At 53.1% G+C, this 230,686-nt stretch carries 212 protein-coding genes and 1 pseudogene (2 of these 213 cut by a window edge); 122 read left to right on the top strand and 91 right to left on the bottom strand.

What is annotated here, in order from left to right:
- The 4 genes from D9A02_RS05765 to D9A02_RS05780 all read right to left on the bottom strand — a co-directional run.
- Positions 1-764: the 5' portion of an endonuclease/exonuclease/phosphatase family protein gene (locus tag D9A02_RS05765; RefSeq protein ID WP_120500039.1), read on the bottom strand. Its footprint begins 334 nt before the window's first position; only the first 764 of its 1,098 coding nucleotides appear in the window; the start codon lies at positions 762-764; its stop codon lies off the left edge, out of view.
- Between the two features lie 184 nt (positions 765-948).
- On the bottom strand, positions 949-1,818 hold the full coding sequence (gene ttcA, locus D9A02_RS05770) for a tRNA 2-thiocytidine(32) synthetase TtcA (RefSeq protein ID WP_120500040.1): 870 nt from the start codon (positions 1,816-1,818) through the stop codon (positions 949-951).
- Positions 1,819-1,871: 53 nt separating this feature from the next.
- Positions 1,872-3,728, bottom strand: coding sequence for an SLC13 family permease (locus D9A02_RS05775; RefSeq protein WP_120500408.1), 1,857 nt, complete (start codon positions 3,726-3,728; stop codon positions 1,872-1,874).
- Between the two features lie 88 nt (positions 3,729-3,816).
- Positions 3,817-4,389 (bottom strand): TlpA disulfide reductase family protein, encoded by a 573-nt coding sequence (locus D9A02_RS05780; RefSeq protein WP_120500041.1) that lies wholly within the window; start codon positions 4,387-4,389, stop codon positions 3,817-3,819.
- 21 nt (positions 4,390-4,410) lie between these two features.
- On the opposite strand from D9A02_RS05780, the gene argH reads away from it, so the two are divergent.
- From argH to D9A02_RS05795, 4 genes are all read left to right on the top strand, one after another.
- Positions 4,411-5,802, top strand: a complete 1,392-nt coding sequence (gene argH / locus D9A02_RS05785) for an argininosuccinate lyase (protein ID WP_120500042.1) — start codon at positions 4,411-4,413, stop codon at positions 5,800-5,802.
- Positions 5,799-5,975, top strand: a complete 177-nt coding sequence (locus tag D9A02_RS19155) for a hypothetical protein (protein ID WP_162932972.1) — start codon at positions 5,799-5,801, stop codon at positions 5,973-5,975. The genes argH and D9A02_RS19155 overlap by 4 nt, the downstream gene beginning before the upstream one ends.
- A gap of 68 nt (positions 5,976-6,043) precedes the next feature.
- On the top strand, positions 6,044-7,309 hold the full coding sequence (gene lysA / locus D9A02_RS05790; protein WP_120500043.1) for a diaminopimelate decarboxylase: 1,266 nt from the start codon (positions 6,044-6,046) through the stop codon (positions 7,307-7,309).
- Between the two features lie 37 nt (positions 7,310-7,346).
- Entirely contained in the window at positions 7,347-9,932 is a 2,586-nt protein-coding gene (locus D9A02_RS05795; protein WP_120500044.1) for a DUF4175 domain-containing protein, read from the top strand.
- A gap of 13 nt (positions 9,933-9,945) precedes the next feature.
- On the opposite strand, the gene D9A02_RS05800 is transcribed toward D9A02_RS05795, so the two are convergent.
- The 4 genes from D9A02_RS05800 to D9A02_RS05815 all read right to left on the bottom strand — a co-directional run bounded on the left by D9A02_RS05800 (position 9,946) and on the right by D9A02_RS05815 (position 14,246).
- Positions 9,946-10,992: a calcium-binding protein gene (locus D9A02_RS05800; protein ID WP_120500045.1), complete on the bottom strand. Its 1,047-nt coding sequence runs from the start codon at positions 10,990-10,992 to the stop codon at positions 9,946-9,948.
- Between the two features lie 100 nt (positions 10,993-11,092).
- Entirely contained in the window at positions 11,093-12,124 is a 1,032-nt protein-coding gene (locus D9A02_RS05805) for a sterol desaturase family protein (protein ID WP_120500046.1), read from the bottom strand.
- Between the two features lie 148 nt (positions 12,125-12,272).
- The gene (locus D9A02_RS05810) at positions 12,273-13,238 is read right to left on the bottom strand and encodes an NAD(P)-dependent oxidoreductase (protein ID WP_120500047.1); all 966 of its coding nucleotides are present in this window, start codon (positions 13,236-13,238) and stop codon (positions 12,273-12,275) included.
- A 42-nt stretch (positions 13,239-13,280) separates the two neighbouring features.
- Positions 13,281-14,246, bottom strand: coding sequence for an NAD(P)-dependent oxidoreductase (locus tag D9A02_RS05815; protein WP_120500048.1), 966 nt, complete (start codon positions 14,244-14,246; stop codon positions 13,281-13,283).
- 137 nt (positions 14,247-14,383) lie between these two features.
- Between D9A02_RS05815 and D9A02_RS05820 the strand changes: the two genes are divergently transcribed.
- Positions 14,384-15,271, top strand: a complete 888-nt coding sequence (locus D9A02_RS05820) for a LysR family transcriptional regulator (protein WP_162932973.1) — start codon at positions 14,384-14,386, stop codon at positions 15,269-15,271.
- Here the strand turns inward: D9A02_RS05820 and D9A02_RS05825 are convergent.
- Complete coding sequence (locus D9A02_RS05825) at positions 15,268-16,293, bottom strand: LacI family DNA-binding transcriptional regulator (RefSeq protein WP_120500050.1); 1,026 nt, start codon at positions 16,291-16,293, stop codon at positions 15,268-15,270. The two genes, D9A02_RS05820 and D9A02_RS05825, sit on opposite strands and share 4 nt — an antisense overlap.
- Positions 16,294-16,688: 395 nt before the next feature.
- Here D9A02_RS05825 and rfbF point away from each other — a divergent pair, with 395 nt between their 5' ends.
- The 5 genes from rfbF (at position 16,689) to D9A02_RS05850 (ending at position 21,229) form a co-directional block, all read left to right on the top strand.
- On the top strand, positions 16,689-17,471 hold the full coding sequence (rfbF, locus tag D9A02_RS05830; RefSeq protein WP_120500409.1) for a glucose-1-phosphate cytidylyltransferase: 783 nt from the start codon (positions 16,689-16,691) through the stop codon (positions 17,469-17,471).
- Between the two features lie 5 nt (positions 17,472-17,476).
- Positions 17,477-18,553 (top strand): CDP-glucose 4,6-dehydratase, encoded by a 1,077-nt coding sequence (rfbG, locus tag D9A02_RS05835; protein ID WP_216824950.1) that lies wholly within the window; start codon positions 17,477-17,479, stop codon positions 18,551-18,553.
- Positions 18,537-18,995, top strand: coding sequence for a dTDP-4-dehydrorhamnose 3,5-epimerase family protein (locus tag D9A02_RS05840; RefSeq protein WP_120500052.1), 459 nt, complete (start codon positions 18,537-18,539; stop codon positions 18,993-18,995). Before rfbG ends, D9A02_RS05840 begins: the two co-directional genes overlap by 17 nt.
- Positions 18,992-19,972 carry an NAD(P)-dependent oxidoreductase gene (locus D9A02_RS05845; protein ID WP_120500053.1) on the top strand — a complete coding sequence of 327 codons (981 nt, stop codon included), beginning with the start codon at positions 18,992-18,994 and terminating at the stop codon, positions 19,970-19,972. The genes D9A02_RS05840 and D9A02_RS05845 overlap by 4 nt, the downstream gene beginning before the upstream one ends.
- 270 nt (positions 19,973-20,242) lie before the next feature.
- A complete protein-coding gene (locus tag D9A02_RS05850; protein ID WP_254054580.1) occupies positions 20,243-21,229 on the top strand; it encodes a glycosyltransferase family 2 protein in 987 nt (328 codons plus the stop codon).
- An 885-nt stretch (positions 21,230-22,114) separates the two neighbouring features.
- Here D9A02_RS05850 and D9A02_RS05860 read toward each other — a convergent pair.
- From D9A02_RS05860 to D9A02_RS05870, 3 genes are read right to left on the bottom strand one after another with little or no spacing between them, the layout of a single operon-like run.
- Positions 22,115-23,710 carry an ABC transporter substrate-binding protein gene (locus D9A02_RS05860; RefSeq protein WP_120500056.1) on the bottom strand — a complete coding sequence of 532 codons (1,596 nt, stop codon included), beginning with the start codon at positions 23,708-23,710 and terminating at the stop codon, positions 22,115-22,117.
- Positions 23,711-23,755: 45 nt separating this feature from the next.
- Positions 23,756-25,027, bottom strand: a complete 1,272-nt coding sequence (locus D9A02_RS05865) for a Zn-dependent hydrolase (RefSeq protein ID WP_120500057.1) — start codon at positions 25,025-25,027, stop codon at positions 23,756-23,758.
- Positions 25,024-25,917 carry a dimethylarginine dimethylaminohydrolase family protein gene (locus D9A02_RS05870; protein ID WP_120500058.1) on the bottom strand — a complete coding sequence of 298 codons (894 nt, stop codon included), beginning with the start codon at positions 25,915-25,917 and terminating at the stop codon, positions 25,024-25,026. Before D9A02_RS05870 ends, D9A02_RS05865 begins: the two co-directional genes overlap by 4 nt.
- Before the next feature lie 103 nt (positions 25,918-26,020).
- On the opposite strand from D9A02_RS05870, the gene D9A02_RS05875 reads away from it, so the two are divergent.
- Positions 26,021-26,920, top strand: a complete 900-nt coding sequence (locus D9A02_RS05875; RefSeq protein WP_120500059.1) for a LysR family transcriptional regulator — start codon at positions 26,021-26,023, stop codon at positions 26,918-26,920.
- A gap of 25 nt (positions 26,921-26,945) precedes the next feature.
- On the opposite strand, the gene D9A02_RS05880 is transcribed toward D9A02_RS05875, so the two are convergent.
- The 3 genes from D9A02_RS05880 to D9A02_RS05890 form a co-directional block, all read right to left on the bottom strand.
- Positions 26,946-28,262: an HlyD family type I secretion periplasmic adaptor subunit gene (locus D9A02_RS05880; RefSeq protein WP_120500060.1), complete on the bottom strand. Its 1,317-nt coding sequence runs from the start codon at positions 28,260-28,262 to the stop codon at positions 26,946-26,948.
- Entirely contained in the window at positions 28,259-30,001 is a 1,743-nt protein-coding gene (locus D9A02_RS05885) for a type I secretion system permease/ATPase (protein ID WP_120500061.1), read from the bottom strand. The genes D9A02_RS05880 and D9A02_RS05885 overlap by 4 nt, the downstream gene beginning before the upstream one ends.
- A gap of 113 nt (positions 30,002-30,114) precedes the next feature.
- On the bottom strand, positions 30,115-31,263 hold the full coding sequence (locus D9A02_RS05890) for an amidohydrolase (RefSeq protein ID WP_120500062.1): 1,149 nt from the start codon (positions 31,261-31,263) through the stop codon (positions 30,115-30,117).
- Positions 31,264-31,413: 150 nt separating this feature from the next.
- Here D9A02_RS05890 and D9A02_RS05895 point away from each other — a divergent pair, with 150 nt between their 5' ends.
- The 5 genes from D9A02_RS05895 to D9A02_RS05915 all read left to right on the top strand — a co-directional run bounded on the left by D9A02_RS05895 (position 31,414) and on the right by D9A02_RS05915 (position 36,659).
- Positions 31,414-31,755, top strand: coding sequence for a DUF2853 family protein (locus tag D9A02_RS05895; protein WP_120500063.1), 342 nt, complete (start codon positions 31,414-31,416; stop codon positions 31,753-31,755).
- A gap of 334 nt (positions 31,756-32,089) precedes the next feature.
- Positions 32,090-33,217 carry an extracellular solute-binding protein gene (locus tag D9A02_RS05900; protein ID WP_120500064.1) on the top strand — a complete coding sequence of 376 codons (1,128 nt, stop codon included), beginning with the start codon at positions 32,090-32,092 and terminating at the stop codon, positions 33,215-33,217.
- A 116-nt stretch (positions 33,218-33,333) separates the two neighbouring features.
- On the top strand, positions 33,334-34,446 hold the full coding sequence (locus D9A02_RS05905; RefSeq protein WP_120500065.1) for an ABC transporter ATP-binding protein: 1,113 nt from the start codon (positions 33,334-33,336) through the stop codon (positions 34,444-34,446).
- Between the two features lie 12 nt (positions 34,447-34,458).
- Positions 34,459-35,379, top strand: coding sequence for an ABC transporter permease (locus D9A02_RS05910; protein WP_120500066.1), 921 nt, complete (start codon positions 34,459-34,461; stop codon positions 35,377-35,379).
- The gene (locus tag D9A02_RS05915; protein WP_120500067.1) at positions 35,379-36,659 is read left to right on the top strand and encodes an ABC transporter permease; all 1,281 of its coding nucleotides are present in this window, start codon (positions 35,379-35,381) and stop codon (positions 36,657-36,659) included. Before D9A02_RS05910 ends, D9A02_RS05915 begins: the two co-directional genes overlap by 1 nt.
- A gap of 46 nt (positions 36,660-36,705) precedes the next feature.
- Here the strand turns inward: D9A02_RS05915 and D9A02_RS05920 are convergent, their stop codons facing one another.
- Entirely contained in the window at positions 36,706-38,241 is a 1,536-nt protein-coding gene (locus D9A02_RS05920; RefSeq protein ID WP_120500068.1) for a sulfatase-like hydrolase/transferase, read from the bottom strand.
- 137 nt (positions 38,242-38,378) lie between these two features.
- Here D9A02_RS05920 and D9A02_RS05925 point away from each other — a divergent pair, with 137 nt between their 5' ends.
- The 7 genes from D9A02_RS05925 to D9A02_RS05955 are packed head-to-tail and all read left to right on the top strand — an operon-like array spanning position 38,379 to position 46,338.
- Complete coding sequence (locus D9A02_RS05925) at positions 38,379-39,212, top strand: DeoR/GlpR family DNA-binding transcription regulator (protein WP_367946744.1); 834 nt, start codon at positions 38,379-38,381, stop codon at positions 39,210-39,212.
- Positions 39,212-39,994, top strand: a complete 783-nt coding sequence (locus D9A02_RS05930; RefSeq protein WP_120500069.1) for an inositol monophosphatase family protein — start codon at positions 39,212-39,214, stop codon at positions 39,992-39,994. Before D9A02_RS05925 ends, D9A02_RS05930 begins: the two co-directional genes overlap by 1 nt.
- Position 39,995: 1 nt before the next feature.
- Positions 39,996-41,681 carry a Na/Pi cotransporter family protein gene (locus tag D9A02_RS05935; RefSeq protein WP_120500070.1) on the top strand — a complete coding sequence of 562 codons (1,686 nt, stop codon included), beginning with the start codon at positions 39,996-39,998 and terminating at the stop codon, positions 41,679-41,681.
- A complete protein-coding gene (locus D9A02_RS05940) occupies positions 41,678-42,427 on the top strand; it encodes an N-formylglutamate amidohydrolase (protein WP_120500071.1) in 750 nt (249 codons plus the stop codon). The genes D9A02_RS05935 and D9A02_RS05940 overlap by 4 nt, the downstream gene beginning before the upstream one ends.
- Positions 42,424-43,785, top strand: a complete 1,362-nt coding sequence (locus D9A02_RS05945) for a glutamine synthetase family protein (protein ID WP_120500072.1) — start codon at positions 42,424-42,426, stop codon at positions 43,783-43,785. Before D9A02_RS05940 ends, D9A02_RS05945 begins: the two co-directional genes overlap by 4 nt.
- Before the next feature lie 28 nt (positions 43,786-43,813).
- Entirely contained in the window at positions 43,814-45,196 is a 1,383-nt protein-coding gene (locus D9A02_RS05950) for an aldehyde dehydrogenase family protein (protein WP_120500073.1), read from the top strand.
- Complete coding sequence (locus D9A02_RS05955; RefSeq protein WP_120500074.1) at positions 45,193-46,338, top strand: iron-containing alcohol dehydrogenase; 1,146 nt, start codon at positions 45,193-45,195, stop codon at positions 46,336-46,338. The genes D9A02_RS05950 and D9A02_RS05955 overlap by 4 nt, the downstream gene beginning before the upstream one ends.
- A 50-nt stretch (positions 46,339-46,388) precedes the next feature.
- Here the strand turns inward: D9A02_RS05955 and D9A02_RS05960 are convergent, their stop codons facing one another.
- Positions 46,389-48,146, bottom strand: a complete 1,758-nt coding sequence (locus D9A02_RS05960) for an LTA synthase family protein (RefSeq protein ID WP_120500075.1) — start codon at positions 48,144-48,146, stop codon at positions 46,389-46,391.
- Between the two features lie 282 nt (positions 48,147-48,428).
- Here D9A02_RS05960 and murJ point away from each other — a divergent pair, with 282 nt between their 5' ends.
- Positions 48,429-49,967: a murein biosynthesis integral membrane protein MurJ gene (gene murJ / locus D9A02_RS05965; RefSeq protein WP_120500076.1), complete on the top strand. Its 1,539-nt coding sequence runs from the start codon at positions 48,429-48,431 to the stop codon at positions 49,965-49,967.
- A 51-nt stretch (positions 49,968-50,018) separates the two neighbouring features.
- Here murJ and D9A02_RS05970 read toward each other — a convergent pair whose 3' ends face one another.
- Positions 50,019-50,705: a rhomboid family intramembrane serine protease gene (locus D9A02_RS05970; RefSeq protein ID WP_120500077.1), complete on the bottom strand. Its 687-nt coding sequence runs from the start codon at positions 50,703-50,705 to the stop codon at positions 50,019-50,021.
- 72 nt (positions 50,706-50,777) lie between these two features.
- Here D9A02_RS05970 and trpS point away from each other — a divergent pair, with 72 nt between their 5' ends.
- The gene (trpS, locus tag D9A02_RS05975) at positions 50,778-51,803 is read left to right on the top strand and encodes a tryptophan--tRNA ligase (RefSeq protein WP_120500078.1); all 1,026 of its coding nucleotides are present in this window, start codon (positions 50,778-50,780) and stop codon (positions 51,801-51,803) included.
- A 22-nt stretch (positions 51,804-51,825) separates the two neighbouring features.
- Here trpS and D9A02_RS05980 read toward each other — a convergent pair whose 3' ends face one another.
- The gene (locus tag D9A02_RS05980; RefSeq protein ID WP_120500079.1) at positions 51,826-52,899 is read right to left on the bottom strand and encodes a PLP-dependent cysteine synthase family protein; all 1,074 of its coding nucleotides are present in this window, start codon (positions 52,897-52,899) and stop codon (positions 51,826-51,828) included.
- A gap of 198 nt (positions 52,900-53,097) precedes the next feature.
- Here D9A02_RS05980 and D9A02_RS05985 point away from each other — a divergent pair, with 198 nt between their 5' ends.
- On the top strand, positions 53,098-53,589 hold the full coding sequence (locus D9A02_RS05985) for a VOC family protein (protein WP_120500080.1): 492 nt from the start codon (positions 53,098-53,100) through the stop codon (positions 53,587-53,589).
- On the opposite strand, the gene D9A02_RS05990 is transcribed toward D9A02_RS05985, so the two are convergent.
- The 3 genes from D9A02_RS05990 to D9A02_RS06000 form a co-directional block, all read right to left on the bottom strand.
- The gene (locus D9A02_RS05990; protein ID WP_120500081.1) at positions 53,583-54,236 is read right to left on the bottom strand and encodes a DUF1826 domain-containing protein; all 654 of its coding nucleotides are present in this window, start codon (positions 54,234-54,236) and stop codon (positions 53,583-53,585) included. The two genes, D9A02_RS05985 and D9A02_RS05990, sit on opposite strands and share 7 nt — an antisense overlap.
- The gene (locus D9A02_RS05995) at positions 54,233-55,444 is read right to left on the bottom strand and encodes a GTP-binding protein (RefSeq protein ID WP_120500411.1); all 1,212 of its coding nucleotides are present in this window, start codon (positions 55,442-55,444) and stop codon (positions 54,233-54,235) included. The genes D9A02_RS05990 and D9A02_RS05995 overlap by 4 nt, the downstream gene beginning before the upstream one ends.
- Positions 55,445-55,605: 161 nt before the next feature.
- Complete coding sequence (locus D9A02_RS06000) at positions 55,606-56,217, bottom strand: hypothetical protein (protein WP_120500082.1); 612 nt, start codon at positions 56,215-56,217, stop codon at positions 55,606-55,608.
- 135 nt (positions 56,218-56,352) lie between these two features.
- Between D9A02_RS06000 and D9A02_RS06005 the strand changes: the two genes are divergently transcribed.
- Positions 56,353-57,216 carry a branched-chain amino acid aminotransferase gene (locus D9A02_RS06005; protein ID WP_120500083.1) on the top strand — a complete coding sequence of 288 codons (864 nt, stop codon included), beginning with the start codon at positions 56,353-56,355 and terminating at the stop codon, positions 57,214-57,216.
- Positions 57,217-57,259: 43 nt separating this feature from the next.
- Here the strand turns inward: D9A02_RS06005 and D9A02_RS06010 are convergent, their stop codons facing one another.
- Positions 57,260-58,435, bottom strand: coding sequence for an acyl-CoA dehydrogenase family protein (locus D9A02_RS06010; protein WP_120500084.1), 1,176 nt, complete (start codon positions 58,433-58,435; stop codon positions 57,260-57,262).
- Positions 58,436-58,538: 103 nt separating this feature from the next.
- Between D9A02_RS06010 and D9A02_RS06015 the strand changes: the two genes are divergently transcribed.
- Positions 58,539-59,444, top strand: coding sequence for a LysR family transcriptional regulator (locus D9A02_RS06015; protein WP_120500085.1), 906 nt, complete (start codon positions 58,539-58,541; stop codon positions 59,442-59,444).
- Between the two features lie 122 nt (positions 59,445-59,566).
- Here the strand turns inward: D9A02_RS06015 and D9A02_RS06020 are convergent, their stop codons facing one another.
- The gene (locus D9A02_RS06020) at positions 59,567-60,856 is read right to left on the bottom strand and encodes a hypothetical protein (RefSeq protein ID WP_120500086.1); all 1,290 of its coding nucleotides are present in this window, start codon (positions 60,854-60,856) and stop codon (positions 59,567-59,569) included.
- Between the two features lie 17 nt (positions 60,857-60,873).
- Positions 60,874-62,526, bottom strand: coding sequence for a S8 family peptidase (locus D9A02_RS06025; protein ID WP_120500087.1), 1,653 nt, complete (start codon positions 62,524-62,526; stop codon positions 60,874-60,876).
- A gap of 422 nt (positions 62,527-62,948) precedes the next feature.
- On the opposite strand from D9A02_RS06025, the gene D9A02_RS06035 reads away from it, so the two are divergent.
- The 5 genes from D9A02_RS06035 (at position 62,949) to D9A02_RS06055 (ending at position 67,922) form a co-directional block, all read left to right on the top strand.
- A complete protein-coding gene (locus D9A02_RS06035; RefSeq protein ID WP_120500412.1) occupies positions 62,949-64,220 on the top strand; it encodes an NAD(P)/FAD-dependent oxidoreductase in 1,272 nt (423 codons plus the stop codon).
- Between the two features lie 29 nt (positions 64,221-64,249).
- Positions 64,250-64,666 (top strand): RidA family protein, encoded by a 417-nt coding sequence (locus D9A02_RS06040; RefSeq protein ID WP_120500089.1) that lies wholly within the window; start codon positions 64,250-64,252, stop codon positions 64,664-64,666.
- A 114-nt stretch (positions 64,667-64,780) separates the two neighbouring features.
- A complete protein-coding gene (locus tag D9A02_RS06045; protein ID WP_120500090.1) occupies positions 64,781-65,455 on the top strand; it encodes a DUF1028 domain-containing protein in 675 nt (224 codons plus the stop codon).
- 14 nt (positions 65,456-65,469) lie between these two features.
- On the top strand, positions 65,470-66,966 hold the full coding sequence (locus tag D9A02_RS06050; RefSeq protein ID WP_120500091.1) for an aldehyde dehydrogenase: 1,497 nt from the start codon (positions 65,470-65,472) through the stop codon (positions 66,964-66,966).
- Positions 66,967-66,998: 32 nt separating this feature from the next.
- The gene (locus D9A02_RS06055; RefSeq protein WP_120500092.1) at positions 66,999-67,922 is read left to right on the top strand and encodes a LysR family transcriptional regulator; all 924 of its coding nucleotides are present in this window, start codon (positions 66,999-67,001) and stop codon (positions 67,920-67,922) included.
- Between the two features lie 130 nt (positions 67,923-68,052).
- On the opposite strand, the gene D9A02_RS06060 is transcribed toward D9A02_RS06055, so the two are convergent.
- A complete protein-coding gene (locus D9A02_RS06060) occupies positions 68,053-68,841 on the bottom strand; it encodes a helix-turn-helix transcriptional regulator (RefSeq protein ID WP_162932974.1) in 789 nt (262 codons plus the stop codon).
- A gap of 126 nt (positions 68,842-68,967) precedes the next feature.
- Between D9A02_RS06060 and D9A02_RS06065 the strand changes: the two genes are divergently transcribed.
- The 8 genes from D9A02_RS06065 (at position 68,968) to D9A02_RS19160 (ending at position 76,902) form a co-directional block, all read left to right on the top strand.
- Positions 68,968-71,037 (top strand): FAD-dependent oxidoreductase, encoded by a 2,070-nt coding sequence (locus D9A02_RS06065; RefSeq protein WP_120500094.1) that lies wholly within the window; start codon positions 68,968-68,970, stop codon positions 71,035-71,037.
- 30 nt (positions 71,038-71,067) lie between these two features.
- The gene (argE, locus tag D9A02_RS06070) at positions 71,068-72,222 is read left to right on the top strand and encodes an acetylornithine deacetylase (RefSeq protein ID WP_120500413.1); all 1,155 of its coding nucleotides are present in this window, start codon (positions 71,068-71,070) and stop codon (positions 72,220-72,222) included.
- 55 nt (positions 72,223-72,277) lie between these two features.
- Complete coding sequence (locus tag D9A02_RS06075) at positions 72,278-72,706, top strand: hypothetical protein (RefSeq protein ID WP_162932975.1); 429 nt, start codon at positions 72,278-72,280, stop codon at positions 72,704-72,706.
- Positions 72,707-72,801: 95 nt separating this feature from the next.
- The gene (locus D9A02_RS06080) at positions 72,802-73,893 is read left to right on the top strand and encodes an ABC transporter ATP-binding protein (RefSeq protein WP_120500096.1); all 1,092 of its coding nucleotides are present in this window, start codon (positions 72,802-72,804) and stop codon (positions 73,891-73,893) included.
- Complete coding sequence (locus tag D9A02_RS06085) at positions 73,893-74,822, top strand: ABC transporter permease (protein ID WP_120500097.1); 930 nt, start codon at positions 73,893-73,895, stop codon at positions 74,820-74,822. Before D9A02_RS06080 ends, D9A02_RS06085 begins: the two co-directional genes overlap by 1 nt.
- Complete coding sequence (locus D9A02_RS06090; RefSeq protein ID WP_120500098.1) at positions 74,822-75,631, top strand: ABC transporter permease; 810 nt, start codon at positions 74,822-74,824, stop codon at positions 75,629-75,631. Before D9A02_RS06085 ends, D9A02_RS06090 begins: the two co-directional genes overlap by 1 nt.
- Before the next feature lie 19 nt (positions 75,632-75,650).
- Positions 75,651-76,688, top strand: coding sequence for an extracellular solute-binding protein (locus D9A02_RS06095; protein ID WP_120500099.1), 1,038 nt, complete (start codon positions 75,651-75,653; stop codon positions 76,686-76,688).
- Between the two features lie 58 nt (positions 76,689-76,746).
- Positions 76,747-76,902 carry a hypothetical protein gene (locus tag D9A02_RS19160; RefSeq protein ID WP_162932976.1) on the top strand — a complete coding sequence of 52 codons (156 nt, stop codon included), beginning with the start codon at positions 76,747-76,749 and terminating at the stop codon, positions 76,900-76,902.
- Between the two features lie 89 nt (positions 76,903-76,991).
- Here D9A02_RS19160 and tmpT read toward each other — a convergent pair whose 3' ends face one another.
- Positions 76,992-77,630: a thiopurine S-methyltransferase gene (gene tmpT / locus D9A02_RS06100; RefSeq protein ID WP_120500100.1), complete on the bottom strand. Its 639-nt coding sequence runs from the start codon at positions 77,628-77,630 to the stop codon at positions 76,992-76,994.
- 78 nt (positions 77,631-77,708) lie between these two features.
- Here tmpT and D9A02_RS06105 point away from each other — a divergent pair, with 78 nt between their 5' ends.
- Together D9A02_RS06105 and katG are read left to right on the top strand one after the other, a co-directional pair.
- The gene (locus tag D9A02_RS06105; RefSeq protein WP_216824951.1) at positions 77,709-78,113 is read left to right on the top strand and encodes a helix-turn-helix domain-containing protein; all 405 of its coding nucleotides are present in this window, start codon (positions 77,709-77,711) and stop codon (positions 78,111-78,113) included.
- Between the two features lie 198 nt (positions 78,114-78,311).
- A complete protein-coding gene (katG, locus tag D9A02_RS06110; RefSeq protein ID WP_120500101.1) occupies positions 78,312-80,480 on the top strand; it encodes a catalase/peroxidase HPI in 2,169 nt (722 codons plus the stop codon).
- Positions 80,481-80,590: 110 nt separating this feature from the next.
- Here katG and D9A02_RS06115 read toward each other — a convergent pair whose 3' ends face one another.
- The gene (locus D9A02_RS06115) at positions 80,591-81,817 is read right to left on the bottom strand and encodes an argininosuccinate synthase (RefSeq protein WP_120500102.1); all 1,227 of its coding nucleotides are present in this window, start codon (positions 81,815-81,817) and stop codon (positions 80,591-80,593) included.
- A gap of 130 nt (positions 81,818-81,947) precedes the next feature.
- On the opposite strand from D9A02_RS06115, the gene D9A02_RS06120 reads away from it, so the two are divergent.
- Positions 81,948-82,673: a hypothetical protein gene (locus tag D9A02_RS06120; protein WP_120500103.1), complete on the top strand. Its 726-nt coding sequence runs from the start codon at positions 81,948-81,950 to the stop codon at positions 82,671-82,673.
- Positions 82,674-82,726: 53 nt separating this feature from the next.
- Entirely contained in the window at positions 82,727-83,965 is a 1,239-nt protein-coding gene (gene ilvA / locus D9A02_RS06125) for a threonine ammonia-lyase IlvA (protein ID WP_120500104.1), read from the top strand.
- A 21-nt stretch (positions 83,966-83,986) separates the two neighbouring features.
- Here ilvA and D9A02_RS06130 read toward each other — a convergent pair whose 3' ends face one another.
- On the bottom strand, positions 83,987-84,319 hold the full coding sequence (locus tag D9A02_RS06130) for an Hpt domain-containing protein (protein WP_120500105.1): 333 nt from the start codon (positions 84,317-84,319) through the stop codon (positions 83,987-83,989).
- Between the two features lie 141 nt (positions 84,320-84,460).
- On the opposite strand from D9A02_RS06130, the gene D9A02_RS06135 reads away from it, so the two are divergent.
- The gene (locus D9A02_RS06135) at positions 84,461-85,720 is read left to right on the top strand and encodes a PP2C family protein-serine/threonine phosphatase (RefSeq protein ID WP_254054563.1); all 1,260 of its coding nucleotides are present in this window, start codon (positions 84,461-84,463) and stop codon (positions 85,718-85,720) included.
- Here D9A02_RS06135 and D9A02_RS06140 read toward each other — a convergent pair.
- Complete coding sequence (locus tag D9A02_RS06140) at positions 85,707-86,150, bottom strand: NUDIX hydrolase (RefSeq protein WP_120500107.1); 444 nt, start codon at positions 86,148-86,150, stop codon at positions 85,707-85,709. The genes D9A02_RS06135 and D9A02_RS06140 overlap by 14 nt on opposite strands.
- A 79-nt stretch (positions 86,151-86,229) precedes the next feature.
- On the opposite strand from D9A02_RS06140, the gene D9A02_RS06145 reads away from it, so the two are divergent.
- Genes D9A02_RS06145 through D9A02_RS06155 form a run of 3 tightly spaced genes read left to right on the top strand, consistent with a single transcriptional unit; the run spans position 86,230 to position 88,964 of the window.
- On the top strand, positions 86,230-87,222 hold the full coding sequence (locus tag D9A02_RS06145) for an Hsp33 family molecular chaperone HslO (protein ID WP_120500108.1): 993 nt from the start codon (positions 86,230-86,232) through the stop codon (positions 87,220-87,222).
- Positions 87,212-87,820, top strand: a complete 609-nt coding sequence (locus D9A02_RS06150) for a CoA pyrophosphatase (protein ID WP_120500109.1) — start codon at positions 87,212-87,214, stop codon at positions 87,818-87,820. The genes D9A02_RS06145 and D9A02_RS06150 overlap by 11 nt, the downstream gene beginning before the upstream one ends.
- The gene (locus D9A02_RS06155; RefSeq protein ID WP_120500110.1) at positions 87,810-88,964 is read left to right on the top strand and encodes a CCA tRNA nucleotidyltransferase; all 1,155 of its coding nucleotides are present in this window, start codon (positions 87,810-87,812) and stop codon (positions 88,962-88,964) included. The genes D9A02_RS06150 and D9A02_RS06155 overlap by 11 nt, the downstream gene beginning before the upstream one ends.
- Here the strand turns inward: D9A02_RS06155 and D9A02_RS06160 are convergent.
- Positions 88,959-89,846 carry a LysR family transcriptional regulator gene (locus D9A02_RS06160; RefSeq protein WP_120500111.1) on the bottom strand — a complete coding sequence of 296 codons (888 nt, stop codon included), beginning with the start codon at positions 89,844-89,846 and terminating at the stop codon, positions 88,959-88,961. The two genes, D9A02_RS06155 and D9A02_RS06160, sit on opposite strands and share 6 nt — an antisense overlap.
- A 99-nt stretch (positions 89,847-89,945) precedes the next feature.
- Here D9A02_RS06160 and D9A02_RS06165 point away from each other — a divergent pair, with 99 nt between their 5' ends.
- The 6 genes from D9A02_RS06165 (at position 89,946) to D9A02_RS06190 (ending at position 96,278) form a co-directional block, all read left to right on the top strand.
- Positions 89,946-91,397, top strand: coding sequence for an aldehyde dehydrogenase family protein (locus D9A02_RS06165; protein WP_120500415.1), 1,452 nt, complete (start codon positions 89,946-89,948; stop codon positions 91,395-91,397).
- Complete coding sequence (locus tag D9A02_RS06170) at positions 91,397-92,371, top strand: membrane dipeptidase (protein ID WP_120500112.1); 975 nt, start codon at positions 91,397-91,399, stop codon at positions 92,369-92,371. Before D9A02_RS06165 ends, D9A02_RS06170 begins: the two co-directional genes overlap by 1 nt.
- 7 nt (positions 92,372-92,378) lie before the next feature.
- Positions 92,379-94,067 (top strand): hypothetical protein, encoded by a 1,689-nt coding sequence (locus tag D9A02_RS06175; RefSeq protein WP_120500113.1) that lies wholly within the window; start codon positions 92,379-92,381, stop codon positions 94,065-94,067.
- Positions 94,064-94,693, top strand: coding sequence for a DUF3726 domain-containing protein (locus tag D9A02_RS06180; protein ID WP_120500114.1), 630 nt, complete (start codon positions 94,064-94,066; stop codon positions 94,691-94,693). The genes D9A02_RS06175 and D9A02_RS06180 overlap by 4 nt, the downstream gene beginning before the upstream one ends.
- 12 nt (positions 94,694-94,705) lie before the next feature.
- Positions 94,706-95,722, top strand: coding sequence for an Ldh family oxidoreductase (locus tag D9A02_RS06185; RefSeq protein ID WP_120500115.1), 1,017 nt, complete (start codon positions 94,706-94,708; stop codon positions 95,720-95,722).
- Positions 95,723-95,897: 175 nt separating this feature from the next.
- Positions 95,898-96,278 carry a hypothetical protein gene (locus D9A02_RS06190; protein ID WP_120500116.1) on the top strand — a complete coding sequence of 127 codons (381 nt, stop codon included), beginning with the start codon at positions 95,898-95,900 and terminating at the stop codon, positions 96,276-96,278.
- 215 nt (positions 96,279-96,493) lie between these two features.
- Here the strand turns inward: D9A02_RS06190 and D9A02_RS06195 are convergent, their stop codons facing one another.
- Genes D9A02_RS06195 through parE form a run of 3 tightly spaced genes read right to left on the bottom strand, consistent with a single transcriptional unit; the run spans position 96,494 to position 99,376 of the window.
- On the bottom strand, positions 96,494-96,892 hold the full coding sequence (locus D9A02_RS06195) for a hypothetical protein (protein ID WP_162932977.1): 399 nt from the start codon (positions 96,890-96,892) through the stop codon (positions 96,494-96,496).
- Positions 96,885-97,424 carry a hypothetical protein gene (locus tag D9A02_RS06200; protein WP_120500118.1) on the bottom strand — a complete coding sequence of 180 codons (540 nt, stop codon included), beginning with the start codon at positions 97,422-97,424 and terminating at the stop codon, positions 96,885-96,887. The genes D9A02_RS06195 and D9A02_RS06200 overlap by 8 nt, the downstream gene beginning before the upstream one ends.
- Positions 97,421-99,376, bottom strand: a complete 1,956-nt coding sequence (parE, locus tag D9A02_RS06205; protein ID WP_120500119.1) for a DNA topoisomerase IV subunit B — start codon at positions 99,374-99,376, stop codon at positions 97,421-97,423. Before parE ends, D9A02_RS06200 begins: the two co-directional genes overlap by 4 nt.
- 173 nt (positions 99,377-99,549) lie before the next feature.
- Between parE and D9A02_RS06210 the strand changes: the two genes are divergently transcribed.
- The 4 genes from D9A02_RS06210 (at position 99,550) to D9A02_RS06225 (ending at position 103,535) form a co-directional block, all read left to right on the top strand.
- Positions 99,550-99,786 carry a YdcH family protein gene (locus tag D9A02_RS06210; protein WP_120500120.1) on the top strand — a complete coding sequence of 79 codons (237 nt, stop codon included), beginning with the start codon at positions 99,550-99,552 and terminating at the stop codon, positions 99,784-99,786.
- 99 nt (positions 99,787-99,885) lie between these two features.
- Positions 99,886-100,827 carry a polyphosphate kinase 2 gene (ppk2, locus tag D9A02_RS06215; RefSeq protein WP_120500121.1) on the top strand — a complete coding sequence of 314 codons (942 nt, stop codon included), beginning with the start codon at positions 99,886-99,888 and terminating at the stop codon, positions 100,825-100,827.
- Between the two features lie 118 nt (positions 100,828-100,945).
- Positions 100,946-102,610 carry an ABC transporter substrate-binding protein gene (locus D9A02_RS06220; protein WP_120500122.1) on the top strand — a complete coding sequence of 555 codons (1,665 nt, stop codon included), beginning with the start codon at positions 100,946-100,948 and terminating at the stop codon, positions 102,608-102,610.
- 100 nt (positions 102,611-102,710) lie between these two features.
- Positions 102,711-103,535, top strand: a complete 825-nt coding sequence (locus tag D9A02_RS06225) for a DUF547 domain-containing protein (RefSeq protein ID WP_120500123.1) — start codon at positions 102,711-102,713, stop codon at positions 103,533-103,535.
- Here D9A02_RS06225 and D9A02_RS06230 read toward each other — a convergent pair whose 3' ends face one another.
- A complete protein-coding gene (locus tag D9A02_RS06230; RefSeq protein ID WP_120500124.1) occupies positions 103,536-104,876 on the bottom strand; it encodes a radical SAM protein in 1,341 nt (446 codons plus the stop codon).
- 189 nt (positions 104,877-105,065) lie between these two features.
- Between D9A02_RS06230 and D9A02_RS06235 the strand changes: the two genes are divergently transcribed.
- Positions 105,066-106,571, top strand: a complete 1,506-nt coding sequence (locus D9A02_RS06235) for an FMN-binding glutamate synthase family protein (RefSeq protein ID WP_120500125.1) — start codon at positions 105,066-105,068, stop codon at positions 106,569-106,571.
- Between the two features lie 19 nt (positions 106,572-106,590).
- Here D9A02_RS06235 and D9A02_RS06240 read toward each other — a convergent pair whose 3' ends face one another.
- Together D9A02_RS06240 and D9A02_RS06245 are read right to left on the bottom strand one after the other, a co-directional pair.
- On the bottom strand, positions 106,591-106,878 hold the full coding sequence (locus D9A02_RS06240; protein ID WP_120500126.1) for a DUF1330 domain-containing protein: 288 nt from the start codon (positions 106,876-106,878) through the stop codon (positions 106,591-106,593).
- 9 nt (positions 106,879-106,887) lie between these two features.
- Positions 106,888-107,805: a DMT family transporter gene (locus tag D9A02_RS06245; RefSeq protein WP_120500127.1), complete on the bottom strand. Its 918-nt coding sequence runs from the start codon at positions 107,803-107,805 to the stop codon at positions 106,888-106,890.
- Between the two features lie 102 nt (positions 107,806-107,907).
- On the opposite strand from D9A02_RS06245, the gene D9A02_RS06250 reads away from it, so the two are divergent.
- From D9A02_RS06250 to D9A02_RS06260, 3 genes are all read left to right on the top strand, one after another.
- Positions 107,908-108,216 (top strand): helix-turn-helix transcriptional regulator, encoded by a 309-nt coding sequence (locus D9A02_RS06250; RefSeq protein WP_120500128.1) that lies wholly within the window; start codon positions 107,908-107,910, stop codon positions 108,214-108,216.
- Between the two features lie 185 nt (positions 108,217-108,401).
- Positions 108,402-109,379 (top strand): carbon-nitrogen hydrolase family protein, encoded by a 978-nt coding sequence (locus tag D9A02_RS06255; RefSeq protein WP_120500129.1) that lies wholly within the window; start codon positions 108,402-108,404, stop codon positions 109,377-109,379.
- A gap of 57 nt (positions 109,380-109,436) precedes the next feature.
- On the top strand, positions 109,437-112,199 hold the full coding sequence (locus D9A02_RS06260) for an aminotransferase class I/II-fold pyridoxal phosphate-dependent enzyme (RefSeq protein WP_120500130.1): 2,763 nt from the start codon (positions 109,437-109,439) through the stop codon (positions 112,197-112,199).
- Between the two features lie 29 nt (positions 112,200-112,228).
- Here the strand turns inward: D9A02_RS06260 and D9A02_RS06265 are convergent, their stop codons facing one another.
- Entirely contained in the window at positions 112,229-116,299 is a 4,071-nt protein-coding gene (locus D9A02_RS06265) for a PEP/pyruvate-binding domain-containing protein (RefSeq protein WP_254054564.1), read from the bottom strand.
- 237 nt (positions 116,300-116,536) lie between these two features.
- On the opposite strand from D9A02_RS06265, the gene D9A02_RS06270 reads away from it, so the two are divergent.
- Both D9A02_RS06270 and D9A02_RS06275 read left to right on the top strand, forming a co-directional pair.
- Positions 116,537-117,415 carry a PhnD/SsuA/transferrin family substrate-binding protein gene (locus D9A02_RS06270; RefSeq protein WP_162932978.1) on the top strand — a complete coding sequence of 293 codons (879 nt, stop codon included), beginning with the start codon at positions 116,537-116,539 and terminating at the stop codon, positions 117,413-117,415.
- Positions 117,415-119,679 carry a response regulator gene (locus tag D9A02_RS06275; protein ID WP_254054565.1) on the top strand — a complete coding sequence of 755 codons (2,265 nt, stop codon included), beginning with the start codon at positions 117,415-117,417 and terminating at the stop codon, positions 119,677-119,679. The genes D9A02_RS06270 and D9A02_RS06275 overlap by 1 nt, the downstream gene beginning before the upstream one ends.
- Before the next feature lie 62 nt (positions 119,680-119,741).
- Here D9A02_RS06275 and D9A02_RS19415 read toward each other — a convergent pair.
- The 6 genes and pseudogenes from D9A02_RS19415 to D9A02_RS06305 form a co-directional block, all read right to left on the bottom strand.
- Positions 119,742-120,091, bottom strand: a pseudogene (locus D9A02_RS19415) (GMC oxidoreductase).
- Between the two features lie 384 nt (positions 120,092-120,475).
- Entirely contained in the window at positions 120,476-120,811 is a 336-nt protein-coding gene (locus tag D9A02_RS19420) for a GMC family oxidoreductase N-terminal domain-containing protein (protein WP_254054567.1), read from the bottom strand.
- A gap of 228 nt (positions 120,812-121,039) precedes the next feature.
- Positions 121,040-122,491 carry a coniferyl aldehyde dehydrogenase gene (locus D9A02_RS06285; RefSeq protein ID WP_120500131.1) on the bottom strand — a complete coding sequence of 484 codons (1,452 nt, stop codon included), beginning with the start codon at positions 122,489-122,491 and terminating at the stop codon, positions 121,040-121,042.
- A 167-nt stretch (positions 122,492-122,658) separates the two neighbouring features.
- Positions 122,659-123,786, bottom strand: coding sequence for a Hint domain-containing protein (locus tag D9A02_RS06290; protein ID WP_162932979.1), 1,128 nt, complete (start codon positions 123,784-123,786; stop codon positions 122,659-122,661).
- 312 nt (positions 123,787-124,098) lie between these two features.
- A complete protein-coding gene (locus D9A02_RS06295) occupies positions 124,099-124,479 on the bottom strand; it encodes a histidine triad nucleotide-binding protein (protein WP_120500133.1) in 381 nt (126 codons plus the stop codon).
- Positions 124,480-124,490: 11 nt separating this feature from the next.
- Entirely contained in the window at positions 124,491-126,068 is a 1,578-nt protein-coding gene (locus D9A02_RS06305; RefSeq protein WP_120500134.1) for a DUF5928 domain-containing protein, read from the bottom strand.
- Between the two features lie 144 nt (positions 126,069-126,212).
- On the opposite strand from D9A02_RS06305, the gene D9A02_RS06310 reads away from it, so the two are divergent.
- From D9A02_RS06310 to D9A02_RS06345, 8 genes are all read left to right on the top strand, one after another.
- Positions 126,213-127,031 carry a sulfotransferase family protein gene (locus D9A02_RS06310; protein WP_120500135.1) on the top strand — a complete coding sequence of 273 codons (819 nt, stop codon included), beginning with the start codon at positions 126,213-126,215 and terminating at the stop codon, positions 127,029-127,031.
- A gap of 76 nt (positions 127,032-127,107) precedes the next feature.
- Entirely contained in the window at positions 127,108-127,344 is a 237-nt protein-coding gene (locus D9A02_RS06315; RefSeq protein ID WP_120500136.1) for an Lrp/AsnC ligand binding domain-containing protein, read from the top strand.
- A gap of 18 nt (positions 127,345-127,362) precedes the next feature.
- Positions 127,363-128,505 (top strand): ABC transporter substrate-binding protein, encoded by a 1,143-nt coding sequence (locus tag D9A02_RS06320; protein ID WP_174232027.1) that lies wholly within the window; start codon positions 127,363-127,365, stop codon positions 128,503-128,505.
- Between the two features lie 58 nt (positions 128,506-128,563).
- The gene (locus tag D9A02_RS06325) at positions 128,564-129,199 is read left to right on the top strand and encodes a LysE family translocator (RefSeq protein WP_120500137.1); all 636 of its coding nucleotides are present in this window, start codon (positions 128,564-128,566) and stop codon (positions 129,197-129,199) included.
- Positions 129,196-130,116 carry a branched-chain amino acid ABC transporter permease gene (locus tag D9A02_RS06330; protein WP_120500138.1) on the top strand — a complete coding sequence of 307 codons (921 nt, stop codon included), beginning with the start codon at positions 129,196-129,198 and terminating at the stop codon, positions 130,114-130,116. The genes D9A02_RS06325 and D9A02_RS06330 overlap by 4 nt, the downstream gene beginning before the upstream one ends.
- Before the next feature lie 8 nt (positions 130,117-130,124).
- The gene (locus tag D9A02_RS06335; protein WP_120500421.1) at positions 130,125-131,108 is read left to right on the top strand and encodes a branched-chain amino acid ABC transporter permease; all 984 of its coding nucleotides are present in this window, start codon (positions 130,125-130,127) and stop codon (positions 131,106-131,108) included.
- Positions 131,101-131,850 carry an ABC transporter ATP-binding protein gene (locus D9A02_RS06340; RefSeq protein WP_120500139.1) on the top strand — a complete coding sequence of 250 codons (750 nt, stop codon included), beginning with the start codon at positions 131,101-131,103 and terminating at the stop codon, positions 131,848-131,850. Before D9A02_RS06335 ends, D9A02_RS06340 begins: the two co-directional genes overlap by 8 nt.
- Entirely contained in the window at positions 131,847-132,536 is a 690-nt protein-coding gene (locus D9A02_RS06345) for an ABC transporter ATP-binding protein (protein ID WP_120500140.1), read from the top strand. Before D9A02_RS06340 ends, D9A02_RS06345 begins: the two co-directional genes overlap by 4 nt.
- A 63-nt stretch (positions 132,537-132,599) precedes the next feature.
- Here the strand turns inward: D9A02_RS06345 and D9A02_RS06350 are convergent, their stop codons facing one another.
- Together D9A02_RS06350 and D9A02_RS06355 are read right to left on the bottom strand one after the other, a co-directional pair.
- A complete protein-coding gene (locus tag D9A02_RS06350) occupies positions 132,600-133,976 on the bottom strand; it encodes an FAD-dependent oxidoreductase (RefSeq protein ID WP_120500141.1) in 1,377 nt (458 codons plus the stop codon).
- A gap of 92 nt (positions 133,977-134,068) precedes the next feature.
- Entirely contained in the window at positions 134,069-136,318 is a 2,250-nt protein-coding gene (locus D9A02_RS06355; protein WP_120500142.1) for a heavy metal translocating P-type ATPase, read from the bottom strand.
- 164 nt (positions 136,319-136,482) lie between these two features.
- On the opposite strand from D9A02_RS06355, the gene rpe reads away from it, so the two are divergent.
- The gene (gene rpe / locus D9A02_RS06360) at positions 136,483-137,172 is read left to right on the top strand and encodes a ribulose-phosphate 3-epimerase (RefSeq protein ID WP_120500143.1); all 690 of its coding nucleotides are present in this window, start codon (positions 136,483-136,485) and stop codon (positions 137,170-137,172) included.
- 51 nt (positions 137,173-137,223) lie between these two features.
- Positions 137,224-138,504, top strand: a complete 1,281-nt coding sequence (locus D9A02_RS06365) for an acetylornithine deacetylase/succinyl-diaminopimelate desuccinylase family protein (protein WP_120500144.1) — start codon at positions 137,224-137,226, stop codon at positions 138,502-138,504.
- A gap of 1 nt (position 138,505) precedes the next feature.
- Here the strand turns inward: D9A02_RS06365 and D9A02_RS06370 are convergent, their stop codons facing one another.
- The 3 genes from D9A02_RS06370 to cobU are packed head-to-tail and all read right to left on the bottom strand — an operon-like array spanning position 138,506 to position 140,521.
- Positions 138,506-139,372 (bottom strand): glutathione S-transferase, encoded by an 867-nt coding sequence (locus D9A02_RS06370; protein ID WP_120500145.1) that lies wholly within the window; start codon positions 139,370-139,372, stop codon positions 138,506-138,508.
- Positions 139,373-139,430: 58 nt separating this feature from the next.
- Positions 139,431-140,003, bottom strand: coding sequence for a histidine phosphatase family protein (locus D9A02_RS06375; RefSeq protein ID WP_120500146.1), 573 nt, complete (start codon positions 140,001-140,003; stop codon positions 139,431-139,433).
- Positions 140,000-140,521 (bottom strand): bifunctional adenosylcobinamide kinase/adenosylcobinamide-phosphate guanylyltransferase, encoded by a 522-nt coding sequence (cobU, locus tag D9A02_RS06380; protein WP_120500147.1) that lies wholly within the window; start codon positions 140,519-140,521, stop codon positions 140,000-140,002. Before cobU ends, D9A02_RS06375 begins: the two co-directional genes overlap by 4 nt.
- A 107-nt stretch (positions 140,522-140,628) precedes the next feature.
- Here cobU and D9A02_RS06385 point away from each other — a divergent pair, with 107 nt between their 5' ends.
- The 5 genes from D9A02_RS06385 to D9A02_RS06405 all read left to right on the top strand — a co-directional run bounded on the left by D9A02_RS06385 (position 140,629) and on the right by D9A02_RS06405 (position 145,090).
- Positions 140,629-141,507 (top strand): RNA polymerase factor sigma-32, encoded by an 879-nt coding sequence (locus D9A02_RS06385; RefSeq protein ID WP_120500148.1) that lies wholly within the window; start codon positions 140,629-140,631, stop codon positions 141,505-141,507.
- Positions 141,504-142,268, top strand: coding sequence for a ChaN family lipoprotein (locus D9A02_RS06390; RefSeq protein WP_120500149.1), 765 nt, complete (start codon positions 141,504-141,506; stop codon positions 142,266-142,268). The genes D9A02_RS06385 and D9A02_RS06390 overlap by 4 nt, the downstream gene beginning before the upstream one ends.
- A 68-nt stretch (positions 142,269-142,336) precedes the next feature.
- Positions 142,337-143,539, top strand: coding sequence for a bifunctional phosphopantothenoylcysteine decarboxylase/phosphopantothenate--cysteine ligase CoaBC (coaBC, locus tag D9A02_RS06395; protein ID WP_120500150.1), 1,203 nt, complete (start codon positions 142,337-142,339; stop codon positions 143,537-143,539).
- Positions 143,540-143,582: 43 nt separating this feature from the next.
- Entirely contained in the window at positions 143,583-144,044 is a 462-nt protein-coding gene (gene dut, locus D9A02_RS06400; protein ID WP_120500422.1) for a dUTP diphosphatase, read from the top strand.
- Positions 144,044-145,090, top strand: a complete 1,047-nt coding sequence (locus tag D9A02_RS06405; protein WP_120500151.1) for a HesA/MoeB/ThiF family protein — start codon at positions 144,044-144,046, stop codon at positions 145,088-145,090. The genes dut and D9A02_RS06405 overlap by 1 nt, the downstream gene beginning before the upstream one ends.
- Here D9A02_RS06405 and D9A02_RS06410 read toward each other — a convergent pair.
- From D9A02_RS06410 to D9A02_RS06425, 4 genes are all read right to left on the bottom strand, one after another.
- Positions 145,087-147,459, bottom strand: a complete 2,373-nt coding sequence (locus D9A02_RS06410; RefSeq protein WP_120500152.1) for a DUF1989 domain-containing protein — start codon at positions 147,457-147,459, stop codon at positions 145,087-145,089. The genes D9A02_RS06405 and D9A02_RS06410 overlap by 4 nt on opposite strands.
- The gene (locus D9A02_RS06415) at positions 147,456-149,432 is read right to left on the bottom strand and encodes a proline/glycine betaine ABC transporter permease (protein ID WP_120500153.1); all 1,977 of its coding nucleotides are present in this window, start codon (positions 149,430-149,432) and stop codon (positions 147,456-147,458) included. Before D9A02_RS06415 ends, D9A02_RS06410 begins: the two co-directional genes overlap by 4 nt.
- On the bottom strand, positions 149,432-150,460 hold the full coding sequence (locus tag D9A02_RS06420; protein ID WP_216824952.1) for a glycine betaine/L-proline ABC transporter ATP-binding protein: 1,029 nt from the start codon (positions 150,458-150,460) through the stop codon (positions 149,432-149,434). Before D9A02_RS06420 ends, D9A02_RS06415 begins: the two co-directional genes overlap by 1 nt.
- Before the next feature lie 85 nt (positions 150,461-150,545).
- Positions 150,546-151,505 carry an ABC transporter substrate-binding protein gene (locus D9A02_RS06425; RefSeq protein ID WP_120500155.1) on the bottom strand — a complete coding sequence of 320 codons (960 nt, stop codon included), beginning with the start codon at positions 151,503-151,505 and terminating at the stop codon, positions 150,546-150,548.
- Positions 151,506-151,705: 200 nt separating this feature from the next.
- On the opposite strand from D9A02_RS06425, the gene D9A02_RS06430 reads away from it, so the two are divergent.
- Together D9A02_RS06430 and D9A02_RS06435 are read left to right on the top strand one after the other, a co-directional pair.
- Positions 151,706-152,632: a LysR substrate-binding domain-containing protein gene (locus D9A02_RS06430; protein ID WP_120500156.1), complete on the top strand. Its 927-nt coding sequence runs from the start codon at positions 151,706-151,708 to the stop codon at positions 152,630-152,632.
- A gap of 70 nt (positions 152,633-152,702) precedes the next feature.
- Positions 152,703-153,116, top strand: coding sequence for a group II truncated hemoglobin (locus D9A02_RS06435; protein WP_254054568.1), 414 nt, complete (start codon positions 152,703-152,705; stop codon positions 153,114-153,116).
- Between the two features lie 26 nt (positions 153,117-153,142).
- On the opposite strand, the gene D9A02_RS06440 is transcribed toward D9A02_RS06435, so the two are convergent.
- The 7 genes from D9A02_RS06440 to D9A02_RS06470 all read right to left on the bottom strand — a co-directional run bounded on the left by D9A02_RS06440 (position 153,143) and on the right by D9A02_RS06470 (position 159,733).
- A complete protein-coding gene (locus tag D9A02_RS06440) occupies positions 153,143-153,469 on the bottom strand; it encodes a DUF1330 domain-containing protein (RefSeq protein ID WP_120500157.1) in 327 nt (108 codons plus the stop codon).
- Positions 153,470-153,641: 172 nt separating this feature from the next.
- The gene (glnT, locus tag D9A02_RS06445) at positions 153,642-154,976 is read right to left on the bottom strand and encodes a type III glutamate--ammonia ligase (RefSeq protein ID WP_120500158.1); all 1,335 of its coding nucleotides are present in this window, start codon (positions 154,974-154,976) and stop codon (positions 153,642-153,644) included.
- 74 nt (positions 154,977-155,050) lie between these two features.
- Positions 155,051-156,397: an FMN-binding glutamate synthase family protein gene (locus D9A02_RS06450; RefSeq protein WP_120500159.1), complete on the bottom strand. Its 1,347-nt coding sequence runs from the start codon at positions 156,395-156,397 to the stop codon at positions 155,051-155,053.
- An 11-nt stretch (positions 156,398-156,408) separates the two neighbouring features.
- A complete protein-coding gene (locus tag D9A02_RS06455) occupies positions 156,409-157,092 on the bottom strand; it encodes a GXGXG domain-containing protein (protein WP_120500160.1) in 684 nt (227 codons plus the stop codon).
- Between the two features lies 1 nt (position 157,093).
- Complete coding sequence (locus tag D9A02_RS06460; protein WP_120500161.1) at positions 157,094-157,987, bottom strand: glutamine amidotransferase family protein; 894 nt, start codon at positions 157,985-157,987, stop codon at positions 157,094-157,096.
- A 156-nt stretch (positions 157,988-158,143) separates the two neighbouring features.
- The gene (locus D9A02_RS06465; protein WP_120500162.1) at positions 158,144-158,359 is read right to left on the bottom strand and encodes a hypothetical protein; all 216 of its coding nucleotides are present in this window, start codon (positions 158,357-158,359) and stop codon (positions 158,144-158,146) included.
- Positions 158,360-158,371: 12 nt separating this feature from the next.
- Positions 158,372-159,733 (bottom strand): ammonium transporter, encoded by a 1,362-nt coding sequence (locus D9A02_RS06470; RefSeq protein WP_120500163.1) that lies wholly within the window; start codon positions 159,731-159,733, stop codon positions 158,372-158,374.
- 380 nt (positions 159,734-160,113) lie between these two features.
- Here D9A02_RS06470 and D9A02_RS06475 point away from each other — a divergent pair, with 380 nt between their 5' ends.
- From D9A02_RS06475 to D9A02_RS06490, 4 genes are all read left to right on the top strand, one after another.
- Complete coding sequence (locus D9A02_RS06475; protein WP_120500164.1) at positions 160,114-161,259, top strand: aminomethyltransferase family protein; 1,146 nt, start codon at positions 160,114-160,116, stop codon at positions 161,257-161,259.
- A gap of 65 nt (positions 161,260-161,324) precedes the next feature.
- A complete protein-coding gene (dmmA, locus tag D9A02_RS06480) occupies positions 161,325-161,933 on the top strand; it encodes a dimethylamine monooxygenase subunit DmmA (RefSeq protein WP_120500165.1) in 609 nt (202 codons plus the stop codon).
- Positions 161,930-162,916, top strand: a complete 987-nt coding sequence (locus D9A02_RS06485) for a PDR/VanB family oxidoreductase (RefSeq protein ID WP_120500166.1) — start codon at positions 161,930-161,932, stop codon at positions 162,914-162,916. The genes dmmA and D9A02_RS06485 overlap by 4 nt, the downstream gene beginning before the upstream one ends.
- A 9-nt stretch (positions 162,917-162,925) precedes the next feature.
- Complete coding sequence (locus D9A02_RS06490; RefSeq protein ID WP_120500167.1) at positions 162,926-163,993, top strand: DUF3445 domain-containing protein; 1,068 nt, start codon at positions 162,926-162,928, stop codon at positions 163,991-163,993.
- A gap of 170 nt (positions 163,994-164,163) precedes the next feature.
- Here D9A02_RS06490 and D9A02_RS06495 read toward each other — a convergent pair whose 3' ends face one another.
- The 3 genes from D9A02_RS06495 to D9A02_RS06505 all read right to left on the bottom strand — a co-directional run bounded on the left by D9A02_RS06495 (position 164,164) and on the right by D9A02_RS06505 (position 166,697).
- Positions 164,164-164,805 (bottom strand): helix-turn-helix domain-containing protein, encoded by a 642-nt coding sequence (locus D9A02_RS06495; RefSeq protein WP_120500168.1) that lies wholly within the window; start codon positions 164,803-164,805, stop codon positions 164,164-164,166.
- A 159-nt stretch (positions 164,806-164,964) separates the two neighbouring features.
- Positions 164,965-165,942 carry a CoA ester lyase gene (locus D9A02_RS06500; RefSeq protein ID WP_120500169.1) on the bottom strand — a complete coding sequence of 326 codons (978 nt, stop codon included), beginning with the start codon at positions 165,940-165,942 and terminating at the stop codon, positions 164,965-164,967.
- A gap of 113 nt (positions 165,943-166,055) precedes the next feature.
- A complete protein-coding gene (locus tag D9A02_RS06505; protein WP_254054569.1) occupies positions 166,056-166,697 on the bottom strand; it encodes a response regulator transcription factor in 642 nt (213 codons plus the stop codon).
- A gap of 206 nt (positions 166,698-166,903) precedes the next feature.
- On the opposite strand from D9A02_RS06505, the gene D9A02_RS06510 reads away from it, so the two are divergent.
- Genes D9A02_RS06510 through sucD form a run of 3 tightly spaced genes read left to right on the top strand, consistent with a single transcriptional unit; the run spans position 166,904 to position 170,245 of the window.
- The gene (locus D9A02_RS06510) at positions 166,904-168,145 is read left to right on the top strand and encodes an aminotransferase class V-fold PLP-dependent enzyme (protein ID WP_120500170.1); all 1,242 of its coding nucleotides are present in this window, start codon (positions 166,904-166,906) and stop codon (positions 168,143-168,145) included.
- A 13-nt stretch (positions 168,146-168,158) separates the two neighbouring features.
- Complete coding sequence (locus D9A02_RS06515) at positions 168,159-169,358, top strand: malate--CoA ligase subunit beta (RefSeq protein ID WP_120500171.1); 1,200 nt, start codon at positions 168,159-168,161, stop codon at positions 169,356-169,358.
- Positions 169,355-170,245, top strand: coding sequence for a succinate--CoA ligase subunit alpha (gene sucD / locus D9A02_RS06520; protein ID WP_120500172.1), 891 nt, complete (start codon positions 169,355-169,357; stop codon positions 170,243-170,245). The genes D9A02_RS06515 and sucD overlap by 4 nt, the downstream gene beginning before the upstream one ends.
- A gap of 627 nt (positions 170,246-170,872) precedes the next feature.
- Here the strand turns inward: sucD and D9A02_RS06525 are convergent.
- Positions 170,873-171,487: a helix-turn-helix domain-containing protein gene (locus D9A02_RS06525; protein WP_120500173.1), complete on the bottom strand. Its 615-nt coding sequence runs from the start codon at positions 171,485-171,487 to the stop codon at positions 170,873-170,875.
- Positions 171,488-171,657: 170 nt separating this feature from the next.
- Here D9A02_RS06525 and D9A02_RS19505 point away from each other — a divergent pair, with 170 nt between their 5' ends.
- The 7 genes from D9A02_RS19505 to D9A02_RS06555 all read left to right on the top strand — a co-directional run bounded on the left by D9A02_RS19505 (position 171,658) and on the right by D9A02_RS06555 (position 179,755).
- On the top strand, positions 171,658-171,786 hold the full coding sequence (locus D9A02_RS19505) for a hypothetical protein (protein WP_301951088.1): 129 nt from the start codon (positions 171,658-171,660) through the stop codon (positions 171,784-171,786).
- On the top strand, positions 171,786-172,730 hold the full coding sequence (lipA, locus tag D9A02_RS06530; RefSeq protein ID WP_174232028.1) for a lipoyl synthase: 945 nt from the start codon (positions 171,786-171,788) through the stop codon (positions 172,728-172,730). The genes D9A02_RS19505 and lipA overlap by 1 nt, the downstream gene beginning before the upstream one ends.
- Positions 172,731-172,867: 137 nt before the next feature.
- A complete protein-coding gene (locus D9A02_RS06535) occupies positions 172,868-174,295 on the top strand; it encodes a sodium:alanine symporter family protein (RefSeq protein ID WP_120500175.1) in 1,428 nt (475 codons plus the stop codon).
- A 180-nt stretch (positions 174,296-174,475) separates the two neighbouring features.
- A complete protein-coding gene (gene gcvT, locus D9A02_RS06540; RefSeq protein WP_120500176.1) occupies positions 174,476-175,573 on the top strand; it encodes a glycine cleavage system aminomethyltransferase GcvT in 1,098 nt (365 codons plus the stop codon).
- A gap of 15 nt (positions 175,574-175,588) precedes the next feature.
- Positions 175,589-175,954 carry a glycine cleavage system protein GcvH gene (gene gcvH, locus D9A02_RS06545; RefSeq protein WP_120500177.1) on the top strand — a complete coding sequence of 122 codons (366 nt, stop codon included), beginning with the start codon at positions 175,589-175,591 and terminating at the stop codon, positions 175,952-175,954.
- A 60-nt stretch (positions 175,955-176,014) separates the two neighbouring features.
- Positions 176,015-178,873 carry an aminomethyl-transferring glycine dehydrogenase gene (gcvP, locus tag D9A02_RS06550; protein WP_120500178.1) on the top strand — a complete coding sequence of 953 codons (2,859 nt, stop codon included), beginning with the start codon at positions 176,015-176,017 and terminating at the stop codon, positions 178,871-178,873.
- A 258-nt stretch (positions 178,874-179,131) separates the two neighbouring features.
- A complete protein-coding gene (locus D9A02_RS06555) occupies positions 179,132-179,755 on the top strand; it encodes a queuosine precursor transporter (protein ID WP_120500179.1) in 624 nt (207 codons plus the stop codon).
- Positions 179,756-179,809: 54 nt separating this feature from the next.
- Here the strand turns inward: D9A02_RS06555 and D9A02_RS06560 are convergent, their stop codons facing one another.
- Positions 179,810-180,070, bottom strand: coding sequence for a hypothetical protein (locus tag D9A02_RS06560; protein WP_120500180.1), 261 nt, complete (start codon positions 180,068-180,070; stop codon positions 179,810-179,812).
- 297 nt (positions 180,071-180,367) lie between these two features.
- Here D9A02_RS06560 and D9A02_RS06565 point away from each other — a divergent pair, with 297 nt between their 5' ends.
- Together D9A02_RS06565 and D9A02_RS06570 are read left to right on the top strand one after the other, a co-directional pair.
- Positions 180,368-181,645 (top strand): ATP-binding protein, encoded by a 1,278-nt coding sequence (locus tag D9A02_RS06565; protein WP_120500181.1) that lies wholly within the window; start codon positions 180,368-180,370, stop codon positions 181,643-181,645.
- A gap of 72 nt (positions 181,646-181,717) precedes the next feature.
- Complete coding sequence (locus D9A02_RS06570) at positions 181,718-182,008, top strand: SCP2 sterol-binding domain-containing protein (RefSeq protein WP_120500182.1); 291 nt, start codon at positions 181,718-181,720, stop codon at positions 182,006-182,008.
- A gap of 37 nt (positions 182,009-182,045) precedes the next feature.
- Here the strand turns inward: D9A02_RS06570 and D9A02_RS06575 are convergent, their stop codons facing one another.
- The 4 genes from D9A02_RS06575 to D9A02_RS06590 are packed head-to-tail and all read right to left on the bottom strand — an operon-like array spanning position 182,046 to position 187,104.
- On the bottom strand, positions 182,046-182,615 hold the full coding sequence (locus tag D9A02_RS06575; RefSeq protein WP_120500183.1) for a sarcosine oxidase subunit gamma: 570 nt from the start codon (positions 182,613-182,615) through the stop codon (positions 182,046-182,048).
- Positions 182,608-185,556, bottom strand: coding sequence for a sarcosine oxidase subunit alpha family protein (locus tag D9A02_RS06580; protein ID WP_120500184.1), 2,949 nt, complete (start codon positions 185,554-185,556; stop codon positions 182,608-182,610). Before D9A02_RS06580 ends, D9A02_RS06575 begins: the two co-directional genes overlap by 8 nt.
- The gene (locus D9A02_RS06585; protein ID WP_120500185.1) at positions 185,553-185,840 is read right to left on the bottom strand and encodes a sarcosine oxidase subunit delta; all 288 of its coding nucleotides are present in this window, start codon (positions 185,838-185,840) and stop codon (positions 185,553-185,555) included. The genes D9A02_RS06580 and D9A02_RS06585 overlap by 4 nt, the downstream gene beginning before the upstream one ends.
- Positions 185,841-185,853: 13 nt before the next feature.
- Positions 185,854-187,104, bottom strand: coding sequence for a sarcosine oxidase subunit beta family protein (locus tag D9A02_RS06590; RefSeq protein ID WP_120500186.1), 1,251 nt, complete (start codon positions 187,102-187,104; stop codon positions 185,854-185,856).
- Between the two features lie 87 nt (positions 187,105-187,191).
- Between D9A02_RS06590 and D9A02_RS06595 the strand changes: the two genes are divergently transcribed.
- Positions 187,192-188,151, top strand: a complete 960-nt coding sequence (locus D9A02_RS06595) for a GlxA family transcriptional regulator (protein ID WP_120500425.1) — start codon at positions 187,192-187,194, stop codon at positions 188,149-188,151.
- Here the strand turns inward: D9A02_RS06595 and D9A02_RS06600 are convergent.
- Both D9A02_RS06600 and zapE read right to left on the bottom strand, forming a co-directional pair.
- Positions 188,148-189,785 carry a GMC family oxidoreductase gene (locus D9A02_RS06600; protein ID WP_120500187.1) on the bottom strand — a complete coding sequence of 546 codons (1,638 nt, stop codon included), beginning with the start codon at positions 189,783-189,785 and terminating at the stop codon, positions 188,148-188,150. The genes D9A02_RS06595 and D9A02_RS06600 overlap by 4 nt on opposite strands.
- A gap of 1 nt (position 189,786) precedes the next feature.
- Positions 189,787-190,842: a cell division protein ZapE gene (zapE, locus tag D9A02_RS06605; protein ID WP_120500426.1), complete on the bottom strand. Its 1,056-nt coding sequence runs from the start codon at positions 190,840-190,842 to the stop codon at positions 189,787-189,789.
- 152 nt (positions 190,843-190,994) lie between these two features.
- On the opposite strand from zapE, the gene D9A02_RS06610 reads away from it, so the two are divergent.
- Positions 190,995-192,236, top strand: coding sequence for an MFS transporter (locus tag D9A02_RS06610; RefSeq protein ID WP_120500188.1), 1,242 nt, complete (start codon positions 190,995-190,997; stop codon positions 192,234-192,236).
- Here the strand turns inward: D9A02_RS06610 and D9A02_RS06615 are convergent.
- From D9A02_RS06615 to D9A02_RS06625, 3 genes are all read right to left on the bottom strand, one after another.
- Entirely contained in the window at positions 192,233-193,144 is a 912-nt protein-coding gene (locus tag D9A02_RS06615; RefSeq protein WP_120500189.1) for an alpha/beta fold hydrolase, read from the bottom strand. The two genes, D9A02_RS06610 and D9A02_RS06615, sit on opposite strands and share 4 nt — an antisense overlap.
- Positions 193,141-194,058 carry an ornithine cyclodeaminase family protein gene (locus D9A02_RS06620; RefSeq protein ID WP_120500190.1) on the bottom strand — a complete coding sequence of 306 codons (918 nt, stop codon included), beginning with the start codon at positions 194,056-194,058 and terminating at the stop codon, positions 193,141-193,143. Before D9A02_RS06620 ends, D9A02_RS06615 begins: the two co-directional genes overlap by 4 nt.
- A gap of 64 nt (positions 194,059-194,122) precedes the next feature.
- Positions 194,123-194,995 (bottom strand): DMT family transporter, encoded by an 873-nt coding sequence (locus D9A02_RS06625; protein WP_120500191.1) that lies wholly within the window; start codon positions 194,993-194,995, stop codon positions 194,123-194,125.
- Positions 194,996-195,094: 99 nt separating this feature from the next.
- On the opposite strand from D9A02_RS06625, the gene D9A02_RS06630 reads away from it, so the two are divergent.
- The gene (locus D9A02_RS06630) at positions 195,095-195,886 is read left to right on the top strand and encodes a GNAT family N-acetyltransferase (RefSeq protein ID WP_162932980.1); all 792 of its coding nucleotides are present in this window, start codon (positions 195,095-195,097) and stop codon (positions 195,884-195,886) included.
- A gap of 65 nt (positions 195,887-195,951) precedes the next feature.
- Here the strand turns inward: D9A02_RS06630 and D9A02_RS06635 are convergent, their stop codons facing one another.
- The gene (locus D9A02_RS06635; RefSeq protein WP_120500193.1) at positions 195,952-196,239 is read right to left on the bottom strand and encodes an HU family DNA-binding protein; all 288 of its coding nucleotides are present in this window, start codon (positions 196,237-196,239) and stop codon (positions 195,952-195,954) included.
- 129 nt (positions 196,240-196,368) lie between these two features.
- On the bottom strand, positions 196,369-197,853 hold the full coding sequence (locus tag D9A02_RS06640; protein WP_120500194.1) for an AMP nucleosidase: 1,485 nt from the start codon (positions 197,851-197,853) through the stop codon (positions 196,369-196,371).
- A gap of 87 nt (positions 197,854-197,940) precedes the next feature.
- Between D9A02_RS06640 and D9A02_RS06645 the strand changes: the two genes are divergently transcribed.
- The 4 genes from D9A02_RS06645 (at position 197,941) to D9A02_RS06660 (ending at position 202,242) form a co-directional block, all read left to right on the top strand.
- Positions 197,941-198,360 (top strand): VOC family protein, encoded by a 420-nt coding sequence (locus tag D9A02_RS06645; RefSeq protein ID WP_120500195.1) that lies wholly within the window; start codon positions 197,941-197,943, stop codon positions 198,358-198,360.
- 103 nt (positions 198,361-198,463) lie between these two features.
- Positions 198,464-199,327, top strand: a complete 864-nt coding sequence (locus D9A02_RS06650) for an SDR family oxidoreductase (RefSeq protein WP_120500196.1) — start codon at positions 198,464-198,466, stop codon at positions 199,325-199,327.
- A 76-nt stretch (positions 199,328-199,403) separates the two neighbouring features.
- The gene (gene pheT / locus D9A02_RS06655) at positions 199,404-201,803 is read left to right on the top strand and encodes a phenylalanine--tRNA ligase subunit beta (protein ID WP_120500427.1); all 2,400 of its coding nucleotides are present in this window, start codon (positions 199,404-199,406) and stop codon (positions 201,801-201,803) included.
- A gap of 4 nt (positions 201,804-201,807) precedes the next feature.
- Positions 201,808-202,242 carry a GNAT family N-acetyltransferase gene (locus tag D9A02_RS06660; protein WP_162932981.1) on the top strand — a complete coding sequence of 145 codons (435 nt, stop codon included), beginning with the start codon at positions 201,808-201,810 and terminating at the stop codon, positions 202,240-202,242.
- A 114-nt stretch (positions 202,243-202,356) separates the two neighbouring features.
- On the opposite strand, the gene D9A02_RS06665 is transcribed toward D9A02_RS06660, so the two are convergent.
- Together D9A02_RS06665 and D9A02_RS06670 are read right to left on the bottom strand one after the other, a co-directional pair.
- A complete protein-coding gene (locus D9A02_RS06665; RefSeq protein ID WP_120500198.1) occupies positions 202,357-202,734 on the bottom strand; it encodes a hypothetical protein in 378 nt (125 codons plus the stop codon).
- Positions 202,735-202,748: 14 nt separating this feature from the next.
- The gene (locus D9A02_RS06670; RefSeq protein ID WP_120500199.1) at positions 202,749-203,183 is read right to left on the bottom strand and encodes a hypothetical protein; all 435 of its coding nucleotides are present in this window, start codon (positions 203,181-203,183) and stop codon (positions 202,749-202,751) included.
- A gap of 117 nt (positions 203,184-203,300) precedes the next feature.
- Here D9A02_RS06670 and D9A02_RS06675 point away from each other — a divergent pair, with 117 nt between their 5' ends.
- The 3 genes from D9A02_RS06675 (at position 203,301) to D9A02_RS06685 (ending at position 205,543) form a co-directional block, all read left to right on the top strand.
- Positions 203,301-203,744, top strand: a complete 444-nt coding sequence (locus D9A02_RS06675) for a YtoQ family protein (RefSeq protein WP_120500200.1) — start codon at positions 203,301-203,303, stop codon at positions 203,742-203,744.
- A gap of 191 nt (positions 203,745-203,935) precedes the next feature.
- Positions 203,936-204,724: a VPLPA-CTERM sorting domain-containing protein gene (locus D9A02_RS19425; RefSeq protein ID WP_254054570.1), complete on the top strand. Its 789-nt coding sequence runs from the start codon at positions 203,936-203,938 to the stop codon at positions 204,722-204,724.
- A gap of 414 nt (positions 204,725-205,138) precedes the next feature.
- Positions 205,139-205,543 carry a hypothetical protein gene (locus D9A02_RS06685; protein ID WP_120500201.1) on the top strand — a complete coding sequence of 135 codons (405 nt, stop codon included), beginning with the start codon at positions 205,139-205,141 and terminating at the stop codon, positions 205,541-205,543.
- On the opposite strand, the gene D9A02_RS06690 is transcribed toward D9A02_RS06685, so the two are convergent.
- From D9A02_RS06690 to D9A02_RS06735, 10 genes are all read right to left on the bottom strand, one after another.
- Positions 205,527-206,138, bottom strand: a complete 612-nt coding sequence (locus tag D9A02_RS06690; protein WP_120500202.1) for a methyltransferase domain-containing protein — start codon at positions 206,136-206,138, stop codon at positions 205,527-205,529. The genes D9A02_RS06685 and D9A02_RS06690 overlap by 17 nt on opposite strands.
- A 209-nt stretch (positions 206,139-206,347) precedes the next feature.
- On the bottom strand, positions 206,348-206,791 hold the full coding sequence (locus D9A02_RS06695; protein ID WP_120500203.1) for a molybdenum cofactor biosynthesis protein MoaE: 444 nt from the start codon (positions 206,789-206,791) through the stop codon (positions 206,348-206,350).
- 3 nt (positions 206,792-206,794) lie between these two features.
- Entirely contained in the window at positions 206,795-207,040 is a 246-nt protein-coding gene (moaD, locus tag D9A02_RS06700; protein WP_120500204.1) for a molybdopterin converting factor subunit 1, read from the bottom strand.
- Positions 207,040-207,705, bottom strand: coding sequence for a CDP-diacylglycerol--glycerol-3-phosphate 3-phosphatidyltransferase (gene pgsA / locus D9A02_RS06705; protein ID WP_120500205.1), 666 nt, complete (start codon positions 207,703-207,705; stop codon positions 207,040-207,042). Before pgsA ends, moaD begins: the two co-directional genes overlap by 1 nt.
- 46 nt (positions 207,706-207,751) lie before the next feature.
- Positions 207,752-209,623, bottom strand: coding sequence for an excinuclease ABC subunit UvrC (uvrC, locus tag D9A02_RS06710; protein ID WP_120500206.1), 1,872 nt, complete (start codon positions 209,621-209,623; stop codon positions 207,752-207,754).
- Between the two features lie 446 nt (positions 209,624-210,069).
- A complete protein-coding gene (locus tag D9A02_RS06715; protein ID WP_120500207.1) occupies positions 210,070-211,023 on the bottom strand; it encodes a calcium/sodium antiporter in 954 nt (317 codons plus the stop codon).
- Positions 211,024-211,191: 168 nt separating this feature from the next.
- Positions 211,192-211,986, bottom strand: a complete 795-nt coding sequence (locus D9A02_RS06720; RefSeq protein ID WP_120500208.1) for a S49 family peptidase — start codon at positions 211,984-211,986, stop codon at positions 211,192-211,194.
- 112 nt (positions 211,987-212,098) lie between these two features.
- A complete protein-coding gene (locus D9A02_RS06725) occupies positions 212,099-212,860 on the bottom strand; it encodes an ABC transporter permease (protein WP_120500209.1) in 762 nt (253 codons plus the stop codon).
- On the bottom strand, positions 212,857-213,786 hold the full coding sequence (locus D9A02_RS06730) for an ABC transporter ATP-binding protein (RefSeq protein WP_120500210.1): 930 nt from the start codon (positions 213,784-213,786) through the stop codon (positions 212,857-212,859). Before D9A02_RS06730 ends, D9A02_RS06725 begins: the two co-directional genes overlap by 4 nt.
- A gap of 94 nt (positions 213,787-213,880) precedes the next feature.
- Positions 213,881-214,384, bottom strand: a complete 504-nt coding sequence (locus tag D9A02_RS06735) for a CoxG family protein (RefSeq protein WP_120500211.1) — start codon at positions 214,382-214,384, stop codon at positions 213,881-213,883.
- Between the two features lie 179 nt (positions 214,385-214,563).
- Here D9A02_RS06735 and smpB point away from each other — a divergent pair, with 179 nt between their 5' ends.
- The 11 genes from smpB to D9A02_RS06790 all read left to right on the top strand — a co-directional run bounded on the left by smpB (position 214,564) and on the right by D9A02_RS06790 (position 225,090).
- Positions 214,564-215,040 (top strand): SsrA-binding protein SmpB, encoded by a 477-nt coding sequence (gene smpB / locus D9A02_RS06740; protein ID WP_120500212.1) that lies wholly within the window; start codon positions 214,564-214,566, stop codon positions 215,038-215,040.
- Positions 215,041-215,153: 113 nt separating this feature from the next.
- A complete protein-coding gene (locus D9A02_RS06745; RefSeq protein WP_120500213.1) occupies positions 215,154-215,429 on the top strand; it encodes a hypothetical protein in 276 nt (91 codons plus the stop codon).
- Between the two features lie 114 nt (positions 215,430-215,543).
- Positions 215,544-216,404, top strand: coding sequence for a 3-mercaptopyruvate sulfurtransferase (sseA, locus tag D9A02_RS06750; RefSeq protein ID WP_120500214.1), 861 nt, complete (start codon positions 215,544-215,546; stop codon positions 216,402-216,404).
- Positions 216,404-217,588 (top strand): amino acid aminotransferase, encoded by a 1,185-nt coding sequence (locus tag D9A02_RS06755; protein WP_120500215.1) that lies wholly within the window; start codon positions 216,404-216,406, stop codon positions 217,586-217,588. The genes sseA and D9A02_RS06755 overlap by 1 nt, the downstream gene beginning before the upstream one ends.
- Before the next feature lie 35 nt (positions 217,589-217,623).
- On the top strand, positions 217,624-218,667 hold the full coding sequence (locus tag D9A02_RS06760) for an RluA family pseudouridine synthase (protein ID WP_120500216.1): 1,044 nt from the start codon (positions 217,624-217,626) through the stop codon (positions 218,665-218,667).
- Entirely contained in the window at positions 218,664-219,353 is a 690-nt protein-coding gene (locus D9A02_RS06765; RefSeq protein WP_120500217.1) for an HAD-IA family hydrolase, read from the top strand. Before D9A02_RS06760 ends, D9A02_RS06765 begins: the two co-directional genes overlap by 4 nt.
- The gene (locus tag D9A02_RS06770; protein ID WP_120500218.1) at positions 219,350-220,066 is read left to right on the top strand and encodes an ATP12 family chaperone protein; all 717 of its coding nucleotides are present in this window, start codon (positions 219,350-219,352) and stop codon (positions 220,064-220,066) included. The genes D9A02_RS06765 and D9A02_RS06770 overlap by 4 nt, the downstream gene beginning before the upstream one ends.
- A 202-nt stretch (positions 220,067-220,268) precedes the next feature.
- Positions 220,269-221,294, top strand: a complete 1,026-nt coding sequence (locus tag D9A02_RS06775) for an amino acid ABC transporter substrate-binding protein (protein WP_120500219.1) — start codon at positions 220,269-220,271, stop codon at positions 221,292-221,294.
- Positions 221,295-221,414: 120 nt separating this feature from the next.
- A complete protein-coding gene (locus D9A02_RS06780; RefSeq protein ID WP_120500220.1) occupies positions 221,415-222,974 on the top strand; it encodes an amino acid ABC transporter permease in 1,560 nt (519 codons plus the stop codon).
- Between the two features lies 1 nt (position 222,975).
- Complete coding sequence (locus D9A02_RS06785) at positions 222,976-224,283, top strand: amino acid ABC transporter permease (protein WP_120500221.1); 1,308 nt, start codon at positions 222,976-222,978, stop codon at positions 224,281-224,283.
- A gap of 15 nt (positions 224,284-224,298) precedes the next feature.
- Positions 224,299-225,090 (top strand): amino acid ABC transporter ATP-binding protein, encoded by a 792-nt coding sequence (locus D9A02_RS06790; protein ID WP_120500222.1) that lies wholly within the window; start codon positions 224,299-224,301, stop codon positions 225,088-225,090.
- A gap of 55 nt (positions 225,091-225,145) precedes the next feature.
- Here the strand turns inward: D9A02_RS06790 and D9A02_RS06795 are convergent, their stop codons facing one another.
- Together D9A02_RS06795 and D9A02_RS06800 are read right to left on the bottom strand one after the other, a co-directional pair.
- Positions 225,146-225,751, bottom strand: coding sequence for a DsbA family protein (locus tag D9A02_RS06795; RefSeq protein ID WP_162932982.1), 606 nt, complete (start codon positions 225,749-225,751; stop codon positions 225,146-225,148).
- 166 nt (positions 225,752-225,917) lie between these two features.
- Positions 225,918-226,097, bottom strand: a complete 180-nt coding sequence (locus D9A02_RS06800; RefSeq protein ID WP_120500224.1) for a zinc-finger domain-containing protein — start codon at positions 226,095-226,097, stop codon at positions 225,918-225,920.
- A 74-nt stretch (positions 226,098-226,171) separates the two neighbouring features.
- On the opposite strand from D9A02_RS06800, the gene D9A02_RS06805 reads away from it, so the two are divergent.
- Both D9A02_RS06805 and D9A02_RS06810 read left to right on the top strand, forming a co-directional pair.
- Positions 226,172-227,098 carry an ABC transporter ATP-binding protein gene (locus D9A02_RS06805; protein WP_120500225.1) on the top strand — a complete coding sequence of 309 codons (927 nt, stop codon included), beginning with the start codon at positions 226,172-226,174 and terminating at the stop codon, positions 227,096-227,098.
- Between the two features lie 166 nt (positions 227,099-227,264).
- The gene (locus D9A02_RS06810; RefSeq protein WP_162932983.1) at positions 227,265-228,440 is read left to right on the top strand and encodes a DUF2235 domain-containing protein; all 1,176 of its coding nucleotides are present in this window, start codon (positions 227,265-227,267) and stop codon (positions 228,438-228,440) included.
- Between the two features lie 11 nt (positions 228,441-228,451).
- On the opposite strand, the gene D9A02_RS06815 is transcribed toward D9A02_RS06810, so the two are convergent.
- Positions 228,452-230,008, bottom strand: a complete 1,557-nt coding sequence (locus tag D9A02_RS06815; RefSeq protein ID WP_120500227.1) for an O-antigen ligase family protein — start codon at positions 230,006-230,008, stop codon at positions 228,452-228,454.
- Between the two features lie 264 nt (positions 230,009-230,272).
- Between D9A02_RS06815 and D9A02_RS06820 the strand changes: the two genes are divergently transcribed.
- On the top strand, positions 230,273-230,686 hold the 5' portion of the coding sequence (locus D9A02_RS06820; RefSeq protein ID WP_120500428.1) for a glycosyltransferase. 576 nt of this gene lie beyond the right edge of the window; the window shows 414 of its 990 coding nt (coding positions 1-414); it begins with the start codon at positions 230,273-230,275; the stop codon falls past the right edge of the window.

The following is a 230,686-nucleotide window of genomic DNA, read 5'->3' on the forward strand; positions in this document are numbered from 1 at the left end:
TTGTCAGTATATGCGATTTGATCGTAGAACTTATCGCCTTTCATGTTGGTGGCTTCGAAACGTGGGACCTGCATGCCACTGTCGGCGAGCGCCTGCCAGACTTCATCATCGCGGCTTTCAATGTTCATGTCACCGAGGAAAATGAAGACTTGGTCTTCCTTCTTGGCACGTTTCAAGAGCGCCTTTGTGATGGCTTTGATCTCTTGTGCGCGCATGCCGAGATTATCGCCATAGATGATATGGCTTGAACATAGTGTAAAGCGGAACCAACCGGATTGGAAAGCAGCGAAGAACGGTGTGCGTGCGATCTGACTGCCGTCGCTTAACGCACCAGAGGGTATCACAATCTCGCCGATCACATTGCGGAAGAATACTTTGTTTTTGTTGTAGATGAATCCCATACGCTCATAATTTGCGCCTTCGTGATTGCCAACATCGGTAACGAAGTAATCCCAATTTGACCCCAGAAGCCCCAAGAGTCGTTTAAGCGGCACGAGGTCATCGCGAAGTTCCTGGATCGCACAGATATCGAAGGCCGAGACGATTTCGGCGATATAGTGGAAACTCTCGTCTAACCGAGGCATGCCGCCATCAAACGCACGAATGTTCCAAGAACCAATGATAAGTGAATTGGGGCGCCGGTCCTTGGTGATGGTTTGTGCGATATCGTACCGCAGAGTCAGAAGGCGGTTGGCAATCCATTCAGCTTTGTTTGGATAGATCGGGTCGGGGTCATATTTCTTCAGGTCATGGTAAAAGGGCATAGTAATCTCTGGTTTGTAAAGTTGATGTCAAAAATGAATTCTCATGCCGTCGAGTTGACAATGTGAAGCCGTCAGACGTCAAGACGGGTCATTCTAATCTGAAAATTGATTTTCGAGACTAACTTTCAAACAGTCGCTCTGCTCTACGACTTCGTCACGCTAAAGGTATGAATCGCAGCTGCCTTTAACGCAGTTTAGGCAAGCCGTCTGTGAAGGGGTCGGTTGATTTGTCGCCAAGGGTAAGGCCGGTGAAATCGAAGAGTTTCGGATCAAGCAGGTGCGAAGGACGTGCGTTCATCAGTGAGCGGAACATGACCTGACGGCGACCGGGGCGATTGGCTTCCCATCCATCAAGGATTTGTTTGACCTGTTGACGTTGCAGGCCATCTTGCGAGCCGCAAAGATCGCAAGGGATGATCGGGTAGTTCATTCCAGTTGCGAACTTTTCGCAATCGACCTCGGCCACAAAGGAAAGTGGGCGGTAAACAAACAGGTCACCCTCTTCGTTGACCAGTTTTGGCGGCATGGTGGCCAGACGGCCACCGTGGAAGAGGTTCATGAAGAACGTCTCTAGAATGTCGTCGCGGTGGTGGCCAAGGACTACGGCAGAACAGCCTTCTTCGCGGGCAACGCGGTATAGGTTGCCGCGCCGCAGGCGCGAGCAAAGCGCGCAAAATGTGCGGCCCTCGGGGACTTTGTCCATCACAACCGAATAGGTGTCTTGGTATTCAATCCGGTGGGGGACGCCCATCTTTTCAAGGAATTCTGGCAGGACCGTAGCCGGAAACCCCGGCTGACCCTGATCAAGGTTGCAGGCCAGAATGTCGACCGGGAGAAGCCCGCGCCATTTCAGTTCATGCAGTACGGCCAAAAGCGTGTAGCTGTCTTTGCCACCTGACAGGCAAACGAGCCAGCGCGCGCCCTTTTCGATCATGCCAAACTGATCAATCGCCTCCCGCGTTTGGCGCACAATACGTTTGCGCAGCTTGCGGAACTCGGTTGTTTTGGGCGCCTCATTGAAAAGCGCGTGAATATCTTCGGCATCATCCAGCATGGGCTGCCTTTAGACACAAATGACCTTGCAAACAAGGGTTATGATTGCGGGCCCTAGTAGACGATATTCAGCATTACCATTGAGACGACCAAGAACAGAACGGTCATGATCCCGCCGGAGCGAACGAAATCGGTGACCTTGTACCCTGCTGGACCCATGATCAGCGCGTTGACCTGATGGGTGGGGATTATGAACGAGTTCGAGGTTGAGATCGCTACGGTGAGGGCAAAGACCGCGGGATTGCCGCCCGCCGCCACGGCGATTGAGACCGCGAGTGGCACCAGTAGCACGGTCGCGCCGACATTGGACATCACTAGTGAGAAAGCTGTGGCTAAGATGGCGACACCACCTTGTAGTGCCCAGATGGGCCAGCCGTCGAGTAGTGTCAGGATCTGTTGGGCGATCCATTCCGCAGTGCCGGTATTCTGAACGGCTTGCCCTAAGGGTATGAGGCTGGCGAGTAAGAATACTGTGTTCCAGCCGACAGCGCGGTACGCCTCGTCGATTGTGAGTACTTTTGTCAGCAGCATTCCGACGGCCCCGGTGAGCAGACAGAGTGACAGGCGAACATCGGTAAAGAGGATCATCGACAGGGATATGGCAAAGAAAAACAGCGCTACGCCAACTTTTTGTGGGCGTAATTCTTCTTGTGGGAAATCAGCGGTGACGACAACAAAATCGCGGTCACGTTTGATCCGAACTAGGTTTTCCCAGCGGCTATGTGCCACCAACATGTCGCCCGCTTGAAATGGTACCAACCCGATGGCGGTGGGTTTGTGATCGCCGTACTCGACATGGCTTAAGGTGTCTTCGCCACGGTGAATGGCCAGCAGGCTAAGGCCATATGTTTTACGCAGCAGCAAGTCACGCGGGCACTTTCCAATCAACTTTGAATCCGGTGGAATCACAACTTCGGCAATGCCAGCGTTGGTTGGAGCGAATTCTTCCGAAAAGACATCTAGTGAAGGTCGAATTGTCAGACCGTATTTTTTGGCAAAAGCCTCGACGATCACGCCTTTGCCGATGATAGCCAACCGGCAAGGGGCGGCAATTTCGGCTGTGAGAATCTGTACCATCGAGACCTTACCTTTGTAGTAGGTCGAGATGATGTAGAGGTTATTTTCAAGGTTAATATCTGCGAGGATTTGCCCAACCAATGGGCTCTCGGCGGGGACGTCCACCTCATAAACATCGGCTTTCAAGCCGTAGACACGTTGCAGGTAATCTGAGGTTCCCTGCCCGGAAGAGGCATCAACCTTATCGACTTTTCCAGGTAGGACGAATTTACCCAGTAACATGAAGTAGATGATACCGGTTGCCACCAGCGCAAAGCCAATGGGTGTTACTGAAAACAGGCCGAATTCGGCCATCTGTGCATCTGCCGGCAAGGTATCATTGGCCGATCGGATCAAATCATTAAGCAAAATGAGCGGTGACGATCCTACCATGGTCATCGTGCCGCCCAAAATGGCGCAAAAGCCCATGGGCATCAGCAGGCGCGATAGTGGGATGCCACTGCGGGCAGAGATACGGCTAACAACAGGCAGGAACAATGCGGCGGCGCCGACATTTTGCAGGAAGCTGGAGATTACCCCGACGGTGCCAGAGACGATGGGCACAACGCGCGTCTCGGACGTGCCTCCGCGTTTCAGGATGACAGCGGCAACTTTGTTCATGATGCCGGTTTTATCAAGGCCTGCACCGACGATCATCACGGCGATGATCGATATGACCGCGTTGGAAGCGAAACCGTCAAATAGATGATTGACATCAGCAAGGTTTTCGAGGCCCGGAACGTAACTGAGTATACCGACAATAACCAAAATCAAAATGGCCGCGAGATCGACCCTGATGATTTCCGATACGAACAAAAACACAGTAAAGGCCAAGGTCGCCATGACCACGGCCATTTCAGTCGTAAACGCGATATGTTCCAAATTTTCCCTCGATTTTTCCTTCACTGTGCAGGGAAATTAACCAGGGGTCAAATAATGGGGCTTAAGAGGGCGTATTTTCCGCAAAGGCACGCAAAATCTCTTTGGCATTGTCTGAGCTCCAGTCAGCATCCCCCAACATACGCGCCACCTCATTGCCGTCCCGGTCGATGATGATCGACACGGGCAGACCGAAGATTTTCAGCGACCGTGCGAGATCCTGTTTGGGGTCGCGGTGTTGCGGCAGGTTGTCGACGCCAATGTCGGTAAAGAACTTGGCAATCATCGGCGGCGGTGTGGCAACCGGGCCGGTGGCGACGGTGACCACTTCGACGCCTTCAGCGCTCAATTCTGTCTGAAGTTCGGATAGGCTGGGCATTTCTTTGCGACAGGGTGCACACCATGTGGCCCAGAGGTTCAGAACGACGACCTTACCTTTGTAGTCGGCCAACGTGCCCTCTGATCCGTCTTCGTTGACATAGTTCGCGATCGACGCTGGGCGCGGCTCCTCATAGACGATCAGCTTTTTCATATCGCCTTCGCGCAGGGCGGTGATTTCAGCAGGGTCTGCCGCGAATGCAGCATTTGCACCCAGCGCCAGTGCCATATAAAGGACGATTGAACGAAATTTCCGCATTTTCCCTCCGAAGGGCAAGACATGACAAACAAAACCTCGAACCAGATGTGGGGCGGCCGCTTTGCCGCTGGACCGGACGCAATCATGGAGGCAATCAATGCCTCGATCGGGTTCGATCAGCGAATGGCAGCACAGGACATTGCCGGCTCAAGCGCCCATGCCGCCATGTTGGCCGCCACAGGCATTGTAAGTGATAAGGATGCCGAGGCGATGAGGGAAGGCCTGCTCACGGTCTTGTCAGAAATTGAGGGCGGAACTTTCGTATTTTCCACCGCGTTGGAAGATATTCACATGAATGTTGAGGCGCGGCTGAAAGAAATCATTGGCGAGCCAGCGGGTCGCTTGCACACCGGACGGTCGCGCAACGATCAGGTTGCAACCGACTTTAAGCTTTGGGTGCGCGACCAGTTTGATGCGTTTGAATCCGGTCTTTTGGCTTTGATTCAAGCGTTGCTGTCACAGGCTGAGGCTGGTGCTGATTGGGTGATGCCGGGCTTTACCCATCTACAGACCGCGCAGCCGGTGACATGGGGGCATCACATGATGGCCTATGTTGAAATGTTTGGTCGTGATTTGTCGCGTGTGCGCGATGGGCGTAAACGTATGAATGAATGCCCCTTGGGTGCCGCAGCCCTTGCCGGGACCTCTTTCCCGATTGACCGTGACATGACCGCCAAAGCGCTGGGCTTTGACCGGCCAAGTGCCAATTCGTTGGATGCGGTCAGTGATCGCGATTTTGCATTGGAGTTCCTGAGCACCGCAAGCATTTGTGCGATGCACCTGTCCCGCATGGCAGAAGAGCTGGTGATTTGGTCCTCGGCCCAGTTCCGGTTTGTTGTGTTGTCTGATCGGTTCTCAACCGGATCATCGATCATGCCGCAAAAGAAAAACCCAGACGCAGCTGAGTTGATTCGCGCCAAGATTGGACGGATCTTTGGGGCGAATGTGGCCCTGATGATGGTGATGAAGGGGCTGCCACTGGCCTATTCCAAGGACATGCAAGAAGACAAAGAGCAAGTCTTTGATGCGGCCGACAACCTGATGCTGGCATTGGCCGCGATGGAGGGCATGGTCAAAGACATGTCGGCCAACCGCCCGTCGTTGGAGGCTGCCGCAGGTTCCGGATTTTCGACCGCAACCGATCTGGCTGACTGGTTGGTGCGGGTGCTGGGCATGCCCTTCCGCGATGCGCACCATGTGACCGGAACATTGGTGGCCGTGGCTGAGCAAAATGAGTGTGACCTGCCAGATTTGAACCTTGAACAGATGCAATCCGTGCATTCGGATATCACTTCTGATATCTACGAGGTATTGGGTGTCCATAATTCGGTCGCCTCGCGTGTGAGTTACGGCGGAACCGCTCCAAGCCAAGTGTTGGCACAGGTCGCCCGTTGGAAGGAGATGTTGGAATGAAATACGCCGCTTTGATTGCCGCGCTGGGTTTACTTGTCGGCTGTGGTGCTGATGGGCAGCCATTCTATGCCCCTTCTGTGACCACATCGATTGGCGTGGGTAAGAACGGGGTTAACACCAATGTGGGCGTTGCGACACAAGTCGGCCCTGTTTCAATTGGTGTTGGACTTTAGATCTGCGCAATTGCATTGTGCGCGCGCTTTGATATGAGGCTTGTCAGAACTCTTGTTAAGGCGGGATCATGGATCATTTTCTTTATCGCGACGGGCAGCTTTACGCTGAAGACCTCTCTGTAGCGGATATCGCGGCAGAGGTTGGTACGCCGTTTTACCTCTATTCAACGGCAACATTAGAGCGACACTTCCGTCTGTTTGATGAGGCGCTTGCCGGAACCGAACATTTGGTCTGTTACGCGATGAAGGCCGCCAGCAATCAGGCGATTCTGACAACATTGGCCCGGCTCGGCGCCGGGATGGATGTGGTCTCGGGTGGGGAATATGCCCGCGCCCGCGCCGCTGGCGTGTCAGGTGACAAGATCGTCTTCTCAGGTGTTGGTAAAACCCGCGATGAAATGCGTCAGGCGCTTGAGGGTGGTATTCGGCAGTTTAACGTCGAAAGCGAACCTGAGATGGAAGTGCTGAGCGCAGTAACACAAGAGCTGGGTGTCGTTGCGCCGATTGCGGTGCGGGTAAACCCAGATGTTGACGCCAAAACTCACGCCAAAATTGCCACAGGCAAATCTGAAAACAAATTTGGCATCCCGATTGCCCGCGCGAAAGAAGTTTATGCCCGTGCCGCCGCCCTGCCAGGGCTGAAAGTGGTGGGCATCGATGTACATATTGGTAGCCAACTCACCGATCTGGAGCCGTTTCGTCTGGCCTACCGTAAGGTTGCCGATTTGACCGAGGCGCTACGGGCCGAAGGCCACGACATCATGCGTCTCGATTTGGGCGGTGGTTTGGGTATACCTTATACACGGTCCAACGATGCGCCGCCTTTGCCTGTAGAATATGGTCAGATGATCAAAGAGGAACTGGGTCATCTGGGCTGCGAGATCGAGATTGAGCCGGGCCGACTAGTGGCAGGCAATGCCGGGATACTCGTGAGCAAGGTGATTTATGTGAAATCCGGCGAAGACCGCGAATTCCTGATCCTTGATGGTGCGATGAATGATCTGATTCGCCCTGCTATGTACGAGGCACACCATGATATTATTGCTGTTGAAGAACCCGAAGCCGGTGTTGAACAGCAACCCTATGATATTGTCGGGCCAGTATGCGAAAGTGGCGATACTTTTGCTAAAGAACGCATGATGCCACCTTTGAAAGCCGGTGATTTGGTCGCGTTTCGCAGTGCCGGTGCTTATGGCGCGGTGATGGCCAGCGAGTACAATACCCGGCCCTTGGTGCCTGAAGTTCTTGTTAATGAGCATCAATTCGCTGTCATCCGGGCACGTCCGACCTTTGACGAAATGATAAATCGCGATACCATCCCTGAGTGGCTGTAACGCGTTTGTTGTGTTCGGCCTCTGATCGGAAGGGATTATGCCGGATAAACCGTCACCATTGACCCAGATTCAGACCCGCCTGCGCGGGCCGTTGCTGCTGACATGGGCGGGCATGATTGCCGAACGTCTGACGCAGGTTTTTTGGCCGGTTTGGACAATCTTCGCTGTATTGGCGGCTTTTGTTCTTTTGGGCCTGCATGATAGCCTGCCACTCGTTGTGACATGGGTGGTTTTTGCGACATTTGCACTGGCCTTGCTGGTGTTTGGCATGCAGGGCGTGCGGCGTTTTGTTTGGCCCAACCGGGTTGCCGCATTGGCGCGGCTTGATCAAGCCTTGCCGGGTCGACCTCTTGCTGCGCTTTCAGACACACAAACGATTGGCGCGGGTGATGCCGGGTCCGAGGCTCTGTGGCGAGCCCATCTGAGTCGCATGTCAACACAGGCGTCTGCGGCCAAGGCAGTTGAACCTGATCTGAAGTTGTCACAGCGTGATCCGTTTGGTTTGCGCTACCTTGCTTTGCTGGCGTTGGTCTGTTCCCTGCTTTTTGGTTCGCTCTGGCGGGTGCAATCGTTGTCGGAATTGGCGCTGGGTCCAGGTGGGCTTGTGACTGGTGAGCCAACTTGGGAAGGGTGGATTGAACCGCCTGACTATACCGGTTTGCCCAGCCTATATCTGGCTGATCAGACCAGCAAAATTCAGATTCCGGCCGGGTCAATGATTACTCTAAGACTATACGGAGAGGTTGGCGTACTCAGCGTGTCCGAGACCGTGTCTGGTTCTGACATGTCCGAGCCGTCCACTGCAACAGAGCAGAGCTTTGAAGCAACAATTGGCGGAACGCTGCAAATTGATGGCCCCGGAGGTCAAATCTGGGCCTTGGATGTGGTACCGGATCTGCCACCCTTTGTTGAAGCAATTTCTGACGAGATGCAGACCACATTTGAGGGGTTGATGAGCCTGCCATTCACTGCAATTGATGATTATGGCGTAGTCAGTGGCCGGGCAATCATGACGCTTGATCTGGATAGGGTCAGTCGCATTTACGGGCTGAAAACAGATCCAGAAGCGCGCGAAGATATCATTCTTGACGTGCCAATGCCTATCACTGGTGGACGGGAGAATTTCACCGAGAAACTGGTTGAAAACCTGTCAGAGCACCCTTGGGCGCATTTGCCGGTGATTATTATCCTTGAGGTCACAGATGGCCGTGGGCAGGTTGGGCAAAGTGAAGTGATTTTGACTCCCCTGCCTGCACGCCGGTTTTTTGACCCACTAGCGGCCACGATGATTGAACAACGCCGCGATCTGTTGTGGTCGCCTACCAATGCGCGGCGCATCTCGCAATTGATGCGCGCGGTATCGCACCGTCCCAATGATGGCTTGTTTCGGTCAACCGGGACCTATCTGATTCAGCGGATGATTTTGCATCGGCTTGAGGCCGCGATGGATGCGGATGCGCTGACATCGGACACACGTGAAGAGTTGTCCGAGGCATTGTGGGATCTTGCCTTGTTGCTGGAGGATGGCAACGTTGGCAACGCTCTTGAACGGATGCGCGAAGCGCAGGAGCGGCTGAGTGAGGCAATCAAAAACGGCGCCAGTCAAGAAGAGATTGCACGTTTGATGCAGGAGCTGCGTGAAGCCACAAACGACTACTTGCGCCAGAAATCACAACAGGCTCAGCGTGAGCAGAGTGGTGATCAGCAGTTGAGTGAAAACATGATGCGGATGACCCAACAAGATCTGCAAGACATGATGGACCGTATTCAGGAACTGATGGAACAAGGCCGTTTTGCCGAAGCTCAGCAAGCGCTGGAAGAATTTCAGCAGATGATGGAAAACATGCGTGTGACCGAAGGGCAAGGTGGCGATGGCCAATCCCCGGGTGAGCAGGCGATGGAGGGTCTGGCTGAAACTCTGCGTGAACAGCAGGGCCTGTCTGATCAGGCCTTTCGTGACTTGCAAGAGCAGTTCAACCCTGGTGCGCAATCTGGTCAATCGCAGGGCAATGAGGGCTACAATGGCGGTCAGGGCCGTGGGCAAAGCCATGATCCGGGTCAGGGCCAAGGTGAAGGCGGCGGCGAACAATCCGGTGAAGGAGCACAATCGGGCGGTCAGGGAGGCGACCAAGAGGGTGGATTGGCAGATCGCCAACAAGCCCTGCGCCAAGAGTTGGAGCGTCAGCGTGGTGCACTTCCCGGTAGCGGAGGCGAGGCCGGCCAGGCCGCGCGCGACGCATTGGAGCAAGCCGAAGGGGCCATGCGTGGGGCTGAAGACGCCCTGAGAGAGGGCGATCTGGCCGAGGCTATTGATCGTCAATCTGATGCGATGGAGGCCATGCGCGATGGCATGCGCAATCTGGCGGATGCCATGGCAGAAAACAGTCAGACACCGGGTGGTCAGGGACAGGCCACTGGCCGGGAGGGAAGTCAGCGCCCTGATCCTTTAGGGCGCGTCCCAGACGGAAGCGGCGGGGCCAGCAGCACAGGCGATGCATTTCATAATGGTGATGTGTATGGCCGTGCCCGCGAGTTGCTAGATGAGTTGCGCCGCCGCTCAGGAGAGGGCGAACGTTCAGAGGCTGAGCGCGATTATCTGCGCCGGTTGCTGGATCGATTCTAAGGGCGCTTTGTGCTTAGTTTACCATCGGCACAAGGGTGATATTGTGCTGAGTTAAAGCCGTTTTGGCAAAGACCGTCGCAACATATTCTCCTTCCAGATACACCTGTTGTTGCGTTTCATCATCACCGTCTTGTTCAATCGTCAGCTCTGGCGTGGGCGTTTCTTCGGCATCGTAAAGCACCATCAACCTGTCCTCATCCGGGTCAAAGTCAAAAATGACGGTTTGGTGGTTTTGCTTAATCCAGTCTGACAAGATGAGAGAGTCTGCGCCATCGCCACCAGTGATGGTGTCATTTGCATCTGCAAAGATAATATCATTGCCCTTTCCGCCATTCAGATAGTCTCCAGTCGGATCAACGTTGTCGTCTTCTGTTTTGTTCGGATCAAAATTATTCTCATCACGACCATCAACGACATCATCGCCGTGGCCGCCAAACAGGCTGTCTTGTCCGGCATGCCCAACCAATGTGTCATTGCCAAGATACCCGTGTAGGGCATCATCCCCACTGCCGCCTTTCATTAGGTCCTGACCGCCGCCCCCTTGCAATCTGTCATCTCCGGTACCACCATCCAGCGTATCTTTGCCTTCGTGACCAAACATAACGTCATCACCGGCTTGCCCGGATAATACATCATTGCCGCTCTGACCGTGCAGGGTGTCGTACCCATCGCCCCCTTGCAACGTGTCCTCACCCCCCATGCCAAACAATTGATCGTCACCAGCCTGACCCTGAATCAGATCGGTGCCATCTTTGCCACCGATCTGATCATTTTGCGGGCTGCCTAAAAGGGTATCGGCCTCTGGTGTGCCGGTGATAATCTCGCCATCCTGCCAACTGGATTTCTGATCATCTGAGGGGTGGGATTGTTCATCCACGACGTCCGGGGTGTTGGGGATGAAATCAACGATGTCAGTTTGTTTGTCGATCTTTGTGTTCAGCTCATCATCTTGCTCTGATAGAGTTTCATTGCCGTCTTTGTCGTGTTCATCCTCGCCAGAGGAAAACCCCATGGCCAGCGCAACACTTGCAGTCAAAATTCCAATCAGGCCAGCAATCACACGAACACCTCATTCTAAGCCCACCAAAGTGAAGCATGAAGGGGCGGGAGATAGCAAAAAGATAAGGTTTAACTGGTAAACGATGGGTTGCCAGAAAAGATCACTTTGCATGCATTTTCCGTTTTCGACTTCGGGTGCGGCGTGTCGCTTCCTCAGATCCGTCGTGAAAGGTGCCAAACCACTTGTCCCATGGCATCTCGCCATTGCCGTAATTGCATTCATAGTACCGATGATGCAGTTGGTGAAAGAATGCGCCGATTAACAATGCTTGACGATCTTTGGCCCAGATCGCCTCATATCCTGAATGCGATGATGCCGCACCGAGCATCAGCCAATAGCCCAGAAATACCATATGCACCGGATGGGTCGGGAGGATTACAACAACCCAGATTGCACTCAGATACATTGCTGCCTCAATCGGGTGCATCGACATGCCAGACCAAGGGCCAGTGTTGACGTTGCGGTGGTGCACGGCGTGGACGTATTTGTAGACCGATGGCTGGTGCAGGGCCAAATGTACCGTGTAGAAATGGAAACTTTGCCAAAGCGCCAAAAGCGGGAACAACATAATAAACCATATCGGGTGGGCAGAGAATTCAAGCGTTCCTATGGTGCCATTGGCATAAAGCCAGCGCAGGCCAACCTCATAGAGCGACAACAGTGGTGCGCCAAAGGCCAGCGAATAATACATGTTGTCCCAAGTCTGATAGCCGAATTTATAGAGCGCATTCTTGCGCTTCATGTATGGCCGCGGGTCGTATTTGAGCAGTTTGCCCTGCGCGTCGATGCCGTAGAACCACAGGTGGAGACCCCCGGCGACGACCAACAGAAAAATCCAGTTGCGAATAAACACCCTTGCCATCCAGCCAAAGGCAATATTTGCTTGTTCTGGGCTCACTGGTTGCAGCCAGAAGGCCACAAAAAAGGCCAGTGCCAGATAGATAGAGCGGTCGGAAACCTGCAGGTAGTTTTGCCAGACCCATCTCAAAAAGATCTTGGGTTTCGGTGGCCAGTGCCAATAAGGGGCATAATTTACGGGCAAGTCCGGGTGCCAATGCCATTCACGGCTCATCGGGCCGGGTTCAGCCGGTTGGGTGTTGGTGTCTGTCGGGTTTGTATCAGCAGTCGTCATGTTTCTGTCCTTTCCTGAAATCGAAGTGGCTCAGGAAAGTGTCGGGGGTGGCTCATAGGGATATTTGCGTGAGGGTTTGGTCAACATGACAGGGATTCTTTATTTGGTGCGCTGCGCGCAGAGGGACATCTGCGCGCGCTGGGTTGAATTATTCCGCAGCTTTGAGCTCTTTGCCCTGTGGAATGATTTCATAACCGGGTTCTTCTGGTTCATCATCAAGCATCTCAGGCGGAAAGCCGGGCGCGCGGATATCTAGGCCGGTGGCATCCTCAAGGCGGCGGATGATGTTTGGGGATAACTCACGATCTCCGTATTTCTTGATACCATCTTCGAAAATTTCAACCATCAACGGACTGATTTCCAACGGTACGTTGGCGCGGTCGGCAACCTCCTGAAAAAGCCCAACATCCTTTTTCACCAGATCCATGGTGAACGAGATATCGCGTGAGCCATTAAGGATCACCTGACTTTCGGTGATATGTGAGAAGGAGTTGCCCGAACTGATTTTGATCGCCTCGTAAGTGGTGTTGAGATCCATGCCGGCGGCCTTGGCGGTCACCAGCGCCTCGGCGTTGGCGACCAGATGTACAGTTGCGAGATAGTTGGTGACAACTTTCAGAACCGAGGCTGAGCCCAATTCGCCAGTATGCAGAATTCGCCGACCCATGGTGGTCAGGAATGGCAGGATCCGTTCAAAAGTGGCGCGATCGCAGCCCGCGAAGATGGCGATGTTGCCGGTATCTGCACGGTGGCAGCCACCAGAAACAGGGCAATCAACTGCGGCACCGCCACGCTCAATGACCAGCGCGCCCAGACGTTTGGCTTCGGCCTCGTCCGTGGTGGACATTTCCATCCAGATCTTGCCCTCTTTCACCTCGGGCAGCATTTCTTGCATCACCGCATCTGAGGCTGCTGGTGACGGCAGGCAAGTGATGACGGCGTCACAGTCGCGCATCAGCTGAGCCGGGCTTTCGGCAGCTTTGGCACCGCGGGCCAAAAAGTTGGCAACCAGATCTGCGTTGAGGTCGTGTACCGTTAGGTCAATGCTGTTGCGCAGCAGCGAGCCGGACAATTTTCCACCGACATTACCAAGGCCGATAAATCCTACTTTCATAGTGTTCTCCTGTTTTCCCGCAGGTCTGCGGGGTGTCTAAATTTAAAAATCGTTGCGGTGTGGAATGAGAACTTCGACACCGGGGCGGGCAGGTTCGCTGTCTTCCAGTATGTCGGGGAAACCGGGCGCGCGCAGCTCGGCGCCGCAGTCATCCTCAAGCCGCTTGACCACCTGACTGGACCAGACGCGAGGGCCGTAACGTTGCAGGCCGTCTTCCATTGCGGCGACACACACCGGGGATAGCTCCACAGGGACATCCAGGGATTTTGCCAAGTCGTCAAAGAGGGTCACGTCCTTGACCTCGTGATCCATGGTGAAATTGATGTTGTAGCTGCCGTTCAGGATCAGTTGGCCCTCGGTTTCGTGCACAAAGGAATTGCCCGAGCTGACCCGGATGGCATCATAGGCGACGGCCAGATCGATGCCGGCCTTTTTGGCGACCATAAATGCCTCTCCGGTGGACACCAGTTGCACGCCCGCCAGATAGTTGGTGATCACTTTGAGGACAGAGGCGGTGCCAATTCCGCCAGTGTGGACAATATCACCACCGAGGATCGACAGAATTGGCATAACCTTTTCGAACGCCGCACGTTCACCGCCCGCAAAAATGGCGATGTTGCCAGTGGCGGCGCGGTGACAGCCGCCAGACACAGGGCTGTCCATAGCCATGCCACCTTTGGCGGCAACCAGCTCGCCCACGCGTTTGACCTCGGCGTCGTCGGTGGTGGACATTTCCAACCAGACCTTGCCCTCGGATATGCCAGCGATGACGCCATCCTCGGCTTCCATCACATTGGCGCTGACTTTGGGAGAGGGGAGGCAGGTGATCACGACATCGCAGGCTTGCGCCATATCCTTGCCGCTATCGGTCCAGATGGCGCCTTTGGCGATCAGATCGTTAGCGGCGATGCGGTCAATATCGTGAACCATCATGTCTTGCCCGTGATCTAGCAAATTGCTTGCCAGTTTGTGCCCAACATTGCCCAGTCCGATGAACCCGATTTTCATGTTTTTCTCCGCTGACGAGTGTTACCACGCCCTATGAGTGGGGATCGCGTGTCTTCGCAGAGTGCGCGAGGATTAAGAAAAAGAAAAACGATATATTTGGCGCTTAATACCTAAAAATATTTATGCTAAAGTATGGCATGTCTGACATTCTGCCTAATCTGGTCTGGCTGCGTAGTTTCGAGGCAGCTGCGCGGCATTTGAACTTCACCGAAGCTGCGTCAGAGCTGGGCCTGACGCAAGCGGCGGTCAGTCTGCATATTCGCTCGCTCGAGGGGTATTTACATACTAACTTGTTCAACCGTGCGCCCCGCAACCTAAGCCTGACGGAAATGGGTAGGGCCTATTACCCGGCGGTGCAGCGTGCAATTGATGATTTGTCATTGTCGACCGCAGGTCTGTTTGGGCCAAAACTATCCAAAGTGGTTAACCTACGCGCACCGGTTTCAACCGCTATTTTGTGGCTGGCCCCTAATCTGGCTGATTTCAACGAGCGCAACCCCGAGATAGAGATCCGTATGATTTCATCGATATGGGCAGACCGGTTGTCTGAGGCAGATGTCGATATCGACTTGCAACTGGGTTATGCCGAACGCTTCCCGCGCCCAGTTGAGGTGTTATGCACCGAAGACATCACTCCAGTGTGCCACCCTATGCATGCCGAAAAGATAAGATCACCACAGGATATGTTACAGATGACACTGGTGCATATTTTAGGGTTTGAGGATCACTGGACGCGTTATTTCAGCGCCCATGGTATGACGCAGACCAAGGCGCGGTATGGGTTTGCATTGGATACAACGGCGGCCGCGGTCGAGATGGTATCATCTGGTCTGGGAGTGGCGCCGATTTTGACACGGTTTGCCGATCAGGCGATCAAATCCGGGCGACCAATTGCCAAGCTGAGCAAGCCAGTTGGGCTGGAACAGTCTCACTTTTTGGCACAAATGCCGGGGGTCACGCGAGAACGTTCCGAGGTGCAGGAGGTTAAGAAGTGGCTACGGGAATTGTTTGGAACAAAGGCTTAGTGGTTGCGGAACGTATCACCAAAATCAATGGTTGGCTCCAGCGCGACGGTCACAGGTTCTGCCTCATCCCCTTGATCAACCCGCGCCGCGATAATTTCTGCGGCTTTCTTGCCGATGTCATAACGGCAGGCGTCCATTGTGGCCAAACGCTTGGGCAGACCTTTGAGTAGGTTCACACCGTTAAAGCCAGCCAGACCGATCTTGTTGGGGATATCTATGCCCTGTTCCTGTAGATAGAGTAGGCCACCGACCCCGATCATATCGTTTGAATAATAGATGAAATCCAGACCTGGGCTGCGTTCCAGAATTTGCGCGGTCATCTCGCGGCCTTTGGCAAGGGCGGAGCCGCCTGAATAAAATTCCTGATCAGCCACCTCGATGCCGGCTTTGGCCAGCGCTTGGGTGAACCCTTCGAACCGTTTGCGGGCGCGGTGATCCAGCATCATCTTGGTGCCTAAGAATCCGATACGCTTATAGCCGGATTCGACAATGGCCTCTGCCATTTGCTGCCCTGCGCGACGGTGGGAAATGCCGACAACGGAATCGACTGGTGTGCCGTCAACATCCATGATTTCGACGATCGGAATTCCCGATGCTTTGAGCATCGCACGCGAGGCATCACTGTGTTCAATACCGGCAAGGATCACGCCAGACGGCCGCCATGACAGCATTTCGTACAAAACTTTTTCTTCTTTTTCAGGTTGGTAGCCGGTGATTCCGACCACAGGCTGCAGATCAGTTTCATCTAGCGCGTCGCTGATGCCGGTCATTACCTCGGGGAACACCATGTTTGACATCGATGGAATGATCACGGCCACCAGATTGACCCGCTGACTGGCCAGCGCACCAGCGATTTTGTTGGGCACATAACCAATGCGCTTGGCTGCGGCCAACACCCTTTCACGAGTGGAGGCAGAGACATCACCGCGATTTCGCAATACCCGGCTGACGGTCATCTCTGAGACGCCGGATTCTTCTGAAACATCACGCAGGGTGAGTGGGCGGTTATCCTTGGGTGTCACGGTTATCGTCCTGAAATGGCTTTTCTAATTGTTATCGCAAACAACAGGTTGGGATCAAGTGAGAGTTCAATTTGGGGGTGTGGTGATCATCAGTCACAATGGCCGGGTTGTTTTGAAAAAGCACCTACATCAAGGTCAGAGGTCGGGCACAATCATTCGCTCTTCGTCTAAGTCTGTTCTTGGGTGTCGTTTCAACAATTGCGTTGTCTTCACTTACCCGTCATTGCGTCAGCGACCCTAGATTTGCGCGGCTGTTTACAGCTACTGTGATCCAAACGAATAAACGCACGAAAAGCGCCTTTTATATAGGCAATACATGTGCATCTGTATAATAGATATGATCCATGCCGCTGGCAGCTAATACCTGCGCGGGATCGCTGTTAAAGGGCAATATTATGAAGACGGTTATTTTGTGCGGTGGGTTTGGTACTCGGATCAGAAACGTTGCTGATGACATTCCAAAACCGATGGTGCCAATTGGTGACAAGCCGCTCATATGGCATATTATGAAATATTATGCGCATTTTGGTATGTCTGATTTTATCCTTTGCGCAGGCTACAAAGGGTCCAAGATCAAGGATTATTTTTTGAGCTATGATCGCCAATTTGGCGATTGCGAAGTGATTTTGGGGCGGTCACGAGAGGCACAGGTCCAAACGAAGCATGATGAACTTGGTTGGAAAGTCACGATTGCTGATACTGGTTTAAACACTATGACCGGTGGGCGAGTGCAAAAGATCAAGAAATATGTTGCCGATGATGACCATTTTTTCCTGACCTATGGCGATGGTCTAAGTGATGTTGATCTGAACGCCTTGCTGACCTTTCATAAATCTCATGGTAAGGCTCTTACCGTGACGGGTGTGCGCCCACCCGGACGTTTTGGTGAGTTGACTGCAAATGATGCAGGGCTCTTGTCTGGCTTCAATGAAAAACCTCAAGCCAGTGGTGGTCGGATTTCCGGCGGATATTTTGTGTGCTCACGGCGGATATTTGATTTTCTGACTGATGACGAATCCCTGGTCTTTGAACAAGAGCCGATGAAACAGTTAGTCGCTGAGGAAGAATTGATGATGTATCGCCATGATGGGTTTTGGCAGTGCATGGATACTTACCGGGACTGGAAGTTTCTTCAATCGCTTTTGGAATCTGGTGACGCAACCTGGAAAATGTGGTGAGGCCATTGAAAGAGAATTTCAAAGGGCGGCGAGTCCTCATTACGGGTGACACTGGGTTCAAAGGCGCATGGCTAAGCCTTTGGCTGCATCAGATGGGCGCTCAGGTATATGGGTACGCCCGCCCGGAAAACTCTAGCGAAGATCTGTTTTACCGACTGGGATTACGTGATCGCATTGATCATACGGATGGGGATATTTGTGACCCAGTCGCCCTTGAGGCTGCTTTTGATCGCGCGCAGCCCGAAGTTGTATTTCATCTGGCAGCGCAAGCTTTGGTCCGTGACAGTTATGTGGATCCAGTTGAAAACTACAACACTAATCTCATGGGGTCTGTTCAAGTTTTGGAAGCGGTGCGCAGGCACCATGAAACTGTCCGCTCGTTTATCTATGTTACCTCTGACAAATGTTATCAAAACAATGAATGGGTTCACGGCTATCGCGAAGAAGACCGGTTGGGAGGCAAGGACCCCTACAGCGCATCTAAAGCAGCCGCTGAACTGATTTTTGCATCTTATCGACACTCTTTTCTGGATGCCTTGCCTCAGCTAGGCTGCGCATCTGTGCGCGCTGGCAATGTGATCGGTGGGGGTGATTGGGCGAAAGACCGGATCGTGCCTGACACCATCAGGGCGTTACACAAACAAGAACCTGTATTGCTACGCAGCGCGGCAGCGACGCGCCCCTGGCAACATGTATTGGAACCCCTCAGCGGATACCTGCATCTTGCGGCACGGTTTCTGGATGATCCTGTGACACATCGTGGTGCGTGGAATTTCGGCCCGTCCAACAAATCTAACAAAACAGTTGGCGCTCTTGTCGACGAGATAATCCGGGTCTGGGGGCGCGGTAGCCGATCTGATGCCGAAGTGGAAAATGCTCTGCATGAGGCAGGGTTGCTTTTGGTCAATTGCGACAAAGCAAACTTAAGGCTTGAGTGGTTTCCAAGGTGGAACTTCACGCAATCGATCTTTGAAACTGTTGATTGGTATAAGCGCCTTTTAAACGGCGAAGATGCATTCGCAGTAAGTTGTGAGCAAATAAATCGGTACGAAAGCGAGGCAACCCATGCAGTCTCTAATTGATGGGGTTAAGATAACACCAAAACGTCAAATTCTGGATGAACGTGGCAAGATCATGCACATGTTGAAAACTACAGATCCCGAATTCGAGGTTTTTGGTGAGATCTATTTTTCTTGCGTGAATCCCGGTGCAATTAAAGCCTGGCATATTCACAAGGAAATGACGCTGAATTATGCAGTTCCATTCGGGAACATAAAGTTTGTACTTTATGATGACCGCAAGGACAGCCCGACCAAAGGTACACTACAAGAGGTTTTTTTAGGGCCCGACAACTATGCACTGGTTACAGTGCCGCCGTTGGTTTGGAATGGGTTCAAAGGCCTCGGGACAATGCCTGCAGTTGTAGCAAATTGCGCCAGCCATTATCACACGCCCGGCGAAATTGATCGATGCGATCCCTTTGACAATGATATTCCTTACAATTGGGATTTGAAACACGGATGACCCGCATTTTCATCACCGGTGGCACAGGTTATGTGGGCGGGCGAATAGCGCAGGCCTTTTTGGCCGATGGCAATTTTGAAGTTTGCGTCGCGACGCGCGGATCCTCTACTTCTCTTTCCTATTTGCCAGGGGCACAGGTCGTGCAAATCGACTTGGACGATGTCGATGGAATGGCACGACACATGGCCGGTGCTGATCATGTTTTTCACATGGCGGCGGCCAATGAAATTATTTGTGGCCAAGGCATTCAACAGGCCGTTCGGTCAAACATTTTGCACGGCGTTAATACGCTTCAAGCGGCGCAGATGGCTGGCGTTCGGCGGTTCATTAATTTTTCAACAGCACATGTCTATGGCGCGCTACATGGTTTTATCGATGAGACTTGTTTGCCAGCCCCAACCCACCCCTACGCGATCACCCATTTGGGATTTGAGGGTTTTGTAAATGCAGCTATGCGCAACGATGCGATTGAAGGCGTAAACATTCGGCTCAGCAACAGTTTTGGCGCGCCGATCCACGCGCACGTAGATCGCTGGAGCCTTTTGGCCAATGACTTGTGCCGACAAGCGGCAACGCACAATCAGATTGTATTAAAAACAGATGGCAGTCAGACCCGCGATTTTGTGACATTGAGCGATGTTGCGAATATCAGTGTCGGGTTGGTCGAACTTTCCAAGGACGCATTAGATGATGGTGTGTTCAACTTAGGAGGAAATCGTACGTCCAGCATTTTAGAAATGGCGCAGATGGTTGCAGCTACCGCGCTAAAATTGACTGGTGAAGAGATTCCAGTCACGTTAGGCCCGCCCTCGGGCATTTCAGACACCAAGCCACCACTGATTTTCTCAACTGACAAGATCTCGCGCACAGGCTTAGGCCCAAAAACCCGCTTCGAGGACGAAATGGAGAGTTTGATGTTCGCTTGCCTGAAGTTTTTTCGCCGGGGCTTTTCCAGTGAGCAGCCGGATCAAATATAAGTTTGGCTGGTCAAACATCATTTTTGGCCGCGGGCCGACGTAGTGATATGTGAATCTGGGCCAAGTATAATTGTTCCTAATGGCTTCGCATTGTGGGGCGCTACGAACAAACCTGTTGGTGAGACCTTAGACACATTGGCGAAATAGACTTGGATGCTGACTCTTTATCGCCTATGAAAATTGGGGACATCACGCCTCGGGCAATGTTTGATCTTATAACTTGAAGAGGCGACTATGCCATCAAATCATAACTGTTTGCTCGTTGGGATTATGAAAAACGAAGGTCCCTATGTTCTGGAGTGGATCGCGCATCACTTGGCTATAGGCTTTGACAATATCATGATCTTCTCGGCTGACTGTGATGATCAAACCGACAGAATGCTCGACCGTCTTGAAGAAATGCGTCTAATTAAGCATTGCCCCAATCCAAAACGCATTTTCAAGCAACTGGGCGTATGGCATGTCGCAGCCTTGCGATATGCGACGATGTTCAACATGTATACAGACTCTGATTGGGTGTTGGCCATTGACGTAGATGAGTTTCTAGAGATCACACCGGGCAACCATCATCTAAACGACCTATTCGAACAAAGCCCTGCTTTCGATTTGATGAGTTTTACAGTGGTGGGTTACAATTCCTCAAATATCAAACACATCGGTGATGGATCTGTTCAGGGACAATTTTTCCAAGGACAGATGGACATCAACGACTTAAATAACCCCGCAGGCAAAAAATCCGCTGCTGTCAAAACCTTGGGCCGCAATGGGATCCCTGGTGCAATGTTCCGCAACCATCGTCCAAAAATTGATAACTTTTCGCAAACAGATCAGGTGTGGCTGAATGGGGCAGGAAATGCGATGCCCCCAGAGTTTACCGACAGAAAAGTCAACCTTCACCCCGCAGAGAATTCGATTGGCTTGGCCCATGTCAATCATCACTCATTGCGCTCCATGGAGTCTTTTATGGTCAAAGTTGACCGGGGTGACGCTGTGAATGAAGCTAAAATGGGATTGGATGATGCTCGTATTGCCAACGTTGTGACCTACTGGAACAAACGTAATGCGGGGCTTGATGTGGCCAAGAGAATCCCGGAAAAACCGGCCGATTATGACGCTGTTTATAAGAAACTGAAATCGGATCCAGCTCTAAGTGCTATGCATGAGACGGCCCTGAACGTGCACAGCCAGAAGATCGAACGGATTTTGACGACCGAAGGCGGTAGAAAACTGGCCGAGATCATCGGCTATTTTGATTAAAACCATCTTGATTGGGAATATTGCTTGCCGGTCTGTTGCCATGTTATCGCGCCATTTGATGCAAGTCTAACGTGACTGTTAACGGCCAAAATGCAACAAGCCTGCATTCTCTTTCAGTATTTTTACCAGTCTGTCAGCGAATGCATCACGCTATACATTTCCTGAAAGCTTGCTTCACTTGCGTAATCATCTTCTGATCGCTGCAATGCTTATTTTGCGGGTTTGAATAACCCTGTTCCGCTGTTCGTATGGGATACTCTCCCAATCCTCTGGCGGCCCGCTACATTATGAGGAACTTTTAGATTGGACCCCTTCCAGAGATTTGTGCAGTAAGGTATCTCGAAGCTCGGAATGTACCGCATTAATTTTCACCGGAATACTGGTTAGGTCGGCAACTTTTGCAACGCAAATACGATGCCTGCCGTCCTCTATTGAGATCTGCTTAATACGTCCAATGTTGATCAGGGGCAGTTCAGCGTCATCGTGATCTTGCCGATACTTTCCTGAAATACAATCTTGATAAAGCCGATCAAGAAAGTTCAAACGACTTTTGATCTTCGCCTCAGTTTTGTGTCTGCTAGGCGCAGCCTCAACCATCCAATTGTACCAACCAGATGAGCCAAGCACTCTCTTAGTTTAAGTTGTCTTTGGACCCAAAAACCCTGACCACGGACAGTATGTGCCACGTTGATTATTTTCCATAATCGCACTGGAGAAATGCCAGATTTTTGAAATCGAGAATCACCATGCGCTATGGAAGATTGAGTTTGTGATCAAGAACTTGAAAATGCAATTTTGGAGTATAAAAGCGCCGACAGTATGTCGGCGCTTTTATTTCCGGCCTGAGCACAGGGAGAGTAACTCAATGCCAGATATGGGTTTAACTTAAGTGAGCCACCAGCGTTCCATCCAGCGCTCTCCGTCCATATCCCAATTAGTGGCAATTTTTTCAGGTAGGCCGACGTTCTCATTCACGCCAAAGACATAGGAGGCAAACATTGGGATAGCTGAACCGCCTTCGTCATGCAAAATTTTCTGCATCTCGAAATACATCTCTTTGCGTTTGGCATCATCCAATTCGGCGCGTGCTTCTATCAAGAGGTTGTCAAAGCGTTCGTGAGACCATTTGCTTTCATTCCACGAAACACCCGTCTGATAGGTGGTCGAGAACATCTGGTCTTCAACCGGACGTCCGCTCCAGTAGCTGGTGATGAACGGTGATTTGATCCAGTGATCTGACCAGAATCCATCATTGGGTTCACGGCTAACTGTAATGTCAATTCCAGCCCCTTTGGCCGAGTTCTGGATCAGCACTGAAGCATCAATCGCCCCGGCAAAAGCCGCATCTGAGGCGTGCAGTGTCAGCGCGATTGTATCCAGGCCAGATTCTTTCAAATAGAACTTGGCCTTGTCGGGGTCATATTCCCGTTGTGCCAGTTCATTGTTGAAGTACCGTTGACCGGATCCGATTGGATGATCATTGCCCAGTTCGCCATACCCAAATAGGATCTTGTCGACCAGCTCTTGCCGGTTGATCGCGTGTTTCACAGCCATCCGTATATTGTTGTCGTCGTAAGGTGCCGTGTCTGACAACATTGGGAAAGAATAGTGCAGCGTCCCGGTTGCGGTCACCAGATTGATGCCGGGTTTGCGGGCCAGAAGATCCGCTGTTTTCAGATCCACCCGGTCAACGGCATGCACATCCCCCGACACCAAAGCCGTGGTGCGAGCGTTCTGGTCAATGATTGCCAGTAGCTGAATGGTATCGACATGGCCAGCGGCATCGGTCCAGTGGTTCGCGTGGCGTGACAATGAAGTTTGAATGCCAGGCTGGTGGCTGTCGATCTTATAGGCCCCACACCCAATATGATCTTGCCAGTTCATCGAGCCATCTTCATTGGCAGGCATAATCGGCAAATGATAATCGGTCATAATAAAGGGGAAGTCGGCGTTGCCCGATTCCAGCTCGATCACCACGGTGTTCTTGCCATCCGCTTTGATATCAGACACCGCAGACACAAGTGGTGCTGCAGCGGATGTGCTGCCTTCGCCACGGTGGTGATTGATCGATGCAATCACATCTTCTGGTGTTACTGTACGACCATTGTGGAATTCCAACCCATCACGCAGGTTAAACACCCAAGTTTTGGCGTCTGGGGACGCTTCCCAGGATTCAGCCAGTTCAGATTCCAGACTGCCATCACCAGCGATCTGGGTCAGGTATCCTTGATACCCACCCAACGACAGGCCGATGGTATACCCGTTTTCAATCACGCCCGGATCAAGAACATCTGTGGATGAACCGTGGCCCTTGGCAACTTTCAGATGGCCGCCCTTCTTGGGGGTAGCGGCATGCACCTTGTCTGCGACCATGGACAAAGCTGTTACACTTACCCCAGCGGCAAGACCTTGTTGCATAAAGCTTCGTCGTGAAATCGTGTTTGTTTTTAGCTTGTTTGATAGTCCTTTAAGTGCGTCCATATCATCCTCCCTGGATTTGTTGGAACTGTTATGAGGTGGGCTGGGTCATTGCGCAGCCTCTGTAGATTGTTGTTTTGTTAACGGGTGATGTGAGGTTGAGGACAAGTGTAAAGCCGCCCCCAGTAAGGTGTTGCAGCCCGCCTCTAGATGCTCCGGTTCGGCGCTTTCCGCCTCATTGTGGCTAAGTCCATCCTTGCAGGGGACGAACACCATGGCTGTCGGCACTTTGCGTGCCACTTGGCATGCGTCGTGACCAGCCCCAGAGACCATCACACGGTTGGCATAACCGGCAGCACTTGCCGCATTTTGAACCGCATCCACGCATTTGTGATCAAAGTGAACCGGAGGATTGTGCCAGATCATATCAAGGTCGATCTGAGAATGCGTTTCTTGCGCGACGGCGACCCTGAGAGCGGCATCCATTTTGGTGAGAACTGCATCATCCGGATTACGGAAATCAATGGTAAAGCGCACCCCGCCGGGGATGGTGTTACGCGAATTCGGGGTGACATGCATTTCACCGACGGTTCCGACACTATGTGGTGCGTTATCCAATGCGATTTTTTGGACCGCTAATACCAGCTTTGACGCCGCGATCAGGGCATCCTTGCGGCCTGCCATCGGAGTGGAGCCGGAATGCGCATCACGCCCAGACACGATGACATCATACCAGCGCTGGCCCTGCCCGCCACTGACGACACCGATCACCTCATTATGTGCCTCTAATATCGGCCCCTGTTCTATGTGAGCCTCAAGAAATGCCCCCATGACATGCTTGCCGCAAGGTTCTTCTCCGGCAAAGCCAATCCGTTCTAGCTCATCGCCAAAGGTCTTGCCCTCGGCATCCGTGCGACTTAGCGCGAACTCTAGATCAAACAGACCGGCGTAGACGCCGGAACACAGCATCGCCGGGGCGAACCGCGCACCCTCTTCATTGGTCCAGTTGACCACTTCGATGGGCGCATCGGTTTCGAGTTCCAGATCATTCAAAGTACGAATAATTTCCAACCCAGCTAATACGCCATAGACGCCGTCGAATTTCCCACCGTGTGGCTGCGTATCCAGATGGCTGCCAATGGCAATAGGCGGCAAGGAGTTATCCCGCCCTGGACGTCTGGCAAACATGTTTCCAAGTCGATCAAAGTGAACCGTGCAGCCGGCATCACGGCACCACCGCGCAAACAATTCACGCGATTCACGATCACCGTCTGTCAAAGTGAGGCGACCGCAGCCACCCCCCGGAAGCGCATCGATTTTGGCCATCTCCATGATGGTATCCCAAAGACGCGCGCCATTTATCCTTGGTGTGTTGGTCATGCATCCTCCCGACAGAGCGCCTGACTGAGACAGTGTACACCTCCGCCACCAAGAGTAAACATTGACATATCGGGGTCATAAACATCGAAACCCAGCGCCCTCATCTTAGCGTTCAGGTCATTCGCGCCGACCATCGACAGAACTTTGCCATCCCCCAGAGCCACGAGATTGACGCCGAGGTTTTTAGCTTCGCGGTATTCCACCTCGACGATGTCTATGCCCCAACCGCGCACAACATCCACCAGCCAAGGTTCCATCGCGTCTACGCATGCTACAGCAAGATTGTCTGCCAATGGCACGATTAATCCATCCATATGCACGAACTCGCGGCTGATTGGGGCGACCACAGCCTCCCACCCTTCTTTGCGTACAAATTCAGCGACTTGTTCGCTGCCTTCTTTCTCAGACCGCTCGCCACAATAGCCGATCAGCACCTTGCCCGGTGCGATAATATTGAAATCGCCGCCTTCGAAATGCCCGGCCGTAGCGAATTTCCAAATCGGAATATTGTGATCCTGATAAAATTTGATAACAGTGGCGTAGTCGGCACGACGGCATTTGAGCTGCATATGGCAGACTAATGGCCCCCAAGGAGTCATCGCAGAGCTGTCGCGGGCAAAGAAATTCCTGTGCAAAGCTTCGTCCGCGTCCAGATAGTGACAAGTGACACCGTTTTCTTCGTAGATCGAAACCATTTCGGCGTGTTGCTTCATCGCCAGTTGCAGGTCGAACTTAACACCGGTTTTGTCTGCATTTGCCAAGGTGCGGCCGATCAACGGTCCGGCGTCGACCCAACGGTAATATTCAGGCTTGCCCAGCAAGACATCCGTCAGCTTGGCATGGTCATTATTGATGCCCCATTTCGACAGAATTTTTGCCCCGTCCTTCATGATATATCCTTTTGTTCGAGATTTTACTTACGCACAGATTGGCACGTTACATGGCTGCAATAAATTACAGACAAAGAAACTTTACTTGTATAAATATACACATATGTTGCCGCCAAATCTCTCCAAAGCTGACCTACATCTGCTGCATGTCTTCACTAGCGTAGTTGACGCCCGCGGATTTTCTGCAGCCCAGATTGAGTTGAACGTTTCTCCTTCCACAATTTCGCGGCAAATTTCTGATCTTGAGATCCGTTTGGGCATGAAACTTTGTCAGCGAGGGAGATCAGGTTTCAGAGTGACTGAAAAGGGCGATCTGGTTTACCGCGCTGTACAACGTCTGTTTGCCTCAATCCGTGAGTTTACCGAGACGGTCGATGGCTCGCGTGGCAAGCTGGTTGGGAATCTATCCCTAGCGGTGATCGATAATTGGGTTTTTAACAATCACTCACAGTTTTCATCGGCCTTAAAACGCTTTGTCGAACAGGCCCCGGATGTCACTTTGGATCTATATTCGCAGGCTCCGGATGATATCGAACTGGCGGTGCAGGATGGTCGCGTCTCTTTGGGTATTGGGGTGTTTCACAAGCACAAAGCCGGGCTGATTTACGAAACTATCGGGTTTGAGAAGATGGGCCTCTATTGTGCGGAAGGCCATGCATTGTTCACCAAACACAGCGTTAGCAAACAAGAAGAGCTTCTAAAATCCTCACGCTATGCGAAACGCGCTTATCTACGTGAACGTGATGTTGCTCCGATTTCACGTGAGTTGCTTAGCACAGCTCGCGCCCATCAAATTGAAGGAATTGCCCATCTCATTTTAACGGGTAAATATATTGGCTATCTGCCTGAACAATTCGCCAATGTGTGGGTGCGCGAAGGCAAAATGTGTTCGATTGGCGCAGGCCAGTTTGATCAACCATCGCCAATCAAGCTGGTCAGAAAGCGCGGCGCAGATCTCAATCTTGCCGCTCGTACATTCGAGAAGCTGTTGATGAACCAATGATCCCAACAGGTACTGTTTCGTTTGCTTATTCCCTGAATGCCTTGGTGAAGTAATCGGTCAGAGGTTTTACCAGATAAGCCATGGGACTGCGGTCGGCGGTTTTGATAAAGGCTTCGACCGGCATACCCGGGATCAGTACCGCGCCGTCAGGCAGGCGTTTGATCTCGCCCTCATTGAGGATAATTTCAGTCCGGTAATAGCTTTGCTGAGTGTTTTCGTCTTCAAAGGCATCGGCAGAGATAGTGACCACCTTGCCCACCAGTTCAGGGGTTTCGCGTTGATCGAGTGCGGAAAAGCGCAAAATGACGTCCTGATCGATGTTCAGTTTATCAATGTGAATGGTTTCCACCTGTGCATTGATAACCAAGGGTCGGTCTTGAGGCACAAGGTATAGAACCGGGTCGGCTGGCCGAATGACTGAACGCCGGGCAAACACCTGCAAGCCGTAGACAATGCCGGACACTGGGGCCTTGATATCTAGCCGCGAGAGCCGTTCGATCAGTGCGCGGCGTTGTTCATGTAGCTCCAGCTCGCGATATTGCAGGTCGCGTAGTTGGGAAATCGCCTCTTCCCGCCGGGCGGTGCCCAGTTTCAGAATCTCAATTCCGATCTCGGTGATCCGGCCTTCGGCCTGTGCTTTTTGTGCTTCAAGATCACCCATCTGGCCCTGAAGACCAGCTTCTTCGCGTTGCAAGGCCAGAACTCGTGTTGCCTGCGCCAGGCCGCGATCCAACAATTGTTGCTGGTCTGCCAGTTCTTTGGTGATCAGCTCCAGCTGGCGACCAAGGGCGGTTTGTTGCGCCGTAAGTCCGTCGATCTGATTACCAATCTGTCCCCTACGCTTTTCCAACTGGTCAATTTCAGTTTTGATAGAAACCGCCCGTGCGGCCAGAAGCCGTTTTTGCCCTGAAATCAAGTCAGCAGCGTCGGAGTTTTCCTCGGCGATTGTAGTCAACAACCCATCAAAGCTGATCGTTTCATTTCCGTCACGTTCCGCTTCGAGCCGCCCACGTCGGGCGATCAGTTCAAACAGTTGGCTTTCAGTTATGGACAGCTCGGAATTCAGCTCATTTGGATCAAGCCGCACTAGGATATCTCCGAGCTTAACCACATCGCCTTCGTCCACCAGAATATCAGCGACAACGCCACCATCGGGGTGTTGTACCACTTGACGGTTCTGATCCACTTCGATCCGACCGCTGGCAATGATTGCGCCTGAAATGTTGGCCATTACAGCCCAGGCACCAAAGCCACCAATCAATATGAGAAGGGTAAGCAAACCAATGGTTAGCGGCTTGCGTGCAGACCAGCGGTTGGCGTTGTCTTGATTGGGGTTGCTCATTGCACACCTCCTTGCGACGCGGTTTTAGCAATCTCATTGCGGTTTTTAACCACCTGTTGCAGAACTTCATCGCGGGGGCCAAAGGCGCGGACCATGCCGCCATCCAGCATCAACAATAGGTCACATTCGGTTATTGCAGCCGGGCGATGGGCGATGATCAACAGTGATTTATCCTTGGACTTAAATCCACGAATAGCACGGTTGACGGCCTCGCTACCCTCGTTGTCGAGGTTGGAGTTTGGCTCATCCAGGACCAGAAAGACCGGATCACCATATATGGCACGAGCCAATCCAATCCTTTGAGTTTGCCCACCTGACAGACGTCCACCGGTGGCGGTGACGCGGGTGTCATAACCTTGTGGTAATTTTAAAATCATTTCGTGCGCATCAGCCTTGCGGGCCGCCTCAACCACTTTCTCAGCGTCGGGTTCGGGCGCAAGACGGGCGATATTCTCGGCAATGGTGCCGTCAAACAGTTGCACCTTTTGTGGCAGATATCCGATGTGTTGGCCCAGCATATCTGGTGGATATTGATCTAGCGTGGCCCCATCCAACCGGATATCCCCACCCGCAGGCGTCCAGACCCCAGTCAATGCGCGGGCCAACGTGGATTTACCGGCCCCAGATGGGCCAATCACGCCAATGGCTTGGCCGGGGTTGATTGCGAAGTTGAGAGATTTTAGCACGGCCTTATTTTCGCCTGGAGGGGCCAAAGTCAGGTTTTTGACCTCTAGCTTTGCCTTCGGAACGGGCAACGCAGTACGTGCGGTTTCGGGTGGAACAGAGCCTAATAGTTCTGCCAGATTAGCCCAACCACGCATTGCAGCCTGCACCATAGCCCATTGTCCAACAAGTTGTTCAATGGGGGCCAAAGCGCGACCCATCAGAATTGATCCGGCAATCATTGCGCCGGGAGTCAATTCCCCGCGCAACACCATAAGGGCGCCAAGGCCCAGCATGGCGGATTGCAAAAACAGACGGAATGTTTTGGTCGTGGTGGTGAATGTTCCGCCCAGATCGGCGGATCGCATCTGCTCGCCCAAGGCATTGTCGCGCACTTTGTGCCAGCGGGCAAAGGCAGCACCGCGCATGCCTAAGGCCTGCACCATCTCGGCCTCATTACGTAGTTGATCCGAAATCGCTTGCGCTTGCGACGCGGCTTGGCTTGCGGCTTGGGTGGGTAGGCGCGTGACGGCCTGATTGACGATTGTAATCGCAATCAAAACAACGCCACCAAGCAGTGCAAGGATGCCCAGCCACGGATGAAAAATCCAGATACCTAGTAAAAAAATCGGCACCCAAGGCAAGTCAAATAATGATCCAAAGACTGGTGATGAATACAGCCGCGATATTGAAACCAGATCTGCTGAGCCGGCGGCGGCATTGCTGTTGCCAGGACGTGCTGCTTTACGCAGGGCTGCATCAAAAACACGTGGATCCAGATCTGACTGAAATCGCGCGCCGATCCGTCCCAAAATGCGGCCACGGGCATAATCCAGCAGGCCCATCATCCCATAGAGAAACACAACCAGCACAGACAGAGCGACCAGAGTTTCCACTGAACGGCTGCCAAGCACCCGGTCGTACACCTGCAACATGTAAAGCGGCCCGGTCAGCATCAGAAGATTGGCAAAAAAGCTGAAGATCCCGACAAACCAAAACAAACCACGGCTATTTCCGCGTGCTTTGCGTAGCTCGGCTTTGCCGGTCTGTATCATTCTGGCTTCTGGGCCTGCCATGCTGCGCTCATCCCTCGTTGCTGGTGTTCGCTAGTGTTTGTCTGATTTTACCGGTGAATTACAGATTGTACGCGGCTTGTCCACACAAGCATGAGGTGTTGAGCGGGATGAAGCTAACCTAGGATATGACGTATAATTCCTAAGAACAGATTGGCTCCTTGAGGAATCAATGCATCAGGGAAATCAAAATCGGGGTTATGAAGCTGTGGTTGATCGATACCTGAACCAAGAAAAATCATCGCGGCTTTGGTTTCGTCGCGACCAAAATGGCCAAAATCCTCTGACCATTGCATCGGATGAGACATCAGTTCGGCCTGGATTCCGTTTCGCGTTGCCCCTGCTTTCACAAGTGCAACGGCTTCGTTTGCATTGACCGAGGCCGGAAAGACATCGTGCCAGCTGATACTGCTGGTCAGATTGCCCGCAGCGTTCGCAACGCAGGTTTTGGCGGCGTTCATCAGCGCGTCCATTTTTGCGTTAGTGACACTGCGCAATGTGACCAGCAGTTCGCCCTCACCGGGGGAAATGCCAAAGGTGGCCTCGCCTAAACGCACGTGGGTTAGCGTTGAAAGGGCGAATTCTTCGTTCAGGGTACCACCGGTGCCCAGCTGGGCCAGTTCTGCCATCAGTTTGGCCATAGCGGGTGCGGGGGAAATTCCGTCTTCAGGTGCGGCGGCATGCGAGGTTTTTCCGGTGAACGCAATGCGCATGCCGCGAGATGCGCAGTTTGCAACGCCATCAGCCAACCTCGTCAGGCCAAGCGGCCAGCCTGGGACATTGTGCAGGGCGAATGCATAGTTCGGGCGAATTTCAGCATATTTAGGGTCTGATATTACAGCTGATGCACCTGCGCCGGTTTCCTCAGCGGGTTGGAACAATAGGACTACTCGTCCATTGCTTGGACGTTTCTGACTAAGGGCAAGCGCCACCGCCATCACAATGCTCATATGTCCATCATGCCCACACAGATGTGCGGTGCCGGGGACCAGTGAACGATACGGCAGGTCAGATATTTCTGCGATCGGTAGGGCATCCAGTTCGCATCTGATTAATACGGTCGGGCCATCGGCCTGACCACGAAATTCACCCGCAACACCATGCCCTCCAAGGCTGGTAATGACGCGGTCAGCACCGGCGGAGTGCAGCATGGTTGCAATCCGTTGGGCCGTTTCACATTCCTGACCAGAAATTTCCGGTGCGCGGTGCAGAGTTTGACGTAAGGCAACCATCTGATCAACTTGGGAAGTAATGAGTTCGGTCATGGGCTTGCGTTCCTAGTTACTTCTTCTTCTGAGGGGGAATTCAGCCGAGTTTTCCCTTTGTCAGATTGCAAATTGTGGCTACCGTATCAGTGATACCTATTCAGGTGAGGAATATTACCAGTTCAGTGCTCAGGTTAAAGGGAGATATACATGGGACGTCGTGATGATTTGATTGCAACATATGCAGATGATTTGCGTAACAAATGCGGGATGGAGCCGGATATGGCTTTGTTGGAAAAGGTGACCATCGGTTGCGGCCCGGCAATTTATGACAATGATGCATCCACAGTGGCGGCGACACAGCAAAGTGAGATCGATACCGTCAAGAACAACTTTTTGATCAAGAAATTGGCTCTGGATGATGGTGCGCATCTGGATGATGCCATTGCCCATGTCTTGGATACCTATGGTCGTTCGGAGCGGAATAAATATCGGGCCGTTGTGTACTACATGTTGGTAAAGCACTTCGGAAAAGAAGCGCAATACAGTTAAAAATTAGACCTAATTATGCCATATCACGCCCGCCTGAATTCAGGCGGGCGTTTTGTTTTTTTCACTCAGACCGATTAAATTTATGACCGGTCTCAACGGTTTATCAATGTCAAAGCTTGACAGAGGCCACCTCATAGTCCGAAGCTGTCTTGGGGAGATTGTCCATATTTTCGCATTTGACATGGATGCAGTGCATTTGAATAGGTTCGACTGATGGCTCGCTATGGCTGAGCATTGGAACGATTAACTTATGAAACTGGCATTAAGTATGTCATGAAAATGTGGCAATAAAATCGCCATATATAAGAATACTAAAGTCCAACAGGAGTATGTTATGAAAAAGCAAATGAACCGCCGTAGTGTGCTGAAGGGCACCGCTGCGTTTGGTGGTGCGGCCCTTGCGGCGCCGCTCTATTCAAAAAGCGCACTGGCCTCTTCAGGTGAGATCAACATCTTGATGTGGTCGGATTACCTGCCACCGGCGTTCCTTGAAGAGTTCGAAGCCGAAACCGGAATCAAGGTGAACTACACTGGTATCGGGTCTAACGAAGAAATCATAAACAAGATGAAAGCGACCAAAGGTCAGGGCTTCGATATTGTTAGCCCCACCAACAACCGGTCGCTGCAATGGGGTCCGCTGGAGCTGCTGCAAGCCTTTGACCTGAACAAGGTCAATGTTGACGCGGTGAACCCTGCGATGATGAAGATCGGTACCGACGCTTGGAACTTTGGTGATAGCGGCGCGCATTGGCTACCGCATATCTGGGGTACTGAAGGCATCGCATATCGTACTGATCTGTGGCTGCCTGAAGGTGACGCACCTTCTTATGGGGATGTCTGGTCCGAAGCGAACGCTGGTAAAACCATGGGCCGTGCGCATTCGATGATGCTGGGTGCTGGCCTCTATATGGAAGCGTCCGGTGAGATGGATGCAGGTTCTGTCTGGTCCGCGTATGAGAACGAAGAAAACATGCGCAAGGTCTGGGGTCAGATCACTGATTGGTGTGTGGCACGCAAAGACCGGATCAAACTGATCTGGAACGATGCTGACACGCAAAAGAACGGCCTGTTGAACGAAGGCGTGATTGTTGGCCAAACATGGGATGGCCCACCGCTGGCGCTGAAATCTGCGGGTGAGCCGGTGCATTATCAAGCCCCGGTTGAAGGTGCGATGGCTTGGGTTGACGGCATGTCGATGCCAGTTGGTGCGACTAACATCGATCAGATCTATGCGTTCATCGAATTTGCCTACCGTAAAGAGCCTGCAGGTGTCGCGATTGACAGCCACGGCTATAACTCGCCAGTTCTTGGCGCGGATACGTTCTCGGGCGATGTTTATAAGAAGAACTTTGCCGAAGCCTATCCAGGTGACAGCCTTGCCAATCTGAACCCATGGCCGGCCGAAGCGCCATGGTATGCGGACATCCGGACAGAGTTCGTGAACAAGTTCAAGAGCGCCTGATCGCTCTGAAACCAGCCCCCTGCGTTAGCGCGCGGGGGGCTATATTTGCGCCTGAAAGGCCAAAAAGACTGACATAAAACAGCGGTAAAGAACCGCGATGTAGGGAGAAGTGGAACATGAGTGCTGGAGTAGGCGTCGATCTTGAAAACCTCTGGATCCGCTTTGGGGATTTTGTCGCGGTTCGCGACGCAAACGTACACATCAAAGGGGGCGATTTCTTTTCGTTCTTGGGGCCATCGGGGTGTGGGAAAACCACCATCTTAAGGGCTGTATCTGGATTTTTGGAGCCCTCCGAGGGCAACGTCTTGATCGGCGGCAACAATATGAAAGGCATTGGTCCGAACAAACGGCCAACTGCATTGATCTTTCAAAACCTTGCCCTTTTCCCATTGATGAAAGTCTGGGAAAACATCACATTTTCAATGGAAATCAAAGGTGCCAGTGCCGGTGAGCGTCGCAAACGCGCTGATGAGCTACTGGACATGATTGCTCTGCCTGATCAGGGGGACAAGCTGCCCTCGGAATTGTCTGGCGGTCAACGTCAGCGGGTTGCAATTGCCCGTGCGCTTTGTGCCGAGCCTGATGTGCTATTGCTGGATGAGCCGCTATCAGCGCTTGACCTTAAGCTGCGCCAGCATATGCGGACTGAACTGCGCGAAATTCAAAAACGTGTTGGCATTACCTTTATTTACATCACCCACGATCAGGGCGAAGCGCTGACAATGTCAGACGACATCGCGGTAATGCGTGCTGGTGTGATTGATCAGATTGCCGATGGCAAAACCATCTATAATGATCCTGCAACTGCCTTTGCAGCGTCCTTTGTGGGGGAAAACAATGTTTTCCGCGGTAAGGTGTCTAAGGTGATGGGCAATGAGGTGATGATCTCGACCAATCGCTCAGGCAATTTGGTCTCACGGGTCTCAACGGCCAATCAAGGCAAGTTGAAGGAAGGTGACGAGGCGATGATGTTCATCCGCCCCGAGGCCTTTGCGCTGGCCCCCGATGGCGCCAGTGGTGACCATTTTGTCACTGCGACAGTCACGCATGAAGAGTTTGAGGGCAACACTTTCAATATCTTCACCGAAGGCGACGGCGGCAAAGAGATTAAGATCTCGATCCCGAACCTTGGTCAATCATTTGAATCTCATACCGGTCAGCCGATCACGTTGGAATACGACAGCAACAATGCTGTTGCGGTTCCAGCTGGTGAGCTGGCTGCGGAATAGGGAGGCCGAGATATGCCCGGCTTCCTTAAGGAGTTTTTAAACCGCAACGGCACAGGGATGGGATTGGCAATCCTTGGTCTGGTCCTGTTCTGGACTGTTGGCCTGATCATTCTGCCGCAGTTGTCGATGCTTGATTTCTCATTCCGTCCAAACCTGCCCCCTCCGGAAATTGGTGGGCCAAAGGACGTTTATACGCTTGAGAACTATAAATACTTGATCTTCGGTCCAGAGGGCGGCAGTCAGAATTACAACGTGGTCGACCTCAAGGTGTTTTACCGGACGTTGATTGCGGCGGTTTTTGTCACCATCTTCAACCTGATCTTGTGCTACCCGATCGCTTATTATCTGGGTCAAAGCAAAGGTAACCACATCCGCATTTTTGCGCTGATGCTGATTATTCCTTACTGGATCAACGAGATCTTGCGCGCCTTTGCCTTGCGGATCATCTTTGGTGAAAGTGGCGTGCTGAATACTGTGCTGATGGGGCTTGGTGTGTTTGATACGCCATTTGACTTTGTCCGCAATGACATCGCGCTTTATGCTGGTTTGGGATATGCCTACATTCTGTTGATGATCTTCCCGATCTATAATGTGATCGAAAGTCTTGATCGCAACCAGATCGAAGCGGCACGGGATATGGGGGCCTCTTGGACGCGTATTCACCGGCGGATTGTTATTCCCTATGCCAAACCGGGCATCAGCTCGGGTTGTACCATGGTGTTCATGTTGTCAGCCGGTGCGCTGGCCGCGCCTCAGATCCTTGGGGGGCCGTCCAGTCTGTGGTTTACGCAGCTGATCTATCAGCAGTTCAATGACAACAGTGACTGGCCGCAGGGGGCTGCCTATGCAGTTGTTCTGCTGGTGACCTGTATCTTGCTGGTGCTGCTTGCCATGCGCCTGTTCAAAGTGAACATGGGGGATATTGGCAAATGATGAGCGAACGTATCATTCGTTACAGCATCTGGATCTATCTGGCGATTTTCTTCTCCTATCTGCTGGGTCCATTGGTGATCATGTCGATCACCGCGTTCAACTCTCCTACGTTTCCGCGGGCAACACCGTGGGAATGTCTGACTTTTGAATGGTTTTCAGCCCTGTTTCAGGATCAGCGTATTCTGAACGGGATCAAGAACTCTGTGGTTGTGGGGCTTGGGACTGTCATTTTGTCGGTCTCAATGGGTCTGGCAGGGGCGCTTATGCTGACCCAGATCTGGCCAAAAATGCGCGCCACTTACTATACCATCATCATCGCGCCGATTCTTATTCCCGGCGTTGTGATTGGTATCTCGACCTTGGTGTTCTGGGATCGGGTCAACCGTATGTTGGGTCTGGGTGCGGATAGCTTTTTGTCAAACGGCTTGTTCCTGACGATCATTGGTCAATCGACCTTTATCGCCAGCTATTGCTTGTTGGTTCTGGTCGCGCGTTTGCAACGCTATGATCTGGCTCTGACCGAAGCGGCGCTTGATCTGGGGGCCAGCCACGCGCAGGCCTTTCGTAAGATCCTGCTGCCGTTCATGCGGCCGGCGCTTGCGTCTGCAGCGGTACTGGCGTTCCTGGCAAGCTTTGAAAACTACAACACCACCACGTTTACCTTTGGTGAATATCCAACGTTGACGATCGAGCTGGCGCAAAAGGTCCGCTACGGCATCACGCCTGCGATCTCAGCCTTGGCGTTTATCATCGTGGCGCTGACGGTGTTTTTTGCCCTGATCAACGAAAGCAAGATCAAACGCAAAGAGCAGGTCATGGAGGCGCGTAAAAACGCCACCGTGGGTGAGCTGAGTAAAGGGGTGAAAGTTCCCGGTTTCCTGAGCGGTAATCCGGCGGCTATAGTACTGGTGCTGTTTTGTTTTGCGTCGGTGGCAGTGGTTGGTACTGCAACGGCTTATAGCCCTGACCAGTGTGTGGCTCGTGTCAAAGAGCAAAAGCAAATCGAAGCATCCGAGCGTATTCAGGAGTTGCGCCGCAAGCGTGACGAAGAAAACCTGAAGAAGTTCAAAGGTGTCTTTGATCCCGATGATATCGCACCAAATGAGGAAAGCGTTCCTAAGCAGGATAATAATTCCGGGTTTAGCGGTGTCTTTGACCCCAATGCGCTGAATGGCGAGGATGGCACGCAAGACGATAGTGATGCATCTGGGGGTGACGACAGTGGCAACAGTTCGGGCTTTGGTGGGGTGTTTGACCCCAACAACTTGAACTCGGAATAAATTCAGCATGAGCCGCCCAATTTGGGCGGCTCATTTTCTGTTAGATCTATGAGTGACGTGAGCGCGATTTTGGTCCATCGGTCGTGATCGTATCCAGCGAAAGTGTATGATCCATATTACGCATCCGATGGCGAAGCATGGCGCGGGTCAGTCGGTTCAGGTCGGATGTAAATTCGGGCTGGTCTGCTACATTTTCCAACTCGCCCTTACCATGATGGTCAAACAACATCGGCGGTAGGTCGGCAGCAAACTCAACCAAGCTAAAACGCGCGTCGCGTAGAATGCTGAGGCAGGAGTCGCTGGGCCCAGTGTTCAAGGCCTTTTCCCATAATGTGGGGGACTGTGGTTCGGAAAAGTCCAGTTCCGAAAAACTGTAGCTTCGCCAATCCTGTGGTGTTTCCCCCTGAAGAAGTGGCATCAGCGAGCGGCCATCCATCGAATTAGGGATTCCTTGCCTAACCCAATCAAGAATGGTTGGCGCTACATCAATGGATTCGGTTGGAACAGAGACTGTTTTTCCCGCATTTTCATCATTATCTGGCATCCGAATGATCAGCGGCGTGTGATAGGCCGCGTCATAAACCGTCATCTTGCCCCAGGCATGACGATCCCCCAGCATTTCGCCGTGATCGGCGGTGACAACCAGCAACGTGTTGTCATACTGACCACTGGTTTTGAGGTGCTCAACCACCCGTCCGATGTGGTGATCGACTTCGGTAGCCAGCCCCAGATAGACTGCTCGTAGAGTTTGGATGTTTTTATCTGTGGGCTTCAGATCCGGGAAACCTTCGACAAAGTTTGCAATCGACATGCTATCAAGCATCGGGCCGAAAAACGGATGGGTATCGAATTCACTTGTCGTATTGTCCAATCTTTGTGGAAATGGAAGGCTGGCTGGATCATACATATTGTTATAGGGTGCGGGGGCCACAAGTGGCGGATGCGGACGGATGTAAGTCAGGTGCGCAAACCAGTTTTGGCTGGAATAGGCTCTTATTTTTCCCAAAAAGGAATCCGTTAGAAACGCCGTATCGCTATGCTCAGCGGTATAAATGGCTGGCCCGTTTAGGCGCGGTGTTCCATCGGCATCGGGTTGTGGTCTATAAACATCCCAATAATTGCTGACCTGGTATCCCTCAGCCATCAGCATGGATTGCCAAGGGTATGACATTTCCATTCGCATTTCGGTCATCTCGTGAAACCCGGCCATCGGATATTCATAGGTCTTCATTGCTGGGTCATTGGGGTGATGCACCCGCGGATCGGCAGAAGTGTCGGTATAGCCAAACAGCATCGGCAAATAACCCGCCTTGCGCATTTCCGTGGCGACGTTCGGCGTGTCATGGCGCAGTGGCGTGCCATTACGGACCGAACGATGGTTCATCGCATATTGTCCGGTTAGAATGGATGCGCGTGAAGGGCCGCAAGGGTTAGTAACGGAATAATGTCGATCAAATGTCACCGCGTCCTGCATCAGTGCACGTAGGTGGGGCAGGTTCACATGATCGGCCAATGCGCCCTTTAGGCAGTCGGCGCGCAACTGATCAATAATAATGAACAGGACGTTTCGCGTGTTCGGCATGGGCCTGCTCCGGTCTAACCACGGGTGATGACCTTGATAGATCACCACATCCGAGAACGCGTCACAATTCAAAAAACGACTCAATGCTGACGCATATCCACATAATTTTTGTTTTTTTATGGGGAAAAGAAATTAATTTGACCGTTTTTGTTGATTTATGTGGGTTTTTGCGTGTTTATAGCGACATGAAAGATCAATCGACACATTCCCACCGGGAGCTGGAGCTTTTGGCAGCCCTACGGCGGCTGGGCGGATCTGCACGCTCGGCTGATCTGGCGCGGCTTCTGGATGTGTCAGAGGAAACCGTGCGCCGGGCGATTAAATCTCTCGCAAAGGCTGGTGTGCTCCAGCGTGTACATGGTGGGGCGCATTTGTCAGGAAGCCAAGGGGACAGCAGTTTCTTCCAGCGTATTTCTGAATATTCCAAGCAAAAACGCGCAATTGCGAAGGCTGTTCCTGATTTGATTGATCGCGGGCTGACGGTATTTCTGGATGTCGGATCGACCACGGCATTTATCGCAGAAGAGCTTAGTTTGCGGAGTGATCTGACGTTTGTCACCAACTCGATCAGCGTGGCGCAAACATTGGTCAGTCACGAGGGCAACCGGGTGCATATTCTGGGCGGGGAAATGCAAAATAATGAACGCGGAGCCTTTGGGCATGTGACCGAAACCCAAGCGCGCCGGTATTCATATGACGTTGCGATCCTGTCTGCTGATGCGCTTTCAGTGCGTTCTGGGCCGCTTTATCTGAATGCGGCCGAGGCGTCACTCAGCGAAGTTGTAGCTGAGTGTGCCAATCAGATTATTTTGCCGGTCGATCATCATAAATTCAATGCCTTAGCGCCGCATCGCGGAATTGATCCACAGCGGGTTGATGTTTTGCTGGCGGATCAGGCCCCATCAGCGGATTTGGCAACCGCGTTGCAAAACTGGGATGTAACGCTGACAATTTGCGACGGAAAGACATAATGGTTCAAAACGATTTGAAACTGACATTGGCGGATCATGCCGCACGCATTGCCGACATCGCCGGTGATGCCGCCAGGGGCTATTTTCGTGGGCGGTTGGGGGTCGAGTTTAAGACGGATGAAAGCCCGGTTACGCAGGCCGATAAAGGTGTAGAAGACAAGGTCCGCGAATACATAAAGGAACACTTTCCTGATCACGGAATCTTTGGCGAAGAACACGGTATCGAGGGTGAAAACAGCCGCCAGATGTGGGTGATTGACCCAATCGATGGCACCCGATCATTTTTGTCGGGACATCCGTTGTTTGGGTTTTTACTTTGTCATCTGATGGACGGTCTGCCGCAGATTGGCGTGATTGGCATGCCCGCGCTGAACGAAGTGTTGATTGGCGAAAAAGGTCAGGGCACCACACTGAACGGGTCATTGGTGCGCAGTTCTGCCCAAACCGAGCTGTCGAAGGCCATTCTTTTCGTTAACGAAGGCGAAAAACTGCATCGCGATTACCCGGAGATGTTCGATCAATTGATTAATGCGGCGCAGACGATGCGGTTTTCTTATGATTGCTATCCGCATGCCTTGTTGGCGATGGGACATGTTGATGCCGTGGTCGATTATGATCTTCAGCCTTATGATTATCTGGCGGTTTCTGTTGTAGTTGAGGAGGCAGGCGGCATTGTAACTGATTGGGCGGGCAGGCCACTGACGTTACAATCCGACGGCCGGATTGTCTCGGCTGCGACGCCCCAGCTTCATGCGCAACTTTTGACACAGGTAAACAGCTGACATGGCGATATTAAGTTTTATCATCCAACTGGCTGGTGCGACGATGTTGCTGCTGTTTGCGGTTCGCATGGTCCGCACCGGGATTGAACGCAGTTATGGCGCCTCGTTCCAGCGTCTGATGACGTCAGGACGCAGCCCATTGCAGTCCTCCGCAGCAGGCGTTGGGCTGGCGATTGTGTTGCAAAGTTCGGCCGCGGTGGCATTGCTGGCCTCTGGCTTTGTGGCCAGTGGCTTTATGAATTTTCCAACCGCTATTGCCGTGGTGTTGGGTGGCGATCTGGGGTCGGCTCTGGTGATCCAGATCCTGTCGTTTCGAATGGATTGGTTGGTGCCGGTGCTACTGGCTATTGGCGGATATTTGTTTGTCAAAGTCGAAAACCGAAAATGGCGACAGGCGGGGCGGATCTTTATGGGGATCGCTTTTATCCTGATCTCGCTCCGGTTTCTGCGTGAGGCGATGGACCCGATCCGTGATAGCGCGTTCTTGCCGGCGATCGCAGAATTTCTTGCACGCGATTATATAACGGCCTTTTTGGTGGGTGCGGCATTGGCCTTTGTTATGCATTCCAGCGTGGCGGCCATTTTGATGTGTGTAACATTGGTTCAGATCAACGCTATTCCTTTTGCTGCTGGTTTGTCGCTAGTGTTAGGGGCCAATCTGGGTTCGGCATTTATCCCGGTTTGGTTGACGCGTGGAATGGAAACCTGTGCTCGCCGTATTCCCTATGCCAATCTGGCATTACGCGGTGTTTGGGCTGTTTTTGCACTGTTTAGTGTCAATTTTGCCCTGCGTTCGGGTTATATTGCGGTGCCAGAAACCGGTCAGATGCTTGTGATGGCACATATTGCATTCAATGCCGCCTTGGTGGTGCTTGCCATGCCATTTGGCAAACCGCTTGAGAAGTTGTTGCAAGCGCTGTTGCCTGATCATGAAAACCTGCCCGGAAGTGACCCTTTGACCTCGCGACCCGTTTCGGCCTTGGATATTGACGACATCGGCACCCCGGCACAGGCGATTTCCAGCCTCAAGAAAGAACTGCTGCGCATGTCTGATTTGGTAGATGCGATGTTCCGGCCGGTGCTGGATCTATACAAGGTCAAGGATGCCGATAAAGCCCGCGCGGTTCAGAACATGGATCATGAGGTTAACGAATGCCTGTCGGGTATCCGTGAATTTGTTGCTGCGATCCCGACCAAAGAGTTTGGGAAAGAAAATGCCAAAGTTGTACGCGATCTGATGGAATATGCCATTCGTCTGGAAACGGCGGGTGATGTTGTGGCCAAGCGGCTGACCATTCTGTCCAAAGACCTGCATAAACTGGATGCACAGTTCTCGCGCGAGGGCTGGAGCGAGTTGCTCAAGATGCATGAAAGTATCATGTCTAACCTCAAACTGGCATCTAACATTCTTGTCTCGGACGATTTGGAAAGTGCGCGTATCTTGAGCCTTGAAAAGACAGAGCTGAAACGTGCTGAACGGCAAAGTCGTAAGGGTCACCTCAAGAGATTACAAAACGGGCAGGTCGCAAGCTTTGAGACCAGCGATATCCACCTTGAAACACTGCGCGCCCTGCGGGAATTCAACAGCCATATCGCAGCAGTTGCCTATCCCGTGCTTTATCGCAACGGTCAACTGCTTGAGACCCGGTTGATTGAAGACATGCCCACCCTCGAGGAGGCAGAATGAGCGATACGGTCGAAATTCTGAATCCGCAAGGTCAGGGGCAGGTAGTGATTCTATGCGAGCATGCCTCTCATCATATCCCGCAAATCTACGACGGGCTGGGCCTGGCGCCTGAACACCGCGAAGGTCACGCTGTATGGGATCCGGGCGCGCGCGCGTTGTCATTGCAGTTGTCCAAGATGTTGGATGCCCCGGTTGTGGCCAGTTGTGTTTCGCGTCTGGTGTATGATTGCAATCGTCCGCCCAATGCCCACAGCGCAATGCCTGTCAAATCCGAACTTGTTGATATACCGGGCAACATAGACTTGTCACAGACCGATCGGGATCTGCGTATCATGTCTGTATACGAGCCGTTTTGCGCCGCGGTGTCGCAAGTGTTGGAACATGCCAAAGCAGATACAGTTGTGGTTACCGTCCATTCGTTCACACCAGTTTATTATGGCAAGCGCCGCCGGGTTGAACTTGGCCTACTGCATGATGAGGATAGCCGCTTGGTTGATGCGATGCTGGCACATAAAGCTGCGCTGCCAAAACGGGTGACATTACGAAATGAACCTTATGGCCCCGAAGATGGTGTGACCCATTCATTGCGGATACACGCGCTGAGCCGGGGCTTGGCCAATGTGATGATTGAGGTGCGCAACGACCTGTTGCAAACCGATGAACAAATCAGTGCTATGGCTCAGGAAATTCTGACGCTGCTAATGCCGGCACTGAAGGAAATCGCGTTCAAGGAGGATGAATCGTGAGTGGAGTTTTAAGTTTTGAGACATTGAAAGAGCAGGTTTCAGCCGGAGAGGTTGATACGGTTCTGGTCTGTCTGGTGGACATGCAGGGCCGTCTGCTGGGTAAACGGTTCCACGCGGGCCATTTCATCAATGGTGCTTATGAAGAAACCCATTGCTGTAACTATCTACTGGCCACTGATCTTATGATGGCCACGCCTGATGGTTATGAAAGCACCTCGTGGGAGCGCGGCTATGGCGATTATGTCATGAAGCCGGATCTGTCCACGTTGCGCCCAATGCCATGGCTTGATGGCACAGTGATGGTGCTGTGTGATGTGTTGGATCATCATACCCACAAAGAGGTGCCGCATAGCCCCCGTTCAATTCTGAAAAAGCAAATCAAACGGCTTGAGGCGATGGGCTTTGACGCCAAAATGGCGACCGAGCTGGAGTTTTTCCTGTTTGCTAAAAGCTTTGATGAAATCCGCAAAAGCGGGTTCCGTGATTTAGAGCCTATTTCGGGCTATAACGAAGATTATCACATCCTGCAGACCAGTCGCGAAGAACATGTTTTACGCCCTATTCGTAACCATTTGTGGGATGCTGGCATCCCGATTGAAAACTCTAAAGGAGAGGCGGAGACTGGTCAGGAAGAGGTGAACATAAAATACGATGCCGCCCTGAATACCGCTGATTATCACACCATTGCCAAACACGCGATCAAAGAGATCGCTTGGCAACAGGGGCATGCCGTGACCTTCTTGCCGAAATGGCATCACGACAAGGTCGGCAGTTCCAGCCATGTGCATCAATCGTTGTGGAAGGATGGCAAGCCCGCTTTCTATGACCCAGATGACAAATTGGGCATGTCGGCATTGATGAAAAATTACATGGCGGGGATGCTGAAATATGCGCCAGACTACACCTATTTCATGGCACCCTATATCAACAGTTACAAACGTTTCATGAAGGGCACTTTTGCGCCAACGAGAATTATTTGGTCAGTTGATAACCGAACCGCTGGCTTCCGCCTGTGCGGGGATGGTACCAAAGCAATCAGAGCTGAATGCCGCATCCCGGGCTCAGACATGAACCCTTATCTTGCGATGGCAGGCATGCTGGCGGCTGGAATTGCCGGGATCGAAGAAGGGTTGGAGTTGCAGGCGCCGTCAGTGGGCGATGTATACCAAGGTGATACCGGCATGATTCCGGGCAATCTGCAGGCAGCGCGTGACACCTTGAATGGGTCCAAAATGCTGCGCGTCGCGTTTGGTGATGATGTGGTAGATCACTACACTCGAGCGGCTGAGGTTGAGATTGAGGAATTTGAGCGCGTAGTGACCGATTATGAGGTTGCGCGTGGATTCGAATTGGCCTGATGGCCTTTGGAATGAGAAGGGAAGTGGCATGAGTCAGACATTGAAATGTATATCGCCCATCGATGGGTCGATCTACACAGAGCGTGAGACGCTTTCGAGCGATGCAGCCTTTGGTGTGGCGACGCGCGCACACGAGGCGCAAGAATCATGGGTTGCACGCCCGTTGCAGGAACGGATTGATCTGGTCATGGCAGGTGTTGCGGCCATAGGCGATATGAATGACGAGATCGTACCAGAACTGGCCCATATGATGGGGCGACCCATTCGGTATGGTGGTGAGTTTGGTGGGTTCAATGAACGTGCCAGTCATATGGCAAAGATTGCTGAAACGTCATTGGCTGACATAGAAGTCGGCGAGGATGATACGTTCAAACGCTACATTAAACGCATTCCTCATGGGGTGGTGTTTGTGGTGGCGCCTTGGAACTACCCTTACATGACTGCGATCAATACTGTTGCCCCAGCTTTGATCGCTGGGAATGCTGTGGTGTTGAAACATGCGACGCAAACCCTATTGGTGGGAGAACGTATGGCGCAGGCGTTTCATTCGGTTGGTGTGCCAGAGGGTGTGTTCCAGAATGTCTTCCTGACCCATGATGTGACCAATGATCTGATTGCTGGCCGTGCGTTTGATTTTGTTAACTTCACTGGCTCTGTTGGTGGTGGTCAGGCAATGGAGCGTGCGGCTGCCGGTACGTTTACTGGTGTTGGTACGGAACTTGGCGGCAAAGACCCCGGCTATGTCATGGAAGATGCCGATCTGGATGCGGCGGTTGATACGTTGATTGATGGTGCGATGTTCAACTCGGGACAATGTTGTTGCGGGATCGAGCGTATTTATGTGCACGAAAGCCTTTATGATGCGTTTGTGGAAAAGGCCGTTGCCATCGTGAATGGCTATAAGCTGGGCGATCCGATGGATCTCAACACATCCATTGGTCCGATGGCCAATGTCCGTTTTGCCAATGAGGTCCGGGCCCAGATTTCTGAGGCTTTGGAAGATGGTGCAACGGCGCACATCGCTATGATGGAGGCCGATGACGGCGGTGCGTACCTAACACCGCAGATCCTGACCAATGTGACCCACGACATGCGGGTGATGCGGGACGAAAGCTTTGGTCCAGTTGTCGGGATCATGAAAGTCTCGTCAGATGACGAAGCCATCGCGCTGATGAATGACAGCAATTTTGGCCTGACGGCCAGTCTCTGGACCGCTGATCTGGATCGCGCAGCATGCGTTGGTGACCAGATTGAGACTGGCACCGTGTTCATGAACCGTGCCGACTATCTTGACCCGGGCTTGTGTTGGACCGGTTGCAAAGATACTGGCCGCGGTGGCGGCCTGTCGGTGATAGGTTATCACAATCTGACCCGCCCAAAATCCTATCATATGAAAAAGGTGACATCATGAGCCTCACAGGAAACTGGTCGTACCCGACCTCGATCAAATTCGGCGCTGGCCGAATCAAGGAATTGCCCGGGGCCTGCGCGCAGGCGGGTATTAAGAACCCTCTTCTTGTCACCGACAAGGGGCTGGCTGGATTGCCGATCACAACTGAGACGCTGGACATTATGGAGGCCGCTGGCTTGGGCCGTGGTCTGTTCAGTGAAGTTGACCCCAACCCGAATGAACTAAACCTTGCGGCAGGCGTGGCGGCGTATAACGCCGGTGATCATGATGGTGTGATTGCCTTTGGTGGCGGTTCGGGCCTTGATTTGGGAAAGATGGTTGCCTTTATGGCTGGCCAGACACGCCCTGTTTGGGACTTTGAGGATATCGGCGATTGGTGGACCCGGGCGAATGCCGATGTCATTGCTCCAATTATCGCCGTGCCAACCACTGCCGGAACAGGGTCCGAGGTGGGGCGCGCCAGTGTCATTACCAATTCGGTGACCCACGTGAAAAAGATCATCTTCCATCCGAAGGTATTGCCCGAGGTGGTGATCTGTGATCCGGAATTGACCGTTGGCATGCCGAAATTCATCACTGCGGGTACTGGCTTGGATGCATTCGCTCACTGTGTTGAGGCATTCAGCAGCCCACATTATCACCCAATGTCACAGGGTATCGCGCTGGAAGGGATGCGTTTGGTCAAGGAATATCTGCCGCGTGCTTATGCTGATGGCACAGATATCGAAGCACGCGCACAGATGATGTCAGCCGCATACATGGGAGCAACCGCGTTCCAAAAAGGCCTTGGTGCGATTCATGCCATGAGTCACCCAATTGGCGCGGTGTTCAATACCCATCACGGCACCACTAATGCGGTTTGCATGCCGACAGTTCTGGCGTTTAATGCGCCTGTAATTTCAGAAAGATTCGAGACTGTTTCAGCCTATCTTGGCATAAAAGGCGGCTTCGATGGTTTCCGCAGTTTTGTGCAAGATCTTAATGATAGCCTTGGCATTCCTCGCCGTTTGGCTGAGCTTGGCGTGACTGCAGATTCCATTCCCAATCTGGCGAAAGAGGCGGTTATCGATCCAAGCTGCGGCGGCAACCCGATTGAGTTGACAGAAGAAAACCTGACAAGCCTGTTCAATACAGCGCTTTGATTGTTTACGGCCTGCAAGAAAGTTTGCAGGCCGTAATTTTGTTTCCGAAGCTATTCTTTGATGCCTGATTTGACCCGCATATAATTTACAAACTTGACCAAGTCATCTTGCTCGGTATTGTCAAAATCGGTTCCAACAAAATGAGTATCTTCACCATCTAGAGTTACGACTCCAGCGCGCTCATCCGAAAATATGGATATCTGATTTCGGTTATCCCCTCGCCGATGGAGGATATATTCAGGTGGTGCTGGCTTTTCACCCCAAATGACCCCTTTGATCGTGCTGTGGCACATTTCGCCGCCAAACAAGCCCATTAAGGTGTTGCTCAGGTCTACATGACTGTAGGGGGTTTTGATTATTTCTGGCTTCGAATTCAGAGTGTTGCTGACTAAGATTGCGGGCACTTGTGTGTAAGCTTTGGCCATACCAATACGATCAATCTCGCCCTTAGTGAGTGGTAACATTGACCGGTGATCTCCGACGATTATCAGGTGACCGGTTTCAAAAAAGCCCATCGTGTCCAACTCATCATGGAGACGACCTATCTGAGAATCGGTGTAACGCATCACGGCCTCGACCGAACGTTCGCCTGTATCTGGATGAACATGTGGGTGATGGCTGCTTACTGTCTTTACAAAGATAAATGGTTGTTTGGTTGCGTGATCTAGCGTTTGCAAAACATGATCAACCAGTGCTTCATCACCAGCAGAGTCAAAATGAAAACGTTCCATGCCATCATAAAAGGGGTGTGTACTTCCTTGGACGTGATCAAATCCAATCGAAGATGCCCACTTTCCCGTGGATGAAAAGCTCAAATCACCGCTTGTTAAGAAATAACTTTCATAACCTTGTTCTTCTAATATGCGGGGCAAAGACCGCTCTGGCTTCCATTGGCCGGCGAAGTTTGTACTGCCACCATTGCTGAAATTTTTTGGAGGATACAAGGGATGTTCAGCCGTGAGCAGTGAGACTTCCCCATCTTCTGTTGTAAATCCGTTGGCGTAAAAATCAGTCAGGGCAACATTGTTGCGGGCAATATCGTCCAGACGGGGCATCCAGTCGTTTTGCCCACTAAAGAAGTCCGTTTGGTAGGAGGACAGGGATTCAACCATATAAATAATGATAGGGCCGGATAAACGTGGGTAAATTACACAATGGTTTTCAAATGGATTTTTTGCAGATGTTGTAAATTCTTCTGAATATCCGCGATGCTCAGAAGCGATTACCTGATTGTAGGCGATGACGTTTTGATAAAACCTGAAGTGAACGTAGCCTGTATCTTTGCTGACCCAACACGCGGCGGAAAGTATCGTAATGGCCGCCATAATTACGGAGCCATTGCGAAAGCTGAGTTTTAATGAGCGCACTGCGTGAAAAATAACAATTGCCACAGCGATGAAGGCAACACCCGACAGGACGATGCCGAATATCATTATCCCATTAAAGTCGAGTATGTAGTTGATAGCATAATCGGAAAATTTGACGACGTCGGCCCAAGTTAGGCGTAGGGAAAACTGTCTGTAAACGATGACGTCGAGCAAGAGCGCTAACAACATGGCAGCAGCCACTAAAAACGGGATGAAGGCCAGCCATCGATTTTTGATGACTGCTGTCAGAACCAGACCCCCAAGTATGAGGGCAATCAGGGGGGCGTCATTACGTATGACTTCCAAAAAGGCATGATGCCCTTCTCCCATTCGGTATGTCACGATCCAGTTTATTTTATAAGCGCGGTAAAGCGTTGGAACAAAAGCGATAAAAAGAATAATCGGAAGGAGTAACTTGAGTATAGATAGGTTTTTAATCATCACATTAATACATGTCTAAAATATACGGTTTTGCCTATTAGTTAACAGAACTGTCACAAAAATGATAGAAAAATGACACTTATGGTTTTGAACCTCTCAACCAAGGTTTGAAGGTTGAACGACCGGATTTGGGTTTTTTGATCAGATGGATAAGCTTCGTGAAAGTTGTGGTAAAATCTAGCGGTGATTTAGAATATATAAGTTCAGCGATCTGATGACCCTTTCCCCATCCCGCTTGATCCAGTAAGCCTGCGCTAACATGCGATCAATAAAGGCCCTTTCATGAAACCCATCCGCCTTCTTTCCGGTGTTCTGACGGTGGGCGGCTGGACTTTGCTCAGTCGCCTTATGGGCTTTGTGCGCGATGTGATAATCGCGGGGTTAATTGGTCCTGGCGTTTTGATGGATGCCTATGTCGCGGCCTTTCGCTTGCCCAACATGTTTCGCCGGTTCTTCGCCGAGGGCGCGTTCAACGCGGCTTTTGTGCCGATGTTTTCCAAGCGGTTGGAATCAGGCGAGGATCCGAATGGATTCGCTAGCTTAGCGTTTAGCGGCCTAGCGCTGGTTTTACTTACCCTGTCTGGATTGGCGATGGTGTTCATGCCTGCGTTGGTCTGGGCTACTGCCGAAGGCTTTTCTGGCGACGAGCGGTTTGGCCTCACTGTTGATTACGGGCGTGTCGTCTTTCCCTATGTGTTGTTCATCTCATTGGCGGCACTTTTGTCAGGTGCGTTGAATGCAGCGGGTCGGTTTGCGGCAGCAGCGGCGGCGCCCGTGTTACTGAACATTATGCTAGTAATCGCAATGGTCACGGCTTGGCTGATGGGTGGCGGGGTAGCGCGGGCATTGATTTGGACCATCCCCTTTGCCGGCATAGCGCAATTGGCGCTGGTTTGGGTGGCCGCTGATCGTGCTGGTTTGCGCATTCGCCCAATCCGCCCGCGCTGGACGCCAGAGATGTCCAATCTTGTCCGGGTCGCGGTTCCTGCGGCGCTGGCTGGGGGGGTGGTACAGATCAATTTGGTGGTCGGGCAGTTGGTGGCGTCAAGCTACGACAATGCGGTCAGCTGGCTTTATTCCGCAGACCGGCTGTATCAATTGCCGCTGGGGGTTATTGGTATCGCAGTGGGCATCGTGTTATTGCCTGACCTATCGCGTAAATTAAAGGCCAACGATGACGAAGGCGCGCGGCATTCGCTGTCGCGGGCTGGGGAAATTTCATTGGCGCTAACGATCCCTTCCGCTGTGGCGTTGATGATCATCCCGTTGCCGCTGGTTTCAGTTTTGTTTGAACGCGGGGCCTTTGGTACCGATGACACTGCGGCAACAGCTTTGGCAGTATCGATCTACGGCCTGGGCTTGCCTGCCTTTGTTTTGCAAAAACTTTTGCAACCACTGTATTTCGCCCGCGAAGACACCAAACGCCCGTTTTATTATGCGCTTGTGGCGATGATTGTGAATGCTGCGATTGCCATCGGACTGTCCTTTTACATCGGTTGGATTGCTGCGGCCATCGCCGCCAGCGCGGCGGGTTGGGTTATGGCGGTTTTCCTCGGAGTGGGCGTGCGCAAATACGGAGATGTCGCCAAGTTTGACGCCCGCTTCCGTCGCCGCATCTGGCGTATTGTCGTTGCCTCGGCCTTTATGGGCTGGGTGCTGTGGAGCATGACCATCGTGTTGGGCCCGCTGTTTGCCGCAGGTGGTGTCCGATGGCTGGCACTGTTGATTTTGATCAGTTCAGGCGCAGTCAGTTATTTCCTGAGCGGCCATCTAATCGGAGCCTTCCGACTGGGTGACTTCAGGGGGGCATTGCGGCGCTGAGCTTTGTCAACGGACGTGATATAGTCCGAAGGCCGCCGCATATTTAAAAATCTACTCGTGCCGCATCATTGCCCGAATTTTTTGCCAGCCGCCGGGGGCGAGGACAAAAGATAACGTGAAACCACTTGCAAAGCCACTCAGATCAGCCAACCAATCCCGACTACCGCCAAACAACAGGCCAAACAAAAGCTGAATGCCCAGCAATAGCCCAATCAGGGAAAAGGCCCGCGCTTGTGGGGCGCCCATCTGGCCGAGTTTGAGCCACATGAGATAGGTGAAGCCCCCGATCAGGCCATAAACACCTGGGAAAGGGCCAAGCAACCAAGGTTGATCTCCGGCGACGAAGCCATAGACAACTGCGCCGACAAAGGAGGATACGACAAACAGCAGTAATGTAGCCCATTGACTGAAGACATCGCCAACAAACTTACCCAACGCCAGCACCATCACCCCACCAAACAGGGCCTGCGTAAAACTACCGCTAACAAAAGGGTATGTGATGAATCGCATCAGATGTTCAGCTGGATAGCGGTGATTGTCCCACATCCAGTCGAAAATATCAGCGTTGAAGCCATAAGTTTGAATGGCGTTGTTGCGCCAACCAATGGCCTGCGGGCCGCCAATGCCGGACTGTGCACCGATGGTAAAGATCGCCTCAACCCCGATCAGGGCCAGAAACAGGGCCACAATAACGGGTGGCAAAGGATTCACCGGGCTTTGCATATGCGGGTCGGACATGGTCGCTCTCCTTGACGGCGCTTTGGCACACCAGTAAGCGAGACAGACAAATAAATCCAGACGGAGATAAGCATGACCGAGGTGGTCCACACACCCCGCGTTTTTTCAGGCATCCAGCCTTCGGGCGGTTTGACACTGGGGAACTACTTGGGCGCGATGAAGCGCTTTGTTGATATGCAAGATAGCGGCGTTGAAACGATCTATTGCATGGTCGATCTGCACGCGATTACCGTATGGCAAGACCCGGCCAATCTGCGACGCGCCACGCGCGAGCTGTGCGCGGGTTATATTGCGTCTGGCTTGGATCCGGAAAAATCGATCCTGTTCAACCAATCTCAGGTGCCTGAGCACACGCAGATGGCGTGGATCTTCAACTGTGTTGCGCGCATGGGTTGGATGCAACGGATGACGCAGTTCAAGGACAAGGCGGGCAAGAATGCGCAGAACGCCTCTTTGGGTCTGCTGGCCTATCCGGCGCTGATGGCTGCGGACATTCTGGTGTATCACGCCACGCAGGTGCCTGTGGGAGAAGACCAGAAACAGCATCTGGAGCTGACCCGCGACATTGCGATCAAGTTCAACAACGACTTTGGTGTGGATTTCTTCCCGGTAACGGAGCCCGTGATCGAAGGCGCGGCTACAAAGGTAATGAGCCTGCGCGATGGATCAAAGAAGATGTCAAAATCTGACCCATCGGATATGTCGCGCATCAACCTGACCGATGATGCCGACACGATTGCCAAAAAAATCCGCAAAGCCAAGACTGATCCGGAACCACTCCCGTCCGAGGTCAAAGGGTTGGAAGAGCGCCCTGAGGCTCGCAATCTGGTTAACATCTACGCAGCGCTGTCAGAAAAAAGCGTTGATCAGGTGATGCAGGATGTCGGCGGCCGGACGTTTTCTGAGTTCAAGCCGATGCTGGCCGAATTGGCGGTTGAAAAGATGTCACCGATCTCGGGCGAAATGTCCCGTTTGATGCAGGACACAACCGAGATTGATCGTATTCTGGCCAACGGTAGCGAACGCGCCCGTGCGATTGCAAGCCCGATCCTGCAAAAAACCTATGACATTGTCGGCATGGTCGGCGCAAAAGTCTGAAACCTTTGCACCAAGCAGTGCATCAATCCATCTGATAATTCGGAGTGGAGCGGGAAATCTCCTGCTCCTCTTCTGACATATCCTCTGGAATGCTCTCGAACAGGGGCGTGGTCATATAGCGTTCACCAGTGTCGGGCAGCATGGCCAAAATGACAGACCCTGATTCAGCCTTTTCAGCGATCTGCATCGCAACGGCAAAGCTTGCCCCACCCGAAATGCCGGTCAGGATGCCCTCGTTCGCCGCTAATTTCTGGGCCCATTCAATGCCCGCAGGGCCGGGTACCGGGGTCAGGTCATGGATGAATTTCTTATCAATGGCTTCCTGTAACACCAGTGGGATGAAATCCGGGGTCCAGCCCTGAATAGGATGCGGTTCAAATGCCGGGTGGCTATGTGCGGGCGCCCCATCTTCTTCGCGGCCCTGCTCTTTACCACTTCCGAGCAAAGCGGCATTGGCGGGCTCAGATAGCACGATTTTGGTGTCGGGTCGCTTATCATGCATTACCCGGCCAATGCCGGTTACGGTACCGCCGGTGCCGTAACCGGTGACGATGTAATCCAACCGTTCGCCCTCAAAATCGCCAAGGATTTCCTGTGCTGTAGTGTTTTCATGGATAGTGGCATTGGCTTTCGTCTCAAACTGATGTGCCAGAAACCAGCCGTGCTTCTCAGCCAGCTCCGCTGCCTTTTTATACATTCCGAAGCCTTTTTCGGCCCGTGGAGTCAGTACCACCTTGGCCCCTAGGATCCGCATCAGGCGGCGACGCTCAATCGAAAAGCTATCGGCCATGGTCACCACCAGCGGATAGCCTTTTTGCGCGCAGACCATTGCTAGGCCGATGCCAGTGTTGCCGCTGGTCGCTTCAACCACGGTTTGGCCAGGCTTCAGTGTACCATCGCGTTCTGCTGTCTCTATGATACTGATCGCCAGTCGGTCCTTGACCGATGCAGCGGGATTAAATGCCTCGGCCTTAACGTACACTTGCACATGATCGGGGGCGAGGTTGTTGACCCGGATCACTGGCGTGTCGCCGATGGTTTCTAGAACGCTGTCATAGCGGCGGCCGCGTCCTTGCGTGCTGCGTGTTGATGTCATGATGTATCCCCCAGTTCAAAGTCGTCGAAATATGCTTTCATAATCAGCACATCGTAACATGAAACTAATCTTGCAGTGGGGTTAATCTGAAAACTGAGCAGGCCAGACTGTGCGATCCTGAACAGAGGGCTTTTGATTTGGGCAGATTGAACAGCAGTGAATAATTTCTTACTTTTTTACTAAAGAAAGGATCATGAAATGAGTAACACCATTCATCCCCAAACCAGTATTGGCCATGTCCACCTCAAAGTCGCGAATTTGGATCGCGCCATTGGGTTCTATTCCGGTGTGCTGGGTTTTGAGGTTCAGCAACGCAGTGCGCAAGCAGCGTTTTTATCTGCTGGTGGATATCACCACCACCTGGGTCTGAACACTTGGGACAGCCTCGGCGGCTCCCCTGCGCCACGTGGGAACACCGGACTCTATCACACCGCATTCCTCTATCCTGACCGTGCGCAATTGGCCGATGCCGTGCGTCGAGTGACTGAAGCGGGGATCGCAATCGAAGGCTCCGCTGATCACGGCGTTAGCGAGGCGATCTATACCTCGGATCCTGACGGCAACGGTGTCGAGCTTTACCGTGACCGCCCCGAAAGTGAATGGCCGCGCGAAGCCGATGGCAGCCTTGCCATGATCAACGCGCGACTGGATCTGGAGCAGCTGCTGTCAGAAGCGCCTGAAGTTCAATGATGGAACCTTTGCTCGGCTTCTTGATCCGGATCAAAAACCGGATCAAGAACAAGTACAAGACGAGTCTCTCCTGTACCTTCAATCGGGGGCGACCGGTGCACAAGACCGGACGGAGGGATCGTTGGGCTTAGCGTTCCACGCAACAAGATAGCCTTGCAACTTGGCATAGTGTGGATCTGTTCCGGATCGCTGCCACCCATCGCCGTGCCATATTGTGTTCCAGTCCCGCGATAGGTGCAGACCAGCCGCGCGGTAATCGCGTCGATATGGAACTTACGACAGGCGTTTGTGGTAACCACATCTAACCGTAGCCGCAAAAACGAAGCCTGCATCAAGTCCGAGAAGATTGTTGCCAGTTCCGAGATATCATTTTGGAGCCATTCAAGTTCCGGCCCCGTCGGCGAATTTGCGACCTCACACAGTTGGTGCACGGCGTCTGAAACAGCATTTGGTTGAAGAATGATCCGTCCCCGTGGCAGGCGGTTGGCGTCAACCTGATCAATCCATTCCTGGAATTTTGGATTAGGATGTCGTTGCAAGATGGCAGCGGGGCAATCGGCCTTCTTAAAGGCTGTCAATTCGCTGGGATCATCCGCAATAGCGATGTTCAAGTTGGCAGCAGTAACGTCGGCGGGCACAAAATTCATGCCGCGTCCTCTGCCCGGCGCCACATTGGGAACGGATCAGGGTAATCCGGCAGATCATCAAGCCCGGACGTTGCTAATGCAGGGACAAGACAGTTGTCTAATTGCGCCTTGAGTGCAGCCCAGTCGATATGTGCACCAATGAAGACGATCTCTTGCCGACGATCGCCCCAAGGCTCTTGCCAATGTGCCTGCATGTAGGCGCGGGCGCTGTCGTTTTCGGGGCGGCGTGCTTCTGGGACAGTCGCCCACCATTGTCCGAGGGGGGCGACAGAAGAGAGCGCGCCTGCCAAAGAAAATTCCGCGACCCAATCGGGGCGTGTTGAGATCCAGAAATGCCCCTTTGCGCGGATTACTCCCGGCATACTTCCGTTCAGAACCTCCATGATGCGTTCGGGTACAAAAGGCAATCGCGCGCGATAGACATAGGAGGTCACACCGTATTCTTCGGTTTCTGGCACATGATCTTCGAAGCCATAAAGTTCCTTGGCCCACATCGGATGCTCATGTGCTTTTTCAAAGTCGAACAAGCCGGTATCAAGGATAGTGCTGGCGGTCACATCGGACTGGTCGGTCTCGATGATCTGCGCATCCGCGTTCAGGCTGCGAATGATCTTTCTGGCGGCATCAACCTTATGTGGACCGGCGTCTGTCACTTTGTTCAAGACAACAACATCGGCAAATTCAATTTGATCGGTCAAGAGATGAACCAAGGTGCGCTCATCCTCTTCTCCCATTGTTTCGCCCCGATCACGCAGAAAATCGTGCGATGAGTAATCGTTCAATAGGTTCACAGCGTCGACGACTGTGACCATCGTATCTAAACGTGCGACGTCGGACAGGCTGTCGCCGAATTCATCCCGGAAGTCAAAAGTTGCGGCCACGGGTAGCGGTTCCGAAATTCCCGTGGATTCTATCAGGAGATATTCAAACCGACCTTCGCCCGCTAAACGGCGCACTTCGTCCAACAGGTCGTCCCGAAGTGTACAACAAATACAGCCGTTGGACATTTCAACCAGTGTTTCATCTGTACGGCTTAGTTCTGTATCCGCCCGCACCAAATCGGCATCGATGTTCACTTCGGACATGTCGTTTACGATGACGGCAACACGCCTGCCTTCGCGATTGTTCAATACTCGGTTCAGCAAGGTTGTTTTTCCTGCACCTAGAAACCCTGACAGTACGGTTACCGGCAGGCGGGAATCCTGAATATTCATATTTGCCCCACAAAGCTAAATTTTTAGCCGATCCAAAGAGGGCCAGAATGGCTCTCTCCGGCGGAATGGGTGCTTATATTTCATATGTTATAACATAACACAATGTGAATAATGAATCTATTTAGAAATTCGCACAGCTAAATGGGCAAATGAACTTATTGCGCTGCCGCAGCCAGCTCGCGTTTGTAAGCTAACACTTCGGCTCTTGGGTGCCATTCGTAGCGTGTGTCTTTGGGCAGTGGGGACCAAAACAAGGTGCCGCCCTCGCGCCATGGGTCTAGGATGATGCCTTGCTCCATGGTATCGCCTCGGCGGCTGATAATGGCGGTGGAATGCTCAATCCGGAATGCTTTGTCATGGTTGGCAATGGCGCGATGCAACTGCAAGGTTTTGAACCGCTCTTGTTTGAGCCGCTTTTCCATGTCCTCTGCCCAATGCCAGCACAACCCACGCGGTTTTATACCCATGTTAACTTTGGTGTTATGGACTAGTGGAGGGTCGGTAATTTCATATTCGCGTGCCAGCTGCGCGGTGTAGGAATAAGAGATGCTGGCTGCGCTCCTTGCTTCTTCCGGGTCAATGCCAGGGCCCATGGCCATGATCGCGTTGGTTAATTTTGTCACCTCATCCTGTGCGACCTGTTCGCTCACTTGCCCGCTAGTGTCCTGTTTGGTCACTGGGCCGTTGGTGCTGGGGGGGGTGGCGGTACAGCCCGCGATCACCATCAGGGGCAAAAGCAGTAAAGCGAACAGTCGAGCAATCTTCATGTGACACCATGGGCAAAATTAAGTCAGGCAAAGTGCTACCGCGTCGCGGCACGCTTGTCGAGGTTACGCTTCCGCACCCACTGGACCCTGTGCAGCGATCGGCCTACGGTGCCGGAATGAATGGGAGGCGCAACAATGGCAACAGGCAAGAATATCCGCACCTATTATCAGGGTACCTGGCATGACGGCGATGTGCCGGTTATGAAGGCCGCCGATCATGCGATGTGGCTGGGTAGCAATGTGTTTGATGGGGCGCGCTACGCCTATGACCTGACCCCGGATCTGGATAAACATTGCGCGCGGGTGAATGCTTCGGCCCGGGCCCTAATGTTGACGCCGACGGTTGCAGCCGAAGATATGGTTGAGATCGTGCATGAAGGTCTCAAGGCTTACAGTCCAGAGCAGGCAGTTTACATTCGCCCGATGTATTGGGGGGTTGAAAGTGGCTATTCTGCAATTGTCCCGGCGGATGGTGGAGAGATTGGGTTTGCCATCTGTTTGGAGGAAGTGCCGATGGCCGGGCCTGAGGTATCAACCACCTTGACCCGCACTGGGTTCCGCCGCCCGGTTCTTGAGGACGCTGTGGTCAATGCCAAGGCCGCCTGTCTTTATCCCAACAACGCTCGTATGCTGGCCGAAGCCAAGGCCAAGGGTTTTGGTAATGCGTTGGTGGCTGATGCTTTGGGTAATGTGGCTGAAACGGCGACCTCGAATGCCTTTGCCGTAAAAGATGGCGAGGTATTTACACCTGTGCCGAACGGGACCTTTCTTGCTGGGATCACCCGCGCCCGCCATATTGAAAACCTGCGTGCCGATGGCGTGGTGGTCCACGAGACCACAATGAACTTCGCCGATTTCCATGCTGCCGATGAAGTATTCCTGACCGGCAATGTTCACAAGATCACTCCGGTGACAGTCTTTGATGACACCCAGTATCAGATTGGCCCCGTCACTCGGCGTGCCCGCGAGATGTATTGGGATTGGGCGAAGTCGGAATAAAAAACAGCGGCAGAATGTGCCGCTGTTTTGAAATGTTTAATATTTATTCTTCGCCGTAGCCCTTTGGAATGGGCAAGTCGGGCAAGGTCTTGGCGCGTTTCATCAGGCTGCGGCCGATGACGACGCGGCTGATTTCGGTAGTGCCGTCAACGATGCGTAGCATTTGGCTCAGGCGAGACAGGCGGTCCATGCCGTAAGGCTTGAGCAGGCCCATGCCGCCCAGCACTTGCGTGCAGGTATTGGCTGCTTTGACGGCCGCATCTGGTACAAAACGTTTCGCGTGTGCCGCCATCAGCGGGCCTTCGGGTGTGCCCAGTGCATTGGCGGCGGCGCGGTACATCAGACGTGAGGCTTCCAAATCGGTTGCGACCTCGCCCAGCATCCACTGAATGCCATCAAGCTCAAGGTTCTTGCCGCCGAACATTTTGCGGTTCTTTGAATAGCTCAGCGCTGTATCCAATGCAGACTGCATCAGGCCACAGCAACCTGAGGCGATGGAGACGCGGGCAATATCGATGGCCATTAATGATCCTTGAAGGCCCTGACCGATGGGCAGGATGATGTTGTCTTGGGATACTACCACGTCCTTCATGTACATCTCAGAGAGGGGTAGGAATTGGTAGCTTGGTGTGTCGTACTTGGAACCAAACGTCAGTCCGGGCGTGTCGGCCGGAATGGCGATCATCGCCATGTCCTTGTGGCCGGGCTCATCACTGGTTTTGACAACAGTGAAGTAAACATCCGCTTCACCCGCGAGGCTGACCCAGGCCTTGGCGCCATTGATGGTCCAAGTGCCGTCATCGTTGATCACCGCACGGCTGTACATGTTGGTGGCGTCCGACCCGGACTGCGGCTCGGTCAGTGCAAAATTCGCCAGCTTGCGGCCTGATGTCAGATCACGCGCCCATTGATCTTTGAAGGCTTCGGTGCCGTAGCCACAACCTGCAAAGGTGCAGATATTGTGCATCGACAGTGCAAAGGCATAGGCACCATCACCCAAGCCCAGCTGTTCATAGACTTGAATACCATCACCCAACGACAGACCCTGTCCACCGAGTTCTTCGGGTGCATAAAGTCCGGCCAGGCCCTGCTCGCCAGCTTTGTCAGAGGCCTCGCGTGGCCAAACACCCGCCTCGTTCCACGCATCAACGTTCGGAGTAATTACAGTTTCTGCGTGCTGCCGCGCGCGATCTAGAATGTCTTGGAGTGGTGTGGGCATTTTGGCTCTCCCAGAGTGGCGGTGGGTTTCAATAATTGACCTCTAATTCGAAAGCGTGTTTTGTAAAATAACGAAAAATTTGAAAGTAGGATTGAAAAATTCAATGTCTAGACAGACACCCACGCTGAAAGGTTTGCGCGCTTTTGAGGAGGTTTACCTATGTGGAAGCTATACCAAAGCAGCCAAGGCGTTGAATGTACAACAGCCTGCGATAAGCTATCAAATTAAACGATTAGAAGAAGACCTGGAAACGACGTTGTTCGAAAAAGCGCAAGGCAGGTTGGCACCAACTCTTCATGCACATGAATTATACGATACAGTATCGCGGGCGTTTGGTAGTATCAGAAAAACCGCAGACAAATTGCGTCAAGCAGACAAATTGCCAACGATTTCAATCGCTACCTATCCAGGAATCGGTACCTATTGGCTGTCTCCTCGTTTGCCAAACCTGTCGGAAAACCTTGGGGTGCGAACCAAGGTTGTCACGTTGGTGAAAAACGATGACTTGTTGCGTGAAGAGGTGGATTGCTGGATTGTATTTGGCAAGGGTGTTTGGCCTGGTTTTGACGCAAAGCTGTTAATTCAGGAAGAGGTCTGTCCAGTGGCCTCACCCGTTGTGGCCCAACAGATCAGCGCGGCGGGTGGCAACATAGTGCCAGAGGGCATCGCCCTGATTGAGCAGGAAGATCCGGAAAATCGATGGCTTAGCTGGGATGCATGGCAAGATCAGGCACAGGGAAACTGGCAATTGCCGGACAAACGTATCGTTGTAAATGATCATGGTTTGGCTTTGCATCTTGCCTTGACAGGGGCTGGCTTGGCGCTGGGGTGGGTTGGGATAATTCAGGATCTGATAAAGGGTCAAAGCCTTGTTCAATTGTCGCCAGATCTGGTGACGTCCAAGTCGGGTTATTGGTTGTTGGGTCCAAGAGGGTTTTTTGAAACCGTAGAGGGGCAGCGGATCTTTGACGTTCTGACCGGACATCACCAAGTTGATGGTCAGGATTGAGGGGGTTGCCAGACTTCACAAATATCCCAACCAATATTCAGCGCATCACTGACAAACATGTCGGAAGTATTGAATATGAAAAGTCATGTTGTGTGGCCTGAACAGCAAAGCACATTAAATCTTCATGTGACCATGGCCTTAACAATCGCATACCCGATCTGAGAACTTTTTACATCTGAATGACTTTTAATGAACTGGCTGGATTCCAGATTGAATATCTTGCTTTTCTTGAAAGCATAGCCTGAGGCGCCTGCAGCCAACAGCTTACCGGGAATTGCTTCGGCTCCCATATGTAGCGCTCCATTTGCCCCCAATCCTCCATACTGACTTGGTGTACTCTGGGTAAACGATGCGTTTTGCCCAGCCAATGCGGATGCAATCGAATAGGCCACGCGGACAGGTGTATCATTAAACGTGTGCGTCACAAGGATGGGGCCGTTCACACAGGGTTTTGTCATCACTCCCCGGAAAAACCCTGGCTTTTGAGGTGGCGGAAATTTCGCGGAAAAGCTGTTATGTGAAAATGCAGCCTGCAATAGCGTCATGCTATTTGGCGCAGATAATGGGTGCCCATCCAGCGCAAGTGCTGCCATTGCTACAACGCGTGCGCCAAAGCTATGGCCAACGAAATGTATCCGAAGATCTGATTTCGCCCGACGTAAGCCAACCACACTTCTGGCAAGACCGTGGTTTCCAACATCTCCGGCCCGGCGTTTCATCACGTAAAATGTTGTGTAATTCAGGATGCTGCCTACCGCGCCTGCAGCGCCACCACCTCCACCTCCTGCCGCACCACCAGTGAAAGCATTGCTTTGCCCGTCAACTGTGACGAAATCAAATTGCGCCAATGCTTGATCTGGGTCGGCTGTAGCCTCAAAAAGCAAAGCATCGGCTTCATCCATCCCATTGGGGTTGAAAGGCAAGACGTTTCGTAGTGTTTCAAGAAATGCTGGCCAGTGTCCTTCATCGTTGACAGCAGCCTGAGTGGCCTCAACCAATGCTGTCTCCTGATCTTGAGTGATTTCTTGATCAAGCTCCTGAATCAACGCCTTGGCATCTTTAATAGGGTCATCAATTTCCGGGGACACAGAAGCAGCTCCACCTTGATGGCTGGTGTCTTGCTCAAAAGCTTTAAAACGCTTCGAAGGCCAAATCACGGCCAGAATGCCCACTTTCCGGTTCTTCAGTTTGGGTTCTTGGGCGCGATGCAACTTAATCTGTGCTAATAGCTTTTTGTAAAGACCCATCGCTTCGGTTTTGGAATTATTCCATCCGTGCGAGATCACTAGAAGGTCATCAAGCTGATGATTTTTAACAAAAGAATGCAATCTTTTCACATGATCCGCCCGCGCGGCATTGCCGCTTTTTCGGTAGGTGATCGTGATTGACGGAAATCCTGAAATCGTTGGCATAATGATATTCCTATGACTTAAATTGATTGAATCGCGCGCATCAGATCGATCAAACCTGCCCCCTGCATGTATCGGTCCCGTCCCAGATCAGTTGCAGTGTTAATAAATATTTCCTTTACCCGTTCTGGCTGTCCGATAAATTCTCGACGCACGGATAAAAATGCTGCAATGGCACCAGAAACGTGGGGGGCTGCCATGCTGGTTCCAGTTTGATCGACGTATAAATGCCTATGTTCTTTCGCCTTGCCCCGCTGCTGAGCGAGTGTTTCCGTAGCACAAGAAAATATCCGCTCTCCCGGTGCCAAAACATCCGGCTTGTATCTGCCATCCCCTGTAGGGCCCTTCGATGAGAAATATGACGGGCCATATTCGTGTGGCCTGTCACGATGCGTCGAGCCAACGGTTAACGCCAGCCTGGCATTGCCGGGGTCATTGATTGTCATCAGCATCCCAGACGGAAAGTTTTTGGTCATTTCTGTTCGTTTCGTCCCATATCCAGAGTTGCCCGCTGATACGACGACTGAAACACCAGATTTCACCAATCTGTCGACCTCAACGCAGAGGGGGCTTTGCCCGCAAGCAAACCACTTTGGGTCAAACGAATATCCGACGCTTAAATTGACACCATGGATGCGCAATACTCGGCCATATTCATTGATCTCCTGAATTTGCGCCAACGCAGCAATGATGTTCGACACCTGACCTGCCCCTCGGTCATCAAGAACCTTAAAACTCACAAGTTTGGCTAATGGTGCCATACTGGGGATATGCGAAACGGTGAATGAAGAAAAATCAGGTGCATTGTTTTCAGTGCGCCGTTTGAATGAAACGCAGGCATCTTTCTTGAATGTCAGGTTGTTCTGCGGGGCTTTGCCCCGGCCACCCCATCCCGCATCGGCATCAGCCAGGTATTCGCCGGCGATAATACCTGCGACATGAGTGCCATGACCAAAGCTATCGGTAAGAGCGGCGTCCTTCTCTTCATTTATCGCGGTGTCACGGTCTTCTTCAGGCAGTGTCAGAGGATCGGGCCAATCCTGTGTGAAATCCATATGGCGCACTGGTTGCTCTAATGTATCAAGATCGAGATTGTCGTGCCTTTTGAAATGCCAATGGTCGCCAGAAATACCAGAATCGAGCACCGCCCACACAACCCCTTCACCCTCGGCGCTAAAGGATTTGCGGGATGCATCTGCTTTGATCGTCGCTACGGTGCGATGCACATGTCTTTCGACTTCGAAATCTGGCCATATCATATAGACTTCGCGCTCTTTGAATGACGGGGCGATTTTGGCTTCCTCTCCCCCACTCAGGAAGTGAGCGGCAAGTCTACGTATCGTTTCAGGGGTAAGGCGCGCGAAGATATATTGAGGTGTAAGCCGTGTCTTACGCTTGAACACGACTTCTTTTAGCTCCCCGTTTTGCTCAATGTTATCTAAATTCAAAAGCTTCAGAACATTAGCCTTGGCAACATTCAGACCGCCGGGGAATGAAAAATTCAGATCTATGACAACGGGAATAGTTTTGGAAAGTTGTTGCGTTTTTGCAGTGCTTTCGGAACTGAATGGTTTAGCATCAACTTGCGCTATCCTCTCAAGCAAAGGTCGCGATACGATCATGCTTTCTAAGTCTGTAGGGTCAAAATTTTCTTCGTACTCGTCGAAATCCATAAATTTCTCCCGATCTGGTTCAGGAATAAGAGCTTGAAATCAAAAGTAGTATTTAAAATAGTCTATAACCCAAAACACCAATGCATTGAGTTGGTAATTGATAATAACTGTAACGGTAGAATCGCTTTCGGGCAAGTTTTGATAAAATTCCTCTTCGTAGTTTTGCGGAGTTCTTTAAAATCCAAGAGAATTCTGTGGGGGATGGTTAGGTGGCCTGATATTGATATTTGCGGCCAAGGCTGCGTGGCTGCTGGTTTTTGCATTCAAAATTTACTTGTTAGGAATTTCCTAAGAAGGGGTAAGAAAGAGAATACTTTTTACGCTTTGGATTTTGTGAAATCTCTGAATATGAAAATGGCGTAGGTGATCCTTAAGGGGTGAGCCAACGCACTCGCTTTGAACTGTCAAAGAAGGATCAAAACATGCCCGCCGATACACCCATCGAAAAAGTAGACACTCTTGTTGTTGGTGCTGGTCAGGCTGGCATCGCGCTGAGCGAACACCTGTCGAACAATGGCGTGTCGCATCTGGTGCTGGAAAAAAACCGTGTGGCCGAGGCTTGGCGCACCGGGCGCTGGGATTCGCTGGTGGCAAATGGCCCTGCGTGGCACGACCGATTTCCGAACCTTGAGTTTGACAAGGACGAGGCCGATGCTTTCCCGGGCAAAGAACGGGTCGCCGATTATCTCAATGAGTACGCGACCATGATCAAAGCCCCCATTCGCACTGGGGTCGAGGTGACCAGGGCCGAGCGCAACGAGGGCCGACAGGGTTTTACCGTCGAAACCTCAGAAGGGATCATTGAAGCCACAAATATTGTCGCCGCCACTGGCGCGTTCCAACATCCGGTGATCCCGCCAGTGGTGCCGCAAGACGCCCCTGTTAAGCAGATCCATTCATTTTACTATCGCAATCCGGATCAATTGCCCGAAGGTGCGGTGCTGGTGGTGGGGGCCGGATCATCTGGTGCGCAGATCGCGGATGAGCTGAACCGTGCGGGCCGCAAGACTTATCTGTCGGTCGGACCGCATGATCGGCCGCCACGTGCCTACCGTGGACGTGACTTTGTCTGGTGGCTGGGCGTGCTGGGCCTTTGGGACATTGCCGCGCTGAAGCCGGGAACAGAACATGTGACCATTTCCGTCAGCGGCGCTTACGGTGGCCAGACCATGGACTTCCGTCGTCTGGCAGGTGAAGGCGTCAATTTGGTAGGTATGACTGACACCTATGAAGGTGGTAAACTGACCTTTGCCGGCGACCTTCAGATCAATGTTGCCAATGGCGATGCTAACTATCTGGAAATGCTGGACTTGGCCGACGTCTATGTTGACCGCAACGGTCTTGATCTACCAGAAGAGCCACAAGCACGTGAGGCGTTTGCAGACCCTGACTGCCTGACCAATCCGATACGCGAGGTCGATCTGGCCGAGGCTGGGATCACTTCAATAATCTGGGCCACCGGGTTCCGACAGGACTTTAGCTGGATGAAGGTTGATGCCTTTGACGAGAAGGGCGCACCAAAACACCAGCGCGGCGTGTCAAAAGAGCCGGGGATCTATTTTCTGGGGCTGCCATGGCAGTCGCGTCGGGGCTCGACCTTTATCTGGGGTGTCTGGCATGATGCCAAACATGTGGCGGATCAGATCGCCATTCAAGATATATACCGGGCCTATCGCGGGCCAAATGACAGCTAACTTCGCATTATCAAAAGGACGCGCCCCCCATGGCCCATACTCGTATTCGCAAATTTAACACGAGCGACACCTACCCTGAACAGAACCTCGACAATGATCTGTGCCAGGCAGTGGTCACGCACGGTGGTAAGACGGTTTACCTGCGTGGCCAATGCCCGCAGAACCTTGATGACGCGGTCAATATTGGCAGTCACGATCCTGTCGAGCAGACCCATAAGGTGATGCAAAATATCAAGCAGTTGATTGAGGAAGCCGGCGGTGAGATGGAGCATCTGGTCAAGGTGGTGGTCTACATCACTGACGTGCGCCACCGCGAGGCGGTCTACCGTACTATGGGTGAATACATCAAAGGTGTGCACCCGGTATCCACCGGTCTGGTGGTGCAAGCGCTGGCCCGGCCTGATTGGCTGGTCGAGATAGACGGCACCGCCGTCATTCCTGATTGACAACGGGCGCAGGGGGCGGCCTGCCCCCTCTACCCATTCGGGCACTTACCCCCGAAGATATTTTTGGCCAGATGAAAGGCGGATCGCTTTTCTGGCCCAAGCTGGAGTTGACCAATGACCTTTTCCCTTGTGGCCCGCTGTGAAGAAACCGGCATGTTTGGACTGGCGATCTCATCGTCGTCCCCAGCTGTTGCCGCGCGCTGTTCTTATGCCCGGGCGGGTGTTGGTGCGGTTGCATCGCAAAACATTACAGATCCAACGCTTGGACCATTGGCACTGGACTTGATGCAGGGTGGTATGTCGGCGGATGAGGCCATCACAGGGGTCAAGGATCTGGGTAAGTTCATCGAATACCGACAGGTTCTGGCGGTCGACAAGAATGGTAACTCTGCTATTCATTCTGGGCCCAACAGTTTGGGTATCTGGACACAGGCGATGGCACAGAATGTCGCTTCTGGCGGGAACCTGCTGGCCAATGATGGCGTGCCACAGGCCATTGTCGATGGGTTCTTGTCCTCGACCGGTCACATCGGAGATAGATTGATTGCCGCGATGCGGGCCGGGGTGGCTGCAGGCGGCGAGGCAGGCCCCATTCACTCGGCGGGAATGAAGATTGTGGACCAGGTAAGCTGGCCGGTGGCTGATTTGCGCTGTGATTGGTCAGAGGATTGCCCGATTGAAAACATCGCAACGGCTTGGGAGGTCTACAAGCCGCAGCTGGATGCCTATGTGCAACGCGCGCTCGACCCTCGTGAAGCACCGTCTTACGGCGTGCCAGGCGACGAATAAACAAGGAGACTTTCATGCTTGATTATACTCATGATGATTGGAAATCTCGCGCTGCTGCGCTGACATTTCGTGATCAGGCCTTTGTTGATGGGAAATTCGTTGATGCGGCTTCCGGCAAGACCTTTGATAGCATTAACCCAGCTACCGGTGAGGTGCTGGCGCAAGTTGCCGAGTGCGACGAAGAGGATGTGAATCGTGCTGTCATTGCAGCACGCAGGGCGTTTGATTCAGGCAGCTGGTCGCGTGCGGCTCCCGGGGATCGTAAGGCGGTGATGCTCAAGCTGGCGGATCTGATCCGTGAAAACCTTGAAGAAATGGCGCTGCTGGACAGTTTGGACATGGGCAAGTTGGTAACAGATGCGGCCACTGTCGATGCCCCCGGATCGGCGCATTTTTTCCAATGGTATGCCGAAGCCATCGATAAAATTTATGATGAGGTTGCCCCCACTGGCCCCGGTGATCTGGCGTTGATCAAACGTGTGCCATTAGGTGTAGTAGGGGCGGTGACACCGTGGAACTTTCCGCTGGATATGGCGACATGGAAAGGGGCCGCGGCATTGGCGGCGGGCAACTCTTTTGTTCTCAAACCAGCGGAACAGTCACCTTTGTCAGCCCTGCGTCTGGCTGAATTGGCGGTTGAAGCTGGCATTCCTGAGGGAGTGTTCAACGTGGTGCCGGGCTATGGTTTGGGCGCTGGCAAGGCGTTGGGCCTGCATATGGATGTGGATTGTCTGGCTTTCACCGGATCCACTGCCATTGGTAAAATGTTCATGATTTATTCGGGGCAATCAAACCTGAAATCGGTCTGGCCGGAAACTGGAGGCAAAAGCCCGAACCTGATCTTCGCCGACTGTGAGGATCTGGATGCGGCGGCGGATATGGCGGCCTTTGGCATCTTCTTCAATCAGGGCGAGGTTTGTTCGGCCAATTCGCGGATCTATGTTGAGCGCTCGATCAAGGATGCGTTTGTCGAAAAGATGATTGCTCGCGCTGAAGCAATGCAACCGGGTGATCCACTTGATCCGACCTCTAAAATGGGTGCGATTGTGAATGAGCGCCAAACCCAAGGCATCATGCGCTTCGTAGAAGAGGGTAAAAAAACCGCTGATTTGGTTGCTGGCGGCGAAAGGGTCACCGTGGACGGTAAGGGTTGTTTTGTTCAGCCGACCATTTTTGCTGATGTGGCACATGATAATCCGCTTGCCCGTGATGAGATCTTTGGCCCGGTTTTGTCGATCATTCCGTTTGATACAGAATCTGAGGCCGTCGCCATGGCGAACGATTCTATCTACGGTTTGGCAGCGTCGGTCTGGACCGATAACCTGAACCGTGCCCACCGGGTAGCGGATGCGCTTTATGCTGGGACAGTGTCAGTTAATACAATGGATGCGTTATCGGCACAGACGCCATTTGGTGGGATGAAACAGTCTGGCTTTGGTCGCGACCTGTCTTTACACTCTTTGGATAAGTATACTGCTTTGAAAACAACATGGATCAAGTACCGGACCTGACCGGGCCCTGAAAACCAAGACTGGCTTTTGCGATGGCATTGCGTTTCACCTTGCGCCAACTGGAGTACTTCATCGCCGCTGGCGAATGTGGAAGCATCGCGGCGGCCAGTGAAAAACTGAATGTCTCGTCGCCGTCGATTTCCGCGTCGATCTCGCAGCTCGAAGCTGAGTTTGGCCTGTCTTTGTTTGTTCGAAAGCGGGCACATGGATTGACCCTGACCGAAGCGGGCATACGGCTGATGGAACAATCGGCAAAGGTTCTTCTTGCCTCAAGCGAGCTGTCCAGCCTGGCAGGAGAGATTTCAGGCAATGTGCAAGGGCCTCTGCGTCTGGGGTGCTTGCTGACGTTTGCGCAGATTCTCGCACCGCGACTCCGGCGTGAGTTCGAGGCAGAATACCCGGCAGTCACCATCAAACAATATGAGCTCAATCAGGTTGATATTTTCAGCCGCATCAGGCGGGCAGAGCTGGACGTCGCCCTGACTTATGAGCTGGACATACCTTTGGATTTGCAATTTGTGCCTTTGCTGGGATTGTCGCCATATGTGCTAGTTAGTCCAGAGCATCCGCTGGCAGAGCTGACTGAAATCAGGGTCGAGCAGTTGAAAGATCAGGCAATGATCTTGCTCGATCTGCCGCATAGTAGCGAGTATTTTCTGTCATTCTTTAAATCACAGGGACAACGGGCAAAAATTGCAGAGCGCACCCATGATATGGCCGTTATGCGTAGTCTGGTCGCCAATGGCTTTGGTTATTCCATCGCTAATATCCGTCCACTGAATGACGAATCCCCCGACGGTGGTAAGCTGAAGCTCATCCCATTGGTCGGCGATGTGCGTCCGCTAAACATGGGCCTTCTGATGGCCAAAGGCGCCGATACTAGTATTACGGTGCGGGCTTTCACCAGCCATTGCGAGGATATGATTCGGGAGAAAAGGTTGCCTGGGCTGACGTAGCAATCCGCAATCGCTCATCATTTATCGATTGTGATTCATATTCGTCTACGAGAACTAAATGTAACTTGCTTGGCAATAAAAGTGTGTCCGGGACAGTTATCGTGTTTGATGAATATTAAATGCGCACTTTCTACTTTCCCAACAAATATGGTGTGAGCAACGAAAACAGCTCGGCCTGCGAGGAAATCATACATTTCTTGTAAAGCTGTTTGCGGATGACCTTCACTGTTTGAGGGCTGATCCCGAGGGTCAAACCTATGGAAACCGACGAATGCCCTTTCAGGATCATGAAGGCGATTTCGGATTGGCGAGGACTTAGTGCGATGTCTTTTTCTGCCACTAACCGCTCGCGTAGCGTTTCTGGTACCGGTTCGGAACTGGTGGTTTTCGTGGATTGCAGGTCGTGCCATTGCTGTTTCGATAGCGCGGTCACGATTGGCGCGAGTGCGCGGGCTTGCGCTATCGCTTTTGTTGAGAATTTACGCTTTGAGGAGGCATCGCGTCCAATACATATGGTGACTGACACACCATCAGCAGGTTGCACAAAATAGATCAGTTCATCCACCAGCGTGGTGCGCCCGTAGTAGGCGGCAAAAAACTCGGTTCGTTGAAAGTGATCGGGGGCGATGTCTTTGTAACGGTACAGATCTTCGTTCGCGTCATTGAGATGCAAGGCATGAGCCGGGTCCAACAGATAAGCACCTCGGACATATTCGCTTTCCAACCTCTCAAAAACGCGTCTTACATTTGTATGTGAGAAAAATACCTCGGGTTTACGATCCTGAAAAAACGCGATGATGGTGATGTTATCAATGGCGCAGTTGCCCTGCAGCCAATGATACAAAGCTGGCGCAAAGTCGCTGGTGCCTAGGGCATTGATTGTATCGCCAAGCGCCTTGGAGGTGGTCTCATCCGTCATCATCATACCTCTCTGGGGGTATATACCCCTTTATGGCGCGTTAGTAGAATACTTTAAGTAAAAAAAGTGGTATGCGATCAGATTGCGCGCCCGCTATCAAGCCAAGCACCGAAGGGAGAGCATATCATGCGCGACCCACGTTATGATATTCTATTTGAACCGATCAAACTCGGGCCTCACACCGCCAAAAACCGTTTCTATCAAGTGCCACATTGCAATGGCGGAGGATATCGTGACCCATCGGCTGCGGCTGCCATGCGTGGCATCAAAGCTGAAGGTGGCTGGGGTGTGATCTTTACCGAGCAGTGCGAGATGCACCACACTTCGGAAATCACTCCGTTTATTGAATTGCGCCTGTGGGAAGACAAAGACATCCCGCAATTGCGTAAGATGTCCGAAAAAATGAAAACTCATGGCGCTCTGGCGGGCATCCAGCTGGCTTATTCAGGTATCAATGGTCCCAACCTTTATACCAAAGAAGTGCCGCTTGCCCCGTCGGCCTTGCCGATCCGAACCTTTACCAATGATCCGGTGCAGGCGCGCGCTTTGTCGAAATCAGAGATCAAGGATCTGCGCCGTTGGTTCGTGAACGCAGCGAAACGCTCAAAAGAAGCAGGCTTTGACCTGATTAACCTCTACGGCGCACATGGCTTTGGTATTTTTCAACACTTCCTCAGCCGGGCAACCAACCACCGGACTGATGAGTATGGCGGCTCACTGGAAAACCGCTCGCGCTTTGCCAATGAAGTGATTGCGGACATCAAGGATGCCGTAGGCGACACAATCGCCATCGCGCTGCGGGTTTCGTTGGATGAAACCATCGGTGATCTGGGTTTTTCCAATGCCGAAGTACGCGAATTTGTCGAAATGAACCGCAACCTGCCTGATATTTGGGATCTGGCCCAGGGTACATGGGAAGACTGTTCCGGCCCCAGCCGCTTCAAAGGGGAGGCCGCACAAGAGGAACTGGTCCGCGGCATTCACGATCTGACGGATAAGCCAATTGTGGGCGTGGGCCGTTTCACTTCACCCGATGTCATGGTCAAGATGATCAAATCTGGCACGCTGGATATGATCGGCTGCGCGCGCCCGTCGATTGCAGATCCATTTATTCCAAAGAAAATCGATGAAGGCCGGGTCGAAGATATCCGTGAATGTATTGGCTGCAACATCTGCATTACTGGTGACATGACCATGTCGATCAGCCGCTGCACTCAGAACCCCACCTTTATGGAAGAATGGCGCAAAGGCTGGCATCCCGAGACCATGAATGCCAAAGGCAGCAGTGAGAATGTGCTGATCGTTGGTTCTGGCCCGGCGGGACTTGAGGCAGCCTGGGCGCTTTCGCGTCGTGGCTATGATGTCGCGATTGCCGAGGCCAAGACCGAGATTGGCGGGCGCGTCACCCGCGAGCGTAAACTGCCCGGCCTGTCGGCCTGGGGGCGGGTGGCAGATTACCGTGAATATCAGCTGCAACAACGTCCAAACGTGGACATCTATTTCGACAGCGAGTTGGATGCCGACAGCATTCTGGAGTTCGGGTTTGAAAACGTGGCCATTGCAACGGGCGCAACATGGCGCCGGGATGGTGTCTCGCGTCAGCACGTTGTGCCGATGCCAATCGATGCCGGTACAAAGATCTACACCCCTGACGATTTGATGGATGGCACCGTGCCCGAAGGCAACGTCGTAGTCTATGATGATGATCACTATTACATGGGCGGTGTGTTGGCTGAATTGCTTGCCAAGGCGGGTGCCAAGGTAACACTGATTACGCCCTCGGCTTTTGTCTCGGATTGGACCAACAACACGCTCGAGCAAGCCACTATTCATGCCAAACTGGTCGAAATTGGGGTTGAGATTGTTCTCAATCGTGGTGTTGCACAGATCGCGACGGACCACGTTGTTAGCGATTGCGTTTATACCGGCCGCACACAAGACTTTGCTGCCGATGCTGTTGTCATGGTGGCGTCACGCACAGGCAATGATACTGTGTACAATGACCTGAAATCGCGCGAAGCTGACTGGGCGGATGCGGGTATCAAATCGGTCAAAATGTTTGGCGATGCCGAGGCCCCCGGCCCAATCGCATGGTCGACCTACGCTGGTCACCGCTATGCGCGAGAGCTGGATGGAGGCGACATTGGTGATGCTCTGCCGTTCCGCCGTGAGATTACCGAATTGGCGGTGGACTGACGTGGTGCAATAGATAGCGGTAGAATGACCATGACCCAGACCCTCGATATTCTTGACCGGTTGATCGGTTTCAACACCATCAGCGCAAACTCGAACCTCGATATCATTGCATATATCGAAGAGTTTCTGTGTGCTCGAGGGTTTGAGGTCACCCATGTCCCAGATGAAACCGGGCAAAAGGCTGGGCTCTATGCGGTTTTAGGGCCTGCGGCGAATGGTGCAGGCGTGATGCTTTCGGCGCACACTGATGTGGTGCCAGTCGCAGGACAAGATTGGAGCAAGGATCCCTTCAAGCTCACACGTGAAGGGGGTCGCCTGTATGGTCGGGGCACCACCGACATGAAAGGCTACGTGGCCAGCGTCATGGCGCTAGCGGATCGGGCATCTAAAACCCAGTTGAATGAGCCGCTGAAGATTGCCTTTTCTTATGACGAGGAAGTCGGCTGCGTCGGTATCAAGAAAATGATCGATCGGTTGGAGTCTTCGATTGGCCTGCCGCGCGTCTGTTTTGTCGGTGAGCCGACCGAGATGCAGGTCGCCATCGGTCACAAGGGCAAGGCCGCCTTGCGCGCAACCTGCCACGGCCAAGCCGGGCATTCAGCCCTTGCACCTCAGTTCCTCAATGCCCTGCATCTGGCCACAGACTTTGTCGGTGAATTACGCGATTTTCAGGCGGATTTGGCTCGAAATGGCGCGCATGATGCGGCGTATGGCGTGCCGTATTCAACCATCCATGTGGGCAAACTGTCGGGTGGAACCGCCCTCAATATCGTGCCGGATACGGCGATTATTGATTTTGAATATCGCCATCTGGCCGCCGATAAGCCCGCCGATATTCTGGCCAGGGTCATGGAAGCTGCCGAACGTGTCTCCTGCCAGCGGCAGGCCGCGTTCCCCGATGCGAAAATCGATGTGGAACAATACAACGATTATCCAGGTTTGGATGTGGCCGCTGAGGCCGCGATTGTGCCGTATGCCCAGAAACTGGCGCAGACCAATTCGGTTACCAAAGTCGCCTTTGGTACCGAGGCGGGGTATTTCGATGGCTTAGGTATTCCCACTGTGGTCTGCGGACCCGGCTCGATGGAAGGGCAGGGCCATAAGCCGGATGAATACATCACCCTGGAACAACTGAACGTCTGTGACGCGATGATGGATCGCATCCTGCAGGATTTGAAGGGGTAAACGGCGGATGCTGGAAGAGCTCTTCATATACGATGCAATCGGGTTGATCGGCTCGATGATCATCGTGATTGCTTATTATCTGGCGGCGCGCGGCATTCTTCCGGCGGATCAGAGCCATTTCAACCTGATCAACATTATTGGCGGTGGGCTGGTGATGGCCTCACTTTTGGTACGCCCCGATCTGGGGGTCATCGTGATCGAGGTGATGTTCCTGCTGATCGCCGTGCTGGCCATTTTCCGCAATTGGCGGGCGCAGCGGGGCATACCTCTAATGTGTTATTCAAACGAAAGGCAATACCGAATAGGGGTTATGAAAGGGAGAGCCTGTGATGAGGCCGCAGCCCAGGCTGCCACCGCTACCCGCATCCAAGATGTGCTGAGTGCCCAAGACAATCACAGACCCAGCGGAACGAAACGGAACGACACGACCAAACCGGCGCAGCCGTGTTTAAGCATTACCTTATGCAAAACACCATTAGCTTAGGTTTTACCTAAGTAAGGCTGAGGAACTCAATTCTTATCGCAAGAACATGGTTTCACTATGCTGGTTTAAGCGAATAGGGATTAAGGGAGGCGCATTTGTCGGATACTCGGGAAAACGCAATCGATGTGCGCGAGGCGGTCAAACGCTATGGCGATTTCACAGCGTTGAAAACCATTTCGCTGTCCATCAAGGACAACGAGTTTTTCACACTGTTGGGACCATCGGGATGCGGTAAAACAACGCTTTTGCGTATGATCGCAGGCTTTGAGAATGTCACCGAAGGAGAGATCTTCCTTTACGGTGAAGAAATCGAAAATCTGCCACCTTACAAACGGCCGGTGAACACTGTTTTCCAGAACTATGCGCTGTTTCCGCATATGACGATTCTGGACAACGTCGCCTTCGGTTTGGAAATGCGCGGTAGTTCCAAATCAGACGCCCGCAAAAGGGCGGGTGAGGTTTTGGAGCTGGTACAGCTTTCACAATTTGCTGCCCGTAAACCATCACAGCTCTCTGGTGGGCAGCAACAACGTGTGGCGCTGGCGCGTGCGCTGGCGCCACAGCCCAAAGTTCTGCTGTTGGATGAACCACTATCTGCGCTTGACCTAAAGCTGCGTAAGGCGATGCAGATCGAGCTTAAGCATTTGCAACGGGAAACTGGGATTACCTTCATTTTCGTGACTCACGATCAGGAAGAAGCACTAACCATGTCAGACCGCATCGCGGTCATGTCAGCCGGTGAGTTACAGCAACTTGGCGAAGCGCGTGACATATACGAACGCCCGCGCAACATGTTTGTTGCCGACTTCATTGGTGAAACCAACCTGCTTGAGGTCTCTGTCGATAAAATCGAACATGGGCGCGCTATTTGTCATCTGGGAGGGGGGCATGAGCTGACTTGCAATGCGGTCGATGAAATCGGCGCGGGCTCGACGGTTCACATGTCAGTCCGGCCCGAGCGGATGTTCATGTCTGATGCGCCGACAGAATCTGAAAGCCTTAAGGGTACAGTCAAAGAAAACATCTACATCGGCACGGATCTGTCGACGGTGGTGACACTGGCCGAAGGGCCGGACTTTATCGTACGAACATCGAACTCTGACCGTGGCAACAAACGTATCTTTGAACCCGGCAGTGAGATTTACGTCAATATGGAGCAGGGGGCGGGCCGCCTCCTGGTGGACTGATGGCCGCGGGTGCAGCAAGCGGCGGCAGCGCAACAACCGACACCTATGCGGAGTCCAAATATTGGCTGTTGATGCCCGCATGGGTCACCATCGGCATCTTTGTCTTGGCTCCGGTTTTGATGATGCTGGTCTATTCATTCCTGACCAAGGAATTCCGTGGCGGCGTGATCTGGGAGTTCAGCCTTTCAGCATATGACCAGTTCTTCTTTGACCGTGGCCTGTTTGGCGACGAAGCGCCCAAGATCGAATGGACTTATATTTCGATCTTCTGGCGCTCAATCTGGCAGGCGGGGGCGGCAACGCTGTTGAGCCTCTTGATCGGCTTTCCAACGGCTTATTTCATCGCAACACAGCCAGAAAAGTCTCGTCCGATCTGGGTTTTCTTGATCACTATCCCTTATTGGGTGAACCTATTGATCCGAACGGTTTCGATGAAATTTCTGTTGCGTGATCAGGGCCCGTTGAATGATTTCCTGCTCAACATCGGGGTCATCGACAGCCCGTTGCACATCGTAAATACCAACTTTGCGGTGCAATTGGGTCTGTTTTATTCCTACCTGCCCTTCATGGTGCTGCCAATCTACGCAGCGGTTGAGCGTTACAATTTCTCGCTCTCCGAGGCGGCGGCGGATCTTTATGCCACCAAATGGATCACCCTACGGCGCATCCTGCTGCCAGCGGTGAAACCGGGCGTAATAGCGGGCTGCATTCTGGTGTTTGTGCCTTCAATGGGGTCGTTCCTTGCGCCTGACCTTCTGGGCGGGGCCAAGAACTTCATGATCGGCTCATTGATCGAAGAACAGTTCAAAGGCAACGCAGGTAACTGGCCCTTTGGGGCAGCGGCATCAATGATTCTGCTGACCATGGTTTTGGTCATCCTAATGATCTTTGCCCGACAACAGTCCAAAGCCGAGAAAGGAGCAAGTTGATGTCAAAAGGTAAATACGATATCAAATCCTTCCCCGGCTTTCGGGCGATCACCCTGCTGTGTCTGTTCATCCTTTATGCACCATTGCTGGTTGTGACGATCTACAGCTTTAATGCCTCGCAATCCTTGACGGTGTGGGAGGGGTTGAGCCTGCGCTGGTATACGGATGTCTTTACCGGGCCTGAGTCTGGTAAATTCAAAGTGGCGGCGCGCAACTCGTTCATAATCGCAATTGTCGCAGCCACAACGGCCACGACCATCGCTACATTGGCGGCAACGGCCATGGTCCGGGGTGGCAAGTTCCGTTTGCGATCGGTCTCGTTTGGCTTAATCTCCCTGCCACTTATGGTGCCAGAAATCGTGACTGCAGTTGCCGTGTTGATCTTCTTCAATTCAATCGGGTTTGAACGTGGTCTGATGACCATCTTGGTCTCGCATATCGCCTTCTGTATTCCTTTTGCTTACCTGCCGATCTCGGCTCGGATGCAAGGGATCGAAGACACGTACGAACAGGCTGCGATGGATCTCTATGCCACCAAAAAGCAGGCTTTCACTAAGATCCTGCTTCCATTGATGATGCCGGGGATTATCTCGGGCTTCCTGCTGGCCTTTATCGTCAGCTTGGATGACTTCATCATCACCAACTTTGTCAAAGGTGCAGGGGTCGAAACCCTTCCGACTGCGATCTTTGGCTCGGTCAAACAGGGCCTCAAGCCCAATGTCATGGCGATTTCGACCATGCTGCTGAGCGTGTCCATTGTGATGGTCACCATCAGCTATTTCGTCAGCAAATCGGACAACACCAAATAACCAACAGATGGAGAGAACAATGAAAAACCTACTGAAAACAAGCGTTGCCTCGCTTGCCCTGATTACGGGCGCCAACGCTGCCGTCGCCGAAGGCCAACTGGTGATCTATCACTGGTTTGAGTACATGCCACAAGAGTTGCTGGATCAGTTCACAGCCGAAACCGGCATCGAGGTGACCATGGACACCTACGATTCAAACGAGGCGATGCTGGCTTCATTGAAGGCTGGTGCTATCGGTACCTATGACGTCGCTGTTCCCGGCGACTATATGGTCTCGATTATGGCGGGCGAAGGCATGCTGGACACTATCGGTGATGGCGAGCTGCAAAACAAAGGTAATATCGCCCCTGACTGGGCCGACCCCAGCTTTGACCCTGGTCGCAAGCATTCAATTCCTTATCAGTGGGGTTCCACCGCCTTTGCCGTGGACACTGCAAAATATACTGGTGACATCAACACCACCGACATCCTGTTCAACACGCCCGAAGAGTTGTCAGGTAAGGTGAATGTTCTGGATAGTCAGGGTGAAGTGACGGCTTTGGCCTCACTGCACATGGGCATTCCACAATGTTCCACAGACCGCGAGCAACTCAAGGCCCTGAACGAGATGTTGCAAAACGCCAAGGTGCATTGGGCTTCGTTCAACTCGGATACTGCCAAGGAGGTTTTGGTCTCGGGCGACGTGGCCGCTGGCATGATCTATGATGGCTTCGCCGCCAAGGCCCGTGCCGAGCTGGGTAGCCTGCAATATGCCTTCCCGAAAGAGGGTTATGTGGCATGGATGGACAACGTTGTCCTGCTCAAAGACGCACCAAACCGCGACAGCGCGATCAAGTTCATGGACTTCCTGCTGGAGCCTGAAAACATCGCGGCGGTTTCCAACTTTGCTCGCTATAACAATGGCCTGAACGGCGTGTCAGAATTCCTTGATGCCGACCTGTTGGCCCAGCCTGAGAACAACCCGCCAGCTGAGGCCGGTACACCAGCCTTTGTTGAAGTTTGCAATGAGGAAACGCAGGCGGTTTATGATCAGATCTGGACCAACCTGAAGAAGTAAACATTTTGAATGGTCGTGGGGAAACCTGCGGCCATTTTCTTATCTGCCGGAGGTCGAATTGGAAACGATCTACACCGAAAAGCACAAGCTGCGCGATTCCAAAACCGAACTGTTTGGCGGGCGAGTCGGCTGTGCCGCACGAACAGCTCAGCAGCGCCGATTGTGCCCTGAGCCGGGTGCAAATCAAGAACCTCGGCCCGGTGTCCACGCTTAATGTGCCGCGGCTCACGGAAAGAAGTTTATCTCTGTTCGCGAGAACGACCTGCCCGGGCCTAGTGGTCCGGGCTATTTTGTGATCCAAGCTTACTTTTGGGCTAACTTCCAGGCCTGCTCACGCGCGGGGCAGATGCCTTTTAAACCACCAGTTAAATCCTGATCTGAAAGCAAAGATATTGCGTAGTTGTCACCATAGAGCTGCGCGATATCTGCGTGAGGTACAGAAAATGGCGGTCCTTGCATTACATCCTGATCATATTCGAAAGAAATAAGAAGTTGCGGTGCTCTTTTCGTGATGCCTGCCAGATGTTGGGTGTAGCGTTGACGCATTTCTGCGGGCAAGGCAACCATCGCCGCGCGATCATATACAGCATCGACCGGCCCAATTAGACTTTGTTTCAGCTCAAAAACATCGCCAACATAGATATCCAGCTGTGGTGCGGAATAACGTTTGAGCGGTCCGATGGCGGTGATTTCAGGGGCAACGCTTGCCTCTTCAAATAGCTGTTGGATGGCAATTTCGCTCAGTTCAGCGCCGACAACCTGATAGCCTTGAGAAAGTAGCCAACCAATATCTAGAGTCTTTCCACAAAGAGGCACAAAGATGCGGGATGCCGCTCCATCTACGATCTCTTGCAGATGCGTCACCAGTAATGGGTGTGCTTTCTCTTGATGCCAGCCAAGGTGGTTGTTCTCCCATCGAGCGAGCCAGAAATTTGGATCCATTGTGAAATCTTTCTGATTGGATTGTGTCGTTGATTCTGTGAGACTACCATTTCAAGTCAACTTGAGGTCAAGGCATTCATGTTACAAGATATGGATATAGTTGAGGTGGCAAGGCGTTCCGGATTCTCGGCATCAACTCTGCGCTATTACGAGGAAATCGGCCTGATTACATCAATTGGGCGCAATGGGTTGCGCCGGGTGTTCGATGGCGATGTGTTAAGCCGTCTCGCGTTAATTGCGCTCGGACGTAACGCTGGGTTTTCTTTAACAGAAATCGCAGGTGTGTTTCGATCCGGTGGTCCTGAGATTGATCGGCAACAGTTGCAGACGAAAGCTAATGAGTTGGATCAGAAAATCAGGCAGCTGACCGCAATTCGAGATGGCCTTTTGCATGCCGCACGTTGTCCGGCGGAAAATCATCTTGAATGTGAAACATTCCAGCGGTTTCTGAAACTTGCCGTCAAAGATCAGCAGAAAAGATAATTAAAAACTATCAAAACCGTAAAATATTACAATTTTAATAAATCATATACTTTTGCTATTCCTTCCTTGCAAGCAGCGTCGGATCAGGCGAGCATCCGCATGCAATTCAATTTCAGTATCCAAATATTATACGGGTACATCGAAACAGCACCCGGGCCGTTTGGCCCCGGTACCCACTGCAGCCAATAGGAGAGCAACATGGACGGAAATAATGTAGGCAAATGCCCGGTCATGCACACCGCCCCCGGCGGGACGACAAACAAAGACTGGTGGCCGAACCAGCTGAATCTGAAGGTCTTGCATCAGCATTCTGCAAAATCCGATCCAATGGGTCAGGGCTTTGATTATGCAGAAGAGTTCAAGAAACTTGACCTTGATGCCGTGAAAAAAGACCTGACTGCTCTGATGACAGATACACAGGATTGGTGGCCAGCGGACTACGGCCATTATGGCCCGCTGTTTGTCCGGATGGCTTGGCACAGTGCTGGCACATACCGGACGGCTGATGGTCGCGGTGGTGGCGGCACGGGCAATCAACGTTTCGCCCCGGTCAACAGTTGGCCAGACAATGGCAACCTTGATAAGGCACGCCGCCTGTTGTGGCCGGTAAAGCAAAAGTACGGAAATTCATTGTCGTGGGCTGATCTGATGATTCTGGCGGGCAACGTCGCGATGGAATCGATGGGATTCAAAACTTTTGGTTTTGCCGGTGGCCGAGCAGATATTTGGGAACCAGAAGAAGACATCTACTGGGGTACTGAAGAGGTTTGGCTGGACGACAACCGATATTCCGGTGATCGCGAGTTGGAAAACCCGCTCGCCGCGGTACAAATGGGCCTGATCTACGTCAATCCAGAAGGACCCAATGGTAACCCCGATCCGGTCGCATCCGGCTTTGACGTACGCGACACATTCAGCCGCATGGGGATGACTGATGCGGAAACCGTGGCTCTGGTCGCGGGCGGCCACACCTTTGGTAAGGCACATGGTGCCGGCGATCCTGAGCTAGTCGGAGCAGAGCCCGAAGGCGGATCAATTGAGCAGATGGGTTTTGGTTGGAAGAACGCGCTGGGCGTTGGCATGGCTGGTGACACCACTACATCGGGTTTCGAAGGCGCATGGAAGCCAAACCCAACCACATGGGACCATGGCTATTTCAAGATCCTGTTTGGGTACGAGTGGGAACTGGTCAAAAGCCCCGCAGGCGCACATCAGTGGTTGGCCAAAGACGTGGCCGAAGAAGACATGATCGAAGATGCGCATGATCCATCGATCAAACATCGCCCTTTCATGACAACGGCTGACCTGTCTCTGCGGATGGATCCGATATTAGAGCCTATTTCACGTCATTTCTATGAAAACCCAGAGGAGTTTGCTGATGCTTATGCGCGTGCGTGGTTCAAACTGACACACCGCGACATGGGGCCAAAAACGCGTTATCTGGGCTCTGAAGTTCCGGCTGAAGATCTGATCTGGCAGGATAACGTGCCTGCGGTTGATCACGAACTGATCAGTGATGCAGATGCAGCAGAATTGAAGGCGAAAATCCTTGCTTCGGATCTGTCGCTGTCAGAGTTAGTGTCGACGGCCTGGGCGTCAGCCTCGACCTATCGTGGATCTGACTATCGCGGGGGTGCCAATGGTGCGCGCGTTCGTTTGGCGCCGCAAAAGGACTGGGATGTGAACCAGCCTGCGCAACTGGCCAAGGTTCTGGATGTGCTGGAAGGTATCAAAGCTGCGTCGGCGAAGCCGATTTCATTGGCAGACTTGATCGTTCTGGGTGGCAATGCCGCGATCGAACAGGCTGCGAAAAACGCCGGTCACAATGTTTCGGTACCGTTTGCGCCGGGTCGCACGGATGCCTCTCAAGAGCAGACTGACGTTGACAGCTTCGCGGTTCTTGAGCCGATTGCCGATGGATTCCGCAACTATCTGAAAGGTCGCTACAGCGTCTCAGCTGAGGCACTGATGGTCGATAAGGCACAGTTGTTGACCCTGACCGCGCCGGAAATGACTGCGCTGGTTGGTGGCATGCGTGTGCTGGATACCAACGCTGACGGCTCCAAGCATGGTGTTTTCACCGACAAAGCTGAAACACTAAGCAATGACTTCTTTGTTAATGTTTTAGATATGTCGACAGCTTGGAAAACGACGACCGAGTGCGAGAACTTCTTTGAAGGGCGTGATCGTGCCTCGGGTGAGGTCAAATGGACGGCAACCCGTGCTGATCTTGTCTTTGGGTCGAACTCGCAATTGCGCGCCATTGCCGAGGTTTACGGCCAGGGTGATGGCGAAGGTCGATTTGTTAATGACTTCATCGCAGCCTGGACCAAGGTGATGAACGCTGATCGTTTCGATCTGGCATAAATTCATCTGAAACAGACACTAAAACAGGCGTAGAGAATTCTGCGCCTGTTTTTTTCGGAACGAAAAAGGGCGCCAGATGGCGCCCTTTGGAAAATGTAGATAAGTTAAATTTAACTTTTCAGGCGTTTGTCGCGCGCCGCCAGAAGTTTCAGGCGCAGGGCATTCAACTGAATGAAGCCAGCGGCATCTTTCTGATCGTACGCACCAGCGTCGTCTTCAAAGGTCACGTGCGCCTCGGAATAGAGCGAATGATCTGACCAGCGGCCAACTGTCGATGCAGAACCTTTGTACAGTTTCAGGCGCACGGTACCGGTAACGTGGGTTTGCGAGGCGTCAATGGCGGCCTGTAACATCTCACGCTCTGGGCTGTACCAGAAACCGTTGTAGATCAGCTCAGCATAACGCGGCATCAGCTCGTCTTTCAGGTGCGCGGCACCCCGATCGAGTGTGATTTGTTCAATGCCGCGGTGCGCTTCCAACAGGATGGTGCCGCCCGGTGTCTCATAGACCCCACGGGATTTCATGCCGACAAAGCGACCTTCGACCAGATCCAACCGGCCAATGCCGTGCTTGCCACCCAGCTCATTGAGCTTAGTCAGTACGCTAGCCGGGCTCAGCGCCTCGCCATTGATGCTGACAGCGTCGCCTTTTTCAAAGCCGATCTCGATGAACTCAGGCGTGTCTGGTGCAGATTCGGGGCTAACCGTGCGCTGATAAACGTAATCTGGCGCCATCACTGCCGGATCTTCCAGAACCTTACCCTCGGACGAGGTGTGCAGCAGGTTGGCATCAACAGAAAACGGCGCTTCGCCGCGTTTGTCTTTGGCGATCGGAATTTGGTTCTTTTCAGCAAAATCCAGAAGCTTTGTCCGGCTGCTCAGGTCCCACTCACGCCATGGTGCGATGACTTTGATGTCCGGGTTCAGGGCATAGGCGGCCAGTTCGAACCGAACCTGATCGTTGCCTTTGCCAGTCGCACCGTGTGCAACGGCATCCGCGCCGGTTTGTTCAGCGATTTCAACCAGACGTTTGGAAATTAGCGGGCGCGCAATGGATGTGCCCAGCAGATAGAGCCCCTCATAAACGGCATTGGCGCGGAACATTGGAAAAACGAAGTCACGCACGAACTCTTCTCGGACATCTTCGATGAAGATGTTATCTGGATTGATTCCAAGAAGTTCCGCTTTTTCACGGGCTGGATCCAGCTCTTCACCCTGTCCCAGATCGGCGGTGAATGTCACCACTTCGCAACCGTATTCGGTTTGCAGCCACTTCAGGATGATCGAGGTATCAAGCCCACCGGAATAAGCCAGTACAACTTTCTTAGGCGCAGACATCGGTTTTCCCCTTATTTCAACACGTCCGCGCGCTTATCGGGTTTTGCCGTGTAGGGCAAGCGATTGCGCTTTCCTTGATCATAATTCCGGCGTAGGGCTAAATCTGTGATGAACAAGACTTGAGGGTGTCATGAAGGGCTTAAAAATTGTGATGCACGCCTTTCAGATGGTTTGGAACAACCTAAAAGAAGCGCTTCAAATCAGTACGGTACCACTTGTAGTTGTTGGGTTCGCGGCGTATGCACTTCTTCCGTCCTTTAGTCTGGATTTTTCCGACCCTGAATTGGTGGGGCAAGCATGGCAGCCTTTCCTGTTGGTTTGGGTTGGCTGGCTTGCTGCCACGACTTGGATATTTGTCGCTTGGCACCGCTATGTTCTATTGGAGGAATACCCAAAGGGTTGGATTCCAACCTTTCGCCTCGTGCAAGTTTTATCTTATCTGGGATACGGGATCGTGATTGGATGCATTGCTGGCTTGGCATTGTTGCCGGGGCTGATCTTTGCTCTTGTGTCGCCAGCATTGGGAAGTCTTTTTATATTCATAGGTGTCGTTGCTGCAATTCTTATCTTTTATCGGCTGGTGCCTATGCTACCTGCCGTCGCCATCGGTCGCCGTATGACATTGTCTGAGGCGTGGGGCGCCACGGAGGGTGCAAATACGACGATTGTGTCCATTGTACTGATCCTTTTTGCGATTCAGCTTGTGCTACAACTTGCGTTTGAAACACTGGCTGCGATTGCCCCAGTTCTGGAGTTTCTGGCCAGCCTTGGGTTCACCCTTTTCCTAGGGTTGGTGAATGTCAGTATCTTGACCACCTTTTATGGCCATTATGTTGAAGGGCGCAGCATTGACTGACTGGGTTGGTTCCGGGCTTGCCTTTCATGCGGTGATGGCGCAGTCAGGCTGACATGACTGATTTTAAATCCCTTGCCCGTCTTGCAGCCAGTGAAATGCGCGGTGTTTTTGACGAAACACCACTGCAACGCAACGCCCATCTTTCCAATCTTTATGGCGCTGAGATCTATCTCAAGCGCGAGGACCTGACACCGGTTCGATCCTATAAGCTGCGCGGTGCTTTCAACGCCATGCGCAAGGTTTTGGCGGATGATGCAGAGGTTGGGAATTTTGTCTGCGCTAGCGCTGGAAATCACGCGCAGGGCGTGGCCTATATGTGCCAGCATTTTGGTGTTCACGGCACGATCTTCATGCCGGTGACCACGCCGCAGCAAAAGATCGACAAAACAGAAAAGTTTGGCGCTGATAATGTAACGATTCGCCTGATCGGTGACTATTTTGACGAAACACTAAGCGCAGCGCAGGCTTATTGCGAAGAGGTTAAAGGGTATTTTCTGTCCCCCTTTGATGATGAGGATGTCATCGAGGGTCAGGCGTCGGTCGCAGCAGAAATCGAAGCGCAGCTTGGAATGGTGCCGGATCAAATCATTATGCCGGTGGGTGGCGGTGGCCTGTCCTCTGGGGTCAAAAGTTACTTTGGCAACGCCTGCACCTATACGCTGGTTGAACCACAAGGTGGTGCCTGTCTGAAAGCCGCGCTGGAGGCGGGGCAACCTGTACGTCTGGCGCAGGTCGACAATTTTGCAGATGGCGCGGCTGTAGCGTTAATCGGGGCGAAAACCTTTGCCCGATTACGCGATATTGATCCCTCACAGGTGCTTGCGATCAATGAAAACCGTCTCTGTGTGACAATGATGGACTTCCTGAATATCGAGGGAATCGTTCTAGAGCCTGCTGGCGCACTGGCGCTGGATGCGCTGAAAGATGTCGCTGATGACATTCGGGGCAAGACCGTGGTCTGTGTCACGTCTGGTGGTAATTTTGATTTCGCGCGCTTTGCCGAAGTCAAAGAACGGGCCCGTAGGTCGTCTGGTTTGAAAAAATATTTCATTTTGCGCATGCCACAACGGCCGGGCGCATTGAAAGAGTTTCTGCAAATCCTTGGCCCCGAAGATGACATTGCCCGATTTGAGTATCTCAAAAAGTCAGCTCGCAACTTTGGCTCGGTTCTGATCGGGGTTGAGACAGCCCGTGCGGAAAATTTTGAACGTATTCAAAATGAACTGACGCAGGCGGGATTTGACTACCGTGACATCACTAACGATGAAGTTCTTTCAGAATTTTTGATCTAACTGTGGTCGTCGTGGTTTTTGTTAGGTGGGTAATCTGTTTTCGAGACCACCGAGGAACAGCGTTTTTGAAGTGAAATAGCTTTGAACGACCAGTTCTGGATCAATTTTGTCGTGGTCCCCCCGATCTGCAGCATCTTCGCCCTGCTGACATAATTGGGCAAACCCCTCAAACCCCAAATTCAGAGCGCTGCCTTTGAGAAAGTGAAGTTTTTCTCCAAGCTCCATATAGGTTTCCAGCTGTTTGATACCGGTAATTTCAGTTTCGACTTCATCCAAGAAAAGGCTGACAATTTCGTCAAAATCTTCAATGCCAATTTCATCGCGCAGTTCGTTCACCCGGTTCCAGTCGATCATGTGATAGCCTTTTGGGCAATCATTCCTTCTGCAATGTTAATAATTTCTGAATGTCAGGCGAAATATCCGGTAAATTTTAACGTTCATACGCTCTTAATGATCTGTGTCTAAAAACAAGGACCGATTTGTGAGGGTATGTGTGTGGTTTGCCAAGATTATAAAAATGACAAGGCTCTTGAAGAGGCGGCAATTCGTAGTGTGCTGGTTGTTGATGACAGTCGCTTGCAACGCCGCATTTTGACAGCTTCGTTAAAAAGGTGGGGCTATGTCATACATGAGGCCAAAACCGGGGCCGAGGCGTTGGAATTCTGTAAAACGTCAAGCCCCGATCTAATCATTAGTGATTGGATCATGCCGGGCATTGACGGGTTGGAATTTTGCCGTGAATTTCGCAGCTTACAGAGAGAGAGTTATGGGTATTTCATCCTTTTGACCTCAAAAAGCGATAAGGCTGATATCGCCAGTGGATTGGATGCCGGTGCGGATGACTTTTTAACTAAGCCTGTAAACTCAGCAGAATTGCGTGCGCGCATCAGTGCAGGGGACCGCATTTTGCGGATGGAGCGTGAGCTGAATGAGAAAAACCGCCTGATCAAGTCAACGCTGGATGAGCTGCAAACCCTCTATGATGCGTTGGACAGTGACTTGCTTGAAGCGCGCAAATTACAGCAATCATTGGTCAGTGAACGTTATCGAGACTTTGGTCCGGCAGAGGTATCACTGATCTTACGGTCAAGTGGGCATGTCGGCGGTGATTTGGTTGGAACTTATCCGATTAGCGATAATCGCATTGGTCTGTATGGTATTGATGTTTCGGGCCATGGTATCAGTTCTGCACTGATGACGGCACGTTTGGCAGGGTACCTTTCGCCGTCGCCGGAACAGAATATTGCCATGCGAAAAACGGAAGATGGGCTATTTGTACCACGCCGGCCCTGTGAAACAATTGCGGCTCTAAATCAGCTGATTTTGAATGAATTGGAAACGGAGCACTATTTTACGCTGCTGTTGGCGGATGTGGACCTGAGCACAGGCCGGGTTGTATTTGCACAGGCTGGTCATCCGTGCCCAGCTTTGCAAACGGCGAACGGCCAGGTCGAAATGAAAGGAACGGGTGGACTGCCCGTCGGTTTGATTGATGGAGCTGAGTATGAGGATACCGAACTTATCATGTCTGCCGGTGATCGGCTGATGATTCATTCAGATGGCGTGACTGAATGTGCTGACCCTAAGGGTAAAATATTGGATGATGCGGGGTTGTCCGAAATGCTGATCGCTTTACGACAAGCCAAGGGCGTATCTTGTCTGGAATCACTGATTTGGCGCATGTCAGACTACGCTGGAGGGAAAAACTTTGCGGACGATGTGTCTGCGATTTTGCTAGAATTCAAAACAGCTTAGAAAACAGGCTGACAAAGTGACGATCCCCGTCATTTCCCAGCTCGCGCGCAGCGACCTCTGGGGCGAGCCAAAGCGGAATGTGTCCGGCTTCGCGGGGTGGCGCAATTTGACGGGCGGGTCGCGCCATATAAATCATGCAAATTTTTTCAGCCCACATATCGTATTCAGGCATATATACAAAACGCCGAAAGGCCCCCAACCGACGCGGGTGTGCGATGCTCCAACCGGTTTCTTCATGCACTTCTCGGTGCAGAGCTTCAATCGGGGATTCACCGGGGTCGATACCACCGCCGGGCAGTTGTAATTCGGGCTCAGGTTCTTTTTGTAAGGTGACCAGTAATTGCCCATCGCGTGGCAGGATCGCGTAGACACCGGGGCGCGGTGTGTACCTTTTTTCTGGATTAGGTTGCTCTCCAAAACGTCGAATCATGTAATAGGCTCTTGGTCTGTGGCTTGCCGAACTTATATAGTCGCGATATGCCAAGTTTTGGCGCTTAAGGATACCCCCGATGACACTTGGACAAAAAATTACCTGGGACGACACGGTACTTCCGTTTCAGTTGGATAAATCAGACACCCGTGGCCGGGTTGCCCGTCTCGATGGCGTGTTGGATGGTATTTTAAGGCAACATAACTATCCGGAACAGGTTGAGGCGTTGGTTGCCGAAATGGCGTTGCTGACGGCATTGATCGGGCAGGCCATCAAGTTGCGCTGGAAACTTTCGCTGCAAGTGCAGACCAAAGGTGCCGTGCGGATGATCGCGACGGATTACTACGCCCCTGCGAAAGAGGGCGATGCCGCCCGAATCCGGGCCTATGCAAGTTATGATCCAGACAGGATCACCGATGCGCTGCCGTTTGAGCAGTTGGGTGAAGGGTATTTTGCAGTTTTGATCGACCAGGGCGAAGGCACTGAACCCTATCAGGGGATCACGCCAATTGCTGGATCGAGCCTTAGCGAATGCGCCGAGGCGTATTTTGCGCAATCTGAGCAGTTGCCGACCAGTTTTGCGTTGAGTTTTGGTAAATCAACCGAAGGCGATAGCGCCGAACATTGGCGCGCGGGCGGTATCATGCTGCAGCACATGCCAAAGGCATCGCCGTTTGCCACAGATGGTGGTTCTGGCGAGGGCGGCCTGCTGTCGGCAGAGGATATCATTGATGATGAAGGTGGGGAAAACTGGACCCGGGCGAATACGCTGCTCAGCACGGTTGAAGAGCTCGAACTGATTGGCCCATTGGTTTCGCCGTCCGAGTTGTTGGTCCGCTTGTTCCATGAGGAAGGCCCGCGGGTCTTTGATCCACAAGCGGTGCGCTTTGGCTGTACTTGTTCCGAGGATCGGGTGCGTAGCAGCCTGTCGATTTATTCGGCGAAGGACATTGCAACGATGACAACGCCCGAGGGGCTGGTTACGGCGGATTGTCAGTTCTGCAGTGCGCATTACATACTTGACCCCAAAACGGTGGGTTTTGAGGCGGAAGAGCCATCAAGTGACAGCTGATGTACTTCAGCCAATCCTGAAAGCTATCCGCCATGGCGGAAATCTGTCGTCTGATTATGATCTTAATCCAGATGTGAAACTTCCGGCTGGCCGCAAATTGCGACCGGCGGCTGTGCTTGTACCGATCTACATGGATGGGTCGAAAGCCCAGTTAATCCTGACCAAGCGATCATCGGCATTGAAGCATCACCCCGGGCAAATTGCCTTTCCGGGTGGCAAACAGGACCCCGACGATGCAGACTTGATTGCCACGGCGCTGCGTGAATCTTGGGAAGAGATTGGATTGAGCCAGGATACTGTTGAGGTTCTGGGCAGCCTGCAGCCACATGAAACTGTCACCAGCTTTACCGTGACCCCGATTGTGGGGTTGATTAAGGGTGATTTTACCCCTGTGGCTGAACCCGGTGAAGTGGATGAAGTGTTTTCAGTGCCGCTTAATCATGCGCTCAACCCGGACAATTTCATCGTTGAAGGGCGCTATTGGCAGGGGACGTTGCGTCGTTATTATACCGTGCCTTATGGGCCGTATTACATTTGGGGTGCGACGGCCCGGATGCTGAGAACATTGGCAGAACTTGCGGTGAACCATGAAGATTGAAGCCGACTGGATCAAATCACATGCGTCGCAAGTGGTTTGCCAAATGCTGGCGTCCAATCAGCACCAGGTTTTTTTCGTGGGTGGCTGCGTGCGCAACGCGCTGTTTGGGGCGCCGGTCAATGACCTAGATATTTCAACAGATGCACGTCCGGAAACCGTTTTGTTCTTGGCCAAAAGCGCTGGCTTGAAAGCTATCCCAACGGGGATTGAACATGGCACAGTGACCGTCATCAGCGATGGCGTGCCCTATGAAATCACGACTTTTCGCAAAGATGTTCGAACCAATGGTCGCCATGCTGAGGTGACGTTTTCCAACAGCATGGTCGAGGATGCTGTGCGGCGCGATTTTACCATGAATGCGCTTTATGCCGATCCGGAGGGTACTGTTGTTGATCCACTTGATGGTTTACCTGACCTTCAGGCGCGCCGGGTCCGTTTTATTCATGACCCTGAGAAACGCATTCAGGAAGATTACCTGCGGATCTTGCGGCTTTTCCGGTTTCATGCCTGGTATGGCGACCCGGCCGAAGGGTTAGATGCTGATGGGTTGGCTGCCGTGGCAGGTAATGTCGAAGGTCTGATGCAAGTTTCAAAAGAGCGTATCGGCAGTGAGATGCTCAAGCTGCTGTCTGCGGATAATCCGGCGCCATCTGTGGCGGCGATGCAGATCACCGGTGTATTGCAAGCGATCCTGTCAGGCGCGCAATGTGATGCGCTTTCGGTTCTAATCAAATTGGAAGAGGATCTGGGTATCGGCCCCGATCCAATTCGCCGCTTGGCCTACATCGGTGGTCAAAACGTTCAGGAACAGCTGCGGATTAGCAAAACACAGGTGCGCGAGCTGCAAGTATTGACAAAGGTCAGTCGAGATAGTGTTGGTTTTGCGGAAGCCGGATACCGTTACGGGCACAAATCGGGCGCTGATATTCTGTTGTTACGCAGTGCCTTGCTACAACAACCGGTGGAAACCAGTCAGCTGAAAATGATCAAGGATGCGGCGGAACAAAAGTTTCCAATCTCAGCTGTTGATTTGATGCCAGAATATTCCGGGGCGGCGTTGGGGGCAAAGCTGGACGCGTTAGAGCACCTCTGGATCGGGTCCGGCTTTACACTGTCCAAGCGGGATCTACTGGCGCGGTTATGAGGCGTGGCCCGAGGCTTTTAGGTTTTTGATAATCAAGTCGCACAGTTCTTCCGCCAATCTGATGTCACGGGATTGCTCGCGAACATAGAGGTATACATGTCGTTTGTCGGGCAGATCCGAGATGGCGCGGAAGGCCAAGGCATCTGGCATGAACTGAACCACGGTTTGCGGCAGGATCGTCACCCAGTTGCCACTTCGTACCATTGCAATCAACGAGTGGGTGTTGTGCACAGTGATTTCGGCGCCGGCTACAGCCGCTTGGAAAGCCGGTGTTTTAATCAGACCACATAGGTTGTTATGTACAAAGCGGTTTGAGGTCACGTCGGCAATGGTTGGTGGTTCAGGGGCGCTGATCATAGGGTGATCGGCGGCACAGACCAGGCCGAATCGATCCTCAAACAGGGGGATGGAGCGCACGCCGTTAAGAACAAAATGACCAGAGGCAATGCCAATATCGGCATGACCCTGCACCATGGCGTCCATCACCTGATGTGTGTCTGTATCGCGCAGTTCGATCATCACGCCGGGATGGTTGCGGCTGATGGTTTCAATTGCTGTTGGAAAGACATGTGCTGCGATCGAAGGGACAGATACAATGCGGATTAACCCATGTGGCGAGGCTGCAGAAGTTTCAATGGCATGGACTGTGTGATCAAACTGCTGAAGCTGTTTTTGCGCCAGATCAAAGACTTGCTCTCCAAATGGCGACAGGCGGTTTTTCCGTTCAGTTTCAAATAGGCGTTCGCCCAGATGGTCTTGTAGTTGCTTTAGGGTCATCGATACCGCAGACTGGGTGCGACCCAGACGGTTTGCCGCTTCGGACAGGTTCCCGGCCTGCACCACGGTGCAGAAACATCTCAGCATTTCGATCTTGATTGTCATATTTCAGTTTTATTGAAATTCCATTCAGCAGTTTGAATTTGACTGATGGTAGCTTCAGAGTCCATCTATTTTTCAAATCCTAAATTTCCGGAGTCGACGATGTCTGCAACGCAACTGAACCTTATTGCTGGCGAATGGGCCGCTGGCGAGAGCGAAATCGAAAACCGTAACCCATCGGACCTCAGCGATCTGGTTGGCATGTTTGCACAGGCCAGCACTGATCAGTTGGAGCAAACTTTGGATCAAGCCCAAGTTGCGCAACGTGAATGGGCGGCCTACGGCCTTGAGCGCAAGCAAAATGTTCTGATGAACATCGGTAACGAGCTGATGGCACGCGCCGAAGAGCTGGGCACATTGCTGAGCCGCGAAGAAGGTAAGCCAATTGCAGAAGGCAAAGGCGAAGTTTTCCGCGCTGGTCAGTTCTTTACATATTACGCTGCTGAAGTTCTGCGTCAGCTTGGCGAAAACGCCGATTCCGTGCGCCCAGACATCGAAGTTGATGTGCGCCGCGAAGCTGTTGGCGTAGTTGCCATCATCAGCCCATGGAACTTTCCAACTGCGACAGCGTCGTGGAAAATCGCACCTGCGCTTTGCTATGGTAACGCGGTTGTTTGGAAACCCGCAAACATCACACCGGCGTCTGCCGTTGCTCTGACAGAGATCATCAATCGTCAGGACATCCCTAAAGGATTGTTCAGCTTGGTTGTGGGCGCCGGTCGGTCGATCGGTCAACGTCTGGTCGAAAGCCCAAAGGTCAACGCGATTTCCTTCACAGGTTCTGTACCTGTGGGCAAAGGGATTGCGACAGCTGCGATCCAGAACTTGACCAAAGTTCAGATGGAAATGGGTTCCAAGAACGCTCTGGCCGTTATGGATGACGCCGATATCGATCTGGCTGTTTCCGTGGCTTTGGGTGGCGCGTTTGGTTCAACTGGTCAAAAATGTACCGCGTCTTCACGTCTGGTTGTTCATGCCGCTGTGCATGATGCCTTTGTTGAGAAACTGGTTGCCGGCGCACAGGCGATGAAAGTTGGCCACGCACAGGAAGCCGGAATTCAGATGGGTCCGGTTGTCAGCGAGCAACAGCTGAACGAAAACCTTGCCTACGTTGATCTGGGTAAATCCGAAGGCGCTGAGTTGGCCTGTGGTGGTGTACGTCTCGATATGCCGCACGAAGGGTACTACATGTCGCCTGGCGTGTTCCTGAACACCAACAACAACATGCGTATCAACCGCGAAGAAATGTTTGCGCCGCTGACATCTGTCATCAAAGTGGGCAGCTATGACGAAGCGCTGAGCGTTGTGAACGATACAAACTTCGGCCTCACATCGGGCATCGTGACGCAAAGCTTGGCACGTGCTACGCACTTCCGTCGCAATGCACGGACCGGCGTTGTGACCGTGAACCTGCCAACAGCCGGTACAGACTATCACGTGCCATTCGGTGGTCGCGGCGACAGCTCTTACGGGCCACGCGAACAGGGTAAAGCAGCGGCTGAATTCTACACCACTGTAAAAACCGCATATATTGCAGCCGGAAAGCCAGCATAATGCGGATCGATGGCCTGCAATATGTCAACTGGTCGGAAAAGGTTTTCCGCCAACTTCGTGAAGGTGATGTGGATGCAATCCACGTCACCATCTCTTATCATGAGAATTTTCGTGAAACGGTTCTGAACTTTGAAAAGTGGAACCGTTGGTTTGAACAGTTCCCTGATCTGATCATGAAGGGGCAGTGGGCCAGCGATATCGATAAAGCCAGGGAAACCGGCCGCACGGCTGTTTTCTTTGGCTTTCAAAACCCCAGCCCGATCGAAGACGACATTGGGCTGGTGGAAATCGTGCATACCCTCGGCGCACGTTTCATGCAGCTGACCTATAACAACCAATCGCTGCTAGCGACCGGCTGTTATGAGGCCGAAGACATGGGCATCACCCGTATGGGCAAGCAGGTCATCAAAGAGATGAACCGTGTTGGTCTGGTGGTCGACATGAGCCATTCGGCGGACCGTTCTACAATTGAGGCGGCGGACCTGTCTGAGCGCCCGATTGCCATCACTCATGCGAACCCACATGAATGGTCGCCCGCGCTGCGCAACAAAAAAGACGACGTCATCTGTGCAGTTACTGAAAACGGTGGCATGTTCGGCTTTTCGGTCTACCCTCATCACCTCAAGGGTAAAGGCGACTGCACTTTGGAAAGCTTCTGCCAGATGATTGCGGACACCGCTGAGAAATACGGCGCAGAGCATCTGGGGATTGGCACAGATCTGTGTCAGGATCAGCCCGACAGTATTGTTGAGTGGATGCGCGTTGGTCGTTGGACCAAAGAAATCGACTACGGCGAAGGTTCGGCAAGTAATGCAGGCTTTCCGCCAATGCCAAGTTGGTTTGAAGACAACCGCCACTTTGGCAACATTGAGCAAGGGCTGCGCGATGTCGGTATGAACGACGCCGAGGTCGCAGGCATTATGGGTAAGAACTGGTATCGGTTCTTCGCAGAAAACTTCGGACCGCAAGGGTAATACTTATATGGAAGCAATCGCTCAGACACACATTGCCAGACGTGACCCTGAAACCATGATGCGCTTGTCACGGTTAGGGTCGCTGCATCAATGTCGCTTAAGCTTCATGCGGCAGCTGACGCGCCGTTTGGCGCGGGAGAACTGGTCTTTTTCACGATCTGTTTTTGATATTGATGAAAATGGTGTCGGTCGTGCGGTGTACACCGCGCAAGGGCCAGAGCGTGCGTATTCCTTGGTTGCTTTCGCCCATGATTTGCCACCCGAAATGCGCTCAGACCGTGTGATTGCTACGGCATGGGATGCTACATTCACGTTGTTTGATGGCATTCCTACCGCTGAAGACGTTGAACGCCTGTCGCATAATGTTCCGTTACAAGAAGCGGGCCGTGTCAGCGAAAACGAAATCTCTGTTTCACGCGCTAACCGCTCTGTTCGTCTTTGGGCGCATGTGGTGGACGCGCTTGCTAGCGGTAAACAGCCGGATCTGGAACAGATCCATAGCGTTGGCTATCTGATGCGGACCAGTGCGGTTTACGGATCGGGAAAACTGGGTGCCGCTGATCGCGAGGTTATCGCAGAGCGCGAAGAAATGCATTCGCCGTTTCAGGCAGAAATGCTGTCGGTCTATCTGACCCGCGGATTTATTCGTGATCTGGTACAGCATATGGCCCAGGTGAAAGGTGGCAAACAAACTGTCGATCTTGACCCGGATATTGCCCGCTGGCTGGGCATTGGTAACTCTACCGGTCTTGGCATGGCACCCTATCTGGTGAACCATCCGGTTCTGTTAAACAACTGGATCATGGCGCGCGAAGATGCGATTTCACGTGTGCGGTCCCTTGAAGTTGCCTCATCAGAAGAGAGCGATCATTTCCGTAGTATCTATGAACGCAGTAAGCTTTCTATTTCATGGTGGCACTCTAAACACCCGACACAGCTGGAAAAACTGGCGGCGCTGCGGGCTGATCTGGATAAGGTTACTGGTCATCTGGCAGCAGTTGATTTGACCAATGACCATCCATGGAATCGTTTGATCGAATGGTCTGAAGAGACACTCAGCGAAGAAGGGCAAGAACTTGTCGCCTCGCTTATGCTGGAGCCTTACGGACATATTGTTGATGATCTGGGCCGTAGCATGGCCAATCAGAATATGGATGTTTTCTATATTGATGGATCAATGAGCGTCGACGATCTGCGATCAATGCTGGTTGAACAATTTGGCTGGGCCTTGGACAAAGATTGGGATGCGCAAGAACACTGTGCCCGCGCATGGTACGTGTCCGAAGAAAAGCTGGAACCACGTCTGGGTGAACGCTTTGATGAGCCGATCCAAGAATATGAGCAGCCTCTGGCGCCGGCGCGCGATGCGGCTCGTGCCCATGCGGCGCTTTCTCATTGGGATGGAAAAAAACGCGTCGCAGATTTCTTGCTGCAGCACCCTGAACATCGTCATACTGTGCGCCGCGTCCAGATCCGCCCAATCGCGCCTTATGGTGAAATTCAGGATAATACGATTAGCTGTGATATCATGCCGATTGATATGCTGCGCTGTAAATTGTCGTTCTTTGGTGCCACTCATTTTGATCCGCGCTCGGATCGCTGGCTGCGTATCTGCATGTATGCTGGTGCGCCTTATCCTGATGAATTGACTGTCGAAAACGCCGATCTGTGGGTCTACCCGGAGATGCCAACATGAACTATTCCCTGAACGAGATTGAAGCCACGTCCAAAAAAGCGGCGCGTGGTGCCGGTTATAGCTGGGGCATGGCTGAAGAGGCCGGAAAAGCGGCGCGTTGGTTGTGCATTCAAGGGCAAGATGGTTGTGCTGCTTTGGCTGGGTTTCTTGGTCAAATCGATGGAAAAACCTTGGCAGACCACCGACCGCAGGACCTGTCTGGGCAATGGAGCGCCAAGTCGACCCTTTGCCCATTGACAGCTGGGGCGGCCTTATCTGACTGCGCGCATGATTTGACCACAGATGAGATTATCTTAAGCGAAGTTGCCTATCCTGCGCTGCTTTTGCCATTTGCCTCTCGTGTGGCCATTCGCCTTGGTCGGTTTGTTGAATTAGAGTGTGACGAGGTTTTTGCCACGACAAACGGCCCAGAGCTATATCTTGATGAACCCTTGCCGAGGCATGGCACCAAGGTGACGGTGCGATTGCAAACCAAGATGGATTTGGCCCTGCCAAGACATACGCGTGGTGTCCCGACACAGGATGTTTGGGCGACATTGAACAAATTTGCCCACCGCACCTATGCCCCTGCCACTGAAGAGTCGCGCCTGCTGGGTGCCGGTGCTGGCCTATCTGACAACGATTGATCCGAGGAAAATATGACTGATACACAAACACTTAGCTTGGCTGAGATCGAGGCGCTTTCACTGAAGGCTCTGATGGTTGCCGGCACGTCCGAGGAAAACGCGAAACCCTTGGCCGTGGCCACCGCAGCGACCGAAGCGGACGGTGTGGCCAGCCACGGTCTGGCCTATATCCCGATCTATTGCGAGCATGTTCAATGCGGTAAAGTGGATGGTCAAGCCAAGCCTGTGATGGCGCAACCCCGTCCGGGTGTGGTGACAGTTGATGCCGCCACCGGTTTTGCCCATTCGGCAATTGATATGGGATTTCAAAAGCTTATCGATGCTGCGAAAGAGCAAGGTATCGCTGCGCTGGCAATCAACAACAGCTATAACTGCGGCGTTCTGGGCTATCATACCTACCGTCTGGCGCAGGCTGGCATGGTCGGTTTGGGGTTCACTAACGCGCCGGCATCCATCGCACCATCAGGCGGGTCAAAACCTGTGGTTGGTACCAACCCGTTTTCACTGGCTGTGCCGGGCGGTGACGGCGAACCTGCGCTGCTGATCGACCAAAGTGCCAGCACGATTGCCAAGTCCGAGGTGATGAAACACGCCCGCGAGGGTAAGGCTATTCCTGTTGGTTGGGCACTAGATATGGACGGAAACCCAACAACAGACCCAAATGTTGGGTTGAAAGGGTCAATGGCACCGTCCGGTGGATACAAGGGTGTTGGGGTTGCACTGGTGACTGAGGTGATGGCGGCGGCATTGGCCGGGGCCACATTGGGTATTCATGCGTCACCATTTTCCGGCACCGCAGGCGGGCCGCCAAAAACTGGGCAATTCTTTATGGCGATTGATCCGGGTGCCACGTCAGGTGGGTTCTTTGCTGAGCGAATTCAAGACCTTATCGGTGCGATCCGTGCGCAAGACGGCGCGCATATTCCGGGTGATGGCCGCACAGGTAAACGTAAGGTCAACCGCGAGGCGGGTGTGGCCGTGAACGTGGCCACATTGGACAAGATCAACGCCATCATCGCGGCGGGATAAACGTACAGGCTGTACAGGTTGTACGCGGGTTATGTACGTAAATCGTGAAATTGGAAGGGTGGGCACCGTGCCCGCCCTTTTTTGTTGCGATCACTCCAGAAATGCGATTGCGACGCTGATGATTCACCCATAGGGAGAGGTGGGGCTAAGAAAACACTCAGACGGAGTACCACTAATGATTAAACAATTTACCCTTATGTGCTGTGCCGCCGTTATGTTGAGCGCTTGCGGTTCAACATGGTCGCATTCGAATGTTGATACGCAGCAATTGGTCGATCCCGGCGCCCCAACCAAGGCCGAAGACGTGCTGGTCACCACCAGCAATTCGCCCGGCCGCCCCTATACCAAGATCACTGACCTGAAGGTTGCGGTGAACAAAACAACCGCCTTTCACCCCAGCCCGACACCTGAACTGGTGACCGCGAAACTGAAACAAGAAGCAGCCAAGATCGGCGCGGATGCGGTGATTAACACCAAGATCAGCAAAGTCCATGTTGGCGCGCTAAGCTGGGGTGTGCGTAATGGTTCTGGCGAAGCGGTTAAATACAACGATTGAGTTTAAGCTTTGATCGGATGATACGTAGGGTGGGCAGTTTGCCCACCTTTTTTGTTTGTGGGTGGCGGGATGAAAATCCACCCTACGAAAACTCCAGCCGTGGCGCTTGCGGCACGGCCAGCGCCCGACCGCCGCCATGGGCGGGTGTTTCGCCTCCGCCCGCGGTCGTGCTATGAGGGAAATTGTTTGAAGTTTACACCGCGAAAGCCAACCATTTACTCATTTGGTGAGGGTAACGCATTTTGATACATTTCATTTGGCAACCCCACGCGTGGAGCATTGATAAGATAGGGAAAAATTTCCGGGGATTGAAAAAGAACTCTATCTCGCTTCCAGTAGAATGTATAAATCTTGTTCGTTTGACTGGGGATATCTGTCGTCGTTGGCTGTCCCCATCCCGTGTACAAGAAAATCCAATCGCCGGGTTGAATGAGACCTTTACCTAACCAAAACAAATTATCATTGATTGGGAAAACAGAATTTTGCGATTGTCGCATGCCTAACCCAATCCAATAGTGTCCTAAGTCACAGTAGGTTTGTGCTCGCATCACAACACGTTCTGAGTTTCCTATCCCTCTATCTGTGACGCCTTCAATTTTTATAGGGTCAATCATTGTTGGAGCCCCGCGAGTGAATTAATGGGGTGGCGAAGCCGATTAAAAAAAGCAAACAGCCCACAATTAGAATAACCTTCCCTTGGTCATTTTCGAAATCCGACGATCCAATACTAATTAGCAACGTTGCTAGTGCATAAATTGCAGTGCAGATCCAGTTAACTTTCCCTAATGATTGAGTTTCGCTTTGCTTTTTAGCCAAGGCGATTTTCAATTCTGTTTTTTGGTCGATTAAGTCGTGGATATCATTTCTATTATCCGTTATTTCGGCCTTTCTTTCAGCCAACTCTCTTTCAAGTTGGAGATATGCCGCGACGGTTATCTGCGTTGAAACCCGGCCGCCAAAAGTTCCAGAATTTCTGTCGCCTAGTTCACTTAATTTAAGGGCAAGGGGCCTATCTGAAAACGGGCCTTCAGTGAAATTGTCTAATATTTCCACCTCACTACTCTGCTTTTCAGCGGCAACGCCGCTTTGTGCCGGTGTTAGGTCAGGAGGAGTATAATTTTGGAAACTAGTTGTCTTATCACTCAAACATCCAACTCCTCCACAAAACGGGCGTTCTCCTGAATGTATTCAAACCGCAGTTCGGGTTTTTTGCCCATCAGGCGTTCGACCAGATCGGCGGTTTCGCCCGGTTCATCCTCATCAATAGTGACGCGGATCAGCTTGCGGGTTGCGGGGTCCATGGTGGTTTCTTTGAGGTCTTTGGCGTCCATTTCACCAAGACCCTTAAAGCGCTGCATGTCGATCTTGCCCTTGCCGCCCAGACCCTTTTCCATCAGCGCGTCTTTTTCCGCGTCATTGGCCACGTAGACCCGTTTCGCCCCTTGGGTCAGACGGTAGAGCGGGGGACAGGCCAGATACAAATGCCCGGCATCGATGAGCGGGCGCATCTGGGTGAAGAAGAAGGTCATCAGCAATGATGCGATATGCGCGCCATCGACGTCGGCGTCGGTCATGATGATGATCTTTTCATAGCGCAGATCGTCGATGTTGAACTTGGTGCCCATGCCGCAACCAAGGCTTTCACACAGGTCGGAAATTTCCGCATTGGTGCCCAGTTTTGAGCTGGCCGCACCCAACACGTTGAGGATCTTACCCTTGAGCGGCAGTAGTGCCTGCGTTTTACGGTTGCGCGCGCCTTTGCCAGAGCCACCGGCGCTGTCGCCCTCCACAATAAACAGCTCGGTGCCTTCGCGGTCTTTTGACGAACAATCGGTCAGCTTGCCGGGCAGGCGCAGTTTTTTGGTGGCAGACTTGCGCTGGGTTTCTTTTTCTTGGCGGCGGCGCAGGCGTTCCTCGGCCCGCAGGACCAGAAAATCAAGGATGGCCCCGGCTGATTTGGTGTCAGAGGCGAGCCAGTTGTCAAAGTGGTCGCGAACCGAGTTTTCAACCAGTCGCTGTGCTTCGACCGTGGCAAGGCGGTCTTTGGTCTGGCCGACGAATTCTGGCTCGCTGATGAAGCAGCTGACCAATGCGCAGCCGCCGGTCATCAGGTCATCGCGGGTGATCTGCGCGGCCTTTTTGTTGGAGACTAGCTCGCCATACGCCTTGATGCCCTTGAGGATGGCAGCCCAGAAGCCAGCGACATGCGTGCCGCCCTCGGGCGTGGGGACGGTGTTACAGTAGGATTGGATGAAGCCGTCGCGTGCGGGTGTCCAGTTGATCGCCCATTCGACCTTGCCGGGGGTGTTGAATTTCTCGTTGAAATCAACGGTGCCCGCAAACGGCGCGTCGGCATAGGTTGAGGCGGAACCAAGGGTTTCCTTAAGGTAGTCGCTGAGGCCGCCGGGGAAGTGGAATGTCGCCTCTTGCGGGGTGTCGCCGTCGGCAATGGCGGATTTCCAACGAATTTCGACGCCTGAGAAGAGGTAGGCCTTGGAGCGGATCGATTTGAACAGGCGGGCGGGTTTGAACCGGTGATGGCCAAAGATTTGTTCATCGGCGTGGAAGGTTACCGTGGTGCCGCGGCGGTTGGGGGCGGCGCCGACTTTTTCCACCGGGCCCTGCGGGATGCCGCGTGAAAAGCGTTGCTCATAGAGTTCCTTGTTGCGGGCGACTTGGACGACCATGGAATCCGAGAGCGCGTTCACGACCGAGGCCCCGACCCCGTGCAGACCGCCCGAGGTTTGGTAGGCCTTGCCGCTGAATTTTCCGCCTGCGTGCAGGGTGCACAGGATCACCTCTAGCGCGGATTTGTCGGGGAACTTGGGATGGGGATCAACCGGGATGCCGCGGCCGTTGTCGCGGATGGTGACGGAGTAATCCTCGTGCAGCTCTACCTCAATCCGGTTGGCGTGACCGGCGACCGCCTCGTCCATCGAGTTATCGAGAACCTCAGCCACCAGATGGTGTAACGCGCGCTCATCCGTGCCGCCGATGTACATGCCGGGGCGTTTGCGAACGGGTTCCAGCCCCTCCAGCACTTCAATGGAAGAGGCGTCGTAGGTCTCGGGCGCGGTGCCCTCGAGGAGGTCGGTCATGGGCTGCTCATTTTGCTTTTGCTTGGTGGCATTAGACCATTGTGGGCCGGGTTGGGCAAGCGGGAGATCGCCAATGAGATCAGAAGAATAATTGGAGAATGTTTGACCCTGATCAATGTGGGCTGACCGAAAGCGAATTATAGTTGCGAAGAAATGAAGCGACAGGAGTGAACATGTCTCATACCCCTCATGAGTTAGCTGAAGAATTTCCGGAACTTGCGGCAAAGATTGCTGATCTGAAACAGAGTGATACGCATTTTGCGCGTTTGACGGAGGAGTATCACGAGATCAATCGTGCCGTGCACCGGGCCGAGACGAATGTGGAGCCGGTGGAGGAGTTGACCGAGGTTGATATGCGCAAGAAGCGTGGCGCGCTCAAAGATGAGATCTATCGCCTGCTGTCTGCTTGAAGAGGACGAGATTTGGAATGGACGCGTTGACGGGGAACATTGGTCAACGTGTCCGCACCATATTTGCATGAATTGATTTGAGGATGTGAGGAGACGATTATGACAGCGACAGTGAAGACAAAAGCAGTAAAACCGCAACCGCAGGGAAGCACCACGAAACCCGCCAATCAGGAGCCAATTCAGGTTAAGCCTGAGGAGGTGCGGCATGCCTTTGAAAATGGCGTCTATCCCTACACAACCAAGATGTCGCGTAAGGAATATGAGGAACTGAAGGCCGCTTTGCAGGCCGAATTGTTGAAAGTACAACATTGGGCGCAGGAAACTGGGCAGAAGTTTGTATTGTTGTTTGAAGGGCGCGATGCCGCTGGCAAGGGTGGCGCAATCAAACGGTTCATGGAGCATCTGAATCCGCGTCTGGCGCGGGTGGTGGCATTGAATAAACCCACCGATAAAGAGCGTGGGCAGTGGTACTTTCAGCGCTATATTCAGCATTTGCCAACCACAGGTGAGATGGTTTTGTATGACCGGTCTTGGTACAATCGTGCGGGTGTTGAGCGGGTAATGGGATTTTGCCAGCCTAACGAATACCTGGAGTTCATGCGCCAGACGCCAGAGATGGAGCGGATGATGGTGCGGTCGGGTATTCAGCTTTATAAATATTGGTTTTCGGTCACGCAAGATGAACAGAAATGTCGGTTTGACGCTCGCGAAACTGATCCGCTGAAACGGTGGAAGCTGTCGCCCATCGATAAGGCCAGCCTGAACAAGTGGTCAGATTATACCGAAGCAAAGGAGGCGATGTTTTTCTATACTGACACCGCCGATGCCCCTTGGACGGTGATCAAATCCAACGACAAAAAGCGTGCGCGGATCAATTGCATGATGCATTTTCTGAACTCGTTGGATTATCCGGGCAAAGATACCAAACTTGTGTCAGAACCAGACCCGTTGATCGTTGGACAGGCGCATCATGTCATTCACCGGGCGGATCACATTCTGGGCACGGCTTTGCACCCGGACACGCGTGTGAAGCAGGCCTGAAGTGCGTATTCAGATCCATTAATTTTTCTTGAACTTTGTAATCTAGCCGTTGCTATTGATTGGGCTTTGTGGCGATACCAGATTGTGATCGCCACAAAGCCAACAAAGGACAATAGCCATGGCCCGCAAAACGACCCAACTCAGTCAGCAGCACCCTGCGGCAGTGCGTTATGCGGGAGAGTATAAGTCCAAGCAGTTGAGCCGGCGGGAATTTCTGGCACGAGCAACTGCGTTGGGTGTGAGCAGTGCGGCGGCTTATGGGTTGGTTGGTTTAGTTGCACCGTCTCAGGCACAGGCGGCCCCCCAGCAAGGTGGTACGTTGCGTTGTCAGATGGAGGTTCGGGCGCTCAAGGACACCCGCACCTTTGATTGGCCTGAGATCGCCAATGTCACCCGCGGCACGCTGGAATATCTGGTCGAATACAACAGCGACGGGTCATTCCGGGGGATGTTGCTGGAGCGCTGGGCGGCCAATGCGGATGCGACCGAGTTCACGCTTTACCTGCGTAAGGGTATCAAGTGGAACAACGGCGATGATTTCACCGCCGAGGATGTTGTTCGTAACTTTGCGCGCTGGGCTGATAAGACGGTTGAGGGCAATTCGATGGCCGGGCGCATGGCTACGTTGATCGACCCTGAGACGCAAATGCTGATCGATGGGTCCGTGACGGCGGTGGATGATCATACTGTGTTGGTCAGCATGCCCAGGCCGGATATTACAATCATTCCTAGCATTGCCGACTATCCGGCAGCCGTAGTGCACAGCAGTTATGACCCCAATCAGATGATCGACCTGGTGGGAACCGGCCCTTATGTGGTTGAACGCAATGAGCCCGGCGTGGGCGCCACACTGGCGCGCAATGAGGCGCACGAGTGGTGGGGTACTGAAATTTACGGCGGGCCTTATCTGGACCGGATCGAATATGTCGATGCTGGCAGTGACCCTGCTAATTGGCTTGCTGCCGCGCAGGCAGATGAGGTGGACATGGTGCATCGCTCAGAAGGGGTTCTGGCGGAACAGCTCTCTGAGTTGGGTTGGACCCTGTCTGAGGTGGCGACGGCGGCCACGGTTGTGGTGCGCGCCAATCAGCGGGCGGAAGTGGTCGGCGTGCGCCCCTATGCGGAAAAACGCGTGCGCCGTGCTTTACAAATGGCCGTGGATAATGTGCGGGTTCTAGATGAGGCGGCAGACGGCAAAGGTGTGGTGGGTGAAAACCACCATGTCGCCCCGGTGCATCCGGAATATGCCAAACTGCCGGCCATGTCCTATGATCCCGATACTGCCCGGGCCTTCATGGAACAGACTGGCATGAAGGATTTTGAGCACGAGCTGATTTCGAGCGAAGAAAGCTGGGTCAAAAATACGGCTGACGCGGTGGCGGCGCAGTTGAATGAGGCGGGGATCAAAGTGAAACGCTCGGTTTTGCCGGGCGATGAGTTCCGCGACAACTGGATGAACTATCCATTCAGTGCGACCAGCTGGAACCACCGTCCTTTGGGCGTACAGATCCATGCGCTGGCCTATCGATCAGGTGAGGCGTGGAACGAATTTGGCTGGTCGAACAAAGAGTTTGACGACCTGTTGGCCGAAGCACTGTCGCTGGCCGATGCTTATCAGCGCCGTAAGGTGATGAAGCAGATGGAGAAGCTGATTCAGAACGATGGCGTGACGATCCAACCGATCTGGAGCAAGATCTTTCGCAACGCCAAACCGGGGCTGAGTGGTGTGGGTCAGCAGATCTCGTTCGAGCATCATCACTATAAATTTGGTTGGGAAAGCTGATCACGATTTCGAACACGTCAGATCACTGAAAAGATATTGGTCTGTGGGGTGGGTGAGCCGGTAAAATCCTGAATGACGCAGGATTGCGAAAGGTTACCCCATGCTCCGGTTTGTTTTGATTGCTTTATCGATGTTAGCTCTGTCAGCCTGCGCTTCGCTTGAGAGATTGGCGATCCCTGACAACAGCCTGACTCGTCCCGATGTGCGTGGTAGCGGTACTGTGGCGCGGTTGGACCATAGAGTTTGGGACAGTTTTTTGCAGGACCATACGCGCAAGGATCCGGCGGGTGTGGTGCGGGTTGGATATGCAAAGGTTTCAGACTCTGATCATGCTGAATTAAAGCAATATTTGCGAATGTTGATAGCCGTTGATGTAGCCATGCTGACCAAAGAAGCGCAGCTGGCGTATTGGGTGAATCTTTATAATGCGCTGACGGTGGATGTGATTTTGGATCACTATCCGGTGGCGTCGATCCGTAACATCAAGGGCAAAGGGTTTGACTTGGGGCCGTGGGAAGACAAGCGCCTGCTGGTGAATGGTGTCGAAACCAGCCTGCATGATATCGAGCATGGGATCATCCGTCCGCTGTGGCCGGATATGCCGGAAATTCATTATGTGTTGAATTGCGCTGCCGTAGGGTGCCCTAACCTGGGACAGCGGGCTTACACGGCGAAGAACATCACCGACGCTTTAGGGGTGGCAGCGCGGTCTTATGTGAATGATCCGCGTGGGATTCGGGTAAGCGAGAGCGGGCAGATCACTGCCTCAAAGATTTATAGCTGGTATCTGGATGATTTTGGCGGATCAGAGGTAGCTGTGCTGGACCATATCCGGGGTTACGCCGCGCCAGAGCTGCGGGCGAAACTTGCGGGCAAGACGCGCATCCAACGCTATGAATACGATTGGGCGCTTAATGGGTTCTGATCAGGCGGATTTGCGAGCTTCGGCTTGTTGTGCGCGCAATCGGCCTTTGAGTTTCTTGTAAGGCAGGCCGGCGGTGGGGATCTCGGCCTCGATCGGGTTCCAGGCTTGCTGGCCGGGTTTGCTGGGCACAGCTTCGGCGATCATGGTGTCGCGTTTGGCATTGTGGACGCACATCGACAGTGGCCCGCGCGCGGTGGCCACCATGAAGACACAGGAGTTGCAGCGGTCTCCCTCAAGCTTTTCTGCATCCATGAAATTATGGATAAAAAAACTGATCTTTTTCGGTGTTTTGTGCAGAAATAGACTCGATTTGAATTCCCAAATCTTGCGCAAGACATAGGCCATCCCGAGCCAGGCTATACGGGGTGAGCGGGCAGCAGTCCGTAGGGCGCGGGGCAACACTTTGTGCTCAACTGACCAATCACCCTCTTGTTGCGCCATGGCTTGGAATAGGGTGGTGAAAAAGGGTGCGTCATCATAGAGGGGCACGGTGGTTTTGCCGTTCGTCAGTACGGCGGTGTATTTGTTGCAATCGGGGTGACCGATCATTGGTAAGTCAAACGGGAGCGAGGTGCCTGCACCTTCTTCGATCAGTTCGATCACCGACTGTTGGTTGATCACGGTTGCATCGCGTTCTCTTAGAACCCCGCGTCCGGTGTCGGCTTGCATCTGGAAAGAGGCGAGGGAAATCGGGCCAGCGTGTTGAATGAAGAACTGCACCAGATCGGGGATCTCGTGTACGTTGTCGGCACAAACAGTCGTATTGAACAAGACCCGAAGCGGCAGCCCTGCGGCGCGTTCCAAATACTGCAAACGGATCGCATTGAGGGCAGCTTCGCTCTCATAGCTTTTACGTTCCTGGGTGACATCGACGTGAAACGCCACATCATCCAGACCAGCTTCGGCCAGCCTTTCCAGCATGTACCGACTGGCTTTGATCCCGTTGGTAAAGAGAGCCGAGCGCATGTTGTGGGCTTTGATCTCACGCACGATCTCCTCAAGGTCGGGCACGGTGCGCAGGGTCGGATCACCGCCAGTGATCTGGACATTGGTGTGGTCGCCATAGTGATCATGGATCATCTTGATCCGACGCTTGAGTTCAAACAAGGGTACGTCACGCACGGTTTCGGCAAGGTCAGAGAGATAACACAGCGTACAGTCGAGGTTGCAGCGCTGGGTGATCTCAAGCGCGACACAGGCCATTGGAAAGGTGCGTCCAGCCAATTGCGCAGGTCCGAAATGCCCCGCCTGCTGCAGCCCCTCGCGTAATGGGGCGGTTGGGTCATTCGGATGCGGGCGAGATGGCTGAAAATGATGAATGTCCTGCTTTGTCAAAAACACGTGCTGTACCTTGCTGCAACTGTCTCAACTGCAGCTAAGCCTTTGATCTGTGAGTGCCATTAACATTCAATCGCGCTGGGACAAGTTGCCGTGAATGGGGCTGAGTCCCTTGCAAGGCTGTGGTATCGGAAGGCAATGTGAGTGTACGCTACGATCTGCAATAGCCAATCCGCTGGAGGAGCCACGGTCATGACACAAGTATCCGATTTCGTTTTGGGATTGCTGCAACTGCTGTCCTATCTGTTTGTCTTGGCGGTGGGGCTCGCTGTGTTGTGGGTTGTTGTACTTTATGTGCGCGACAAGACCCAAACCGAAAGCACGTTGCGGCGCAACTATCCGGTGATCGCGCGGTTTCGCTATCTGTTCGAACATATGGGTGAATTTCTGCGGCAGTATTTCTTTGCGCTGGATCGCGAGGAGATGCCGTTTAACCGGGCGGAACGGTCTTGGGTGTATCGCGCCGCAAAGAATGTGGATTCGACCGTGGCGTTTGGGTCGACGCGGGATTTGCGGCCAACCGGCACGGTTTATTTCGTCAATTGCCCGTTTCCGGAGCTGACCGAAGATCAAACCGAGCCCACGGCTGTGACCGTGGGGCCCTATGCGCGAAAGCCCTATACCACGGATTCCTATTTCAACATTTCGGCGATGAGTTTTGGCGCCTTGTCGGTTCCGGCGGTGCGGGCGCTGTCACATGGGGCGAAGAAGGCGGGTATTTGGCTCAATACAGGCGAAGGCGGGTTGTCGCCATATCATCTGGAAGGCGGCGCTGACATCGTGTTTCAAATTGGCACCGGCAAGTTTGGTGTGCGTAAGCCCGAGGGCGGGTTTGATGACGATAAGCTGCGCGCGGTGGCCGAACATGATGCGGTCAAGATGTTTGAGCTGAAGCTCAGCCAGGGGGCCAAGCCGGGTAAGGGCGGCATCCTGCCAGGTGAGAAAGTGACCGAAGAGATCGCAGCCATTCGCGGGATTGAAGTGGGCAAAGCTGCCATCAGCCCGAACCGCCATCCCGAGGTGGATTGTGTTGATGATCTGCTGGATATGCTCAATCACATTCGCGATCTGACGGGCAAGCCGGTTGGGTTTAAGGCGGTGGTTGGGGCGTATGGGTTTTTCGATGATCTATGTGAAGCGATCCTGAAGCGCGGGATTGAAAGCGCGCCGGATTTCATCACCATCGACAGCGCCGATGGTGGCACCGGGGCGGCGCCGATGAGCCTGATCGATAATATGGGTGTGCCGGTGCGTGAAAGCCTGCCTTTGGTGGTGAATGTTCTGATCCGTCACGGGCTGCGGGACCGGATCAAAGTCTGTGCCAGTGGCAAGATGATTAACCCGTCCGAGGTGGCCTGGGCGTTTTGTGCGGGTGCGGATTTTGTCAATTCGGCACGCGGATTCATGTTTGCCCTGGGCTGCATTCAGGCGCTGCAGTGCAATAAGAACACCTGCCCAACCGGCATCACCACCCATGATGCCAAGCTGCAATATGGTCTGGACCCGACAAACAAGGCCGAGCGGGTCGCCTATTACGCCAAGAACATGCGCAAGGAAGTAGGCACCATTGCGCACAGCTGTGGCGCATCGGAGCCGCGCAAACTGCAACGTTACCACGCGCGGACCGTGTTGGATAACGGGCGATCGGTATCGTTGAGTGAGTTGTTCCCTGAGCCGGAGGTCCGGGGAGAGGCGTAGCATTCCCCGGGATTGGTGCCTAAATCCCTTCGACAAGAATGGCGTCACCATCGGAAATTCTTTGACGTAGGGATTTTGCTGCGGCGTAGTCGTCTGAGCTATGCCAGGCGCGCGCTGCATCTGCGGTTGGGAACGCGATGATCACGACGCGTTCGTGCGGCATCGCACCTTCAAGAACGTCTATTTTTCCCCCGCGCACAATGAAGCGGCCGCCAAATGCGTCTATCGATTTGGGTGACAGTTTCTTGTATTCCTCAAATGCACTCTGATCAAAAATGCTCTCTTGAAATATTATGTATGCCGTCATGGATTTATCTCATGCTTTTTGAATGACCATTATGCCAGCGCTGGCGATTAGGGTGATGCCAAGTATGGTTACGGCGTCTGGCACTTCCCCAAACAAGATGGCCCCCCACATCACGACAAACACGAGATAGCAAAAGTCGAACGACGATACGGTCGATGATGGCCCAAGTTGATAGGCGATGGTTGCAAGCTGGCTGCCGGTTGTGATCAAGATTGCGAGGATAGCTATGACCAGCCAGCCCTGAAGGTCCAAGACCACCCAATCGCTGAGTAGGAATGAATTGGCAGCGGGTGTCGTGGGGATTGATATTGCGACGAACAGTGACCCCAACGCCCCCACGATGGCAAATGCCATGTTCAGGCTAAGCGACAACACCAGCGCGGATTCGTCCCTTATTTTTGAGCGCGTCAGTATCATTGCTATGGCATAAAAGATGGCCGAGGCGAGGGGTAACAAGGCGTAAGGGTTAAAATCGGCAGCGTTTGGTCTAAGGATCAACAGCACCCCTGAGAAACCAATCACAACCGCGAGCCAGCCTTTGGCCCCAACTTTTTCGCCGGTAAAAATTGCAGCAAACAACGTGATGAAAAGGGGCAATGTGTAGTAGGCGGCACCGGCAACGGACAGCTTCACCATTGGTAGCGCGGCGTATAAGGCAACCCACATGAAGACGAGCAGAAGGCTCCGCAGTGCGGTCCAGGCAATTTCACGTGGGAAAATTGATGCATGTGGTGAGCGGATTTTTATGACTAGGATCAGCGCGGGTATTGTGAGCAAAGACCGCAGGAGGAATATCTGCCAAAGCTGAATGTTTGCGCTGACCAGTTTGATGAAGGCATCACTGAGAGAGGCCACAAATACACCCGACAAGATTGCCAGAACCGCGATCCCAAGCGCTTTGTCGTCCGTTTCGATGTTCTGGGTCACGGTCCTAAGTGCTCCGTCTGGAGGCTTTCAAGTTTCGCCTCGCCATGTTACTTCTGCATAGAAGATAATCAATATAGATAAACATCAATATAGAATCGTAAAATGTCAACCCTTCCAGCCCTTAAAGCGCTTTCGAACGAAAAACGTCTCCAGATTATGCGGTGGATTGCAGCGCCTGTTGACCACTTTCCCGCCCAAACTGACGGCGACCTTGTCGAGGACGGGGTCTGTGTCCAATCCATCACCGAAAAGATTGGCCTGACGCAACCAACAGTCACGTCTCATATGAGGGTTCTTGAAAAAGCAGGGCTTGTGACATCGAGGCAGATCAAAAACTGGGTCTTTTACAAGCCAAACCGGACTGCAATCGCCGCTGCTCTTGATGATTTGTCCATGACGTTACTGCGCTAGGTTTTTCCGGAACTGCCGCCCATCATCCTTTGTCATCATGAAGAGTTTGGGTAGCCCACGCATACGTCGCGCCCTTGAACGAATGGGCGTTTGGTTTCTAGTCAAATCGTTAATGGGCCCTGTTGTTCTTCCTGAGAAACATTGTAGGTTGATTAAATCTGCGTGTTTAAGAAGGAAAAATCTGTATGACGCCATTCGCGGTTGCCGGAGTGCAAATGTATGTGAACGCATTGCATCCAAATGTCGATGGAATGATCCAAAGGCTGGATATCCTGATGGCGCGCTTCCCGTGGACGCAGATGGTTCTATTCAGTGAATTGGCCCCTTATGGCCCGTTGTCGAAGTTTGCTCTGCCGCTGCAGAATGAGGCGATTGACCAATTTTGCGCAGCGGCGAAAAAGCACAATGTTTGGCTGATACCGGGATCGATGTTTGAAAAGACACCCGAAGGCAAGATTTACAACACCGCCACCGTTATCAACCCCCAAGGCGAGGTGATCTCGACCTATCGCAAGATGTTTCCGTTCCGTCCCTACGAGGCGGGCGTAGAGGCAGGCACAGGATTTTGCGTCTTTGATGTGCCGGATGTGGGCCGGTTTGGCCTGTCGATCTGCTATGATATCTGGTTCCCGGAAACCACGCGCGAGTTGACCAGTCAGGGGGTCGAGGTGCTGTTGCATCCGGTTTTGACTGGCACCACTGACCGCGAGGCCGAACTGGCTATCGCCCGTGCAACAGCGGCGCAATTCCAGTGCTATGTGTTTGATGTCAACGGTTTGGGTGCGGGCGGCGTTGGCCGGTCTTGTGTGATCGACCCGACCGCGACCGTGTTACATCAATCCGCTGGGCAAGAGGATATGTTCCCGATTGAGTTGGATCTTGATATGGTTCGCCGCCAACGCGAGACGGGCATGAAAGGCTTGGGACAGGTGCTTAAGAGTTTCCGTGATCGGTCTGCTGATTTCTCGGTTTATGATCGTAATAGCGGCACAGATGCTTATCTGAAAACGCTTGGCCCACTTGAGACCCCACAGCAGGGTTCACGCGCTGGTATTCACGTTGATGTGCCAGCCGAGGCGGCCTCAACAGAAAGTTCACCAAATGACACCGCGGCAGCACCTGAAGGGGCGCTACCCTTTGCAGTTGATACCGTGAGTGGATGACCATGCAGGGAGCATGACCAATTAAGCAAATAATTAATAGAGATAGGGACTGATCATATGCAATCGATGGACGACTATTATTCGGCAGTTCAATTACGCAATGATCATTGGAGTACTTTAAAAGAAGCGACTGCAGCACTGGCGCGCGACCCCAAGGGCAAGAACGCTGCAGCGCTGGCAGAAAAGATTGAAGACATTTTCGATTCACTGGCGCTGGTAGAAGGGTATTGGGCCTTTCCGGGTGTGCAGGTCTTTGACCGGGTACGGCGACAGTACAACCACAAAAGCTATGACGACCTGGCCTTTACGGTGCAACGCATTCTGCGGGCCTTGACCACAGGGGCTTATCGCCGCCGTCTGATCCCGCTTGAGCGTGACAGCGTTGACGTCGAAGAACACGAAGACGAAGCAACGCAATCTTTGGAAGCACGGTCGCTGGCCAAGCCCTATTTTGAGGTGATGGTGGTTGATGATCTTAATGAGCATCAAGAACATTGGCTGAAAAGCAACTTTGCCAAAATGCGCCGCCCGGAAGATCCGTTTCACTATGAGATGGTCACTGTGCCGAGCCTGCAGGATGCGCTGATTGGCATTCTGTTCAATCACAACATTCAGGCCATCATTGTACGTCCCGGTCTGGTGCTGGAATCGCAGGTTCAGCTTAAATTGCTGACGCGTTATCTCAATCAGGCCAGCAGCGTTGAGGACCTTGATGCGTTGGCGCCAGAGGATTATGGCCCAGAGCTGTGTCGCCTCATTGGACAGGTGCGGCCTGAGTTGGACGCCTATCTGGTGACAGAGCGTTCGGTTGAAGAGATTGCCGGCATGGATTTGGGGATCTGCCGGCGGGTGTTCTACAATCAAGAAGATTTCTCGGAACTGCACCTGAATATTTTGCGCGGGGTACAGGCGCGTTTTAAAACGCCGTTTTTCACCGCGCTTGTCGAATATTCCAAGCAGCCAACCGGTGTGTTTCACGCGATGCCGATCAGTCGCGGAAAATCGATTACGCGCAGCCATTGGATTCAAGATATGGGTGCGTTTTATGGCCCTAATATTTTTATGGCGGAAACCTCGGCCACGTCGGGGGGGCTTGATAGCCTGCTGGAACCGCACGGGCCGATCAAGGAAGCGCAGGAGTTGGCAAGCCGGGCATTTGGTTCAAAGCAAACGTTCTTTGCCACCAACGGTACATCGACCTGTAACAAGATCGTGGTGCAGGCGCTGGTGCGCCCTGGTGACATTGTCCTGGTAGACCGTGATTGTCACAAGTCGCACCACTACGGCATGGTTCTAGCCGGGGCGCAGGTGGTGTATCTGGATAGCTATCCGTTGAATGAATATTCGATGTATGGCGCGGTGCCTTTGCGTGAGATCAAGCATCAGCTTTTGCGGCTTAAGGCCGAGGGAAAGCTGGATCGGGTGCGGATGCTGTTGCTGACCAACTGTACTTTTGATGGGATCGTCTACAATGTTGAACGGATGATGGAAGAATGTCTCGCCATCAAATCTGATCTGGTCTTCTTGTGGGATGAGGCTTGGTTTGCCTTTGCACGCTTTGGCCCGATCTACCGACAACGTACGGCGATGAATGCGGCCAATAACCTGCGCGCTAAATTCAAAACCGATGCCTATGCAGCGGCTTACGAGGCGCAGCAAAAAGAGCTGGAAGGTGCGGACGAAGAGACGTTGTTGAACACGCGATTGCTGCCATCACCCAAGTCTCGAGTACGGGCATATGCTACACAATCGACGCATAAAACGCTGACATCTTTGCGGCAGGGATCGATGATTCATGTCAATGATCAGGACTTCAAAGGAGAAGTCGAGGCGAGTTTTCACGAGGCGTATATGACGCATACGTCGACCTCGCCTAATTATCAGATCATCGCGTCATTGGATGTTGGGCGACGTCAGGTTGAATTGGAAGGCTTTGAATTTGTCCAACGACAAGTCGAGGCGGCGATGTCGATGCGGCGCGCAATCTCGACCCATCCGAAGCTTAAGAAGTACTTCAAGGTCCTGACCTCGGGCGATATGATCCCCGAGGAGCATCGCGAAAGCGGCGTCACCAGCCATTATGACCCCGAGCAGGGTTGGACGGATATCTGGGATTGCTGGCAAAACGATGAATTTGCCCTAGATGCCACACGTGTCACGCTGGCTGTCGGTGGCACAGGTTGGGACGGGGATACGTTTAAGACCAAGATTTTGATGGACAAATACGGCATCCAAATTAACAAAACCTCACGCAATACTGTATTATTCATGACCAACATCGGCACAACGCGATCTTCGGTCGCTTATCTGATCGAGGTGCTGGTCGAGATCGCCAATGATCTGGATGATCTGTTGGATGATGCGTCAATGATGGAGCGGCGCGGGTTCGAAAAACGTGTTTCTAATCTGATGCATGATTTGCCGCCATTGCCGGATTTCAGCCGGTTCCATGATGGGTTCAGAACAGATCAGGCGACATCAGAAGGTGACATTCGATCTGCGTTCTTCCTGTCTTATGATGAGCAGAATTGTGATTATCTGGAGCTTGACGGTTCGGTCAAAGCGGCGATGGAAAGTGGTGATGAGGTGGTCTCAGCCTCGTTCATTATCCCCTATCCACCCGGTTTCCCGATTCTTGTACCGGGTCAGGTTGTGAGCAAAGAAATCCTTGAATTTATGCGCGCGCTGGATGTGAGCGAAATTCATGGCTATCGCCCTGACCTAGGCCTGCGGGTATTTACGCAAGAGGCGCTCAAACAGCAGGTCAAAGCTAACGCTGCCCGGCTTAAATTGAATGCCGAACGTTACAAAATCCAGTAATATCTGGCCCGAACTATCAACCTGTGCGCTCAAGGGCGCGAGCGCACAGACGCGGGAACGGGGCGAGCCAACGAGACAGGAGCGTCTTCGGCCGTGATGCTGCCATCAAGTTCGACCTGAACGATCATGCCGCTGTGCAATTGATCCATATGGGTGCAGCCCACCAGCATCAGAATGTCACGTTCGCGCGCAACGATTGCCATATGGCTGAGCCAGCCGCCAATTTCACTGAGCACACCACCGGCCCGCTGAACCCATGGCAACCATGCGGGATTGACCATCCGACAGACAATGATGTCGCCGTCTTCAAATCCGTCAAAAACACTGGCATCTATGCGTGTCTCATCGGTGATGTGAAAAACGCGGGCCTTGATCGCTTGGCTGCCAGCCACACAGGTGCCGCCCATGCCCTCTTGATCATGATCACAGCCTGCAAGCGATGGGGCAGAAAGCCGCTCGCAATCTTGCAGGGTCAGGCTGATTTGACTTGGGGCATGTTGGCGTAGCAATGCGGCCTGATCTTTGCGGTGCTGTGTCTTTGACCGAATGATTGCAGGATCAATGTCATCAAGCGTTTCTAGTTCATCCATCTCAAGCTGAAAAATCAGGTCGGACAAATCCGCCTTATCTGACAGTGCTACAATTGCACGACGCAACTGAGCAAATGTTTTAAGGGCCTCGTGCTTGGCCTGTTCCTTGAGGTCCTGATATGCAACCGCCAGATCCACTGGATTGTCCGGGTTCAGGACAGGGGCCCCGGCTTCGTTGGCAGCCAATGGCATTGCGCTGTCCAGCAAAGGCCAGAGCAGCGCAGGCGTTTCATTGTAACGGGGAATGCTCAGCTCATAATCAAAGATCGCCCGGTGTCCCATCTGCGCCAGTAAGGCGGGTTTTTGTTCTGCCGGTGGTAACGCCGCGCAAGCATCTATCAGACGGATCGGGGTATGATGAAGAACTGGATGTTGCAGGCGTTCATGTATCTCTGCATCATGAATGGCCAGTGTCTCGGCCTCATTAAGGGTAAAGCCTGCGATGATATTGATTTTTTCAGCCTCGACGTAGACCTCGGTGACCAGCTTGTCTTGCAAGGCGGTGATCGTTTCAATCAGTTGCTTTTGCGGCAAAGCTGCAAAGTCCAACGCCTGCCAATATGCCAAATCATTGGCCAATTTCGGGATGAATTTGGTGCGAAATTCTGTGATGATCTGCGGGGCCATCTTGCGTAGCTGCCGCGCTTTGGGCTTGCTCAGTCGTAGGGTCAGGCCGGTTTTTAACTGCTGATCGACATAGGTACGACCAAAGAGATTGACCAAATACTCTGGCGGTCCTTCGGGCAGGTTATACCCTACACCAAGGGCCCGGCAGGCGAGATCAACACTACCGCCGGGGGACCAGATCCGCGACATGAGGGAAAATGATAACGGCGTTGGCTGTGGAAGAACCTCTGACATCTCATCTTGTTCCAGAATGACCGCATCTGCAGGGGCGTCTTTATAGGTGGCCAATATGCGTTGCCATTCTGCATTGCGCGCCAATTGGGCCGGATCACGCGCTGCCAGCGTTGTGATATCACGGCTTTGCACGATGTGGAATGTGCCATTTGCATAAGCCCATTCGATGTCTTGCGGACATCCGATCAGCGTTTCGATTTGGTGACCCAGCATAATCAGAGGAGTCAGATCCATCGGCGTTAGTTTAGTGTCTATTGCAGCCAAACTATGCCGCCCAAACCGCAGGCTTTGCGGTGTGACGCGCCCGGAAACCAGATCATCACCGTTGCCCTTGACCAGTTCGATCATCATCAGGCCGGGCGCGGTTGGGTCTTGGGTAAACATGACGCCAGCATAATCCGGGCTGATCATGCGCTGCACCAGAATATTGCCGTCATGTACCACCGGGCCATTATTGTCGTAACTGGCCGCGCGTTGGGATGAAAACGAGGCAATCACCGTATCAAGTGCGGCACGTAAGCTGTGTTCGGTGACATCCAGCACGCTGTCAAACACGCCAGCGTAGCTATTGTCAGCACCATCTTCGCTTGCGGCGGAACTGCGCACGGCGCAGGGGTTTGGGCCGACCTGTCGCCAGATTTTGCTTGCAAAAGCTGTTTTATCAGCGTCCGACATCGCGCCAAATTGGGCAATGGCACTGGACCTGATGACTAGCCCATCGGGCACTGGCAGGCCCGCATTTTTCAGCAATGACAAGCGATAAGATTTGTTACCACTACCCTGAAGTGACGCGCTTAAGCGCAGGGGAATAACTCCCTTGGGTAATCTAGAGTCGACTCTATATTGGCTGAATTCCTCAAATTTTCGAGACATCCTACCCGGAAATCCAGTTACATAGGCGCGTTGGATGAGCAACAGTATCAGGCTGATACACAGGTAGATATTGCCAGCCGCGCTTAGGCCACATGTCAGAGCAAACAAAAGCGGCGTGCCAATGGCCCACCAGATCATTGCCTGACGTCTCGTTTTGGCGACGGCCCAGTGCAAATAAACCCCGCCCAAAGCCGAAAACAAGATGGGCAAGGCATATGTGCTGTCAGGCAGACCAAGCTGCTGTATCCAAAGAAAATGATCTGTGGTGTTTTTCCCGGCCTGCCCAGTGGCGCTGAGCCCCAGCATCATGATCGGTAGAAACAATAACGCGGTCAGATTGCGCATCGGGGTCAGGCCGTTGTCGGTATAAAATTGCTGCACTGCACGGGCCTTGCGCACCGGATCGTGTCTTAGTTTCTGTTTCAGTGTGGTGAATTCATTGGCATGTTGTGCTGTGGTGATTTGATCGCGTTCAGATTTAAGCGCGATTGGCAAAACGAGCAGGCGCGACAGCAGCGATAACATCAACAGCCCAACGACAAAATGAGAGTGCTTGCCAACCCATGTCAGGGCACTGGCAAGCGCGCCAACAGCTTTGTCCCACAGGGTGGCTTGTTGGGCTGCCAACCAGGCCTCAACATGAGGTTTGGGCTTGGGGGGGATAAAAAACTCCCAAGGTGTTGTGTAGCGGCCTTGAAAATCGATGCCTGCCTCGCTCATCTCTAACCCCAGTACCTGCGCCATGAAACAGCTGCGCCGGTCGTAGCAGGCGGCAATCGTTGGCTTGTCTTGTAGCTGCGCGATGCGTTTTTTCAGCTCATCCGTCGGCAGGGCGCGGATCGGTATGTTGATCGCACCAGGCAAATGTCCGGTGGCAAAATCACCTGGATAACGTGTGTCGACGATCTGCAAATCTGACTTTGTTGTTAGCTCTTTGAACTGTTTGGTTCCGATCAGGACGTTCTTGTTGGGATAGTTGGGGATTGCGCGCAGATCGGACAGGGTTTTGACGGCCTTGTCGCTAAAGGGTTTGCCCTCAACAATCCATTTTTCGATGCCACCAGCGATGAAGCGGCAATCAATCCCGCGCGCTGCCAGTTCAGCGCAGGTTTCACTGCTTCTGTTGCCGTTGTGGCAAAACAGGACGACCTGCTTACCTTCAAACGCCAGATCGGATTGCAGGAAATCGGGAAATCGCACGTGTTGCGCCCCGGGCAAAGTGCCCATCCGATGTTCGCCCGCTTCACGTACGTCGAAAAAAGCGGTGGTCGTTGTGCTGTCTTGTGTCAGCAAGCGCTGGGCGACTTGTGTGGTGATGGCCAGAGGGCTTGTTGATTGTTTACTAAAATTGGTTTCCTTAAGATTTTTATCTTTTATGGCTTGCCCGTCAAACTGCGCCGGGCGCACTAAAGTGGCCTGAAGGCGTGTCTGGTTTTCTGACTTTTGCGTCTGGTGTTGCCACATATTGAGGGCACCTAACGCAACAACAATGCCAACGAGGCTGAGGATCAACCGAATAGGATAGCGCCGCGTTCCACCCTTGGAGGCGGGCGTGTATCCAAACCGCCTCGCGAAAAGGGTCGCTGTCCCTGTCAGGGTTGCAAAAGCAACGGCAAAGACTTGAGATAATGAAGAAACAGAACCGATCACAAGCTCCGGAGAAGGGATGGCAAATGCGGGTTTTGGCGTCAGCATAACCATGCAAACTAGCGCGATCAGGCCTAGATGATTTAACAAATGAAAAGCAGAATGGTCCCCTGTTTTTGGGTTGGTCATGGCGAGCCGCCTTGTTTGATTAATGTAAAATTCAACTATTAAGAGATGAAATTTGTTAATAAATCATTTATGAAATAATTGGTTAACGGATGGCGCGATCTGTTGGAGAAAATCAGATGCACCCAGGCGTTGTGAAATCACATTAACGAAGTCTTTTGATTTATCGGGACATAATCGGCGAAAGAATCCCTTTTGGTGCTTTGACTTGCGCCTCTTTTAAAGACCGAGGACTGCCCAATGAATCGCTTGTATGGAATGCTGGCCAAGCAACTGAAAATGGCTGCTCTACCACTCTTTATCCTGATTTTATCACTGCTGGTGACTGCGCTTCCCGCGCGTGCTGAGATCACGCTTATCTTTGGAACTTACACTGCGGATAAGCCAACGACGACTGTTCGGAAATACAAGCCGTTCCTGAATTATCTTGAGCGAGAGATGACCACCATCCTTGGCGAGCAGGTTACGATCAAAATGAAGATCGCCAGTGACTATGAAACAGGTATTGACCAACTTGTTAATGGCGAGGTCGATTTCGCCCGCTTTGGCCCGGCTTCCTATGTGACCGCCTATCAGCGCAACAATGGGATAGATATCGTCGCGATGGAGGCGAAAAAGGGTAAGAAACGGTTCAAAGGCATCGTTGCGGTGCATGCTGATAACGAAATGCAGAACCTGTCAGAGTTGTCTCAGCATAGTTTTGCGTTTGGGAATGAACTTTCAACAATTGGCCGGTATCTCGCGCAAAGTCATCTGATTCAGGCGGGCATCACAAGTCATGAACTGAGCAGCTACGATTACCTTGGACGACATGATCGCGTCGGTATGGCCGTCGGCACGGGAAAATACACGGCCGGCGCGCTTAAGGAAAGCACGTTCAAAAAACTTGTCGAAAAGGGAGTTCCGATTCGCGCACTTTTTGAATTTGATAATGTGACAAAACCTTGGATTTCAGCGGCTGATCTTGATCCTGATGTTATGATTGCAATGCGTCAGGTGATGTTGGGTGCGGCAGATCAAGCGGCATTGAAAAGCGTCAGCAAAGGTGGCTTTTTGGCCGGAACAGATACTGATTATGACCTGATACGTGATGCAATTCAGCACAGCTACATGTTCTGATGATGGAGAGGATCAAGGTTTTGAAAAACATGGGCATCAATGCGCAGTTCATCCTGTCGATGACCGTCGCCGCTGCGTTGGTAACGTTTCTGATCGGTGAATATGAACGGCGCTCTGAAACGCAACGCATGAACGCTGAATTGTTGTCCCAAGCGAATTTGACAGTTTCATTGCTGAGCGGTCTGTTGGTGGAGCCGATCATCATTCAGGACACACCTGTTCTTGAGAGCGCATTGCACGAAGCTCTTCAGCGCAATTCAAAGCTGCGGGCGATTTCTATCAAGGATGAATATGGCACGGTCATTGCCAAAACCGATTGGGCAGACACACAGGGCAACGAAGAAATTCGCCAGTTCACAAATGACATCATTGTCGAAGGCGAGCCATTCGGAATGATGGAGGTCGATTGGTCAACGGCAGAAGGACAGGCGCAAATAGCGCAAAATGTAATGCATCTCCGGATTGTGACGGCAATTACAGTGATTGCTTTGTCGGTGCTGTTTTTGGTGCAAACAAACTTTCTGGCAATGCGTCCGTTGCGAAATATCCATGAACGAATGTCGGCGGTGATATTGGGCCAAAATTACAAGCGAAAATATCTATCTTCTTTTGTCAGCAAGGAATTCAAGGCGTTGGATTTTTCCGTCACTGTTTTGCAGGATACCTTTGAAGAGCGTGATGAACGGGAGTTTGCCCTGGGGCACGCCAAGGAGGAAGCGGACAAGGCGAGCCGTGCGAAATCTGATTTTCTGGCAAATATGAGCCATGAGATACGTACCCCGATGAATGGGGTGATCGGTATGGCGGAACTGATGTTGGAGACGGACCTAGACGATGATCAGATAATGTATGCCGATACAATTGCGAAATCGGGCGCGGCACTATTGGCGATTATCAACGATATCCTGAATTTTTCCAAAATCGAAGCGGGGAAGATGGAGCTTGAACTTGCACCCTTTGATTTGCAGTCCGCCATGGAAGATGTCGTGACTTTGCTATCGGCCAAAGCGGGCGAAAAGTCTGTGGAAATAACCCTGCGCTACGACCCTGAATTACCCCGGTGTTATGAAGGGGATGTTGGCCGGTTGCGTCAGGTCATTACGAACATTGCCGGTAACGCCATAAAGTTCACGTTGGAAGGCTATGTGTATATCGATGTGTCCGGGGTAAAACAGGGGGATGACTATCTTCTGACGCTTACCATCACCGATACCGGTATTGGGATCCCTCCAGATCAACTGGACAAGATTTTTAATGAATTTGAACAAGTGGATAGTGCGCGCAACCGGCAATTTGAGGGCACAGGTTTAGGGCTGGCAATTTCAACGCGCTTGATAGGCCTTATGGGGGGCAGAATTTCCGCTGTATCCAAGCTTGAGCAAGGTTCGACGTTCACCATCGAATTGCCATTGGTCAGTGCGCCCGAAACATTTGAAGAAACTCCGGCAAGTACGCTTAATATGGTAGGTCTGAATGTTCTTGTGGTGGATGATCTTGAGTTGAACCGCAGGATTTTATCTGAACGCCTTGGAACCTGGGGTATCAAGGTTGTTCTGGCCTCTTCTGGTGATGAGGCATTGGATATTCTTCAGGCAAATCACGAGGTATTTGACCTGATAATTCAGGACTATCAAATGCCAAAAATGGATGGGGAGGAATTGGCCAAGACAATCAGGTCAATGGATAGCCATAAAAACCTGCCACTGATTATTCTGTCATCTGTTGATCAGTCTCTTAGCGTGGCAACCCGTGAGGAAATCGGCTGTTGTGAGCTGCTTCTCAAACCGGTGCGTTCGGAGCAGTTGCGCAATACGATTGCGCGATCGTTACAAATGCAATCGCGAGCTGCCACCCCTGTTGAAAACCGACGTGAACCTGCAAAGGATATGGATCAATCGGTGAGTATTTTGGTTGCAGAGGATAACAAGACCAATCAATTCGTTGTCAAAAAAATGCTTAAAGATGCCCCTGTTGCTTTGACATTTGCCAATGACGGTTGTGAAGCGGTGGATCATTATAAAAACGCCCGGCCGGATATCATCTTGATGGATATGTCGATGCCACGAATGGATGGATTGGAGGCAACCAGAGCTATCCGGCAGTTGGAGCATGAAAAAACGGCGCAGAACTGTCCAATTATTGCTCTGACAGCGAATGCCATGCGCGAAGATCGTGACCGTTGCCTGCAGGCGGGAATGAATGATTTTCTGAGCAAGCCGATCAACAAGAAAGCACTACTGGAGGCTATTCAGAATTGGCAGTAAGTCATATCTTGTGCGGTGGGTCGCGCCTGCACTTAGCCTGCGGTTTTGATCATGTCGGCGGCCTATTCTGCAATCATAATTGTGGGTGCGTTGGTATTTTCAGATATCAACCGGGGCACCACCGAAGCATCAATAAAACGTAATCCATCGATCCCGTACGGGTTGAGCTCAGGTGTCACAACAGCCATTTCATCGTGCCCCATTTTGCAGTCCCAACGGGATGATAGATCGTGTCTGCCCGTCTGCGAATATGATGCTCCCAATCTGCGTTTGAATTGGCGGTGTCTGTACCAAAACGTCCCTTGTATCGGTATCGCCCCATTGCGGGAGCTTCTAGAATGGTGCGGGTCATTTTTGCCCCTTCGATCATATCTTCAAGATCACGCGGGTCAGAAAGAAGCTGAGGGTCGATGCCGGGAGGCGCATAGGGATCGCCGCTTTGTAAAAAACTTCACCACGATTTTCTGGGCGTAATTTGCACATATGGCAGGTAAACTCATATCCAGGGCGAATCTTACGGGCGTGATCCTCGACCATGGCGATGACGAAATGCAGTTGAATGTCAGGGCGCTCTAATCCGGCATTGGTTTTCAGGAAGGCTCACCTTCGGCAAAGGGAGTGGCACACATCGATTTGCCATCACGTGCCCACCTTACAAGATGGCCAATCATTCGAGCGGCGCCAATAGGCCCAACCCAAATGTGTCTGTATCTTTGGTTTTGTAGGCGAGAATGAAATCCAGATGATCTTGTAGGCTCTTGCTAACGCCGGGCAAATCTTGACGCACATCGATCCCTTACTGATTGAGTGCCTCACCGTCTTCGATGCCGGACAGTTGCAGCAATTGCGGAGACTGAAATGCGCCAGCACACAGCAGTACCTCTTGTTTTACACTTACAGAAAGAACCTGGCCTTCATGTTGATAAATTACGCCTGTCGCGCGCCGGTCGTCAAAGGTCAGTTGGGTTGCTTGGGCTTGCGTAATTCCAGTCAGATTAGGACGAGACAGGGCCGGAAACAGAAAGCCCGCCGCGCTGGAACAGCGTACGCCATTTTTGGCTGGATCGTGAAATTGCGTAACTTGATAGAGTTCAACACCCTCGTAGTCACCAGTGTTGAATTCATCCGTCAATTTGTGCCCGCATAGTTGGGTTGCGGCCATAAAAGCATGGGAAATGGGGTGGGCCGCCCCGGCTCCATGGCAACCCCGCCTGCCTCGAGCAGGCAGACAATTTTGCTTGGATCTTTACTTAGTCGGTTGGCTAGAACGCAGCCTGCAGACCCCACCTCTGGTAATGCTATAATCGAAGGTCATGAGCATCTAACCGGATGTCTTATGTGTTCCAAATTGCGGTGCTTTTTAACGCCGACGGTGGCGTAGTTTCTGAAACTTTTTCAAACTGCGGTACATCAGGTTATCCCATGGTGGTCCGACAAAACGGGTGGTGTTTACCCGGCCTTTGCGCAATACGCCTTTGGCTTTGGAGAAGGTCAAAAACCCCTCTTTGCCATGATAGTGCCCGATACCAGACGAACCGATTCCACCAAAGGGGATGTCATCGGCTGCGACATGGCTGAGTGTATCATTGATGCCGACCCCACCAGAATGAGTGCGGGTCAGAATATCGTTGGCGCGACTTTTGTTCCAATCAAAGTAATACAGAGCCAGTGGCCGCGGGCGATTGTTCACGAATTCGATCGCTTGCTCCAAGCTGTCATAGGGTATTATCGGCAAGATCGGGCCAAAGATTTCCTCGCGCATCACCAGCATGTCATCGCGGGCGCCTCGTATCAGCGTAATCGGCATTTTACGACTGTTGTCAAATGCCTCGTTGGTGGGGTTGATCGGGAGCAGTTCGGCTCCTTTTTCCTGTGCGTCCCTAAGGTAGATTTCAAGCCGGGCTTTTTGTCGATCTGTGATGATCGCGGTAAAATCATTATTGTCGCGCAAGCTGGGATAGCTTTTGCTGACGATTTCGACAAAGGCTGTGCAAAAGGCATCAAGTTTGTTTTTGGGGCACAGAATGTAATCTGGTGCCACACAGGTTTGCCCGGCATTTATGCATTTACCAAAAGCCAACCGTTTGGCGGCCTCTTGGATGGGGAAATCTTCGTGAATGATGGCTGGGGACTTGCCGCCCAATTCCAATGTTACAGGGGTGAGGTTTTCAGCGGCAGCCCGCATGACAATTTTACCCACCTGGGTCGATCCGGTGAACACTAGGTGGTCAAATGGCAACGCGGTGAACGCAGTGGCCACATCGACATCACCGGTTACAACACTCACTTCGTCTTGCGTGTAGATTTTGCCAAGTATGGTTTGAAGCAATGCGCCGGTCGCGGGTGCAAATTCGGACATTTTCAACATCACCCGATTACCGGCTGCGATCGCGCCAATCATTGGGGACAACGCCAGAAAAATGGGAAAATTCCATGGAACCACAATGCCAACAACGCCCAATGGCTGATAAAATACATGCGTCGAGGCAGGCTGCAATAACAAAGGGGCGTGGCGGCGCTGTGGTTTCATAAAACGCTTGAGCCGTTTTCGGTAATAGGCGATGCCGTCCAGCAACGGAGCGATTTCAGTCAGATAGGTTTCAGCCGCAGCGCGGTTGCTGAAATCCTGACTGACGGCGGTGATCAATTGGTCGGAATGGTCAAGCAACGCATTGTGAAGTGTATCCAGTCGGCGGATACGGGTTGCGCGGTTTGGCATCGGATCGGCTCGATAGGCGGACCTTTGTGCCAAAAGCATGGCTTCCAACTCGGGCGTGATTTGGTTTTCACTTTTTAAGGCCGATAGAGGCATGAACAGGATCCGCAAATTTACAACGTCCCTCTCACTAAAAGGTGGAGCAAGGTGTTGGATCAAGCGTACCGTTGCGTAAATCGCTTCAAGTCGACGGGTTCGGTGGGCTTAGCCATATAGGGAAGTTGTCAAATAATCTGATCTAGAGCGGAGAGCTTGCATGGCAATCAGGCGGTCACATCCAGTTGCGAGTGATGCGCCGGTTTATTGACATGTTGGTTGCGGTCTTCATCCATCAACGCATCGACTAATATGCAGGCCTCATAATGTTTTAGGCGAAGATGGGAGGTTTTCGCTTTTGATTTGTTCTGTGCCAAGACCTCGTGCATTTGATTTCGAGTACTTTCGAGAGACAAAAGCGCAAGATCGCCAGCAAAGAAGCTTTCAGATGGATGTTCGTTGGAATAGACCGCCTGATGGTCGTCCAATAGCAGATGATAATACGTCACCTGCTGCGGCTTGGTAATTTTGTGAACACCGGGCAGACCGAGCAGATCTTTGGCCGCAACAAATACCTCGTATTCGCCAAAAAGCAGCTCACAAACGGGGTGGGCAATCAAAACATGATGCAGTTGCGAGACGAAAAGGTCTTTGGTGTTATTGAGTGCGTTTTCCTCGATTCGGATGGGAAGCGCGTCTTCATAGGCAAAATAACGTGAGCGAAGAACCTGGATCAGTGGCTGAAAGCCATTTCCGAGGGTTGCAATCATGTCTCCTTTGCGCAGCCATTGAACTGGCTTTTGTCCTAGATCCGTCTCAATTAGGGTGTGTTCAAGGAAACACACGACCTCTGTGCCTTTTACGAATATGTCCCAGATTCCATCCGGGCTATCAGGGTCAAGGTCTGTGGTCGGAAGGTTCAAAAGGTCACTGGCATTGCCTGATCCTGGGGCAATAAGATCATTGCTGCCTCCGTCGGTGACGCCAACTTGTGCCTGAGCTCCGAAGCCATTTGAGAATTCGATATTTTCATAGATGAATTCAATGCCAACCGTGCCGTCGCCCAAACTGGAAAGTACAACCTGAAACGTGTTGTTGCCCGTACTACTGAAGGCTTCAACGTCGAACCAAGTTATCGTGACCTTGCCGTTGATTGGATCGATATCCCAGTAAATATTATTGCTGCCAGTTGCACTGCCACCGCTGACGTTAACATCCGTCCAGAACGGGGCTATAGCGGGTTCAGTCAAGGTGGAAAGATCTGGTGCGTTAAAGGTGGTATTCGGGCCGGTAAAAGTGATCAGGCCGTTACTGTTAATGTATATGCTGTTGTACGTCGTGCCGAAGAAATTCAAGCCGCCTGAAAAAACAGAGGTAATGTCTACTTCAACAGATCCGTCATCCAGATTTCCCGCGTCAAGAGACGATCCGATGAAGCTGTTTTCACCGTGTCCTGTTGGGCCACCTAGGCCTGTGTTTACAGGAGCCATACCAAAGCCTCTATTATAGAACGACGGGCGGATAGTTAACGAGATAATCCTACTTACCCAGTGTGTTTCTGGCGAACAAAGGCCAAAGTAACATTGCAGTTTGTGTGGATCAAGTGAAGGGCTCAGATCTGCGCCATGTATGGTGCAGCTAGGCCACGGTGGCTATTTCTAGTAATCTTAAGATCTTGCGAGCATCGCCCCCAAAGCGTGGCCACCTAAAATGTGAATATGGAAATGGGGTACTTCCTGTCCGCCATCAGTGCCGCAATTTGCAATCGCGCGATATCCGTTACCGCCTGCGTTAGGGGCAACACCTGTCATTTGGCAGATTTTGGCAATGGACCGGTTTAAATCTGCTATTTCCGCATCGCTGGCCTCTGCCGAGAAATGATCGAAACTGACATAAGGACCTTTGGGTATGATCAACACATGCACAGGGGCTTGAGGGCCAATATCGTTGAACGCAAGAGTATGTTCGGTTTCAAGAACCGTGTCATTTGGAATTTCGCCGCGTAGGATTTTGGCAAAGATATTTTGATTGTCGTAATCATATGGCATGGGCAGTGGTCCTAATCGGCAAAAAGGTGATCGGGTTGTGTAATGTCTAACGCAGTATCGTGCGGCACTGCAAGAAAACGAGAGATCTGCTGTGCCATATGTTCAGCTGTATCAGACTGGCGCAGGATCAGGTGATTTTCAAATTCTGCATCCCGTATTTGATCGCTTTCGAAATTGATGTCCCGGCGAATGGTCGGCAGCAGCCGGGATAGATTGCCTTCAGGGGTTTGTTCCCCTGCCAATCCAACACGTTTGGCATGGCCTTTCAGGTAGTCATCGTTGAAATCACATTGTATCTCAAGCAGCCTGGTGATGCAGCGATCGCCGCAGAAATCCTGTAACAATTCAATGTTGGCGGGATCAACACAAATCAGCAACCTGTCGTTTCCGTGATACTCAAACAACATGCGCAGCAGCGCCCGGCGATGGCGCATGCGTTTGTGTAAACGGGCCTGGATCCCGCCGAGATCCGGCAAGTCTGTGCTGTCTTCGTTGAACAGGTAATCGATCGCGGGCACATCAGTATGTTGGCGGATGCGCGCGTTCAGCCGCTTGGCAACGTGCCATTTTTTACACACGACGATCATCAATTCGCGGTCTCGGCCCAGAGTGCTTTCGGTTTCCCAGAACCGGCTGGCAAATCGACGGCCAATGCGCCCGCGACCGGTAAGAAATTTGAATAAGTTGCGCCCTTCGTTCGAAATTTGGAATTGCATATCGCTTGCGGCGTACATTTTGCCCAGCCGTTCTTTCAGCTCGTGTGCTTCTGGGCTGATTTTGCGGGCAAACAGGTAATTTTGTGACAGCAATAGATCATAGTGATCATTGTAGAAGGTGACAGGCATGCCATAGTCGCTGAACATCAAAAAGGTCAGGGTGCGCGCATGAATCTCGGTTTCTGGAATTAGATGGCGCACCAAGGTTTGAAAGAAAGTTTCATCTGGAATCCAGGTGGAACGGAAAAACTTCATCACGTCCCGTCTCTGGCGTGTAAACTCCAGTATAGCCTCGATTGTTCGACGTCGCAGACACCACCATTGGCTGCCGATCTGAATCTGCAAATCCTCGGGGATTTTCCGGGTTAAGCCAAGTTTCTCTTGGATGGCCATGCTGGCATAAAATGCGCGTTTGTGTTTGCGCTCGTTCAGAAAGTGGCGGTAGATTAGGCGTTCTTCCTTGATGCCGGTTTTGATCCAGTTGCTGTCGAAGAAATCAAAACTTTCTATGTAATCGGCGTCTTCTGCATCCAGAAAATCATGTGCATAGTTAGCAGATTTTATGGCAGCGCAATCGCCGGACAGCATGTAAAAATGCGTCGCGCGAGGAAACGCTTCGCAGGCAGCCTCGACCGCATGAAGTGTGGCTTGCACCAATGACCATTCGCCCCAGCCGCATTTGACCCTTTTCTTGGCAAAGGTCACATTAGGATTGTCTGACAATGCGGTTTTGATTTTCTGGAAATGCGCGGGCTTTGCGCGGGCGTCAAAATGGATCGCTATGCAATCCCCTTTTGTCGTCAGCATATTGGCCTGTTCAATGATCGCGTCCGGATCTTTGTGGCATAAAAGGATAAAAGCGATTTTCGCCATGTCAGAAACGGTTTGTCCTGCTGTTCACTCGATGTCTATAGTGATAGCGACGAATGTCCGGTGAATAAACAGGGCTTTCTCGTGTTTTAAATGATTAGAAAATTTAAAGCCGCACGAACGGCTAAAAGTACGGAGGCAGCAGTCATGGGATTCCCTGGAACATGGATGACTGAAAGTGAAAGCATGGTGTACCGGGTTGTACCGAAGTGCGCTTGTTCGACCATTGGTCAGATCATGTATTATTCTGACCATGGAGAGTTTTTTGACGGCGATATTCATGATGCGACCGGAAAACTGCACAAATGGGCGCTTGACCACAGTCAGCCGTTGATCCAAGCGAATGTCACAGCGCATAAATCCTATGCCTTTACCTGCGTGCGCAATCCTTACACGCGCATTCTGTCCAGCTTTTTTGATAAAATCTGTGGCATTCAGCGCAACGGCAATCGGTATCGTGGGAAAATGGTTCCGTTGTTGATGCAGAAATACGGGATCGAAGTGGGCGGCGATGATGGCAAGCAAGAGTTTGACCAGATCAAAAGCTTCCGCCGTTTCTTGCTGTTTGCCCGAGACACCATTCGTTGGCGCCGGCCCATGGACCCGGATATTCACTGGTCTGCGCAGGCCGGGCATGTTGCAACCTTTGTCTTAAATGGTGGGACCTACGATAAGATTTTCTGGACCGAGCAATTCAATGACGGCATGGATCAGGTGCTAAGTTCAATTGATACGCCGCATAAGGTCGACATCAACGCCATTCCGCGGTTCAACGAATCTGAGGGTCACGGCCCCAAGCGCGCCCATCCGGTCGAAGATTATTTCGACGATCTGTCGATGCATCTGGTCTATGAGATGTACAAACGCGATTTCGACCTGTTCAAATATGATTTCTTTGACCCATCCAACAAAATGCCAGTGGGTGAGATCGATCTGAACGAGGTGCACGCCAAGCTGGGTGAATAGCACCTTGCGATAAAATTCACGGTTCCCTTCCAGTACAAATTCCCGTTTAGTTACGGGCAACAAGAGGGGGACCAAGATGCGTTGTGTTTTTGTCAATATCCGCTGTCGTCCGGGCACGTCTTACACCGTGGCCGAAAATATCGCGCTGCGTGAAATTCATTCCGAGCTTTATTCGACTTCGGGACCCTTTGACCTATTGCTCAAGCTCTACATCCCCGAGGGCGAGGATGTGGGCAAATACATCAACGATAATCTGCTCGACATCGACGGGATCGAGCGTACCGAGACAACGCTGACCTTCAAAGCGTTCTGAAGTCATAGGGAGAGGGACATGAAACTGAAATCACTTATTGCAGCTGCTTGCATGGGGCTGATCGGATCGGCCGCGCTGGCCGAAGACGGCAAGGTCAAGGTCGGCATGATCACCACGCTGTCAGGCGGTGGTGCGGGTCTTGGCATTGATGTACGCGATGGATTCCTGCTGGCGGCTAAGATGGCTGGGAATGATAATCTGGAAATCGTGGTCGAAGACGACCAGCGTAAGCCTGACATTGCCGTGCAACTGGCTGACAAGATGATCCAATCTGAGAAGGTCGATGTGCTGACCGGCATCATCTGGTCTAATCTGGCCATGGCCGTGGTGCCCACCGCTACTGCGCAGGGTAAGTTTTACCTATCACCTAACGCTGGCCCTTCTGCACTGGCGGGCAAAGGCTGTCATCCAAACTATTTCAACGTGGCATGGCAGAACGACAACCTGCACGAGGCGGCAGGCGGTTATGCCAATGACGCGGGCTTCAAGAAAACCTTCATTCTGGCCCCGAATTACCCTGCTGGTCAGGACGCGTTGACCGGATACAAACGCGTGTACGGAGGTGAGCTGGCCGGAGAGCTATTCACCAAATTGGGACAAAAGGATTACGCTGCGGAATTGGCGCAGATCCGCGCCTCGGATGCTGACAGCATCTTCTTCTTCCTGCCCGGCGGTATGGGGATCTCTTTCCTCAAGCAGTACGCTGACAGCGGCATTGATCTGCCGGTGGTCGGGCCTGCGTTCAGCTTTGATCAGGGTATCTTGCAGGCCGTGGGTGACGCAGCGCTTGGCGTGAAAAACACAAGCCAATGGAACAAAGACATCGACAACGCTGCGAACGCGGCCTTTGTCGACGCATTCCAAGCCGAATATGGTCGCTTGCCGTCGCTCTATGCGTCCCAAGGTTATGACACTGCGAACCTGTTGCTTTCGGCAATGGCCAAGGCAGACGTGAGCGATGCTGATGCGTTCCGTACGGCACTGGAAGCGGCGGAGTTTGCATCGGTTCGTGGCGATTTCGAATTTGCTGCCAACCACCACCCGGTGCAGGACATCTATGTGCGCGAAGTGATCAAAGAGGGTGACGTGTTCACTAACAAGATCATCGGCACCGCGCTGAGCGATCACAGCAACGTCTATGTGGATGACTGCAAAATGTAATCTACCTGGCTGGGCGTAATGTCGCCCAGCCAAATCCTCCCCAATACAAACTAGTTTGATGCCAGATTTCTCTTTGCTTCCCATGATTTTGCTTGCCGCATTGGTGGCCTCGGCCAGCCCCGGCCCGGCAACGATTGCCATTGCAACCACCGCAGCTGAACATGGGCGTCGCCCGGCTCTGGCTTTGGCAAGTGGCATCTTGTGCGGCTCATTTACATGGTCGATTGCGGCGGCCTGTGGATTGGCAGCAATTATGGTAACACATGGTTGGCTGGTCGAAGCAATCCGGTATGCGGGGGCGGGGTATCTTGCGTGGCTGGCATGGAAATCTGCAAGTGCTGCTTGGCGCAATGACGCGGCATTTGCCGATAGCTCTGTGACGCCAGCCTCTTTACGGACCTTTTGGGTGCGGGGATTGTTGCTCCATCTGACAAACCCAAAGGCGATATTCTTTTTCGGCGCGCTTTACTCGATTGCGCTTTCACCCGGGCAATCGTCGGCGACGCTTGTGATGATCGTGATGGCCGTGGGATTACAAAGTGCCGCGGTTTTTCTGGGTTATGCCGTGTTGTTCTCAAAGGCGGGGTTTCGTCGGGGCTATGCCCGCGCGGCAAGAGGTATTCGCGCCACTTGCGCGGTTCTGTTCGGCGGCTTTGCCTATAAGCTTCTGACCCTTCGGCTAACCTCTGCATGACGACACTTCTCTTCATCGAGCAGGTCCTCAACGGTTTGCAGTTCGGGATCATGTTGTTTTTGATGGCGGCCGGGCTAACGCTGGTGTTTGGCGTCATGGGGTTGATCAATCTCGCACACGGATCGCTTTATATGGTCGGGGCTTTTGCGGCTGCCGCTGTCGCCGGTGCGACGGGGTCGTTCTTGCTGGCTTTGATGGCAGCACTCACCGCCGCCGCCGCTGCGGGTGCGTTAATGGAGCTGCTGGTCATTCGCCGGCTGTATGACCGCGATCACCTTGATCAGGTGTTGGCGACCTTTGCGTTGATCTTGATTTTTTCCGAAGGGACGCGCTGGCTTTTTGGATCATTCCCGCTTTATCTCGATATTCCTGATGCCTTGTCCGGCCCGGTCACCTTACCCGGTGGCATTGAATACCCTGTCTACCGTTTGACGATCATTGTCATCGGGTTGGTTATTGCTGCCGGCCTGTTCTGGTTGATCGCCCACACCCGGCTGGGCATTCGTATCCGCGCGGGCGAATCTGATCGGGAGATGATCGCGGCGCTGGGCGTTGATATCTCCAAGCTGTACACCATCGTTTTTGCGCTGGGCGCGGCCTTGGCCGGGCTGGCTGGCGCATTGGTGGGCGCGATCCAGTCGGTGCAGGTCGGCATGGGGGAGCCCGTATTGATTCTGGCCTTTGTAGTGATCGTCATCGGCGGCATCGGTTCGATCAAGGGCGCGTTGATCGGGGCTATCCTTGTTGGGCTTACCGACACATTGGGCGGCATTGCCCTGCCTGCGATCTTGCGTCTTTTCACCGATAACGCCAGCGCTTCCTCAACCGGTGCGGCACTGTCATCGATGCTGATCTATATCCTGATGGCCGGGGTTCTGATCTGGCGGCCACAGGGTTTGTTCGGAGCACAGGCATGATATCTGGCATGAAGCGCGAGCCTCTCATAAACGCGGCCCTTCTGTTGGGTCTGCTGCTGATCCCGCTTTGGGCCTATGTTACGGATGAGCCCTTTACCATCACGCTTGCTACCAAGGTGGCAATTCTTGCGCTGGCCGGGGTCGGTCTTAATATCGCGCTGGGCTTGGGCGGGCTGGTCAGTCTTGGCCATGCCGCATTTTTCGGCATCGGCGGCTATACCATGGGTATTCTCGCCAGCCATGCCCAAAGCTACACCCCCTTGATGGAAACGCCTTTCCTGCTTGAGGGTACCAAATCCATGCCCGTGATCTGGATCACGGCGATCTTGGCGTCAGGCTTGGGTGCGCTGATCATAGGGGCGCTGTCGCTGCGCACTTCGGGTGTCTATTTCATCATGATCACACTGGCCTTTGGTCAGATGCTGTTCTTCTTCACCATAAGTTGGCCCGCTTACGGTGGCGAAGATGGTCTGTCGATCTATGTGCGCAACGGCTTTCCGGGGATGAACACCTTGGATCCGATCCAGTTTTTCGCCTTGTGTTTTGCCCTGTTGCTGGCCGCCTTGTGGTTCAGTTACCGCTTGGCTAATGCCCCCTTTGGTCTGGCGCTCAATGCCGCGCGCCAGTCGCCCGGGCGGGTCGAAACTGTCGGCCTCAGCCCGTTTCATCTGCGCCTGATTGCCTTTGTCATATCGGGCGCAATCACGGGCCTTGCGGGGGCGCTTTTCGCTGACCTTAACCGCTTTGTCAGCCCGAACATGTTCAGCTGGCAAACCAGTGGCGAGATTATGATTTTTATCATCCTTGGCGGTGTCGGGCGGCTCTGTGGCCCAGTGGCAGGGGCGGCACTTTTTATCATGCTTGAGCATTTTCTTGGCGGTTTGTCCGAGTTTTGGCACATCTGGCTGGGGCTGTTGTTGTTGTTGGTTGTGCTTTTTGCCCGTGGGGGATTGATCGGCGTTTTGGCTGGCAGGCAGGTGGCGCATGACTGATCCGGTTCTGGCCACACATAACATCAGCAAACAGTTTGGTGCACTGAAGGCGAGTGACAATATCAGCCTGACCCTGAAACCGGGCGAGATTCACGCCATCATCGGTCCAAATGGCGCGGGAAAATCAACGTTGATCGCCCAGATCTGCGGCGGCCTGACCCCCGACAGTGGCCGGGTGGAAATGATGGGCCAAGATGTGACCTCGCTGACCACCCGTGCCCGTGCAAAGGCCGGTTTGGGACGCACCTTCCAAATCTCCGCCCTAGCGATGGAGGACACGGTTTTACAAAACGCAGTGCTGGGCGCACTGGGCGCCCGTGGCGGAGCTTTTGCCATGTTCCGTCGCGCCCTATCCGACACAAACCTGCGTGAGGTAGCAATGACTGCACTAGAGCGTGTCGGGCTGGCAGATCAAGCCAGCATGCGCACCGCAGACCTCAGCCATGGCCAGCGTCGCCAGTTGGAAGTGGCGATTGCACTGACATTGAACCCCAAGGCCTTTGTCATGGATGAACCGATGGCCGGCATGGGGGCTGAAGGCTCCGCAAAGATGACCACTTTGCTGGATGAGCTGCGGCAAGAGGCACCCATTCTGTTGGTGGAACATGATATGGATGCCGTCTTTGCCTTGGCGGACCGGCTTAGCGTGTTGGTTTATGGTAAAATCATCGCCACAGGATCTGTGTCTGAGATCCGCGCCAACAAAGCGGTGCAAACGGCCTATTTGGGGGAAGACGCATGAGCCTGTTGTCTCTGTCCTCCATCTCTGCCTTTTACGGTGCATCTCAGGCTCTATTCGATGTGTCCTTTGATCTGGCCGAGGGCGAGGTTCTTGCACTGTTGGGTCGCAATGGCATGGGCAAATCCACCACAATCAAATCGATCTGCCGGATGATGCCAGTGGCGGCGGGGCAATTGGTGTTTGATGGCCACGACCTGACTCGCTTGCCAGCACACAAGGCCGCACGATTGGGTATCGGGTTGGTCCCCGAAGGGCGGCGCATCTTTCCCAATCTCAATGTCTTTGAAAACCTCATCGCCGCCGCTCGCCCGGGTCATTGGGATTTCGCCCGGGTCAGTGCGTTGTTTCCGCGCCTGAACGAACGCCGCGATCAAAGTGCGGCGACATTATCCGGCGGCGAGCAGCAGATGCTGGCCATTGGACGTGCCCTGATGACCAATCCTCGCCTGCTGATTTTGGATGAAGCCACCGAAGGTTTGGCCCCTATTGTACGACAAGAAATTTGGTCCGCCATCCGCACCCTGAAAGGGGAAACCGGCATGGCAATTCTTCTGGTCGACAAATCCTTGTCAGAGCTGTCACAGGTCGCTGACCGCGCCACCATCTTGCAACGCGGGGCCGATGTTTGGTCGGGGCCATTTTGTGATCTGACATCTGACGTCTCAAGCCGCTACATCGGAGTGTGAGGCAGTCAATCCCGATGGTGGATTTGTGTACGTTTTAAGGGGGTAAAACGTACAGGCTGTACGTTAATCGATCCGCACGCCTTGCCGTTTCAGTTCAGACCGGACAGCGCTCAGGTCAACATTGCGCTGACTGCGATTTGATTTGACCGACAGCGCCGCAGCCACACCTGCGCCCTGTCCGGTGACCGCACAGCAGGCCATGTTGCGTGTGCCTGCATGGGCCACTTTGGATCCGCCAATTGCGCGGCCCGGAACCAGTAGGTTTTCAATATTTTGTGGCAACATACAGCTGTACGGCACCTGCATATAGCGCCCGGTGGTGGGCAAGATTAAGATACCGTAACCATCTATGAATTCTGGATAAATTCCGATGCTATCATCAAAGCGCCCCTGATGGCGCATATCTTCATCAGTCAAGTTGTACACCGCATCGATCTTGCGGGTATCGCGCACACCCAGCGACATGCCAAAGTTCCGCAACCGGACGCCTTCGCAGCCGGGCGTGTAGTGGCGCAGGGCTTCAATCGCATGCATCGCTTGCTTGCGGCCTTCAATTTCGAATTTGGTCAGACTGTCTGGGTCGGTGCCATCACAGCCCGCCAGATGCACAAGGTTCATATAGGTCATCTCGCCACTGTCGTGCACCGCACCCCAAGTCCCACCAATGGTATTCAGGTGTGGCGGGATCACGCCATCTTTAATGGCTTGTTCAAAAGGTTTGGCGAGAAACGGGGAAAACATCGTGTCTTCTTTACCATCTGTCTCGACCTCCCACTCGCCGGTAGACCAGTCCTTGTAGGTTTGTGGGTTGGCTTTGACGCCATCCATAAAGGCCTTTTTATCAACGCCAGCCACGTGGAACATCACCGATGCAGCTTGCATTTCCTCGATGGGTGTCATGTAGGTCAATGCACCTGCGCGTTCGGCGACATCGGCATCACCGGTGGCATCAATCACACGTTTTGCCAGGATCGCCTCGCGCCCTGCCTTGGATTCGACGATGATCCCTCTAATTTCATTACCATCCATGATGGGGGCGACGAACTGGCGATGCAGCATGGGGTGAATGCCAGCCTCTTCCACCAACCGGTCGGCGACCAGTTTGAAGCCTTCGCTGTCCAGCTCATAGCTGAGCGACTGGCTTTCTGGCACAGCGGCACCTGCGGCTTTGGCGCGTTGTTCGAACTCCCAGCCAATTCCACCGGCCTCAACTGTGTCTTCGTGACGATACCAAGCGAAGCCTTCAACGCCGACAACCGTGATGTTGCCACCAAAGCAACCGAACCGCTCCACAAGGGCCACCTCAACCCCGCAACGCGCAGCGGCTAATGCAGCGGCCAGACCCGCCGGGCCAGAGCCGACCACCAAAACATCGGTGTCATGAATCACGGGCGTTTCGCGTGGGGCCTCGGAAATGGTGCGGGGGGAAAGATCTTCCATGCGGACCTCGTCATGGGATGCCAGATAGGGGTGAATTTGTGCCTGTTAAAGCGCAGATTGAACGGCACCTTAGCCAGCTTGTGTGAGGGTGCCTAGTGGTTTTTTGAAGCTGCCAGCGCAGGCTGTACACGACGCAAGCGCAAGGCGTTGCTGACCACACAAACCGACGACAATGCCATTGCCCCGGCGGCCAGCATCGGGGACAGCAACAGACCTGTTGCTGGATACAGAACGCCAGCGGCTACTGGCAATAATGCAGCGTTGTAGGCAAAAGCCCAAAACAGGTTTTGCCGGATGTTCCGCATGGTCTGTTGCGACAGATGTCGCGCGTTAATCACCCCTGAAAGGTCGCTAGAAACCAACACAACATCTGCGGTTTCCATCGCAATGTCGGTGCCGGTGCCAAGCGCAATGGCAACATCTGCCTTGGCCAAAGCCGGGGCATCGTTGATTCCGTCACCGACAAAGGCCACGGGGCCGGATTTGCGCAGCTCATCAATTGCAGCGAGCTTTTCTTCTGGTCGAAGGCTGGCGCGAACATGATCGATACCCAATTGTGCGGCGATGGCTTGGGCTGTCTCAGGGCGGTCGCCCGTCAGCATGGCAACCGAAATTCCGTTTTTGTGCAGGGTCTCAATCGCTTGCTTGCTTTCCGGACGCAGTGGGTCGGCAATGCCCATCACGCCAGCGAATGCACCATCAATGCCGATCAAAATTGGGGTTTGACCTTGTTGACCAAGCGTTGCGATCTGTTTTTGATCGGGCAGATCAGAGATGCTGTTTTGTGCAAGGTGTTCTATGTTGCCGATGTGAACGCGTTGTCCGGACACAGCCCCGGCGACGCCAAACCCGGTGGTAGATGTGAAATCCAAGACTTCGGGCAAGGGTTGGTCTGCTACCTCAACCACCGCGCGGGCGATTGGGTGTTCTGATTTCGCCTCAACCGCAGCGGCCATGCGCAGTACCTCAGCCTGATCAAACCCATCGATGATCTGAGTTGTGACGACGGCGGGGCGACCTTCGGTCAGAGTGCCAGTTTTGTCAAAGGCGATCGTGCGGATTTCATCCAGCCGCTGAAGCGCTTCGCCCTTGCGAAAGAACACACCCATTTCTGCGGCACGGCCAGTGCCCACCATGATCGAGGTCGGTGTCGCAAGCCCCATGGCACAAGGGCAGGCGATGATCAGAACGGACACGGCAGCAACCAAGGCATGAATCAAGGCAGGTTGCGGCCCTAAGATGAGCCATGCGATTAAAGTCAGAAGGGCAATTGCAATCACTGCGGGTACGAAGATCCTGATAACCTGATCTGCCAGTGCTTGAATCGGCAATTTGGCATCCTGCGCCTGTGTGACCATACGAATGATCCCGGCCAATGTGGTGCCGTCACCTATACGAGTGGCTTTGAACTGGAACGCGCCTGCTGCGTTGATCGTGCCGCCGATGACCTCATCGCCGGAGATCTTCGCCACGGCTTCTGGCTCGCCGGTGATCATGCTTTCGTCAACGTAAGATTGGCCCGAGGCAACTGTGCCATCGACTGGTAACCGCTCACCTGGTTTGATCTGGATGACGTCACCGATTTTCAGTTCGTCCACCGCAATGGCGATCCAATTTTTCCCACGTTTTACCAATGCTGTTTCGGGTTGCAGGCCTATCAAAGCCTCAATCGCGGCACCGGTTCTGCCGCGTGCGCGGGCCTCTAACCAACGGCCGGTCAGGATCAGTGTGACAATAACCGCGGCGGCCTCAAAGTACACAACCCGTGCCGTTTCGGGGAAAAGCCCGGGTGCCAGCAGGACGAGGGTGGAATAGGCCCATGCTGCACCACTGCCGAGAGCCACAAGGCTATTCATTTCTGGCGCACGTTTGGTCAAAGCGGGAATGCCGATGCTGAAAAATATGCGACCCGGCCAGAACAGCACCACCGTGGTGAGTAAAAATTGCAGAACCCAAAGTTGACGCACACCAATGGTTTGATGCAGCCAATGATGAAAGCTTGGGAACAGATGCCCACCCATTTCCGTGACAAACACCGGTAGGGTCAGTATGGCGGCGGTCATCATTCTGCGCTGCGCCTGTGCGATCTGGGCAGTATGGTTTTGCGCGCTTTTCGCGATGCCACCTTCGGTATTGAGCCACGCCTGATAACCGGCCTCTTCGACGGCGTTGATTAAAGATTTTTGAAGGACTTGATCTTTTGGAAATTCGATCACTGCAGTGGAGTTGGCAAAATTAACAGTGGCGGTTTCAACGCCGGGTACAGCGTTTAGCGCGCGTTCGGTACGGCCTGCGCAGCCCGCGCAGCTTAACCCGCCGATATCTAGTCTGACCGTTTGCATAACTTGCGCTCATCCGCTTTGTCTTCATGATTAGATAGAGGGACGCTGCGACCGAAGGTCAAGGGGGTGGGTGAAATCGTGTTCAGGCGGTGCCGGGGGTTGACCTGAGGGGCGCGACGGCTCATGAGCAAGGCATGTCAGGCTTACCCACCCGGAGACACCCCATGACCTTTGATCGTTCTATCAAAATCGCCCCATCCATTTTGTCAGCGGACTTTGCCAATTTTGGGCAGGAAATTCAATGTGTCGAAGCGCAGGGCGCGGACTGGATCCATGTGGATGTGATGGACGGGCATTTCGTGCCGAACCTGACCTTTGGTCCGCCGCTGTGCGCTGCCATTCGCCCACACATCAAAACGGTGATGGATATCCACCTGATGATTTCGCCGGTTGATCAATACCTTGGTGCATTTGCTGATGCTGGTGCCGATATTATTACCGCACATCTTGAAGCGGGTCCTCATATTCACCGTACATTGCAAGCCATTCGTGGGCTTGGTTGCAAGGCGGGTCTTGCGTTGAACCCGGGCACTGGCATCGAAGACATTGATTACCTGCTGGATATGGTGGATCTGATCTGTGTGATGACCGTTAACCCCGGCTTTGGTGGGCAAAAGTTCATCCACAGCCAGATCGAAAAGGTTAAAAACCTGCGCGCCAAAATTGGTGACCGCCCGATCCATATTGAAATTGATGGTGGCATCACGCCCGAAACCGCTCCGCTAATGGCGGCGGCGGGTGCCGATGTACTTGTGGCGGGTTCCGCTGTGTTTAAAGGCGGATCGGTCGACAATCCTGCACCATATGGTGAAAATATCCGCGCGGTTCGTGCTGCGGCAGAGGCTGCGCTGTAATCTCCGACGGATTGGCTTGCTTGAGGTGCAGAGGCACCGCATAGTCTGGCCATGACCGTTGCACATAAGCTTAGAACAGAGATTGAAAACCGGCGCGATGATCTGATTGCGCTGACGCAGGATCTGATCCGCATTCCGACTTTGAATCCGCCGGGCGCGAATTATCACGAGATTTGTGACTATCTGGACCGCCGTTTGTTGCATTCGGGGTTTGAGACCGAACTGGTGCGGGCCGAGGGGGCGATTGGGGATAGCGACAAATATCCGCGCTGGAACATTGTTGCGCGCAAGTCGGGCAAGCACCCCGGCGAATGTGTGCATTTCAACAGTCATATTGATGTGGTTGAGGTCGGGCATGGCTGGACGACCGATCCTTTTGGCGGTGCGGTGATAGATGGCAAGATCTATGGTCGTGGAGCTTGCGATATGAAAGGCGGATTGGCAGCCAGTATCATTGCGGCCGAGGCGTTTATTGCGATTTGCCCTGATTTTGCAGGTGCGATTGAGATCAGCGGAACTGCGGACGAGGAATCAGGTGGATTCGGTGGCGTCGCCTATCTGGCGGAAAAGGGGTATTTCTGCCCCGACCGCGTGCAGCATGTGATTATTCCGGAGCCATTGAACAAAGACCGCATCTGTTTGGGGCATCGTGGTGTCTGGTGGGCCGAGATCGAAACCAAGGGTGAGATTGCCCACGGATCCATGCCATTTTTGGGTGATTGTGCCGTACGCCATATGGGGGCGGTTGTGCAAGAAATGGAACAGAGCCTGTTTCCAGCCCTTGCGCAGAAACGCACCGAGATGCCGGTGGTTCCCGATGGCGCAAAACAATCGACTTTGAATATCAACTCGATCCATGGGGGCGAACCGGAACAAGAGGCTGATTACACTGGATTGCCTTCGGCCTGTGTGCCTGATCGTTGCCGGATGGTGATCGACCGGCGGTTCCTGATCGAGGAAAATATCGAAGATGTCGAAGATGAGCTTCGCACGGTTTTGGAGCGTGTACGGGAGGAACGACCCGGGTTCGACTATGACATTCGCGAGCTGCACCGGGTTTTGCCGACAATGACCGAACAGGATGCGCCAGTGGTGTCATCAGTGGCCAAGGCGGTGAGTGAAGTCTTTGGTCGCGAGGCGGAGTATGTCGTTAGCCCCGGCACGTATGATCAGAAACACATCGATCGAATTGGGCGCTTAAGCAACTGTATCGCTTATGGCCCGGGGATTTTGGATTTGGCGCATAAACCCGACGAATACGTCGGCATCGATGACATGATCGAATCCACGCAAGTGATGGCGCTGGCGCTGCAAGATCTGCTTGGCAATTAGTTTACAGCAAGGCCATGAACTTGGGCCACGCCTTGGGGTCGACGACAGTTTTGTTGCGGCAAAAGGCGTTGCAGAATCCGAAGATGCGGTCATCCATCTCTAAAAAATGTGTGACTATATCGCCTGAATATGGGCAAAATTCATTCTCTGATGGACCTGAGTCAACGGGCTTGGCCGCAAGGGGGGCGGGGCCGGGCCATGGGGCGGTGTCATAGGTTTGTGCATAGCGATTGAGTGTATCGCCATGCACGAGGCCCATGGCACGCCACTGGCGGAAGGATGTCTCATTCAAGTGGGCGTTAACGTAGACCTGAGCCGATTCCGAAACAGGCAAGCCGTACCCTGCGATGCGAGCCGCAATTGGCGCATAGAAGGCGTCGACTATGCCGTAGTCGCCACATAGCCAGGGCCCATCAGATTGACAGGTGGTGCGGGCGTGGTCCCAGATTAGCTCAATACGTTTTAAGTCTTCCATTAGGCTTTCTGATGGGGTGACACCGGAATAGGCTCGCCGCAGATTCATCGGGCAGTCGCTTCGCAGGTGACCAAAGCCAGAGTGCATTTCGCTGGCCAGTGCACGCGCGGTGGCGCGCGCCTTGGGGTCTGCAGGCCAAAGCGGCAGATTTGGGTGCCGCGTGGCCAGCTCTTCAGCGATGGCGATGGTCTCGCCGACAATGGCCCCTTCAGTCGTGCGTATCGCGGGCACGGTTTTGGCTGGGGCCCAGTCGGGCATTTGCGCCGGGACGCTGCCTTTCTTGAAATCTACAAATGTGGTGCTGCGTGGCAGGTCGAATTTATCGAACAAAAGCCAGATGCGCAGGGACCAGCTGGAATAGGCGCGATCGCCGAGGATAAGATCATAAGTCATAAAGGCAGCTTAGTGGGGTAATTCCACAATGCCCAACGATGAATTGTGCGCGTCCCCATCACGGGAGGTGATTGATCCGTTCAGCGTGCCAGCCAGAATTTTTCAAATGCAACTCGGTCACAGATAGGTTGTCGATACGATGGCTAAATGACTCGTAGGCGCTGATCTTTAGGGCATGCTGAACCTGTGTCAGAATTGCCCCGAAGTGAGCAACAACAATCAGGTCTTTGTCGGGATGAGCACGTAATAAGCGTTCTACGGCTCCGGTAACCCGGGCAGAGACCTCATGCCAGCTTTCGCCATTTGGAGGGGAGATGTCGCCGGGATCATCCCAATATCGCCGGATGTGATCTTGATCTTCGATGGCGTCAAAGCGTTGCAATTCCCAGTCACCAAAGTTGATTTCACGTAAGTCCGGGTCATGCGGCAGCCGGGAACGATTTCCCGCAATCGCATCGGCGGTGGCACTGGCGCGGATCAGATCAGAAGAGATGACCAATGCGTCTGGCGGCAGAAAGGCCGCTAGACGAGCCAATTGTTCGGTATCGCTTAGGTCGGCGGGAATATCAGACCATCCGACCATTGATTTGGCATGTGTGGGGCCATGGCGGATCAAAAACAGGCGGCTCACGGCAATGTGCCTTTCAGAACCTGTGGAAGCCCGGCGATAACGTTCACCACCAGACCAGCCTTTGCTGCAAGGCGCTGGTTTAATAGACCCTGTTCCTGCCGAAAACGCCGCGCGAGTGCGTTGTCAGGGACAATTCCCAGGCCGGTTTCGTTCGAGACAATTACCACCGGAGCCGCACATAACGCCAATCCCTGCATCAAGTCGAATTCCGCTTGTACAAGGTCATTTTCTGCCAAAAGTTGATTGCTAAGCCACATTGTGGCACAATCAAGTAGAACCACCTGTTCACCGTGAACCGTGGCCAGAACGCGCCCGGGGTCAAGCGGCACTTCTATTGTGTGCCAGTTTGTGCCTCGCATTTCCTGATGTTTTGCGACCTTGGCCTGCATTTCAGTATCATAAATTTCTGCGGTGGCCAGATAGGTGCGTTGACGGCCGGTGTTGATCACCAGCCCTTCGGCGAAGGCGGATTTACCCGAGGCTGCGCCCCCAAGTACCAATGTCAGTCCCGGTAGCATCGCGTTTGTGCACCCTTATTTGATCCGGAGTGATTTGGACTGCGTATCATTTGATGAGAGACTGAGAAAGAGATGATTGACTAGACCTGAGCGGGAAGGAGGCTCAGATGCCACTGGATGCCCCAAGTTCAAACCAGATGTCGCGCAAAGCGATGAAAGCCGAATTGCTGGATGCCGAGACCGAACGGCAGCTGGCCTATGCATGGCGCGATCAGCGCGATGAGGCGGCACTACATCGATTGATCACGGCCTATATGCGGTTGGCGATTTCGATGGCGTCCAAGTTCAAACGTTACGGGGCGCCGATGAACGACCTCATTCAGGAGGCGGGTCTGGGGCTGATGAAGGCCGCAGACAAGTTTGACCCGGACCGCGGCGTGAGGTTTTCAACCTATGCAGTCTGGTGGATCAAGGCATCGATTCAGGACTATGTGATGCGCAATTGGTCGATGGTGCGCACCGGGACAACCAGCAGTCAGAAATCGCTGTTTTTCAACATGCGTCGGGTGCAAGCACGTCTGGAGCGCGAGGCGATGACCCGTGGTGACGAACTGGACACCCATCAGCTGCGCGAGATGATCGCAATGGAGGTTGGTGTGCCGGTGCGTGATGTGGAAATGATGGCAGGACGATTGTCTGGTAGTGATTTCTCTCTCAATGCATCGCAATCCACCGAAGAAGAAAGCCGCGAGTGGATCGATACCCTCGAAGATGACGCACCGCGTGGTGATGAGATTGTTGAGGTGGCCCATGATCAACAAGCGCTGCGGGATTGGTTGCAACGTGCGATGGCCCATCTGAATGCACGCGAGCGGTTCATTATTCAAGAGCGCAAATTACTGGAGACACCGCGTACATTGGAAAGTCTGGGGATTGAGCTGAGCCTGAGCAAGGAACGTATTCGTCAGGTAGAAGCGGCGGCATTGCAAAAGCTGCGTCGTACTCTTGAACAATACGGGCCAGAGGTGCACAACCTGATCACATGAAGATCAGTCATGTTGTCATTGGGTTGTTTTTGTCTGCCAGTTCCGCTTTGGCGCAGGATGTGTTGATCTTGGGCGAAATTCACGACAACCCCACCCACCATATCACCCAATCAGAGCGCGTTCAGGCGTTTAAGCCTGCTGCGATTGTGTTTGAGATGCTGACCCCATTGCAGGCGTCGCAGTATACCCCGGGGCTTCGGGATGATGCGCGTGCTTTGGCACAGGCGTTGGAATGGGAAAACAGCGGTTGGCCAGATTTTGAGATCTACTATCCGATTTTTGCAGTAGCAGGTGAGGCCAGAATATATGGTGCAGGAGTCCCACGTAAGGAGGGCCGTCAGGCGATGCAGGAGGGGATTGATGCCGTCTTTCCTGAGGCTAAGCGATTTGGCCTTACTGCCCCTCTTTCGGAAGATCAGCAAATTCAGCGTGAGGCCCTGCAACATGCTGCGCATTGTGATGCCTTGCCGGCAGAAATGTTGCCAGTGATGGTTGAGATACAGCGCCTGCGTGACGCAGTTTTGGCACGTGCCGTTCTAACGGCACTGGATGATACTGGCGGGCCGGTTGCTGTGATCACTGGCAACGGACATGCGCGCAAGGATTGGGGCGCATCGGCAGTGCTGGCAGATCTGGCCCCGGACTTGCAGATCTATGTGTTGGGTCAAACCGAAGAGGGGGCCATGCTGAACGGTGGATTTGATGAGGTAATCTCAGCGTCTGCGATTGAACGGGAAGACCCTTGCGCCGCGTTTCAGTAGGCGGCTGCCCTCTTGTGTCTGTGGCAGCTGCGCCATAGTGTCAGCAACGCAGTGAAAGGAACCTGCCCATGCTGGCCGAAAAACGCATTCTTTTGATCATTGGCGGGGGTATTGCCGCGTTTAAAGCTCTGGATTTGATCCGACGTTTACGTGAACGCGGGGCTGTGGTGACGCCGGTGCTGACCAAAGCAGGCGAAGAATTTGTCACGCCATTGTCGGTATCGGCCCTGGCTGGACAGAAGCTTTACCGTGATCTGTTTGATCTGACCGATGAGGCCGAAATGGGTCACATTGAACTGAGCCGGAGCGCCGATCTGATTGTTGTGGCCCCGGCCACTGCGGATTTGATGGCCAAGATGGCGCAGGGGCATGCCAATGATTTGGCCTCGACTTTGTTACTGGCCACCGACACGCCAGTAATGATTGCGCCTGCGATGAATGTGCGGATGTGGGAGCATCCCGCGACACAGCGCAATCTGACGACGTTGCAGAACGATGGAATAATGGTTGTTGGCCCAAATGAGGGTGACATGGCGTGCGGCGAATATGGTCCGGGGCGCATGGCTGAACCGTTGGAAATTGTGGCCGCAGCAGAAGCCGCTTTGGTTAACGGTCCATTGAACGGTAAGCGCGTATTGGTGACGTCCGGCCCGACGCATGAACCGATTGATCCGGTGCGCTATATCGCCAATAGGTCATCCGGTGCGCAGGGCACTGCCCTGGCGCAGGCGTTGTCGGCGCTGGGAGCGGAGGTGGTGTTTGTCACTGGACCGGCGGACGTGCCGCCACCACAAGGGGTGCAGGTGATCAAGATTGAGACAGCACAGCAGATGTTGGAGGCGGTTCAGAACGCCTTACCAGTGGATGCAGCAGTATTTGCAGCAGCAGTGGCTGATTGGCGGATGGCGCAAGCCTCGGATAAGAAGATGAAAAAAGACAGTACGGGTGTGCCTGTGTTGGAATTTACGGAAAATCCCGACATTCTGGCAACCATCAGTCAGATGGGGGAAGGCCGTCCCAGTTTGGTGGTGGGCTTTGCGGCTGAAACCGATGATGTGATCGAAAATGCCACGGCCAAACGTAAGCGCAAGGGCTGTGACTGGATTGTCGCCAATGACGTCAGCCCCGAAACCGGGATTATGGGCGGTCAGGAAAATGCTGTGACCTTGATTTCGGATCGGGGGGCTGACAGTTGGCCACGTATGGCCAAAGCTCAGGTCGCTAAACGATTGGCGCAAGAGCTGGCGCAGGCGCTTTTGGCTAAGGGCTGATGTCTCCGGCGGGTGTATTTTAGGAAAGATGAAGGGGCTGGGGATGGTCGCGATTCAGATGCTTTGGGATGAGGGGGCTGACCGGTCCTTGGGTTTGCCGTCTTATGAAACAGCCGGTGCTGCGGGGGCAGACCTGCGGGCGAACTTCCCTGAAACCGCGCGGGCGGGTGTAACCCTTGCACCGGGCACGCGTGCGTTAGTGCCCACGGGGCTGCGGCTGGCTATTCCAGCGGGGTACGAGGTGCAGATCAGGCCGCGTTCAGGCTTGGCGTTGAAGTATGGGATTACTTTGCCCAACAGTCCGGGCACGATTGATAGTGACTATCGCGGACCTTTGGGGGTGATTGTTTTGAATGCGGGGGCTGAGGCGTTTGAAATCACGCACGGTATGCGGATTGCGCAAATGCTGGTGGCCCCGGTGATACAAGCCGAGTTTGTGCAGGTGGATGCTTTGGATGAAACCACGCGCGGTGGCGGTGGCTTTGGTTCAACCGGGGTCGGCTAATGTTATTGGTATTGGTCTTGATGGCTGCAATTTGGGGCATGGGCATTGTTATGAAAGTGCCGCACAGCCTGCGCTGGGGCATGATCGTTTTTTTGTGGCTAGCGGTGATTTTGCTTCACCTCATTTTGCCTAATGGCCATGCACTGCGAATGGCCACCGGAGAGAGCGCGGCGACATGGTTGATATTGGGTGGTGCTGTGGTGGTGATTTTATTTTACCGCGTCGGATTGGGAAAGTTGCGCGCCAAAGCACAAACACCGGCAGAGGTCGTATCTTCGCCCAAGACATTCACACAAACTGAGTTGGAGCGCTATGCCCGCCACATCGTGTTGCGTGAGATTGGCGGGCCGGGGCAAAAGGCGCTGAAGCAGGCGCAGGTTCTGGTGATTGGCGCGGGGGGACTTGGATCGCCGGCGTTGCTTTATCTGGCTGCGGCGGGGGTCGGCACCATCGGGGTGATTGACGATGACGTGGTCGAAAACTCTAACCTGCAACGGCAAGTGATCCACCGCGATCAGGATATAGGATTGCCCAAGGTACAATCGGCTATGAAGGCGATGCAGGCGCAAAATCCGGCGGTCAATGTTCGGCCTTATCAGCGGCGGCTGACGCCAGAAATTTCCGAAGATCTGTTTGCTGACTATGATCTTATATTGGATGGGACGGACAATTTTGAAACCCGCTATCTGGCCAACGCTGTGGCGCATAAACTGGGAAAGCCTTTGATCTCAGGAGCACTATCGCAATGGGAAGGGCAGATCAGCGTGTTCGACCCTGCAAATGGTACACCCTGTTATGAGTGCATCTTTCCCGAAGCCCCTGCGGCTGGGTTGGCACCGTCTTGTGCAGAGGCGGGCGTTTTGAGCCCCTTACCGGGTGTGATCGGAGCTATGATGGCGGCAGAGGCGATTAAGGTGGTCACTGACGCGGGTACAGCCCTGCGTGGTGAGATGCTGATCTATGATGCGCTATATGGTGAGACCCGGAAATTTGGACTGGGCAAACGCGAAGATTGCCCAGTCTGTGGTGCGATCAAATCTGACTAGTCATAGTTGCCTTTGACACGCTCTTTGGTTGGGTCAAAATGCGGAAAGGCACTGATTGTGGCCTTGAGCCGCTTTTGCTGGCCATCTAGTTGACCGATTTCGATGGCTGATCCGGGCTGTGCATGGGTTGTGGAAACCCGCCCAAGGGCAATGACCTTACCAAGGATTGGTGATTTCATGGCAGAGGTGATTTCGCCAACTTGGGCTTTGCCTACACGTACACAATCACCGGGGGCGGGAATGATGCCACCTTCCACTTCAAACCCGACCAGCTTGCGATGAGGGTGGGCTTTGCGTTCCTCAATTGCGGCGCGGCCGATAAAGTCATCTTCCTTCGATTTCAGTGGTACGGTGAAGCCGATGCCAGCCTCGAACGGGTCAGTCTGGTCGTCAAATTCGCTACCCGCAAAGATCAATCCGCCTTCGATCCGCAGAAGGTCAAGGGCCCCAAGGCCAAGCGGCACGATGTTGTATTCCTGCCCGGCTTCCCAAACGGCATCAAAGATTTCAACGGCGTCTTTCGGATGGCAGAAGATTTCATAACCTAACTCACCCGAATAGCCGGTGCGGGAAATCACCACAGAGGTGCCGGTCACATCGCCCACGCGTGCGATGGTCAGCCGGAACCACGGTAGTTCCTCAATCGTGGGCTGTTGTGGGTGGGTCCAGAAGATTTTTGACAATATATCGCGCGAATGGCGTCCCTGCACGGCGATGTTGTGCAGTTGATCAGTAGAATTGCGCACCCAGGCATTTAAACCGTGTTTTTGTGCCTGTTCTTTCAACCACAGGCCCGAGGTGTCGTTGCCGCCGATCCAGCGAAAGTTGGTATCGCCCAGACGGTAAACGGTGCCATCGTCAATCATGCCGCCGTGTTCATAACACATGGCAGTATAGACAACCTGACCAACGCTGAGCTTTTTCATGTTTCTGGTCACACACAGCTGCATCAGGTCTTCGGCGTCGGGGCCTGTGACCTCGTATTTGCGCAGCGGAGATAGGTCCATCACAGCGACTTTGTCACGGCAACCCCAATATTCTGCAATTGTGCCGTGATTGCTCATTGTATTGGGCAGCCAGTAGCCGTTGTATTCAATAAAGTCCCGCGTATGACGGGCGAAACAATCGTGAAATCCGGTTTTTTTGGTTTCTTCCACATCGGCCTCCGCTGATTTCCGGTAGCCGACCGAGCGGCTGAAGTTTTCGTTGTTTTTGTAAGTACGCACCTGAATGTCGGTGGGGCTCCAGCCATTGGCTGGGTCGATGTCACAGGGGCAAGCCGTTGAGATACAGACCAGATCGGTCAAAGCTTTGAGCAGGACAAAATCCCCCGGACGTGACCAAGGGTCATCCATTCCGATGGCATTGGTGTCATCCAGCATCGTATTGAAGAAGAAATTGATCGCAGGCCAGCCACCGCGCGGGCGAATGCCGTATTGGTCAAGATCCTTGTTGATATTGTCCGAGCAGTTCAAATGCCCGGGATAGCCAAGATCCTCATAATAACGGGCGGTGCAAGCCAAACCAAAGGTGTCATGACGGCCGCAAGTGTCTTGAACAATTTCGATCAGCGGTTCTTGATCACTTGACCAGTATTTGCTGAAAATCCCTGGTTGAGGGTACAGGCTGCCCATCAGGCTGCGGGTTGTGGTTGGGTCGATCTCGCGTTCAAGCCCTTTGTCTAGCGCGCGCGCTGAGAAGGCCTGAAAATCGCTGCACTCACGACCTTTGATATCCAGAACCTGAATGTATTCGCCTTTTTTGACCTGATAGGAGGTGGCGTTGCCGGGTTGAATGTTGAAATCCAATAATGGGTCTGCCAGCGGGTCTGGTGGGCCGACCTCTTGTTTGCCTGCGCTGGGGTCTGCCCGGCGGATATACAAGATTAGATCCGTTGTTGTATTGTGCTGCTCTGGCGACATTGGCCCGCCGGTGGCTGCGACAATCAACAGCCCGTCACGTTCGGCGACAAAGCTTGCCATGTCACCGGGGTGAGAGCCCTCACCAAACACGGCAATCCCGTCGCCTTTGCCTAAATTGAAGCCTGCGGCGTCCAATGCGCGCAGAACTTTGGCACCTGACCGCGATCCGTTTGCCAATGTGGCAATCGTGGCTTCGGGTCGACCATGGCCTTTGACCCCCAGATAAGCCGCATCCGAGGATTTATCTGGCGCAAACATCACCAGCTCTCCGGGTTGTAGCCCATCTCGGTCGAGGACCGAGACCTCATCGCCCCTATATACGGGGACTGCACGCGAGCCACCGCCCGGAACAGGGTGACGTTCTACCCCGTGCGGTAGTATCGGTGTGCCCGGTGTAATGACGCCTTTCCTTTCGAAGGGCGTCTCAAAAACGGGTTTCATGTTCATATTCCCAACCCCAGTGCCTTTTTGCGGGTTTCAGTCCATTTACGAATGATCATGTCAAAGCTGAGCGCCATCAACGACACGTCCATGCCAAGAACGAAGTTCTTGCCCAGATCGGTGCCCGCCAATGTACGTTGCAGTTCTTGCCCCAAATCCTGGGTTCCGATGAAGGCGGCAATGATCACCATGAAGAAGGCGAACATGATGGCCTGATTGAACCCAACCGCCATAGTTGGCAGAGCCAGCGGCAGCTGAACGGACAGCAGTTTTTGCCGTTTGGTGGCACCTGACATGTCTGCCGCTTCGGTCATCTCTGGTGGCACGGTGCGCAGGCCTTCGATGGTGTAGCGTGTCAAAGGCACGGCGGCGAAGATCAAGATTGAGAACACCACAGCCACGTCATTGACGCCAAACAGCATGATCGCAGGGATCAGGTAGATGAAGCTTGGGAAGGTTTGTGCGGTATCGCAGGCCAGTAGAATGCGTTTTGACCATTTCTCGGATTGTGCCGCCAGAATACCCAGTGGCAGGCCGATAAAGGTGGCAAGGATCACCGCAGAGATCACAGTATAGAGCGTGATAACTGCGCGGTCCCACCAGCCGGTTGCTGCGACGATGGCAAAGAACAGCCCTGCGATCATCGCTTCGCGACGACCTGCCAACCACCAGCCAAAGGACATGATGACCAGAATGAAGGCAGGGGTCGGCACCCACAATAGCGCATTACGGAAGGGGATCAGAACCCAGACATTCAAGAACCAGCGCAGCCATTCAGTGACGGCACGAATACCATCGATGGCCAGAAATCCCTTGATCAGTGTATCGATTTGCTTGCCTTGCGACAGGCTTTGCTTGCGACCAACTTCGGATAGGATCGGGATCAATTGTGATAATCCGAGGAACAAGACAAAAGCGCCCACGGACAGCAGCGCATATTTGTGACGTTGCCACCAGGGTGCGCCGCGTTCAAAATGCTCGGGCTGTTTCAGAACCCAAGCTTTTGACATCCGGTCCAGCGTGATCGCGAACAACACGATCGTGATACCGATTTCAAAACTGCGACCGATTTTGAAAGAACCCATCATGGCCAGAAGTTTTGCGCCGAGTCCGGGCATGCCAATAAAGGCGGTCAGAACGACCATGGCAAGGCAAAGCATGATCACTTGGTTTACACCAACCAAAATCTCGGTCCGGGCGGCTGGAACATAGACGCGGGTCAGCATCTGCCAGCGGCTGCAGCCACACATTTGGCCAGCTTCGATCACCTCTGAGGACACTTTACGCAAGCCAAGTGTTGTCATCAAAATCATCGGTGGTACGGCAAAGACAACCGTGGCTACGGCCCCGGCTGTAGGGCCAACTTTGAAGAAAATGACCGCCGGCAACAGATAGGTAAAGAATGGCAGGGTTTGCAGAATACTCAGAACCGGGCGGATGAACTTCTCAAACCAGTTGTATTTCCAAGCGGCGATGCCAAGCAAAAGGCCGACTAGAATGGCAACAGGTGCGGCGACAACCAGAACCGACATCGTCTGCATTGCAATCTTCCACTGGCCCACAAGCGCGGTCCAGATGAAGGTGAAAGCGGCCAGTGCAGCCAGTCTCCAGCCACCAAGGTAATAGGCAAGCACTGCAACTGCGGCGGCAATGGCAGACCATGGAATGGGCCCGATGCGCGGCCAGCGATTGCGCCCGTACAGCAGGTTCGCAGTCACATCGAGTAGTTTTTCCAACCCGGCAGAGATGGCCCGTGTTAGGTGGATGAGCCCTAGGTCGTCTTTGATGAAGTTAAAGACCGCATCAAGCCAAATGTCCCACGGTAAAATGGCACCTTCGGGAACCCGGATCAGCCAGGCTGGCAATAAAGGACGCAAAAGGATCAGGGCAAAGGCCGCGAATAGCAGGCCGATCGCAATCTGGTTTCGACTCAGGCCAGAGTTGGCCGAGTTCATGGTATTTGTTGTTGTGCTGGCCATCAGTCCGCCTCGAACAGAACATCAAGGGCGGTTTGTCGGTTCAGCACACCGGCGATTGCACCGTCATTCCCTGTGACGGGAAGAATTTCGCGGGTATCGTTGACCAGAATTTTAGCAAGATCACGCAGGGAGGCATCGGCGCCAATGCCGTCACCCTCAGGTGTGGTGCCGTTCATAGGCTGCATGATTGCGCCCGCTGTTACAACGCGGGCTTTATCAATTTCTTCGGTGAATTTACGCACATATTCCGTTGCCGGATTCATCACGATCTTGTCTGGGGTATCGCATTGCTCAACTGCGCCATCTTTCATGATGGCGATCCGGTCGGCCAGACGCAGGGCCTCGTCAAAATCGTGGGTAATGAAAACAATGGTTTTGCCGAGCATTTCCTGCAGGCGCAGGAATTCATCCTGCATTTCACGGCGGATCAGCGGATCCAACGCCGAGAAAGGTTCATCCAGGAACCAGATGTCAGGTTCAATCGCCAGACTGCGGGCGATACCGACGCGCTGTTGCTGGCCTCCGGATAGCTCGCGTGGGAAATACTCCTCGCGACCTTCAAGCCCAACAAGTTTGATCACCTCCATGGCACGTTCGCGGCGTTCGTGGCGGTCTTGACCACGCATTTCCAGTGGGAAGGCCACGTTTTCCAGAACGGTGCGGTGTGGAAGCAGGCCAAATGACTGAAATACCATTCCCATTTTCGAGCGTCGCAGCTCGATCAATTCTTTTTCGGATAGAGACATGATGTCTTGGCCATCGACCTCGATCACGCCGCCGGTGATGTCGTGCAGGCGCGAAAGACAGCGCACAAGTGTGGATTTACCTGAGCCGGAAAGCCCCATAATGACCAGCATTTCCCCGCGACCAACGTCAATAGAGACATCTTTGACACCCGCAATATACCCATCAGCACGGATCTCATCGAAAGAATGCCCTTCTGGCATTTGATCGAGATAGCGTTTTGGGTGCGGTCCAAAAAGTTTCCAAACGTTTTTTGCAGAGATCACTGGGGAGGTGGCCATTATAATTTTTCGCTTTTCTGTTGGCTAAGATTAAATTTGCCTGCCTCTTGTCAAATGAAGAGGCAGGCAAGGCTAGGACGACAAGCGATTAGCTTGCGCAGGCGTCGATCCAGGGCTGAACGACAGTACCGGCGTTTTCATCCAACCATTCTTCGGCCGCCTCTTCTGGCTCCATCTCGTCGGTATCAACAAATTTTGCCATTTGAGCGATTTGTGGATTGGTGAAGGAGATTTTGGTCAGAACGCAATATGCGTTTGGCCAGTTTTCCTCCATTCCGTCCCACGCGGCTTTCTTCAGATAACCTTGAGCAGGGTTGCCGCAATCATATGTGACGTCAGGATTGGGGCCAACCGCTGGGTCTGTGTCACAGCCGTCTTCCCATTCTGGAAATTCGACAAATTCACCAGGCCAGACAGCTTCGGCAAAGTTCGGCGTCCAGTTGAAGACAACGACCGGGCGTTTGTCTGCTTCGGCGGCGCCAATTTCGGCCCAGAGAGCAGCGGCGGAACCCGCATTCACAACGGTAAAGTTCATGTCAAGCGCCGCAACGCGTTCTTGACCATGCTTTAACCAGTCAACGGGCCCATCAAGATATCGGCCTTTTTCACCGGTTTCGGCGGTTGCGAACAGTGCGGCGCAATCATTCAATGCTTTCCAGTCCGGTAAGCCTGGGCAAGCTTCCTTGGTCCACATAGGGTACCACCAATCTTCGCGTGTCACGGCATCATGCTCACCTGCATCATGCAATCCGCCCTTTTCAAGTGCGGCACGGAAAGATGCACCAAAGGCCCCTTCCCAAACTTCCATTTCCAAGGTGACGTCACCCAGCCTAACGGATTCATAAACTGCTTGACTGTCAGTAGTGACATATTCGACGTTGTTACCAACGGATTCAAAAATTTGGCCAACAACATTGCTCATCACAATCTGGCTGGACCAGTTGTGGATTGGAATGACGATTGGATCGCTGCTGTCTTCGGCCATTACTGCGATCGGGCTGACCGCCATCGCGAGGCCGGCAAGTGTGGCTTTGCTGATATTTTTCATCATGTTCTCCCTGAACGAATCTTTTATGTGGCAGCGTAGAATTGCCGCTTTGCGATAGTGCCAAATTTCCCCCAACTATTGACCAATAGTTTTGAGGGCCTTAGCCTTCATTAATTAGGGGCAATCTGATATACGTGTTCGCATTGGAGGGGCATTGATTTTGCTCTGCAGTGAAGCATCAGGATAGGGATGAAAAAGATATGCGGGTTTTACGTAAAAACTTGCCCCCACTTGATTATTTTCTGGCGTTTGAGGTCACCGGTCGCAGTGGGAGTTTTGCTGCTGCTGCGCGCGAACTAAACATCTCAGAATCAGCAGTCAGTCGCAAAGTTAAGCTTCTTGAAGAGTACTATAAGACCCGGCTTTTCATTCGGGGGCACAGGTCCATTACGATAACGTCTGAAGGCGCAGATTTGTTGCAATCTGCAGCGCAGGCGTTGGGAATATTGCGAGATGCATCACAGGATATTCTGGCACGAAAAGAGACAAGTTCAGTGTCATTGGCTGCGACAAATTCGGTAGCATCATTATGGTTGATGCCTCGATTGAATCAGTTCAATCAACGAAATCCTGATGTCCAAATTGGCCTGCTTTCGTCTGATGATGACGAAGAATGCCTAGCTGAAAATAACGACCTAGCGATTTTACGTGGAACGGGGGAATGGCCTGGTTTTGATGCAGAGCTATTGTTCGGAGAAACTATCTTTCCGGTGTGTTCGCCTGAGTATCTTAAGCAACATCCTCAGGCATCAGGGACTGAAACCATTGGGCAATTGGATTTGATCGAAGTGTCCAGCCCGCATACCGAATGGATGAACTGGACGACATGGCAGCAACGCCAAAAGATCCCGCGCGGGGACTTTTCCAGGACTACACAGTTCAATACTTATCCGTTGGCTGTTCAGGCGGCGCTGGATGGGCTGGGGGTGACTTTGGGTTGGAAGCATCTTGTTGATCATTTATTGGAGCAGGGTCGTTTGGTGCGCCCATTGGGCGATATGTCTGTTCGCACTAAGGGCGGTTATTATCTGCTGGTCCCAGAGCGCAAACCCAGCTTTCCAGAACGGGAAACGGTCCGGGACTGGTTGTTGAGCCTCAGTGCATCGCGGGACAAGTATCCGCAATAATACGTGTCTTGAAACTGTATTTGCGCTAGATCAAAGTCGCCGTAATAAATGGCGATAAGGTGATCGCGATATGACTGTACAGATAACAACATTGCTGGATCGCATCGGCGGCGAGCCTGCTGTGCACAAGCTTGTGCAGCGGTTTTATGATCTTATGGAAACTGAACCTGCTGTGTATGAATTGTTCCGCCTGCATTTTCGCGGGCATGGAATGAACCATACCCGCGCGGAGCAGTTTGATTTTTTGACTGGCTTTTTTGGTGGGCGTCGCCATTACCGCGAAAAGCATGGCCATATGAACCTGCGCGAGATCCACGAACATGTCCCTATTCGTGAAAAAGACGCCGAGATGTGGCTTGACCTGATGGACCGTGCGCTAAGCGATTGCGGGATGTCTGGCTCGGATGTCGAAAAAATCCGCTCGGCCCTGCGCCGTGCGGCGTTATCATTGGTGAACGATGTGCCTGATTGGCGCGAGGGCTAAATCTTGGCTGATGCCGGTGGTTTCCCTTATCCGGCCGTTAGATAGGGGATGGATCCGGCAATATCGGTGTCGTCGATTACGCGAAAATGACTGATGCTGCCGGCCTGCCGGGCTTCTCCGTATGGGGCATAAGCGGGGTCTGAGGCAAAGTTGTCCAAGGCGTCTCTCGTCGGGAACTCAAGAATTGCAACCAACGTACTATCCGACGTCTCCCCTTCGAGGGTGTCTATGTTGCCGCTGCGAGACAGGTATTTCCCACCGTGTTTCTCAACCAGTTTGTGCACGTGGGCAGCGTATTCTGGGATCCAACTGTCATCTGTCACTGTTACATCAGCGATTAAAAATACACTCATGATAACCTCCTTCTGAAATCAAATTTCGTGATTTACCTTTGCAGGCTACAGAAGTTTGGCTTGAGCACCTAGTTTCACCCTTAAGGGTTGATTTTACTTGTGGGTATTCACGGGCAGTCCAAATAGAAACGCCCCGGAAATACCGGGGCGTATTAGTGGAGCGTTCAGCAGCTTAGATATCAAGCGTGTTGTCTTTTTCCCACTGGCTGAAGTGGGTCACGAAAGAATCCCATTCCTGATGTTTCATCTTCAGGTAGGCGGCTGAGAATTCGTCGCCCATGGCGGATTTCAGGCCCTTGTCCTTGTCGTATTCACGCAGGGCGTCCAGCATGTTCAGTGGTAGTTTTGGCGCACCGCGTACCTTGTGACCCTCGGCGTACATATCGATATCGTGGCGCTTTCCGGGGTCCGCTTTGGAGCGCACACCAGACAGGCCTGCCGCGATGATCACGGCCTGCAGCAGATAGGGGTTCACGGCACCGTCGGGCAGGCGCAACTCGAACCGGCCGGGGCCGGGGACACGTACCATGTGCGTCCGGTTGTTACCGGTCCATGTCACAGTGTTTGGCGCCCAAGTGGCCCCTGACATTGTGCGTGGCGCGTTGATCCGTTTGAAGCTGTTAACCGTCGGGTTGGTGATCGCCGCCAGTGCTGAGGCGTGCTTCATGATGCCGCCAAGGAAATAACGCCCTTGCTCGGACAGGCCCAACTCTGTTGTTTGGTTTTCATCGCTGATGTCGGCCGCAAAAACGTTGGTTTTTGATTGGGCACCGGGGGCATCCCAGACCGAGATATGTGCGTGGCAACCGTTGCCGGTCAGACCTTCGACAGGCTTGGGCATGAATGTGGCGCGGAAGCCGTGCTTTTCAGCGACAGATTTGGCCATGAACTTGAAGAAGCTGTGCTTGTCCGCCGTTGCAAGGGCATCGTCGAAGTCCCAGTTCATTTCCCACTGGCCATTGGCATCTTCGTGGTCGTTTTGATAGGCACCCCAACCAAGCTCTAGCATGTAGTCGCTGATCTCGCGGATCACATCCAGACGACGCATCATAGCCTGCTGATCATAACAAGGCTTTTCGGCGGTATCGAATGGGTCCGAGATTTCATTGCCTTCGGGGGTGAGCAGGAAAAACTCTGCCTCGATCCCGGTTTTGACGTGCATGCCAACTTCGGCAGCTTCAGCAATCAGGCGACGCAACACATTGCGCGGCGCTTGGGCGACATCTTCGCCTTCCATTACGCAGTTGCCGGGCACCCACGCAATCTCTTTGTTCCAGGGCAGTTGAATAACCGCATCGGGGTCTGGCACTGCCAGCATATCCGGGTGCGCGGGTGTCAGGTCAAGCCAGGTTGCAAATCCGGCAAATCCGGCGCCATCTTCTTGCATGTCTGCGATTGCTCGCGCAGGCACCAGTTTGGCCCGTTGTCCACCGAACAGATCGGTGAACGAAATCATGAAATACTTGACGCCGTTTTCCTTGGCATAAGCCGCAAGATCAATCGTCATCAGTTCCTCCCAGAATGTGTCTCATTTGTTTATACGCAAAGGGCGCAGCATTTGTGCCGCGCCCCTAATTATCTTTAGAATCCAGTGCCGGGCTTCCCGGGCCACCATTCTGTTCCTGCCAGTGGAACACGTGCCATGGCAGCGGCTTCCATTGTCAGGGCAACCATGTCTTCGGGTTCCAGATTGTGCATGTGGTTATGGCCACAGGCACGCGCGATGGTTTGCGCTTCCAAGGTCATCACCTTCAGGTAATTGCGTAGGCGGCGACCGCCTTCAATCGGGTCAAACCGGGCCATCAACTCGGGATCCTGCGTTGTGATACCTGCAGGATCGCGACCTTCGTGCCAGTCGTCATAAGCACCGGTTGTCGTGCCCAATTTATTGTATTCGCTTTCCCATTTCGGGTCATTATCGCCCAAAGCGATTAACGCAGCGGTGCCAATAGCAACAGCATCTGCACCCAAGGCCAGCGCCTTGGCCACATCCGCGCCAGAGCGGATACCACCAGAAACAACCAGCTGCACTTCGCGGTGCATGCCCATATCCTGCAAGGCTTGCACGGCGGGGCGAATGATCGCCAAGGTGGGCTGCCCGACGTGTTCGATAAAGACATCCTGCGTAGCAGCTGTGCCGCCCTGCATGCCATCCAGAACAACAACGTCTGCACCGGCTTTGACGGCCAATGTGGTGTCAAAGTAGGGGCGTGCGCCCGCGATCTTCACGTAGATTGGTACTTTCCAATCGGTGATTTCGCGCAGCTCAAGGATTTTAATCTCCAGATCATCGGGTCCAGTCCAGTCAGGGTGGCGACAGGCGGAACGCTGGTCGATCCCTTTGGGCAGGTTGCGCATCTCTGCAACTCGATCCGAGATTTTCTGACCCAGCAGCATACCTCCGCCGCCTGGCTTTGCGCCTTGGCCCACAACGATCTCAATCGCGTCCGCCTTGCGCAGGTCGTCGGGGTTCATACCGTAGCGCGATGGCAGGTATTGGTAGACCAGCTTAGAGGAATGCCCGCGCTCTTCCGGGGTCATGCCGCCATCACCGGTGGTGGTTGATGTGCCGGCCGCATCGGCACCGCGACCTAGGGCTTCTTTGGCTGGACCTGACAAGGCGCCAAAGCTCATCCCGGCGATGGTGATCGGGATGTCCAGCTCAATCGGGTTTTTGGCAAAGCGCGTTCCCAAGGTAACCTTGGTTTCACATTTTTCACGGTACCCTTCGAGAGGGTAGCGAGAGATCGACGCGCCCATAAAGAGAAGGTCATCAAAGTTTGGAACTTTGCGTTTGGCTCCACCGCCGCGGATATCATAGATACCCGTCGCAGCGGCGCGGCGGATGTCGCTGTTTACGTCATTTGAAAATGTCGCAGACTGGCGAGGGGTCGTGTGTGGGATACCGTTATCGTCTGTATCTTTCATGACTATAATCCTTAGTAGGCTGCCGCGTTATCGACATCGAAATTATAAAGGTTCCGCGCTGAACCGTAGCGCGAGAACTCTTCTGGCTTGGCGTCTGAGCCAGCCTGCTCAAGTAGATCTTTGAGGATTTCGATATGTTCGGGGCGCATTTCTTTTTTCTCGCAGTCGGCACCGAGGCTTTTGACCTCGCCACGTACAAACAGGCGTGCCTCGTAGCAGCTATCGCCTAATGCATCACCGGCATCGCCGCAGACAACCAGATTGCCCGATTGTGCCATAAAGGCGGACATGTGGCCAATGTTGCCGTGCACGACGATATTGATGCCCTTCATGGAAATACCGCAACGTGAGGCGGCATTGCCTTTGATCACCAGCAACCCACCGTGGCCGGTTGCACCAGCATACTGGCTGGCGTCGCCTTCGATCACAACTTTGCCTGACATCATGTTTTGCGCAACACCCGGACCAGCCGAGCCATGAATGTTCACAGTTGCCTGCTTGTTCATACCTGCGCAATAGTAGCCGGTTGAGCCCTTGACCGTCACTTCGATCGGGGCGTCCAATCCGACGGCAATGGCATGGCTGCCTTTGGCGTTGACGACTTCCCATGCGGTTTGATTGGTATCATCTGATTGAGCATGAAGCGCTTCATTCAGAGCACGCAGGCCATTGGCCTCTAGATCAAATGTCTGCATCTTAATGGTTCCAGAAATAAACGGTTGCAGGTTCGGGTTCCCAAACGCGAGCCTCTTCGATGCCCGGCAGGTTGACCAGTGCCCGATATTCACTGCCGAAGGCGACGTATTGATCGGTTTCCGCCATCACAGCTGGTTTGCAAGCGATTGGGTCGCGAACAACGCCAAAGCCGTCTTTGGTGCCTACCACAAAGGTGAAGAAGCCATCGAGATCATCAAGCGAGTTCTCAAGCGCTTCGCCCAATGTGTCACCCTTCTGCATGCGCCATGTCAGATAGGCGGCAGCAACTTCGGTGTCGTTCTGGGTTTCTGTGTGGACCCCTTCACGGCCCAGTTTGCGGCGCAGCGAGTTGTGATTGGACAGTGATCCGTTATGCACAAGACACTGATCATCGCCAGTGTTGAACGGGTGTGCACCCATGGTGGTTACCGCTGATTCGGTCGCCATCCGGGTGTGGCCAATGCCATGCGATCCGCCCATTTTTGAAACTTCAAAGCGCGCGGCCACATCCTTTGGCAGGCCAACCTCTTTGTAGATCTCAAGCGTGTCACCACGGCTCATGATGCGGACGTCATCCATTTCCCGTAGTGCTTTTCTGGCGTCCGCCACTTTGTCAGAGGCGATTGCCAGAACCGCATGGGTGTCTTTGCGGGACAATGAAACCGATGTGCCGATCTGGGCGGTCAAGGTTTCTGCCAGATGAGGAAAGAGTGTCTCTGCCTCATCCGATTGCACGGTCAATTTCGAGGTACCACTTTCATCATCACCATAGATCGCAATGCCAGCACTATCCGGGCCACGATCAGTCATCGTGATCAGCATGTCAGTCAACATGTCACCCAGCTGCGGCTCAAGCGATTTGTCCTTCAGGAACAAGCCGACGATTCCACACATATTGAAATTCTCCTTGAATAAACCCGGGTGCCCGGGTGTCCGATTCTGAGACTAGCTCGAGATTTTGATAGAATCAACTACCTGGAATAAAATATTCCTCTAATGAAGAAAGGGCGGAATGACCGCCCTTTCGATTTGCTTGCCCTTATTGGGTGATCAATAGAGTTCCAGCATCTTATCGATCTTGTCTTTCTCACCCATCTTTCTGGCTTCTTCCAAATGTGCCGACTCGCGGACATATTGAATGCGGTGCCAACCTATCCAGAAGGCCACACCGAGCACGACCATCAGAATCTCGGAGCCCTGAAAAGGATACACCGGGCCGACTTCCGCCAGATCTACGGCCCAGCTTTCATAACCAATAGTAGACATTGTTGCTTCTCCTTACTTCGCTTCCAGAGCAGCTTTGTCGGCTGCAATGATATCGGCTTTTGCATCTTCGTAGGCGTGATGCTCTGCGTAATCGAGACCCATCAATTCAACATCCTCAGGAATACGTAGTACACCTGCAGCAGCTTGGATCTTGGCCAGACCCCAACCCGGCAAGAAGCCAAGCAAACCGAACATGATCACCGCACCGATTGTTTGACCAATGGGGTTGATTGTTGCGTAGCCTTCGTATGGTGACGATGGTGCGCCCCACAACATGAAACCAGCAATGATGAGACCAATAACACCGGAATATCCGTGCACGGCAACCGCGCCGACTGCATCATCAAGTTTGAACTTACGTTCAACCCAATAGTGCAACTTGTACACAATCACCACGCCGACAGCGGCAACAAGCATCGCCTGAATCGGGTGATAAAGGTCATTACCGGCAGAGGCAGTGATAATCCCAGCAAGACCGCCAGAGAACGTCCAGAATGCATCGCCTCTAGATACCACATAGGCCGCCATCAAACCGCCAGACAGTGACATCAGGAAGTTAAAGGTGATTGCCGATAGAGACGTCGGTGCAAGATAGATGTTCGTCGCGGTCCAAGTTGTTCCAACGATTTGACCGTCTATAACTTCTGGTGAGATCGCAGGTACGTTGCACGCCGCGTAGAAACCCCAGAAGCCTGTATAGATTAGGAAGATCCCGATCGTTAGCATCCACGGGTTATGTGGTGGGATATCGCGTGGCGTGCCATCTGAAGCGAATTTGCCGAGACGTGGCCCAAGCACCATGATCACGCCAAGGGCGTAGCCACCGGCGATTGCGTGGATCACACCCGATGCATAGGCATCATGGTAACCCAGAACCTTGACCATCCAGCCATCATAATGCCAGCCCCAAGCCGCATCAATGATCCACCAGACCGACCCAATCATGACTGCGTGCAGCCACAAGGCGGATGAGCGGATACGTTCAATTACTGAACCTGATACGATCGAAGCCGCTGTCCATGAGAACAACAAGAACGCCGCCCAGAACACACCAGTAATGCGGTCTTGCAGGTTTGTACCCATGTTTTCGGACCAAGGTGTATACGCTGCCCCGGCTGCGGTATCGATGCCGCCCATGCCCGGAAAGGCATTTGGGAAAGCCCAATAAATCCACCAACCAAAGAAGAAGAACGTTACCGTGACCAATGGAATGATCATAACGTTCTTCATCAAGGTGTGCATATGGTTTCGCCGTCTGCTGGCGCCGACCTCATACATGCAGAACCCCACATGAATGAGAAACATGAAGACGACAGTGACCCAGTAATAGAACTCGGTAAACACCGTTGTCAGTGCATTGAGATTTCCGTCCACGATTTCCCTCCCTAAAGTTTTTTATCGTGTTTTCCATAGGATGGCAGTTCACCCAAGGGAAACAATGTTTCATACTGGGGATAAATGAATCAATCTGTCAACGTTTTGTTGGCTTGCCTCTAATTATTGAGGGCAAGGCCGGATCAAATTATGTGCCTACTTCAGTGGATCTTCATGAGGTCTGTTTGCTAGCCTTTACATTGTCTTCTTTGAAGACAGTGATAACGATTCTGCCTGTCACTTTTGCCTCCTGAGGCATTTTCTTTCGGTCAAAAATTTGCCTATGGGGAAATAAATATGAATATCAGTATTGATTTTTGCGGGCAGATTTGCCTGTATTAGGGAAACATAAAACGAAAATCAGCAAGGAGGGGTAGCGCATGGCTATCATTTGGAGAACATCAGCGCTGTCGCAACGGCACGCAGAAATTGGCGGAGAACTGGAAGATTGGAACGGTATGGGAACCGCATGGTTCTATGATCATTCCCCAGAACGCGCCGAGGCAGACTATGTTGCGATTCGCACTAAGGCGGGCCTGATGGATGTCTCCGGCTTGAAAAAGGTGCATCTTGTTGGTGAACATGCGGCCCAAGTGATTGACCGCGTCACAACCCGTAATGTTGAAAAAATCATGCCTGGTCGCTCCACCTATGCCTCGATCCTGAATGAGCAGGGCAAGTTCATTGATGACTGTATTATCTATCGCCTGTCGGTAAACACTTGGATGGTTGTGCATGGTACTGGCGCTGGCATGGAGCAACTTACAGCCGTAGCCGCTGGTAAAAACTGCGCTGTGATCTTTGATGACAATCTACATGATATGTCACTTCAGGGCCCTGTTGCCGTTGATTTCCTAGCCAAACATATTCCAGGCATTCGTGATCTGGCATATTTTGGCATCATGCAGACCAAGCTGTTTGGACGCGCGGTGATGATTTCGCGTACCGGGTATACCGGCGAACGTGGTTACGAAATTTTCTGTGAAGCCAAAGATGCAATTCACCTGTGGGACAGCATCCTGTCTGACGGTGCTGATATGGGCATTACGCCGGTTCAGTTCTCAACCCTCGATCTGTTGCGCACCGAAAGCTATCTGCTGTTCTATCCCGGTGACAACTCTGAGACCTATCCGTTTGACGATGAACCCTGCGGTGACACGCTGTGGGAGCTGGGCCTTGAGTTCACTGTATCCCCTGGAAAAACCGGCTTTATCGGTGCCGAAAACCATTATTCGGCCGAAGGCAAAGAGCGCTTCAAAATCTACGGTGTCGTGCTCGAAGGTATAACACCGGCTGACGAGGGTGCGATGCTCCTGCAGGACGGTAAGGAAGTGGGCGTTGTCACATTCGGCATGCACTCATCTGTCAACAAACACAACGTCGGTATCGCACGGATGCCAGTTGCCTGTGCAACGCCGGGCACCAAGCTGACAGTTCGCAATGGCGATGGCACCGAGATCGCCTGTACGGCAGAAGAGATGCCATTCTACGATCAAGATAAATCGATCCGCACCGCAAAGGGCTGATCTGAACAGAAGGCGCCCTTTGGGGGCGCCTTTTTCATGTCACGTCTGGGAGGACCAAGAAAGCAATGTCGAAATTCAAATTTCCGGAAAGCATTGGAAGTCGTCCGGTCTACGGTACGCTGGAGCCCCGTAAAGGCCCAGCTCATTTGATGATAGCAGATGCTGAGGGCGCAGAAGCCATTTTAGACCTTGCCAAGCAGAACGCCGATTTGATGGCGCAGACGCATATCATCTATATCCCTAAAGGGACCGGTGAAACCTATGTCGAGCAACTGAATGCCCTGAACCCCAAACAACTTTATGTCGGGCCTAGTTATGAGGCCTCGCTTCAGCGCCTGCGCAAGGTACTGGAAAATGCTCACATGGGATTGCAAGTCTATTTGACCGGCACCGAAGGTCTGATGGGGCAAGCCCAGAACGAAGCAATGACCGCTGGTATTCCGCATACAGCGATCCAGCAAGAGCACCGCGGATCTGTCGCACGCCGGATGCAATGCGTACACTGCAAAGGCATCACCGAGGACGTGATGACCGATCCGTTCGTCTGTGGTCACTGTGGCCTGAATCTGTTTGTGCGTGATCACTATTCGCGCCGACTTGCCGCGTTTCAAGGTGTCTGCATTGATGCAGAAGATCCCGGAAATGTGCCCGAATCAGTGGAGCTTTACAAATGAGCGCAGCCCCTCAAAAAGCCAAAGCTGGTGCCGAAAAAATCGCAGTTATTGTCGATGAGATTGTGCCGTTGAACGAACTGGTCACCCGGTTTCAATTTAAACGCAAGGACGGGCAGCCGTTTCCGCCGTTTTCTGGCGGTGCGCATACCGTGGTGGAAATGCAGGATGGGGACATTACCCGCCTGAACCCATATTCCTTAATGAGCGATCCGGCAGATTCGTCGAAATATTGCATTTCTGTGCGCCGTGATGACGAAGGGCGTGGCGGATCTTTGTTCATGCACCGTAACGTTAATGTCGGGGATGAAATGACGCTGACCTATCCGGTCAACCTGTTTTCGCTGGATCTGCGGGCCAAAAAACATGTGTTTCTGGCCGGTGGTATCGGCATCACGCCGTTCAAGGCAATGATTGCCCAGCTCGAGCGCCTCAACGGCAACTGGGAACTACATTATGCATGTCGTTCCGAGGCATTGGGCACGTATGCTGCGGATTTGACAGAGCATTTTCCAAATAATGTGCATATTTACTATGACGAGCAAAAGCAGGCGATTGACTTGAATGGCTTGCTGGCTGGTCAACCTTTGGGGACGCATGTCTATGTCTGTGGTCCTGCGGGTATGATCAACTGGGTACACAGCACCGCCGAAGCTGCCGGTTGGCCTGCGGACAATGTGCATTCCGAGGAATTCTTGGCCCCACAACCGGGCAAGCCATTCCAGGTGCGCCTGTGCAAGTCTGATAAGGTGATTGAAGTTGGCGAGCATGAAAGCCTGCTGGAAGCGATTGAAAGATCGGGCGTCGAAGCACCGTTCTTGTGCCGTGGTGGGGCGTGTGGTCAGTGCGAAACCGATGTGGTTGAATCTGATGGAGAGTTTATCCACCGCGATCACTGGCTGGAGCCCGAAGAGCATGCCAGTGGTAAGAAAATCATGCCCTGCGTTAGCCGTTTTGTCGGCAAATCGCTGGTTCTGGACCGATAGGGGAACAAGATGACAATTCAGTTTAATAACGAGACCTTCCGCGACGATTATTCGTTCAAGAATTCGGACCGGGCGATCGAGCGTTTTCCGTTTCCTTTTCATGAAGACAGCTACATGTATTCAGTGAATATGGAGCAACACCGTGGCGGCCCCGAAGGGTCGGTCTACGAGATGCGCTTTGATGTGGATGAGCATTATGTCTCGGAGATGCGAGACCGCGCATTGGTTTTGGATCAAGATCCACTTCGGTGTCAGTCGCTGCCGCATATGACATTAGCCGGCTGGGATCTGCTTGAGTTGATCATGGTCTCAAAGTCCGAGGATTACCCGGATCTGTTTGAACTGCACCGTGATGGCAATTCATGGCGCTGGATCAATAAGCCGATGGGCATTGATGATACCTTTACCTTCATGGATGAAACCACGCTACCTTACGGCCCGATGGAGTATATCACCCGGCAGGCGCAAGGCGATTTTGCCGTTCTTGACCAGCGCGATGACATGCTGTGGATGGACGCGGGCATGATCACAACGCAGGCAGACTGGTCGCTTGATTTTGACATCGGAATGAACTTTTTCGAATGGCACGCGCCTGTGCCGAAAGCGAATGAGATGGGGATATTCAAGCGCGCGCTTAAGTTTTTGCTGAACGTTCAGCAGGGTGCACCTGCGCGGCGATTGAATTGGACCATGACGGTTAATCCGTTGCTCGATACAAGCCCAGAAAACTATCATAAGTGGGGCATCCAGAAAACTGAGCTGACGCCTGAAAACCTTGGGTCCAAACAGCACCTGCGGGTAGAGCTGCAGACATTCTTCCGCTTGCCGCGGTCTAACGCGCTGGTCTTTCCGATCCGCTGCTATCTGATTGCGTTTCAGGATATTGTCAGCACACCCAAATGGGGGCGGCGCCTGCACCGGGTGATCCGCGACCTACCGGAGGAGCTGGCGACCTACAAAGGGTTTATCGACAATCGCCCTATGATGTTGGACTACTTGAGCCAATTTGATGATGGTCTACCGACAAGTCCGGGTGTTTGGCCAGATAAGGGCACCGAGCCCGCATTGCAGAAATAAGAAGTTTGGCCGCCTTCGGGCGGCCATTTTAATTGGTGCTTTACACCGAGAGTGGGCGAAGAAATTGACGATCATAGCGCCGGATGCAACCCTCATCCATAGGGCTCTTCAAGCGATACTGCTCGTACTTCTCGTAACAAGTGATCACGGTGCGCTCCAATACATGTGGTTTACTTGTTCTGAGGATAGCTGATGATCGCCAAATAGCGGATCGGTAGCTCAAGCAGCTCTTCCGGGCCATGCGGCGCATCGGAATCGAAAAACAGCGTATCACCCGCCCGCAATTCAAACAATTCGTCGCCGTGACGATAGGTTACTGCGCCTTCCAGCATGTAAATTGTCTCGATTCCGCTGTGTTGGAAGGTTTGAAACGTGTCGGATTCACTAGTCAACGAAATTAAGTAAGGCTCAACAATGACGCCACTGTCGTTCGAGCCAACATGCCCGAGCAATTTGTACTGATGGCCGGCCCGCGTTCCAGTACCTTCGACCTCCACGCCTTCGCCATCTTTGGTGTGCACACAGGCGCGCTGTTCCTCGTATTGGCGAAAGAAGGATGTCAGTGGAACGGAAAGTGCATTCGCCAGAGTCTGCAGTGTTGTCAGGGACGGCGAAGTGTTGCCGTTTTCGATTTTGGACACCATACCGATCGACAAACCTGTCAGTTTGGACACTTCAGAAACGGTCATGTTCATTTGTTTTCGATAAGCGCGAATTTGCCTTCCAATCGCGATTTCCAATACATTCTCGCGATTTTCCCTAAGGGAATGTGGATCTTGTTGTAATACGGGTTGTATAACGGGTGATGGCATGAATTGCTCTTATTTTTAGGTTTTTAAAAGTGTGTAACTCTCAAGAGGTATTCAATTTTACACACTAATTTTCCTGATAGTAAATATATGAGGGGTGGTTTGCGCAAAAAAACACCGCCCAAAATGGGCGGTGTTGCGATTTTATCAGGTGCGGGGGGCTTATGCGCCGCTGATCTGCTTGGCTTTTTCAACCAAAACCTCGGCTTGACGGATTGAAGCATAGTCAATCAGGCGACCATCAAGCGACACCGCGCCTTTACCAGCAGCCTCTGCTTCGGCCATCGCTTCCAGAATGCGTTGGGCTTTGGTGATTTCCGCCTCTGATGGGCTCATCACTTCGTTGGCCAATGCGATCTGGCTTGGGTGAATGGCCCACTTGCCTTCGCAGCCCAAAACAGCGGCTCGCTTGGCGGCGGCGCGGTAGCCATCAGCATCTTGGAAATCACCGAATGGGCCATCGATTGGGCGCAGGCCATTGGCGCGTGCGGCAACCACCATACGAGCCAGAGCATAGTGCCACATGTCACCCCAATGGACCTCGCGGCTGCCGTCTTCGGCAGGGTCTGTCAGGACCGAATAATCGGGGTTCACACCGCCGATAATTGTGGTCCGTGCGCGGGTGCTTGCGGCGTAGTCAGCAACACCAAAATGAAGGCTTTCATTCCGCTTGGAAGCGCCGGCAATTTCGGTGACATTTTGCATGCCCAAAGCGGTCTCGATGATGTGCTCAAAACCGATCCGTTTGGTGTAACCTTTGGCATCTTCGATCTGTGTTACCATCATGTCGACGGCATAAACATCGGCGGCTGTGCCGACCTTTGGGATCATGATCAGGTCAAGACGTTCACCGGCTTGCTCAACAACATCGACCACATCACGGTACATGTAATGCGTATCAAGGCCATTGATTCGCACCGACATGGATTTGTTACCCCAGTCGATATCGTTCAAGGCCTGAATGATGTTCTTGCGGGCCTGCTCTTTTTCATCGGGGGCAACGGCATCTTCTAGATCAAGAAAGATCACGTCAACATCAGATTTTGCTGCTTTTTCAAACATTTGCGGCTGACTTCCGGGAATCGCAAGTTCGCTGCGATTCAGGCGACCAGGGGCCTGTTCGATGGTGTGGAAACTCATTTTGGCGGTGCTCCTTTGGGGCGATTCAGTTCACATGAGGACGAGAAAAATGGCGGAACTGACGCAAAGTCAAGACATTTTATTGCGCGACATTCTGCCTCATGGAAAGAAAATTACCCTCTCGGATCTCCGCTGCCAGCCCGCTGCGAGTAGAAGTAGGCAATCGCCTGAGCGCGATTTCTGACCGAGAGTTTTTCATACAGATTGGAGAGGTGAAATTTGACAGTGTTCGTCGAAATCCCGAGCTCCTTTGAGAGCTCCCGATTGGTCAGCCCTTTCGACAGTTCCTCCAGCATCTGACGCTCCTTTCGCGACAGGCTGTGCAGGGGGTCATTTTTCAACTCTCGTACATCGACAAACGGGAATACCATTTTGCCTGCCGCGACTTCGGCGCAGGTGTCCAAAAGCGTTTTTGTTGGGCTGGAACGAGAAACAAAACCAGCCGCCCCGACTGACATGGCCTGACGCGGTAGATCACCAGTACCGTCGCCGTAGACCACCAGCCGTGGTGGCTTGGGTTGTTCACGCAGAACTTCGATCAGGCGTGCGCCGCCTAAGGCTGGCAATTGCCAATCGATCACACCGACCTGAATTGGAATCCGCATCGCAGTGCCGAGAAATCCTTCGGCGGTGGCAGATGTCGCGACCAGAGAGAATCGCGGATCATCTTCGAAAATTTCAGACATCGCGGACAAAACTAGCGTGTTGCCGTCGGCCAGCATTACGTCGATCGGAGGGATTGTTTCGTTAAGCATATGTTTTTAAACCTGTAATTGGAATAAACCACCCAAAAGAGTTGGGTGTAGAACGGAATACCATGGGATACTTACCCGAATGGCTAGGTTCTTTACTACCTAAATAGATACCCAAAAGCAGGATTAACGAATGTTGTGAATTTTCTCAAGGCTGCGTTTTCTGGGCAGAGCAATAATAACACAAAACCGATCAGGACACCTGAGCCATGAACGCACACATCTTTCCACGGTTAGAAATTCCCGAAACTTTGGCAGCCGGACCTGGGCCCGGCAACACCGACCCCCGTGTTCTGGCGGCTTTCGCCTCTGCCGGTGTGGCGGACCACATGCAGGGCGACGTTCTGCGCGGCATGGTCGAAAGCAAACTGATGCTACGGTCGATTTGGGGCACCCAAAACACATACACCTTCGGCGTTGCCGGCACAGGTTGGAGCGCATTGGATTCAATGTTCAGCGCAGTCATGCCCGGCGACAAAGTTGTCGCGTTCTCGAACGGGACTTTCTCAGGCATCGACGCGCTGACATTGCGCATCAAAGCCTCGACTCGCGAAGAGTTGGCAGCCGATTCGTTGAATCCTCAGGCCGCCAGCGTGACCGTTATCGAAGTGCCGCATGGCAGCTCTGTCACCGCTGAAATCGTCGAGGCGGCCCTGTCCGAACATAAACCAAAATGGGCCTTCATGGCGCATTGGGAAACGGGTTCAGGCCGGATTAATGATCTGCGTGGGTTCTCGGATGCCTGCGAACGCCATGACGTAATGGGCCTGATTGATGCGGTGTCATCTTTGGGTGTCGAAGATTTTTCAATCGACGATTTCCCCGGTGTTGCTGGCTGGGCGTCCTGCCCCCAAAAAGGCATCTGCTGCCTGCCGCTGACTTATGCGCCAATCAGTCTGACTGACCGCTATATCGAAACTCTGCGCGCAAATGGCGCCTACACCTATGTGCACAATCCGATCTTTGAAGCGCGCCACTGGGGCATTGTCGATGGTCAGGATGTCGAAAAGGGTGGCTATCACCGAACCCATTCGGGTTATGCGGTTGCTGCGTTCCATGAATCTCTGCGTCTGACATTGGAAGAAGGGCTGAGTCAGCGCGCTGCGTCCTACACCAAGCACGAAAAGGCCCTGCGCGAAGCGGTCATCGCCATGGGGTGCAATGTCACCTCGAATATGACCAGCCTTGTGGTCTTCAATCTGCCCGAGGCCTTTGCCGGTCGCGAAATGGAACTGGTTCAAGCCTGCCGCGCTGAAGGTTTCGGCATCTGGCCAACCTTGTCCGCGCCAGTACAAGTACGCATCGGGATCCTTAATCAGCTGACGCCGGTTGCGATCACTGAAATTGTAAACCGTTTCGCAGATGCCCTACGCCGGATGGGTGCAAATGTTGACCAGTCTGAAATCGATACATTGCTCAAGGGTCATTATGCCCAAGTGCAGGCCGCATAAACAGGAGGCTTAGATGGATATTCACGAATACCAAGCCAAAGAAATTCTTTCGAATTTTGGCGTTGCCGTGCCTCCGGGTGCATTGGCATATAGCCCGGAACAAGCTGCTTATCGTGCCCGCGAACTGGGGGGTGAAAAATGGATCGTCAAAGCGCAGGTCCATGCGGGTGGTCGCGGTAAGGCGGGCGGCGTCAAACTCTGCGATTCCGAAACGGAAATCCAAGAGGCTTGTGAGGAGATGTTTGGTCGTCGTTTGGTGACCCACCAAACGGGCCCTGAAGGCAAAGGCATTTACCGCGTTTATGTTGAGAGCGCGGTGCAGATTGATCGTGAGATCTACCTTGGTTTCGTGCTGGATCGTAGCAGCCAGCGTATCATGATCGTTGCTAGCTCTGAAGGCGGCATGGAGATTGAGGAAATCTCGGAAGAGCGGCCAGATTCTATCGTACGTTCCACTGTGGAACCCGCTGTTGGTTTGCAAGAATTTCAGGCGCGAGAGATCGCTTTTGCACTGGGATTGGAGTCTGCTTTGACACAACAGATGGTACGGACATTGCGGGGCTGCTACCGTGCCTTCACCGAGTTGGATGCCACCATGGTTGAAATTAACCCGATGGTGGTGACTGGTGACAATCGCATTCTGGCGCTTGATGCCAAGATGTCGTTCGACGACAATGCGCTGTTCCGTCACTCTGCAATTGCTGAATTGCGTGACAAAAGCCAAGAAGACCCACGCGAAAGCCGCGCGGCGGATCGTGGTCTGTCTTATGTCGGACTTGAGGGCAATATCGGCTGTATAGTGAATGGTGCGGGCCTTGCGATGGCCACGATGGACACCATCAAACTGGCCGGCGGTGAACCTGCGAACTTCCTTGATATTGGTGGCGGTGCCACGCCTGAACGTGTGGCAAAAGCCTTTCGTCTTGTGATGTCGGACACCAGTGTTCAGGCCGTTCTGGTGAACATCTTTGCAGGCATCAACCGCTGTGATTGGGTTGCCGAAGGGGTCGTTCAGGCGCTGAAAGAGGTCCAGGTTGACGTGCCTGTGATTGTACGCCTTGCTGGGACCAATGTTGAAGAAGGTCAAAAGATCCTTGCAAAATCCGGCTTGCCGATCATTCGGGCCACAACCTTGATGGAAGCTGCCGAACGCGCCGTGGGCGCATGGCAAAATGATCTGACACAAGCGACAACTGTGAGGGCGTCGACATGAGCATTTTACTGGATAAAGACACACCTGTCATCGTTCAGGGGATCACCGGAAAGATGGCCCGGTTCCACACCAAAGACATGATCGAGTATGGCACCAATGTTGTCGGTGGCGTTGTTCCCGGCAAAGGCGGTGAAGTGGTCGAAGGCGTGCCGGTATTTGACACGGTCAAAGAAGCGGTCGAAGCGACCAATGCCGAAGCGTCGCTGGTGTTTGTTCCCCCCCCGTTTGCCGCAGATTCGATCATGGAAGCTGCCGATGCCGGTATCCGGTATTGCGTGTGTATCACCGATGGTATCCCGGCGCAGGACATGATTCGCGTGAAACGCTATATGATGCGTTACACAAAAGACCGCCGCATGGTGCTGACCGGACCAAACTGCGCGGGCACGATCAGCCCAGGCAAGGCGCTTTTGGGTATCATGCCGGGCCATATCTACCTGCCGGGCAACGTCGGGATCGTCGGCCGCTCTGGCACATTGGGGTATGAGGCTGCGGCGCAACTCAAAGAGCGCGGCATCGGTATTTCCACTAGTGTTGGCATTGGCGGTGATCCGATCAATGGCTCATCCTTCAAGGACATTCTTGCGCGTTTTGAAGCAGATGACGACACAGATGTCATCTGCTTGATTGGTGAAATTGGTGGCCCACAAGAGGCGGAGGCAGCGGATTACATTCGGAACCACATCACCAAACCGGTGGTGGCGTATGTCGCGGGCCTGACCGCACCAAAAGGCCGGACCATGGGTCATGCGGGCGCGATCATCTCAGCCTTTGGCGAAAGCGCCAGTGAAAAGGTTGAAATCCTGTCCGCTGCGGGCGTAACCGTAGCCGAAAACCCTGCCGTGATTGGTGAAACCATTGCACGTGTCTTGGGCAAAGCAGCCTAATATTAACTGGCAGTTGAATGATAAGAAACAAGGGCTTAGGCCCTTGTTTTTGTTTAAGAAATCAAACGTGCCCCCGCAGTGAAATCAACTGAATAACCGGTGCGTACCAATTGATAATTGGCGGATTTGAGCCCAAAGCAGAATTGATAAATTGGGCTCAATAGTGCTCGTCTATATTCGACCTGCTTGGGTATGCATCTCGTTCGAAGTAAAATCTAGATGCAAATACTTCTTTGTGCTTATCAGGCTTGATACCCAGATTGCTCAAATAGTTTCTCACCATCATAATGTCTTGAACGGAAGGAAATTCCCGCACTTCCAGTTGTTCAGCTATTAGCGATGTAACGTCATCACTTCCAAGCTTTGCTGCATCACTGTCGACTATTATACATTAAGCCTCCAGATTTAGATGCTGCGGGTCAGACAAGTATACCTTGTGTTTCCAAGAACATCTGTCGAGCATGGTAAGTACCTCATCAAACGTTGTTTCTTGGTGTTTCATTTGACGCCTGCCATTTAGGCAACGGGTTTTTCAAAGCTAGGCTGGGACTGTACAAGTTGCAACGGCGGCTTTGTCGCGCATAAGCAAAATTGTAGTAAGCACAAACTTCATCTTAGTTTGGTGATCTACAGCTCCAATGATACCCAGAGCACTTTGGCGTCTTCTTCACTGGTTGAGACACAGCCATGGCCCATGCTGCTGTCGTAATACACCGAATCTCCGGCTTGCATCGGCAAGGGGCGATAGTGCTCTGTGTAAAGGGTGAGCTCACCACTGATGACATACATAAATTCTTCGCCACTGTGTCGAACCCAGCTGTCGAACTCGGTCACGTCACGGGCTTTGATCGCACTGATATAGGGCAGCATGCGCTTACTGGTCAGGTCGGTACACAGCAGCTCATGATCATAGGTGCGGGTGACCTGATGTTCACCCTTGTCTTTTTTGGTGTAATCGCGCCGACCCGAGATGCCGGTTTGAGAAGACTGCACAAACAGCTGTGGTGTTCGCAACTCCAGCGTCTGCATCAAGCGGCGGATGATCTCAAAACTGGGTTTGGTTTGGTTGTTTTCGATCTTTGACAGGGTCGAACGCCCGATGGCGGCGGCCTTGGCGGTTTCTTCGAGTGTTAGGCCCATTTCTTTGCGGGCATCACGAATCATTTTCCCAAGGATTTCTCCGTCCGGAGCCTCCATTGCCTCAGCGGCTATGACGACTTCTTCGGTCTGAATGGGCTCCATTTTGGGGATTCTCCTTTGGTTTATTCATTTTAGCATCAGGGGACTCAGCAGTCAAAATCCCTTTAATTTAAATTATGTTGATTAATGGAGAAAAGTTTCCTATAGGGAACAAGAATTCGCTTTTAGAGCTAAATGTGACGTTTTGAGGGTTTTTACTTCGGGAGGGGAAGATGATCAAAAATGGCCTTGCCGCACTTAAAGGCGAGCTTGAAGGATATGCTTCAACACGCTTTTTTCTTCTGTCAGAGACAAAAAAACCAACAACGGTGCAATCAGCCCCACACAAGGGGGAATCGTGATGACTGTGCAGTTGCGCCCGCGTCACCCGGAAAAGGCCAAAAAGGCCGATAGCGCCATTCCGCGAAAGCCTGTGTGGATCCGTAAGAAAAAGGTTGAAAGCCCTGAGTATTATGCGACCCGGCGCCTGATGCGGGATCACAACCTGACAACCGTTTGCGAAGAGGCGGCCTGCCCAAACATCGGTGAATGTTGGTCCAAACGCCACGCAACCATGATGATCATGGGAGAGGTCTGTACCCGCGGCTGTGCCTTTTGTAATGTCATGACCGGGCGCCCGGATGCATTGGATGCGTTTGAGCCAGGACGGGTTGCGTCAGCGGTTAAAAAGCTGGGCCTGCGCCATGTAGTTATTACGTCTGTGGACCGTGATGATCTGGCGGATGGTGGGGCAGAACATATTGCCCAGACCATTCGCGCCGTGCGTCACCAGAATCCAGAAACAACGGTCGAAGTCCTGACGCCTGACTTTTTGGGCAAAGGTGATGCGGCAAAAATAGTGTTTGATTCTGGGCCGGATGTATTCAACCATAATTTGGAAACTGTGCCCCATCTCTACCTCACGGTGCGTCCTGGTGCGCGGTACTATAATTCGCTGCGTTTGCTGGATGATGCAAAAAGTGCTAATCCTCAGATGTTTACAAAGTCGGGATTGATGGTCGGGATGGGTGAAACTCTGAATGATATCCGGCAGGTCATGGATGATCTGCGCGCCGCCAATGTGGATTTCCTGACTGTTGGGCAATACTTGCAACCAACCCCGAAACATCATCCGATTGACCGGTTCTGGTCACCCGAAGAATTTGCCCAGTTGGAACGTATCGCACGCTCCAAAGGGTTTCTAGGCGTGTCGGCCACTCCGCTGACACGTTCTTCGTTCCATGCGGACGAAGATTTTGCCGCCCTCAAAGTCGCACGCCAAAAGGCATTGGCTGCGGGGGCATAAACTTAACGCAATGGGAGGGAAACCATGGAAGCGTTGTTTACTACAGGTCGACAGATCGACCGGCTAGGCAGGAAAGAATCCTGTCTTCAGCGTGATGCATCTGCATCGCTTTGCACACAGCAATCGGAGGTCTAAAAATGGGTTTTCTTGAAAGCATATTTGGTGTCATCGGTGACCTGACATGGGGATGGGCATTGATCCCGTTTCTGGTCATCTTCGGTTTGTTTCTCACGATCGGAACCGGTTTCGTCCAATTCCGCTACTTCAAGCGGATGTTCCGGGTGCTGAAAGGCGACAACCAGTCAGATGATCCGAATACGATTACAGCCCGTCAGGCGCTGTTTGTATCGATCGGTGGCCGTGTTGGTGGTGGTAACATCGCGGGTGTCGCCGTAGCCATCACACTGGGCGGCCCCGGTGCCGTGTTCTGGATGTGGATGATTGCAATTGTCGGTATGGCCACCAGCCTGGTGGAATGTACGCTGGCGCAGGTTTACAAGCGTCGTCAGGATGATGGTTCCTACCGCGGTGGCCCTGCACGCATGATCATGCACGGCCTTGGCGCTGACTATAAATGGCTGGCACTGCTTTATGCGATCTGCCTGATCGCCGCTTTTGGTATCGGTTTCCCGGCATTCCAAGGCAATACAGTGGCTGGTGCTGCTGAAAACGCCTGGGGTCTCAGCCGCTATATCACTGGTGCTGTTCTGACAATTGGTACAGGCTTCATCGTATTTGGTGGTATCCAGCGTATCGCCAAAGCGTGTGATGTTGTTGTTCCAGTCATGGCGCTTATCTATATTGCAATGGCCTTGATCGTCATCGTGATGAATATCGGTCAAATCCCTGGTATTTTCATGATGATCGTTTCCAACGCACTTGGTTTCGAAGAAGCTGTCGGCGGTGGTATGGGTGCCGCGATTGCGCAAGGTCTGCGTCGCGGTCTGTTCTCGAACGAAGCCGGCCTTGGTTCTGCACCAAACGTTGCGGCTGCGGCGGATGTTCGTCACCCGATCAGCCAAGGTATCACGCAATCGTTTTCAGTCTTCATCGACACGATCATTATTTGTAGCTGTACTGCTTTCGTCATTCTGATGAGTGATGTTTATCAGCCAGGTGCAGATGTTGACGGTGTTGTTCTGACACAGAACGCTCTGGTAGATCACCTGGGTGGTATCACTGCACACTTCCTGACCTTAGCTGTTCTGCTGTTTGCTTTCAGCTCGATCATCTACAACTACTATCTGGGTGAAAACGCGCTGTCGTTCATGACACCGGCCCCGTCAGCCCTGTTCGGGTTCAAGCTGGCGCTTATGGCTATCGTCTTCCTTGGTGCCGCTGCACCAAATGCGACAGCTGTGTTCTTCTTCTCAGATCCGATGATGGGTGTATTGGCACTGGTCAACCTGCTGGCCTTGATGATGCTGTTCCCGATCCTGCGTCGCGTGTTGCGCGATTTCGATCAGCAGCTGAAGTCTGGTGTTGAGCGTCCTGTATTCGATCCAAACCAGTTCCCTGATCTGGATCTGGATCACTCTGCTTGGGCTAAGAAAGAAGAGTCCTAAAATAATCCAGGTGCCCGGTCTCCGGGCACCTGACCACAACCGACGGAGTCCTCCTGCTGAGTGAGGGCGACAAAAGTAAACGCCCGGTAAACCAAACCTTGCAAAGAATGCGGTTTCGCGCAGTCTTAAGCCAAAGCGGTTCCGAGCTGAGTATTAGAAACGTTAAGAAAGGCATCTGTCATGACTGACGCGCCCAAACGTACCCCGCTCTATGACTTGCATGTCGAGCTTGGTGGTAAGATCGTTGATTTCGCCGGATGGGAGATGCCTGTCCAATACCCCATGGGGATCATGGGAGAGCACAAACATTGCCGTGAAAAGGCCGCGCTGTTTGACGTCAGCCACATGGGTCAGGTGATCCTACGTGGTGAAAACGTTGGCGAAAAGCTCGAAGGGCTTTGCCCACAGGCTTATGCCACTCTCAAAGAGGGTAAAGCGCGCTATGGTTTCTTCACCAATGCCGAAGGTGGCATTATGGACGATCTGATCGTCTCGAACGCGGGGGATCACTTCTTTGTTGTTGTGAACGCGGCCCTGCGTCATCAAGACATTCCACACATGAAAGCCAACCTCGATGGTGTAGAAGTCACCGAAATCTTTGATCGTGCACTGGTTGCCGTCCAAGGACCAAAGGCCGAAGATGTCGTTGGCGCATTGTGCCCAGCGGCCCGAGATATGAAATTTATGGAAACCATTGTGGCCGACATCACTGGTGTAGAATGCCGCATCTCACGTCTGGGTTATACCGGTGAAGATGGCTATGAGATTTCGATCCCCGACGACAAAGCCATCGAAGTGTCTCGCGCATTCCTTGCGCATGACGATTGTGAACCAGCCGGCCTTGGTGCACGCGACAGTCTACGCCTCGAAGCTGGGCTTTGCCTTTATGGTAATGACATCGACCAGTCGACCAGCCCGATTGAAGCCTCGTTGAACTGGGCGATCCAGAAACGCCGCAAGGAAGAGGGCGGCTTCCCAGGTGCCGAGCGCATCCAAGGTGAGATCGCCAATGGCGCAGCCCGTAAACTGGTTGGCATCAAACCCGAAGGCCGCGCCCCTGCGCGTCAGGGCGTTGAAATCCAGTGCACCGAAGGCAACAATATTGGTCAAATCACATCCGGTGGATTTGGTCCAACTTTTGAAGGCCCAATTGCAATGGGATACGTATCTGCCGGTCACGGCGAGCCGGGTGAAAAGGTTAACCTGATCATCCGTGGAAAACCTCAGGTAGCCGAGATTGTCGCGCTGCCCTTCGTTCAGCAAAACTACAAACGCTAAGTTGGAGACTAAGATATGAGCACTTATTATTCAGAAGATCACGAATGGATCATCGTTGAAGGCGACACTGCCACCATCGGAATTACTCAGCACGCGGCTGACCAGCTTGGTGACGTAGTATTTGTCGAGATGAAAGAAGCTGGCGACGAGTTCGAAAAAGGTGACGACATCGGCGTGATCGAATCCGTCAAAGCCGCTTCCGAGATTTATGCCCCTCTGGATGGTGAAATCGTTGAAGCCAACGAAGCGCTGGCTGACAACCCTGGCGCCCTCAATGAGAGCCCAGAAGGTGACTCGTGGATCTACAAAGTCAAGCTGAGCGATTCCTCGCAGCTTGAAGACCTGATGGATGCAGACGGCTACAAAGCCCTGATCGGTTGATATTAAAACCCTGCCGGATCTGCTCCGGCAGGGACAACGCTTTGACCAAGGACCGCGCACATGGCCTTTAAACTCACTGACTACGAAGCCTACGACTTTGCCAATCGCCGCCACATCGGCCCCTCTATTCAAGAGATGGCTGACATGCTGCAGGTGATCGGCTTTAAAACGCTTGATGAACTGATTGACGCAACTGTTCCGCCTTCGATTCGCCAGAAAGAGCCACTTGATTGGGGCCCGGCGATGACAGAACGCGATGCGTTGTTCCACATGAAAAAGATCGCGAAAAAGAACAAGGTTCTGACCTCGCTGATCGGTCAGGGTTATCATGGCACCACAACGCCAGCGCCGATCCTGCGCAACATTCTTGAAAACCCGGCATGGTACACGGCCTATACGCCGTACCAGCCTGAAATTTCTCAAGGGCGCCTTGAGGCGCTGTTGAACTTCCAAACCATGGTCAGCGATCTGACAGGGCTGGATATTGCCAACGCATCGCTTCTCGACGAAGCCACGGCTGCAGCCGAAGCTATGACCATGGCAAAACGCGGCGGACGTTCCAAAGCGAACAACGCGGCTTTCTTTGTCGATAAAAACTGCCACCCCCAAACCATCGCAGTGATCAAAACCAGGGCCGAACCTCTGGGCGTTGATGTTGTGGTTGCAGATCCTGATGAGCTGGTGGCTGAAGCTGTCTTTGGCGCGATCTTCCAGTATCCTGGCACCCACGGCCATGTGCGTGATTTCACAAAAGAAATTACCGCGCTGCATGAAAACAAGGGCATCGCAATTGTTGCCGCAGACATCCTGTCGCTGGCATTGCTGAAGTCACCCGGTGAAATGGGTGCCGACATTGCAATCGGCTCCACCCAACGTTTCGGCGTTCCGATGGGGTACGGTGGCCCACACGCTGCCTATATGGCCACATCAGATAAACTCAAGCGTTCCATGCCGGGCCGGATCATCGGTGTATCCATCGACAGCCACGGCAACAAAGCCTACCGTCTGTCGCTGCAAACTCGCGAGCAGCACATCCGCCGCGAAAAAGCCAACTCTAACGTTTGTACAGCTCAGGCACTGCTGGCGGTGATCGCGTCGATGTATGCGGTTTATCACGGTCCTGACGGCATCAAAGCAATTGCCCAGTCGGTGCACCGAAAAACCTCGCGTTTGGCAGACACGTTGGAACAAAACGGCTTCAAAGTAGAACCAGAAGTGTTCTTTGACACGATCACGGTCGAAGTTGGTCACCTGCAAAAGGTTGTCATGGAAGCGGCTGTTGCACGTGGGATTAACCTGCGCAAAGTGGGCGATGACAAGGTCGGTATCTCGCTGGACGAACAAACCCGCCCTGAAACCATCGAGGCGGTCTGGGCGGCCTTTGGTATCGAGCAGAAAGATGACAGCAAAAAGAACCGTCACTACCGTCTGCCTGACTATGCACTGCGTGAAAGCGAGTATTTGACTCACCCGATCTTCCACAAGAACCGGGCCGAGGCAGAAATCACTCGCTACATGCGTCGTCTGGCTGACCGTGATCTGGCGCTTGACCGTGCGATGATCCCGCTGGGATCGTGCACAATGAAGCTGAACGCCACGATTGAGATGATCCCGGTTACTTGGCCCGAATTTGGCGACATGCACCCCTTCGTTCCTGAAGATCAGGCGCAGGGTTATCATCAGATGATCGACGATCTGAACGACAAGCTGTGTCAGATCACCGGTTATGATGCGATCAGCCAGCAGCCGAACTCGGGTGCGCAGGGCGAGTATGCAGGCCTGTTGACCATTCGCAGCTATCACGCATCGCGTGGCGAAGGGCACCGCAACATCTGCTTGATCCCCACTTCCGCTCACGGAACCAATCCCGCTTCGGCACAAATGGTTGGATATAAGGTTGTTCCAGTAAACTCGGATGACAAAGGCAACATTGATGTCGCTGACTTCCGGGCCAAGGCTGAGAAACACTCAAGTGATCTTGCAGCCTGCATGATCACCTACCCGTCAACACACGGAGTGTTTGAGGAAACTGTTCAAGAGGTTTGCCAGATCACTCATGATCACGGTGGTCAGGTTTATATCGATGGGGCGAATATGAACGCCATGGTCGGTCTGGCGCAGCCGGGTAAGATTGGCGGCGACGTCAGCCACCTTAACCTGCACAAGACCTTCTGCATTCCGCACGGTGGGGGCGGCCCCGGCATGGGTCCGATTGGTGTCAAAGCGCACCTTGAGGAACACCTGCCAGGTCACCCAGAGTATGGCACAGCGGTCGGTCCGGTTTCGGCGGCTCCGTTTGGATCACCTTCGATTCTGCCGGTCAGCTGGGCCTATATCCTGCTGATGGGTGGTGCCGGTCTGACGCAGGCGACCAAGGTGGCGATCCTGAACGCCAACTACATCGCGGCGCGCCTGAAAGATGCCTATCCAATCCTCTACACGTCCGAAACCGGCCGTGTGGCGCACGAGTGTATTCTCGACACCCGGCCATTGGATGAAGAGGGTCATATCTCGGTCGACGATGTGGCTAAACGCTTGGTAGATAGTGGTTTTCACGCACCAACAATGTCTTGGCCAGTGGCTGGTACACTGATGGTCGAGCCGACAGAATCCGAGCCGCGGGATGAATTGGATCGCTTCTGTGATGCGATGTTGTCCATCCGGGCCGAGGCGCAAGATGTGATCGACGGTAAAATTGACGCGGAGAACAATCCGCTCAAAAATGCACCGCACACCGTGCGCGATCTGGTTGGTGAATGGGATCGTCCATACACCCGCGAGCAGGCTTGTTTCCCTCCCGGCTCGTTGGGTGTTGACAAGTATTGGGCGCCGGTCAACCGGGTCGACAACGCTTATGGCGACCGTCACCTGATCTGCACCTGCCCACCTATGTCGGACTACGAAGACGACGCTGCATAATAACCTCCTGATTGGTCCTGTCTGATGCTCAGCAGGGCCAATCTAACTGCCTGTCCGGAGAGCACGGGGCAACCCGCCGGACAGTGCCCGCCTTTATGGCGGGCTTATTTGTGTACAACCTGTACAGCCTGTACGCGGGTTATGTACACAAATCGGACCATCGCGCGGGGCTTGATTTTTGGTGCGGTCCTGAATATTGGGTGCGACTGCTTTTGAGGGGAAATGCCCCCTCTGACCCAAATCTGAGAGACGCAAGATATGACGCGCACCCACCTTCCTGGAATTTTGGCTATGGCCGCCGTTGTGGTGGCCTCGAACATCCTTGTTCAGCATCTCTTGGGGCAGTGGCTGACATGGGGGGCGCTGACCTATCCGCTGGCGTTTCTGGTGACGGATGTGATGAACCGGGTCTACGGCCCCGGCCCGGCGCGGCAGGTGATTGTTGTGGGTTTTGTGGTTGGGGTGATCTGTTCGCTGATCGGGACGCAGATTGTCGGCGAATTTGGCCCGCTGGTGACGGTACGGATTGCCATCGGGTCCGGGCTGGCGTTTCTGTGCGCGCAGTTGATGGATGTGGCAATCTTTGACCGTCTGCGCGCGGGTAGATGGTGGCGGGCGCCGCTGGTGTCGACGCTGGTGGGGTCAACACTCGATACGGTCTTGTTTTTTAGCATCGCCTTTTCCGCTAGCCTGAGCTTTATCGAGCCAGCAAATGATGTGTCATGGGCGAATGAGGTGCTGCCGCTGCTAGGCGTGGGGCCGATGGTGCCGCTGTGGATCTCACTAGCGCTGGCGGACTGGATGGTGAAGCTGTCACTGGCCATGCTGGCGCTGATCCCGTTCCGGATGATTGTCAGCAAGCTGACAGCGCGTTCGGTGTGAGAACCTTTCGGATCTGAACCCTTGCGCGAAACAGTGGCTCATGCCTATCGCGTGTCATTGGTCAGATGAGTTTAGCTCGGCCTTTTGAAACACCATGATCGTAATGAAAAGGCCGCCGACAAAAAGCGCGTGCCCCACCGCGCTAACACCGAACGCGAGATAGCTGCCTATCGACAGCGAGAAAATGGCGCTCCACATCCATGCCAGCATTTGCATGAGCATGTGGGCCGTGGGCAAAGAATAGTTTTTCAGCGGGCTTTTGGTCTCATCCATCACCAAATTCCATGTGGTTTTCATATCGTCACTATTGGTCATCTGTTTCCTCCCATTATTGAACTTATACGGTCGCGGGAGAGCGTCGGATCAAAAAGGCATATCTGACAGAGGGAAACACATGTGTATTCTGCATTGATCTGATCCCTGCGCGAAACAGCGGGCAAAGCCCGCCGCGCATCGCCAACGCGCCCCAACGCGGTGGCGATTGGGTGAGGTTTCGTGGCACTTTACATGAGATTCAAGTTAGTTGATTTAGTTTCGAGTTTTACAATCTCGAGTATTGAAGCGCTGCGGTGAGAAGAGCATATTAGACATTATGTTGATAACGAGGGCTAAATGGCTATTTTAGATTTCGATGAGAAAAAAGTCGAAGAAATCATTCAAAAACACTTGTCACCTTCCGCTGAAATCCGAGATCCGGAAAGACTAATAGGACGAGACAAATTCCTCAAAAAAATAAGAAGAGCACTCAATTCTCCCAAACGCCATGTGTTTATTCATGGGGAGCGAGGAGTGGGAAAGACTTCATTGGCTATTACTGCCGGACAGCTATTGGCACCACATGATGATAACTTCGTATATGTGGATTGTGGGCAAAACACTACGTTTGGTGAAGTTATTCAGCGCATTGGAAACAGTGTAATTGATGTAAGTAAACGACTAAGTTCCTCTGGTCCAACAATAGGTGGAGGCGTTGGGGTCGCAGGTCTTGGTAACCTGAATCTAAATTTCAAAGGTGGCGAGGTTACGAATATACCTGCACCCACCTCGACAGCAGAAGCCTACGATATACTGCAATTTGTGCGTCAAAAACGAACTGGCCAAATAATTATAGTGATCGATGAGTTCGATCGTATTCAGCACACTGAAAAAACGGCATTCGCAGAGCTTCTGAAAAATGTTGGCACACAGATTGATGATTTACGACTGATATTCTGCGGAATTGGTATGAATGTCGAAGAGGTTTTGGGTGAACACGGTTCGACTGGCCGAACGTTTGAAACCGTTGAAATGGATAAATTAAGTCACGACAAGCTGTGGCAAATTATTAACAGTGCGACGGAGCCACTTGGTATCTCAATTGGCTCTGGAATTTTGAAGAGAATAGGGATTATTAGCGATGGTTTCCCGCACTTCGTCCATTTGATAGGTGAGTGCTTAATATATGCGATGTTGGATGATGAAAAAACGGTTTCCATTTGCGAGCGCCGTCACTTCGAAATTGCTCTGACTGAGGCTCTACAAAAAACGGAACCATATCTTCGCAGCAAGTATTCAATGGCAACAGAGAAAACGAAATTGCAAAACGAATATGAAGAAGCGTTGTGGGCGTTGGCGGATAGAACTGAAACGCGCCGCAAACTCGATGATATTGAAGCATCTTATAGGCGGATCACTGCACAACGTCACTTTCGCAAAGATGAAAAACCAAAGGTGATGACTCGCACCAACTTAAATCAAAGATTGCTACGTCTACGTGAAAACAACCACTCAAATTTGGTGGTTGGACATGGATCCGGGAGGTTTAGTTTCAGAGAGGGTGTAATGCGAGGATACGTAAGGTTACGTGCGGAAAATGAGGGGATCGAATTGTCACCTGAACAAATAACGTAGGGTTTCGATTGTGGTTGGGGCGCTCTGGTCGCATCTTCTGGCGTAAGTGAGATTTGCGGAAGGCCAAGAGAGATGAGTGACGTTGTGGCGCAGTATATTGCGGAATTGGATGCCAAAGTGCGGGGCGTGATCAAGGGCACGGCGAAGCTGACCATTACGGATGAGGGCAGTCTGATGTTGGATGAAAACGGTGCGCGCGCGGGCGATGAAGAGGCGGACGTGACTTTGATGGCCAGTGACAAGGTGTTCAAAGCCATTCTGTCGGGCGATCAGAACCCGGTGATGGCCTATATGTCGGGCAAGTTGAAGGTCGATGGCAACGCGCAGCGGGCGTTGAAAGTCAGCAGTATTTTAACCGACTGAGGGTGGATTATGCCCGGCGTTTACCGGGCATAAGGCTTTACATGATATTCTGGGCTGAGGTTTCCACGGCGTGCAGGAACGACTTGGCCGAGGAGCTGGCTGAAAGCAGCAGGTAGGTGTCATCGCCTGTGCGGATGATCAGCACGCCCAGATGCTCCATCGCGGTGCGGGCGCAGTCGCCTTCAGCAAAGGCCGCTGGGTGAATGTCGATCGGGCAGATGCGTTGCAGGGCCTCGCGGCTGGTTGCGCCAGACACTTCCAGACCTGTCCAAACGTCGGTCTGATCCGTGGTATAGGCCGTGCCTTTCAGCTTGGCCTGAACCACCGGGTTGGCATCGGGTGTGGCGTGGGTAAAGACCACCAGCGCCTGATCGGCCCCAAGACGCACCAGACGGGCGTTGCCGTCTTTGCTGAGCGCGGTTTTGCCGGGTTCGGGCAGGTCCGCGCCATAGGCGGTTTTGATCGCTTTCAGTGCTTTGGCCTCTGCCCCCAAAGGCAGGGCGATGGAGACCAGCGCGAGATCTGCCGGAGAGGTCAGCGAGACATTCCCGAAGGTTTTATTATACCCGGCCAAAGGCGGGGTTGCGGTCAGTGTATAATCAGCCACGGAGACGTTCTCCCTCTGGGTCAATAAAGTGGGCCGAGACGATTTCGACTTCCATTTCGGTGCCATGTACAGGGCTTACGGCACGGACAATTTCGCCTTTGCGTTCATGCCCGCGTTTGATGAAGCCAAGGCCGATGGAATGGCCCAGATTGGGCGACCATGCGGTTGAGGTCATCCAGCCTTGGTCGTTCTCCATGTTCGCCTCATCCCCTTTGGTGATGAAATGCGAGCCGGCAATCACATCCAGACTGCGATCAACCGGGCGGAAGCCCATCAGTTTGACCGCATCGTCGCGGAGCAGTTCGGGCCGTTGTGACAGCACGTTGCCGATGCACTCTTTCTTTTGGCTGACCATCATACCAAGGCCGATGTTGTTGGCGGTGGTTTGGCCGGTCAGCTCGTTCGCGGTGACGTGACCTTTTTCGATCCGCATCACACCAAGGGCTTCGGTGCCGTAAGGGGCGACGCCGAATTCCTCGCCCGCTTTGTTCAGCACTTCCATCATAGAGTTGCCAAATCGCGCAGGCACGGCGATTTCAAAGGCCAGTTCACCCGAGAAGGAGATCCGGAACAGACGTGCGGGGGTGCCGCCGCAAACCGTGATTTCGGCACAGCCCATGAAGGGGAAACCTTCGTTTGACAGGTCTGTACCCTCATCAACGACCTTGCGCAGAAGGTCGCGGCATTTTGGGCCGGCGACAGCAAACTGTGCCCAACCGTCAGTGGTTGAGATCAGGTGCACATCCATGTTGGGCCACAGACACTGGCGGGCGAATTCGAGACGGCGGAACACGATCACCGCGTTGGCGGTGGTGGTGGTCATCACAAAGTGATCATCTGCCATGCGTGCGGTGGTGCCGTCGTCATAACAAATGCCATCTTCGCGCAGCATTAGGCCATAGCGAACCTTGCCAACAGCCAGTTTTGCAAAGGCGTTTGAGTAAACTTTGTTGAGGAACTCAGCCGCATCTTTACCCTGAACATCGATTTTGCCCAGCGTGGTCACATCACAGATGCCCACATTGGTCCGTGTGTTCTTGGATTCGCGATCAACGCTGTCGCGCCAGCCTTTTTCGCCCGGACGGGTGTACCATTCGGCCCGCATCCAGTTGCCAACCGTGACAAAGCTGGCGCCATTGGCCTTGGCCCATTCGTGGCTGGGCGTCAGGCGGGTTGGGCGGAAGTCGTGACCACGGGCCCGACCACCAAGTGCGCCAAGGGGGATTGGCGTGTAAGGGGGGCGGAAGATCGTAGTGCCGGTTTCCGGGATGGTTTTGCCAGTGCATTCTGCCATGACGGCCAGCGCAGGGATGTTGGCGGTTTTGCCTTGATCCGTGGCCATGCCCAATGTGGTGTAACGCTTGAGCAGCTCGACCGAGCGATAGCCCTCGCGGTGGGATAGTTTCACATCTTTGACGGTGACGTCGTTTTGCAGGTCCAACCACGCGCGTTTGGTGCTTTCGCCAACGTGCCACATTGGTGAACATTCAAACGGCTCGTCTTCGGCCTTTGGTGCGGCTTTGCGTGATGCGGTGAAGCCTAGTTCTTTGATCTGTGCATTGGCGATTGCACGGCCCTCAGATAGGGCAGCGCCCAGTGTCAGAGATCCGTTTGCAGCACCGGCAACAGCCATGCCAACCGGTAAGGATTCACCGGGCACAAAGGCGCTGATGTCGTCGCGCCATGTCGGGCGGCCACGCTGGTGGCAGGTCAGGTGCACGTTGGGGTTCCATCCGCCAGATACGGCCAGACAATCGGTATCGATCATCTGTCCATCGGTCAGGGTGATCCGTTTCAGGCCCTTACGACCGGCAGTGTCCATCACGGCCGCGTTGCGGATGTGGCGAGCGCCAGGCACATCGCAAACCGCTGGCTTGTCGCGGCTGTCGATGATTGCGTTGACGTTCACGCCCTTGGCGGCCAGATCGGCAGCGGTGCGCCAGCCATCGTCGTTGTTGGTGAACACGGCAACCTGTTGGCCGGGTGTCACACCATAACGATTGACGTAGGTCCGTACAGCACCGGCCAGCATCACGCCGGGGCGGTCGTTGTTGCCAAAGGCAATTGGGCGTTCGGTTGAGCCAGCGGCCAGAACGGCACGTTTGGAGTAGATCCGCCACAGGATTTGGCGGGGCTTACCGCCAGAATCGGCCAAGTGGTCGGTGCAGCGTTCCAATGCGCCATAAACGCCGTGGTCATAGGCGCCGTAAATGGTGGTACGTGTCATGATCTGGACGTTGTCCATCGCGGCCAGTTCGGCCAGCGTTTGCGTGGCCCAATTGGCCCCGGACATGCCGTCAATTTCCAACGTTTCTGCGTTCAGGCGACCGCCCGGTGCAAAGTCTTCGTCCGCCAAGATCACCCGTGCGCCACTGCGAGCGGCGGCAAGGGCGGCTGAAATCCCGGAGGGACCAGCGCCTATGACCAACAGATCACAATGCAGGAAGCCTTTGTCGTAGATGTCAGGATCTTCTTCCATCGACAGGCGGCCAAGACCGGCTGAGGAACGAATAATGGGTTCGTAGAACTTTTCCCAGAACGCCTTGGGCCACATGAAGGTCTTGTAATAGAAACCTGCTGATAAGAAGGGCGAGACATAATCTGTCGCCGCCATCAGGTCATATTCCAGCGATCCACGGTGGTTTTGGCTGGTGGCGCTCAGGCCATTGAACAGCTCGGCCATGGTGGCGCGGGTATTTGGTTCTTGATGTGCGCCAGTGCGCAGTTGCACCAGTGCGTTTGGCTCTTCCGATCCGGCAGAGAAAATGCCGCGTGGACGGTGATATTTGAATGAACGGCCGACCAACCGCTGACCATTGGCCAACAGAGCCGAGGCCAGTGTATCACCAGCAAAACCCTGCATGGATTTTCCGTTGAAGGTAAAGTTCAGCGGTTGTGCGCGGTCAATCAGGCCGCCTTTGACACGGTTGATCTGGCTCATTTGTCGCGCCCTCTTTCACGGGCCACATCGCGGGCCAGTTCCACCTTGGTAATTTCATGGGACAATGTATTGCGGGTCACCACCAACCAGGACCGGTCGCCCTGTTCGTGGTACCACAGTTCCTGGTGCTGGCCCGCTGGGTTGTCGCGCAGGTAGCCGTATTCATAGAACTGCTCAGCTGCGTTTTCGGCCTGCCAGTCGGGGCGGTCGATCAGGCTGGCATCGCCCAGATAGATAAATTCGGCCGCATCGCGGGGGCCAAGAAGTGGGTGATTGATAATCATGCTTTGTCCTCCCTCAATGCAGGTTAGGCTGGTTGCCCATGCCTTTTTCGTCGATGATATGACCGCTCTTGAACCGGTTTAGGCGGAAACCATTTGCGACTGGATGTGCTTCACCTTTGGCCAGCAAATGCGCGTAGCAATAGCCCGATGCTGGGGTTGCCTTGAACCCGCCGTAGCACCAGCCGCCGTTGAAGTAGAGGCCTTCGGTTTCGGTTTTGTCGATGAAGGGTGACCCATCCATCGACATATCCATGACACCACCCCAGCTGCGCAGCAGACGGGCGCGGCCGATCATGGGCATCACGGCCATGCCGCCTTCGACGACATCTTCGACCACGGGCAGGTTGCCACGTTGAGCGTAGCTGTTGTAGCCATCCAGATCGCCACCAAAGACCAAGCCACCTTTGTCAGACTGGCTGACGTAGAAGTGGCCGGCACCAAAGGTGATGACGCCCGGAATGACAGGTTTCAGACCTTCGCTAACAAAAGCCTGCAAAACATGGCTTTCAATCGGTAGGCGCATGCCCGCCATCGCGGCGACGCGACCAGAAGATCCAGCGACACACATTGCAACCTTGTTGGCCCGGATTGGACCGCGCGAGGTTTGGACACCACGCACCTTGCCGTTGTCGATATCAATTCCGGTGACTTCGCAGTTTTGGATGATATCCACGCCGCGGCTGTCTGCACCACGGGCATAGCCCCAAGCCACGGCATCGTGCCGGGCTGTGCCGCCACGGCGCTGATACAGGCCACCTTTGATTGGGAAGCGTGCATTGTCGAAATCAAGGAACGGCAGTTCGCGACGCAGCTGCGCCTCATCTGCCAATTCGGCATCGGCACCGGCCAGGAACATCGCGTTCGCGCGGCGCACGAAGGCGTCGCGTTGGCCGTCGGTATGAAATAAGTTCAGGATTGAGCGTTGCGACACCATCGAGTTGTAGTTGGTGTCCTGCTCAAGGTTTTCCCACAGTTTCATCGAGAATTCGTAAAACGGCTCGTTGTCGGGCATCATGTAGTTTGAGCGAATGATCGTGGTGTTCCGGCCAATGTTGCCCGAACCTAACCAGCCCTTGTCCAACACGGCAATGTTGCGCATGCCGAACTCTTTGGCCAGATAGTAGGCCGTTGCCAGACCGTGCCCACCAGCACCGATGATGATGATATCATATTCCGGCTTTGGATTTGGCTCGCGCCATGCGGCCTTCCATCCTTTGTTGCCGGTCAAACCTTCGCGGAGAACCCTGAAGCCAGAATATCGCATGCGCATGCGCCCTTATATTAACCTTTGGTCAGATTGACACAGGTGCGGGCGCTAGACTTTTCTGTGTTGGTCTTTATTTTGTCTAAAATGGACATTGAGACGGAAAAAACCAGCCACAGACGGCGCATTGGCATTCTGCCAATCGATGGATTCGCGATTCTGGCCTATGCCAGCCTGGCTGATCCGATGCGGGCGGCGAATTTGCTGGCGGGCCAGACGCTTTATGATGTCGTGAATATCGGTGAAGATGTATCCTTACAGCAAAGCTCTGGCGCGGCGGTTGTGATACCACAGGCGCATGTCGGTGACGATATTGAGCTGGATTATCTGTTTGTCGTCGCGGGTGGGGATCCGACGGCTTATGACAATAAGGCGGTAACCACTTGGCTTGCGCGAATGGCGCGCAAAGGGGTGATTTTGGGTGGCGTGTCTGGTGGGCCGATCATTTTGGCGCAGGCCGGCTTGATGGGCGGGCGGCGGATGACGGTGCATTGGGAACATGCTGAGGCTTTGGCAGAAATCTCGCCTTATCTTCTGTTGGAACGGACACTGTATGTGATTGACCGCGATCGTTTGACCTGTGCGGGGGGAACCGCGCCAATGGATCTGATGCATGCGTTGATCACCCAGCATCACGGGCCGGGATTTGCCCGCCGGGTCAGCGACTGGTTCATGCACACCGAAATCCGCCCTTCGGCTGGACCGCAGCGCGCTGGGTTGGTCGAGCGTGTCGGATCAAACAGCCCTGCCATTCTGGACGCGGTTGAGGCGATGGAGGCTAATATTGCTGATCCCGTAACTCTTGACCGATTGGCGCAGATGGCCGGGTTATCCCCGCGGCAGCTTAATCGGTTGTTTCATGACAAAATGAGCCAATCCTGCATGCGGTATTATCGCGAGTTGCGTCTGGATAAGGCGCAAAACTTGCTTCGAAATTCGCCGCTTTCATTGACCGAGATTGCATTGGCGACGGGGTTTGCCAGCTCGTCGCATTTTTCCAAGGTTTACCGGGCACAGTTTGGGCAGCCGCCGTCGGCCTATCGTTAGTTTTGAAACGCGAAGGGGGCTTTGATCGGGCCAAGCTGTGGGCGGCCGGCGATGTAATCAGCGGCGCGGGCGGCGATCATTTGGGTGGGGGCATTCAAGTTAGCGCTGATGACGCGGGGCATGACCGAGGCATCGACCACGCGTAGATTTTGCGTGCCTTTGACCCGGAATTGATCATCGACAACGCTGTCTTCACCATGGCCCATCCGGCAGGTGCCGCAGGGGTGGAAATCGGTGACGGTGGCATTGCGGATCCAGGTTTCAATGTCGATGGTGGTTTGCACCTCGGGGCCGGGGTCGATTTCTTTGCCGCGCAGCCCATCAAAGGCGTTTTGTGCAACCAGTTCGCGGGTTTTTTGCACGCCTTCGACAAGTTCCTGCAGATCAAAGGGGTCTTGCAGGTAGTTGAAGGTCATCAAAGGCTTATCGGATGGATTGGCCGAGGCGAGACGGATTTGCCCCCGGCTGCGGGGGCGGAGTTGGTCAACATGAATGGCAAAGGCTTGTCGAAGTTGAATGTTGCCGTTCTGGTATTCGAAACCAATTGGGCCAAAGTGATACTGTATATTGGGGTACTGCACCGTTTCATTGCCCCGGATCAGGCCGCCCGCCTCCCATATGTTCGACGCGGCGATGCCTTTGCGGGTAAAGACCCATTGCAGGCCGGCTCGGGCCTTGTTCCAAGGGCGGTCGACCCGGTGAATCGGGTAGTTTTGCATGCTTTCGTATTGCAGAATGATGCTGGCATGATCCTGCAGGTTTTGGCCAACGGGCAGGTTGATCAGCGGGGTGATCCCGTGATCGATTAGGTGATCGGCTGGGCCGATGCCCGACAACATCAGCAGTTGCGGCGTGTTGATTGCGCCGCCAGACAGGATCACCTCTTGATCGGCTGTCAGGTGCAGTTCTTTCCCGCCAAAGTCACAGATCAAGCCGGTGGTGCGAGTACCATCAAAGATAAGGCGTTTGACCATGGTCCGTGTCATCAGGGTGACGTTGCCGCGTTTCAGGGCCGGGCGCAGGTGGGCGACGGCGGCACTGCAGCGGCGGCCGTGGCGTTTGGTGGCATCAAACCGGGCGACACCTTCGGGGTTGAAGCCATTCAGGTCGTCTGAGCGACCTTGTCCGGCCTGTTCGCCCGCCTCCAAAAAGGCATCATAAAGCGGGTTCTCAAAATCGCCGGGGTGCACGCCCAAAGGACCACTGTCACCGCGATAGGTATCACCGCCTTTGGCATAGGTTTCCCCGGCACGGAAATAGGGCAGGCAGTTTTCATAGCGCCAATCGGTCAGGCCGAAGTGATCGGCCCATGCGTCATAATCCAAAGGATGGCCACGCATGTAGACCATGGAGTTGATCGAGGATGATCCGCCAACCACCTTGCCGCGCGGCATGTCAACATGGCGATCATGCAGGTCGGCTTCAGCCTCGGTCACGTAATTCCAGTTGAGTTTTGGGTCACGCCAAGCCTTGTAGACGCCAGCAGGGATATGGATTAGCAGATCGCGGTCCATGGGACCGGCCTCTATCACCAGAATGGATTTAGAGGTGTCAGCACCGAGTTTGTTGGCAAGAACGCAGCCCGCAGATCCGGCCCCGACGATGATATAGTCATATCTGTCGGGGTGGGTCACTTTACTGCCCCCAGTCTTCGGATTGCATTTCCCTGATCCGGCTGGCGGTGCGTTCAAATTCAAAAGTGCCTTCGCCTTCGATATAAAGCAGTTCGGGGCGGGCGGCGGCAGAGCAGATCAGTTTGACGCGGGCCTCATAAAGCGCGTCGATCAGGGTGACAAAGCGCTTCGCCTCGTTAAAGTTGCTGCGGCCAAGTTCAGGGATTTCTTCGATGATCAAGACGCGCACCGCTTCGGCCAACGCCAGATAGTCGGCGGGCCCCAGCATTTTACCGCAGAGGCGGTGAAATTTGGCGCGGGCGACGCCGTTGTGAAAGCGGGGAATTTCGACCTCGCGTTTGTTGACGATCAGCTTGAGGGGTTTGGCTTTGCCGCCTGTGAGGCTGGTCCAAACTTCGCGAATGGCGGCGCGGCTTTCCTCATCAATGGGGGTGAAATAGCTGGGGCTGCCGGCCATTTTTGTCTGGCGGTAATCCGTGGGGCTGACCATTTCGTGGACAACCAAGCGATCCTTGATGTGGTCAATGAAAGGCAGAAAGAGTTGGCGGTTGAGGCCGTCTTTGTAAAGATCGTCCGGCACCCGATTTGAGGTGGTGATGACGGTGACGCCAGCAGCAAACAGCGCCTCGAACAACCGTCCGACGATCATCGCATCGGTGATGTCGGTGATCTGCATCTCGTCAAAGGCCAGCAGGCGTACTGAATTTGCAACTTCGGCAGCCACTGGGGCAAGCGCATCCTCAACACCTTGTTCGCGGGCTTTGTGCATGCCGACGTGGATTTCCTGCATGAAGGCATGGAAATGGACGCGCCGGGCCGGGGCTTCGATGACATCGACAAAAAGATCCATCAACATGGATTTTCCGCGCCCAACACCACCCCAAAGGTAAAGGCCTTTGGGCGCCTCAGGGGCTTTGCGAAACCAGCCCTTTTTGACAGGTTCAGCTAATGCTTCGCCGATCCGGTCAAATTCTGGCAGGGTTGCCTCTTGCGCGGGGTCACGGGTCAACTCGCCCGTGGCGACAAGATCTTCATATGCTTTGGTTAATACACCCATACATAAGGCATAACCTGCGATATGCGCTGAGAAAAGCAGGAATATGTCTGACAATTCTTTTGGGACATCAGGAAATAGAATGACATGGATCAAAAAGCCTGAATTGACCTGCGGCGCCCGCCCGATATGGTGCACGGATAAGGAACACCATCATGCGCGCCACCACCGCTTTGTTTACCCCGGTTCTGCTTGGGGGTTGTATTATCATCCTGATTTCATTTGCGATCCGGGCGTCTTTTGGTGTGTTTCAGATTCCGATTGCCGAAGAATTTGGCTGGTTGCGGTCAGAATTTTCGCTCGCCATCGCGATTCAGAATCTGGCCTGGGGGGTTGGGCAGCCGATTTTTGGTGCCATCGCTGAAAAGATCGGGGATCGCAAGGCCATCGTGATTGGGGCGTTTACCTATGCGCTGGGTTTATTGTTGTCGTCTTTTGCCGTCACACCCGAAGCCCATCAGATGTTTGAGATCATCGTTGGCTTCGGCATCGCTGGGACCGGGCTTGGGGTCATTCTGGCCGTGGTCGGTCGCGCCAGTTCAGACGAGAACCGGTCGATGTCGTTGGCGATTGTCACTGCTGCGGGATCGGGTGGGCAAATCTTTGGACCACCGATTGCGGAATATCTGCTGGGCATCATGAGCTGGCAGATGGTGTTCATCGGCTTTGCCGGTGTTATTCTAACCACGCTGTTGGTTCTGCCGATGATGCGGACACCTGCGAATGACGCAAGCAAGGCCGAGCTTGAGGAAAGTTTGGGTCAGATTTTGCGACGCGCCTTTCGCGACCCATCTTATACACTAATTTTCATTGGGTTCTTTTCCTGTGGGTATCAGCTTGGCTTTATCACCGCGCATTTCCCCGCATTTGTGACCGAGGTTTGCGGCCCAATTTTAGCGGGTAGCCTGCTCCATGGGATCGGGATCACCACCACCTCGGCGCTTGGGGCGATTGCGATTTCGCTCATTGGGTTGGGGAACATCATTGGGACATTGGCCGCTGGATGGTTGGGCAATCGCTATCAAAGGAAGTACCTGCTGGCGGGAATCTATACGCTTAGGACAATCGTGTGCATCGCCTTTATAATGACCCCGATGACCCCGATGACAGTTTTGCTGTTTTCAGCTGGAATGGGGTCTTTGTGGTTGGCAACGGTGCCGCTAACCAGCGGGTTGGTCGCGCATATTTATGGGTTGCGCTATATGGGCACGCTGTTTGGCATCATCTTTTTCTCGCACCAATTGGGCAGCTTTATGGGGGTCTGGCTGGGCGGGCGGATGTATGACCTTTATGGCGATTACACCGCTGTCTGGTGGATTGGTGTCGCGGTTGGGGCCTTCAGTGCGATTGTACATTTGCCGGTGCGCGAAGAGCGGTTGCAGGTGCGTAGTGCTTAGTCAGCCTTAGGGATCGCATCGACCACAGCTTGCGTTGCGGTATAGGCCAGCGTGTGATCAGCGCCTTCGATAATTTTGTGCAATGCGTCGGGGTTCCAATCGCTCAGCATCTCAGCGCCAGAGACGGGGATGATGTCATCGGTTTCTCCCCAGATGGCGAGCACTGGGATGTTGGCGGCGTGCATGGTCTTGTGGTCCTCCTCGCGATCCTCATCGCAGATGCCGCGCAGGCTATTGAGGACGGCGGGGACAAAGCCGTTGTATTTCATCTCGTTAATCTGCAGATCGACGACACCTTCGATGTCACCCTGCAGGCCACGTTCCGCCTCGGCCCCGCGGCGCAACATGCGCGGATACATCACGGTTAGCATCCAGCGGCCGAAGTATTCGTAGTTGCTGGCCATTCTGACAATCGGCCCCAGATCGTGACCCATACCGATAGGCGCCAGCAGGATCAGCTGTTTGATCCGTTCGGGGAAACGCGCGGAAAAGGCTGTGACGATGCCGCCGCCCATCGAGTAGCCAAGCAGTGTAAATGGGGTGTCGATGCCCTGATCAGCGAGCAGCTCATGCAGGGTTTCGGCGAAAAAATGACTGGTTTGGATGCCCTTGGGCCGGTCGGAATATCCGCGGCCATAGTGATCATAGACCAACACGCGATAGCCCAGCTTTCCCAGCCCTTTGGCTATAGGCCCAAAGACAAAAGATGGCGTGGTCAGCCCATGGACGCAGACAAGGACTGGGCCTTTGTCTGCGCCGAGCCACTGATAGTGCACCGTGCCACGGGAGAGATTGGTGAATTGACCAGGGGCATCTTGGCGGTGTTTTTCGTTCATACGCGGGCGCAGGGTCTCGCGGGCGAAAGGCCAGATGATGATGGCAGCGATAAGAACCAGACCCCAGATCATTGTGCGGCCTGCCAAGCGTCTAGGATGTAACGGCTGGTCATCAGATCCAGATGGGCACCGCCGCCGTTTTTGAACAGGGTGATTTCATCGTCGCTTGTGCGTTTGAACTGGTCCATCTCGTAGTAGTCGCCTTGTAAGTCGTTGCGCTGGATTACTCCCGCTTCAAGCGGTGTTTTTAGCTCGCCGATGTGGTTAACCGTGGTGTCGTAACTGTCGACAAAGACACGGCTACGGGTCAGGGCGGTATCGTCAGCTTCGCGCATGTCTGGGCGGTAAGCACCGATCAGGTCAATATGTTGACCGGGTTGGAACCACTCGCCTTTGAGGATCGGGTCGGTGACCATTGTGGCCGAGGTGATGATGCCGGCGGCTTTGACGGCGGTTTCCAGATCATCGGCCACAGTCATGCCGGGGCAATCGGCGGCGAGAATTGCGGCATTTGCATGGGTGCGGTTCCAGATGGTGAAATTCGCATCGGGGAAGCCCGCGCTGTAGGCCTGAAACAGGTTGCCCGCCACTTCGCCAGCCCCGACGATCAGTATGTTCCGGCTGTCTTTGCGGGCGAGCTTGCGCGCAGCGAGCAGGCTGTCGCCGGCGGTTTTCCATTTTGTGACAAGGTGGAAGTCGATGAACGCTTCGGGGATCCCATCAGTATCAGAAAATAGGCTGACGGTGCCATGGATCAGAGGTTTGCCCGCTTTGGGATTGTCGGCAAAAACCGTGGCCGATTTGACTGCCACACCCATGCCATCAATCCAGGCAGAGCGGCTGAGCAAGGTATCGGACCCGCGATAGAGAAGGGTGTCGTCAATCTCGGCCTTGGGCAATTTGTGCCCGGCCTCTATCGCATCACACAGGCCAATCCAATCCAGATTGGCCTCTCCCTCCTCATGGGAAATGAATTTGATGCTCATGTATTCGCCCTGTTTTTCATCCGACGCAGGAAAGACGAGAGCCGGGATTTTGTAAAGCCCGCGACTAACTTGGCCGGTCTTGCTTGGACAGTTGCACCGCCAAAATGCCGACGGTGATGACGGCGACCCCAATGATTTCACGCATTCCCAGCTGTTCGCCAAGAATTGCCGCTGCGATGGCGACGCCAAGGAAAGGGTTGAGAAAGTGGAATGTTGCTGCGCGTACGGCGCCGATGCGATTGACTAGGTAAAACCAGACCAGCGTCGCCATCAGGCCAGGGACAATGGTGGTGTAGGCGAATGCGACGATCAGCTGCCAGCTCCAGTCGATCACGAGAGTTTCAGTGGTGACCGCAACAACACTAAGCACAGCGCAGCCAGCCAGCATTTGCAGGCCAACAATCATCATGAAGTTTCCACCCGCCGTCGCCCCGCGCACCATCATGGTGGCAAAGCTGAGGGCGATCACGCCAATGATACAAAGGCTCAGGCCATAGAGATCAACACCACCCTGAAGCCGTGCGCCCATGATGATGGCCACGCCAACGACACCGGCGATCAGGCCAAACATGCCCATTTTGCCGATTTTTTCCTTGAAAAAGATCCAGCTGGCGAGGCCCACCAACAAGGGCATGGTCGAGGCGATGATGGCGGCCAGTGAGGCTTCGACCGTTTGCATGGCGACAAAATTGAGCCCAAGATAGAGCGCGTTTTGGCAGATGCCGAAAATGATGGTGGCGCGCCATTGTGCCGGGGTCAATTTCCAAGTCTGACCCATGGCGCGGGCGATCAGCACGCCGATCAGGCCAGAGATCAGATACCGCAAGGCTAATGCTGATACGGGTGGTGCGGCGGCGACAATGATGCGGGCCGAGGTGAAGGCGCTGGACCACATCACGGCAAAGGCCAGCCCCATGAGTAATGCGCGAATATCCACTGGCTGCCCCCTGCCTTGCGTTGCCGTGACAGTTTCCTAAATGCGCGGCACGTGCAAGAGTGGAAGTGGGCCCAATTTCAGCAAATGCAGAGCGCGGTGATGGCAGAGTTTATCGGTACGGAACAGGCAGTTGCCTTGCAAAAACATTTGCGGAATTTGCAGTCGGTGATTGCAAATACGCCCGAGCTAAGCAATGGCGGGAGAACCCTGCACTTTCTGAACCCAGAAGTGACGGGTTGGGAGCACGTGCGCGAGATTGCGGATCAATACAGGATCATCGGGTTTCCAGTGGTACAGGCCGACGACATGGTTGCGCAAATTCGGCAATATCTTGGCCCCGACTGGGAGACCCCAAAATGGCTGGCCTATCTGGGGGAACGCGACCGGGTTCTGAAAGCCTGTGAAACCGTGCAGCGCGACGTGCTGTTGCCGGATGGGTGGCGCGTGGAGCACCATGTGGAGCCGCCAAATATGATGATTGTTGAGGTTCAGAATCTGAATTTGAAAACCGGTGTCGCGCCCTATCCGGCCTATTATATGCGGTCCGAGGCGGTGCCGGTTTTGACCAGTTGCATTCGTGATCACCAAGGGGTGGTAGTGGCCACCGCTTCTGTCGCGGATCGGTATCACGCGCAGGGACGGCTGGCGGGGCATGTGTTTGCGGGGATGGTGTCAGTTGATGAGACATGTCGGGGGCGTGGTCTGGGGAAGCTGATCAATGCCCTGGCGTTGATTGAGAGTGCAGCGCGGTTTAACTGGACTGCGGTCACAGAGCATGTCGCAGCAGATAATATGGCTTCGCGCGCAATGATTGCAGCTTGTGGGTTGGGCGATTCCGCCGGGATGCATTCGGTGATCGCCTTGAGGCCGGGCGAGACATTCACGCGCTAGCGTGATCATCAACTGAAAAGGGCCGCCCGAAGGCGACCCTTTTGAATTCTTTTCGATCGGAAAGATCAGGCGTTAACGCTGTCTTTCAGAGCTTTCGCGATGGTCATTTTGACCACTTTGTCTGCGTCTTTTTTCATTTGCTCGCCAGTGGCAGGGTTGCGCACCATGCGCTCTGGGCGCTCGCGGCAATAGATTTTGCCAACACCTGGCAGAGTGACGGCACCGCCGCCGGAAACTTCGCGTGTGATCACGGAAATGATTGCATCCAGCGCGCCGCTCGCGGATTTCTTGTCGCTGTCCAGTTCTTCAGCCAAAGCTGCTACGAGCTGGGTTTTGGTCATTGGTTTCGCCATTTAAGGTCTCCTTATAACTGCCCGATTAGGGTTATATGGGCGCAATCTAACTGTATATAGTAATCAAACACAACGAATAGTGTCGAAAAGCAAGGGGTTTTCGTGCATTTTGTGCTGATTTACGCCTAGTTATAGGAACGCTGTTTCGTCAAAACTACGTAATTTGCGACTATGGATGCGTTCAAGCGGCATTTTGGACAGGTTTTCCATAGCCCGAATCCCAATCATTAAATGCTGTTCGACTTGTGATTTGTAGAAATCACTGGCCATGCCTGGCAGCTTGAGCTCTCCGTGCAGGGGCTTATCACTAACACAAAGCAAAGTGCCATACGGCACACGAAACCGAAAGCCATTCGCAGCGATCGTGGCGCTTTCCATATCCAATGCAATCGCGCGTGATTGGCTGAGGCGTTGAACCGGGCCGGTGTGTTCGCGTAATTCCCAATTGCGATTGTCGAAACTGGCCACCGTGCCGGTGCGCATCACGCGCTTGAGCTCAAAGCCCTCAAGTTGGGTTTCTGAGGCGACGGCCTGTTCCAGTGCAATCTGAATTTCGGCAAGCGCGGGGATCGGAACCCAGGCGGGCAGATCTGCATCCAGCACGGCATCCTCGCGCAGATAAGCGTGAGCCAGGACAAAATCGCCCAAGCGTTGCGAATTGCGCAGCCCTGCGCAATGGCCCACCATCAGCCAGGCATGAGGGCGTAAGACGGCGATATGATCTGTGGCGGTTTTGGCATTTGATGGGCCGACGCCGATATTAACCAGTGTGATGCCAGAGCCATCTGATTTTTTAAGGTGATAGCTAGGCATTTGTGGAAGCTGCTGCGGCGTGGCTATGTCAGCATCGGCCTGTGTGATTTCGACGTTGCCGCTACTGACAAACGATGTGTAACCACTGTTGGGATCAGCAAGCATGCGACGGGCGTAGCTCTCGAATTCGGAAACATAGAACTGGTAGTTGGTAAAGAGAACGTGGTTCTGGAAATGCTTGGGGTTGGTTGCAGTATAATGTGCGAGCCGGGCGAGTGAGTAATCGATACGCTGTGCGGTAAAGGGAGCCAGCGGTGCCGTTCCGTTTGCGTCTGGTTGTCGTGTGCCGTTGACAATGTCGTCGTTGGTGGTGCTCAGGTCCGGCACATCGAAATAGTCTCGCAGGGTGAATGTGGCCGCGCCTTCGTGCGGGACAACAAGGGCGGGGTTATTGGCGACAGCAAAATGCACAGGGATCGGGGTTTCGGACACCTGAATGCAAACCGGGACATTATGATTGTGCATCAAAAGGCCGAGCTGCTGCTTGAGGTAGTAGCGAAACAGATAGGGTTGGGTGATGGTGGTGGCATAGGTGCCGGGCTCGGATACGTGGCCAAAGCTGAGGCGGCTGTCGATCTGGGCATAGCTGGTCGTGGTGATGCTGATCTCAGGATAAAAGGCGCGGATGCGTTGTGTTGGTGCACCATCAGACAGGGCCTTGGAAAAAGCAGAGCAGAGAAACTCAGAAGCAGAAGCATAAAGTGCGATCAGATGGTCCACAGCGGCCTTAGGGTCGGTGAACTCTTTTGGGGCCGGGCTGGTCGGGGAATGGATGCCAAGGGCCTGATTGATTTGTTTCATATTATATCCGCGCCGCTGCTCTTGTCTTTACGTTGACATGGGTGGCGGTGGTGATCAAGCTGAAGCCCGGGATTTAAGGACGAGCTAATGGATTTTGAAACGGTTGAAGCGGATAAATTTGGCGCATCGCTGCGCGGAATGGGGTTGAACATTCTGGTCCGGGATGTGGAAAAACAGGTGGCTTTTCTGACCGAGTTGTTTGGAATGAGCGCGTATCAAGTCAGCCGGGATTTCGCGATTTTGGCCTATGCGGGGCAGGTGATGCAGTTGCACGGTGATCAGACCTATGGTGCAAATCCGTTGCTGGGATTGTTGCCCGAGGCTGGAGCGCGGGGAGCAGGGGCGGAGTTCCGGCTTTATGAAAGTGATCCTGATGAGGTGGCCGTAAAGGCGGAAAGCTTGGGCGGACATATTCTGCAACCGCCGACGGATAAGCCGCACGGGCTGCGCGAGGTCTATGTTTTATGTGAAAATGGCTATGCTTGGGTGGCGTCGCGGCCGTTGTGAGGTAAGGGGCGCTGCCCCTCTTGGCCGTTGGCCAATTCACCCCGAGATATTTTTGGTCAGATGAAATACTTGTCTTTTGGGATGCGCCACGCATATTTGGGGCATGACAAAGACACTTCTTTCATTTGGACACGGATATTCGGCGCAGGCTTTGGCGCGGCTGTTGCTGCCGCAGGGCTGGCGGGTGATTGGCACGACACGCAAGGCAGAAAAGGCCGAGGCGTTGCGGGCCGAAGGTGTTGAAGCTGTGATTTGGCCGGGGTCGGATTTAACCCCGATATTTGCAGAGGCCACGCATCTGCTGGTGTCTGCCGGGCCAGATGCGGATGGGGATCCGGTGTTGCGTGCTTGTGAGGGTCAGATTCGGGCTTTGGCGCCGCAATTGGAATGGGCCGGATATCTGTCGACGACCGGCGTTTATGGCGATCATCAGGGCGGCTGGGTTGATGAAGATACCGCGCTCTCGCCCTCGACCAAACGGGGACAAATGCGGGTAGAGGCCGAGGCGGCATGGCAGGCGATTGAGGGTTTGCCGTTGCATATTTTCCGGCTGGCCGGGATTTACGGCCCCGGGCGCGGGCCCTTTTCTAAGGTACGTGCGGGCACGGCGCGGCGGATCATCAAGGACAATCAGGTGTTCAGCCGCACCCATGTTGAGGATATCGCGCAAATTTTGGCAGCCTCTATCACCAAACCCAATCCGGGGGGTATCTATAATGTCTGTGATGATGACCCAGCCCCGCCGGAGGATGTGATTGGCTATGCGGCGGAGTTGCTCGGCCTGCCCCTGCCTCTGTCCGAGCGGTTTGAAGAGGCCGAGATGACCCCGATGGCGCGCAGTTTCTATGCAGAATCAAAACGCGTGCGCAACGATCGGATCAAGGACGAGTTGGGCGTGCAGCTGCTGTATCCCAATTACCGGGTGGGATTGCAGGCGCTCTTGAGGGCGGAGCGGGCCGACAAATGATGCAATGCGGGCTTTCCCCGCAGGGCCAGATCCGTTAAAGCGCAGGGAACCCAAGATAACCATCGGACCCGCGCAGATGAAATTCACGATTTCCTGGCTAAAAGACCACCTTGAGACCACCGCATCGGTGGACGAAATTGCCGAAACCCTGACTGATCTGGGGCTGGAGGTCGAAGAGATTTCGAACCCGGCAGCGCGGTTGTCAGAGTTTACCATTGGCAAAGTGGTCAAGGCCGAGCCACACCCGGATGCGGACCGTTTGCGGATCTGTCAGGTGCAAACGGATGACGGCGAGACGCAAATCATTTGTGGCGCGCCGAATGCACGCGAAGGCATCACCGTAGTGATTGCCAAGCCGGGCGTTTACGTTCCGGGTATCGACACCACCATTGGCGTGGGCAAGATCCGTGGCATCGAGAGCTATGGCATGATGTGTTCCGAGCGCGAGATGGAACTGTCGGAGGAGCATGACGGCATCATCGAACTGCCTTCGGGCGAAGTGGGTGATCGCTTTATTGACTGGTTAGCGGAAAATGACCCGGCCAAAGTAGATACAATGATCGAGATTGCCATTACGCCGAACCGCCCGGATGCGCTGGGTGTGCGGGGAATTGCGCTGGATCTGGCGGCGCGTGGCATTGGTACAATGAGACCGGCTCCAACGGCTCACATCGAAGGGCAATTCCCGTGCCCGATCAACGTGACTATTGATTACGATACCCGTGAGGGTGGTTGTTTTGTTTTCGCCGGTCGTGTGATCCGCGGTGTGAAAAACGGACCAAGTCCCGAGTGGCTACAACAGCGGCTCAAGGCGATTGGGTTGCGGCCTATTTCGGCGCTGGTCGATATCACCAATTTCCTGACCTATGACCGCAACCGTCCTTTGCACGTCTTTGATGTGGACAAGGTCAAAGGTGATTTGCGTGTGCATCGCGCGCAGGGCGGTGAAACCCTAAAGGCGCTGGATGAGAAAGATTACACCTTTAGCGCCGGTCAGGTGGTGATTTCGGACGATGAAGGTGTTGAAAGCATTGGCGGCATCATGGGCGGCGAGGCCACCGGGTGTACCGAAGAGACCACAACTGTTTTCCTTGAGGCTGCACTGTGGGATCATGTGCAGATTGCTACCACGGGCCGGGCGTTGAAGATCAATTCCGATGCACGCTACCGGTTTGAACGGGGCGTTGACCCGGCGTTCAACATGGAAGGCCATGATCTGGCGACACAGATGATCTTGGATCTGTGCGGTGGCGAGGCGTCCAATTTGGTGGTTGCCGGTGAGGTGCCTGATGTCAGCCGCGCCTACAAGCTGGACCCTGCGCGGGTGCAGTCGCTGGTCGGTATGGAGATCCCGGAATCTGAGCAACGCCAGACTTTGACAGCGCTTGGTTTCAAGTTGGAAGGTAACTTGGCGCAGGTGCCAAGCTGGCGCCCGGATGTTCAGGGCGAGGCGGACTTGGTTGAAGAGGTGGCACGCATTGCATCCCTGACCAAGTTGGTCGGCAAGCCGATGCCGCGTACCAGTGCGGGCGTGCCCAAGCAGATCCTGTCAGTGGCGCAAAAGCGCGAGCAGATTGCCCGTCGCACTACCGCGACGCTGGGTTATAATGAATGTGTCACCTACAGCTTTATCGACCGTGCCAGTGCCACGTTGTTTGGCGGTGGTGATGACGCGACCATGTTGGCGAACCCGATCAGCAGCGAGATGAGCCATATGCGCCCTGCTTTGTTGCCAGGTTTGTTGCAGGCAGCAGCCCGCAATCAGGCGCGCGGTGTAATGGACATGGCGCTGTTTGAGGCGGGCCATGCGTTCCACGGTGGTGAGCCGGGTGAGCAGCATTTGCAAGTCAGCGGTATTTTGGTTGGGCGTACAGGGCCCAAAGATGTGCATGGCTCTGCGCGAATGGTTGATCTGTATGATGCTAAGGCGGATGCCGAAGCGGTTTTATCCGCGCTGGGTGCGCCGACTAAGGTGCAAATCATGCGCGGCGCGGACGCCTGGTGGCATCCGGGGCGTCATGGCAAGATCTGCCTGGGTCCCAAAAAGGTGCTGGGCGTCTTTGGCGAATTACACCCCAAGGTATTGGCAGAGATGAATGTCAAAGGACCTGTTGTTGGTTTTACCCTGTGGCCTGCGGAAATTCCGTTGCCTCGTAATGCGAATGCCAATCGGGGTGCGCTGAAGGTCAGCGATCTACAGGCAGTTGAACGTGACTTTGCCTTTGTTGTTGATGCCGGTGTTGATGCACTGACATTGGTCAATGCCGCAGCTGGTGCCGATAAGGCGCTGATCGATGATGTGCGCGTGTTTGACGAATTTATCGGAGGCGCGTTGGGTGACGACAAGAAGTCTTTGGCCGTCACTGTGCGTTTGCAGCCAACCGATGCGACGCTGAAAGACAAAGATATCGAAGCCGTCAGTGCCAAGATCATCGAAAAGGTGGCCAAAGCCACCGGCGGGGTGCTGCGGGGGTAATCGATTGGGCATCATCATACGGAAGGCGGAGACCGACGATACGGTTGGTCTCGTGATCTGTATTGATCTTGCCTACGTAGGTTACGCTCAGCAAGGGATCGATCTGCCACCGGTATCTGAAGGTATTGCCGAAGACATCCGTGACCATCATGTCTGGGTGGCTGATGATGCTGGGGAAATTGTCGGCGGGCTGATCCTGATGATTTCAGAAGGGTCTTCCAAATTGGCAAACATTGCGGTGCACCCTGAGTACGGCGGGCGCGGGATTGGCGGGCGGTTGATTGACACTGCGATTGCGGCGAGCAAAGCAGCGAATTGCCATAGCATTACCTTGGTGACCCATGCGGCGATGTCGGACAATGTTCGTCTGTATGAACATCTGGGCTGGAGCAAAACCGGAGCCAGGGACAACAAAGTGTTCATGAATCGCGTACTCTGACCGCGACGCTGATATTTGTGATTTTACAGAGCATCAGAGTCATAGATACACGCAGCCAATTGCAAAAATTGGTGCATAGAACCTATGACCGAAGGGCTCGGTCATAATTTGGCGTTATGTGCTGACCAACTCAGGAAAGAAGTTCACACCTGTTTTGTTGAAAATGAGCCAGCCAATTCGGCGGAATATCGTGTTTACCACCTGCTGCAATAAGACCAGTGTCATCAATTTGGTGTGCCTCACGAATTGCCGTAGTGCAGCTTTTTGCGCTTGGAGCGCAATATCAGCTAATTCGTCGCTGATTTTTCCGCTGGCAAGATTCCGTTGAGTTTCAGTGACGGAACGAGCAAGAGATTTAATATAACCTTTCATAGAGGTTCTGTTGGTCGTCCACCATTCATCAAACATTTCAATAAGATCACCTCTTATTGCGGAAGAAAGATCTTTTATTGTATCGGCCGAAAAAGTTTTAAGTTCTGATAATTCTGGCATTTTGTCCTCTTAAATTACAAAGCTTTGGCGGCATCCCTTGCGAGCGAGCACGTAATGATGGTTGGTTGAACAAGCCCGGCTCCCTGCAATGATGGGAACTGCTTATGGGCGTCGTGCATGCGTTTTATTGATGTTTCACATTCTGCGACTTCGGCCTGAAACAGCTCGGCTGCTTCCTGTGCATTCTTATTGTCCGAATTGACCTGCTCGGCTTTCAGTTTTGCATTTTGCGCGCTTGAAAGTGCTGTGACATAGGTTTTTTCAGCTTTGCTGAAATTGCTTTTTCCGTCGCAACCACCCAGCTCAATGCATGCGCTGATCTCTACTAGTGACTGTACTGACTTGTCCAAATCTTTAGCAATTGAAGGGTCTACACGAGGAGCGAAAATGTTGAGGTTGCAAGCAGAAAGACCTATGACTAAAGCCATTGATAATATTATTTTTTTCATAGAACTCTCATATAATATGTGAAATGAATACTTCGATCATAGCATGGCGCACTAGATTTTTCAACGCTAGGTTGATGAGTTGGTCTGCCATTAACGAGCCGCGAGTGAGGGCCATACATGAAAATCTATCTTTCCGGTGAAATCCATACTGATTGGCGCGAGCAGATCATCGAAGGGGCCAAGGGGCTCGATGTGAGTTTTTCTGCCCCTGTCACCGATCACGCGGCTAGTGATGATTGTGGTGTGAATATTCTGGGTGCCGAAGACAACAAGTACTGGCATGACCACAAGGGCGCGATGGTCAATGCGATTCGAACCCGTAAAGGCATTGCTGATGCAGATGTTGTCGTCGTACGTTTTGGCGACAAATATAAGCAATGGAACGCGGCCTTTGATGCGGGATATGCCAGCGCTTTGGGCAAGTCGCTGATCATTCTGCAACCACCAGAGCATGATCACGCCCTCAAAGAGGTCGATGCTGCTGCTTTGGCGATGGCCCGCACACCGCAGCAGGTCGTTGAAATCCTGCGTTATGTACTGGACGGATCACTACCTGCATAAGAATCGCCTAATCATTTGTTTCACAAATGATTATTGGCACAGGTATCGGCTTGTTATGTAGAGAAGCCGGTACCTATTTTAAGTATTATAGATCCAATCGTGATGATATTCATTTGGCAACTTTGGGTTGACTGTGGATTATTCGTGTGTATATTCCCGCGCCTTAATTTAGACATATTATGGACGCTAATTTGACAATTATTGGAGAATTTGCGATATTTTTAAGAATAAAACCCGGTGCGACTAAGCGTTGTTGCCGTAATTCGACGATAATTAAGTTACCATTTGGAGTAAGAATAATGAGTATAAGAAGATCCTTTATTTTGGCTGGGGTTGCGACGATGCTTGCCCTTCCAGCTGCGGCTGCAACATTGAACTTTGAGAGCGAAGGCTATGTCGGCAACTCGGTTAGTCTAGGAAATGATGAAGCATATGCGGGCGCTGACGTGACCTTTTCCAGCGCTAATGGACTATTTGCGGTAAAGACTGGTGGTCCAGCAGATGGTTTCGTACCCAATGACAACCCCCTACCTGTTGGTGTCTTTGGCGATTACTTTCTGACGTCTGACTTTGGAACGACAACAGCAATGAGCATTTCATATGGTACAGCCGTTTCTGCGGCGTCCTTTGATGTTGCCGATATTGATGGAACTGGGTCCAATACAGAAGAATTTACCTTCAAGGCATTCTTTGGTGCGCTAGAAGTTGGTTCAATTGCCGTCAATTCTGGGGATCCCGGAACCGGAGACCGCTTGGCCTATAGTATTGGTTTCAGCAATCTTGGAAGTCTGTTTGATCGGATTGAAATTGTAGGCACCACAGCAGGCGGTACGCGCCATATCGGAATTGCATTCGACAACTTCAATACGACTGTCGATGTAACAACTGTTCCGCTACCAGCGGCTGCATGGATGCTATTGGCTGGTATTGGCGGATTGGGTGCTTTGGGACGTCGTTCCCGCAAGCAACCTGTTTCCTGACCTGCGATTCATAAAATTAAGTGGCCCCTATGGGATGGGGCCATTTCAAACACTCGACAAACCCCGTCTTATTTTGGCGGGGTTATATTTTGGGCTGGGCGAGATTGCAGTCAGTAATCGGGACCTGAAATCGATCATACAATGTATATAATATGGGAGGCGATCTTCCAAATTCTAACCTTATTAGACGTGCTATAAGTATATGATACCATCAAGGGTGTATTAAAATGAGTGCCGGTGCCCGCTAAATCCTGACCAAGGCCTGTCCATCGCTACCCTTGGTGCCAAGCAATGTAATGTTAGCTATTTTTTGAAATTTTCCCGAAAAAGAGACCCGTTACCAAATTGAGATCAGTCTTGATCTGCTAACATTTACCTTCTATTTTTCGTCGTTTCCACATAGGTTGAAAACCCATGATACGAGCAGAAAAAGCGAAGGCAGAGTGTGTCACCTTATTGCGCTTCGCATTTGTCGGAGTGAGTTTTAGCGCTTTGTTTTCTGTTTTGTCTGCGATGGTGATCAATTTGGCCATTGCACCGCCATTTTGGACAAATGTTGTTTTATTCTCGCTTTGTATACCCCCAGCATTTTTGGCGCAAAAACACTTTTCATTCAGGGCCAAAACATTACGCAAGAATGCATTCTTGTTATACGCGGCAACGCAGATCGGTAGCGTCAGTTTAGTCTCTTTGGTGACGACACGATATGTTACCTACGACATCCGCATGGATACGCTTGTCATTGGGGTGACTGTCGTGCTTGCCGCCGGGATGAGCTTTCTCGTTGGCCGTCTCGTTATTTTCAGTCATCGGGACTAAGACGAGCGACAAAGTGTAGCTTGCGTCCAAAAACAAGATTTAGAGGGAAAGGATAAAGCTTCACATCGGTCTGAAAAACATCAATTTTGAGACCTGCAGATTTGAACCAGCTGTACCATTGTGCCCGAGATGCGTAGTTATAGGGTAAGACTACGCCATGTGGTGCGTTTCCAGCCCAATCCATAAGTCGTAAAGTTAAGTGATCAAACCAGTTTTCGCTCAAATGGTCTTTGATAACTACTGCCTTTCGACAGGTACGGCTTGCCTCATGAATCAGAATGCTGGGATCATCTGTGTGATGGAGCACATCTACAAAAGTAACGACATCGACGCCCTTGTTCTCAACTGGGATGACTTTTCCATCGAAGACATCCACAGGAATGTGCGTGGTTTCACGTAGCATGATATCGATGCCGCGCACACGTGTATCGTTTTGCTGCTCGCCAATGGCTTTTGCGATCTGACCGTCACCGGTACCGACATCTAGCAATTCACTTTGGCTGGGAATCAGCGCGCCAAGTCGTCTAATTAGTACTCTGACACGGCGATTGAAAACCAATTTGCCATGAATTTTACCCAGAAACGATTTTACCATCGTTGATGTCGCCTTCTTATTTTGAATGACCCATTCTGTAAAAATGCTTACGAATGTTCGCAGTAGTAAGGAATTCTAGAGCGAGATTGTGAGCGAATTGGGAAACTATTGAGGCGATCTTATATTTCTTGATACGCGTCGGTGCAGCCAGTTCAGAAGAGTTGCAAGCCGGATATTTGTTCCAACTACAGCTTGCAGTCGTATGGAAACTACCAACGTGAGAGGGCCTGTTCATCGTCGTCCTTGGCAGCTACCCAATCGGCGTTTTTTCCGGTGACTTCTTTTTTCCAAAATGGAGCGCGAGATTTCAGAAAATCCATCAGATATTCTGCTGCTTGAAAGGCATCGGCCCGGTGTGGGGAAGAGGTGGCGACCATCATGATGTGATCTGCAGGCTTCAGGGGGCCATGGCGGTGGATGACCAAGACATCGCCAAGGTTCCAGCGCTCAAGTGCTTCGTGCGCGATCGTTTCCAGCGCTTTTTCGGTCATTCCGGGGTAGTGCTCAATTTCCATCACATCCAGATCACCGGTGCAAAGGTCGCGAACAATTCCAGTAAAGGTTACAACCGCACCCATACCGTTTTGTCGGTTTGTGAATTGATTGACCTCTTCTCCAAGATCAAAAGCCGCATCTTGTACCCGGATATCCATGGCTTAACCGCCAGTCATTGGGGGGAAAAAGGCGACTTCGCGTGCGCCTGAAAGGGGCGCATCAAAATCTGTCAGCTCCTGATCGACAGCAACTCGCAGGGCGCTTAGGTCGGAAAACGCTACGGCATAGCGCTCTTCCTTTGCGCTCAGCTCATTCACCAGATCCCGCACGGTTTGAGCTGCGGTTTCAATCCGATCTTTGGGGTGTCCGATCCGTTCGCGCACCCAGGCAAAATAGAGTACGTCCATCATTCGCCATCCTTCAGATGAGGGGTCGCTTTGTTGAAATAATCGATCCCGGTTATGAATGTCAGCGCGGCTGCAAGCCACAGCAGCCACAGGCCAGCATAGCCCGCCCAGACCATACCAGTTACTTTCCAGCGAAGGCCATTCACATCTTCTTCAGCGCCTGCAAGGACGTCGATGATTAATGCATCATCCATGCCAAAGCTGGACATGCCGAAGTAGTGCTCAAACACGCCTTGAGCAAACAGTACGGCAATTGCTATCATCTGTGTGGTGGTTTTCCACTTGGCCAGCTTTGTGACCTTTAGTGTCCCCGCCGTATCACCAAGATATTCGCGCAAACCTGACACAAAAACCTCGCGAAACAGGATCACTGTGGCGGGAAGAACCAACCAAGGCGACATGCTAGAGTACCCAACGATGACCATTAACGCGATCACGACCATAGCTTTGTCAGCAATAGGATCGAGCATCGCACCCAGTTTGGTGGTTTGTTTCCACGCACGTGCGAGGTAGCCATCGAACCAGTCGGTTATGGCGGCACTAACGAACAGAACCAGAGCAAACCAGTCAGCATAGGGACGGTTAAAATATAAAAACATCACTGCTACACCGGGGGCAGCGAGTAGGCGTATTGTGGTCAGTATATTAGGAATGTTCCATGTCATATCATAGTTCTACCCGCATTGACATGTAAGGGAAAGGATAGAGAGCTCATCCTTTTTCATGAAAGTAATCATAGATCTTTTGTGCCAGAGCATCGGATATTCCCTCGACAGCCCGAAGGTCTGTCAGATGAGCTCGGCTGACGGCTTTGGCTGATCCGAAATGGGTCAATAGCGCGCGCTTGCGGCTGGCACCTACTCCGGGGACTTCATCCAGTGGCGTGGCTCCAACAGTTTTGGCGCGTTTCGCCCGATGGGTGCCGATGGCAAACCTGTGTGCCTCGTCGCGCAGGCGCTGGATGAAGTAAAGCACCGGATCATTGTGGCGCAGGGCCATAGGGCGTTTTCCGGTGCGGTAGAACTCTTCCTTGCCGTGGTCACGGTCGACACCTTTGGCAACGCCAACCATGGGGACATCTTGCACGCCCATATCTGTCATGATTTCTCGCACCGCACTGACCTGACCGGCCCCTCCATCGATCAGCAATAATTCAGGCCACAGGCCTTTGCTGCGATCTTCGTCTTCTTTCAGGAGGCGTTTGAAACGGCGTTTGAGGACCTCTTTCATCATACCAAAGTCATCACCGGGGGTCAGCTCATCACCTTTGATGTTATACTTGCGATATTGGTTTTTCATGAAGCCGTCTGGTCCGGAAACGATCATTGCACCAACAGCGTGGGCTCCTTGGATGTGACTGTTGTCATAGACTTCAATTCGTTGCGGTGGGGCGGGCAGCTCAAATGCTTCTTTAAGACCATTGAGCAATTTGGCTTGTGTGGCCGCCTCGGACATTTTCCGCGCCAGACTCTCACGTGCGTTGCGCAATGCGTTATTGATCAGCTCTGCTTTTTCCCCGCGTTGCGGCAGCAGTATCTCTACTTTGCGCCCAAGTTTTTCGCTCAAGGCGTCTTGCATGAGATCGTTGTTTTCAATCGCATGTGACAAGATCAGCTGCTTTGGCGGCTCTTTGTTATCATAGAACTGGCCTATAAAGGCTTCCATCACTTCGGCCTCGGAAATGTCGGACATCACCCGTGGGTAAAAGTCTCGGTTGCCCCAGTTCTGCCCGGCGCGGATGAAAAACACCTGTACGCAAGCCTGACCTTTTTCCATATGCAATGCGATCAGGTCAGCCTCGTTCACGGTGCGAGGGTTGATGCCTTGCGATGTCTGCACCTGTGTCAGCGCCTTGATCCGGTCGCGCAGGGCTGCGGCGCGCTCAAACTCCATTTGGTCTGAGGCTTCGTGCATCTGGGCCGCTAGTTTTTCCTGAATCTCAGTTGATCGCCCAGACAGATAGCGTTCCGCATCGTTCACCTGCGCCATGTAATCAGCCTTGGATATATAATCGACACAAGGTGCAGTGCAGCGCTTGATTTGATACTGCAGGCAAGGGCGCGTGCGGCTTTCGAACGTCGAGTCTGTGCAATTCCTAAGCTGAAAGGCTCGCTGCAATTGGGCCAAGGTCCTGTTGACGGCCCCTGCGCTGGCGAAGGGGCCATAATACGTGCCTTTTTCACGTTTTGCCCCCCGATGTTTTTTGATCATCGGGAAATCATGAGTTTTGGTCACCAGAATCTGCGGAAAGCTTTTGTCGTCGCGTAGCAGCACGTTGTAGCGCGGCTTGAGTTGTTTGATCAGGTTTTGTTCAAGTAAAAGCGCTTCGGTCTCTGTCCGTGTTGTCAGAAACATCATCGAGGCGGTTTCGGTGATCATACGTGCGATGCGATGGGTATGGCCCGTCATCCGCGCATAGTTCGATACCCGCGCGCGCAGATTGCGAGCCTTGCCCACATATAACACACGCGCCTGCCCATCGAGCATGCGATAAACCCCTGGGGACGTATCAAGGGTGTTCAGATAGGACTGAATAAGGTGATGGCCAGTCAGGGCTTCTGTATCAGGTGTGTTTTCAGGCATGGCAGCACAATACGATTCCCTGCGGTGGCTGCAATCTTATAAGAGGCTTCGCAAGGGCAAACCTTTCCACGAAAGTTGTGGATAAGTCTGGAGATAAGTTTGCTGCATTCGGAGTTTTTTGTTGGTTATTGCGGATTTCCGCTATTTGCCTAAAAAATAGGCACTTATATAAAGCATTGAAATTAAATGTAAAAAAATTACAGCCATGGCAATATACTGAAAACATTGCAGTTTTTGTAACGCTTGTGTGAACGAAGTTGAGAAAGTGCAAAACTTTTCTACCGCTGCCACAAAAATTAATGGCAAGCAGGGCTTGGTTCGCGATTTACGTGGTGCGTAATGGCGGCTGTATATCAGCATTTTCAGACGCTGTTGATTACCCAAAAGGGTAGGGTGGTTTTGAAATACTGATTGATCTGATCCGCGCTGTTTGTGGCTCAGTATTATCAGCTCAGGACGACAGCAACGTAAGCGAAATAAAGACCAGTCAGCGCAATGCCCCATGCTCGGCCGATATCTTGTTTGAAAAAGACGAAGGGAATCAGCATCAAAGACGCCGCAAGCATGACCCAAAGATCAAACTGAACAAAGCTCTGCGCCACTGGGATATTGCCAATCACAGAGGTGACCCCAATGATTGCCAGCAGATTGAACATGTTTGAGCCAATCACATTGCCCAACGCCACGTCGGCCTGTTTGCGCAGGGCTGCCATCACAGTTGTTGCCAGCTCAGGCAAAGAGGTTCCAAGAGCAACAAGCGTCAGTCCAATTACGGTATCGCTTATCCCAAAGGAGCGGGCAATGATTGAGGCATTGTCCACCAGTAGATCAGCACCCAGTGGAAGTCCGAGTAAGCCCAAGAACAAAAACATGCTGATCTGCCACCATGGCATATCAGGGTCCGCACCTTCGACGTCTTCTTCGTTGTCACTGATGGCTGAACAGTTACGACGGTGGTTTCTGGCCTCGCGCAGGGCATCCCACAAAACATAAGCCAGAACTGCCAGCAAAACGATTGCGGCAAAGAAATCAAACACGCCACGAAATGCCAGCCCGATGAATAGTAAAGTGGCCCCCAGCATGGTCACATAGTTTTTGCGCGTATCGCATTGACTGGTGTGCAGGCCAGACAGTAAGGCCGGCACACCTAAGACCAGCAGAATATTGGCAGTGTTTGACCCAACGACATTCCCCAGGGCCAGGCCAGGCTTATTGTCCAGTACGGCGTTCACAGAAATTAGCAACTCAGGAGCGGATGTCCCAAAGGCCACAATTGTCAGGCTGACAATCAGCGCCGGAATACCCATGCGCAGGCTGAGGTTGACTGCGCCTTTCACAAGTGCATCGCCACCCAGCAGAAGAATGAGCAAACCCAGACCAGTAAACAACCAAGGGGTCATTTGCGCCCGCCTTTCTTGCAGGCGCAGGGGCCTTTTCCGAGTTTAAAGCGTTTGCAGTCAGGACAGCGTTTTGATGCCAGTTTCGTCTGCCCGGGAAACCTGAGCCGCCCAAACATGGCCAGCACACCCATAAAGATCAAAAACAGGAAGACTATCTTTATGACCAAATCAGAGCCCGTAACGCGCGTAATCTGCGCGCTCCTCAATTGTGGTGATCGCGTCTTGCATGATCGTGCTACCGAAACGTTGCAGCAACCCGCGTTTCTTGCCGTAGTGGGCAAAGCGCACCTTATCGCCGTAAACTTCTTTCATCTTCGGGTGCAGATGGGCAATGCCATCCACCAACCCCAGATCCATGGCGCGCCGGCCCAGCCAGAACTCTCCGGTAAAGAGGTCTTGTTTGCTGTTCAATCTGGTCCCGCGGCGCTCACGTACTTGACGGGTGAAATTGATGTGCAGATCGCCAAGGATACCCTCGAGGCGTTCAACATCCTCTTTCTTTTCAGGCAGGAACGGGTCCAGCATGCTTTTCGATTTGACCGAAGTATGCACGCGGCGCTCTATCCCTTGCCGGGCAAGGAAGACATGCGCACCAAAGCTAGACGATATCACCCCGATGGAACCAACAACTGAGCTTTCGTCTACCCAGATCTGATCAGCAGCTGTGGCCAGCCAATATCCACCCGAGGCGGCAACGTCTTCTACAAAGGCATGCACAGGGATCGAATGCTCATTGGCCAGCCTGCGAATGCGGGCTGCGATCAGAGACGATTGTACAGGAGAGCCGCCGGGTGAATTAATCACCAAAGCAATCGCTGAGGGTTTTTTGCGTTTGAAGGCCTTCTCAATCAGCGGGGCCATCCCTTCATCATTAAGGGCTTTGCCACCTGTACCGATTGTGCCGGACAGACGAATGACCGCGACCAGCGGCGGGCGTTTTTTGAAGGGAAACCAAAACTTCATATCGCCGATGTAGAATGCGCGGCGGCCTCAGACAAGGCGGCAGGGGGTAGGTTCTGTGTGGATTGCCTAAAAAGTTACTTCTGGTGGGCAAATAAGTCACGCTGTGGCTGATTTAACTTTTGAGGCGGTATCCCGTTTTGAAGATAAACCACACGATGCCAAGACAGACGCCAGAAAAAATCGTAACGGCCAGCAGGCTAAGCCCAATCGGTACATCGGCCACCCCGAAAAACGACCAGCGAAAGCCGGAAATCAAATACATGATCGGATTGAACAAGGTGATTTTCTGCCAAAGGCTAGGAAGCATAGAAATTGAATAAAATGACCCCCCGAGGAAAACCAGCGGTGTGATGACCAGTAGTGGGATCAGTTGCAATTGCTGAAAATTCTCTGACCAGATCCCAATAATGAAGCCAAATAGGGAAAACGAGATGCAGATCATTACCAGAAAGGCCAGCATTGCAATCGGGTGTTTTATTTCCAGATCGACAAAGAAGGTTGCGGTGAGCAGGATAACAACCCCGACAAATAGCGCTTTGGTGGCAGCCGCGCCAACATAGCCCAAAACGATCTCAAGAAAGTTTACCGGGGCGGACAGAACCTCAAAGATGGTACCAATGAATTTGGGAAAATAGATCCCGAAAGAGGCGTTGCTGAGCGCTTGGGTCATTACACTGAGCATAATCAAGCCGGGCACGATGAAGGCGCCGTAAGACACACCGTCAACTTCGGCGATGCGGCTGCCGATGGCGGCGCCAAAAACGACAAAATAGAGCGACGTGGAAATCACAGGTGATAGAAAGCTTTCCATCAGCGTTCTGAAAAATCTTTTCATTTCATAGGCATAAATGGCCCATACTGCATGAAAGTTCATGCGGCTTCCTCCTTGACCAAGTCTACAAAAATCTCTTCGAGGCTCGATTGACTGGTGTGGATATCGCGCAGGGCCAGACCCTCTTGTGCCAGAGTGTATAACAACCGGGTGATGCCCGTGCGTTCGCCCTGCGTATCGTAGTGATAGCTCAGGTTCAAACCCTCAGCGCATAATTCGAGTTCGTATTCTTTCAGAGTATCAGGAATAGAAGTGACAGGTTCACTTAGTTCAATTCGTAGGGTCTTGCGCCCCAAACGCTTCATCAAGGCGTCTTTCTCTTCGACCAGCAGAATTTCCCCTTTGCTGATCACCGCGATCCGATCGGCGATGGCCTCGGCCTCTTCAATGTAGTGTGTGGTTAAAATGATGGTCACACCTTGGGATTTCAGATCCTCAACCACCTCCCACATATCGCGGCGCAATTCGACATCGACGCCAGCGGTCGGTTCATCCAAGAACAGTACGCGGGGTTCATGCACCAGCGCCTTTGCGATCAGAACGCGGCGCTTCATGCCGCCGGACAATTCGCGAATGCGGTTATTGCGTTTGTCCCAAAGCGACAGCTGACGAAGAATCTTTTCAATCAGCGCGTCATCACGCCCTTTCCCAAACAGGCCCCGCGAAAACCGCACGGTGTTCATCACCTTTTCAAACGGCTCCAGTGCCAGTTCCTGCGGCACAAGCCCAATGATGGACCGGGTTTCGCGATATCCTGATTGTATGTCGTGCCCCCCGACCGTGGCACTGCCGCCGGTCGGTGTGGTGATGCCGCACAGAGCAGAAATCAAAGTCGTTTTTCCCGCACCATTAGGGCCGAGGAGGGCCAAAATTTCCCCTTCTTCGATCGTAAGGTTTATTCCCCTCAGGGCCTGAAAACCATCATTATAGGTTTTCTGCAGGTTCTGGACATCAACGATAGGCGGCATGTGTCTCTCCATTTCGTCGAGGGACATTATGCGAGTTTTCAGCAAGGGGAAATGGTGAAAAATTGCGGTGCTAGCCCTGCGTTATCGCACAGGATCAACTGATCAATCGCTTGAGCCAGCTTTTCTTTTCCACTTCTTCTTCGGGATCGTCGTCTTTGGGGCCTTCAATGACCTCTTCTAGACGGGTAAAAAATTGATCGGCCATCTTTTTGGCAAAGCCATCAACAATACGGCTGCCCAACTGGGCCAGCTTGCCACCAACCTTGGCCTCAACTTCATACAGTAAACGGGTGCCGTCTTCGGTGTCTTCAAGGCTGACCTTAGCGGCGCCTTTGGCAAATCCGGCGGCGCCACCTTTGCCTTCGCCGGTCAGGGTCAAAGATTCGTGTTCAATAACGTCCGAAACGCTGACATTGCCCTTAAAGGTGGCTTTGACCGGGCCAACCTTTTGTTGAACCGTGGCTTCAAAACCATCCTCTGGGGTTCCGGTCAGCGCCTGTGTGCCCGGCACACATTCTTTTAGCACATCAGGGTTAAGCAGTGCGGCCCAAACGATGCTGCGCTGTGCCTGTATCATGCGTTCGCCGGTCATTTGCATGGTCGTGTTCCCCTGTCAGTGCGTTGATTCAGTCATACGTCATGCTGTGATGATCGCCAAGGTTGCTGATTTAGCGCAGCTTTATATCCTGACAAGTGCCCCCTTGGCCTTGGCCGCAACACCGACTATCTATGCGCTTTGCTGATTGATAAATTTCAGATGCTGCAGGACGCGAGAGCATGGCCAAACAAAAAGATAACCCAAACTACAAGGTCATCGCCGAGAACCGGCGTGCGCGCTTTGACTATGCCATCGAGGATGACATCGAATGTGGGGTGATCTTGCAGGGTTCAGAGGTGAAATCCCTGCGCGAAAATAGCGGAAACATCGCCGAAAGCTATGCCACGGTTGATGATGGAGAGCTGTGGCTGATCAACTCGTACATCGCACCTTATGAGCAGGCAAAAATGTTCCCGCATGAAGAAAAACGTCGGCGCAAGTTGTTGGTGTCACGCAAAGAGCTGGCAAAGCTTTGGCAGGCGACGTCGCGCAAAGGTATGACGTTGGTACCCTTGGTGCTGTATTTCAATCACAAAGGTCTGGCCAAGCTGAAGATCGGTATCGCCAAAGGTAAAACCAATACTGACAAACGTGCAACCGAGGCAAAACGCGACTGGGGTCGTCAAAAGCAACGTTTGTTGCGTCACGGGGAATAAGGCCGCATTTTTTCCTTACCTGATGCGCCAAACCCTTGCTAAGCTGATGACATGCCCGGGGAAATGACGAGATCAGATCGTCTATGCCCCTCTGAATAGTAGGAGCTTGACGCATGGAACTTATTATCAGCCTGATTGCCGGTGCTATTGGCGGTAACGTCGCCGGTGGTGTTTTGAAAAAATATGATCTGGGAACGCTGGGCAATTCGCTTGCCGGTATTTTGGGCGGTGGCTTGGGTGGTCAAATATTGTCGATGCTTGGTGCTGGTGGTGCAGCCGGAGGCGGCAGCATGGTCATGGATATCATCGGCAGTTTGGCCTCGGGTGGTGTTGGTGGCGGTGTTGTGATGGTGGTGATTGGCATCATCAAAAAGGCTTTGATTAAATAACTGACCTAATAACCCATCAAATAAGATGGATTTGCAGGCCTCTGATGGGGGCCTGCTCTTGCTCTTGGGGGGGCTTGGCTGTAGGTCAGGGCCTGATCTGAAAAGGGAACCCCGATGGCACAGGATGACCCCAAAACTCTTGTTTCGACCAGCTGGCTGGCCGAACACCTGAAAGACCCCGACCTGCGCATTCTGGACGGGACTTGGTTCATGCCTTCTGAGGGGCGTGATGGGCGCAGCGAATTTGAGGCTGGTCACATCCCAAACGCGCGGTTTTTCGATATCGATGAGATTAGCGATCTTCGGTCAGATCTACCGCATATGGTGCCTCCGGTTGAGAAATTCATGTCGCGGATGCGGGCCTTGGGTGTTGGTGATGGCCATCAGGTGGTTGTCTATGATGCACACGGCCTGTTTTCGGCCGCACGTGTTTGGTGGCTGTTCCGCTTGATGGGGCAGGAGAACGTTGCCGTTCTGGACGGTGGTTTGCCAAAATGGGCAGCCGAAGGGCATTCGGTCGAAAGTCAGCCACCGGTGATCCGCGATCGACATATGACAGTTAAACAACAGCACCAGATGGTGCGCGACGTGACGCAGGTTTCATCGGCCTCTAAGCTGGGCGATCACGAAATCCTGGACGCCCGCGCGCCGGGCCGTTTTGCAGGCACCGAGGCCGAGCCGCGCGTCGGCCTACGCAGCGGGCACATTCCTGGTGCAAAGAATGTGTTCTTCAAAACGCTTTTGAATGGCGACGGCACGATGAAAGATCCCGATGCATTGCGTGCTGTGTTTGATGCGTCTGGCGTCGACCTGGCAAAGCCAGTGATCACCTCTTGTGGCTCTGGTGTGACCGCTTCGGTTATTAACCTTGCCCTCGAACGGATCGGGAAAACCGATCATGCTTTATATGACGGCTCTTGGACCGAATGGGGGGCCTTCCCCACGTTGCCAATTGCCACCTCTGGAGACAACTGATGTTCAATACGCTCACCCAGCAACCTGCTGATAAAATTCTGGCCCTGTTGCAGCTGTATCGCGAAGACCCGCGTGACACCAAGATCGACCTTGGTGTTGGTGTTTATAAAAACGCCGAAGGTGTCACGCCGATCATGCGTGCGGTTAAGGAAGCAGAGCGCCGCTGGTGGGATGCGGAAGAGACCAAAGCCTATATTGGCCTGGCCGGTGATCCACAGTTTTCCGATGTGATGATCAATCTGGTCCTGGCCGATGCCGTCAAGCGCGATCAGGTTGCGGCAGTTGCGACACCCGGTGGAACTGGCGCGGTGCGCCAGGCGTTTGAGTTGATCAAGATGGCCAACCCCTCTGCACGTGTATTTGTGTCAAATCCAACATGGCCCAACCACCTGAGCATCCTGAAACACCTGAATGTTGAGACGGTGACCTATCGCTACTTTGACGAGGCCACTGGCGGCGTCGATTTTCATGGCATGGTTGAGGATCTGAATGCGGCGCAAGCAGGTGACGTCGTACTGCTGCACGGTTGCTGTCACAACCCGACAGGCGCCAACCTGACTTTGCCACAGTGGCAGGCCGTGGTTGATCTGATGAACGACAAAGGTCTGATTCCGATGGTTGACATCGCCTATCAGGGCTTTGGTGATGGCGTTGATGAAGATGCTGCAGCCACCCGTTTGGTGGCGTCAAGCTGCCCGGAAACTCTGATTGCGGCCAGTTGCTCGAAAAACTTTGGCGTCTACCGCGAACGTACAGGAATCTTAATGGCCGTGTCGCAAGACAGCAGGTTGCAGGCGGTGACGCAGGGCAATCTGGCCTATCTGAACCGCCAGAACTATTCCTTCCCGCCTGATCACGGATCACGTCTGGTGACCGTGGTGCTGAGTGATGACGGGTTACGCGCTGACTGGCTGGAAGAGCTGGAAAGTACGCGCCTTGGCATGCTGTCGCTGCGCCAGCAATTGGCGGACGAGCTGCGGACGTTGTCGGGATCAGACCGGTTTGGGTTTGTTGGACAACATCGTGGCATGTTCTCACGTTTGGGCCTGAGCCCTGAGATCGTTGAACGCCTACGCGCTGAATATGCCATTTATATGGTTGGCGATTCGCGGATTAACGTGGCTGGTCTGAATGCGCAGACGGTTCCAATTCTTGCCCGTGCCATTATTGAAGCTGGCGGCTAACACTTCGCCTATTGAGCGATAAGAAAGGTTCACACATGAGCCGGGTACAAACCCTGACCGTCTCGGAAGACGAAACAGACCAGCGGCTGGATCGCTGGCTGCGCCGCCGGTTCGAGCATCTCTCGCAAATAAAGATCGAAAAGATGTGCCGCAAAGGTGAGCTGCGCGTTGACAGTGGCCGGGTTAAACCGGCAACACGGTTAACTGCTGGACAACAGGTACGTGTGCCGCCGCTACCGGATGCAGACAGCATGCCAACACGGCGGGATGAATATGTCAGCCCGGCGGATGCAAAGATGATCCAATCTTGTGTGATCTACCGCGATGATCACATCATTGCGCTGAACAAACCCCCCGGCCTGCCTGTGCAAGGCGGATCAAAGCAAACGCGCCATGTGGACGGCATATCATCGGCATTGCGCTTTGGTTTGGATGAAAAACCGAAGCTGGTGCACCGTTTGGATAAAGACACCACTGGTGTTTTGCTGCTGGCCCGAACACAGATCGCGGCCAAGGGATTGACCGCCGCCTTCAGGCACCGCGACACGCGCAAGATCTATTGGGCGCTGGTTGCCGGGGTACCCACACCCTATCTGGGCGAGATCAAAACGGGTCTAGTCAAAGCGCCGGGTCACGGCAAGCAGGGCGAAGGTGAAAAGATGATCCCTGTGCATCTGCGCGATATCGACGACACCCCTGGTGCAAAACGCGCGCATACGCATTACGCAACGCTCTACCGTGTGGCGGGGCGCGCATCTTGGGTCGCAATGGAGCCGATCACAGGCCGAACGCATCAGCTGCGCGCGCATATGGCAGCGATCGGGCATCCGATTGTTGGCGACGGCAAGTATGGTGGATCAGGTCAGGAAAACATGGGCGATGGTTGGGGCGCTCAGCTGGGTGGTGTGATCAGCAAGAAATTGCACCTGCATGCCCGCAGCCTATCTTTCCAACATCCGGTGACTCGCAAACAGATCACAGTTACAGCCCCCTTGCCGGATCATATGGTCCATAGCTGGGATACCTTTGGTTGGACCGAAGATTTGGCGGCGGACGACCCATTCGAGAAGCTGCAATGAGCGCACCACTAAGGCTGGCTGTCTTTGATATGGATGGCACTCTAATGGACAGTCAGGATTTCATTGTCGAGGCGATGCGCCGGGCCTTTGTGGATATGGAATTGACGGTTCCAACCCGTGCTGAGATCCTGAGCATTGTCGGCCTGTCGCTGTTTGAGGCCATCTCGCGGCTGAAGCCTGAATTGCCAGCGGCGCAGGTTTCTGCCGCCTCAGATAAGTATAAAGATATGTTCATCAAGCTACGCGCCGAACGCGGAGGGGAGGCCAGCGCACCGCTCTATCCCGGAGCGCGCCAAGCGCTTGAGAATCTGCATGCACGTGACGAGGTGTTGCTGGGTGTCGCAACTGGCAAGGCGATGCGCGGGGTTGACCATGCGTTCAAAGCTCATGATTTGGCAAAGTTCTTTATGACCAAGCAAACCGCCGATTTGCATCCATCGAAACCGAACCCTTCGATGTTGCAGGCGTGCCTGTCTGAAACGGGGGCCGATGTTGCGCATGCGGTGATGATTGGTGACACCAGTTTTGATATCGAAATGGGCCGGGCTGCTGGATTTCGAACCTTAGGTGTAACTTGGGGCTATCACCCAACCAAAGACCTTCGTGCCGCGGGTGCAGATATTCTGGTGGATGATTTTGCCGATGTGGTTCCGGCACTGGATGAATTGTGGGGAGTGTTAGTATGAGCGCGTGGAAAGCCAAACGGTTCTGGGACGTCGCCGAGGTGATTGAAACAGAGGGTGGTTTTACCGTGGTTCTGGATGGCCGGGCGGTTAAGACCCCGGCCAAATCGGCCTTGGTTGTGCCGACCCGCGCGATGGCGCAGGCTATCGCTGTTGAATGGGACGCCCAAGAGGGAGAGATCAATCCACACACCATGCCAGTGACCCGCTCTGCCAATGCGGCGATTGATAAAGTTACGCACCAACATGCCGAGGTGGCCGACATGATCGCCGCGTACGGCGATGCAGATCTGACATGCTACCGGGCTGAAAGCCCGATTGAGTTGGTTCAACGTCAGTCTCAGCAATGGGACCCGTTGCTAGAGTGGGCGGCGGAAACATTTGGAACTCGCTTGTATCCAGTCTCTGGCGTTATGCATGCGCCGCAGGATCCTAAAGTGTTGTCAGTTCTGTCTGATCACGTACATGCCATGGATGCTTTTACCCTCACGGCGTTTCATGATCTTGTCGGTCTGTCCGGATCGTTGATTATTGGGTTTGCCGCGCTGAAAGATCATCGTCCTGTCGCAGATTTATGGGAACTTTCCCGTCTCGATGATATCTGGCAGGCGGAACAGTGGGGCGAAGATGACGAGGCTCAAGAACAGGCCGCTGTGAAAGAAACTGCCTTTGTTGAGGCGAAAAACTTTCATAATCTTGCTTGCGCATCAGAATAATCCCCTAAAACAGCATTTACGCTAGGTAAACTGTTCGCCATATTGATCAATTTTTTTGATACGGGGCTTGACGTTTTGTGATGAATACACACAAACTTGCCGGCATTGATTAGGGTGTAACCCCCTTTTCATTACGACGTCGGCCCCGCTGGGGCCGTATAGAACCGCCCATTAAAGGGTGGGAAATCAGGAAGAGGTAAAAATGAAAAAATCCGTATTTTTTGGTGCGCTGACAGTTGCTGGCCTTGCGGCTGGCGCAGCGGCCGCTGCTGATAGCACACTTGACACAGTCAAGGCGCGCGGCAAGCTGAACTGTGGTGTGACCACCGGTCTTGTGGGCTTTGCTGCCCCTGACGCGAATGGCGAATGGAATGGCTTTGACGTTGGCGTTTGTCGCGCTGTCGCAGCTGCTGTTCTGGGTGACCCATCCGCTGTAGAATTTGTTCCAACAACAGGTAAAACACGTTTTACCGCTCTGGCGTCAGGCGAAATCGACCTGCTGGCCCGTAACACAACTTGGACATTCTCGCGCGATGTTGACCTAAAGTTCGAATTTGTTGGCGTGAACTACTATGATGGCCAAGGCTTCATGGTTCCAAAGGAACTGGGCGTGAGCTCGGCCAAAGAATTGGACGGCGCGACCGTATGTATCCAAACTGGTACAACAACCGAGCTGAACCTTGCGGATTTCTTCCGCGCCAACAACATCGAATATAAGCCGGTTCCGATTGAGACGAACGCCGAAGCACAGCAGCAGTATCTTGCTGGCGCTTGCCAGGTTTACACAACAGATGCATCTGGTCTGGCCGCGACACGCGCGTCATTTGAAGATCCTGCAGCGCATGTTCTGCTGCCAGAGATCATCTCAAAAGAGCCACTTGGCCCGCTGGTTCGTCATGGCGACCCAGAATGGGGTGATGTTGCACGCTGGACACTGAACGCGCTGGTCAGCGCTGAAGAGCTTGGCGTGACAAGCGCGAACATTGCTGATCTGGCTGCGTCTGCTGGTGATAACCCAGAAATCAACCGTCTGCTGGGTACCGAAGGTAACCTGGGCGAAATGCTGGGTCTGGAAGCAGACTGGGCCGTCAAGGCGATCTCTGCTGGTGGTAACTACGGCGAAATCTTCGAGAAAAACATCGGTGAGAACACGCCGGTCGCTCTGGCCCGTGGCCTGAACGCCCAGTGGACCGATGGTGGTCTGCTGTATTCGCCTCCATTCCGCTAAGATAATCTACCAAAGGGCGCGGATTTCCGCGCCCTTTGCGCCTTCTACACTTAAATAATCGGCCCACGACGCATCGACGTTTCATAATAATACCGGGCTGAAAAACGGGGAACATCCCAGATGACGACACTTACCGACCCTCCCAAGGAGTCGTTCCGTCTGTCCATGCTGATCTACGATACGCGGTATCGTTCCACGACATTTCAGATCATTGCACTGATCGGCTTTCTGACGCTGATCGGTTGGCTGATCAGCAACACAGCACAGAACCTCTCGGATCTTGGTAAAGAGCCTTCCTTTGGCTTTTTGAAAGAGCCTGCTGGTTACGACATCAACCAGCGCCTTATAGAATATACAAACCGAAGCCCGCATATGCGTGCCGCATTGGCAGGGCTTATGAACACGTTGCTGGTGGCGGTTATGGGCTGTGCCCTGGCCACTGTGCTTGGTGTTGTGATTGGCGTGCTACGCCTGTCAAAAAACTGGCTGATCGCCAAAATCATGACCGTATACGTGGAAATGTTCCGCAACGTGCCTGTGCTGTTGTGGATCGTTCTATTCATGGCAGTCCTTATCGAAACGTTAAGCCCCCCCGGTGCTTTCAAAAGCGGCGAGGCGTCTTTCTCGCTTTGGGGAACTGTTGCGATTTCGAACCAGGGTATCTTCATTCCACGCGCAACATTTGCAGATCATAGCTGGCTTTTCATTGCTGGTATCGTCGCCTCTATCGCGGGGTTCCGATATATAGGCAAACGCGCGGCGGCCATTCAGGAAGCAACGGGTGAGATCAAAAACACCTTGCCTGCAAAGCTCGCTGCTCTGATCTTGCCAAGCTTGCTTATCTTTTTGGTGCTTTCTGCTGTGTCTAATCGCAATGAACAGTCGTTTGTCGCGATCAGTCAAGATAGCGTGACGTCGCTGGCTGAACTGCAAGATGCCAATGGTCGGATCGATTATTGCCATAGTGGCGGCCTTGCGCGGTCGCTAACGGGTCTGCGTTATCTGACAGAGAACGAAGTCAACTTCCGCCGGAAAAACTACTTCGGAGAAGGTCAGGCGCTGACATCGATGACAGCTGCACGTTGCCAGCTGATCTTGGTGCCGTCAGATGAAGCCGAAAGCATTGCTGCATCTATTCAGTCCAGCGTTGTCAAAAACAACGTGGTTAGTGTTTTCGATTCGGGTCTCACCGAAGGTAAGGCGATTGAGGTCGAGGTTCCTTACATCGCACCCAAAGGAATCCCGCGTTTTGAAGGCGGAACACACATGAGCAACTCTTTGATTGCTTTGTGGCTGGCTTTGTCGCTGTACACAGCGGCCTTCATCGCTGAAATCGTTCGTGCGGGTATCATGGCCATCTCAAAAGGTCAGACCGAAGCAGCCGGTGCCTTGGGCCTGCGTCCGGGTCGGATCATGCGTCTTGTGGTTCTGCCGCAGGCACTGCGGGTTATCATTCCGCCACTGATTTCGAACTACCTGAACCTGACCAAGAACTCCTCTTTGGCAATTGCCGTCGGGTATATGGACATTACGGGGACACTTGGAGGCATCACATTGAACCAGACCGGTCGTGAGCTGGAAGCGCTTTTGCTGTTGATGCTGATTTATCTGATCATCTCGCTTTCGATCTCGTTGATCATGAATTGGTACAACGAACGTGTAAAATTGGTGGAGCGGTAATATGACAGACCTTTCTTTTGTCCGTACAGAAATGCTGCCAGAGCAGGCCCCACCATCTTCTTCAGTGGGCTTGGTCGGGTGGATGCGGGAAAACTTGTTTTCTGGTGTTCTGAATTCGGTTCTGACAGTGCTTTCTTTTGTGCTCATTTTCATGGTGCTCAAGGGGATTGTTCCTTGGCTGCTGTCTCCGACTTGGGCGGCAACCTCTCTGGCTGAATGTCGCGAAATCCTGCATGATGCAGGACGTGAAGGGCATTATGCCGGCGCATGTTGGGGCGTGATTCGTGATCGCTGGGTCCAGTTATTATTCGGGTTCTATCCGTCTGATCTCTACTGGCGCCCAATTCTGGCCTTCATTATGTTGGGGGTTGCCTTGGCACCGGTTCTGTTCGCTGAACGTGTTCCGCGTAAGCTGATCTGGTTCTCGGCACTCTATCCATTCATCATGCCTTGGTTGCTTTGGGGTGGAACCATCTGGGTGCCAGTTGGGGCATTGGCTGGTTTTGTGATCGGCTACTTCGTGCACAAAACAGTTTCGGCCTCAATGACCGGAGCGATAGGTGTGATTGCCGGTGTGATCGCTGCGATTGTTTGGTGGCTGTTTTTGATGGGATTTGTTGTTGATGGCTTGTCATCGGTTCTTCCCCTCGCGACAGAGTCTGTTGAAAGCCGTAAATTTGGTGGCTTTATGCTATCGATTACCATCGGTGTTGTGGCGATTGGGTTTTCTTTGCCAATTGGCATTGTTCTGGCACTGGGTCGTCAATCTGACTTGCCATTGGTCAAAGCGATCTGCGTGGGTTTCATCGAGTTCATTCGCGGAGTTCCACTGATCACATTGTTGTTCGTAGCTTCGACACTGCTGAACATCTTTTTGCCGCCAGGAACGAGCTTTGACATCATCTTGCGGGTGTTCATCATGGTAACGCTGTTTGCTTCTGCCTATATGGCCGAAGTGATCCGTGGTGGTTTGGCTGCCCTGCCCAAAGGGCAATACGAAGGGGCGGACAGCCTTGGCCTGAACTACTGGCAGTCCCAACGTCTGATCATTATGCCGCAGGCGCTCAAAATCTCTATTCCGGGGATCGTGAGTACCTTCATTGGCGTTTTCAAAGATACGACGCTGGTGTCAATCATCGGTCTACTGGATCCGATCGGCCTGTCCACAGCCATACGCGCTGACGCAGCCTGGAACGGTATCGTGTGGGAGCTTTACGGCTTCATCGCGTTGATGTTCTTCGTCTGCTGTTTCGGCATGTCCCGTTATTCCATGTATCTGGAGCGCAAGCTTCAGACTGGTCACCACTAAGAAAGGATCGTGTAAATGTCTGATATGACTTCCGATCGTGCAATCGACAGATCAAAGATGACCGTCTCAGAAGAGGTCGCCATCGAGATCAACAATATGAACAAGTGGTACGGGGCTTTTCACGTGCTGCGCGATATCAACCTGACAGTTAATCAGGGCGAGCGGATCGTGATTGCGGGGCCTTCGGGCTCTGGCAAATCCACGTTGATCCGCTGTATCAACGCGCTTGAGGAACACCAGCAGGGCAGAATTGTCGTGGATGGGACTGAGCTCAGTAATGACCTCAAGAATATCGACAAAATTCGGTCCGAGGTTGGCATGTGCTTTCAGCACTTTAACCTGTTTCCACACCTGAGCATTCTGGAAAACTGTACGCTGGCGCCGATCTGGGTGCGGAAAATTCCGCGCAAAGAGGCTGAAGAAACGGCGATGCATTTTCTTGAAAAAGTGAAGATCCCGGATCAGGCTAATAAATACCCCGGTCAGCTTTCTGGTGGTCAGCAACAGCGTGTGGCGATTGCCCGTTCGCTGTGCATGCGGCCGCGGATCATGTTGTTCGATGAACCAACATCGGCGCTTGACCCTGAGATGATCAAAGAGGTTCTCGATACTATGATCGAGCTGGCCGAAGAAGGCATGACCATGCTTTGCGTGACGCACGAGATGGGCTTTGCTCGTCAGGTGGCGAACCGTGTGATCTTTATGGATCAGGGCCAGATCGTGGAGCAGAACGAACCTGAAGAGTTCTTTAACAACCCGCAATCTGAACGGACTAAGCTGTTCCTCAGCCAGATTCTGGGCCACTAATAAGCTTACCTTTTATCAAGATACGAAACGGCGGGGTTTCCCCGCCGTTTTTATTTCAGCGGCAAATCAAGGTATCAATTTCGCTGGCCTCATGTGCAATAAGGCGCTTCAACTTGCGTTGACTGATATTGCCCAAAACCGCCGTGCGCCCCACCACCAATGCGGGGGTGCCATAGAACCCAAACAGTTTTGCCAATGCCGCAGTTTGTCTTAGCTGGCGGTCTATTTTTGGGTGATCCATGTCTGTAATCAGCTGATCAGGGTCAAGACCTGTATCTTGTGCCAATTGGCGCAGATAAGCAGCGTTCGGTAGAAAGGGCGTGCCCATCAGGCGTTTGTGAAACACATCATAGGCCCCTTGCTGGCGGGCAGCGAGTGCCGCTCGTGCGGACTGGACAGAGCTCGGCCCCAGCAGAGGGAGTTCATGAAAAGTTACAGCGATCTGCGCATTTTGGCCTAGGCGCTCCAGCATTGGGCCAATCTGACGGCAGTAGACACAGCGGTAATCGGTGAAATAAGCAATTGGAACGGTGCTGTTTGAACGTGGACGGGTAAACAGGGCATCGCAATGGTTGCCAATGCCAGCCTGTGCTTGCCCGGTACTTTCCAGGCCGATCAACGCGGCTGAACGATTGCCTGTGGACAGATCACCACCAGACATGCGGCGAAAGCCCGGGGCTGAAGATATTGGAGCAAAACTAAAATCAGGTTCGATAAGGCGCCTAAACGCAGGTGTAGATACAGCGAGTGCCGCGGCAGCGCCACCAATCGCAAGACACGCGCGCCGTGTCAGCATGGGATGATATATATTTTATGAGTAAAAGGGATCAGCTTTTACTCTCAAAATCCTTGTGCACCAGTTTGGCGTCACAATAAGGACATTCGACGAAACCGGTCTCAAGCGGGATCTGCAGATACACTCGGGGATGACCCAACGCGCCCTCGCCACCGTCACAAGCAACGCGGTAGCTATCCACAATTATGGTTTCTGGTGCTGCTGTTGCCATCGGGCGTTTCCTTTTGCCGGCAATTCCACTAGGTGCGAATATGAGTGATCTAGAACGCAGGGGCAAGGGGACCAATGAGCACAAATGCCATCGAAATCCGTGACCTGAAGAAAACCTACGGCGGTGGCCGGGGCGCACCCGAAAAACATGCATTAAAGGGCATTGATCTGGATATTCCAACCGGATCTGTCTTTGGTCTGCTGGGGCCGAACGGGGCAGGCAAGTCGACGCTGATCAACATTCTGGCCGGACTGGTGACCAAAACCCAAGGGCAGGTCACGATCTGGGGGTTTGATCAGGATGTGAACCCACGTCAATCACGGGCTTCGATCGGGGTGATGCCACAAGAGCTGAACCTTGACCCGTTTTTTGCCCCGCGTGCCGCGCTTGAAGTGCAAGCTGGGCTGTATGGTGTGCCAAAATCACAACGTCGCAGCGATGAAATTTTGCGTTTGATCGGGCTGGAAGACAAAGCCGAGGCTTATGCACGAACACTTTCAGGCGGGATGCGCCGTCGGCTTTTGTTAGGTAAGGCATTGGTACATCACCCTCATATTCTGGTGTTAGACGAACCCACTGCGGGGGTGGATATCGAGCTGCGACAGATGCTGTGGGAAAACGTGCGCAGTCTAAACCAGCAAGGCAAGACCATCATCCTGACCACCCACTATCTGGAAGAAGCCGAGGAAATGTGCGACCAGATCGCCATTATCAATCAAGGTGAATTGGTTGCACGCGACAGCACTGCCAATCTGTTGGGGCAGTTGGATACTAAAACTATGATCATCCAACCGGACAATGCGCCAGAAATCCTACCTGCGGCTGATGGGCTGGTTGTTGAAACGCGCCCGGATGGCGCGATTGCAGTGACCTACCAATCTGGAAAAACCCCCGCTGAGTCGGTTTTAGGGGCTGTTCGGGACGCGGGTATTCGCATCCGCGACGTCAAAACAGAGCAGGCTGACCTGCAAGATGTGTTCCTAAAGTTGACGCGAAAGTAAGCGCACCTAGCGCACGAAGCATAGAGCTATTCTAGTTACGTCGGCTCAAACAGAGCCGATTTTTTCATTTTGAATGCTATGCGTTAATGGTTATCATTACTTTGGGTTGAGCTGTTTTAGGCTTATCCATTGGCCTGTTTTGGCTTTTTGTTTTTGGAATTTGAGAATGTCACGCAAGCTTGTAGTGTGTCTTGATGGCACAGGAAATGAAATTGAGAAGAGTGAATCCAATGTTTTGCGGCTCTACAAAAGCCTGAAACGCACTGAGGATCAGCTGGTTTATTATCAACCAGGGGTGGGAACATTGGATACGCGTCCGTTTGCCCGGATGTTTTTAACCAAACCCAAGCAAATGTTAGGTTTGATTGCAGGCATGGGGCTGGAAACCAATGTTCTTCGCGCTTTTGAATTCCTGTGCAAAAATTATCGTGAGGGTGACCGCCTATACTTTTTTGGTTACTCGCGGGGCGCATACACAGCCAGAGCATTGGCAGGGTTTATCAATGATTTCGGCCTTGTGGATCCGCAAGAATTCCATCTTGTGGCCCCTGCCTTTCGGGCCTGGCGCCGGATGAGCGCGGATGACCCGAGGGTGAAGCATGCCAAATTGCGTATGTTGGAAAAAGCGTTCCAGATGCGGCATCCACCGATCCGGTTTCTGGGTTTGTGGGATACGGTTAGTTCTTTGATCCGCATCCGGATCGGAAAAGGGACCATTGTCGAGTTTGGCACCCATTCCAGCGTCGATGAAAACCCATCTGTTGAAGCCGTACGCCACGTGTTGGCAATCGATGAAACACGGCGTTTTTTCCGGCATCAATTCTGGACAGAAGGTCAGAAATATTACGGCAACCGTTTTGAAACCAAGAATGACCCGCCGCCACAGGATGTAAAGCAGGTCTGGTTTGCGGGAACACATACAGATGTGGCGGGCAGCGTCGAAGAGCCCGAGGCGGGATTGGCAAAGATCACCATGCAATGGATGCGTGAAGAACTTGATGGGCTTGGGATCGATCATCTTGATTTTAGAACGATCATTTATAATCGCTATGTCCTTGGTAAAGAGGATAAGGTCACCAAAAAGATGAATTTGCTGATCGCTAAACCGGATGCATCAGCAGCACTGCATAGCCAGATGAAGAAGGGTTGGTTTCTTTTGGAAGGGGTTCCAAGGCTTCGGCGTCGATCTCGGTGGCCAGATTTGGGACATGTTTTTGGCTATTACCTACCGTTTGGGCAACGTCGATATATTCCGCCGGGATCCACTATTCATCCTACAGCTTTAGCACGGCGCGCAGACCCCTCAAACGACTATACCCCTTCCAATCTGAAGGGATTTTGAGGGCCTCTGACCTAACGGGGAACTCTGACGTGAAGCTTTGAGGGTGCCGCTGCTAAAGGCCCATCCACAGGTTCCGGGACATCCCTGAGATGATCCGGGATCGCGTATGTTTCCTCAGCTGTGTCTTTGGCTATTTGGATATCAGCCAAAAGTGTTGCGGTCTGGTATCGTCCCATGACCGAGCCCGCGATCAGCCACAAGATTGGGCTGATTGTCGCATTTGGCAGCAGATCAATAAGAGCGATACACAAGACAATCCCTAAGGAGGCGGTGGCCATGCTGGTCTGCAGTTTGCGTCTTTGTAACCCCAGCATGATCAGTGGAATACACATCAGCCCAAACCGGGCGATATAACCCAGCCACCCGTTTTCACTAATGATGATCACCCAATAGCCGTCGGTCGTTGTCACATCACGCCCACGGCTGTCAAAGACACGTGCGCGACCCCATCCACCCCATCCAGACAGGGGTTTTTGGCGCGCCTTTGCCAGAATGCGATCCTCGTTATCAAAGCGAAACAACAACGACTCTGCGCGATGATCATCAATGCTTTGCGCAGCGCTGTAAATGGTATTGACGGGAACGAGGCCTGCACTGCGCATCATCGGATAGACAAGCACTATGGCCGCAAATGTAGCCGCGACCAATGTTTGCCCACGAACGCCGAGAAATAATATAATTGGGCAAAAGATGAACGCCAAAGCGAGCGCGCCAAGAGACTTGCTGAACATGAGAACAGCAAACAGCCAGACCCCGACCATTAACCACTTTCCGGATCCAATTTTACCGTTCTCACAGCGCCAGATCGCAAAAGCCGATGCACTTGCCATTGCCACCAAGATCGAAAGCCAGAGACCATGGGGCATAAACACCAATGGCCGAAACCCATTTCCGCGAATGTGCTGGATCCATGAATGTGGGAAAAATCCATAAACCATGCTGTTGATTTGCGGGCTCATACGGATTTCATAGGCAATCAATACTGAATACAGCAAGAGGGCGATGGCCAGAATTTTCAGCAAAAGTTTTTGTGAAACTTCAGATGCCAAATAGCGACGACCAAGGAAAAATGGCAGAATTGAAATCAGTAATACCGAGCCAATCGCAAGTGCGTCATAGGGCTTCAGGCCCGCGATCGAGCGTACGCCCCTCGCGACCGGCGTTGCATTCATAAGTGCTGTTAATATTGGTGATATGGCAGCCAACCCCATCAGGCCCCAGAAAATCAATTTGCCGCGTTGGGGGATAAAGCTCAGGTCTGCAATCGCGGTATTTTCCGCGACAGTATCTTCCGCAATCGCAGTGCGCCCCTCTGGCCGCTCTGTCATATGTTGAGGTTTGTTTTTGCGTGCAAAAATCAGGCACATGAGTGCCGCGCTGATGATTGGAATGAGATCTTTATCAACAGTGGGTAAGGCAGGAAGGTCGAAACCGACTTTGGATGGCAGCAGTAAATATCCGGCAACGATTGTCCAGATCAGTGCAGGGCGAACCGGTAGTGACCGAAACAGTAAAAATGCGACCAATGGCCACGAATAAAGTACAATATGAGCAAATCCGTTTGGCATGGCGCGTTAATGCTTGGTCCACGAAGTCATTGATGCGGTGGGCAAATGCCCATACCAAAGATATAGGGAATACCGTAAATCTGCAACTTGAATGCCACTGATATATAAACAAGTCATTTTCATATTTAGACCATAAAATGACAATGTTGCGCCAATAGAGATGACGCAGGTAAAGAGAGTAGTTATGCGAGTTAGAATATTTCAAAGGTGTGAGGAAAACGCTTTAACCCTATTTCACAGGGTATGCGACGACAGTAAATGAATATGAAAAAGCAAGCCTCCCCCCCAGATCAAACCGTGCGGGTGTTGATCTCGGTGATCAATTACCGAACCGCAGAGCTGACGATGCAATGTGTGCAGTCCGTGTTGGATGATTTGGGAGATATTGAAGGCCGTATTGCCATTGTTGACAATGCATCTGGTGATGATTCGGTTGAAAAACTGAGAGAATGGGTCGCAACATTAGAGCGCAAAGCGCAGGTAAGCCTGATTGAATCTTCATCCAATAGCGGGTTTTCTGGCGGGCATAATCAGGGGGTTTCCAGTTGTGAGGCAGAATATTACCTGATTCTGAATTCGGATGCAGTGCTTAGACCAGGGTTTTTCAAAGAAATTCTGAACGTGGCCGATGAAAATCCAAACACCGGGTTGTTTGCCCCCAGTATCGAGTATGACTCC

The organism is Roseovarius sp. EL26 (genome assembly GCF_900327775.1).
In the GTDB taxonomy this organism is placed as follows: domain Bacteria; phylum Pseudomonadota; class Alphaproteobacteria; order Rhodobacterales; family Rhodobacteraceae; genus Roseovarius.

Coding starts and splice junctions, on each gene's coding strand:
- ttcA (WP_120500040.1), bottom strand. CDS start 1,818: ATGCTGGATGATGCCGAAGATATTCACGCGCTTTTCAATGAGGCGCCC.
- D9A02_RS05775 (WP_120500408.1), bottom strand. CDS start 3,728: ATGGCCGTGGTCATGGCGACCTTGGCCTTTACTGTGTTTTTGTTCGTA.
- D9A02_RS05780 (WP_120500041.1), bottom strand. CDS start 4,389: ATGCGGAAATTTCGTTCAATCGTCCTTTATATGGCACTGGCGCTGGGT.
- argH (WP_120500042.1), top strand. CDS start 4,411: ATGACAAACAAAACCTCGAACCAGATGTGGGGCGGCCGCTTTGCCGCT.
- D9A02_RS19155 (WP_162932972.1), top strand. CDS start 5,799: ATGAAATACGCCGCTTTGATTGCCGCGCTGGGTTTACTTGTCGGCTGT.
- lysA (WP_120500043.1), top strand. CDS start 6,044: ATGGATCATTTTCTTTATCGCGACGGGCAGCTTTACGCTGAAGACCTC.
- D9A02_RS05795 (WP_120500044.1), top strand. CDS start 7,347: ATGCCGGATAAACCGTCACCATTGACCCAGATTCAGACCCGCCTGCGC.
- D9A02_RS05805 (WP_120500046.1), bottom strand. CDS start 12,124: ATGACGACTGCTGATACAAACCCGACAGACACCAACACCCAACCGGCT.
- D9A02_RS05810 (WP_120500047.1), bottom strand. CDS start 13,238: ATGAAAGTAGGATTTATCGGCCTTGGTAATGTCGGTGGAAAATTGTCC.
- D9A02_RS05815 (WP_120500048.1), bottom strand. CDS start 14,246: ATGAAAATCGGGTTCATCGGACTGGGCAATGTTGGGCACAAACTGGCA.
- D9A02_RS05820 (WP_162932973.1), top strand. CDS start 14,384: ATGTCTGACATTCTGCCTAATCTGGTCTGGCTGCGTAGTTTCGAGGCA.
- rfbF (WP_120500409.1), top strand. CDS start 16,689: ATGAAGACGGTTATTTTGTGCGGTGGGTTTGGTACTCGGATCAGAAAC.
- D9A02_RS05840 (WP_120500052.1), top strand. CDS start 18,537: ATGCAGTCTCTAATTGATGGGGTTAAGATAACACCAAAACGTCAAATT.
- D9A02_RS05845 (WP_120500053.1), top strand. CDS start 18,992: ATGACCCGCATTTTCATCACCGGTGGCACAGGTTATGTGGGCGGGCGA.
- D9A02_RS05850 (WP_254054580.1), top strand. CDS start 20,243: ATGAAAAACGAAGGTCCCTATGTTCTGGAGTGGATCGCGCATCACTTG.
- D9A02_RS05860 (WP_120500056.1), bottom strand. CDS start 23,710: ATGGACGCACTTAAAGGACTATCAAACAAGCTAAAAACAAACACGATT.
- D9A02_RS05865 (WP_120500057.1), bottom strand. CDS start 25,027: ATGACCAACACACCAAGGATAAATGGCGCGCGTCTTTGGGATACCATC.
- D9A02_RS05870 (WP_120500058.1), bottom strand. CDS start 25,917: ATGAAGGACGGGGCAAAAATTCTGTCGAAATGGGGCATCAATAATGAC.
- D9A02_RS05875 (WP_120500059.1), top strand. CDS start 26,021: ATGTTGCCGCCAAATCTCTCCAAAGCTGACCTACATCTGCTGCATGTC.
- D9A02_RS05880 (WP_120500060.1), bottom strand. CDS start 28,262: ATGAGCAACCCCAATCAAGACAACGCCAACCGCTGGTCTGCACGCAAG.
- D9A02_RS05885 (WP_120500061.1), bottom strand. CDS start 30,001: ATGGCAGGCCCAGAAGCCAGAATGATACAGACCGGCAAAGCCGAGCTA.
- D9A02_RS05890 (WP_120500062.1), bottom strand. CDS start 31,263: ATGACCGAACTCATTACTTCCCAAGTTGATCAGATGGTTGCCTTACGT.
- D9A02_RS05895 (WP_120500063.1), top strand. CDS start 31,414: ATGGGACGTCGTGATGATTTGATTGCAACATATGCAGATGATTTGCGT.
- D9A02_RS05900 (WP_120500064.1), top strand. CDS start 32,090: ATGAAAAAGCAAATGAACCGCCGTAGTGTGCTGAAGGGCACCGCTGCG.
- D9A02_RS05905 (WP_120500065.1), top strand. CDS start 33,334: ATGAGTGCTGGAGTAGGCGTCGATCTTGAAAACCTCTGGATCCGCTTT.
- D9A02_RS05910 (WP_120500066.1), top strand. CDS start 34,459: ATGCCCGGCTTCCTTAAGGAGTTTTTAAACCGCAACGGCACAGGGATG.
- D9A02_RS05915 (WP_120500067.1), top strand. CDS start 35,379: ATGAGCGAACGTATCATTCGTTACAGCATCTGGATCTATCTGGCGATT.
- D9A02_RS05920 (WP_120500068.1), bottom strand. CDS start 38,241: ATGCCGAACACGCGAAACGTCCTGTTCATTATTATTGATCAGTTGCGC.
- D9A02_RS05930 (WP_120500069.1), top strand. CDS start 39,212: ATGGTTCAAAACGATTTGAAACTGACATTGGCGGATCATGCCGCACGC.
- D9A02_RS05935 (WP_120500070.1), top strand. CDS start 39,996: ATGGCGATATTAAGTTTTATCATCCAACTGGCTGGTGCGACGATGTTG.
- D9A02_RS05940 (WP_120500071.1), top strand. CDS start 41,678: ATGAGCGATACGGTCGAAATTCTGAATCCGCAAGGTCAGGGGCAGGTA.
- D9A02_RS05950 (WP_120500073.1), top strand. CDS start 43,814: ATGAGTCAGACATTGAAATGTATATCGCCCATCGATGGGTCGATCTAC.
- D9A02_RS05955 (WP_120500074.1), top strand. CDS start 45,193: ATGAGCCTCACAGGAAACTGGTCGTACCCGACCTCGATCAAATTCGGC.
- D9A02_RS05960 (WP_120500075.1), bottom strand. CDS start 48,146: ATGATTAAAAACCTATCTATACTCAAGTTACTCCTTCCGATTATTCTT.
- murJ (WP_120500076.1), top strand. CDS start 48,429: ATGAAACCCATCCGCCTTCTTTCCGGTGTTCTGACGGTGGGCGGCTGG.
- D9A02_RS05970 (WP_120500077.1), bottom strand. CDS start 50,705: ATGTCCGACCCGCATATGCAAAGCCCGGTGAATCCTTTGCCACCCGTT.
- trpS (WP_120500078.1), top strand. CDS start 50,778: ATGACCGAGGTGGTCCACACACCCCGCGTTTTTTCAGGCATCCAGCCT.
- D9A02_RS05980 (WP_120500079.1), bottom strand. CDS start 52,899: ATGACATCAACACGCAGCACGCAAGGACGCGGCCGCCGCTATGACAGC.
- D9A02_RS05985 (WP_120500080.1), top strand. CDS start 53,098: ATGAGTAACACCATTCATCCCCAAACCAGTATTGGCCATGTCCACCTC.
- D9A02_RS05990 (WP_120500081.1), bottom strand. CDS start 54,236: ATGAATTTTGTGCCCGCCGACGTTACTGCTGCCAACTTGAACATCGCT.
- D9A02_RS06000 (WP_120500082.1), bottom strand. CDS start 56,217: ATGAAGATTGCTCGACTGTTCGCTTTACTGCTTTTGCCCCTGATGGTG.
- D9A02_RS06005 (WP_120500083.1), top strand. CDS start 56,353: ATGGCAACAGGCAAGAATATCCGCACCTATTATCAGGGTACCTGGCAT.
- D9A02_RS06010 (WP_120500084.1), bottom strand. CDS start 58,435: ATGCCCACACCACTCCAAGACATTCTAGATCGCGCGCGGCAGCACGCA.
- D9A02_RS06015 (WP_120500085.1), top strand. CDS start 58,539: ATGTCTAGACAGACACCCACGCTGAAAGGTTTGCGCGCTTTTGAGGAG.
- D9A02_RS06020 (WP_120500086.1), bottom strand. CDS start 60,856: ATGCCAACGATTTCAGGATTTCCGTCAATCACGATCACCTACCGAAAA.
- D9A02_RS06025 (WP_120500087.1), bottom strand. CDS start 62,526: ATGGATTTCGACGAGTACGAAGAAAATTTTGACCCTACAGACTTAGAA.
- D9A02_RS06035 (WP_120500412.1), top strand. CDS start 62,949: ATGCCCGCCGATACACCCATCGAAAAAGTAGACACTCTTGTTGTTGGT.
- D9A02_RS06040 (WP_120500089.1), top strand. CDS start 64,250: ATGGCCCATACTCGTATTCGCAAATTTAACACGAGCGACACCTACCCT.
- D9A02_RS06045 (WP_120500090.1), top strand. CDS start 64,781: ATGACCTTTTCCCTTGTGGCCCGCTGTGAAGAAACCGGCATGTTTGGA.
- D9A02_RS06050 (WP_120500091.1), top strand. CDS start 65,470: ATGCTTGATTATACTCATGATGATTGGAAATCTCGCGCTGCTGCGCTG.
- D9A02_RS06055 (WP_120500092.1), top strand. CDS start 66,999: ATGGCATTGCGTTTCACCTTGCGCCAACTGGAGTACTTCATCGCCGCT.
- D9A02_RS06060 (WP_162932974.1), bottom strand. CDS start 68,841: ATGACGGATGAGACCACCTCCAAGGCGCTTGGCGATACAATCAATGCC.
- D9A02_RS06065 (WP_120500094.1), top strand. CDS start 68,968: ATGCGCGACCCACGTTATGATATTCTATTTGAACCGATCAAACTCGGG.
- argE (WP_120500413.1), top strand. CDS start 71,068: ATGACCCAGACCCTCGATATTCTTGACCGGTTGATCGGTTTCAACACC.
- D9A02_RS06075 (WP_162932975.1), top strand. CDS start 72,278: ATGATCATCGTGATTGCTTATTATCTGGCGGCGCGCGGCATTCTTCCG.
- D9A02_RS06085 (WP_120500097.1), top strand. CDS start 73,893: ATGGCCGCGGGTGCAGCAAGCGGCGGCAGCGCAACAACCGACACCTAT.
- D9A02_RS06090 (WP_120500098.1), top strand. CDS start 74,822: ATGTCAAAAGGTAAATACGATATCAAATCCTTCCCCGGCTTTCGGGCG.
- D9A02_RS06095 (WP_120500099.1), top strand. CDS start 75,651: ATGAAAAACCTACTGAAAACAAGCGTTGCCTCGCTTGCCCTGATTACG.
- tmpT (WP_120500100.1), bottom strand. CDS start 77,630: ATGGATCCAAATTTCTGGCTCGCTCGATGGGAGAACAACCACCTTGGC.
- D9A02_RS06105 (WP_216824951.1), top strand. CDS start 77,709: ATGTTACAAGATATGGATATAGTTGAGGTGGCAAGGCGTTCCGGATTC.
- katG (WP_120500101.1), top strand. CDS start 78,312: ATGGACGGAAATAATGTAGGCAAATGCCCGGTCATGCACACCGCCCCC.
- D9A02_RS06115 (WP_120500102.1), bottom strand. CDS start 81,817: ATGTCTGCGCCTAAGAAAGTTGTACTGGCTTATTCCGGTGGGCTTGAT.
- D9A02_RS06120 (WP_120500103.1), top strand. CDS start 81,948: ATGAAGGGCTTAAAAATTGTGATGCACGCCTTTCAGATGGTTTGGAAC.
- ilvA (WP_120500104.1), top strand. CDS start 82,727: ATGACTGATTTTAAATCCCTTGCCCGTCTTGCAGCCAGTGAAATGCGC.
- D9A02_RS06130 (WP_120500105.1), bottom strand. CDS start 84,319: ATGATCGACTGGAACCGGGTGAACGAACTGCGCGATGAAATTGGCATT.
- D9A02_RS06140 (WP_120500107.1), bottom strand. CDS start 86,150: ATGATTCGACGTTTTGGAGAGCAACCTAATCCAGAAAAAAGGTACACA.
- D9A02_RS06145 (WP_120500108.1), top strand. CDS start 86,230: ATGACACTTGGACAAAAAATTACCTGGGACGACACGGTACTTCCGTTT.
- D9A02_RS06155 (WP_120500110.1), top strand. CDS start 87,810: ATGAAGATTGAAGCCGACTGGATCAAATCACATGCGTCGCAAGTGGTT.
- D9A02_RS06160 (WP_120500111.1), bottom strand. CDS start 89,846: ATGACAATCAAGATCGAAATGCTGAGATGTTTCTGCACCGTGGTGCAG.
- D9A02_RS06165 (WP_120500415.1), top strand. CDS start 89,946: ATGTCTGCAACGCAACTGAACCTTATTGCTGGCGAATGGGCCGCTGGC.
- D9A02_RS06170 (WP_120500112.1), top strand. CDS start 91,397: ATGCGGATCGATGGCCTGCAATATGTCAACTGGTCGGAAAAGGTTTTC.
- D9A02_RS06175 (WP_120500113.1), top strand. CDS start 92,379: ATGGAAGCAATCGCTCAGACACACATTGCCAGACGTGACCCTGAAACC.
- D9A02_RS06180 (WP_120500114.1), top strand. CDS start 94,064: ATGAACTATTCCCTGAACGAGATTGAAGCCACGTCCAAAAAAGCGGCG.
- D9A02_RS06185 (WP_120500115.1), top strand. CDS start 94,706: ATGACTGATACACAAACACTTAGCTTGGCTGAGATCGAGGCGCTTTCA.
- D9A02_RS06190 (WP_120500116.1), top strand. CDS start 95,898: ATGATTAAACAATTTACCCTTATGTGCTGTGCCGCCGTTATGTTGAGC.
- D9A02_RS06195 (WP_162932977.1), bottom strand. CDS start 96,892: ATGATTGACCCTATAAAAATTGAAGGCGTCACAGATAGAGGGATAGGA.
- parE (WP_120500119.1), bottom strand. CDS start 99,376: ATGACCGACCTCCTCGAGGGCACCGCGCCCGAGACCTACGACGCCTCT.
- D9A02_RS06210 (WP_120500120.1), top strand. CDS start 99,550: ATGTCTCATACCCCTCATGAGTTAGCTGAAGAATTTCCGGAACTTGCG.
- ppk2 (WP_120500121.1), top strand. CDS start 99,886: ATGACAGCGACAGTGAAGACAAAAGCAGTAAAACCGCAACCGCAGGGA.
- D9A02_RS06220 (WP_120500122.1), top strand. CDS start 100,946: ATGGCCCGCAAAACGACCCAACTCAGTCAGCAGCACCCTGCGGCAGTG.
- D9A02_RS06225 (WP_120500123.1), top strand. CDS start 102,711: ATGCTCCGGTTTGTTTTGATTGCTTTATCGATGTTAGCTCTGTCAGCC.
- D9A02_RS06235 (WP_120500125.1), top strand. CDS start 105,066: ATGACACAAGTATCCGATTTCGTTTTGGGATTGCTGCAACTGCTGTCC.
- D9A02_RS06240 (WP_120500126.1), bottom strand. CDS start 106,878: ATGACGGCATACATAATATTTCAAGAGAGCATTTTTGATCAGAGTGCA.
- D9A02_RS06250 (WP_120500128.1), top strand. CDS start 107,908: ATGTCAACCCTTCCAGCCCTTAAAGCGCTTTCGAACGAAAAACGTCTC.
- D9A02_RS06255 (WP_120500129.1), top strand. CDS start 108,402: ATGACGCCATTCGCGGTTGCCGGAGTGCAAATGTATGTGAACGCATTG.
- D9A02_RS06260 (WP_120500130.1), top strand. CDS start 109,437: ATGCAATCGATGGACGACTATTATTCGGCAGTTCAATTACGCAATGAT.
- D9A02_RS06265 (WP_254054564.1), bottom strand. CDS start 116,299: ATGACCAACCCAAAAACAGGGGACCATTCTGCTTTTCATTTGTTAAAT.
- D9A02_RS06270 (WP_162932978.1), top strand. CDS start 116,537: ATGAATCGCTTGTATGGAATGCTGGCCAAGCAACTGAAAATGGCTGCT.
- D9A02_RS06275 (WP_254054565.1), top strand. CDS start 117,415: ATGATGGAGAGGATCAAGGTTTTGAAAAACATGGGCATCAATGCGCAG.
- D9A02_RS06285 (WP_120500131.1), bottom strand. CDS start 122,491: ATGCCTCTATCGGCCTTAAAAAGTGAAAACCAAATCACGCCCGAGTTG.
- D9A02_RS06295 (WP_120500133.1), bottom strand. CDS start 124,479: ATGCCATATGATTACGACAATCAAAATATCTTTGCCAAAATCCTACGC.
- D9A02_RS06305 (WP_120500134.1), bottom strand. CDS start 126,068: ATGGCGAAAATCGCTTTTATCCTTTTATGCCACAAAGATCCGGACGCG.
- D9A02_RS06310 (WP_120500135.1), top strand. CDS start 126,213: ATGGGATTCCCTGGAACATGGATGACTGAAAGTGAAAGCATGGTGTAC.
- D9A02_RS06315 (WP_120500136.1), top strand. CDS start 127,108: ATGCGTTGTGTTTTTGTCAATATCCGCTGTCGTCCGGGCACGTCTTAC.
- D9A02_RS06320 (WP_174232027.1), top strand. CDS start 127,363: ATGAAACTGAAATCACTTATTGCAGCTGCTTGCATGGGGCTGATCGGA.
- D9A02_RS06325 (WP_120500137.1), top strand. CDS start 128,564: ATGCCAGATTTCTCTTTGCTTCCCATGATTTTGCTTGCCGCATTGGTG.
- D9A02_RS06330 (WP_120500138.1), top strand. CDS start 129,196: ATGACGACACTTCTCTTCATCGAGCAGGTCCTCAACGGTTTGCAGTTC.
- D9A02_RS06335 (WP_120500421.1), top strand. CDS start 130,125: ATGAAGCGCGAGCCTCTCATAAACGCGGCCCTTCTGTTGGGTCTGCTG.
- D9A02_RS06340 (WP_120500139.1), top strand. CDS start 131,101: ATGACTGATCCGGTTCTGGCCACACATAACATCAGCAAACAGTTTGGT.
- D9A02_RS06345 (WP_120500140.1), top strand. CDS start 131,847: ATGAGCCTGTTGTCTCTGTCCTCCATCTCTGCCTTTTACGGTGCATCT.
- D9A02_RS06350 (WP_120500141.1), bottom strand. CDS start 133,976: ATGGAAGATCTTTCCCCCCGCACCATTTCCGAGGCCCCACGCGAAACG.
- D9A02_RS06355 (WP_120500142.1), bottom strand. CDS start 136,318: ATGCAAACGGTCAGACTAGATATCGGCGGGTTAAGCTGCGCGGGCTGC.
- rpe (WP_120500143.1), top strand. CDS start 136,483: ATGACCTTTGATCGTTCTATCAAAATCGCCCCATCCATTTTGTCAGCG.
- D9A02_RS06365 (WP_120500144.1), top strand. CDS start 137,224: ATGACCGTTGCACATAAGCTTAGAACAGAGATTGAAAACCGGCGCGAT.
- D9A02_RS06370 (WP_120500145.1), bottom strand. CDS start 139,372: ATGACTTATGATCTTATCCTCGGCGATCGCGCCTATTCCAGCTGGTCC.
- cobU (WP_120500147.1), bottom strand. CDS start 140,521: ATGCTACCGGGACTGACATTGGTACTTGGGGGCGCAGCCTCGGGTAAA.
- D9A02_RS06385 (WP_120500148.1), top strand. CDS start 140,629: ATGCCACTGGATGCCCCAAGTTCAAACCAGATGTCGCGCAAAGCGATG.
- D9A02_RS06390 (WP_120500149.1), top strand. CDS start 141,504: ATGAAGATCAGTCATGTTGTCATTGGGTTGTTTTTGTCTGCCAGTTCC.
- coaBC (WP_120500150.1), top strand. CDS start 142,337: ATGCTGGCCGAAAAACGCATTCTTTTGATCATTGGCGGGGGTATTGCC.
- dut (WP_120500422.1), top strand. CDS start 143,583: ATGGTCGCGATTCAGATGCTTTGGGATGAGGGGGCTGACCGGTCCTTG.
- D9A02_RS06405 (WP_120500151.1), top strand. CDS start 144,044: ATGTTATTGGTATTGGTCTTGATGGCTGCAATTTGGGGCATGGGCATT.
- D9A02_RS06410 (WP_120500152.1), bottom strand. CDS start 147,459: ATGAACATGAAACCCGTTTTTGAGACGCCCTTCGAAAGGAAAGGCGTC.
- D9A02_RS06415 (WP_120500153.1), bottom strand. CDS start 149,432: ATGGCCAGCACAACAACAAATACCATGAACTCGGCCAACTCTGGCCTG.
- D9A02_RS06425 (WP_120500155.1), bottom strand. CDS start 151,505: ATGAAAAATATCAGCAAAGCCACACTTGCCGGCCTCGCGATGGCGGTC.
- D9A02_RS06430 (WP_120500156.1), top strand. CDS start 151,706: ATGCGGGTTTTACGTAAAAACTTGCCCCCACTTGATTATTTTCTGGCG.
- D9A02_RS06435 (WP_254054568.1), top strand. CDS start 152,703: ATGACTGTACAGATAACAACATTGCTGGATCGCATCGGCGGCGAGCCT.
- D9A02_RS06440 (WP_120500157.1), bottom strand. CDS start 153,469: ATGAGTGTATTTTTAATCGCTGATGTAACAGTGACAGATGACAGTTGG.
- glnT (WP_120500158.1), bottom strand. CDS start 154,976: ATGACGATTGATCTTGCGGCTTATGCCAAGGAAAACGGCGTCAAGTAT.
- D9A02_RS06450 (WP_120500159.1), bottom strand. CDS start 156,397: ATGAAAGATACAGACGATAACGGTATCCCACACACGACCCCTCGCCAG.
- D9A02_RS06455 (WP_120500160.1), bottom strand. CDS start 157,092: ATGCAGACATTTGATCTAGAGGCCAATGGCCTGCGTGCTCTGAATGAA.
- D9A02_RS06460 (WP_120500161.1), bottom strand. CDS start 157,987: ATGTGTGGAATCGTCGGCTTGTTCCTGAAGGACAAATCGCTTGAGCCG.
- D9A02_RS06465 (WP_120500162.1), bottom strand. CDS start 158,359: ATGTCTACTATTGGTTATGAAAGCTGGGCCGTAGATCTGGCGGAAGTC.
- D9A02_RS06475 (WP_120500164.1), top strand. CDS start 160,114: ATGGCTATCATTTGGAGAACATCAGCGCTGTCGCAACGGCACGCAGAA.
- dmmA (WP_120500165.1), top strand. CDS start 161,325: ATGTCGAAATTCAAATTTCCGGAAAGCATTGGAAGTCGTCCGGTCTAC.
- D9A02_RS06485 (WP_120500166.1), top strand. CDS start 161,930: ATGAGCGCAGCCCCTCAAAAAGCCAAAGCTGGTGCCGAAAAAATCGCA.
- D9A02_RS06490 (WP_120500167.1), top strand. CDS start 162,926: ATGACAATTCAGTTTAATAACGAGACCTTCCGCGACGATTATTCGTTC.
- D9A02_RS06495 (WP_120500168.1), bottom strand. CDS start 164,805: ATGCCATCACCCGTTATACAACCCGTATTACAACAAGATCCACATTCC.
- D9A02_RS06500 (WP_120500169.1), bottom strand. CDS start 165,942: ATGAGTTTCCACACCATCGAACAGGCCCCTGGTCGCCTGAATCGCAGC.
- D9A02_RS06505 (WP_254054569.1), bottom strand. CDS start 166,697: ATGCTTAACGAAACAATCCCTCCGATCGACGTAATGCTGGCCGACGGC.
- D9A02_RS06510 (WP_120500170.1), top strand. CDS start 166,904: ATGAACGCACACATCTTTCCACGGTTAGAAATTCCCGAAACTTTGGCA.
- D9A02_RS06515 (WP_120500171.1), top strand. CDS start 168,159: ATGGATATTCACGAATACCAAGCCAAAGAAATTCTTTCGAATTTTGGC.
- sucD (WP_120500172.1), top strand. CDS start 169,355: ATGAGCATTTTACTGGATAAAGACACACCTGTCATCGTTCAGGGGATC.
- D9A02_RS06525 (WP_120500173.1), bottom strand. CDS start 171,487: ATGGAGCCCATTCAGACCGAAGAAGTCGTCATAGCCGCTGAGGCAATG.
- D9A02_RS19505 (WP_301951088.1), top strand. CDS start 171,658: ATGATCAAAAATGGCCTTGCCGCACTTAAAGGCGAGCTTGAAGGATAT.
- lipA (WP_174232028.1), top strand. CDS start 171,786: ATGACTGTGCAGTTGCGCCCGCGTCACCCGGAAAAGGCCAAAAAGGCC.
- D9A02_RS06535 (WP_120500175.1), top strand. CDS start 172,868: ATGGGTTTTCTTGAAAGCATATTTGGTGTCATCGGTGACCTGACATGG.
- gcvT (WP_120500176.1), top strand. CDS start 174,476: ATGACTGACGCGCCCAAACGTACCCCGCTCTATGACTTGCATGTCGAG.
- gcvH (WP_120500177.1), top strand. CDS start 175,589: ATGAGCACTTATTATTCAGAAGATCACGAATGGATCATCGTTGAAGGC.
- gcvP (WP_120500178.1), top strand. CDS start 176,015: ATGGCCTTTAAACTCACTGACTACGAAGCCTACGACTTTGCCAATCGC.
- D9A02_RS06555 (WP_120500179.1), top strand. CDS start 179,132: ATGACGCGCACCCACCTTCCTGGAATTTTGGCTATGGCCGCCGTTGTG.
- D9A02_RS06560 (WP_120500180.1), bottom strand. CDS start 180,070: ATGACCAATAGTGACGATATGAAAACCACATGGAATTTGGTGATGGAT.
- D9A02_RS06565 (WP_120500181.1), top strand. CDS start 180,368: ATGGCTATTTTAGATTTCGATGAGAAAAAAGTCGAAGAAATCATTCAA.
- D9A02_RS06570 (WP_120500182.1), top strand. CDS start 181,718: ATGAGTGACGTTGTGGCGCAGTATATTGCGGAATTGGATGCCAAAGTG.
- D9A02_RS06580 (WP_120500184.1), bottom strand. CDS start 185,556: ATGAGCCAGATCAACCGTGTCAAAGGCGGCCTGATTGACCGCGCACAA.
- D9A02_RS06585 (WP_120500185.1), bottom strand. CDS start 185,840: ATGATTATCAATCACCCACTTCTTGGCCCCCGCGATGCGGCCGAATTT.
- D9A02_RS06590 (WP_120500186.1), bottom strand. CDS start 187,104: ATGCGATATTCTGGCTTCAGGGTTCTCCGCGAAGGTTTGACCGGCAAC.
- D9A02_RS06595 (WP_120500425.1), top strand. CDS start 187,192: ATGGACATTGAGACGGAAAAAACCAGCCACAGACGGCGCATTGGCATT.
- zapE (WP_120500426.1), bottom strand. CDS start 190,842: ATGGGTGTATTAACCAAAGCATATGAAGATCTTGTCGCCACGGGCGAG.
- D9A02_RS06610 (WP_120500188.1), top strand. CDS start 190,995: ATGCGCGCCACCACCGCTTTGTTTACCCCGGTTCTGCTTGGGGGTTGT.
- D9A02_RS06615 (WP_120500189.1), bottom strand. CDS start 193,144: ATGATCTGGGGTCTGGTTCTTATCGCTGCCATCATCATCTGGCCTTTC.
- D9A02_RS06620 (WP_120500190.1), bottom strand. CDS start 194,058: ATGAGCATCAAATTCATTTCCCATGAGGAGGGAGAGGCCAATCTGGAT.
- D9A02_RS06630 (WP_162932980.1), top strand. CDS start 195,095: ATGGCAGAGTTTATCGGTACGGAACAGGCAGTTGCCTTGCAAAAACAT.
- D9A02_RS06635 (WP_120500193.1), bottom strand. CDS start 196,239: ATGGCGAAACCAATGACCAAAACCCAGCTCGTAGCAGCTTTGGCTGAA.
- D9A02_RS06640 (WP_120500194.1), bottom strand. CDS start 197,853: ATGAAACAAATCAATCAGGCCCTTGGCATCCATTCCCCGACCAGCCCG.
- D9A02_RS06645 (WP_120500195.1), top strand. CDS start 197,941: ATGGATTTTGAAACGGTTGAAGCGGATAAATTTGGCGCATCGCTGCGC.
- D9A02_RS06650 (WP_120500196.1), top strand. CDS start 198,464: ATGACAAAGACACTTCTTTCATTTGGACACGGATATTCGGCGCAGGCT.
- pheT (WP_120500427.1), top strand. CDS start 199,404: ATGAAATTCACGATTTCCTGGCTAAAAGACCACCTTGAGACCACCGCA.
- D9A02_RS06665 (WP_120500198.1), bottom strand. CDS start 202,734: ATGCCAGAATTATCAGAACTTAAAACTTTTTCGGCCGATACAATAAAA.
- D9A02_RS06670 (WP_120500199.1), bottom strand. CDS start 203,183: ATGAAAAAAATAATATTATCAATGGCTTTAGTCATAGGTCTTTCTGCT.
- D9A02_RS06675 (WP_120500200.1), top strand. CDS start 203,301: ATGAAAATCTATCTTTCCGGTGAAATCCATACTGATTGGCGCGAGCAG.
- D9A02_RS06685 (WP_120500201.1), top strand. CDS start 205,139: ATGATACGAGCAGAAAAAGCGAAGGCAGAGTGTGTCACCTTATTGCGC.
- D9A02_RS06690 (WP_120500202.1), bottom strand. CDS start 206,138: ATGGTAAAATCGTTTCTGGGTAAAATTCATGGCAAATTGGTTTTCAAT.
- D9A02_RS06695 (WP_120500203.1), bottom strand. CDS start 206,791: ATGGATATCCGGGTACAAGATGCGGCTTTTGATCTTGGAGAAGAGGTC.
- moaD (WP_120500204.1), bottom strand. CDS start 207,040: ATGGACGTACTCTATTTTGCCTGGGTGCGCGAACGGATCGGACACCCC.
- pgsA (WP_120500205.1), bottom strand. CDS start 207,705: ATGACATGGAACATTCCTAATATACTGACCACAATACGCCTACTCGCT.
- uvrC (WP_120500206.1), bottom strand. CDS start 209,623: ATGCCTGAAAACACACCTGATACAGAAGCCCTGACTGGCCATCACCTT.
- D9A02_RS06715 (WP_120500207.1), bottom strand. CDS start 211,023: ATGACCCCTTGGTTGTTTACTGGTCTGGGTTTGCTCATTCTTCTGCTG.
- D9A02_RS06720 (WP_120500208.1), bottom strand. CDS start 211,986: ATGAAGTTTTGGTTTCCCTTCAAAAAACGCCCGCCGCTGGTCGCGGTC.
- D9A02_RS06725 (WP_120500209.1), bottom strand. CDS start 212,860: ATGAACTTTCATGCAGTATGGGCCATTTATGCCTATGAAATGAAAAGA.
- D9A02_RS06730 (WP_120500210.1), bottom strand. CDS start 213,786: ATGCCGCCTATCGTTGATGTCCAGAACCTGCAGAAAACCTATAATGAT.
- D9A02_RS06735 (WP_120500211.1), bottom strand. CDS start 214,384: ATGCAAATGACCGGCGAACGCATGATACAGGCACAGCGCAGCATCGTT.
- smpB (WP_120500212.1), top strand. CDS start 214,564: ATGGCCAAACAAAAAGATAACCCAAACTACAAGGTCATCGCCGAGAAC.
- D9A02_RS06745 (WP_120500213.1), top strand. CDS start 215,154: ATGGAACTTATTATCAGCCTGATTGCCGGTGCTATTGGCGGTAACGTC.
- sseA (WP_120500214.1), top strand. CDS start 215,544: ATGGCACAGGATGACCCCAAAACTCTTGTTTCGACCAGCTGGCTGGCC.
- D9A02_RS06755 (WP_120500215.1), top strand. CDS start 216,404: ATGTTCAATACGCTCACCCAGCAACCTGCTGATAAAATTCTGGCCCTG.
- D9A02_RS06760 (WP_120500216.1), top strand. CDS start 217,624: ATGAGCCGGGTACAAACCCTGACCGTCTCGGAAGACGAAACAGACCAG.
- D9A02_RS06765 (WP_120500217.1), top strand. CDS start 218,664: ATGAGCGCACCACTAAGGCTGGCTGTCTTTGATATGGATGGCACTCTA.
- D9A02_RS06770 (WP_120500218.1), top strand. CDS start 219,350: ATGAGCGCGTGGAAAGCCAAACGGTTCTGGGACGTCGCCGAGGTGATT.
- D9A02_RS06775 (WP_120500219.1), top strand. CDS start 220,269: ATGAAAAAATCCGTATTTTTTGGTGCGCTGACAGTTGCTGGCCTTGCG.
- D9A02_RS06780 (WP_120500220.1), top strand. CDS start 221,415: ATGACGACACTTACCGACCCTCCCAAGGAGTCGTTCCGTCTGTCCATG.
- D9A02_RS06785 (WP_120500221.1), top strand. CDS start 222,976: ATGACAGACCTTTCTTTTGTCCGTACAGAAATGCTGCCAGAGCAGGCC.
- D9A02_RS06790 (WP_120500222.1), top strand. CDS start 224,299: ATGTCTGATATGACTTCCGATCGTGCAATCGACAGATCAAAGATGACC.
- D9A02_RS06795 (WP_162932982.1), bottom strand. CDS start 225,751: ATGTCTGGTGGTGATCTGTCCACAGGCAATCGTTCAGCCGCGTTGATC.
- D9A02_RS06800 (WP_120500224.1), bottom strand. CDS start 226,097: ATGGCAACAGCAGCACCAGAAACCATAATTGTGGATAGCTACCGCGTT.
- D9A02_RS06805 (WP_120500225.1), top strand. CDS start 226,172: ATGAGCACAAATGCCATCGAAATCCGTGACCTGAAGAAAACCTACGGC.
- D9A02_RS06810 (WP_162932983.1), top strand. CDS start 227,265: ATGTCACGCAAGCTTGTAGTGTGTCTTGATGGCACAGGAAATGAAATT.
- D9A02_RS06815 (WP_120500227.1), bottom strand. CDS start 230,008: ATGCCAAACGGATTTGCTCATATTGTACTTTATTCGTGGCCATTGGTC.